Genomic DNA, 230,686 nt, shown 5'->3' on the forward strand with positions numbered 1-230,686 from the left:
GGTCTCCGATGAGCGTGCCAAACTGCCCGAACTCGAGAAGGCGCCGATGGTGCTGCGCCCCACTGCCGTCGATGACAGCGGCTTCACGGTCAAGCACGTGCGTGATGGCGCAGAAGACTACTTCCAGGTGCGCGGCGAGCGCGTGGAACGCTGGGTTAGGCAGACCGACTTCAGTAATGACGAGGCCGTGGGTTACCTCGCGGACCGCCTCGCTCGTGCCGGCGTGGAGACCGCGCTGTTTAAGGCTGGCGCGATTCCGGGTGTCGAGGTCGTGATTGGCGCTCGTGAGGGTGGCATCATGTTCGACTGGGAGCCCACCATGTACACGGGCGCCGAGCTACTTGGTCAGCGTGGAACCGACATCCGCGTTGAGGAGCACGACAGCGGCGGACGTGCCACGCGTGCCGAGAAACGTGCCGAGCACAAGGACCGTATGGACGCTAAGACCGCAGCTCGCAAGGAGCTGTGGACCGAGCGCGATGCGGGACACTGGACGGACCCGGACAAAGACGACTAGCCTCGCACCCACTGCTAGGTAAGAGAATCACAGGAGGACCAGTGCCCTCAGCCGCTCACAGCGCCGCGCGCGCGGAGATTGCCGCCGCGCGCCGGGTGGTCGTTAAGATTGGCTCGTCGTCGCTGACGGGGCCTGACGGTCATTTGGACGAACTAGCTCTTGGAGAGTTGGCCGACGTCCTCGCGGAGGTGCGAGCGTCGGGGCGCGAGGTCATCCTTGTCACCTCGGGTTCGATCGCGGCCGGCATCGGGCCACTGGGCCTTGCAAACCGCCCACGCGACCTCGAGATGCAACAGGCGACGGCCTCGGTGGGTCAGGGAATCTTGATCGCCGCGTACTCGGCCGCTTTTGCGCGTCACGGGTTGAGAGTCGGACAGGTCTTGCTGACCGCCGATGACATGGTGCGTCGCGCGCACTATGGCAATGCCCAACGAGCACTCCACCGACTGCTGGAACTCGGGGTGGTCCCCATCGTGAACGAGAACGATACCGTGGCGACGGATGAGATCCGCTTTGGTGATAACGACAGGCTCGCCGCTCTCGTTGCGACGGTCGTCCATGCGGACGCGCTCGTGCTGCTCACTGATGTTGACGGCCTCTACACAGCCGCGCCCGACACGCCGGGAGCGCGCAGGGTCTCCGTGGTGTCCTCGCCTACGGAACTTGAAGGCATCGACATTTCCCGGCGCGGCTCGGCCATTGGCACCGGAGGCATGGTGACCAAGCTTGAGGCGGCGGCTATCGCGACCTCGTCGGGCATGCCAGTGGTGCTCACCTCGGCCGGATTGGCACGCCCGGCAATCGCTGGTGAGGACGTGGGCACCGCCTTCGTTGCGACAGGCAAGCGCAGCGTGTCGCGACTGGCCTGGTTGGCCCACGCCGCGCGGCCCTCAGGTCAGCTCGTGTTGGACGCAGGCGCCGTGCGCGCACTACGCGGGGGGAAGGCCTCACTTCTCGCGGCAGGAGTGAGCGCGGTTCGCGGCGAGTTTGAGCCCGGCGATCCCATTGAGCTGGTGGCGCCTGACGGCACGGTGGTGGCGCGTGGCCTCGCGAGCTTCGCTGCTCACGAGGTGCCGGCGATGCTCGGATTGAGCACCGGTCAACTCCGTGATCAGCTGGGCCCCCACTTCGCCCACGAACTGGTGCACATCGACGACCTCGTGGTGGTTTAGCCCCCGAAAGTTTCGCAGCCCGCTGGCGATCGTTATCTTTCCGTGACTTCAATAGGTGAAGACAAGACCCCTCTTTGTCGCTATGGTGAGTCGTGCCGCTCAAAGTTGAGCGGCTGACGGGGGAAGTTCCTCGCTTACACAGAGAGGTGTGATGTGAAGAAGAATTCAGTTATTGCAATGGGAGCATTTGCCTTCCTAGCAACGGCAACCATTGCCGGATGTTCAAGTGACGGAGACGGCGGCACTGACGCAACGCCAGCCGCAAGTTCCACGGCTGCTGCCACTGGCGGCGACGCGATGGCAGCGGGCGACGCGCGGGCATGTGTGATCCTTCCCGATGCGGCTTCTTCGCCGCGCTGGGAGAACGGTGACCGTCCCGCACTGGAGAAGGCAATCACGGATGCTGGCTTCCAGGTCGACATTCAGAATGCTCAGGGCGACACCGGTCAGTACGCGACGATCGCAGAACAGCAGATGACAGGTGGATGCGACGTCATGTTGCTCGTCGACCTGCAGGGTGCAGCCCAGTCGGTCACCGAGAATGCCCAGGCCGAAGGAATTCCGGTCATCGCCTACGACCGTCCCATTCCGGGAGCTGACTACTACGTATCCTTCGACAACTTCCACGTGGGAGAGCTCGAAGGCCAGACCGTCGTAGACGGACTCGAGGCTAACGGAATCGCGGCAGCAGATGCAGTCGTGGTGTACATCGGCGGAGACCCCGCAGATGGAAACGCCGCGATGTTCCATGATGGAGCTGACTCGATCATGAAGGCCGCTGGTATCACGCCCGCTGCTGAGCCGCCGGGACTCTGGGACGGCGAGCACTCCGCGACCGTCTTCGAGCAGGCACTCACGGACCTCGACGGCAAGGTCGACGCCGTGTGGGCCGCGAACGACACGAACGCCGCCGGCGTCATCACGATCCTCGACAAGAATGGCCTGACCGTTCCTGTTTCGGGTCAGGATGCTTCGGTTGCAGGCCTGCAGAACGTGCTTCTTGGAAAGCAGGGTGGCACCGTCTACAAGCCCTTCCAGGTTGAGGCACAGGACGCATCGAATCTCGCGATCCAGCTCCTGAACGGTGAGACGCCCACGATCGAGAAGTCGCTTGACGACGGTACGCCGTTCATCGCAGCGACCCCGATCCTGGTCACCAAGGACAACGTCCAGGTAGTTATCGACGACGGCAACGCGTCGTACGACGAGATCTGCGCTGGCGACGTCAAGGCCGCTTGCGACGAGGCTGGTCTGACGGCCGGCGCGTAACGATCCACGCACACACGGAGGGGTTCCACACCGTCAGGTGTGGGCCCCTCTGTGTGAGGTCGGTGCCTTGAGGCGCCGTTGATCCAATCACGCCACGCTGATCCGAGAAGTACCACGAATTAATCTGGTGACGCAGTGCCGCTCATTCATGTCAAAGGAGACAACACAGTGGACCGCCCTATCATTGAACTTCAGCACACGACGAAGAGCTTCGGCCCCGTCAAAGTGCTCAAGGGCATCAACCTTACGGCCTACGCCGGTCATGTCACAGCCTTAGTCGGCGACAACGGCGCTGGTAAATCGACCCTTATTAAGGGCCTCTCGGGCGTGCAGCCGTACGACGGCGGGACCGTGCTGTTCGACGGGAAGCCTGTCAACATTCACCACCCTCGTGAGGCATCGCGCCTCGGCATTGAGGTGGTGTACCAAGACCTCGCCCTGTGCGACAACCTCGACATCGTCCAGAACATGTTCCTGGGTCGCGAGGAGACCAAAGGTGCGACCTTCGAAGAAGGCGACATGGAGGTCCAGGCCGCAGCTGCGCTTCAGTCGCTCAACGTTCGCACCGTGGAGTCCCTCCACCAGAAGGTGGCCTCGCTCTCCGGAGGACAGCGTCAGACTGTCGCCATCGCCCGTTCCGTGGTCAAGCAGGCAAAGGTCGTCATTCTCGATGAGCCCACTGCGGCTCTCGGCGTGGCCCAGACGGAGCAAGTGTTGAACCTGGTGCGCAGGCTTGCGGATAGTGGCGTCGCGGTCATCATCGTGTCGCACAACCTCCAAGACGTGTTCAAGGTTGCTGACGAGATCAACGTGCTGTACCTGGGTACCCTCACCGCACGACTCAAGACGGCGGACACCAATCCCAATGACGTGGTGGGTTACATCACCGGAACGAAGACCATGGAAGAGGTTGCCTCGTGACCACGGAATCAGAATCACCCGCGGCGTCGGAAGCTCCTCGCGCCTCCGACGCCCCCAGCTTGCTAGGCAAGGGCATTGAGCATGGCGTCGGAGATCATTTTCGCGCCTACATCAGCCGGCTACGCGGCGGCGAGATGGGCGCACTGCCCGCCGTCGGCGGACTCATCGTCCTCTTTATTATCTTCGCTTTCGCTAATGACAAGTTCCTGACTGAGCGCAACATTGCGAACCTCATGACGCAGGCTGCTCCGCTTGTAGTACTGGGAATGGCGCTCGTATTTGTGCTGCTACTGGGGGAAATTGACCTCTCGGCGGGCGTGACGTTTGGCGTCGCGATGGCGGTGTTCGTCAAGTACACGCAGCCAGGCGGTCTGTCCTGGCCGGTCGCGCTGGTGCTCGCCCTCGCCATTGGTCTCGCCATCGGAGCGTTCATCGGGTTCTTCGTCGCAAAAATCGGCGTCCCATCATTCGTGGTTTCCCTAGGACTCTTCCTCGGGCTGCAGGGCGTCATTCTGATGATCATCGGGCAGGGCGGTACGTACCGCGTCATCCCCGAACCCATCAAGGCGATCCAGAACAGCAACATGCCCCTGTGGGCTGGCTGGGCAATGCTCGCCATAGCCCTGCTGCTACTGCTAGGTGTGGCTCTCTGGGACCGCGCGCGTCGCGCCGCCTCGGGTGCCCCCAATGGGCCCATCACGATCATGGTCGCCAAGCTGATCGGTATCGCAGTTCTTGGCGCGGTGGTCGTGTTTGTCCTCAACCAGGATCGGGGCACGGAGGCTCGCGCGCTCTCGGGCGTTCCTATCGTCGTGCCTGTTGTCTTGGTCCTCGTCATGATCGGTACTTTCCTGCTGGATCGGACCAAATACGGCCGTTACATCTACGCGATTGGCGGCAACAAGGAAGCAGCTCGCCGAGCCGGCATCAACGTCACCATGATCAAGTGGACGGCGTTCATGATCTGTTCCTCGCTTGCAGTCGTCGCAGGTGTGCTGTACGTATCCCGGGTCGGCTCGGCTGACGCCTCGACGGGACGCGACATCGTTCTGTCGGGTGTGGCCGCCGCAGTCGTCGGTGGCGTCAGCCTCTTCGGAGGACGCGGGCGCTTGCTTCACGCCCTCGTCGGCGCCCTGGTGATCGCCGTGATTGAGAACGGGCTCGGTCTGCTCGGCTTCTCCGCAGGTGCGACGCTCGCCGTGAGCGGTGGCGTGCTCGTTCTTGCCGCGACAGTCGATGCTCTCGCACGTCGGCGCAACGGCGAAGTGACTTAACTCGCCTTCACATTAATAGAGTCGGGGACCCCACAGTGAGATACGGGTCCCCGACTTTTTTGCTGTGCAAGAGCGTTGCGCCAACCGTTACAAGCACCGGTATTCGCAAGCAAGCCACTCGCTGTTGGCCCGCGCCGGACTGTGCGTCCCTACACTGGAAGAGATCATGGCACTCGGGTGCCTTACTCCAGATGTCATGCGAGGTATTCCATGTCTTCCACCGCCGAGGATCGTCCTGACCAAGCCGTGACAAACCACTGGTGGTCGATGGAGCCGTCGGCAGTTGCTGACGCCCTAGGCGTGGGAAGCGGAGGGCTGACCTCTGCGGAGGCCGCGGAGCTGAGGGCCCGCTATGGTCCGAACGAGCTAGCGGCGAAGGCCGCGCCAAGTTGGTGGCGCCTCGCCTTTGAACAGATGCGCGACCCCATGAATCTCATGCTGCTAGCTGTCGCAGTCATCTCTACCGCGATCACGCAATTCTCTACGGCCCTGGTGGTGGGCGCGCTCGTCATCTTCAACATTGTCTCCGGTGCGGCACAGCAGCGTAAGGCACGTCGCAGCGTTGACGCGCTAGCGACGATGCAGGTGCCCCATGTGAGGGTACGCAGAGACGGTTCGGTGGTCGAGCTGCCCGCAGTCGACATCGTCCCCGGGGACGTCATTGAGCTCGAGGCGGGAGACATCGTGCCTGCCGACGCGCGCATAGTTCGTGCCAGCACCCTCGAGGCTCAGGAAGCGGCGCTGACGGGGGAGTCGGCCCCGGTCGAGAAGTCTGCCACGTCCTTGCCAGATCATGACGTCATCCTCGCCGACCGTCGCTCCATGGTTTTTCAGAACACTGCGGTCACGCGTGGAACCGCGTCCGCCCTGGTAGTGGGCACCGGGATGGATACGGAGATGGGCAAGATTGCCACCATGTTGGCGACCGTAGAGCGCTCCGACTCCCCGCTTCAGCGGGAACTGTCGGGCCTCACGAGGACCATCGGAATTGTCGCTTGGGCGGCCGTGGTCCTCATCCTGATCCTCGGCATCGTCCGCGGGCAGTCAATCTCAGACCTTCTGTTCCTGGGTACGGCGGTGGCAATCTCCGCAATCCCCACGGGTATGCCCACCTTTGTGCAGCGGTTGCTCGCCTGGGGCGCAAACAAGCTCGCTGAGTCCAAGGCGATCGTCGCGTCCCTCAACGACGTTGAGACGCTTGGCGCCACCAGCGCGATCTGCTCGGACAAGACGGGCACGCTGACCATGAACCAAATGACGGCGCGCTCGGTGTGGTGCGCTGGAGAGACCTATGTAGTAGACGGCGAGGGCTATTCATTCGACGGCGCAGTCCGGCGCACCGCAGGGGCCGACGTCCGCACGGGGCTCCCGCTCGCTTACGCGCTCGCGCTACCGAACGACGCCACGGTTAGCGCCGATGGCGTGGTGATCGGAGACCCGACCGAGGCGGCCTTTGTGGTGCTCGCAGAGAAGCTCGGGGTGGATGTCGCCTCCACCAAGGCAAAGTTTCCCCGTCTCGCGGAGGTGCCATTCGACTCCGACTACAAGTTCATGGCCACCTTTCACCGCGTGCCGTGGCAAGGAAAGACTCAGATGGCCGTGCTCGTCAAGGGTGCGCCCGACGTCATCCTCAAGAGATCCACCGAGTCATTGGTCGGGCATGGTGAAGGCGGTCCCATCGAAGACCATGCCGCGGCCATCACCGCAGAAATAGAACGACTGTCGGCGGATGGCCTACGCACGCTGTCACTCGCGGTACGGCTGATCCCGCAGGAGCAGGAGGCTGCGGTGCTTGCCGACCCCATGGGCGCGGTCTCCGACCTCACGTTCGTGGGCGTGGTCGGAATCGTCGACCCGCTTCGCGCCGAGGCGAAGGTCGCAGTGACCGACGCGCAGTCAGCCGGTATCGAGATTCGCATGATCACCGGTGACCACGTGGTCACGGCCGCCGCAATAGGCAAGGAGTTGGGGCTCGAGGGCGAGGGGCTGAGCGGTGAACAGCTCGCGGCCTTGAGTGACGATGAGTTGGATGAGCGGCTTCCTCACCTCACGGTGTTCGGTCGCGTCACGCCGCAGGACAAGCTACGCCTGGTGCAGCGGCTTCAGCATCACGGGCACGTGGTCGCAATGACCGGTGACGCGGTGAATGATGCGGCTGCCATTAAGCAGGCGGACATTGGTGTGGCGATGGGGTCCGGGTCCGAGGTCACCAAACAGGCCGCGAAACTGGTCTTGACCGACGACAACTTTGCGACGCTCGTGCAGGCAGTGCGACTGGGCAGGGTGGTCTACGCCAAGGTGTCGTCGTACATTACCTTCCAAATGACGCAGTTGGTATCACTCATCGTGCTGTTCCTCACGGTGAGCATCTTCAACATCAATCAGGGAGTAGCGCTCACGCCGCTTCAAGTACTGGTGCTGAACTTTGCGATCACCATCTTCTCCGTCATGACAATCATGATGGACAAGCCGCCAACAGGGCTCATGTCGCGGCCGCCACGCGACACTTCTGACGGCATCGCCAGTACCAAGGCAATGCGCCGCTGGGGGCTCTACGGTGGCGTGCTCTTCATTATGTCCTTCCTGCCCATCTTGTTCGGCCAGCAGTACCTCGAACCCGCTGCCGCGAGCGTGCCAATGACCATGACCTTTGTGATTGTCGGATTCGGAACGTCCGCCACCGCGTTGGCACTGAGGCGTGATCCCGAGCCGGGCATTACCGCGCCGATCGCGGGAGCAGCAAAGATCCTCATGTGGCCGGTGTTGATCATCGTGCTGTCGACGGAACTGCCCTTTATGAGCGACTGGCTGCAACTCACCCCGCTGTCGCTCGTGCAGTGGCTCGCCTGCATTGGCGCCACGGCAGTGACAGTGGCCGCCATCGAGACAGATAAGTGGGCCATGCGGCGACGGCTCGCTGGCTCGCGTCCCGAGAAGGACTCACCTACCGTCGCCGATGCGGTCGCGCCCGCGAGGGCGCGGAATTAACGGGTGCCAGCCGCTCAGCGGTGGCCCTTGGAGGTCCTCAGCGCATCCGCGTAAACTACCGGCATGACCGATACCGTGCAGAACAGTAGTGGCACTGAAGTAGAGTCCGCCGTCCTCGAAGCCTGCCGTCGCGCCAAGCTCGCCTCGCGCGCGCTCGCGACGGCGACCCGAGCAACCAAGGACGCCGCGCTACGTGCGATGGCCGACGCACTGGTGGCACAAGCCCCGCGCATTGTGGCCGCCAACGCGAAGGACCTGGAGCGCGGCCGCGCCAACGACATGAAGCCAGGACTGTTGGATCGCCTCGCCCTCACTGAGGAGCGCATCGGCTCAATTGCGGAGGCATTGCGCTTCCTCGCGACGCTTCCCGACCCGGTGGGCGAAGTGAAGCGAGGCTCGACCCTGCCCAATGGGCTGCGCCTCATCCAGAAGGCCGTACCCATGGGCGTCGTTGGCATGATCTACGAGGCACGTCCCAACGTGACCGTCGATGCTGCGGGGCTGGCGTTGAAGTCGGGAAATGCCGCCGTTCTCCGCGGGGGCTCCGCCGCGGCATCGTCGAATGAGGTGATTGTCGAGGTCCTACAGGAGGCCGTCGAGGGTGCCGGGCTGCCACGCGATGCTGTGCAGTCCATTGATGCCTACGGTCGCGAAGGCGCCCGCGTACTGATGAACGCCCGTGGACTAGTGGACGTGCTCGTTCCTCGCGGTGGCCGCGAGTTGATTCAGGCAGTGGTCAGCGACTCCACGGTGCCGGCTATCGAGACGGGCGAGGGCAACTGCCACGTGTACCTCGACGCATCGGCACCCGTACAGCGCGCCGTCGACATCGTGGTCAACTCAAAGGCCCAGCGCGTCGGAGTGTGCAACGCCGCCGAGACTCTGGTGGTACATCGCGACGCGGCGGCCCGGGTCCTTCCCGCGGTAATGGCGGCGCTACACGCCGAGAACGTCGTGCTCCACGCCGATGCTGCTGCGGCCGGGTTTGCCCCAGAGGGGGTTCCGACGGTTGTCGCCACCGATGACGACTGGGGTACCGAGTACCTGTCGCTGGACATTGCAGTCAAGGTAGTGGACGACCTCGACGAGGCCATCGCACACATCAGCCGCTACTCGACGGGCCACACCGAGGCCATCGTGACCGACGACATCGGTTCCGCGGATAGGTTTGTGGCGAATCTCGATACGGCTGCCGTCATGGTGAATGCCTCCACCCGGTTCACCGACGGCGCGGAATTCGGTCTGGGCGCGGAGATCGGGATCTCGACGCAGAAACTTCACGCACGCGGGCCGATGGGCCTGGGCGAACTCACGACAACAACCTGGGTGGTCTACGGCGATGGACATGTCCGGCCATAGCATCGGCGCCCGTCGCGGCGGCCTTTAAACTGCGCCGTACGTGGAATAATCGGTCCAGACCGTGATTGGAGTCACCGTGATTAATGAAGTTGTTACCACCAGCGAACATGCTGTCAATGAGATGGCGATCTCGCCGGCTGCCATCGGCCTACTGGCCTTTGCCGGGCTGATGACCCTGCTGTTCATCACGTTTGCATTCCGGAGCGTTGGCACCCGTCACTGACGTGAGTGCATCACGCACCCGGATCGGGGTCCTGGGAGGGACTTTCGATCCTATTCACCATGGGCACCTGGCGGCAGCGTCGGAGGTCTGCGCCGCACTGCGGCTGGATAAAGTTCTGATTGTGCCTACCGCAGTGCAGCCGTTCAAACGTGACTCGGTCAGCGCATCGGAGGACCATCGTGTCGCCATGTGCGAAAAGGCGGTGCGCAATGACGCCCGGTTTGAAGTCTCGACCGTCGACATCGATCGCGGGGGAGTGACCTACACGGTTGACACGCTCGGCGATCTCACGTCGCAGTATCCCGACGCCGATCTGTTCTTCATCACTGGTGCGGACTCGCTTGCGAGGTTGTCCGAGTGGAAGGACTCGGCGCAATTGGGAAATCTCGCCCAATTCGTGGGAGTGACTCGCGCCGGTCATTCGTTTCCCCAGTTAGAAACCGCGCACCGAGTCGTGGAAGCGCCCTCGTTGGCGATATCCTCGACTGATATCCGTCGCCGCGTGCGGGCGGGTGTGCCGATCCGGTATTTGATGCCCGCATCGGTGGTCGATTACATCTCGAAGCATGAGCTTTACCTCGGAGGACTGGATGACTGAGCAGGGCAAGCCCCTCTCGCGACGGGACCGGCGCGCCATGGAAGCGCGCGCGGCTGCAACCAAATCCGACGCCACCGAGTCCATGGAGTCTGCTGGGGATGACCCCGCGCCTCCCACTGACGGCTTGTCGCGTCGCGACCGCCGCCGAATCGAACGCTCACAGCAGCCGATGGAGACGTGGACCGCCGAAGAGGAGATGATCGCCACCGGTCAGTTGCCCGCGATGACTCCCGAGGTCATCGCACAGCAGGAGCAGATCGCGAAGCGTAAGGCAGCTGACGCGGCGGCCGATGCCGCGGCGGCGGCCGCTGCACTTGGTCTCGCCGACGGGGACGACGCACCTCAGGCCCCAGTGGAGGTGGACGAATCGACTCCTCCGGTGCGTGAAAGCGCTTTTGGGCGCGTCGCGGAAGCCGACACCACTCGAGAAGACGATGTTCGAAACGACGATGTTCGAAACGACGATGTTCGAAACGATAGTGAGGTCCTTCAGGACGTAGGGCCGGACATTGATGAGTTGCCCGACGTGGAGTCTGACGATGCTGAATCAATGTCGACCGAACCTGAGACTGTTGCGGAGCCGGAGCCGGAGCCGGAGCCGGAGCCGGAGTCCGAAGCCGAAGCCGAAGCCGAACCTTTTGCTGGATCTGAACCCCAGCCCGCGGCCCACTCTGAGACCGACGCCGACGTTGTCGAAGAACCTGATGCTGCACCTGACGCCAAATTTGTCGCTGAGGCGGTCGCGGAAGACGGCGAGCCAGATCTTGCCCCCGACCAGCCATTGCCGGGTGACGATGACGGTATTCCTGCGGCGTTCCGAGGTATGTTCCCACCGGGATCGTTGCAGGCCCGCGCCATGGCTGCGCGGCGTGAGGAAGCAGCCCAGGCCGCTGCTGGCCCCTCCGCGAGCGAAGCGCATCAGCCGCAAGGCGACTCTCTGGAGGAGTTCCGGCGCTTGACAGCTGAAGCGATGGCCGGCATTGAGGGCTCAGGCGCGCGCGTCGTAGACCAGGCCGCCCCGACTGACTCCCAGCCTGAGTGGGGGGAGCCCACCGAGCAGGCAGGCGACGATTCGGGCGCGGACGCTGAAGTGGGTGACTCCGGTGATGGCGATGTCGCCACCGGCGACGGAGTCAACGTCCTTGCGGATGACGTGGCAACGGAGCAGAACCCTTGGCGCGCGGCTCCAGTGGTCGCGGCACTCGACACTGAGAACACGGCGGATCTTGCCGACGACCAGTCCGTCGACGAGCCTGAGACTGATGTGCCTGCTGCAGACGTAGACGAGTCCAGTGATTCTCAGTCACTCGACGCTGAGCCCAAGCAAATGCCACCTCAAGCATCGTTCGACGATCTCATCGCTGCGCCTGACGACGAGGTTCCGCTCGCCGAGATGACGGTTGATCCCGATGCACCGCTACCCAAATCCGATGAGGTCAACCCCGCCGTTGCGCCGTCGATTTGGGACTCGCACCCACTCAATGACACGAACGCCACTGCTCGAGAACTGGCCGACGCGCCGTCGCAGGCAATCCCGCAGCCAGACTTCTCCAAGTTGGCCCCCGCCACCAATCCCGAGCATCCCGCGCCGTTCTCTCCTACGGCCTACTCGAGTGGCGAGCCACCGCTGACGACCGGCAGCATCGAGGTCGCGCGTCGCAAGGTTCCAGAACTTCACCCCGCGGGTGGCGCACGCCACTTCCGCTGGGCGCATATAGCCGTCATCGGTGCCATAGCTTTTGTTCTCGGCGTGCTCGTATGGAATTTGGCAGGGCAAGGATAATGACCGCGACAGAAAGAGCTATTGAGCTCACACGAATGGCCGCAGTGGCTGCAGACGACAAGAAGGCGGAGAACATCGTCGCCCTCGACGTGAGTGCCAAGATGCCGCTTGCCGACATCTTCCTCATTGCATCGGGAACCAACGAGCGACACGTCGCCGCGATTGCGGAGGGAATCGAGGATGCTCTACGCGCCGAGGGAACTGACGCCAAGCGCCGTGAGGGCGTGCGCGAGGGCCGCTGGGCGCTGCTGGACTTCAACGACGTGATTGTGCACGTGATGCACGACGAGGATCGTGGGTACTACGAGCTCGAGCGACTCTGGAAAGACTGCCCTGTGGTCCCGCTCCCGATTGCCTCAGATTCATGACACAGATTTACATCGTTCGTCACGGCCAGACCGACTGGAATGTTGCGGGTCGCCTGCAAGGGTCCTCGAACACGTCGCTCAACGACACCGGACGTGAGCAGGCGAGGAATGCCGCGTCGACGCTCGGCGCGGCGGTGCGTGAGGGAGTCGTGGTGGTCAGTTCACCGCTCGACCGCACGCGCGAGACTGCGGACATTATTTCTGCGCAGTGGGGATGCGAAGTCCACACGGATCAGCGTCTCGTTGAGCGCGACTATGGCCCCTGGGAGGGACTGACCGCCGACGAACGCGAGAAGCTCGACCCACTTCAGCACAAGGAGTGGCGCGCGGGGCGCGAGCCCGAGTACGAGGGATACGAGAACCACGCCTCGGTGGGAGCGCGAATGGTCGAAGGAATCCTCGACTGGGTGAGTCGTGTGCCAGACGACCTGCTGATCGTGACGCATGGCAGCTCGGCACGCATGGCGATTTTGCATCTCTTGGAACTCGAGGTCGCAGGCCGGCGCGTGGGCAACCTTGAGAACGCTGCTTGGTCCCGTCTGGTGCAGCCAGAAGGTGGCGGCTGGTCCCTAGACCGCCACAACATCGGCGCCTAGTAGCACCCATCGTCGCCCCGCCCATGGCGGGGTCGCATCAGGAGTCTCGACGGTAAGCGTCGTCATCACTCCGTTGGCGCCATCCCTGCGTTCAGTTTTTGGTTGAATTTGGTGCGCCATCGCGTCTCACGTTCACTTGATGGTTGATCTTGGGCGCCCCCAATTGACCGACCGTCTAGACGGACTGTATGATGTTGCGATGCCTACAGACACCCGCGCCATTGATACCCGCACTGCCATCGTGCAGGCGACGTTCGACCTGACCCTGGCCAATGGGGCGGTGCCGTCGCTCGACGCGGTGGTACGAGCATCGGGCGTCTCCAAGGGCGGCTTACTGCACCACTTTCCCACTCGGGTGACACTGCTTCGCGGCCTCGCCCAGTGGCTGGGAGCTAAGTCCATCGCCTGGTTCGACGACCTGTGCGTACAGGGGTCCGCGATCGAGGCTTGGCTCGCCGCGTCGACCCCCAAGTCAGAAGAGATGAATGAGATATTCGTGCTCTTTACGACGATGCAAGCGCTGCGCGCGGCGGGCGAGACGGGGGATAGCGACTATGGGGAGTTCACCGCACACGTTGACCGAAAGATCGCGGAGGAACTCACCGGGCCCGACGCCGAGCAGCGCGCGCTCATGATCCGACTCGTAGGCGACGGGCTGTTCTTCGCTTCTCTTCTCGGCTCGAGCGTTCCAGAAGCGACTCGCGTCGCGCTCAGTGAGCGGCTCGCAGCACCCGCCTCTTAGTAACTTCCGCGGCACTTGCCGCAACCTGCTTTACGTCACCGATGCGCATCTATGTCCCACGGTGGCTCGCTTTTCTCCTAAAGGAATGACCACATGTCCCTCTTTACCAAGCCAAACTCGGCGGCCGAGATGTCCCACCGTCGGCAGTGGGCCGCACTCGTCGTGCTCATGCTGCCCGTCCTCCTGATCTCGGTGGACAACACTGTTCTGAGCTTTGCCCTGCCCATCATCACCGAGGACCTAGGCCCGAGCGCCACGATGCAGCTCTGGATCGCGGATATCTATGCGCTCGTCCTCGCAGCACTGCTGGTCACCATGGGTAGCCTGAGCGACCGCTTTGGTCGTCGGCGCATGCTGATCATCGGTGCGGTCGGCTTTGCGCTAGTGTCGGCCTTCGCGGCGTTCGCGACTACCCCGGAGCAGCTATTTGCCGCACGAGCGGCGCTGGGTCTGTTTGGCGCGATGCTCATGCCTGCCACTCTGTCGCTGTTGCGCAATATTTTCATTGACCCCATGCGCAGGCGCAAGGCAATCGCGATTTGGGCCACCGGCTTTGCAGCCGGCAACAGCCTGGGCCCCATCCTGGGCGGGGCTCTGCTCGAGCACTTCCACTGGGGCTCGGTGTTCTTTATTGCCGTACCGATTCTGTTGCCGCTACTGGTGATGTACCGCTTCTTGCTTCCCGAGTCCAAGGACCCGAACCCGGGTCCCATCGACCTCGCTAGTGCCGTACTTTCCTTTGTCGGAATGTTCCTGGTGGTCTGGTCTATTAAGACACTGGCACACGACGGCATCACCGTCTGGCCCATCGTCGCCGCTGCCACGGGTGCGGCGATCATCGCCTGGTTCATTGTCCGCCAGCTTCATAGCGCGACGCCGCTGCTAGACGTCCGCCTTTTCAAGCGACTGCCCTTCACGGCATCGGTGCTCGCGAATTTCCTGTCCGTCGTCAGCCTCATCGGATTCCTCTTCTTCATTGCTCAGCACCTGCAGTTGGTGCTTGGAATGAGCCCCATGAATGCTGGACTGGTGCTGCTGCCGGGAGCGGTGCTGTCTGCAATTGCTGGCATTGGTGTGGTGAGGCTGAGCAAGAAATTCGCGCCCAAGTACCTGATGGTGGCCGGGCTGCTGTTGATTGCCATCGGTTTTATCCTCGTCGTCGTGTTCAGGGTCGACTTCACTGTCCCGGCAATCCTGCTGGCGTTTGGCTTCATCGAAATTGGCGTTGGTATGTCACAGACGTTGTCCAACGACACCATCATCGGTTCCGTCCCCGCGGAGAAGGCGGGCGCGGCCTCGGCCATTTCCGAGACTGCTTATGAGCTGGGGGCCGTCGTGGGTACCGCGACACTGGGGACGATGATCACGGCGTTCTATCGTGCGAACATGACGGTACCCGCCGGATTGACTCCTGATCAGGCGACACTGGCGGGGGAGACCATTAGTGGTGCCGCGGTTGTCGCACAGGAGGTTCCGGCGAGCACGGCAAGTTCTCTCATGGCGTCCGCGGGGCAAGCCTTTGACTCCGGTCTGGGATGGCTGGGATTGGCAAGCGCCGCGCTCGTGTTGGGCGCGGCAGTAATCGTAATGGTGGGCTTCAAGGACCGCGCCCCGGTTCAGCGGGAGGAGCCTGCGTCTACTCTCGTGAGCTAATTCCTCCGCCGATTAGGAAAGTGCACCGCCGATTCGGTACTATGGCAGTCGCTCTTCGGGGCGCTCCGGTCGCAAGACCGCGGGGCTGTGGCGCAGCTGGTAGCGCACCTGCATGGCATGCAGGGGGTCAGGGGTTCGAGTCCCCTCAGCTCCACCAGACAGAAACGAAAGCCGTCCTTCGGGGCGGCTTTCGTCGTTCTCCACAGTTTGTTCACTTGCGACGATCGTGGCCGCCGCTTCTAGGCTAGTGTGACCGATATGGCAACGTCAGCGACCGCGTATCTCACGGGCTTTGGACGGTACCTCCCTGGAGATCCCGTGGACAACGAAGGAATCGTGGCACGCCTGGGGGGCGATGACGCGGTCACCGACCGCATCCGGCGTCGCGTCCTCGAGTCGAACGGCATCAAGCAGCGTCACTACGCATTGGACGAGCGCGGTGAGCCCACGGAGCTCAACGAGGAGCTCGCCGTGAAGGCATTGCAGGCGGCTCTCGACGACCGAGGTATCGCTGCCGCGGACCTCAGGATGCTGGCGTGCGCGACCACCATGGGGGACGTGCTCGTGCCAGGCTTTGGGTCGATGGTGCACGGCCGACTCGGTGGTGGGCCAATGCAGGTGCTCACCTCATCGGGGGTGTGCGCATCGAGCCTTGCCGCGTTAGACGCGGCGGTGAGCAAGATTCGACTCGGCGATCATCCGATAGCCGCGGTAGTCGGATCAGAGCTGCCGAGCCGAAGCCTCCGCCAGCGTCGCTTCGACGGTATTCGCGCCCGGATGGACTCGCATTTTCTGCGGTGGATGCTGTCCGATGGTGCGGGTGCCGCAATCGTCGAGTTCCAGCCACACCCGAGCAGGCCGTCACTCAGGGTTGATTGGGTACGCCACGTGTCCCTTGCTCATGAACACGACGTGTGCATGCGTGCCGGAATGGAGGGCATCGACCCGGTGGTCGGGGAGACTTGGCAGGACGTTGATCATGCTGATGCTGCTGGCATGTTGGTGTTGCGTCAGGACGTCAGCGTGCTGGACGAGCTCGCGGACGCGGGTATCCGGCAGTTCGAGGAACTTGTCGACACCGGGCTTATCGATGTAAAGAAGCTCGATCACGTCGTATGTCACTACAGCACCAATATGTTCCGCGACCTCGCCTTTGAAGGTATTCGCAAGCGAATTCCCTCGTTGAATACCGATCGCTGGTACTCGAACCTCGAGACCCGGGGAAACACGGGGTCGGCGAGCATTTTTATCGCGCTGGAAGAGGCCTGGCATTCGGGCCGGTTCCTACCCGGAGAGACTGTGCTGCTGGCAGTGCCTGAGTCCGCGCGGTTCTCCTTTGCCTTTGCCCACCTCACTGTGGTTGCCCCATCCGAGAAATTAGGAGAATAGACGTGATAACGCACGCAACGGAATCTCTCAGCGAAAGACTTGCCGAGGTGTGGAACGACTTTGAGCTTCGTCTGGATCAAGTGCCGGTTTTGAGTCGGCTCGCGGAGGGCACGGTGACCATTGGCGACTATCGGGAACTTCTCTTCAACCTTCGTCAGCAGGTTGTTGACGGGTCGCCGTGGATCTCCCGAGCGGCCTCCAACTTCGACATTGATCACTTTGAACTCCGTACGGCGGCCATTCGCCATGCCGAGGAAGAGCACCGTGACTACCTCATGCTTGAGCGCGACTATGTTGCGGTGGGTGGGTCACTCGACGTACTGCGCGGCGGCCGTAAGAACATTGGCTCGGAGGCGCTTTCCGGCTATATGTTTCACTATGCCGACCGGCCCAATCCCATCGGCTTGCTTGGTGCGATGTTCATCATTGAGGGCATGGGAGCAAGGCGTGCGGCTCAGTGGGCCAACAAGTTTCAAGAGGTGCTCGGGCTAGCCGACAACCAGGTGTACTTCATGCGGTACCACGATGAAGCGGATAGCGAGCACACGGGCAATCTCGAGGCGATTCTCGGATCGGGAATCATCGACGACTCCGCCGCTGACGAGATAGTGCGCTGTGCTCAGGTGGTGGGCAGGCTCTACGTCCTGCAGCTCGAGGAGATGGGTCGCTAACGTGGGGGAGCACCCTCTCTCAGATCCGAACATGTGGTCGGCGGTCAACGCAGATCCATCGGTGCCGCTAGATCGCGCACTAGTGAGGCAGATCACCGACGATCAGCAGCGGCTGTCGCGGCGCTGGTTGTACCCGATTGCACGCATCTTCTCGCGGGTTGCGGTCGCGTTAATCTCCGTGACCAAACGGGTGTTGCCGTTCCGGTGGATGCCGCTGAGCATGATGGACTGGCTGTGCGTGTGGTTTCTTAGGCGCTTTGTTTCACCGGATGCGGTGGAACTACTGGTCCGTCACTTCGTGGTTGAAACGAATTTGGTGAATTTCATCATCCGCAACTCGTCCGTCGTGATGGAACCGGTCACGCTACGGCCGACGACACTGGCCGGCCTCGGTGATCAGGCGGTGGTAGAGCACGATGTCAACATTTACGACGTACTCATCGCGCTCGACTCGGTTGAGCTGGTCCGACCTGCCACGATTGACTTTGCTGAACTCGACGTCCCGCCGCTGGACGCTGAACCACAGCGTCGACGCCTCATGCGCCTCGACATTCAGACAGCACTATGTCTCATGAATGTCCCGTTCTCTATGGCGCTCACACTCGAGGAGTACCGCCGCGCAGTACACTCGATGCGGTTTGACGACTCCCTGCTCGAGATTCTCGCGACCGTTTGCGACGATCAAACGTTCCGGCAATGGAAGACCGGCGGCTTCAGCCTCTGGATGGACTCGAACGTCGATGTGCCGCAACTGGTTTACCGCCATGCGCTCCTATGTGAGTACGCGCACGCGCACCTTGTGAAGCTGTCTCTTAGTGGTGCCGCCAATGACGCCAAGATAGAAGCGACCTAACTTCGTCATCCAGGTGCCGCTTGGCCGTAGTGTGGAAGCCATGCATAAGATCTTCTCGATGCCCGTCGCAAACGTGTACCCGCTCTACGTTGCCAAGTTAGAACGCAAGGGCCGCACGCGCGAGGAGCTGGACGAGGTCATCGAGTGGCTGACGGGTTACGACGGTGCGGCGCTTGCCCATCAACTCGAGACCGAGGCGACGTTCGAAGAGTTTTTTGCGGGCGCGAGTCTCAATGACAACAGCTCGCTCATCAAGGGTGTCGTTTGTGGGGTGAGGGTCGAAGAGATCGAGGACCCACTCATGCAGAAGATCCGCTATCTCGACAAGCTCGTGGACGAACTCGCCAAAGGCAAGGCGATGGTCAAGGTGCTACGCGCGTAACTTTACGGCGGCTCCACTCCAGTGACGGGCTGCGGCGATCCCTAGTGCTGACCAGACTGGTAGGAGTGACGGCCACGATGGCATCCGCGCGCTTGGGGCCTACGTATTCCACTGCATGGCCCCACAATCGTTGTCGATGAGGGCTAGGGGGTCGTCGCGCCCACCGTGGACGTGGAGCTGCGCAGAAGTGTTTCCCTCGTTTGGCCTGCGTAGAATGAAAAAGTTGGCTAGAAAGTAATAGCCCTGGCTGAGGGTCGGGGGAGCTGCCGGAACTGAGGAGATTGTCGTGACGTTGCCCCAAGGCGATGCGTTCGTCGTATTGTTGCTCGCACTCTTTTACTCGTACCCGATCGTCGGCGGCATGGCGTTCATCATCTCCTCGTTCTACTACAGGGTTTTCGCCGAGACAAAGGATCTGCCTAGGTACTTAGAGCACGGTGAGCCGTTTGTGACAATCCTGGTTCCGGCTCACAATGAGGAGAGCTCCATTGCACAGACGGTTCGCTATCTTGCGACCCGGCTCAACTACCCCAGCGATAAGTACGAGATCATCGTGATCGACGACGGCTCGACTGACAGCACTGCGGCCATACTGTCTCAGCTTCAGGCGGAACTCCCCCTCTTGCGGGTGATCACCATCGTAAATAATCGCGGCAAGGCTCATGGCTTCAACGTTGCGCTCGCTTACGCGAAGGGCGAGTTCATACTGTCGAATGACGCTGATACCAGGCCTAATCCGGATGCTCTATGGCAGTACATGAGCTACTTTGAGCGCGAGGGGTCGCAGAATGTGGGGGCAGTAACGGGGAACATGCTCTCTGCAAACCGCACCACACTTACTGCGCAGGCGCAACAAAACGAACTCAATTCGATCATCGGCATTATTAAACGATCTCAGATGTCCTACGGGGCACTCTTCGCGTTCTCCGGCGCGAACACGATGTACCGCAAGGCCGCGGTTCTTGATTCAGGTGGGTGGCAAACCGAGCAGCCGACTGAAGATATCGCGATCGCGTGGGATATGCAGACGGGCGGTTGGCGTGCCCTGTTTGCCCCGCACATTCGGTTCTTCCTGGATGTCCCGGAAACTATGCCGCAGCTGTTCAAGCAGCGCCGGCGGTGGTCGGCGGGAGGGTTGTACGTGCTCCTCACCAAGTCACCCAGACTCATGCGCCGCCCTATTCGTAATGCTCGAATGCTTCCAGTGATCTTCGACTACGGAGTCAGTACGCTGTGGAGCCTCTTCCATTGGGTGAGCCTCGTCCTCTTTGCGTGGGTCCAGGTATCCCTGGCGACGTCACAGCAGTGGGATCGGTTCTTTCACAACTGGTTCCTTGCCGGATTGTTTGTTGCCGCTCAGATGGTGGTGGGAATGGTTCAGCTGGTGGTCGCCTCATACGACAACGACCGTGGGAGGTCGCTCAAGTACTTGCTGTTCGCTCCGTGGTACCTGTTGGCCTACTGGATGTTTAACGCCTGGACCATCACGTATGAGCTGTTTCCCGCGCTCGTCGCGATCTTCCAGCCCCGCGACGGTGGGGTGTGGGCATCTCCGAGGCGCTCGGCGAGTTTGCGGGATTCCACGCAGCAACGGGAGGCGCAGAGATGAGTCCCAAGCCCAGTTACATCACTCACTCGGTGGAAGAAAGCGACGTGACAGTCGACTGGTTCTTCGGAAGCGCCTCGGTGGCGGTGAAGGCGCGCCAGGTTGCGCTGGTCTCTGTGAGTTGGTTCTTTGCACTTTTGCCTATCTGTCTCACCACATGGGCTCTAGTTCACCGCAACGATCCGGACAGCCCGTGGGCCAGGTACACGGATTGGTTCAATATCTGGCAGATCATGATGACCGTGATCGCCGCGCTCATCGCATTCTTCGCGATCGCGTTCCTGTTGATGTTTCTGCTCAATCGGTCAGACATGCGCAAGCGAAACGTGCGCGAGACCTACAACGTGGAGCGGCTGGACCGCCGGGTCGCGATCGCCGCTGATTGGTACTCGGAGCGGTACGGCGACAAGAGCGAGCGGATCGATGAGTCGCGAGTGATCGTGCTACCCGGTAGCAACATCGGGACATACGAGCTGCGCGAGTTGTATGCGAAGAACGAGGTCGGCTAAAAAGTTCGGGAGTTGCCGTGATGCTTACTCGTGATTCTCGCGTGGGCGCTCAACGTGTTGACAACCCGCCAAAGCCGATGCCGAGCCAGACCACGTAAGTGAAAACGTCGGTAGCCCAGCGCGCGACCGTGACGAAGTGCACGGTGGCGAGGTGATCATCCTATGGCTCGGCTCAAACTTAGCGGGTTAGCACCACGAGTTCCTGCGTCGCCCGAGTCATCGCCACGTAGCGATCCACGGCGCCCTCGATGCCCTCGCCGAACGCGGCGGGGTCGACGAGCACGACGAGGTCGAATTCCAGTCCCTTGGATAGGGCGGGGGAGAGCGACCGCACGCGCTTGGTCGACTGGAAGGACTCAGCGCCGATGACGACCGCGGTGCCGTCCGGGTGCTCCGCCAGCCACGAGTCGAGGATTGAGGAGAGCTCGCTAACCGACCCATGCCGCACGGGTACCCCACTGGAACGCACAGAGGTGGGTACGTTCGCATCGGGAATCGCGGAGCGAATCACTGGCGAGGCCTCTGCCATCACCTCCTCGGGGGTGCGGTAGTTGACGCTGAGCGAGGCGATGCGGGCGCGGTCCAGGCCTACGGCCGTGAGCCGCTCCTGCCACGAGTGGGTGAAGCCGTGCCTGGCCTGCGCGCGGTCGCCCACGATCGTGAAGCTCTTCGAGGGGCAGCGGCGCATCAGCATTTGCCATTGCGCATCGGTGAGTTCCTGGGCCTCGTCGACGATGATGTGCGAGAACGGCCCCGCGAGGCGATCCGCGTGGGCACCGGGCGCGTCGGTGTCGCGGGCAAGGGTGTTCTCCGCGTCGATACCCATCAGCATGCCCACCGCCGCCTCAAAGTCCTTGTCCGCGGTGACAGCCTCGTCCACGACCAGCGACATAAACTCGCGGTCCTTCGCATCGTCAGCGGCACGGCGGCGTCTGCGAGCCGAGGCCTTCGAGTCGCCCAGGCGATATCTGGCCGCGTCCAGCAGAGGAAGGTCGGACTGAGTCCAGGCCTGTGCATCGGCTCGCTGCAGCGACGCCACCTCGTCAGCAGCTAGCCATGGTGCGCACATGCGCAGGTAGGCCGGCACGGACCACAGATCCGAGACCACGTCCTCGGCCTCGAGCAGCGGCCACGCACTGTTGAAGGCGCCCGTGAGGTCGTGATTGCCCGCCAGGGTGCGCCGCAGCATGCCGATCTCGATGGTGAGGCCGTCATCCGTCATGTCAGGGTCGACGTCTTCGCGCTTGTCCCAAATCACGCCAGTCAGCGCCTCCCACACTTGATCCCGCGCCTCGTTGTGTGGAGTGCTGGGTTCGGGGGCATCGAACGCCTCGGCCCAGTCCTGGGCGCTGAGCCACACCTCGGACCAGGTGGTCTCCACGATCAGTCCGTCGGTGGGCGGCTGCTCGTACAGCGCTACGGCTGCGTCGATTGCGCGCTCCATGTTGGCAGCAGACTTGAGTTGAGCCACGGCTGGCCTGGCCTCCTCCGGTGCCGCCGCACCCTCGGGCACCAGGTGTCTCAAGGTGCAGGTCTGGACGCCATCCTCGCCAAGGCTGGGCAGCACATCAGCGACATACGCGAGGTACGGGTCGTGGGGGCCCACGAAGAGCACGCCACCGCGCCGGTCTCCCAGGTGGGGGTCCGAGTAGAGCAGGTACGCCGCGCGGTGCAGTGCGACCACGGTCTTTCCAGTTCCGGGCCCGCCGTCGACCACGAGGGCGCCGCGGGCTCCCGCGCGAATAATCTGGTCTTGGTCGGATTGAATGGTGGCGAGCACGTCTCGCATCCGTGAGGACCGGCTCTCGCCCAGACTTGCGATGAAGGACGACTCCTCGTCGAGGGAAACGCCGTCCGGAGCGGCGTCAAAGTCGAAGACTTCATCCCAGTAGTCAGTGACCTGGCTTTGTGTCCAGTGGTAGCGACGGCGGCTCACCAGGCCCATAGGGTTGGCGTAGGTAGCGCCAAAGAACGGCTCCGCCGCGGGAGCGCGCCAGTCGATCAGCAGGGGATTTCCGTCGCCGTCCGTCAATCCCACGCGTCCAACGTAAATGGGTTCGCCGCTTGCCTTGCCATCGGCGCCAAGGGGCACCATCCTCCCCAAGCAAAGGTCGACGCCATAGCGCCGCAGCACCTTGAGGCGACCCACCAGGCGATGCACCTCGAGATCCCGGTTGAGTGCAGCCTCACCGGCCGCACCCGGGGCTTTGCGTTCTGCGTCGAGCCGCTCGGATAGATCGGAGATCTGACTGTCGAGCCGCGCGGAAAGTCGCTGAAAGTGATCGTCATCGTGCTGGATGAGCAAGGCGTCGGCCTTACTGTCGAGCGACACGGGAAGGTTGAAATGGGACATCGTCAAGCGGTTCAACTCCAATTTCGCTGGCGAACGCGGGTGGCGTAAGCCCGCCAATTCTTCTTGCTGGATGGTGCTTTCGGCAGGCCTCGTTACGTGAGGTAGCCCGACGATTGGACGGTGAGAGAGGCGCAGCGTCACCGCGGGCTAACTGCCCCTTAGATCCTACGTATGACTTTCGAGAATATTCCCGATTCAGGCGCTTTCTGCCATTGACTGAATTTTCGTTTTTGACGAGCGAAGCGACGCCGATCCTGCTTAATATGAGTTTGCTGAGATCAACTGCTGAGATCAACGGAGGTAGCAATCATGGGACTTGGTGACAAGATCGGAAACGCTGCAGAGGACGCCAAGGGCAAGGGCAAGGAAGCCTTCGGTAAGGCCACTGACAACGAGCAGATGGAGGCCGAGGGCAAGCTCGACCAGGCTAAGGCAGATGCCAAGAACAAGGTCGAGGATGCCAAGGATTCCGCGGCCGAGAAGTTCAACGACTCCACGGAGTAGGCGCTAGCAACCTCGCATTTTTAGTGACGGGCCCCCGGGAACGAACCGAACGGTCGGTTCCCGGGGGCTTTGTTGTGCCTGTGCCCGCTTACGCTTGACTGCATGACCGACCTCTTCGCACTACGTTCCACTGACTCTGAGCCCACTGACCCTCACGAGTTCCTTGCCGTGTTCCTGCACGGATACGGATCCGATGAGCGCGACCTGGCTGGCCTATCTGGCTACCTCCCGCTAGGACTGCCGTGGGCATCGGTGCGCGCGCCCCTGCGTCACCCGGCATTCGGGTACTCCTGGTACCCGCTCGAGGGTGAATTCTCGCCCGCTGAGGCCATTGCCGAGGCGACGGAGGCGCTGTGGGCTTGGGTCGACACTCACGTCGCTCCAGGGGTGCAGATTGTTCCCATCGGTTTCTCGCAGGGCGCCATGATGGCGAGCCAACTGCTCCGCACGCGCCCGGAGCGCATCGGCGTGACGGTCGCCCTCAGCGGGTACGTCTCTGACACGCCACGGCCGGCCGATGCCGCGCTCGCCCAGTCTCGCCCGCGCGTGTTCTGGGGTAGGGGAGATCAGGACCCAGTCATCCCGGCACACGAGGTGGCCGCCGCCGGCGAGTGGTTCGAGGCTCATACCTCTCTCGAGCGGCACGTGTACCCCGGCATGGGGCACAGCGTCAGCGAGGAGGAGCTGGTTGATATCCGTCAGTTCCTCGCCCGCACGCTCGGCTAGGAACCCACCGGCTTCAACGCTTACCTTGGAGCCGATGTGGACGCCTATTTGGGTTCAGGTGTAAGCACAGGGGCGTCAAGGGTGGTTAGTGCGTGATGGCGCCTTCAGTGTGGCTACCCGCGGGAACCTCATCCACGGGATCTTCCGCTGGCGGGCGTACAAAGAACGCGAACACAATCGCGAGCGAGGCCATCACGGCGCCGATCATGAACGCCGCTTGGATGCCGTCCGACTGCGCCTGGGCGGCGCTGGCACCCTCATCGGCCGAGGCGATCGCGACTGCTGACATCGTCGAGATGAAGAGTGCCGTGCCTGCCGCTCCCGCGACTTGCTGAAGCGTCGACAGCGTCGCTGACCCGTGCGAGTAGAGGTGAGGCGGCAGTGAACCCAGGCTGGCGGTGAACAACGGCGTGAACATCAGTGCCAGACCAATGCTGAGGGTCATGTGAGCCGCGACGAGTTGCCATACGGGCGTTCCGGGGTCAAGGATGAATGTCAAGGTCCACAGCACGGCGGCGACGAGGATCGCACCGGGAACTAACAGCGGTCGTGGTCCGATGCGGTCGTAGAGTTTGCCAATGGTGGGGGCAAGTAGGCCCATGATGAGGCCACCGGGCAGAATAACGAGACCGCTCTCCAGCACACTGAGCCCCAGTACACCCTGGATGAATAGCGGCAGCAGAATTAACGAGCCGAACAGCGACACCATCAGGATCATGAACATCACCACCGAGATGGTGAACGTGGGAGTGCGGAACACGCGCAGATCCAGCAGCGCGGTGTTGGTCCGCTGCAGCACGATCTGGCGCCATACAAACAGTCCAAGGGTCACGATGCCCACGCTGATGGCGGCGATGGTGGACATAGCGAGGCTGCCCTCCGTCGACTCACCTAGGCGGCTGAGCCCAAACACGAAACCGCCGAAGCCGAACGCTGAGAGCACGACGGACAGCAAGTCGAGTGGCACATTGCGCGGCTCGGTGACGTTCTCCATGCGACGCCAGCCCATCCACAGCGCCACCAGCGCTACCGGAAGCACAAAGATAAACATGTAGCGCCAGCTGAACACAGACAGGATCAGGCCCGAGATGGTGGGTCCAATTGCGGGTGCGACGGAGATCACGATGGAGATACTGCCCATGCGCCGTCCGCGCGTAGCAGGGGGCTCGAGCTGCATGACGGTGGTGATGAGCAGGGGAAACATGATTGCGGTACCGCTGGCCTGAATGACACGCGCGATCAGCAGAACGTCGAATCCTGGCGCGACCGCCGCCAGGAGCGTGCCTGCGCTGAAGAGTGACATGGCCGCGATGAAGATGCCGCGGGTGGGGAAGCGCTGCAGCAGAAAGCCGGTGATGGGAATTACCACGGCCATGGTGAGCAGGAACGCGGTGGTCAGCCACTGCGCCGCATTGGCCGTGATTTCTAGATCCGTCATGAGGTGCGGGATCGCGACGCCCATCACGGTCTCGTTCAGGATGACCACAAAGGCGGAAACCACCAGCAGCATGATCACGCGTGAATTGCGCTTGCTGTGGTCCTGCGTCAACGTGGGGGTGGGGTTATCGGCGGGAATCTCTGTCACGAGGGCGTGCGCCTTCCTATATCAAAAACGTGGGGGAACACGGTGTTCGCGCGTATGCCTCAAGGCTATCTTGTGCACGCGCCTCGTCCAGCCGGTTATAGGCTCGTGTGATGCGCTATGTAGCTATTGGAGACAGCTTCACCGAGGGTGTAGGTGACGATGTAGGAAACGATGCTGTGCGAGGCTGGGCTGACCTGGTCGCCGCTGGTCTTGCGGCAGCAGGGCAGGACGTCTGGTACTCAAACCTCGCGATCCGCGGCCGCCTCATTCAGGCAATTGTCGACACCCAACTCGAGCCTGCGCTCGCGCTTGATCCCGCGCCGGATTTGATGACGTTCAACGGTGGCGGCAACGACATGTTGCGCACGGGATTCAGCGTGGAGCACGTGATGGGTCTTGCCGAGCGAGTGGTGGAGCGCTGCGCGCAGACGGGCACTCGCTTGGTCATTCTCAGCGGTGGTGACCCCACCGACGGCCTTCCACGTGGCCGGACTATTCGCACCCGCGGCAACGACTTCATGGACTTCACCCGCGACATGCTCGCCAAGCATCCGGAGGTCGCCTTTGTCGACAACTTCAGTGATGAGGAGCTGCGCGACGGGGCCTACTGGGCCGCGGACCGCCTACACCTCAACGCACTCGGGCACGCCCGCGTCGCCGCGCGCGTGTTGACGGCGTTGGGAGTCGAGACGCCGCTACCCACGGCGGACGATGCGACGGTCGCCAAGCGAAGCGTCCTCACCGAGGCGAAATACGTGGGCGCTTACGTGCTCCCATGGATCGCGAGGCGTGTCACGCGCACTAGTTCAGGCGATGGCCGCCAACCTAAGTACGCGGACTGGGTGCGCATCGACGGCGCTACGTCCGCGGCTGACGCTGCCAAGGCGACGGACTAGGTCGCTCAATAACCCGTCGGCTGGCGCGGCGTGTAGGGCGCCTCAAGTGCGGCGACCTCATCTTCGGTGAGGGAAATATCTAAGGCCGCCGCGGCATCGGCGAGGTGGTGTGGCTTGGTGGCGCCCACGAGCGGTGCGGAGACCACTGGATTGCGCAACACCCATGCGAGCGCAACCTGCGCCATCGGGATGCCTCGCGCGGTGGCGACCTTCTCGCAGGCGCCAGCGATGTACTCGTCGTCCGCATTAAATCGGTCGGCGATGAGTTCATCTGCGCCGCTGCGCTTGGTCTGTTGACCCCAGGGGCGAGTGAGTTGGCCCCGAGCGAGCGGGCTCCACGGCAGCGAACCGACGCCCTGATCCGCCAGCAGGCCAAACATCTCCCGTTCCTCCTCGCGCATCATCAGCGAGTACTGGTTCTGCATCGACACGAACCGCGTCCACCCCCCAAGGTCCGCGGCGTGCTGCATCAAAGCGAACTGCCACGCCCACATTGACGACGCGCCCAGGTAGCGCACCTTGCCGGCCTTGACCACGTCGTGCAGGACCTCCATGGTCTCCTCGATAGGAGTCTGCGGGTCAAAGCGGTGGATTTGGTAGAGGTCTACGTAGTCGGTTCCCAGCCGCGTGAGCGAGGCGTCTATTTGCTCGAGAATTGCCTTGCGCGACAGCCCCCCTCCGCCTGGTCCGCCGTGCATCGGGAAGAAGACCTTGGTCGCAAGGACTATGTCCTCGCGCCGCGAATACGTGTTGATCGCGCGTCCCACCACCTCTTCCGAGGTGCCGTCGCCATAGACGTTCGCGGTATCCCAGAAGTTGATACCGAGGTCGAGCGCTTGGCGGAAGATCGGCTCCGCGGCCTCGTCGCTAAGCGCCCAGTCATTGCCCTCGACCGCTGGGTCACCAAAGCTCATGCAGCCAAGCGCTAGGCGGCTGATGTTCAGCCCGGACGTGCCGAGTCGAGTGGTCTGCAAGGGAGTCTCCTCGGTCGATGTCTGCGCGGCAGGTGCGGCGCGCTGTCACTCCAATGTAACTGTGTTTCGCCTAGTGACGTAGGGTGCGAATGTGCCTCAAAGACTCCCGAACGACATCCCGCACGACACCGCTACGACTAGTCGTATAGGCATAATTGGAGCCGGGCGCGTGGGGGCCGCCATCGCAAGACTCGCGCTCGCCGCAGAGTACGAAGTGGTAATTGCGGGCTCCGGGTCACCGGACCGCATCGCGACGTTTGTGGGCTACGAGGCGCCTGGGGCGAGGCCCGTGACGGCGGCCGATGCCGCGGCCGCCAACCTGGTGGTGTTGGCTATCCCGCTGGGCAAGTTTCGCTCGCTGCCAGCGGAGGCACTCCAGGGCGCTCATGTGATCGACGCTATGAATTACTGGTGGGAGTACGACGGTGCAATAGCTGAACTCAATGATCCGCTCACGTCCACGAGCGAGACGCTGCAGGCGTTCCTGGGCGACGCGCGCGTGGTCAAGACGCTCAATCACATGAGCGTGTATGCGTTGGAGCATGAGGCACGGGAGGCAGGGGATCCCGAACGCAAGGCGCTCGCGATTGCTGGCGATCACGACACCGCAGTAGCGCAGGTCGCGGAATTCGTGGAACGGCTCGGGTTTGATGCCGTGATGGCGGGGTCCCTTGCTCAGGGTATGAAGCTCGAGCCGCATACGGCGCTGTTCGCCGCGGACGAGGATGCCGCCGAGGTTCGCGCGATTCTCGACAGGTTCTGGCAGTCCCAGCGCGGCCGTGTGGTCGCCCGCGCTCGCGGGCTGGTCTAACCCCGGTGGGGCCATTCCACTTGCGCGCCCGCGATCGGGTGCTTGCGTAGGTAACTCTCGATGAAGGGGCAGGAGGGCACAATCACGAGTCCGCGATCCACGGCATCAATGATCGCGCTGCCCGCGAGGGTCTCACCGATGCCACTGCCGCGGAAGTCGCCCGACACTTCGGTGTGAGTCATGTCGATGCGGCCGTCGTGCTCGTCGTACTCCACGACTCCGGCGAGATTGCCGTCGACTTGAACCTCGTAGCGGCTCGCCTCGCTATTGCGCTTGACCGGTTCGCTGACGTGATCGCTCATAATGTTCTCCCTCGTGGATGCGTGCTTCTCACTCAACGCTACGCCCACTAGGGAAGTGAGGCGACTAGGCCCATCTCCGCGAACGCCTCCGCCAGGCCGTTCTGCTGGGGTGGCTTAGCGGTTCTGTCCGCAAGGGCGAGCACGCGCGGGTCGGATCCCTCAATCGCAACCGCTGTGCCGGCGAACTCGAGCATCTCCAGGTCGTTGATCCCGTCGCCAAACGCGACCACGTCCTCGACCGCAATTCCGAGGTGGTCGATGGCGATGCGCATGCCCACCGCTTTGTTGATGTGTGCCTGGTAAATCTCGCCAGCGCCGGAGCCGATGTCCTGAATGGCGGTGGGGACTACCGCAATCTCTGGACCTACTTCGCGAGCGAGATCCGTGAGGTCGATGTTGCCGCCGAGGCTGACGATCTTGGCGAACGTGAGGCCGTGGGGGTCTTCCGCCGCGGTGATCGGAGGGTGCCGTGGAGCAGCGGGGTCTTCCGGGCCCCAGAACGCGATGCGAGCCCGCGCAATGAGGCCCACGGCGTGAGGGCGGGTATAGAGCCCCTCGGCGTTCTCGATGATGTAGAGCATGTCGTGCTCTTCCAACGCGTCCAGCGTGCGCCGCGCCAGATCTGCCGGGAAGCGCACGTCGGACAGGACCTGGCCTCCGATGGTGACGTAGGCGCCCGCGGCCCCCACCACGCCGTCAAATCCAGCTCCGGTCAGCGTCTCAGGAAGCGCCGACACCGGCCTTCCTGTGCAGAGAAACACGACGTTTCCTGCGGCTCGTGCAGTTCGGACCGCAGCCACGTGGGCTGGCGGGACGGCGCCGTGGGACGCGTAGGTGCCGTCGACATCGAGGAAGATTGCGCGGGGAGATGACATGGAGCCAACCTAATGCACCACAAGCCGGAGGCTGCCCCGCGATTTTTATGCGGAAGGTGCCGCCGAGGACTTTGCCGCATCCTCTGCCTCGTACGAGGCAAGCAGCGCTATCTCCGCATCCTGCTTAGGCAACATGAAGGTGGCGAGCGCCGCGCCACCGATGATCGCGATCGCGCCCACGATGTATGCCCAGGTAGCGCCGGAGACAAAGCTCTCGGAGGCTGCCTGCGTGATGGCCTCCGCGTACTGAGGGTTCTGGCTCGCAACGTTCATGGCGGACGCGTACGACGACTGCAGTGCGGTGGTGGTCGCGTCACTGATATGAGAAGCGTCGCTCGAATCCGCAATGAGCTTGGCGAAGGATCCAGCAAAGCCCGTGGCAAGAATTGCGCCGAGCAGGGCCTGCATGATCGAGCCTCCCAGGTCACGCTGCAGGTCGGCCGTGGCGGACGCCATGCCGACCCGGCGCACAGGCGTGCTCTGGGTAATCGAGCGGGAGGCGGGAGTCATGGCAAATCCGGCGCCGCACCCGATGAGCCCGTACCCGAGGCCCAGATACCAATACGGGGTTGACTCCCCCCAGAAGATCATGGTGAGAAACCCCAGGAAGACCAAGACATAGCCGGAGATCATGGTGGCTCGCGAGCCGTGCCTCGTGACCATGCGTGCGGAGAACTGCGCCACGATCAGCAATCCGACGGCAAGAGGGACTACGGCCAGCGCGGCGTCCACTGTGGAGTAGCCAAGGATGTTCTGCATGAACTGCTGGCCCACGAACATTGCCCCCATAAGAGATCCGAAGACAATCAGTCCACAGGTTGCGGGAACCCAGAACAGGCGACGTGTGGCGACCCTCAACGAGTACAACGGGAACTTGATGGAGCTCTGACGCTTCCCGAAGAGCGTGAGCAGAACCGCGGCGATCACGAGCAGCGCGACGCCGAGTGTGGTGGTCCCGGGGGCGAAGACCGTGCTCACTCCCAACACCAGGGCGCCAATAAGCAACGTGGCGAGCACGCCGCCTAGGTGGTCGACGGGATCCGCGGACTCCGACACGTGTGATGGGACAAAGAGCAGCACCATCACTACAGCAATGATGGCGAGCGGCACTGAGACCAGGAAAGCGGATCCCCACCAGAAGCTCTCGAGCAGCAGGCCGGCGACGATTGATCCCAGGACGGTGGCTGTGGCGCTCACGGAGGACCACAGCGCGATGGCGAGGGTGCGCTTGGGGCCGTTGCCCCACAGTGCCGTGATGAGAGACAGCGTGGTGGGGTAGGCCATGCCGGCCGCGACGCCGGTGAAAACGCGTGCGGCGATGAGCACCTCGATGGACGGAGCCCACGCTGACAGGCAGCTCGCAACTACCGTGAGGGCAAGGCCTAGCGTGAGCAATTGCTTGCGGCCGTAGCGGTCCGCGATGGCGCCCAGATAGAGCACCGACATTGCCAGGCCCAGCGCGCATCCCACCGCGACAAGATTGAGCTGCGTCTGGCTCGCGCCAAACGCCGTGCCCACGGACGGCAGCGTGATGTTGGCCGCGGCGAGGTTGATGTTGCACACCAGGGCACTCAGGATGAGCGCGGTAAGTACCAGGCCCGCTCGCTTGGGCACCACCGTCGTTGTGTCGGTCATGGAATCACCCTAGTGCGCGGGGTGGATCCGTTGCGCTGGTATTTCTCGCGTTAGCGTACTGCTGAGCGAGGCTAGGGGAGAGGGGTTCGCTTAGCGGATCCGCCGGTGGCGAGGCGCATGAGGTCACTCGACAGGTCGATGCCCAGCTCCGTCCCGCCAGCCGAGCCGTACTCGTGTTGGTAGTGGCCCCAGGATTCGTCCTTGACGGCACGCGCAAAGCCGCTCTCCATGAGCAGCATCAGTTCGAAGGCTGCGCGGTCAATGCGCTTGGTAAGAGCCTTGTCGCTCCAGTCCTCGGTGGCGGCGAACAGTGACGTGGGCACCACCAGCGTGCGCAGGTAGGCGAACAGCGAGCGCAGCTCCTCATCGACCACCAGCGCGTGACGAGCCGTGCCGGCGGTGGCGGCGAGGATGACGGGCTTGCCGAGGAGTAGGTCGTTGTCGAGCACCTGGAAGAACGATGTAAAGAGCCCCGAGGCGCCCGCCTTGTAGACGGGTGCCGCGGCGATCACGGCATCGGCCGACTGGAGGGCGTCGATGGCACGCTTGAAACCCGGACCGAAGTGTTGTGAGGAGATCGCGGGGGCGAGTTCCGGTAGCAATTCGCGCAGGTCGATGGTGGTGAGCTCGATCGTCGCGTCGCGTGACTCGGCGAGGCTGACCACGCGAGCCGTGGCGCGGTCCGCGAGCAGCTTGGTGGAGGAGGGGTCGGAGACGCCGGCGTTGACGACGACGAGTCGGTAGGTGGTCATGATGCTGCCTCCTGGAGTTTGCGAGTGAGTGCGATTAGCGTGCGGAGCTCGTCGGGGGAGAGCGCGGCAGTCATGGTCTGCGTGACCGATGCGCCGTGCGAGCGACCTGCCCGGCGCTGGGCCTCGCGGCCCATCGTGGTCAGGCCGATGCGCACGGAGCGGGCATCGTCGGGATCGGGCAACCGCTCGACGAGGCCGCGCACGGTAAGGCGATCTACCAGGCGGGACAGCGCCGGTTGGCTGAGTAGGACGTTTCTACCCAATTCGCCGATGCGCTGGGGGCTTGGCTCTCCGGCTTGCGCCGAGCACTTGGCGAGCGTGTAAAGCACGTCGTACTCGCGCATCGACACGTCTGCCCAACTGTCCTCGGCCGCAAACTGGCGCATCAGATAGGTGTGAGCGGTGAGCAAACCCTCCCAGGCATCATTCGCCAGCCGCGTGCGCGACTCGTTCCTGGCGGGGGGCGTGGCCCCCGCATCGGGCGGAAGGGTTTCGGGCGTTGTCGTGGTCATCATGCCGGATAGACCGCAGAGAACTCCGCGTCCGTGTCCTGGTAGGGGGAGGCGCCGGTGACGTTATCGCCACGGTTCGCATTGGGTCGGGGCTGACGGGGCTCGGCGTCGCCATACTTGGCTGCGACGAGGCGCTCGTGGGTGGGGACGACGGCCGATTCGGGGTCGCGGCGCGCGTCGAGTTCCTTGCGCAGGACAGGAACGACCTCGCCACCGAGCAACTCGAGTTGGTCGAGGACCATTCCCAGAGGCATTCCGGCGTGGTCCATGAGGAAAAGTTGGCGCTGGTAGTCGCCGAACGACTGCTGGAAGGTGAGGGTCTTGTCGATGACTTCCTGGACGCTGCCCACGCTGAGTGGGGTCTGGTCCGAGAAGTCCTCCATGGAGGGACCGTGGCCATACACCGGCGCGGCATCGAAGTACGGGCGGAACTGATCCTTGGCCGCCTGGGAGGTCTTGCCGATGAAGGCCTGGCCGCCCACGCCGATGATCGCGTCCTTCTTGGTGCCGTGGCCGTAGTGCTCAAAGCGCTGGCGGTAGAAGTCGATCAGGCGCTTGTAGTGTCCCTTGGGCCAGAAGATGTTGTTCGCGAAGTAGCCGTTGCCATAGAACGCGGCCTGCTCGGCTATCTCCGGCGTGCGAATAGAGCCGTGCCAAACAAACGGCGGCACGTCGTCGAGCGGGCGGGGGGTGGACGTGAAGCCCTGCAAGGGGGTGCGGTACTCGCCCTCCCAATCCACGACGTCCTCGCGCCAGAGGCGGTGCAGCAGGTTGTAGTTCTCGAGGGCGAGGGGCAGGCCCGCGCGGATGTCTTGGCCAAACCAGGGGTAGACGGGTGCCGTGTTGCCGCGACCGAGCATGAGATCCATGCGGCCACCGCTGAGGTGCTGGAGCATCGCGTACTCCTCGGCGATGCGGACCGGGTCGTTGGTGGTGATTAGCGTGGTCGACGTGGTGACCGTGAGCGTCTCGGTGAGAGCGGCAATGTGAGCCAGCAGCGTGGTGGGGGACGAGGAGAAGAACGGCGGATTGTGGTGCTCGCCGATGGCGAAGACGTCCAGGCCCACCTCCTCGGCCTTAGTGGCGATCTTGACGATGCCGGAGATGCGCTCAGCCTCAGACGGGGTGTTGCCGCTGATCGGGTCGCGGGTGATGTCGCTGACGGACATGATGCCGAACTGCATGGGGAATGACATGGTGTTGCTCCTTGGTTGCCTGATCGAAGTATATGCGTATGCATATATCAACGACGTGCGTTGCGATCTATTCCCCGGCTTGCAGGAGTCGTGGAACTTACCGGCGGGGCGACTACGCCGCGTGAGACGTCGTGGCGCTGTGCTGCCCATGTGGGGGTTCCTTGCGCGGGGACATTGCTCCGGCGAGCAGGATTACGAGGATGCCCATGACGGGAACAATCGCGAGTCCGACTCGCAGGCTGGACGCATCGGCAATGGCGCCCACGAGGGGCGGTGACAGCAGGAACGCGAGCCTGAGCAGCCACGACAGGATGGTGAGCCCGGTCCCCGTGCGTAGCCCGGGGAGTTCATCGGCGGCGTGCATCGCCCCGGGAATTAGCGTCGCGACACCAAAGCCGGCGAATCCGAATCCTGCGATGGTGCCCCACACGGACGGCACGGCGAGGGCGAGTCCCATACCTACGGCAACCAGCAACCCGCCCCAGCGGGCGACCGCGCGCTGGCCCCAATGGTCGACCATCCGGTCGCCAAGAATGCGGCCGATGAACTGGAAGCCTTGCATGGACACGAAGCCGAGTGCGGCGAGTGTGGCCCCCGCAGAGAGTTCGTCGCGAAGGTAGCTGGCTGACCACGTCGATGCTGCGTCCTCCGCCCAGGCGGCTGCGATGGCAATCATGCTGAGTGCGGCGAGTAGGCCCCAGGTTCGGCCGGGTACGTTACGCAGGGGAGAAGGTTGCGAGCCTTCGGAGGCAGTAACGGGGGCCGCGGCCTCGACGTCGTCGTGGGCGATGGCGTGAGGCATGCCAGCCTCGTCCGCGCCCTCGTCGCCAGCGTGTCGCGGCTCGGGGCCCTTCAGTAGCATCGGGTAGGCGAATGCGTTGACCGCCACCACCAGCACGGCGACGATGCCGAACTGCAGTGGGACGGAAATGCCCACGCCGGCCGCGATTCCACCGATCAGGCCACCCGACACGGCGCCAATACTCCACAGGGCGTGGAACGAGTTCAGGATGGACCGCTTGTAGCGTCGCTGGACTCGCAGCCCGTGCGAGTTCTGTGCGACGTCCACCCAGGCGTCAGTTGCGCCCACGATGAATAGCGCTACACCGAACCACAGTGGAGAGCCGGCAAGGCCCGCGGCGAGCATCGCGAGCGTGCTGAGGACCATGCCGACCGTCGCCACGCGGGAGGAGCGGAACCGGCGGATCAGCGCCGCGGCCCCCAATCCCAGGAGCAGCGATCCGACTGGCCATGCCGCCATCGCCACGCCGAGCCCGCCGTAAGACAACTCGAGTGAGTCGCGGATCTCCGGGATGCGGGGCGCAAATCCTCCCAACACGATTCCGTTGGTGAAGAAGATCAGCGCGACGCCAAGGCGTGCGCGCTTTAGTTCCGGCGCGACGGTGCGGGGGGTCGACATGTGACCAGTCTCCCGGATTTCTCAGGCTTTACTTGCCACGCGGTAAGTTTCAAGCCTCGCGCACCCTGAACCGCGCGCTTTGGAGTGAATCGAGGCGAGAGGACGGGCCCACAAGCAGCTCGAAGTCTCCGGCCTCTACTACCCGCTCAGCCCTCGCATTCACCATGGAGCAGTCCGCGACCGGTACGGAAATATCCACGGCTACCGACTCGCCGGGCTGGAGATCCACTTGCGAGTGAGACTTGAGCTCGCGGTCTGCCCACGTCGCGGACGTATTGACGTCGCGCACATAGATCTGGACCGTCTCACGGGTGGGGCGGTTGCCCGTGTTCGTGACGGTGACGCTGGCCCGGACAGTGTCGTCCATGCCGAGCTCCGGCTGGGCGATGCGTAGTCCCGAGTACTCGACGGTGGTGTAGGACAAGCCCTCACCGAACACCCACGCGGGCTGCTGCGTGAGGTCGGCGTAGCGGGTGCCGTGCTGAGCGTCGATCTGGTTGTAAAAGGTGGGCTGCTGGCCCACGTGGCGCGCGAAGGAGATGGGCAGGCGTCCACTTGGCTCGATGTGCCCGACGATCAACTCGGCAAGCGCCTGGCCTCCTAGCATTCCTGGGTTCGCGGCCCAGATGATGGCGGCGGCCTGGTGTGCAGAGGGGGGGAGGACCAGCGGCTTGGACGCGAGCACCACCACAATCACGGGAGTGTGGGTCTGCGCGAGGGCATCGAGAAGTGCGACCTGACCGCCAATGAGGTCCAGTGTCGCGGTGGACTTGCCCTCGCCATTGAGTTCGATGCGGTCGCCCACCACGGCGACAACGTAGTCCGCGTCGCGCGCTGCCGCCACGGCATCGGCGATCATTGCCGCGTTTGGCTCGCTCGGAATGACCACCTGTGGGCGCGGCTGGCCGTCGGCAAAGAAGGCACCGGCTGGGTCCTCGCCAAGTGTCAAGATGTCCGCGCCGCGGGTGTGCGTCACGACCCAGCCCTCAGGAGCAAGGTCGGTCAGGCCGTCGAGCACAGTGATGATCTGCTCGCGAGGGTGGCCGTGGGCAAGCCACGGAGCCTGCCCGGAAGAGCCGGCCCAATCACCCAACTGTGTCTGCGCATCGTCCGCGTTGGGGCCGACGACCGCGATGCGCTTAGGTGCGTCGATCGGGAGGGGCAGTGTGCCATCGTTCTGGAGTAAAACCAGCGAGCGGCGGGCAGACTCAAGATTGATGTTGGTGTGTTTGGGCGTGGCGATATTGGCGGCCTGGAGGGAGGCATCGGGCATACGGGGGTTCTCGAACAGGCCGAGCTCAAATTTCAGTGTGAGGATGCGTGCGACGGCCTGGTCGATACGCGACTCCTCCAGCAGGCCTTGGGCGACCGCATCCTGCGCGCCCTGGAAGAACGGCGGAGTAGTCATGATCATGTCATTGCCGGCGTTCACGGCGGCGGCCGAGGCCCGGGCGTAGTCCGGGAACAGGCGCTGCTCGCGCACCAGGTTTCCCACGTTGTCCCAGTCCGTGATGAGGGTGCCGGTGTAGCCCCACTCCTCACGCAGGATGTCCTTGAGGAGCCAATCATTGATGGTGATGGGCACGCCATCCGTGGCCTGATAGCCCAGCATGAACGTGGCACTTCCCTCGCGTGCGACGCGCTCGAACGGAGGGAGGTACCAGGCGCGCAACTTGCGGCGCGAGATGTCGGCCTCGGAGGCATCGCGCCCACCTTGGGTCTCGGAATAGCCAGCGAAATGCTTGGCGGTGGCCAGGATTGCGGTCGGGTCGCCCAGGCCGTCGCCCTGGTAGCCCTTCACCATTGCCGAGGCAAGCTCGCCGATCAGGTACGGGTCTTCACCGAATGTCTCGCTGACGCGGCCCCACCGTAGGTCGCGCGCGATGCAGAGGACAGGGGAGAAGGTCCAGTGGATTCCGGTGGCGGCGACCTCGACTGCGGTGGCGCGTGCCACGCGCTCGAGCAGGTCCGCATCCCACGTGGCGGCCATGCCGAGTTGCGTGGGGAAGATGGTCGCCCCCTCCCAGAACGAATGCCCGTGAATGCAGTCCTCGCCCACCAGCAGTGGAATCTGCAGTCGAGACTTCTCGGTCCAGGTGCGGGCCTCAAGCACGCGCTCGGGAGAGGTGTGAAGGATCGAGCCCACGTGGAAGTCCTCGATGATCGCCTGCACGCCGTCCGTCGCGGTGAGTTGCATCATCTGCCCGACCTTCTCGGCCAGAGTCATGCGTGCGATGAGGTCCTCGACTCGCTGTGCGGTGGGGAGTGAGGGGTCCAAGTACGGGGAGTCGTTCACAGGAAATCCTTGGTGTGTAGCGGGGCGCTGATGGCATCTAACGAATCGTTTCGAACCTATTGTATCGGATCTACTTACCGCTCGGTAGGAAATCTGGTGAATGCCGGATGCGGGGGCGTACGGAAAGCGGCTGGCTCCACGTGTTACCCATGTGTTGGTCCCCAGCCTCAGCGTCATCCGGGTCTTGATGGGCAACATATCCTACTGGATGTTGATCGATAAGACCTTCGTACTGGGCTTCGCGACGCAGACACCTCGGAGTGGGGCGAGACGCTCATGACTATCGCGATCATGACGCTTGAGGCCTTTTCTCGTTCCCTCGTGTTCTGGCGAACGGTCCTTGGTTGTCGCACAACCACTCGGGCGCGGGCAGCGCTACCGCTTGGTAGGTAATCTAAGGTTGCCGTATGACGAGTGAAACGACGCGGCTCGATGGCACCCCCGTAGCAAGCGCAACCCGCAAGGGTGACCAGACGCGCACGCTCATTTTGCAGACAGCGTTGACGCAGTTCGGGGAGCAGGGATACCGCGGTGCGTCTCTGCGGGACATCGCCTCGCGATGCGGAATCTCGCACCCGGGCCTGCTCTATCACTTCCCCACTAAGGAGGCGCTGCTGCTGGCGGTGTTGGATCATCGTGACCAGGTGGATCGAGCTGAGCAGGCACGCGCCGACGACTCCGGAATTGACGTTTTACGGCGGCTGGTGCGCTCGGCGGAGGTGAACCAAGGTCGTCCAGGCATCGTTGAGCTGTTTGTCGTGGTGTCGGCCGAATCAACATCGGTCGAGCACCCTGCCCACCAGTACTTCCAGGAGCGGTATGCGCGCCTGGTTGACGAGGTCGCGCGCGCCTACGCGGAAGTTGCAGCACAGGGCATGCTGAAGGAGGGGGTGGACTCGCGACGCGCCGCCCAACAGTTGATCGCGCTCATGGACGGGCTGCAAGTGCAGTGGTTGCTCGACAACTCCGGTGTTGACATGCCAGCGGCGCTGAAGGCCCACATCCAGCGCGATGTCACTCTGCCTGTCTAACCCGGTCACACCAGCGATTTCGCCTCGCGTCAGGTACCAGATTGGCGTACTTTCGTTGTAGTGGCCAAGGGTGGTCGCTCGGGCTGCTGCTCGACTTGCGAACGGGGACATCGTGATGACGAACGACACAATGAGGACGGACAATACGCCGGAGCCAACCGTCTCGGACCGAAAGGTAGCGGTCGCGGGTCGCGGTGGCTGGCCCTTTCTTAGTTTGTTGCGCATCGCAGTGGGCTTCATTTTTTTCTGGGCCTTCATCGACAAACTCTTCGGGCTGGGTTTCTCCACCTGTCGCGACGGCGATACGGGCACCATCACAGTGGGATGCGACTCCGCGTGGATTAACGGTGCACGAATCACCGAGGGCTACCTAGGTAGCTCATCCGGACCTTTCGCGGACTTCTTCGTGAACCTCGGCACTCAGGCGTGGACAGACTGGCCGTTCATGCTCGGCCTTGCCGGCATCGGACTCGCCCTCATGCTGGGCATTGGTACCAGGATCGCCATGTGGGCGGGAATCGCGATGCTGAGCATGATGTACATCTCACACAGTTGGCCGAACCAGGGCGGCAACACCACCAACCCGTTCGTCGATGAACACATCATCGAAATCCTCGCGATCGTTGCGTGCGTCCAACTGGAGCTCGCGCGTCAATCCATTGGCCTCGGCACGTGGTGGCGAGGAATGGGAGTCGTTCAGAAGAACCGCTGGCTCATCTAGCCGCGTTCTTCGGGCGGGGTCCTGCGCGCAACTTGTGCCGCGGGCCCCGCCTTTGCCGTGGCTGGAAAGGTGGAGGTGGCCACGCGTGTGAGATGGGAGAATGGGCCGCATGAGTCGTGCCTTCCTTACTCCTATGAAAATTGTCGCGCTTGCCGTCCTGTCGGGCCTCGCGCTAGCCATAGCCCCCGCTGCAAATGCTCACACGTCATTGATTAGCGAGACTCCTGCTGATGGTGATGTGCTGACGGAATTGACCGACGTTCAGTTGGAGTTTTCCGAGGAACTGTTGGACATCGGCAACTCTGTGACGCTGACCGACTCCGACGGGGTAACTGTTGACCTCGTCATTGATCTTTCGGTGCCTCGGATCCTCACCGCACCGCTACCAGCTGACCTGGCCGCGGGCGACTATGACGTGGACTGGCGCGTAGTGGCGAACGACGGCCACCCCCTCGAGGACACCATCTCTTTCACCTTTGCACCTGACTCCGTTCCGAGCGCGAGCCCTTCCCCATTGGCTCCCTTGCCCGAGTCGGCATCCCCTGAGCCGAGCGAGAGCTCGGTTGCAGCGCCGAGCCAGATCTCCGCACCCTCCCCGAGCCTAATCTCCGAGCCCTCGGCAAGCGCCGTTCCCATCAGCGCCACAGTTGACGAGGATTCTGGGACTTCGGTGTGGTGGTGGATCATCGGTATCGGCCTACTTGTCGGCATCGTGGTGGGTGTAGTTGTGTGGCGCACCGGGTCGCGCAAGCCGAGCGCGACGGATGTTGCCCAGCCCGACGGCGGGGACACCTCGCAGCCGTGACCGCGCAGTCGAGCATTGTGGGACGCTAGTGAACATGAAACTTCGCCTCGGTACGCGCGCCTCGACCCTCGCGACTACCCAGTCGGGAATGGTCGCGGACGACATCGTCTCGCGTGCCGCCGCACAAGGTATTGACGTCAGTGTCGAGTTAATCGAGATCTCGACCAAGGGCGACCGCACGCAGGGCTCGCTGGTAGGGCTCAGTGAGGTAGGGGTGTTCGTCAACGCGCTCCGCGATGCGTTGCTTAATGACGAATGCGACCTGATCGTGCACTCCCTCAAAGACATGCCCGTGGGAGCACACCCAGAGCTCAACATGGTGGCCGTGACGGAGCGTGAGGATGTGCGCGACGCGCTGTGCGCCGACGGTCGGACCCTCGCGGATTTGCCCGATGGTGCCCGAGTCGGCACCAGCTCGCCGCGTCGAGCGGCACAAGTCAGGGCGCTACGTCCCGATCTGCAGGTGGCAGACTTGCGCGGCAACGTTGACTCTCGGTTGGGCCGTGTGGGAAACGACTTTGACGCGGTGATCTTGGCCGCGGCCGGGCTTGCCAGGTTGGGCCGGTCCGATGAAGTCTCCGAGTTCTTCGACGTCACCCAGATGGTTCCGGCCCCTGGTCAAGGAGCGTTGGGCGTAGAAATTCGCAATGACGCCCCAGAAGAACTGGTGAACCTTGTAGGGGCAATCGATCACACTCAGACCCGCGCCGCGGTGACGGCCGAGCGCGCGACGCTCGGGATCCTCGATGCAGGATGTTCGGCACCCGTGGCCGCTCACGCCACCGTCGAGGGCTCGACACTGAAACTCAACGCTCGTGTCACGAACCTCGCGGGCACGTTGGTGCTCAACGAGATTGACACCGGTGAGTCTGCGCGTGCCGAATCCATCGGCAAGTCTGCTGGCTGGGCGCTGATGGGTAGAGGTGCCGCGCGGCTGATGGGTCGCTCGTGAGCATCTTGCGGGGTGCGCGCGTACTGGTGCCGGTCACCGCGCGGCGCAGAGCCCTCGCAGACAGGCTGAGTGATGCTGGGGTGCAGGTGGATGCGGTGGAGTTCATCGCCATCGCACCCTCGTCGACTCCCGCGGAACTCGCCATCGCTACGGCCAAATGGTGCTCGGGCCAATACGACTGGATGGCAGTCACGAGCCGCAACGCGGTGACAGCAATGGCTGAACTCGCCGCCACCGCGGGTACCTCGCTGGGGGAGCCGCAGCCCGGCGCGAAGGTTGCGACGGTGGGGGACTCCACCGTAGGGGTGTGCGTGGAGGTCGGACTTAACGTGGCGTTACTGCCCTCAGGCAAGGCGACCGCGGCAGGAATCGTCGCGGAAATGCCGGACGGCCCCGGACGTGTGCTCGCGCCGCTAGGAAATCTGGCGTCGTCAATATTGACCCGGGGCTTAGAAAGTAAGGGATGGACCGTCGACGCGGTTGAGGCCTACCGGACTGTTGACGGACCCGGGATGGGTCCCCAGACCGCCGCCGCGCTTCGAGACGGCAGCGTCGATGCGGTGTTGCTTACCTCGGGCTCTGTCGCGGAACGCTTCGCCGCGCAGTGTCCCGACGTCGCTCTCACGACCCGCCTCGTAGCCATTGGCGCCACCACAGCAGCCTCTGCCGCCGCTGCGGGCCTGAGCGTGACCACGGTGGCCGACACGCCGTCGTACGACGGCATCGTCGACGCACTCGTCGACGCGCTCGCTGACGAACACAGCGTGACGACTCAGGGTTTATCAATTTCCCACGACTCCGCGGAGGACTTATGACCGACATCGGACCCCAGCGCCGGCCTCGCAGGCTGCGAGTCTCCACCGCCATGCGCAAGCTGGTGCGGGAGACCAGGCCCAGCGCCGATGCGCTCGTGCTACCCATCTTTGTCCACGAATCCGTCACCGAGCCGCAGCCCATCACCTCGCTGCCTGGCGTGAGTCACCACACCCTAAATTCGCTGACCGCCCTCGTGGAGGAGGCGGCACAGGCGAGCATCGGCGGAGTTATGCTGTTCGCGATACCTGCCAAGCGGGACGCCACTGGATCTGCAGGAGCGGACCCAGACGGCATATTGAATCGAGCAATCGAACGTGCCGTAGCGGCGGCCAACGGGAGGCTCGTCGTGATGGCAGACCTATGCCTAGATGAATTCACGGACCACGGCCACTGCGGCCTCCTTGACCCACACGGGAACGTCGACAATGATGCGACGCTCGGCGCGTACGGAGACATGGCTCTCGCGCAGGCCCGTGCGGGCGCACACGTGCTGGGGCTCAGCGGCATGATGGACGGTCAGGTGGCCTACATTCGGGCGGTGCTCGACGATGCGGGCCTGACCGATACCTCGCTGCTCGCCTACGCGGCCAAGTACGCATCCGCGTTCTACGGACCCTTCCGCGAGGCCGTGCAGAGCGAGCTCGACGGAGACCGTAAGACCTATCAGATGGATCCCGGTAACGGGCGCGAGGGAATCCTCGAAGCGGAAATCGACGAGGCCGAAGGCGCAGACATCGTGATGGTGAAGCCTGCGCTGCCGTACCTCGACGTTCTCGCCGAGGTCGCCGCTGCCTCCCGGGTCCCGGTAGCCGCGTATCACGTGTCCGGAGAATACGCCCAGATCGAGGCCGCCGCCGAGCGCGGCTGGCTGGATCGCCGCGCTGCTCACCTCGAGGCGTTGACCTCTATGGTGCGCGCCGGATCCGACATCGTCGTCACCTACGCGGCGCTGGACCTTGCCGCGTGGCTCAAAGAAAGTTAAGGACCCCTTGATGACTCACGCTTCTGACGCTGCAACCTTTGACGCGGACGCCTTCGCGGCGCGCGCCGCGGACATCACTCCCGGAGGAGTGAACTCGCCGGTGCGCGCGTGGAACGGAGTGGGGGGCCACCCTGTGCCGATCGCCTCTGCCCTGGGTGCACACGTCACGGACGCGGACGGTCAGACCTATGTGGACATGGTGTGTTCGTGGGGCGCGGCGATCGTCGGTCACGCACATCCGCAGGTGGTCGAGGCAGTACAGCGGGCCGCGGCCAAGGGGCTGAGCTTTGGTGCGTCTACCGAGGCTGAGATTGAGCTCGCGGAGACCATCCGTGCGCGCTACGCCCCTGCCCAGCGGGTGCGATTGGTCAGCACCGGCACCGAGGCGACCATGACTGCGGTTCGCTTGGCGCGCGGCGCGACGGGCCGCGACTTGATCGTGAAATTCGCGGGCTGTTACCACGGCCACTCCGACGGTCTGCTCGTCGCCGCGGGATCCGGGCTCGCCACCTCCGGCGTGCCCGACAGCGGTGGGGTGACGGCGGCCATTGCCGCCCAGACCATCGTCCTGCCCTACGGAGACGATGCTGCGCTCACCGACGCGTTCGCCGAGCACGGGGCGCGCATCGCCGCGGTCATCACTGAGGCCGCGCCCTCCAATATGGGTGTCGTCACGCCCCCTCTCGGGTTCAATGAGCTGATCGCCTCGCTGTGCCGCAACGAGGGTGCGGTCTTCATCCTCGATGAGGTGCTCACCGGCTTCCGTGCTGGACCCGCCGGGTACTGGGGCGTGGAGCGCGACGCGGCCCTCGCGCGCGGCAACGAGCCGTGGGTTCCGGACTTAGTCACGTTCGGCAAAGTCATTGGCGGGGGACTGCCCGTGGCCGCGCTCGCGGGACGCACTGACCTGATGGAACAACTCGCGCCGCTTGGTAGCGTCTACCAAGCCGGAACCCTGTCCGGAAACCCGGTGGCCGTGGCATCGGGCATCGCGACCATGTCGCTCCTCGACGAGGGCTTCTATGGGCGGCTCGCGTCACATTCCGACGCCCTTGTCGCTAATGTTTCGGGCGCGCTTTCCGGTGCAAACATGCCTCACGCCGTTGGTCGGGCGGGCACCTTGGCTTCGTTCTTCTTGGGTCTGGACACCCCGCCTACCACCTTCGACCAGGCCGCGGTGCAGGACCAGGACGCCTACGCGGAACTGTTCCACTCGCTGCGCAATAGTGGGATTTACCTGCCACCTTCCTCATTCGAGGCATGGTTCCTGTCCGGCGCTCACACGCTCGCAGACATCGACCGTGTCGCTGACGCTGTCGCAACATGGGCGGTCACCCGGCCTTAGTCGCAGGCGCCGCCCTTCGCCTTCTTTCTCACAGTCGCCTCGCGCCAGGGGTGAGAGAAAAGTTTCCCTCGCTTTACATGCGGGGGTACCTCCCGTAACACCCCCTCCCTAGATTTTGTGGTGTCCGACACTGACGTTGACGTCGGTCAGACGTCTCCGCAGTCAACTCAGGGGGAGGGGACACATGGCAATCAACGACACCACCGACACCCGCCAGGTAGAGCCAGGAATCATCGGCAAGGGCCGCTGGATTGAGCGCTGGGAACCCGAGAACGACGTTTTTTGGGAGGCCAAGGGTAAGGCCATTGCCTTCCGCAACCTCTGGTATTCGATCCTCGCCGAGCACATCGGCTTTTCCGTCTGGCTGCTGTGGAGCATCGTCGTCGTCAAGATGTACGGCACGTTCGACTCCAATGGAGTCCTCCTCGAGGCCGGCACTGGCGGCTGGGCTCTCACCCCGGGTGAGGGGCTTACCCTGCTCGCCGTGGCATCGGGCGTGGGTGCCTTCCTGCGCGTCCCGTACACGTTCGCCGTACCGATCTTTGGCGGCCGCAACTGGACCGTCATCTCCGCGCTGCTGCTGCTCATTCCTACGCTCGGGATGGCTTGGGTGCTCGGCAAGCCCGACACCTCGTTCGGGGTGCTGCTCGCAATCGCCGCGACGGCAGGCCTCGGTGGCGGAAACTTCGCCTCCTCGATGGCAAACATCTCGTTCTTCTACCCAGACAAGGAGAAGGGCTGGGCGCTCGGCCTGAACGCGGCCGGCGGCAACATTGGTGTCGCGGTCGCCCAGAAGTTGGTTCCGCTCGCGATTGGTATTAGTGCTATCGGCCTACCTGCCGCCGGTCTGCTGTACGCGCCCCTCGCGGTCGCCGCAGCCATCCTGTCGTTTATCTTCATGGACAACCTGCGCGAGGCCAAGGCCGACCCCAAGCCCACTGCGCGGTCGCTCACCCACGGTCACACCTGGCTCATGGCGTTCCTGTACATCGGCACCTTCGGGTCTTTCATTGGTTACTCCGCCGCCTTCCCCACCTTGCTCAAGGTGGTCTTTGATCGCGGCGACATCGCGCTGTCATGGGGATTCCTTGGCGCCCTCATCGGCTCTCTATCCCGCCCCTACGGCGGCAAGCTCGCGGATAAGTTTGGCGGTTCCATCATCACCGTGGTGGCCTTTCTGGTCATGGCAGCGGGCGGCTACCTTGCGGTGCTTGGCGTGCAGCAGGAGAACCTGTTCCTGTTCTTCCTCAGTTTCATCCTGCTCTTTGCCTTCACCGGGATAGGCAACGGCTCCACCTACCGCATGATCCCGTCCATCTTCAACCGCCTACGCGACCAGGACGGGGATGGTTCAGAAGAGACGGTCCTCGAGTACAAGCGACAGTCTGCCGGAGCGGTGGGCATCATCTCCGCGATCGGCGCCTTTGGTGGGTTCGCGATTCCCTTTGTCTACAAGTGGTCGCAGGCGACATTCGATGGCTCGATCGTCCCGGCTCTGCAAATCTACATCGGGGTATTCATCTTCATGGCTGTCCTGACGTGGGTGTTCTTCCTCCGCGGCGGCGCACGGATGCAGAACGTGTGATGTATGACTGACTCTCAGGTAGCGACCGGATCGCCGGCGGCAATCGCCGGCGGTTCGGTCGCGAGCCACTGCCCGTACTGCGCGCTGCAATGCGCGCAGACGCTGACGCCCACTCCGGCCGGCTCAATGCCGCTCCAGGTGACGGGCCGTGACTTTCCCACCAACCGCGGCGGCATGTGCCAAAAGGGATGGACCTCCGCCGAGGTGCTTCGTGCGAGCGACCGCATCACCGAGCCGATGATTCGCACCGCGGACGGCGGGTTTCGCTCGGCCGGTTGGGACGAGGCTCTCGACCTGGTGAGCTCACGACTTTCTGAGATTCAGACGCAGCATGGCAAGGACAAGATCGCCATTTTTGGCGGCGGAGGCCTGACCAACGAGAAGGCCTACGCGCTAGGCAAGTTTGCCCGCGTCGTGCTGCAGACCCCGTTCATCGACTACAACGGCCGGTTCTGCATGTCATCGGCCGCAGCGGCGTCGAACCGGGCATTCGGTATGGACCGCGGGCTCGGCTTCCCCCTCGCGGACCTGGGTGGCGCCGATGCGGTCTTTGTCTTGGGCTCGAACATGGGCGTGACGATGCCGCCATTCGTGCAGCACTTGGCCGGCTGCCGCGAGCGCGGCGGCCTAGTCGTGGTGGATCCGCGGGAGACCGTGACCGCCAAACTGACGCGCGACGGGGCCGGGGTGCACCTCGCCCCCGTGCCCGGCAGCGACATGGTCGTGTTGCTCGCGCTGACCCACATCGTGTTTGCGGAGGGGCTGGCTGACCTGTTTTACCTGGAGTCCCGCGCGCAGGGCTGGGAGGCAATCCGCCGCTCGGTCGCCCAGTGGTGGCCCGAGCGCGCGGAGGCCGTGTGCGGGATCCCCGCCGATGAACTCCGCCGCGTGGCCCGATTGCTGGCCGCGGCAGCACCCGTGCACGGTGGAGGCGGCGCCTACGTACTGACCGGGCGTGGGGTCGAGCAGATGTCGCAGGGGACAGCCTGCGTGACGGCCGCGATCAACCTCGCGCTGACGCTAGGGTTGGTGGGCGTAGAGGGATCCGGCTTTGGTCCGGTTACGGGTCAGGGCAATGGTCAGGGCGGTCGCGAGCACGGCCAGAAGGCAGACCAGCTTCCCGGGTACCGCATGATCACCGATCCCGCCGCCCGCGAGTACGTCGCCGGCGTGTGGGGCGTCCCCGCCGACCACCTGCCCGGAGCGGGAATCCCGGCGGTGCCGATGCTCAAGGCCCTGGGCACCGAGGAGGGCGCCCGAGCGCTGCTGGTACACGGCTCCAACGTGGTGGTGTCGGCACCAAACTCCGGAGAGATCATCGACGCCCTAGGGCGGCTCGACTTCCTCGTGGTGAGCGACCTGGTGCCCTCCGAAACGGCGATGCTCGCCGACGTGATTCTGCCCGTCACGCAGTGGGCTGAAGAAGACGGCACCATGACCAACCTCGAAGGCCGTGTCATCAGGCGTCGCAAGGCAGTCGAAGCGCCCGGCGAGGCTCGCTCGGAGTTGTGGATCCTGCGCGAGCTCGCCGCACGCCTGGGCTACTCCACCGGGTTCGCCGATGATGCTGAGGAGGTGTTCGCGGAACTCGCACTTGCCTCCAAGGGCGGCACCGCCGACTACAGTGGCATCACGTATCCAATGCTGGACGGTGAGGGCGTGCAGTGGCCCTGCCCGGCGACGGGTGAGGGCACGGCGACATCAGGACCGGCGTCGCCTGGATCCTCGGCATGGGGAACGCCGCGCGTGTTCCTTGACCGCTTCAACACCCCCGATGGCCGCGCCCGCATGGTCGTGGTCGACCATCACGCACCCGCGGACGACGTGCGCGAGGACGCCCCGACATACCTGGTCACCGGGCGAGTCCTGCAGCACTATCAGTCCGGCGCCCAGACCCGCCGAGTCGAGGAGCTTGTGGCAGCGCAGCCCGAGCCCTTCGTCGAGGTGCATCCGTTGTTCGCGGAACGCATGGGCCTGGTGGCAGGGGAGTTCGCAACGCTGACCACCACGCGCGGCCAGGCCGTTGCCCGCGTCCGCGTGACCGCAGACATCCGTCCCGACACGGTCTTTATGCCTTTCCACTGGGCCGGAACGGGCAGCGCAAACCTGCTCACGAACGACGTCACCGACCCCATCTCCGGAATGCCGGAGTTCAAGGTCACCGCGGTCGCCGTCGCCCCAGCCGCCGCGATGGCACCAATCCCGGAAGGAGCATCCGCCTGATGAGAGTTCTGTTGATTGGTTACGGCATGGTGGGCTCCCGGTTCGCCGATGATCTGGTGGCCCGACGTCCCGACGCACGCGTCACCGTACTGGGCAAGGAGGACGCCGCACCCTACAACCGTGTGTTGCTGTCCAGCGTCGTGGCGGGCAAGTCTGACGCCTCCATGCTGACGTTGCCGACGGAGGCGCACCCGCGCATTGATGTGAGGCAGGGCGTCAGGGCCTTGTCGGTCAACAGAGGCGAGCGCACAGTCACCGACAGCACAGGAGAGGTTCACCTTTACGACCGACTGGTCTTCGCCACCGGCTCCGCGGCACGGATCCCCAACATTCACGGCATCGCCACGGACCTAGGGCTGGTGCCCGGGGTGTCGGTCCTCAAGGATCTGGCCGACGCCGAGCAGATCGTCGCCCAGATTCCGCGTGCCCGCCGAGCGATAGTGCTGGGTGCCGGTGTGCTCGGCCTTGAGGTCGCGACCGGTCTGGCCGGCCGCGGACTGTCTGTCACTCTCGTTCACCATCACGGCAGGTTGATGGAGCGCCAGCTAGGTGACGCGGCCTCGAACGTCGCGGAGGGCTCCCTCGGGCGCCTGGGGGTGAGCGTCATCACCGACGCGTCGGTCACGCGGATCACCGAGCGCCGAGGTGTCCTCACCGCGGTGGAGCTCAGCAACGGCACCGAGATCTTGGCTGACATGCTGATCATGTGTGCTGGCACCATTACCGAGTCGGCCCTCGCGCGCAACGCCGGCCTGCCGTGCGACCGCGGCATCCTGGTCGGCGACGACCTTGCCTCGCCGGTTGACCCCAAGGTCTTCGCCATCGGTGACTGCGCGCAGCCGCCCGCGGGTGGAACGGGCCTGGTCGCCCAGGGCTGGGACCAGGCCGCGCGCCTGGTCAATGCCTGGTCGGTGAACGCCGACTCGCAGCCGGTGGTCGCCCCTCAGCGCCGCGGTTCCAAGGGCGCCGACGAGATGGACACGGACTTGACCAATGTGGTTCGCGTCAAGGCGCCCGGCCTGGACGTCGTGACCATGGGGTTGTCGGGCAAGTTCGATCACGGCGCGCGCGAACTGCGAGCCGTGCGCATGAGCGACCCCAGCATCGGCCGCTTTGTGGAAGTGGTGGTTTCTCACGGGCTCCTCGTCGGTGCCACCGTCGTGGGAGACAAGGTGGCCGCCGCCGAGCTCAGTGCGATGTATACCCGCATGATCCCGGTTCCCAGCGACCCGGCACACCTGATCATCCGTCCACTCGCGGGCGCGGTCACCACCGCGGCGACCTCCGTCGAGGACATGGGTGACGACCACCCCGTCTGCCAGTGCAACTCCGTCAGCAAGGGCGCGATTGTCGCGGCTGTACACGACGGCTGTACTACGACCGACGACATAGCGCGTGCAACTCGGGCCTCGACGGGCTGCGGCGACTGCCGCTCGCTCGTGGGAGACATCATTCGCACCTGCGCCGTAGCGGACCTCGCCGAAGTATCGACAGAATCACGCCCCGCGGACCAGTTCGCGGCCACCAAAGTCCCCGCACTCGCGGGGCGGACGAAGGGATGACCCATGAGTGCAGCATCTAACCCCACCAGCCCCAAGCAGATTGTGGTCGTGGGCGGCGGCATGGTCGCTCACCGTTTCACCGAGGCGATGCGGGCTCGCGACACCGACGGCGAGTTCGCGGTGACCGTGCTCGCTGAGGAGCCGCGGCGTCCGTACGATCGGGTCGCGCTGACGAGTTACTTCACCGGCCGTCACCCCGAGGACCTGGAGTTGGGTGACCGCGACTTGTGGGACCACCCGCTCGTCACGCTGCACCGCGACGCGCGCGTCGTAGAGGTTGACCGCGAACTGCGCACCGTCACCGACAAGCACGGCAAGACGTACCCGTACGACCACCTGGTCATGGCCACGGGGTCCTACGCCTGGACGCCCCCCACTGAGGGTGCGGACCTGCCCGGCGTGTTTGTCTACCGGACCATTGACGACGTTGCCGCACTGCGCATCTATGTCGAGGAGCGTGCCAAGGAGGAGGGGCGCCCCGTCCGCGGCGCCGTCATCGGGGGAGGTCTGTTGGGTCTCGAGGCGGCCGGAGCGTTGCAGGAGCTCGGCGCGAGCAGCACGGTGATCCAGTTCAACGACCGCCTCATGAACCTGCAGGTGGACGTGGGCGGTGGCGCCGCCCTCGGCCGCCTGGTCGAGAACCTTGGCGTGACCGTCAAGGTCAACACTGCGACACAGTCCATCAAGCCCAACAAGACTGGCCGCGTGGGCCGCCTGGTCTTTGCCGATGGAGGGGAACAGTTGGCGGACGTCGTGGTCTTCGCGACAGGAGTGCGGCCGCGCGATGAGCTCGGGCGCGAGGCCGGCTTGCAGATTGGCGAGCGCGGGGGAATTGTGGTGGACGACGCCTGTCTTACCAGCGATGCTGCGATCAGCGCGATCGGCGAGGTCGCCTGCATCCAGGGCGCCTGCATCGGCCTGATCGCCCCTGGTAACACCATGGCGGAGATCGCCGTGGACCGTCTCTTGGGCGGCACCTCAGAGTTCCCCGGCGCGGACACCGCCGCAAAGCTCAAACTACTCGGCGTGGACGTCGCGTCTTTTGGGGACGCGCACGGAACCACGCCAGGAGCGCTCGAGCTGGTGTACGCAGACCCGGTCGCCGGCGTCTACAAGAAGCTCGTGCTCACCGATGACGCGCGCACCCTGCTGGGGGGCGTCCTGGTGGGGGATGCATCGTCCTACGCGTCACTGCGCCCCATGGTCGGCAGCGAACTGGGTGGCGACCCCGCCGGCTGGCTCCTGCCCGAGGGAGCGATCGAGCGCCCCAACGTCGAGCTGCCCGATGCCGCGAACGTCTGCTCGTGCAATAACGTCACCGCTGGCACTATCCGCGGCGCCGTCACCGAGCACGAGTGCACCGACATTGCGGCGGTCAAGGCCTGCACCAAAGCCGGCACCTCGTGTGGATCCTGCTTGCCGCTCGTCAAGAAGCTCGTTGGCTCCGAGCTCGAGAAGGCTGGCATCGAGATCTCCAACGCCCTGTGTGAACACTTCGAGTTCTCCCGTGCGCAACTGTTCGACGCCATTCAAGTCAGCGAATTGCGAACGTTCTCCGAGATTATTGAGCGCTTTGGCAAGGGTCGCGGCTGCGACGTCTGCAAGCCCACTATCGGCTCAGTTCTCGCCTCACTGCACAACGAACACGTGCTCGCGCAGGACCGTGCGGCATTGCAGGACACCAACGACCGCGTTATGGCGAACATGCAGAAGGACGGCACGTACTCCGTCGTGCCGCGCGTGCCAGGTGGCGAGATCCTGCCCGAGCACCTGATTCTCATTGGCCAGATCGCCAAGGACTACGGGCTGTACACCAAAATCACCGGCGGTCAGCGTCTCGATTTATTTGGCGCCCGCCTTGAGCAGTTGCCGGAGATCTGGACGCGACTGGTCGAGGCGGGTATGGAGTCCGGCCAGGCGTATGGCAAGTCGCTGCGCACCGTGAAGTCCTGCGTCGGTTCGACCTGGTGCCGCTACGGGGTTCAGGATTCGACCACGATGGCAATCGCGCTAGAGCTGCGGTACCGGGGCTTGCGTAGCCCGCACAAGCTCAAGATGGGGGTCTCCGGGTGCGCGCGCGAGTGTGCCGAGGCACGGGGCAAGGACGTGGGCATCATCGCGACGGACAACGGCTGGAACGTCTACGTCGGGGGCAACGGCGGGTTTACCCCGGTGCACGCGCAGTTACTGGTCGAGGATGTCGACGACGATATGGTGTTCAAGGTCATCGACCGGTACCTGATGTTCTATATCCGTACCGCGGACCGACTACAGCGCACGGCGCCTTGGCAGCAGGACTACGAGGGTGGCCTGGACGCCATTCGCGAGATCGTGGTGAACGACTCGCTGGGAATCTGCGCGGATTTGGACGCTCACATGGAGCGCCACGTCGACACCTACGAGGACGAGTGGGCTGCGGTGTTGCGCGACCCGGAGCGCCTGCGTCAGTTCAGCTCGTTCATTAACGCCCCCGAGACGCCGGATCCCACCCTCGCCTACATGCCGGAACGTGGCCAGCGCCGCCCGGCCACGGCTGAGGAACGCGAGAACTCGCCCGTGCTCATCGCTTCGCCCACCCTGGAGGTTCGCTCATGACCACTCTTCACGCTTCCGATCAAAGAATTGAGACTCGGGTGCGGGTGTGCCACATGGATCAGCTGACGCCCGAGCTTGGGGTTGCGGCCCTCGTGGGCGATACTCAGGTCGCACTGTTCCTGCTGAGCGACGGCCGACTGTTCGCCGTGCAGAATTTTGACCCCTTTTCCAACGCGTCGGTGATGTCGAGGGGCATCACCGGCTCCAAGGGTGATATCCCCACCATCGCGTCGCCCATCTACAAGCAAGTGTTTTCGCTTGCTACAGGGCAATGCCTGGCGACTATGGACAAAGATCCTCAGGAGGGCAACCCCGCCGACTTGGTGACATACCCCGTCACCCAGGACAATGGCCAGGTGTACATCGACCTGGCTGGTGGCGAGTGACCTCACTTTTTGGACTTGATCTGCGTGGCAAGCGCGTAGTGGTGGCGGGCGGCGGCGCCGTCGCTACCCGTCGCTTGCGTCGATTCCTTTCGGAGGGCGCCGACATCATCGTCATCGCTCCTGAGGTGACTGACGACATTGCGCGCCTGGCCAGCCACCACGATATCGAGTGGCACCGACGCGCTTGTGAAGTGGACGACCTCGAGGGTGCCTGGTTTGCGCTGCTGGCGACCAATGACGACGAGGTCAATGCGTTCTTAGCTGTGAAGGCAGCAGAGCGCCGGGTGTGGGCCATTAACGCGTCGGATGCCTCGCTCGGCACTGCGCGCGCCGCCGCCACCTCGATTCACGGCGACCTCGCCATCGGTGTCGTGTCCCTCGACGCGCCCGACCCCGTCCGAGTGCGCGCGGTACGCGACGCAATCGCCGCGGTCGTCGACGGCGGCGACGTGGACCTGCGGCGTCGACGCCCAGGTGCCGGGCGGGTCATCCTGGTTGGCTCTGGGCCGGGGGACGCCGGGCTGCTGACCATCCGCGGTCGCCAGGCACTCTCCGAAGCCGATGTGGTGGTCACCGACCGACTGGGATCCTCAGCGATCCTGTCCTCGCTTCCGTATGACGTTGAGGTGGTCAACGTTGGCAAGTCGCCGGACAATCACCCCGTGCCGCAGGCCGAGATCAACCGCATCTTGGTTGAGCGGGCGCTCGCCGGCAAGACCGTCGTCAGGCTCAAGGGTGGCGACCCGTTCGTGTTCGGTCGCGGTGGCGAGGAGGTCAACGCATGCCTGAGTGCCGGCGTGGACTACGAGGTGGTGCCAGGGGTGACGTCCGCGTTGTCCGTGCCCGCCTCGGTGGGTATCCCCGTGACTCAACGCGGCGTGGCTACCTCCGTGTTGGTGACCACCGGTCACGCGGGAGCTGACCCCGCGGCCATCGCGTCCATGCTCGCTGGCGCCACCGTCGTCGTGCTGATGGGCGTCTCCGCGCTACCCGCCATCGCCGAATCCGCCATTGCCGCAGGAGTCGACGAGGACACCCCGGTCGCCGTCGTCGAGAGTGGGACCACCGCCCACGAGCGTGTGACGAGAGGTCCGCTGGTGGACATTGCCCGAATCGCCTCCGAAACAGGCGTGAAACCTCCGGCAGTTATCGTCATCGGAGAGGTGGCACGACCCGGCCTATTGGCGTCGTTCGTGGCCGCCACCCCAAAGTAGAGGAGCGAGGCGTGACTATGGTTGGCGAACCGCTCGCGGGATGCGTCATGGTCATCACGGCCGACCGTCGCAAACGGGAACTCGCGTCCGCGCTCGAGCGCCGGGGCGCCACCGTCCAACACGCCGCCGCGCTGAGCACCATCCCGCACCTGGATGACGAGCGACTCATCGCGGACACGCGTGCGGTCATTGCTCACCCGCCCCACGTGGTGGTGGCGACTACCGGCATCGGCTTCCGGGGCTGGATTGAGGCGGCCGATGCAGCAGGCCTCGCAGACGACCTGCTGGCTTGCCTTCGCGGCGCGCGGCTGGTGGCCCGCGGCCCCAAGGCGCGCGGTGCGATACAGGCTGCCGGGCTGGAGTCCGACTGGGTTGCGGAGAGCGAGACTGCGGCCGAGCTGCGCGACTACCTGCTGGCGGAGGGCGTGAACGGACTGCGCATCGCCGTGCAGCATCACGGCAACGGCTCCGATGGCCTCGATGAGGCGTTTACCAGCGCCGGTGCCGAGGTGCAGAGTCTGCTGATCTACGGCTGGGGACCACCGGTAGAGCCCGCCGTGCACCGAAAATGGGTTCAGCGGGCCGCGGCTGGAGGCGCCGATGCGGTGTTGTTCACCTCCGCGCCGGGAGCGCACGAGTGGCTCGCCACCGCGCGCGAGCTTGGCGTTGTCGAGGAGGTCAAGCGTCGCAGTGCGGAGGGCTCACTCGTGATGGCGGCCGTGGGCCCCGTGACGGCACGTCCGCTCGAGGACGCCGGCATCAAGACCTGTTATCCGGAACGGTGGCGACTTGGCGCGCTGATCCGCGAGCTCGTGCGCCACTATGCCGAAGACTCCGTGGGGCAACACACCGCCGGCGGCATGCTCGTGATGCGCGCCACCACGGCGGTGCTTGACGGGCGTGTGCTGCCCCTGACTCCCACCGGTCTGGAGATTCTGCGCGCGCTCGCCGCCGCCAAGGGAAACGTGCTGACCCGAGACGAGCTCGCCGAACTCCTTCCTGGCGCTCAGGCGGGCCCCCACGCCGTCGAGGCGGCTATCAACCGTCTGCGCGAGAACGCCGGCGCCAAGGGCCTCGTCCGTACGGTGGTGAAGCGCGGTTACGCGTTGGGAGTGACCTCGTGAACGCCGATGCTGCAGCCGAGTCGGCCGGGACGTCGCGTCCCGTCCTGATTGGCTGTGCGCACGGCACCCGCCAGCCCGCCGGTCAGCAGGTAATCCTGGACCTGCTCGACGCAGTCCGTGACCACTTAAGCGTGGACGTCCGCGAAGCCTACGTCGACGTACAGGATCCCAAGGTCGACCAGGTGGTCGACGGCATCCCGGTAGTGGACGAGGGCTCCGGCCCCGTCGCTGTGGTGGTTCCGCTGCTTCTTGCCGGTGGGTATCACGTGTACGTAGACGTCGCCAAGGCGACGGAGGGCCGTGACGACGTGGTTGCCGCGCCCGCGCTCGGCCCCGACGAGCGGCTGATCGACATTGTGCTCGAGCGTGTCGCGGAGGCTGGGATCCCCGACACGGCAACGCTAATCTTGGCCGCTGCGGGATCTTCGGATCCGCGCTCGCAGGCGGATACCGAGGTGGCTGCGGACATGCTGCGGACACACTGGGGTGGACCCGTGCGCATCGGCTACGCCGCGGGTATCAAGCCCAGCGTCGCGGATGCCGTCGAGGCGGCCCGCGCGAACGGCGAGGAAATGGAGGTGGCCGTCGCATCGTTCCTGTTGTCGCCGGGTTTCTTCCAGGGGCGCATCGAGGCTGCGGGTGCGGATCACTTCACCGCACCTCTCGCGCCCCACCCCCTCCTGCTCGACATCGTCGCCGACCGGTATCGTGATGCGAGTGGAGCTTGATGGAGACACCCCAACCGGCCCGGAGATAGATCCGTACGTGCGTCAGCGCACGCTCGCTGGCTTTGGTGACGAGGGCCAACGTGCGCTTGCAGGTGCGGCGGTGGCGATTGTTGGCGTGGGCGGACTCGGATGCCCCGCGGCGCTGTACTTAGCCGCGGCCGGCGTGGGTCGCATTACCCTGATCGACTCGGACACAGTCTCGGTGACGAATCTTCACCGCCAGGTTCTGTTTGGCCCCGACGACGTGGGGGAGCGCAAAGTGGACGCCGCCGCACGCAGGCTTTCCGCCATCGCCCCGGGCTGCGACGTCACCGTCATGCCACTACGCCTGACCGCTGCCAATGCTGAGGACACGCTCGCGGGCCACGACGTCGTGGTCGACGCCACGGATACCTTCAACGCTCGCCTGCTAATAGACGATGCGGCGGCGAGCCTGGGAGTTCCCGTCGCCTGGGGCGCGGTGCAGGGCTGGCACGGACAGGTGACCGCGTTTGGTGCGAGCGTGCGGTTACGGGATGCGTTCCCCGTGGAGCCCGAGCTCGACCTCGACGTGTGCGACAGTGGGCCAGTGATGGGCACGGTGTGCGGCCAGGTGGCGACGGCGATGGCCACCGAGGCGATCAAGATTGCCAGTGGCGCCGGCACCACGTTGGAGGGTCGCATCGAGGTACTCGACGGCCGGACGGGGCGGTGGCGCTCCCTTGCGGTGCGTAGTTCCGGCGCGTCTGCCAGCGAGTCCGCCGGGGCGACGCCGAGCAGCGGAGGCGCGCGTGCGTAGCGTCGCCGATCACGTCGCCGTCGCAACTGCGCTGGTCTCCGCCTTGCCCGCCGAGGACGTCTCGCTCAGTGACGCCCTGGGGCGCGTGCTCGCCTCCCCAGCGACCTCTCGGACCGACAATCCGCCCTTCGACAACTCCGCCATGGATGGCTACGCGGTGCGTCGGGACGAAGTGGCGTCGGCGTCCGAGTCAGCCCCTGTCGCCATGACCATTTCCGCGGATATCCCCGCGGGGTCGGGTATGCCCGAGCCTTTGGCTCCCGGCACCGTCGCGCGCATCATGACGGGGGCGCCGGTGCCCGAGGGTGCCGATTCGATTGTGCCCGTAGAGCACACGGACTCGTTCGCCGGCGTAGGCGGGCTCAGCGCTCACACCGGAGTCAACGTCGCTGGAACCTCCGTTTCCATCACCGTCGCGCCCCCACTGGACGCTCACATGCGTCGCCGCGGCGAGGACGTGAGCGCGGGCGACGAGGTGCTCGCCGTTGGCACGCGGCTCGGCCCGTGGCAGATGGCCGCCGCGGCCAGTGCGGGCGTGGCGAGGATGAGCGTCGCGCGGCGCCCGCGCGTCGCGGTGCTCGCCACCGGCGACGAACTCACGGACCCCGGCCAGCCGCTGTCCCACGGAAGTATCTACGACTCCAACGGCACGCTCATGGCGACCCTTGCATCGGCCGCGGGGGCAGTGGTGACCGTCTTGCCGCGAGCGGGAGACGACCCCGCCGCGCTGGTAGGAGTGCTGGCCACAGCATCGGCGGATCTCATTGTGACGTCCGGCGGAGTGAGCGTGGGCGCGTACGACGTGGTGAAGGCGGCGCTGGCGGGCCGCGGGGTCGACTTTGCGCCGGTCGCGATGCAGCCGGGCAAGCCGCAGGGGCTGGGAGTTCTGGACGGTACGCCGATCGTGTGCCTGCCAGGCAACCCAGTCTCGGTCGCGGTGTCCTTCGCGGTCATCGTCGCGCCGATGCTGCGCGCCATGGTGGGCGAGCCTGAGCCGGAGGCCGCGTACGCCGTCGCCGCGACGGGGTGGCGTTCGCCCCCGGGCCGGCAGCAGTATGTGCCGGTGCGGATTCACTCCAATGGCACCGTGGAGCCCGCGACCACTGGCGGATCGCGCTCGCACCTGGCCGCGTCGTTGGCGCTTGGTCAGGCGTTTGCCGTGGTGCCGGCAAAAACTGACGAGGTGTTTGCGGGCGATACCGTGGGACTTATGAGGAGCACATGGTGATGGGGGAGAACACGGTGACCGAATTCACACATCTGGACAGCGAGGGCCATGCGCGCATGGTCGACGTGACCGCCAAGCAGCCCACCATACGCAGCGCCACCGCGCGCGGCTTCGTGGAGTGCGCCCCACACGTGGTGGCCGCGCTGCGGGACGGATCGGTGCCCAAGGGCGACGTGCTCGCGGTGGCGCGCATCGCTGGCATTGCTGGGGCCAAGAAGACTCCTGACCTGTTGCCGCTGGCTCACGTGATCGGCGTGCACGGCGTCGTGGTGGACCTGTCGGTGACCGATGAGGGCGTCGCGATCGTGGCGACCGCGCGCACGGCGGACCGCACCGGTGTGGAGATGGAGGCGCTCACGGCTGTTTCCGTCGCCGCGCTCAACGTGGTGGACATGGTCAAGGGCCTGGACAAGGGCACGGCCATCAGCCGCGTCGAGCTCGTGGCGAAGACCGGAGGCAAGTCCGGCGACTGGAGGCGTGGCGCGTGAGTGTCGCGGCGATAGTGCTGGCGGGCGGAGACGCGCGACGGCTTGGCGGCGCGTCCAAGCCGGATCTGATTGTGGGCGACGACACCCTGTTGGATCTCGCGCTAGCCGCCTGTGAGGTGGGCGAGGCACAGCCCGTGGTGGTGGTGGGGCCGGCCGCGTTGTCGCGCGACGGGGTGATCGTGATGCGCGAGGATCCACCGGGTGGCGGACCGGCGGCGGGACTGGCTGCGGGATTGGCGGCGATTGCCGAGCAAAATGCTGACGACTTTGGCGCCGAGGACCTGATCCTCGCACTCGCGTGCGACATGCCCAACGCCGCCGATGCCGTGCCCGAGTTACTCCAGGCGGCGGCCGCGCGCGAGAGCGACGGCGCCTGGCTGGTGGACGACATGGGTTACTCGCAGCCGCTGCTGGCGGTGTATCGCGCGCGTGCGTTCGCCGCGGCCGTGCAGTCGGTGGCCGAGCTCACCGGATCGTCGATGAAGCACCTGACCGCGGAGCTGGACATGACGCCCGTCCTTGGATTTCACCACGCCAGTGATGACGTCGATACTTGGCAGGACGCGGACCGTTGGGGCGCGCGGCCGTGGCCCGGTCCTATCGGGGAGGAATCATGACAACACCGGCACAACTCGAATCCTGGGTGGCGGCGCTGTGCGTCGAGCTCCAGATAGACCTCGACGAGGTAGACATTCAGGGCTTGCTCGATGTTGCCCGCGACGCCGCCCACTCGGTCACGCGTCCTGCGGCACCGCTGGCCACCTTCCTGATCGGCTACGCCGCGGCACAACACGGCGGGGGAGCCGATGCCGTGGCTGAGGCGTCTCGCAAGGCCAGCGACCTCGCGCAGACCTGGACCGAGGAGATGCCCGGCTGATGGTGACGGTTCGATTATTTGCGGCCGCCGCCGAGGCGGCCGGCACCGAGGAGGTTCGTGTACCCGCAGGGACCGTCGAGGACATCGGTGCGGGGCTCATCGCCGCGAGCGGGGATGACCTCGCGCGGGTGTGGCGTCAGTGTGCGCTGATGGTTGATGGACGCCGGGTTGCAGCAGGCGAACTGGTCGCCGCCGGGTCGACGTTGGACGTGCTGCCGCCCTTCGCCGGCGGGTAGAGGGGTACCGGACCTACGGTCAGAGCTTGACGACGCAGTCGTTCAGCACCAGTACGCCTGCGCCCACCGAAGGGTCTGTGACAGTCCCGGCCAGCGAAAACCCTGCCTTGCGGCACACCGCATTCGACGCCGCGTTGTCCACCCGGGGATACGCGTGCAGCACTCCGCCCTCGCCGCGCTCCCGCAACGAATGGATCAGCGCCAGGGTGGCAGCGGGTGCGATCCCGCGCCCGCGAGACTCGGGCTCAATCGACCAGCCGCATTCCAGCGTGCGAATCGCACGATCTGACTGGACCCACCAGCCCACCATCCCCACGCCCTCGGGGTGTCCCGGAATGGTCACGCGGAACTGCTGGCCGCTGCCATCGACCGGAAGCCGCAGGTAGCGCTCGTGGCGTTTGACGACCGCAGCATCGTCCTCCACGCCCCCCATTTGGTCCATGAGTTCTGGCCTGTTGGCGCGGCGCAGAAGGTCGAGGTCGGATTCCGAATAGGGGTGCAGTTCGACGACGGTTGGGTCGATGGTTGCCATGTGTTGAGTCAATCACTTGTGGGTGACATGGCGTTGGAGTAAATAGTCGCCCCAACGGGATCAACTCGCAACGTGACGAGGTCGCCGCGTGCGAGCGCGGTGTCCCGAGCGGCATCCAGGTCGATATCCGCGATAAGTCCGCCCGCCCAGACCCGCAGTACCTCGGCGTGTGTCTCAACGTTCGTGACAGGCGCGGTGATCGTGTTCGAGTCGCCTCCAGGAGCACCGGCGTGCCTGCTGAGCAACTCCACCGCGGCGGGACGTGCGGTGAGAAGTGCATCTGTGCCCACCGCCGCATCGTCCGCGAGCATTCCGCGCACGACAGCGCCATCGGGCAGTTCAAGGCCGGCGTCGGTCCGCACGCCGCGGATCAGTCCGCGCCCCGCCATGCGTGCGGTGAAGGGGTGCTGCGGTCGCGTGAGCACGTCCCGCGTGGGACCACTCTCGACGATTCGCCCATCGTGCATCACCGCAATGTCGTCCGCGAGCATCGAGGCGTCCACCACGTCGTGAGTCGCGAAGATCGCAGTACGGTCGCGCAGCACGTCTGCGAGCACGGCACGAATCTTGACTGCGGCGTCTACGTCCAGTGCCGCCAGCGGCTCGTCAAGGAGCAGCAATTCGGGTTGAGCTGCGAGCGCTCTCGCTATCGCAACCCGCTGCGCCTGCCCGCCGGATAACGCGCCCGGTCGTGACTGCGCCACGCTCTCGGCGTCAACGGCGGCCAACCACTCCAACGCCTCGCGCCGGGCCTCGGTCCTGGACACACCTCGTGCACGCGCGGGGAACGCGACGTTGTCGAGCGCGCTCAGGTGAGGAAACAGCATCGGCTCCTGGCCGAGGAGGCCCACCAGCCGCTCGTCTGGACGTGGCCAGTGTGAGTTGCCGGGGGAGACATCGAAGAGTTCCTCGTCTCCCAACGTTGTGCGCCCGGAGTCGGGCCGCAGGACGCCGGCAATGGCACCCAGCAGTGACGACTTGCCCGAGCCATTCGGGCCGAGTAGCGCGAGCGTGCGGCCGGATTTAACGCTCACGGCGGCGTCGAGCCCGCGCTCCTCGAGGGTCACTGATGCCTGGAGTCTCATTTCACGCGCCTGCTTCCAGGGTGGCGGTAAGCGAACCCCACGATGACGAGCGCGACGACAATGAGCAGCAGCGACAGCGCCACCGCAGCATCGGGGTCCACCTCGCGCTGGAGATAGATCTCCAACGGCACGGTTCGCGTCACGCCTTCGAGGCTGCCCGCGAAGGTGATGGTCGCACCGAACTCGCCGAGTGCTCGCGCGAAACACAAAACCGTGCCGGCGACGAGCGCGGGCCACATCAGCGGCAGCGTCACGTGCCTAAAGGTGTAGCCGCGTCGCGCGCCCAGCGTGGAGGCGACGGCTTCGTAGGTCGAACCCTGTGCGCGCAGCGCGGATTCGAGCGTCAGCACCATGAAGGGCAACGCAACGAAGGTCTGCGCGAGCACCACCGCTGTAGTTGAGAAGGCGATGTCCAGCCCCAGGAGGTTTAGCGTCCCGCCCAGCAGGCCGCGCCTGCCGAATGCGTAGAGCAGTGCGAGGCCACCCACGACCGGGGGCAGCACTAGCGGCACCAGCACCAGCGTGCGTGCCAGTGCTTTGAGCGGGAACTCGACCCGGGCGAGCACTACTGCCATGGGCACGCCCAGGAGAACACAAAGCGCTGTGGCGGCGACCGACGTGCGCAACGACAACGCCAGCGCCGCGACCGCGCTGGGCGAGGTGACCAGGGAGCCAACGTTTGCCCAGTCCACCCGCGTGGCCATCGCGATGAGAGGCATTAGCACCAGCAGCGCGCCCACGACTGCGATGGGCGGTAGCCATGTGGGAACGTAGCCCGAGGTCCGGCCGCGCACACTTGGCTGTGGCGTTCTCCGAGCACCGCGCGGTGACCGTGCCTGAACCTCTGGAGTCAGCGTCACGGCGTGCCGAACCCTGCATCTGCGAGCACGGCCTGCCCCTTGGTTCCCGTCACATATGACACGAACGCGGTGGCCGCGGTCGGGTTGTGTGCATCCGTCAGCGGTGCGATCGGGCAAGCGTTGATCGCCGCGTCAGCGCCCACAATGGGAACCGCCGCAAGGTCGCCACCCGCACGGGCGATGTCGGTGACGTAGACGACCCCGGCATCGGCCTGGCCACTCCTTACCTTGCCCAGCACGTCGGTCACGTTGTTCTCCTCGCTCACGGCGGGGATGTCGACACCCAGGTCATTCTCGAGCTTGCGTGTCGCCGCCCCGCATGGCACCTGCGGGGCGCACACGACGGTGGTCACTGCGACATTTCCAAGGTCGGCAAAGGATGTCACCAATGCGGGGTTGTCGGCTGGCACCGCTACGGTCAGAACGTTGGTGGCGAACGTGACCGGCGCGCCAGCGAGCTCCGCATCGGTGACGACCTCCATTTGTGCCTCGTTCGCGGAGGCGAAGACATCCGCCGGTGCTCCCTCGACGATCTGAGTCGCCAGGTCTGACGAGCCGCCAAAGGAAAGTGCGACGGTGACGCCCGGGTGTTCGGCCTCAAAGGCGTCTGCGATCTGAGTGAACGTGTCCGTGAGTGAGGCCGCGGCAAAGACGGTGACCGTTCCGTTCAGGTCCGTACCGGCGGCCGATGCCGTGGCGGGGGAGCGTGCCGCGTCGCCGTTGGCGGTGCAGCCGGCCAGGAGCAGGGCGATCGCGAGCATGGAGAGCACGGCGGCACGTCCACGCGCTCGGCGCATATGGGTCATGCCTTGTCCGGTCGGTTGGGCGTCTCGACGATCACGGTAGTGGCCTTCACAACGGCGGTGGCGACGCTCCCAATCTCTAGGCTGAGATCGCGCACGGCTTCAGAGCTCATCAGCGACACCACACGGTGCGGTCCGCACTGGAGCTCCACCTGCGCCATCACCGTGTCCATGGTGATGGCGGTGACAATCCCGACGAACTGGTTGCGTGCGGAACGTGAGACCCCGGAGGTGTCGGCCGGCGCGACAGCATGGTCGAGCGCGAGGCGCGCCACATGCGCGCCATCGATCAGCGCGCGACCGACCTCATCCTTAGCGGTGGGCAGGGACTCAGCGTCGATCCAGCGGCGCATAGTGTCGTCGCTCACGCCCACGAGCCTGGCGGCCTCAGATATCCGTAGATGCGGCATAAAGGCAACGTTAGTGCCGCATGTGCGGAATGAACAAGCGGATGATGAGTGTCGATCGTGACACCGTACATGCCTCCGCAACGGAGCCGTTCACAGTTGCGGCTGCACTGCGACGCACGTCCTAAAAGCACTCTAGGGCGGTTTAGGACGGCATCCGTGTTAGGTGCTGAAGCGTGGCGAGACCTTCAGGGGTGCCGGGCCAGTGTCGAGTGACGGCGGCGGCTCCCGCCCGGCGGACGGTCGACCGGAGCACCAGCGCCACGACAATCGCGTCGTCGGCGTACCCGATAACGGGAATGAAGTCCGGAACCAGGTCTATAGGTGACACGAGGTATGCCAGCAGCAGCCAGAGCCGCACGCGCACACCCCGTGGGAGCGTGTCGTCAGCGGCGAGCCGACGCAGGAGCCGGATCAAATCTGGCAGCAGCCGCATCGTGTCCCGAACTCGCAATTGGTCGGGACGCGCGACCCACATGATGACAACGAGGATGAGCCAGAGTATTACTAGGCCACAAATGGCGCCGACCAGCGCCAATACCCAGTTGTCCACGTGTACTCGATTCATTGATGGCCTGCCGACAGGTTTAACCCAAGGCAAATTATCCCCTAGCGGGGCGGGCTCAACCCGCTTCTTCAACGGGGTCCTGCTGTGCACCGCCCCACATGGGGGTGCCGCGAACTTGACCTAGCCGCCGATCGCGCTCATCGGACGGTCGGGCTGCAGGAAGGTCGGGTCGTCGATGTCGTGGCCAGGCTGCTTGAGCTGTAGGCAGGCGGTGATGGCGGCAGCGACGGCCTCGTCGTCCGAGCCGTCGCGCAGCAGCGCCCGGATGTCAGATTCCTTGCGGGCGAAGAGGCATGCACGCAACTGGCCGTCTGCAGTCAGGCGCACGCGATCGCACGTGCCACAGAAAGGGCTCGTGACGGACGCGATGACGCCCACCGAGGCCGGCCCCCCGTCGATGTCCCACACCTGGGCAGGGGCGGCGCCGCGATCGCCGCGCTCTGTCAGCGTGTAATGCGCCGTGAGCTGGGAAAGGATCTCCTCACCCGTCACCATCTCGTTGCGATCCCAGGTATGCCCGGCATCCAGCGGCATCTGCTCGATGAAGCGCATCTGGTAGCCGTGGTCAACGCAGAATTGCGTGAGGTCCACAATCTCGTCGTCGTTGACCCCGCGCATCGCGACCGCATTGACCTTGATGGGGGACATGCCCGCAGCATCGGCCGCCGCCAAGCCCGCGAGCGTGTCGGTGAGCCGGTCGCGGCGCGTGAGTTCCGTGAAGCGTTCGCGGCGAAGAGTGTCGAGCGAGACGTTGACGCGCGTCAGCCCCGCGTCCCGCAGCTGTGCCGCGAGGCCGGGCAGGCGCAGCCCGTTGGTCGTGAGTGACACCTCGGGGTGTCCATGGGGGCCTTCAAGTCCCGCCATACGCGCGACCACGTCGACCACGTCGGGACGCAATAGCGGCTCGCCGCCGGTCAGTCGAATTTCGCTGATGCCCATCTCGACGCCCACGCGCGCGACGCGCACCAACTCCTCGGTGGTCAGCATCGTGCTGGCTTTGAGCCAGGGCACCCCGTCCGCGGGCATGCAGTACGTGCAACGCAGCGAGCAGCGGTCGGTGAGGCTGATGCGCAGGTCCCGGTGTACGCGGCCAAAGCGGTCCAGAAGTCCGTCGCTCATGCGATACCTACCCAGGTGTGCGATCCGTCGGCCAGCACCTCGCGCTTCCAGACGGGCAACTCGGCCTTAATGCGCTCAACGAGCAGTCGGCAGGTGTCGAAGGCCTCGGCACGGTGCGCACTCGATACTGCGGCGACTATCGCGGCGTCGCCCACTTCCAGCAAGCCGATGCGGTGGGTCACGGCGGCGGTCAGTCCAACGGCGTCATCACCACAAACCTCGGCCGCGATGCGTTCGAGAGTGCCCTGCGCATCGGGGTGGGCCGAATAGTCAAGGTGCGTCACGCGCCCATCCACGGACGGGTCGTGGTCGCGCACCGTCCCCACGAATGATGCGATGGCGCCCTGAGCCGGCCCCGCGACTGCGCTGACATGATCGTCAAGCGAAAGCGGCGCGTTGGTGATTCGGGCAACCGCGATCAATGATCGCCACCATCCAGCTGGCTAAGCATGTGAGGCAGCAGCGGCAGGATGGTCTCGATACCGGCCGTCGCGGAGTCGAGTGAGCCCGGCAAATTGATAATGATGGCCGTGATGGGGCCCCCCGTGACACCCGCGATGCCGCGGGATAGGGCGGCCGTGGGCACGGACTCCCCGCTTACGCGTCGCAGCATCTCGGGAATGCCGGGGATGGGACGCGCAATGATGCTGGCAGTGGCCTCAGGAGTGAAGTCGCGCGGTGCTATGCCGGTGCCGCCCGTAGTGATGACCACGCGTGCGCCGGTGGACGTTGAGGCACGTAGTGCGCCCAACACTGAGTCAACGCCGTCGCTGACCACAGTGTGCTCGACGTCGGCACCCGCGGCCTTCAAAGCATCGGCGATAGCCTTGCCGCTGGTGTCCTCGCGTTCGCCGCGCGAGGCGCGGTCGGACACGGTGATGACTGAACATAGGACGTCGTGTAGTTCGTCGGTCATATTGCCAGTGTAGGAGACTCGCGTTTCATACGCGTTGCGTTCGTTCGCGCCCTGATCTCTGCGGTGCGTGAGAATCTCTCGGAACGCTCACCTGAGGCCCTATTGAAACTGCCTGGTCACGCCTGCGTAACAGGGCGTTGTTAGTGTGGGGTGATGACGTCAGACTCACTGCACACGCCCTGGACTGGGTATTCGCCCCAGGCCGCCTGGGATGAAGCCGTCGATGTACACGGCAAGGTACGCGAGCCGTATGCACGGGTTTACGCGGAAATCGACCGGATGTCCGGGGACGACCTCTATGCACGAGCCGAGGCCCTAGCGAGCACGTATCTCGCGCAAGGGGTCACGTTCGACCATGCGGGTGAGGAGCGGCCGTTCCCGCTCGACATCGTGCCGCGCGTCATCGGTGCCGACGAATGGGACATTATTTCTCCCGGAGTCGCTCAGCGTGTCAGAACCCTCGAGGCATTCCTGGCCGACGTGTACGGCTCTCAGCGCTGTGTTACCGACGGCATCGTGCCGCGCAAGCTCATCGCATCGTCGCAATACTTTTACCGCTCCGTCGCTGGCGTTGATCCTGCAAACGGCGTGCGCGTACACGTGTCGGGCATCGACTTGGTGCGCGACCAGCACGGCATCTGGCGCGTGCTCGAGGACAACGTGCGCGTGCCGTCGGGAGTCAGTTACGTGCTGTCCAACCGGCGCGCCATGTCCCAGATGTTCCCCGACATGTTTGGTGCGATGGGCGTGCGTCCCGTCCTCGAGTACTCGCAACGGCTGCGCTCGGCACTTGCGAAGGCGGCGCCCGAGGACGTCGATGATCCCACCATCGTGGTGCTTACCCCGGGTGTCTTTAACTCGGCCTACTACGAGCACTCGCTGCTGGCACGCACCATGGGTGTCGAACTCGTCGAGGGGCGCGACCTCGAGACTCACAACGGCCGGGTCTACATGCGCACCACCGCAGGCCGGCGCCGCGTCGACGTCATCTACCGCCGCATCGACGACGACTACCTGGACCCCATCGCGTTCCGTCCGGACTCAACGCTAGGCGCACCAGGCCTGATTAACGCCGCCCGCATGGGCAACGTCACCATCGCCAACGCAGTAGGAAATGGCGTCGCCGATGACAAACTCATCTACACGTACATGCCGGACCTCACCAGGTATTACCTGGGAGAAGAGCCAATCCTGCCGAACGTTGACACCTGGCGCCTCGAGGAGCCTGAGGCCCGCGAGGAGGTCATGGATCGCCTGCACGAGCTGGTGGTCAAGCCTGTGGATGGTGCCGGAGGTAAGGGCGTCACGATTGGCCCCAAGGTCTCCAAGACTGAGCTCGAAGCGGTGCGCAAGCAAATTCTCGCGGACCCGCGCGGCTGGGTGGCGCAGCCTGTCGTCCAGCTCTCCACGGTGCCGACGCTCACCGAGGAAGGCCTCGACCCCCGCCACGTCGACCTGCGCCCGTTCGCGATCAACGACGGCGACGACGTGTGGGTGCTCCCTGGTGGCCTGACTCGCGTGGCGCTCGCGAAGGGGCAACTCATTGTGAACTCGTCGCAGGGTGGCGGATCAAAGGACACCTGGGTGCTTGGTGGCGTGCGTCACCGTGGCACCGCGCAGCCGCCTCCCGAGGCGCGCGTGGAGTTCTCCGGCATCGGCTCCGTGCCGCAGGCCTCCCACCCGGAGGACTATGCCGCCGGGCAGGAACAGCAGCAACAGCAGCAACAGCAGGGGGAGCCAAAGGCAACCGCCCAGGCGGACGATGCTGCCGATCACTTGGGTGCGAACGGCCACGACGGAGGTGAGGGCTGATGCTTAGTCGTATCGCAGAATCACTGTTCTGGATCGGTCGCTACGTGGAGCGTGCGGACAACACCGCCCGTCTGTTGGATGTGCACCTGAATGTGCTGCTCGAGGACCCCTGGGTGGACGAGCCCAGCGCGAACGCGTCAATCCTGGCGGTCATGAATTGCGAGTTCGAAGGGCCGGTTTCCCGGTCGGACGTGCTGGCGACTCTTGCCTTTGACCGTGATCGCTCATCGTCGATTGCCGGCACGATGGCGGCCGCCCGCGAGAACGCGCGCCGAGCCCGCGAGGTGATTTCCACCGAGGTGTGGGAGAGCCTGAACATGACCCGCAACCAGCTCCCGCGCTGGTCGCAGGCGTCGCGGCCTCACGAGTACTTTGTCTGGGTGCGCGAGCGCGCGGCCGTGGTGTGGGGGCTGTCGAGCGCCACCACGTCACGTGATGACGCCTGGCACTTCATGGAGTTGGGCCGCTCGCTCGAGCGGGCCGACATGATCGCGCGGTTGCTCATGACTCGCAGTCTTGAGGGAACCACCGGACCCAACTGGACCACACTGCTACGCACCTGCTCGGCGCACGAGGCGTACCTGCGCACCGTGCGCGCGCTGGTGACCGAGGAGCGTGCAGCAGAGTTCCTGTTGATAGACCGACTGTTCCCGCGGTCCATCGCCTACAACCTGGACCGAGCGGAGACCATCCTGAGCGAGATCGACGGCGCCGGCGCGAGCCGCGCGCTCGCCGACCGTGCCCGCCTTGCCTTGGGCCGCGCCAGGACTAACCTCGAATACCGTGACGTCGGAGAAATCCTCGCCGACTTGCCCGCCCAGATGCGCGAGGTGCAGAAGGCCTGCGCCACGGCATCGGACCTTATCCGTGATCGCTACTTCCTGCCCGCGTCGACGGTCATGTGGAGCCAGGAGGCCCTGTGAGTACCTTGCGCATTGAACACCGCACCGCGTTTCAGTACGCCGAGCCGGTGGTGTCCTCCTATAACGAGGCGCGCCTGACTCCAGCGTGGCTTCCTCGACAACGCGTCCTCGAATCCAACATCGAGATTTCGCCGCTGTCCTGGCGTACCGCGTATCGCGACTATTGGGAGAGCGACGTCACGGTCTTCGAGATTACTCAGCCGCACACGTCGCTGACGGTGACGAACCGATCGCTCGTGGAGATTTTGCCGCAGAGTTACCGTGAGGAACGTGCCGACTGGGATGCGCTCAATGGTCCGCGTTTTCAGGACCTGTTGTGTGAGTACCTGTCGCTGACGCCCGTGACCCGTCCCACTGACGAGCTTCTGGAATTCGCCAAGCAAGCAGCGGGCACACACGAGCCCGATGCCGCGGCACGGCAGATCTGCGATTTCCTCCACGACCAGGTGAACTACGTGCCCGGCGTGACCAATGTCCACACCCCGGCAGCCGATGCTTGGGCGGCCAGGTCTGGCGTCTGCCAGGACTTCGCCCACCTCGCGATTGGCGCGCTCCGCGCCGTGGGGATCCCGGCGCGCTATGTGTCGGGCTACCTGCACCCCAAGAAGGATGCTGAGATCGGAGAGACCGTCAGCGGCGAGTCTCACGCGTGGGTGGAGTGGTGGAGTGGCGACTGGTTTGGTTACGACCCCACCAACGCGTCAGAGGTCGGAGACCATCACGTGATTGTGGCGCGCGCCCGCGAATACCGCGACGTACCGCCGTTGTCGGGCGTGGTCGCCGGAACCACCACGGACCTGAATGTCACGGTGAAGGTCACCACGGTCTCCTAGCCACAGCATCGGCCGTAGGAAACCAGCCCTCGGACCACCAGGTGGCGAGCTCACGTGCCGTGAGTCAGCCTGTGTACTCGAAGTGCCACGGCTCGGGGTTGTACCCGGACGGCCTTGCCCAGTCGGGCGACTTCCAGTTGTATCCGGTGAGTTGTCCGCGAAGCCATAGGTACGCGGAACCGCTGTATCCCCCAGGCAACGATGAGCCAGAGATGTCGATCGCTGCCCCCCAGCCATGGTTCGAGGTACCCGGAACGGCGGCGATGTTGCCAAGGACCGCTCGGGCCGTGACCTGCTCCTGATAGGTACGATAGGCGTCGTTGATAGGAATATTGATTCCGTAGCGCCCGCGAAAGGCGCGATTGAGTCGTTCCAGATCGTCTGCGGCCTGGCAAAGCAGCAACTCGGCCCGGTCCCACGACAACGAGCACAGATCAGTCACGGGGATGTAGCCGTTGGAGTACGCGGACTTGGCCCGTGTGATTGCGGCTCCTCCCGAGCCCGTCAGGTAATAGCCCGATCCCCACGCCCGAGCGGTGCCCACCTGGACCTCGATCCAACCGCTGGAGGAGACGGCCCCGGTCGCGGTCAGCGCGTTGCCACGCGATCGCTGCGTGACAACTGGATATGAGGTGGACGGACCTGAGCGCAGATTGAGGGTTGAGGCGCCGTACACGTACACGACGGAGTGCCGCAAGAGTGGGCCCGATGCGGCCGAAGGCGCGTAACTGACGCCGGCGCGGTCGAGGCGATAAAGGAACGCGGCCATGGCATCACGCGTGATCGAGGCGTCCGGCCTGAACTCTGGGCCGCTAGACGTTCGCCAACCAGTGGTGGCGCCCGTCGAGGCGAGCCACACGACGGGCTTGTAGAACTGCGAGGACGTCGACACGTCCTTGAACGGTGACTTTGCAGGTACGGACACTTGTGGTGACCCGGCAAAGCGATACAGGAATGCTGCCATCGCCTCGCGTGTGATGGCTTCGAATGGCCTAAATTCATAGCCGCTCGTCACCTTCCAACCCTCCGAGATCCCGGACTCAGCAGCCCAGGAGATCTCGGGGTAATAGGCGGTGGAGGAACTCACGTCAACGAATGACGAGCGCGACGCAGCAACGTAAGCGGGCTTGCCAGCGAATCGGTAGAGGAACGCCGCCATCGCATCTCTCGAGACAGAGGAGTACGGACGGTACTCTCGCGCGCCCCCAGGCATCCGCCATCCGGTACTCACGCCACTGTTGGCAAGCCAGGCGATCTCGGTAGCGAACTTAGAGAACTGAGGTGAGTCCGCGCTGGCGGAGATGTCGGTGAAGATGAGCGAGGACGCAGACAGCGCGGCATCAGGACTTGCTGCACGCAGTGTCGTTGACGACGGCGGCAGGGCGTCGATAGATGGCTCCGGGAGCAAGACATCGTCGTCTGAGTCTTGAGGAGGTGCCACCTTTTCTGTCGGGGGCTGGGGCTCGCCGTCGGGCTGTGCCGAAGAAGAAGGCGTTGGCCGTGGATTCGGCGATGGAGTGGGAAGGGGAGCCAATGAGGCATCAGAGCTGGGCACGGGAGCCGCTGACGGAATCGGGGCGGCGGTAATTGAGGGGTCGGGGCTCGGTGTGACATTGGGGCGCGGTGATGCCAACTCCGATGCCGCTGAAGTCGCTTCGACCACGAGTGGTTGCGCATGCGCGGTAGTGGCGCTCAGCGCGAGCAAGGCGCCCATCGTGACAGCGCACAAGGCTCGCACTGTAATCAGCCGAGCATAGTTGCGAGATGCGTGGATGAGCCCTTCTCCTCTGGCATTGATGAGGCCGTGAGCCTCGGAAGTACACGGATGGATATAGGGATAATCGGCGCATTTGTGGCTGAAGTAAACCCCGTGTGGCACATCCCACTAGACGTGCGCATCCCAACCTAAGGATGCATTGGCTGCGGGGGGCCGTCCAATTGAGCGCGTGTTCGTGACCCGTGCATCCCGGCTAAAATCGGTGGGTGACTTCCGCGAACCCAGAATCTGACGAGAACCGCTACGACTTCCACGCGCTCGAGGAGCGTTGGCAGCCGGTGTGGGCCGAGACCCAGCCATTCAAGGCCGGAGGCGTGGACGACGAACGCCCCACCAAGTACGTGCTCGACATGTTCCCGTACCCCTCAGGCGACCTCCACATGGGACACGCAGAGGCGTACGCATTGGGTGACGTGATCTCCCGGTATTGGATCCAGCGCGGTTTCAACGTACTTCACCCCATCGGCTGGGATTCGTTCGGCTTGCCGGCAGAGAACGCCGCGATCAAGAACAACACGGATCCGCGAGTCTGGACCGAGGCGAACATTGCCCAGCAACGGGCCTCGATGGAGCGTTACGCCTGCTCGTTCGACTGGGACCGTGTGCTCGCGACGCATCGCCCCGAGTATTACCACTGGAATCAGTGGATCTTCACTCGCATGTACGAGCGCGGATTGGCCTACCGCAAGCCGTCACTGGTGAACTGGTGCCCCAAGGACCAGACCGTTCTCGCGAACGAGCAGGTCGTCCAGGGACTGTGCGAGCGTTGCGACACCGCAGTGACCAAGAAGAAGCTCACGCAGTGGTACTTCAAGGTCACCGACTACGCCGATCGCCTGTTGGACGACCTCGATGGCCTTGAGGGCACCTGGCCATCCAAGGTGATCGCGATGCAGCGCAACTGGATCAACCGCTCGCACGGTGCCGACGTGACGTTCTCAATCGAGGGCCGCGACGAACCGATCAACATCTACACCACCCGACCGGACACGCTCTTTGGCGCGACCTTCATGGTGGTCGCGGCGGACTCTGACCTGGCGTCAGAACTTGCGGCCGATGCTGATGACGCAACGCGTCAGGCTTTCGATACGTACGTGGCGGCCGTCAAGGGTGCGACGGACATCGACCGTATGAGCACCGACCGGCCCAAGACTGGCGTGTTCCTCGGCCGTTATGCGACCAACCCGATCAACGGTGAGAGGCTCCCGATCTGGGCCTCGGATTACGTTCTCGCTGACTACGGACACGGCGCAGTGATGGCGGTCCCCGCCCACGACCAGCGCGACCTCGACTTTGCGCGCGCGATGGACCTGCCCGTAAGAGTCGTCGTGGATGCTCGTGACGAGGACGGCAACGTACTGCCCGACCCGACCGAGTCTTGGACCGCGACCGCAGGCGAGGGCGTGCTGGTGAATTCTGGTGAGTTCAACGGCCTTGCTAAGACCGATGCGATCGCCGCAATTGTGGCCAAGCTCGGCGAGGACAGCGTGGGTAGCGAGACCACTAACTACCGACTGCGAGACTGGCTGATCTCGCGTCAGCGCTACTGGGGCACTCCCATTCCGATCGTGCATTGCGAGGAGTGTGGCGAGGTCCCGGTGCCCGACGATCAGCTTCCCGTGGAACTGCCTCCCACCGAGGGCCTCGACCTGAAGCCCAAGGGCAAGTCGCCACTCGCGGCAGCCACCGACTGGGTCAACACCACGTGCCCCAAGTGCGACGCTCCAGCGCTGCGCGACACGGACACCATGGACACGTTTGTGGATAGTTCCTGGTACTTCCTGCGCTTCCTGTCGCCCAACAAGGCCGACGGCCCATTCGACCCGGCGGAGGCCGCTCGTTGGGCTCCGGTCGACCAGTACGTCGGCGGAGTCACTCACGCGATCCTCCACCTGCTCTACGCGCGCTTCTTCACCAAGGCATTGAATGACATGGGCTACGTGGACTTCGAGGAGCCCTTTCTTGCGCTACTCAACCAGGGCATGGTGCAAATGGAAGGCTCCGCGATGTCAAAGTCGCGCGGCAACATCGTGCGCTTGAGCGAGCAGCTCGATGAGTTTGGCGTGGACGCGATTCGCCTGACGATGGCGTTTGCGGGCCCGCCTGAGGACGACATCGACTGGGCCGACGTGTCGCCGGCAGGAAGCGCCAAGTTCCTTGCCCGCGCGTGGCGACTAGCGCGCGACGTGACGAGTGAACCAGGGGTAGACCCGGCATCGGGCGACGTAGCGCTGCGTGCCCACACCCACAAGACGCTCGCCGAATGCTCCGAGTTGGTCGAGAGTTTCCGTTTCAATGTGGTGGTGGCGCGCACCATGGAACTCGTCAACGTGACGCGCAAAGCAATCGATTCGGGCGTCGGTCCGGCGGATCCTGCTGTGCGTGAGGCAGCCGAGGTGGTCGCGATCCTGCTGAGCCTGTTCGCGCCTTACTGCTCCGAGGACATGTGGTCGATGCTCGGTCACGACAACGTTGCCCACGCCGGCTACCCCGAGGTGGACCCAGCGCTTCTCGTGGAGGAGACGGTCACCTGTGTCGTGCAGGTCAAGGGCAAGGTACGCGACCGGCTTGAGGTCGACCCGAACATCGGCGAGGACGCCCTGCGCGAACTAGCCCTCGCATCGGACGCCATCAAGCGCACCCTCGACGGCGCCGAACTTCGCACGGTCATCGTGCGCGCCCCCAAGCTCGTCAATATCGTCCCCATGTAGAAACACGCCGCTCCTTAGGGGCGCGTCAAGAAAGGAACACTCGTGGCTGAACGCACAGTTGCCGTCATCACCGACTCGGTTTGCGGCCTGGCAGGAAACGTCGCGGCGGAGTTTGGCGTGTACCTGATTCCGGTGCGCGTCACTACGCCGGACGGCACCTTTTCCGACGGTGCGGGCTTTGGGCCAGACGATGCGATTGCCGCAATTCTCGCGGGCCAGAAGGTCGAGACGGCCGAGCCGCAGGTTGTCGCCATGGCTAACGCCTTTGCGGAGTGCGCGAACGCGGGCGCACAATCAATCGTGTGTGTGCACGTCAGCAGCCAGTTGTCTGGCACCGTCAGTGCGGCGCGCGCAGCAGCGGCGACCTCGCCAATTCCCGTCACGGTGGTCGACACCGGAACTACGGGTATGGCTCAGGGTTACGCCGCATTGGCCGCGGGCGCGGTATCTCTTGCTGGTGGCACTTCCGCAGAGGTGGAACAGGCCGCCAAGATGGCCGCGGAGAGTTCACAGGTCTACTTCACGGTAGACACGCTCGACTTCTTGCGCCGTTCCGGCCGCATCTCCGGCGCGATCGCGACGCTCGGCTCCATGTTTAAGCTGCGCCCCATCATGGGGATTCGCGACGGCAAGGTGGAGTCGGTAGACCGAAAGCGCGGCACCGATGCCGCCCGGAGCACGGTGCGCGAATTGGCCGAACGCCGCGCGGGTGAGATGGTTCGGCCCGCGGGTGCCGTCGGCTTGGTGGGATCCGAGGCGGTCCCCGCCGAGTTCAAGTTGACCATCTCGGGGCCCACGCTTGAATCCGATCCACCCACGTCGCTGGCGATTCACGCGGGACCGGGGATGTATTACGCGGCGGTAGCGCAGATGCCACAGGCCTACTTCGACGTGTTGCGCGGGTCCTCCCTCGCCTCGTCCTAGATTTCTCCGGGCAACGTAGGGCACTCCACCGCTACTGTGGTGCTCATGAGTAACGTAGCGGTGATCACTGACTCCGCCGCCTCACTTCCTCCGGCGCTCGCCAAGAAGTGGGGCATCATCGTGGTGCCGCTGCAGGTCATTGTCGACGACGACGTCTTTCCCGAAGGGGACGCGATCTCTCCTCCCGAAGTGCTTTCTCACCTTCTCGCGGGTCGCTTAGTGTCCACCTCGCAACCGAGCGTTGCTGCCTTCACCGCCGCCTTTGAGCGGGCCGCGCAGACTGGGGCAAAAGCCGCCGTAGCGGTGCTGATCTCGGGGGAGATGTCGGGCACCGTGAATGCAGCACGAACGGCGGCTCAAGACTCCGTGATCCCAGTGCACGTCGTGGATACTCACACCCTTGCCATGGCGGCCGGATTTGCTGCGGTGGCCGCTGCAGCCCGCGCGGCGAAGGGCGCGGACGTGGACCAGGTTGCTCAACGAGCGCGGGACGTCGCAGCCTCATCCCTGTGTGTCTTCACGGTAGATAGTCTCGAGTTCCTCAAGCGCGGTGGCCGCGTAGGCGCAGCTTCCGCAGCCATCGGCAACGCGCTTAGCTTGCGGCCGGTGATGGCCATACGCGAGGGCAAGGTCGAGGTGTTGGAACGAGTACGGACCACCGCGCGCGCTCGCAACGCCATGCTGGACATGGTTGACGCTCACGTGGGGACGCTCGCTCACCCCGCCGCCGCAATCATGGCGCTCGGAGACGAGCAATTCGGTAGCGATGCCGCATTGCTCGTGGAGAGCCGTCACCCTGAACTTGCGATGTTGGTGCGGACGCCGGTGAGTGCGGTGCTGGCAGTCCACACCGGTCCGGGCACGCTCGCCGCGGTCGTGGTCAATCTTCCTGATGACGTGCGCTAGTACTACGCGCTCGCCGGGCTCGCGCCGTCACCTATGCCCCTGTCTGCATACTGATGTCCACAGGTCTTGAGGCGGACGCGGTCACCAAGGAGTAGCGAACGCGAAGCCGGTGCCGGGCACGCCGCCGTTTAGCGTCGGTCTATGAGCGATGACGAGCAGCGAAGCGACCCTGACGAAACGGGGGCTAATATTGCGTCACCAGGCATGGTGGGGGCACGTTGGCGTGACGGCGTCGCACGTCAGGCCCGCGCTATCTATGAGTCGGCACATGGCAACCCCATCGCGGACGACGCACGGGGGATGCGCTGGGCCCTCTCCCCGCGAAGTGCCATCATCGCTGGTGTGGTGGTCCTGCTGTGTGGAGTGGTGCTCCTCGTAGCACTGAAACCCCCGGCCGGCTCGGTAGTGGGCATGGACCCCGACAGCTTTGGCGCCGCCGAGCGCAGTGGGGCGGTTGAAGATCCCGCCATCGGGGTTGACGCGGATGCGAGCGCGTCGCCAGCATCGGGATTAGAGGGGGCTGGTTTCGACAGTGGATGGCAAGGAGACTCTGGAGCCGCCGTCGTGGTCGTCGATGTCGCGGGTCACGTCGCGGTGCCGGGACTGCGCGAGTTGCCCGCAGGTTCGCGGGTGGCCGATGCCATCGCCGCCGCCGGGGGAGCACTCGCGGATGCGGCGGCGGATGGACCCAACCTGGCCCGGATACTGGTCGATGGCGAACAGGTCTACGTGCCGGGTGTGGACGACGACGCAACCGACGTCGCGGGGCCAGGCGTCACTCCGGCGCACGGAAAAATCAACGTGAACAGGAGCGATGCGGCTGGACTGGAGGCGTTGCCGGGCGTGGGGCCAGTCCTCGCGCAGCGTATCGAAGAGTATCGCGAGGAACATGGCCCATTCGCCTCAATTGATGACCTCGATGCCGTCTCGGGAATAGGGCCTGCTTTGCTAGCGCAACTCGCAAAGGAGGCGACTGTGTGAAACCCCGGCACGACGCAAGGTTGGTACCGGCCGCCATCGTTGCGTACTTGTGTGCGGGGCTGATTGCCGGGGAATTAGTGAAGTCGGCGATGGTCGTGTGGACACTTCTCGTGGCGGTAAGCTGCGCTGTTTTGATTGGCGCGCTCGCTTCCTGCCGCAGTTCCTGGGCTGACGCAAACACAACTGTGCATGGTCGAGGAGCCGCGCACTTCACTAGCCGCCTTGCCAAGCGCGCTTGGACGTTGTCACTGTACGCGCACGCCGCGCTCGTGGTGATGGTGGCGGCGGTCGTGGTGCTCAGTACGTGCGCCCATATGTCCGCGCGGTGGGAAGGAGGCTTCGCCACGGCCGTGGGGGGTGGCGCCCCTGAGGTTGAGTTGATGGGTGTAGTTGCCCGTGAACCGGTGCCACTGGCCAGCTCTGGATTCGATGGTCAGCCGCGCCACGCCGTCAGCCTCTCCGTCGCCCAGTGGCGTGAGGCGAACCAAGACGCGTGGTGGCGGCCGTCTGCGGCGACTGTCGACGTGATCGGAACTCAGGATATTGGGGCCCTCGCTTACGGCGACAACGTGACGGTGACGACCAAGCTGGACTATCGTCACGGCGATCGTGCCATCGCGGTGGGGTGGGACGCGACAGTGAGCGCAGTGTGTGGCGCTGGGGGAGTGGCTGGTGCTGTCGCGACCGTTCGGGAGGACTTGAGGCGATCGACTCAGGGGTTGGCCACCACGGTCAAGGGGCTCAGCCGGGGCATGATCATCGGAGATACCCGCGCGATGCCGGGTGAACAACGCGAGGAGATGCGAGTCGCGGGACTCACCCACCTCACCGCAGTCTCAGGCGCACACTTTGCTGTGGTCGCTGTCATGGTTCATGGCGTGCTGCGCAGACTGCGGCTATGGAGGGGCGCGCGTGCCCTACTCGCCGCAACGGGGATGGCGGGCTTTGCCTGCCTTGTGTTTCCCGACGCGTCCGTGGTGCGCGCCCTGGTGATGGCGCTCGTGGGTGCGCTCGCCGTCTGGTTCGGGCGCCCGGCGCACGCGCTGCCCGCTCTCGCGACCGCGGTGATCGTGCTCGTGACCGTCGATCCGTTCGTGGCCCTTGAGCCGGGCTTTGCGCTCTCCGTCAGCGCGGTGGCCGCCATCATCCTGTGGTCACCCCGGCTGCGAGTGCTGCTGGCGAAGGTGATGGCGCCTACGCCGGCGATGCTCATCGCGGTGCCACTCGCGGCGCAGGCTGCGTGCGGGCCAATTCTGATCTTGCTGGAGCCCCGCGTCAGTCTCTACTCGGTGTTCGCGAACCTGTTAGCCGCGCCCTTTGCTGCGCCGGTGACCCTCATTGGGTTAGGGGCAGTGATTCTGGGCCCAGCGTCGCTAAGTGCCGCATCGGCGGTCGCATGGCTTGCCTCAATACCTGTATGGCCGGTCGCGCTCATCGCGCACGGTGCGGCATCTGTACCCGGTGCAACCCTCCAGTGGCCGCCAGGGCTGCCAGGCGCCCTGACCTTGGCTGCACTCACGTGTGTATCCATGTGGTGGACGGTGCGCAAGGGTAAGAGATCATTCAAGGTCTTGGTGACGGCGGCGACACTCGCGTTGGTCGTCCTAGTGGCGAGCTCGGACCGCACCTGGGACTGGGTCAGCCCGGTGCCAGAACAATGGTCAGTCGTTGCGTGTGACGTGGGCCAGGGCGACATGATGATGCTCCGCGTGGGGACGCATGCCGCGGTGGTCATCGACACAGGCCCGGGCGGTGGGACAGCGGCCGCTTGTCTTAGTCGATACGGGGTGAGTGAGGTGCCGCTGCTCATTCTGACGCACCCCCACGCGGATCACGACGGGGGAGTGCCCGAGGTGCTGTCCATCGCCAGTGTCGAGGCCGCGTGGGTGACCCAGCTAGCCACCGCGCAGGGCTTCAACCAAGCAGTAGAACAATTGGCCGACGCAGATGTGATGGCGATGGCCCCTAGTGCAGGGGCGACGTGGAAGCAAGGCTCGGTTTCCCTCACTCTGCGCGAGGCAAGAGCGGTGACGCCGACCCCAGTTCCAGATGCCGAACTCGCGGGGAGCGTGGTGAACGACGCGTCGTTGGTGGTGTCTGGGGTCGTGGACGGGGTCACGCTCTTGGCACTGGGGGACGCGGAGACTGCTGCGCAACAAGACCTGGAGAACTCGATGCAAGCCTTGGTCACGGTGGACGTAATAAAGGTTGCACACCACGGTTCGCGGGTCCAAGACCCGAGCCTCATGAAGAAGATCCGCGCGGGACTAGCGATCGTGAGCGTAGGCGCAGGCAACACTTATGGGCATCCATCCGAGGAGGCGCTCGAGCTCTACGCAGGTACAGGTGCGAGGACCGTACGAACTGACGAATGTGCGGACATTGTGGTGTGGCGTGACCCCGAGTTGCGCATGGCATCCCTATGTCGGTCGCGCATGGCAGGCTAAGCACATGGCCGCACGCAACTCTGCCCCGGAAGCAACCTGGTTCAAGGCCGCCCCTGCGCCGCTGGTGCTCGTCTCGGGTCCAGAGTCGGTGCTAGGCGAGCGTGCCATTGAGCGCATCGTACTTGCGGTCAAGAAGCGCGAGGACTCGGTCACGGTGACGCGACTCGATGCCGGTGCGTACAGCCGTGGTGCTCTCATGTCAGCGACCAGCCCGTCACTCTTTGCGGAACCCGGCATCGTGGTGATCGACGGCGCGGAGGCAATGAACGACGAGTTTCTCGCCGATGGTTTGGCCTATGTCGCCTCCCCCGACCCCACGGTAGTGGTGGTGATCCGCCACGGTGGCGGAGTGCGTGGCAAGAAACTACTCGATGCCCTCAAGGCCGCCGGCGCAGCTCAGTACACGTGCCCCGCAATTAAGAAGGATGCCGAGCTGGTGGACTTCGCGATGGGGGAATTCGAGCGCGGCAAACGACCCGCGCCCGCCCGCGCAGTGCGCGCGCTTGTGGACGCGATCGGTGGAGACGTTGCCGAGCTCGCAGCCGCATGCTCGCAGCTCATGAGCGACGTCGATGGCACCATCGACGAGGCTGCCGTGACGCGTTACTACGGCTCTCGCGTCAACGCGACGGGCTTCGCAGTAGCCGATGCCGCAGTAGCGGGCAAGACTGGCGAGGCGCTCGCGCTCGTTCGACACGCGGTCTCAACGGGTACGGATCCCGTGCCGCTAGTCGCTGCGCTGGCACTGAAGTTGCGCACGCTCGCCAAGGTGGGTGCGGCCCGCGGGCGCGGGATGGACCCCGTACGCGACATGAAACTAGCCCCGTGGCAGGTGGATCGTGCGCGGCGTGAACTGCAGCGTTGGAACGCGCGGACACTGGCCGAGGCAATCGAAGAGGTGGCGCAGGCCGATGCCGACATCAAGGGGGGTGGACGCGCACCGGACTTCGCTCTGGAGCGGGCGGTGCGCCGCGTGGCGGGGCTGGCCTCCCACTAACTGAGGGGACCATGTGGCCCGCCAAGAGTTACCGACGGAAGGCGCGGCCGTCACGAGACGGGATGCTGAGTACCTCGGCGCGTTCAAACAGATGCCCCTGGATTTGGTCGAATCCGAGCGCGGTAAGTGCGCGCAACTCCGAGGGGGTTTCGACGCATTCCGCTACCAACCTTCGCCCATTGCCACGCGCCCGTTCAACAATCTCCGGACCGTGCCTCGCAATGTCGCGCTGATCAATTTTGACAAAATCCGCGTGGGGAAGAAGTTCGCACTGTGACTCGGTGGCGGTGAAATCGTCCAGCGCAATGCGGAACCCCTGATCTCGCAACTCAAGAACCCGGTCTACAAGCAACGCATGCACGGTGGTGGACTCCACGATCTCAATGATCACAGTCGCGGGGTCGCAGTGCAGATCCTGGTGGGTGAGTAGATAGTTCCCGGTGAAATTCACGGAGGCATCTCGACCATGGGTGATGTCGGCACCCTGATGAAAGGCGGCGGCAATGACATGCTCGGTTGCGAGATCCTGACCCTCTGCTTCCCAGAGATCAGCGCATGCGCCCTTGAGACCCGCAGCGCGAAAGAGGAGTTCGTAGCCGCATAGTTCGCCGCCGGGCGTGTAGATTCCTTGGCGCCCCACGAGGGTGGGCACTGTCGAGTACTGAGCGACGGCCTCGGGGTGGGTCCAGTGCCAAAGACGCGGGGTATCCGATGCGGTCATTGAGTCCCTCGCATAAAGGCGCTGGGTAGCACAAAAGCCCCGGTCACGCAGAGCATGCCGGGGCGAAGTGTGCGGGGCTAGAGAGCCGCGACCTGCTTGGCAAGAGCCGACTTGCGGTTCGCTGCCTGGTTCTCGTGGATGACGCCCTTGGACGCAGCCTTGTCGAGCTTGGTGGTTGCGGTCTGCAGAGCAGTCTGCGCAGCGGCCTTGTCGCCGGCAGCAATGGCCGTGCGGACCTTGCGGACGTGCGTCTTGAGCTCAGACTTGACGGCGACGTTGCGCACGCGAGCCTTCTCGTTGGTGCCGATACGCTTGATCTTCGACTTAATGTTTGCCACGTGGGTCCTCTAACGGTGTTGGAAATAAACTTGGGGTGTTGCGCCCGACGGGCGCACACACGACCGCCAATACTACCAGTGATGGCACTCAATTAGCGAACGTGAGACATGTTCGTACGTCGCGTACGGGAGAATGGCGCCTTCGCGCCGAACCTTACGCGGGTCGATACGCAACACTCTATCAAGCCGCACCTCACTCGGGCGGCCTTGACGGTCCCACGCGCCGGACCCAATGTCTAGCCAGTAGCGGCCCCAATGGGCTTCGCTCGCCGCGTTGCGGTCGTGATCTTTGCTCGTGAGCATGAGGCCGAGCAGCCAGTCGCCATCGTGGCCGATGAGGAGCACCGGCCGGTCCTTTCCATGAGTGAAGTCCTCTTCGAACGGCACCCACGTCCACACGACCTCACCTGGATCCGGCTTGCCGTCCAGTTTGGGGGAGTATTCGATGTCGAATCGGCCCTCGAAGTCTCCTGGATAAGCCGGCGGTCCCTTGCGCGCGGGACGCGGCGTGAGAGCGGACTTGAGCTTCGCGAACACTCGCGATAGACGGGAGGGATGTGCGTTGGCCATATTGCGTTACGTTAGCGCGCTGGAGCCAGGCAGTGTCAATGCGGAGTCGGCGAGTTCATGGTCCGGCTTTGCGTCGGCCAGCAGCTCTTCGATGGGAAGCGAGTGCCCAAACAGGAACCCCTGACCGTAGCTCCATCCATGCTTACGAGCGATCGAATACTGGGCCTCGGTTTCGATGCCTTCGATGATTCCGTACATGTCGAGCGAAGTTGTCAGGCTTGCCATGGCTGTCGAGATCCGGTCACCAGTTGACCTGTCACCAAGTCGCAACGTGAACTCTCGCGCAAGCTTGAGCCCGGCGACAGGATTCTGGAGGACAGAGGACAACGACGAATAGCCGGTGCCGAAGTCGTCGATCAAGAGGTCGATCCCCATGGCCGTGAGCCTGGCCAGATCGGAGTGTTCGGCAGGGGTTGCCGCGAGCATGCCAGTCTCAGTGATCTCGAGTCCGAGGCGGTCGGGACTTACTCCGGTCGCGTCCAGCGCAGACGCCACCACTCGGGTGAGGTTCGCGCTACCAATTTGCCGTGTCGAGACGTTGACGAAAACCTTGCCCTTGAACTCGGGGTACGAGGCGATGAGGCCGCATGCGTCCAGCAGGACGAGTCGACCGAGTTCAATGACCAGGTTCGCGGCTTCGCACACATCGATGAAGTCTTGCGGCATCAATAGGCCGCGCGTGGGGTGCTGCCAGCGGACCAGAGCCTCGTACGCCACCACCTCGCGGGTACCAAGGTCCACTACGGGCTGATAGTGGACCCGCAGTTGGCCCTCGGCGATCGCGAGGCGGAGCTCCGCCTCGACTGACAGTCGCGATAGGGCCTTGGCGTGCAGGTCCTCCCGGAAGACTTCCGATCCGGCGCGTCCTGCTTGCTTCGCGGCGAACATGGCGAGGTCGGCCCGGCGCACTAGCCCTTCAGCGCCTAGGCCAACATCGGCCAGCGCTATGCCGGTGCTGATGGTGACCCGCACTTCATGGCCGCCCACGACCAGAGGTTCTTGCACCGCATCGGTGATCACGGCGAGGAGTCCCTGCGCGGCGTTCTCAGTGAGGATGGCGTCGAGTACCACTACAAACTCGTCACCGCCGAGGCGGGCCACGACGTCGGTGGGACGCACGGAATCCCGTATCCGCCGTGCCACTTCAATGATCGCATCGTCGCCTGCCTCATGTCCGAAGGAATCGTTGATGAGCTTGAAGTGGTCGATGTCGATGAACAGCACTGCTACCGGCGCGGTATTCCCGGTGCGGGAGAGGGCTGCGGTGAGCAACTCGACCAATCGGGACCGGTTGGGTAGACCCGTCAAGTGGTCGTATTGGGCTCGGTGTTCGAGGAGCTCCTTGGTGCGCCGCACTTCGGTGACGTCTTCGATCTGAATGATGCATGTATGGCGACCTGACGCGGCATCATGAGCGACGTCAGAGACGGTGACGCGGGTCCACACGGTGTCGCCATTGTGGTGTAACAGTCGCTTTTGTGCCTGGTAATAGGGCATAGAGCCTGAGGCGACCGCGGTCATCATCTCGCGGTCGCGCTGTAGATCGTCGGGGTGCGTGTATGTGGAGTAGTGCGCTCCGACCACATCCGCGCTCTCACGGCCCAGGATGCGTGCAAATGCGTCATTAAGCGCGATAAAGGTGCCCGCGTCGTCAACAAGCGCCATGCCAATGGGCGAGTCTCTAAAGATTGAGCGGAAAAGGTCATCGTCGTGCGTCATCTGTCCCCCGGTTTCAGAAAGTGCGGCGCCATTGCGTTTGCGGCCGTAGTCAAACGTCGTTATTGACCTATGCGGCCCTCGCACTATGTATCGGCACGCGCGAGCCGCGCATGAGTGTGCTGATTCGTGGGACGATAGGGGCTTGCCTCCGCCCCCATTCAAGGAATAGCCACCACAGTGTCACTTGACCCTCGCATTCAGCCTGCCTCGACTGACCCGAGTCTGATCCGCAATTTCTGCATTATTGCGCACATCGACCACGGCAAGTCCACTCTGGCTGACCGCATGCTCGGTATTACCGGCGTGGTCAGCGAGCGCGCCTCCCGCGCGCAGTACCTGGACCGCATGGATATCGAGCGCGAGCGCGGCATCACCATTAAGTCTCAGGCCGTTCGCATGCCGTGGGAAGTAGAGGGCGGCGCTCACGCTCTCAACATGATTGACACCCCCGGACACGTGGACTTCAGTTACGAGGTATCCCGCTCACTCGCCGCTTGCGAGGGTGCCGTGCTGCTGGTGGACGCCGCGCAAGGCATCGAGGCGCAGACCCTTGCGAACCTCTACCTGGCCATGGAAAACGACCTGGTCATCATCCCTGTGCTCAACAAGATTGACCTTCCGTCCGCCGACCCCGACCGCTATGCCGCGGAACTTGCTCAGCTCATTGGCTGCGACGAGGAGGACGTGCTTCGCGTCAGCGGTAAGACCGGCGAGGGTGTGCCCGAGTTGCTCGACCGCGTGGTGCGCGACATTCCGCCGCCCGTGGGCGATGCATCGGCTCCTACCCGCGCCATGATCTTCGACTCGGTGTACGACACCTACCGCGGCGTGGTGACGTATATCCGCGTGATCGACGGGGCCCTCAAGCCCAAGGAAAAGATCGCAATGATGTCGACCCTCGCGACTCACGAGTTGCTCGAGATCGGCGTCATCAGCCCCGAGCCCGTGCCCACTAAGGGTCTGGGAGTCGGTGAGGTCGGCTACCTGATTACCGGAGTGAAGGACGTGCGCTTGTCCAAGGTGGGCGACACCGTCACCTTGGCGAACAACCGCGCCGCAGAGTCGCTTGGCGGCTACCGAGACCCGCGGCCGATGGTCTACTCGGGTCTTTTCCCGCTGGACGGCTCGGATTTCCCTATCCTGCGCGACGCCCTGGACAAGCTCCAGCTCAACGACGCCTCGCTGGTCTATGAGCCCGAGAGTTCGGTAGCGCTCGGGTTCGGCTTCCGTTGCGGCTACCTTGGGCTGCTTCACTTGGAGATCGTGCGTGACCGCCTCGAGCGCGAGTTCAACATCGACCTCATTTCCACCGCCCCCAACGTGGTCTATCAGGTCACCATGGACGACGGAAAAATTCATGAGGTTACGAACCCGTCTGAGTTCCCCGGCGGCAAGATTGCCGAGGTGCGCGAGCCGGTTGTTAAGGCATCCATCCTGGTACCCAGCGAGTTCATCGGCACAGTCATGGAACTATGCCAGGAGCGTCGCGGCACCATGGGCACCATGAACTACCTCAGCGAGACGCGCGTGGAGATGCACTACACGCTGCCGCTCGCCGAGGTGGTCTTCGACTTCTTCGACCAGCTCAAGTCACGCACCAAGGGCTACGGCTCGCTCGACTACGAGCCCGACGGTGACCAGGCCGCGGATCTTGTCAAGGTAGACATCCTGCTGCAGGGCGAGACCGTGGACGCCTTCAGCGCCGTGGTCCATAAGGATGCCGCGTATGCCTATGGACTGTCGATGGTGGGCAAACTCCGCAAGCTGATCGACCGTCAACAGTTCGAGATTCCCATCCAGGCCGCGGTCGGCGCGCGCGTGATTGCTCGCGAGACCATCAAGGCCATCCGCAAGGACGTGCTCGCCAAGTGCTATGGCGGTGACATCTCGCGCAAGCGCAAGCTGCTGGAAAAGCAGAAGGCCGGTAAGAAGCGCATGAAGAATATCGGCTCCGTTGAGGTCCCCCCGGAGGCGTTCATCGCCGCGCTGTCTACGTCCGACGACGGCTCCGACAAGGGCAAGAAGAAATAGCGAAGCCGATGCGCGACTTCGGGGTCTACATTCACGTCCCGTTCTGCTCGGTCCGGTGTGGGTACTGCGACTTCAACACCTACGCCCCAGGGGAGGTCGAGGGCGCGACGCGAGAGGGTTACGTCGAAGCGGCACTGGGGGAGATGGCTCAGGCCCACGTGGCGATGGCAGGCGACAGCCGTCCCGCGTCCACGGTGTTCTTTGGCGGCGGTACACCCACCATGCTCGACCCGACCGCGCTCATCGCATTGCTCGATGGCGTCCGCGGTACCTGGGGAATCGCCCCAGGTGCCGAGATCTCCACTGAGGCAAATCCGGACTCGGTGAGTGCTGCCTCCCTGTCAGCCCTCGCATCGGCCGGCTTTACTCGGGTGAGCTTTGGAATGCAGTCTGCCGTCCCTCATGTGCTTAAGACGTTGGAGCGCACCCACAACCCAGACAACGTCGCGAAGGCCGTCGGGTGGGCCAAGCAGGCGGGGCTCGCGGTCAGCCTGGACCTCATTTACGGCACGCCGGGGGAGTCGCTCGAGGATTGGCAGTCGAGCCTCGACGCCGCGGTGATTCTCGAGCCTGACCATGTCAGCGCGTACGCCCTAGTCATCGAACCGGGCACCAAGATGGGTGCTCAACTGCGGCGCGGCGAGGTCGAGCCGGTCGATCTGGACACACAGGCGGACATGTACGAGGCCGCCGAGTCGCGCCTAGCGGCGGCGGGATACCGTTGGTACGAGGTGAGCAACTGGGCGCGCGTTCCAGAGCAGGCCTGCCGGCACAACCTCGCCTATTGGCGTAGCCAGGACTGGTGGGGGATTGGCCCCGGCGCGCACAGCTATTTGGGTCCCCGTGTAGGCGCTACTGCTGAACGGTGGTGGAATGTGAAGCACCCGCGCGCGTACGCGGCGCGCATTGGCGCCGGTCAGAGCCCCGAACAGGAGCGCGAGCCACTGAGCGCCAACGACCTCGCGCTGGAGTCGGTCATGCTTCAGATCCGACTGGCAGAGGGAATCCCGCGTGAGGCGGTCGCCGCAGACAAGACCGGGCAGATTGCGGCGCTCATCGGCGACGGTTTACTCGACGGCCGAGCCGCGCTCGCGGGCCGACTAGTACTGACGATGCGCGGGCGGCTGCTCGCCGACGCCGCTGTTCGCGCGCTGACCTAAGATCCTCGGTCAGCGCGCCGCATCGCTCCCGGTCGTCACCTTCTACTTCACGAAGGGTATCGCGAGGGGGATCTTGTAGTACTCGCCGCGTTGCGCCGCGGTGCCTGCCATGAACGAGATCACGACCGAGAAGATCCAGTACGCAATGAAAAGCGGAATAGTGACGAAGAGCCCGATGAATAGCGTCACGATGCCGAGGACCACCGCTGCGATACCCGCCACGATCGTGGTCAGCTGAAGGTTGAGATTCTGCTTGCCGTGCCAGTCAACGAGCGCGCTGCGTTCCCGGTACATGAGCCACATGATGAGAGGAACCACAAAGCTGAGCGTTCCGGCAGACAGGATTGCGGCGATCGCGGCGGCAAAGTGAATCCACATCGAGACGGTGCGGGCCTCCGACTCGTACATGGGGATCGGTGGTGCGGGGTGAGGCGGCGTCGGGTTCTGAGAATCATGTGGTGTGTCGGTCATGCCACGAGCGTGCCACGAAACACCAAAGCCCCGCATCCTTCCGAGGAGGGATACGGGGCCCTGGTTGGCCTCAGGGTGGTGAGTAAGGGTGTTACTTCACCAGGTTGAGGTTGAACGGGTACTTGTAGGCCTGGCCCTTGTTCGCGGCCATTGCGCCCTGGATGCCGAAGATCAGCGCAACAACGACGGTACCGAGCCACAGGAGGGGGGAAAGAATCCACCCAATGATCGGAATCACGCTCAGGATGACTGAGGCGAAGTAGCCGATCGAGACCAGGATTCCGAAGTTCAGGGCCTTCTTGCCCTCGGTGTCGGTGAACTGGCTCTGGTCCTTGCCTACCAGCCAAATGATGAGCGGAATGAGGAACCCGGTAACAACCACAGCGTGAGCAATCGTGGCCATCGTGTTGGGGTTCGTGCTCGAGGAGCCTGCGGGCTGACCGGCGGGCTGCTGAGGCTGCTCGGGAGGGGGAGGGGTGCTGTCAGTCATGGTTTTTCTCCAGTGCGTAGTCGAGATGGACGTAAAGCTGGTCCGCCTCGCCGGCAGCCGCGATTTGTCTGGACACATTGAGAACGCGACGGCGAGGACTTCCAACCCCTCCAATGTAGCGATAAAGGCCCAGCAAAGTACAGAAGTAGGCGTGGGGCGGGTCGTCTCCAGGTGTCGATGGGGTCCGTTTTGCGCGGCAATCCCTCTCGTGTGGGGCCGCAGCGTGCCGCCGATGACACGGTAGAATTGGCACTCGGGCGCGTCGAGTGCCAGCGGGCCATTGCCCGCATGCGCACATGTGACGCCCTACTACCTAGCCGATGACTATGCGCCGACGGGAGGCAAGCCATGACCGATGACCGCCGCCGTGCCGTCCTGCACGCGATCGTCGAGGGGTACGTCTCGACCTCCGAACCCGTTGGGTCTAAGGCGTTGTCGACCCGCCAGGAACTTGGTGTTTCACCTGCGACGATTCGCAACGACATGGCGGCCCTCGAGGAAGAGGGGCTGATCGCTCAGCCGCACACGTCTGCTGGGCGCATCCCCACTGACAAGGGGTACCGCTCTTTTGTCGATCACGTCGCGGCATCGGCGCTGCAAGACTCGCAGAAGCGAGCCATCACGACGTTCCTCTCAGACGCGGTTGACGTCAACGATGTGGTCGAGCGTTCGGTGCGCCTGCTGAGTCAGCTGACCCGTCAGGTTGCTGTGGTGCAGTACCCGTCGGTTCGTGAGAGTGCAGTGCGTCGCGTGGAATTGGTGCGCATGGGTGCCGAGCGTGCGCTCGCGGTGGTGGTTTCCGCCGATGCTCGGGTAGAGCAGGCGACCATCGCATTGGGCGAGGACCCGAGCGAGCAAGAGTTCGAACGTCTGGCGCGTGAGGTGAACCAAGTCTCCGTGACGGCCACGCCTTCCTCACTTCAAGGTGACCTGGACGCGTGGGCAGCCCATGACGGTCAACCTGACTGGGCCGCCTCACTTGCGGCGGCGGTAGCAAAGTCCGCCCGTGGCGGTACGGTGGAGCGCGTAGTTTTTGCCGGTACCGCAAACCTTGCGAGAGCAGGCACGGACTTCGAGGCGGACGCCATGGGGTCAGTGCTTGATGCCCTTGAGGAACAAGTTGTGCTGTTGCGGTTGTTACACGAGATGACCGGGCAGAGCCAGGACGTGGCGGTGCGCATCGGTTCGGAGACTCAACACGAGTCTCTCGCGCGCACGTCGATTGTTGCCGCAGGGTATGGAGCCGACAATGGCGGCCTGTCCCTGTTGGGCGCGTTAGGACCAACTCGAATGGATTACCCAGGGACGATGGCCGCGGTACGCGCCGTCGCCCGCTATTTGTCGAAGGTTGTGGAAGCTTAAGTGAACGACTACTACTCCGTCTTGGGCGTCCCCCGCGACGCGACCGAGGCTGACATCAAGAAGGCCTACCGCAAGCTTGCGCGGGAGTTTCACCCCGACGTGGCCGGACCCGGCGGCGAGGCACGCTTTAAGGAAGTGGGCGCGGCGTACGAGGTGCTCGGTAACTCTGACAAGCGCGCGCAATACGACCGCGGTGTCGACCCCCGTGGTGGACACAGCGGCCAAAATGCAGGCCCACAGGGATTTGGCTTTGAGGATATCTTCGAGTCATTCTTTGGCGGCGGTCAGCAGCAGCGTCGTGGCCCCGCTAGCCGCATGCAGCGCGGTGGAGACACCCTCGTGTCCGCGGAAATCACGCTGGACGAGGCAGTCTTTGGCGTCAAACGCGAAGTTCAAGTGGATCTTGCCGACACGTGTGGCACCTGCAAGGGCACGTGCTGCGCACCCGGAACCTCGCCTCAGCAGTGCCGCCAGTGCAACGGCCAGGGCCAGGTGCAGCGCATGGCGCGGTCCTTGCTCGGAAACGTCATGACCACGTCGCCGTGCCCCGTGTGCGGCGGCTACGGCTCGACCATTCCGCAGCCTTGTGGCGAGTGCTCCGGCCAGGGGCGCACGCACTCGCGTCACACCATCTCCGTCGACATCCCCGCGGGTGTCGAGACGGGTACGCGCATCCGCATGTCTAACTCGGGCGACGCGGGCGTTGCCGGCGGCCCCAAGGGCGACCTGTACATCGAGATCCGCGAGAAGGCCCACCCTACGTTCGAGCGCCAGGGATTCGACATTCACTGCACGTTGCATGTGCCGATGACAGCGGCGGCGCTCGGCACCGTCATGGGCATCGATACGTTCGACGGCGCTCAGGATGTCGAGGTGCGTGCCGGTACGCATTCCGGCTCGACAGTGAAGCTCAAGGGCCTAGGCGTCGGACGCCTTCAGCGATCCGGGCGCGGAGACCTGCTCGTTCACCTCGACGTGCAGACCCCCACCGACATGACCGATGAGCAGACTGAGCTGCTCCGCCAGCTCGCGGCACTGCGTGGCGAGGAGATGCCGGAGGCCCACATGGCGCCCATCGGTGGGGGAGTTTTCTCTCGGCTTCGCGACGCCTTCATGGGTCGCGCGTAGCGTCCTGAGTTGTTCATGAGCGCACCGGTTTTCATCTGCCCCGCAGCGGCCGATGCTGTGGTGGGCTCCGTCATTGAGGTCTCCGGCGAAGAGGCTCGCCACGCGGTCACAGTGCAGCGGCGACTAGTAGGTGAGGCTGTGGACCTCGTTGATGGCACCGGTGCTCGCGCAAGTGGACGCATCGTTGAAATCGGGGACTCTCGCATGACGGTAGAGGTCGCTGAGGTGTCTCGCGACGCTGATCCGGAGATCGTGCTCGTGCAGGCGCTCGCCAAGGGCGGGCGTGACGAGCAGGCCATTGAAGCGGCGACAGAGCTAGGTGTGACCCGAGTGGTGCCGTGGGCGGCCGAGCGATCGATAGTGCAATGGCGCGGCACGAAGGTGAGCAAGGCTCGCGCACGGTGGCTATCTCTCGTCACCGCCGCGACCAAGCAGTCCCGTCGTGCGTTGATCCCCACGGTGGAGACCCTCGCCTCGACCAAGCAGTTGGCTCAGCTCGTCTCGACAGCGACCGGTGAAGGTGCACGGGTGCTCGTCTTGCACGAGGTGGCGGCGACGCCCATCGTCGATCTCGATTGGGAGGGCGGCACCGACGTGCCGGTCTGGATGATCGTTGGGCCTGAGGGCGGAGTGTCTGATCACGAGCTCGACGTGCTCGGCCAAGCGGGCGCAGAGGCCGTCTTGCTCGGTCCCCACGTCCTGCGCGCATCGTCCGCCGGACCCGCCGCGATTGCCGCGCTTGCCGCAATACGCGGCACGTGGTCGACCCGTGTTGACGGGCGGGGCTTTACGCTAGAGGGATGACCGACACTGACTGCTTGTTCTGCCGCATCGTCGCGGGAGAGATTCCTAGTGACAAGGTTGCGGAGACCGACACTGTGCTGGCGTTCCGCGACATCAATCCTGCCGCCCCCGTGCACGTCTTGGTGATACCTAAGACCCATTCACCGAACATCACCGCACTCGCGGCTACGCACCCGGACCTGATCGCCGACATGGCGGCTGTTGCCCAGATGGTGGCGGACGACGAATGCGGCGGACAATACCGCTGGATCTTCAATACGGGACCCACTGCCGGGCAGTCTGTTTTTCACGTCCACGGCCACGTCATCGGCGGCAAGGACCTTGGATGGAGCCCCGCGTGAGCACCAACCGCGTCGTCACGGTCGACAACTCCCACGTCGCAGAACTGCTCGGCTACAACGACACCGTTATCCGGGTGGTCGAGAAGTCCTACCCAGCGGTCTCCATTTTGGTGCGCGGTAACGAGATTTCGCTCGAGGGCGCCGCGGCGGATGTCGACGAGGCGGCCACAGCAATCGAGGAGCTGCGCGGCATCCTGTCCGCCGGGGCCCCGCTGAATGCCGACGTGGCACGCGAGACTATCCGCATGTTGCGCGGTGCGCGCGACTTTGGTGCCACCACCAAGCCCGAGGCTCCCGCCCATGAGTCGGCGATCCAACCGGGCCTGAGCGTAGGTGTTCCGGAAACGACTCACGACGGCGTACAGGGTGACGACCAGGGTATGGAACTCGTGCCTGAACTTGTTCCCGACCTCGAGCCCGTCAAGGACACAGAGCCAGAGCCAAATCCTGAGCCCGAGCCAAATCCTGAGCCCGAGTTGGTTCTAGGGCTCGATGTCGCGCAGCAACCCGAATCCGGGATGGGGTTCGAGGTGGCTACGGATCCGGTGGCGGATCTTGTGGCTAAGCCTGACATCGCCGCCGCTCCCAAGAGCGCCCCCAACGGCGACCTCTCTCCTGAACTGAAGGAGGCGCTGACGCGAAACGAGCCTGCCGCGACGGAGCCTCATGTTGAGGAAGCTCCGGCTCAGGACGTCCCACTAGAGGCCCCCGAGCGCAAGAACATCGTCACCCCAGATCGTGCCGTGGCCCCGGACCGCCCGGCCCAAGTGCTGTCTCGCTCCATCCTGAACTCTCGTGGCCGCACTATCCGTCCTAAGACGGAGGGACAGGCCAAGTACGTTGACGCGATCGAGCAGCACACCATTACGTTCGGCATCGGCCCTGCGGGTACTGGCAAAACGTACCTCGCCATGGCCCAGGCAGTGGCGGCGCTCCAAGCCAAGCGTGTTAACCGCATCGTCCTCACCCGCCCGGCCGTCGAGGCAGGGGAACGGCTCGGCTTTCTACCTGGCTCGCTGAGCGAGAAGATCGACCCGTACTTGCGCCCGCTCTACGACGCGCTTCACGACATGCTCGACCCTGAGTCGATTCCGCGTTTGATGGAAGCCGGCACCATCGAGGTCGCTCCGCTGGCGTACATGCGCGGCCGTACGCTCAATGATGCGTTTGTGATTCTCGACGAGGCACAAAACACCACCCGCGAACAGATGAAGATGTTCCTCACTCGGCTCGGATTCGGCGCGACGATGGTCGTCACCGGAGACGTCACCCAGGTAGACCTACCAGGAGGCACACAGTCGGGCTTGCGCGCGGCGAGCGAGATTCTGACGGGCGTTGAGGACATCTCATTCTGCTTCCTTGGAGCGGAGGACGTGGTGCGCCACCGGCTGGTGAGCGACATCATCACGGCCTACGCGACTGCGGACGAATCTGGCATTCCGACCGCGTCGCGCCGCACGGTGCGCGACGGACAACAGCGCCGCTTCAACAACAACGGAGACCACCGATGATCGACGTCAACAACGAGACCGATGCAGTGGTCGAGGAGATTGAGTTTGCCGAACTGGCAACATTCGTGCTGAAGGAGATGCATGTTGCCGACGGTGCCGAGTTAGCCATTCTCTTTGTCGATGAGCCCACGATGGAGCAGTTGCACATTCAGTGGATGGACGAGCCAGGTCCCACTGATGTATTGAGTTTTCCTATGGACGAGTTGCGTCCGGGCACGCCGGACGAGCCAACGCCCGCCGGCCTGCTGGGGGACATCGTGGTGTGCCCGACCGTTGCCGCCCGCCAGGCAACAGCCGCCGGTCACACTGCCGATGAGGAGATGTTGCTCCTCACTACCCATGGCATTCTTCACCTCCTTGGGTACGACCACGCGGAACCTGAGGAGGAGAAGGAGATGTTTGCCCTGCAGCGCAGGCTGCTCCTCACCTTCCTCGCAAGTCGCGCATGAGGCGATTGCAGCGCGCCAATTCTGAAATTCCTGTGAGGAACAATGTCTAGCGGCAATGTGACGCTACTTGTGGTGGCGGGCATTGTGAGCCTGCTCGGAGCGGCGATCCTGCATGCGGTGGTCGCGGCATTCGAGCAACTTCCTTACGCTGACGAGCGCAGAATCGCAGCTAAGCAACGCCCCGACGGAAGGCCAACCGCGGCTGCCAAGCTGGCTGCGCTGCCAGAACACACCGATAACGCTGCGTCGGTCGCTTACGCGACTCTCGAGGCGATCGTGATTGTCTGTTGGAGTGTGCTTGCGTGGAGCCTCGGCGACGTGCTCTCCTGGCCCACCTGGGTGACGTTCGTTATCGCGATTGTGATCGCGGCCTTCATTGCGCTGATGCTGATACGTGCTGTTCCGCGTCAGATTGCGCGAGCAAACCCGTTGACCACGGTCGCGGCGTTGTCGCCCGCAGCATCGGCCTTGATCACGCTCACCACTCCGGTACGTGCCGTGGTGCCGGCCTTACGCATGCCCGCTCTGGCAGAGCCCGAGGACCTCGTAGAACAGGCCCAGGACGCGCTCGAGGACGAGGATGCGGAACTGCTGCGATCCGTCGTGAGCCTGGGAGACACACTGACGCGCGAGGTGATGGTCCCGCGCACTGACATGGTGACCATCGCCTCGGGCACCTCCGCACGCAAGGCGATGGTGCTGTTCATGCGCTCGGGCTTCTCGCGTGTACCTGTCATCGGGGAGAGTGTCGATGACACCCTTGGGGTGATCTACCTCAAGGACGTCGTCAAGGCCACGTGGGATGACAGTGAGAAACTGGGCAAGCCCGTGGACGACTACATGCGAGATCCTGTGTTTGTTCCCGAATCTGTGCCGGTTGACGACCTCTTGCGCCGCATGCAGGGATCCGTGTTCCACCAGGCGATTGTGGTGGACGAGTACGGTGGAGTCGCGGGCTTGGTGACTATTGAGGATGCGCTCGAGGAGATTGTGGGCGAGGTGGTCGACGAACACGACCGTTTCTCGCCCGATGCCGTCGAACTCGCCACGGGTGGCTATCGGGTGCCCGCGCGCTTTCCACTCGACGAATTGGGTGAGCTGTTCGACATAGAGATTGAAGACGATGACGTGGAGACGGCCGCCGGCCTGCTCGCCAAGGCACTTGGAAAGGTGCCGATTCCCGGATCACGTGTCGCGACCCATGGACTGGTGTTGCTTGCGGAACGAGCCGAAGGGCGCAGGCGCCGCCTGACGTCGATTGTTGTGGTCAAGGAGGCCGAAGATGAGTGATGTACCTTTCCGGAGCGGATTCGCGTGCTTTGTGGGACGCCCCAATGCAGGTAAATCGACGCTGATGAACGCACTTGTGGGTCAGAAGGTCGCGATTATGTCCTCGCGCCCCCAGACCACGCGCCGCGCCATCCGCGGGATCGTTCACCGCGAGGACGCGCAGATCATTGTGGTCGACACCCCCGGCCTTCACCGCCCGCGCACGCTGCTGGGCGAGCGGCTGAATGACCTGGTGCGCGAGACCTTCAACGAAGTCGACGTGATCGGCATGTGCCTGCCGGCGGACGAGAAGATCGGCCCGGGAGACAAGTGGATCGCGCGCGAGCTCGCTGGTGCACGGGCGCCCAAGGTCGCGATCGTGACCAAGGTGGACAAGGTTCCCCGCCCCCAGGTGGGTGACCACCTACTCGCGGTGTCGGAGCTCGCCGACTGGTCCGACATTGTGCCCGTGAGCTCCGTTAAGGACATTCAGATCGACGTGCTGACGGACGTGCTGACCAAGTATCTGCCTGAAGGTCCGGCGCTGTACCCGGACGGCGAACTCACTGACGAGCCCGAGCAAATCATGATTGCCGAGCTCGTGCGTGAGGCCGCACTCGAAGGCGTTCACGACGAGCTCCCGCACTCCATCGCGGTGCAGGTCGAGGAGATTGTGGAGCGACCGCAGGCCGAGGACGACCCACGTCCGCCTTTGCTCGAGGTACGCGTGCAACTGTATGTGGAGCGCGACAGCCAGAAGGGCATCATCCTGGGGCACAAGGGCGAGCGCCTGCGCGACGTGGGTACTAAGGCGCGTCAGGAGATTGAGGGCCTGTTGGGCCGCAAGATCTACTTGGATCTGCATGTCAAGGTCGCCAAGGAATGGCAGCGCGATCCCAAGCAACTGGGGCGACTGGGCTTCTGATCGACCAAATCTGGGCGGGAGCGGCCGGTATTGGCGAGTCCACCCGAGCATCGGCTATGGTGAACGCATGCGTGCACCGCAGTTCACACTGCTCCTTCGTTGCCGCGACGAGGCCTAGTCAGCCGGAAACTCGTCGCGGTGGTTGGTGTGCCGGCTTACACAGCCCCAACAAACTTTGAAGGATTGACATGAGTTCACAGCCGCAGACCACTCCCGACTACTACACCGGCGGCGAGCAGACCCGCTCGCCGATGCCGCTGCACAAGTACGTCCCGTTCCACGAGCAGATCACGGTGGACCTGCCGGACCGCACCTGGCCCGCCAAGCGCATCGATAAGGCGCCGCGGTGGTGCGCTGTAGACCTGCGCGACGGCAACCAGGCGCTGATCGAGCCCATGAACGCCGAGCGCAAGATGCGCATGTTCGACCTCCTGGTCGGCATGGGCTACAAGGAAATCGAGGTTGGCTTCCCGAGCGCCAGCCAGACCGACTTCGACTTTGTGCGCGCGCTGATCGAGCAGGACAAGATTCCAGACGACGTCATCATTCAGGTGCTGACTCAGGCGCGCGAGCACCTGATCGAACGCACCTACGAGTCCATCAAGGGTGCCAAGAACGCGATCGTCCACCTCTACAACTCGACCTCGGTGCTGCAGCGCGAGGTGGTGTTCCGCAAGGACATGGACGAGATCATGGACATCGCCACCCACGGCGCGATGCTGTGCCAGAAGTTCGAGGAGACTGTCCCGGGCACCAACGTCTTCTACGAGTACAGCCCGGAGAGCTACACCGGAACCGAACTTGAGTATGCGGTGAAGGTCTGCAACGCCGTCCTGGACGTGTGGAAGCCCACGCCGGACCGCAAGGTGATCATTAACCTGCCCGCGACCGTCGAGATGGCCACTCCGAACATCTACGCGGACTCGATCGAGTGGATGAGCCGTAACCTGGACTACCGCGAATCGGTAGTTCTCAGCCTGCACCCCCACAACGACCGCGGCACTGCAGTCGCCGCCGCTGAGTTGGGCTACATGGCCGGCGCCGACCGCATTGAGGGCTGCCTTTTTGGCAATGGCGAGCGCACCGGCAACGTGGATCTCGTCACGCTGGGCATGAACCTGTTCAGCCAGGGCATTGACCCGCAGATCGACTTTGGCGACATGGACAACATCCGCCGCACCGTCGAGTACTGCAACCAAATCGACGTCCATCCGCGTCACCCGTGGGGCGGAGACCTGGTGTTCACGGCGTTCTCCGGCTCGCACCAGGATGCGATCAAAAAGGGCCTCGAGTCCATGGACGCCAAGGCCGCGAAGCAGGGCGTCGAGGTGGATGACCTGGTATGGGCCGTGCCGTACCTGCCGATCGACCCGCGCGACGTGGGCCGCTCCTACGAGGCCGTCATCCGCGTCAACTCGCAGTCGGGCAAGGGCGGCGTCGCCTACCTGCTCAAGACGGAGCACCAGATCGATCTGCCGCGCAGGCTCCAGATTGAGTTCTCACAGGTGGTGCAGCGCGAGGCGGACTCGTCCGGTCACGAGATGACCGCCGAGGCCATCTGGCAGATCTTCCAGGACGAATACCTGCCCGCCGCAGAGGGTGAGAAGGCGTGGGGTCGATTTGCCCTACACGGCACGCGAGCCACGTCCACCGATGCTGGTCCCGACACTCTCGCGGCCGACATCGGCGACGCCGGTGAGGCAGTGACCGTCGAGGGCTCCGGTAATGGACCGCTTGCGGCATTCGTCGCGGCTCTTGGCACCAGGGGAGTCAAGGTTGAGGTGCTCGACTATCACGAGCACGCGCTCGGTGGCGGTGGAGACGCAGCGGCGGCGTCCTACGTCGAATGCCAGATTGGCGACCAGATTCTCTGGGGAGTCGGCGTGGACCCGTCGATCACGACGGCATCGCTCAAGGCGATCATCTCCGCGGTTAACCGCGCGGCGCGCGCTTAGCGGTTCGCGAGCTGCCTGGGCTGCTCGCGTGTTACTTTTTCTGAACGTGCGTTTCTTATTAGTGACCTAGGAGTGCAGATGACTGACAACACTTTTCCACCTGACAATTCGGTGCCTCCGTCGACGCCGGGTTCCCCGATCCCACCGCCGCCAGCAACGTACGATGCGGTGGCCACGCCTGGCGCTTACAGCCCAGCGCCGCTGGGTGACACTCGACAGCACTCTTTCTTAGTGACGTGGTTGTTTGCATGGATCCTCGGCTACTTGGGTGTGGACCGCTTCTATCTGGGCAAGATCGGCACCGGGATTCTGAAGCTCATCACCGTTGGTGGATTTGGAATCTGGTACTTGATCGACGTCATCATGGTGTTGGTCGGAGCCACGCGAGACAAGCAAGGTCAGAAACTTGCCGGATATGAAAGCAAGAAGTCGATCGCCTGGATCGTGACAATCGCGGTGTGGTTGCTTGGAGGATTTGCCGGTGGAGTAACACTTACCACCATGTGATCGAGTGAGTGCCGCGGCCATTGCAGGGCGTGGTGCCTCCCGGGCGCAGGGGCGCGAGAGACAATAGGCACGTGCCTCTCTACCGTGACCACGCGATTGTGCTGCGCGCCCACAAGTTGGGTGAGGCAGACCGCATCGTGACGTTCCTCAGCAGGCATCACGGCAAGATCCGCGCTGTTGCCAAGGGCGTTCGCCGCACTACCAGTCGTATTGGCGCCAGGACCGAACCCTTCATGCTGGTAGATGTGCAGTTCTACGAGGGACGCAACCTGGACATCGTGAGTCAGATTGAGACTCGCGAACCGTATGCGCGCCGCATCAGCGAGGACTACGGTCTCTACACAGCCGCAACAGCGATGGTCGAGACGGCGGACAAGCTGGTGGACCTCGAGAAGGAACCCGCGAACGAGCAATACCGCCTCCTGCACGGCGGGCTAGGCGCGCTCAGCCGTCACGATCACGACCCGGGACTGGTGCTCGACAGCTTCCTGCTGCGGTCGCTCTCCATTGCAGGTTACGAGCCGAGCTTTGACGAGTGTGCGAGCTGCGGAAAGCCGGGACCGCATCGGGCCTTCGTGGTCGCCGGCGGTGGCGCAGTGTGCGAGGCGTGCCGGCCCTCGGGTGCGGCGGCGCCGGCGGTCGAGACCTTCGAACTCCTTCAGGGGCTGCTCAGCGGAGACTGGGCGACGGCCGATGCCTCGGACCAGCGCAACCGCCGCGAGGCCGCTGGTCTCATCGCCGCCTACACGCAGTTCCATCTGGAGCGCAAAGTGCGCAGCCTGACGCACGTGGACCGCACCGAGCGCACCCCCAGGTAGTTCGCCAGCGTCAGGAGCGGTGCCGACGAAGTGGTCGGGGTGGCGGATTCCCGGTACCTGGGTCACCGGTGCGGTATCGCGACGCGTTGTGCCATGGCCGGAATCGCCCCGCGCCCCCCCCCGCAAAAAGTATGCCTGTGCAGAAAAGTTCGTCTGTTCGTAACCCTCCCGTGGCCATTCTGTCCATATTGGATGGCTAGGTTGGACGCATTGTCCACCCGGGCAACGACCAGGACGGTCTTGCTCGCGATGCGAGCGGGACCACGGAACGCAAAGGATGGCAGTGACGCACACCATCGTCTTCGACTTCGACGGCACACTCGCACTCGGCTTGGGCCCGCTCAAAGCGTACGCCCGCTGTGTCGCAGAGTTGGTCGAGACGTCGCGACGCGAGTCAGTAGAAGCAGAATTGGACGCAGCCATTCTCGAATTCGAGCGCAGCACGGACCGCTACCGGGACGCATACGACGCTGTTCGTCAGGCTTCACTCGCCCTTGGTATCGAAGACGAGACGCTGTCGCGAGGTTACATGGCCAGCCGCGAGGTGCTTGCTACTGAAGCGGCCCCGGTGAAAGCGCCCGCGGGCCTTCGTGAATTCCTCGAGTCCCTGCCCTGTTATGTGACGGTCACGATGGTGACGAACGCGCCTGACATTCGCATCACGGAGGCGCTGATCGCGCTAGGTGTCGAGGACCTCATTGGCGCCAGGGTGTGTTCCGCGCGCAAGCCCGCGGGCATTGAGGCCGTGGTGCGCGACGCGCTTCAGCACGGTCCAGTGCTGTCCGTGGGCGACATCTACGAGTTCGACCTCGCCCCTGCCCTCGAACTTGGTGCCGACGCCGCCCTCGTGGGTGACACGTCCGGGCGCTACTCGGATCGCGTCACGATGGCCGGCGCGACTCTAACGGACCTCTATCCAGCCATCTCAGCGTGGGCGACCAGTTCAACCGCCCTCACACATGTGCCACCCGGCACCCGTACCAACCACGAAAGGCACAACTAGTATGCGCACAAAGCTCATTGCCTCCGGTGTCGCCGCGACGGCTCTCATCACGTTGGTGGGATGTTCAAGCAGCGACGACGACGCGACCACCACTCCCGACGCCACCTCGACGGCCGCCGCGGAGGAGTCAACTCCCGCCCCGGCTGCCGCTGAATGGCCCACGGAGATCACGCTCGCCTTGATTCCTAACGAGAACGTCACGGACCTCGTGACCTCAGTCACCCCGCTCACGGACTACCTCTCGGAGGAGCTCGGAATTAAGGTCGAGGGTGTCGTGACCAAGGACTACCAGGCAACGGTCGAGGCCCTCGGCTCCGGTCAGGCTCAGATCGCCATTACTGATGCAGGGTCGATGGCGGCAGCCGAGGACATGTACGGCGCTCACGCGGTTCTTCAGGATGTGAGATTCGGCGCCTCGCAGTACGCGTCGGAATTCTTCACCAACAACCCCGACAAGTACTGTGACGACGAGCCTGTGCTCGCAACGTATGGTGCCACGGGCCAGGAGATGCTGTATTGCAATGGTGTGGCATCCGGCGAGGACAACACTGGCGTAGGACCGGTTGGCGTTGACGCCCTCAGCAAGATCGAGCCCGGTACCAAGGTGGCGTTCGGCAACACCACCTCACCTGCGGGCTACCAGCTCCCGGTGCTCGCGCTCGAGGACCTCGGCATCAACGTGGACGACCTTTCGCAGGTACCTGTGACGGGCAATGACACCCTCATCATGGCCGTCTACAACGACGATGCTGAGGTGGGCTTCGCCTATTGGGATGCCCGCAGCGCGATCGACGCCGCGGAGGTTCCCGACCTGGGAGACAAGGTCGTCGTCTTCGGTCTGTCGGAGATGTATCCCAATGGAGGAGTAGTGCTGTCCGACGAACTGCCGCAGGACCTGCGTGATGAGATCACGACCCTGATGGACAACTATTCGGAGGTCGACCCGGACACGCTGATGAACATCTTCAGCCAGACGGACTGGACCCCCGCGGACCCCGCCGCCATCGACCTCGCTCGCAAGGTCAATGCCCGCTTCAGCGGTCAGTAAGAACGCGACGTATGCCGGAGCGCACACCGCACACGGAGGTCGAGGGCGCAGAGTCCTCGGCCTTCGTGGCGTGGCCAATTGAACTCGACGGCGTCACCGTTAGGTACCCCAACGGCGTGGTCGCACTCAACAATGTCTCGCTGTCGATTGCGGCGGGGGAGATGGTCTCCGTCGTAGGGCTCTCGGGATCAGGCAAGTCGACCATGATCCGCACCATCAACGGCCTTGTCCCCGCGACAAACGGAACGGTCACCGTCGGCCCCCACACGGTGACCACGTTGCGAGGCAAGGCGCTGCGAGAGTTGCGTGGCAGTGTCGGAATGATCTTCCAGGGGTTCAACCTCGCTGATCGTGCCAGCGTCTACCAGAACGTGCTCGTGGGGCGCTTCGCTCACACGGCAACCTGGAAGACGATGCTGGGGATGGCGAGTAGCGAGGACCGTGAGATCGTTTTGCGGGCGCTTGATTCGGTAGGGATGCTCGAGAAGGTCTGGGGGCGAGCGGGAGCGCTATCTGGCGGACAGAAGCAGCGCATCGCGATCGCGCGCGCGCTCAGTCAGGAACCCGAAGTCATGCTGGCAGATGAGCCGGTGGCGAGCCTGGATCCACCCACTGCGCACGCGGTGATGACGGACCTTGAGCGCATCAATACCGAGCGTGGACTCACCGTGCTCGTCAACCTTCATCTGATGGACCTGGCGCGCCAGTACACGACGCGCATGATCGGTCTACGAGCGGGAGAAGTAGTCTACGACGGCCCGGCCACAACCGCCACGGACGCGGATTTCGAGGCGATCTACGGGCGCCCCATTCAGTCACGCGACAGGCTCGGTAAGTAGCCGATGACCAACACGCTCGTCCTGCCACCTAAGCCACGCACGTGGCCGCGCAACGTTGGAGTCGTTCTGGCGCTAGCGGCTATGACGCTCCTGACTACCCTCCCGCGGCTAGGTGGCGTCGAGATCGACTTAGGGTCCATCGCCAGGAACTGGAGCAACGCGGCCGAGCGCATCGGAATGCTACTGCAGCCCGACCTATCGATCTTGCCCCGCACTATTGAGCCGATGTTCCAGACCCTGTCGATGGCGATCGTAGGTACCGTCCTCGCCGCGGCGTTGGCGATCCCGCTTTCTCTGTGGGCGGCGCGCCCCACTAACCCCAACGGGCTGACCCGACGCGCAGTGCGCTTTGTGCTGAACGTGGTGCGCGCTGTTCCGGACCTGGTTTACGCGACAATCTTGGTGGCGATGGTCGGAGTCGGCACCCTGCCAGGGGTCATCACCCTGATCCTTTTTGACGTGGGCATCGTAGTCAAGTTGGTGTCCGAGTCGATCGACTCCGCCGACTCCGCCTACATGGAGGGCGGCCGCGCCGCCGGCGGCACCCAGACGCAGATTAATAAGGTGACGGCGCTCCCGCAGTCGTGGCCCGTCATCGCGAGTCAGGTCCTGTATTCGCTGGAACTCAACGTTCGCATTTCGGCCATCTTGGGGATCGTGGGCGCTGGCGGCATCGGCCGACTCATCGACGAGGTCCGTGGCTTCTACCGCTATGACGCGCTGTCCACCATCATCATTGAGATTCTCGTGGTCGTGCTCATCATCGAGGTAGTTTCAAATTACCTGCGAAAGAGGCTCCGATGACGCCCGTCGCTCAGCAGGAGCCGCGGGCAATGCGGGTACCCACCAAGCCACGCCGACTCATGGTCCGTTTGGTGTGGCTCGTCGTCGGACTCCTCTTCGTCGGTTCATTTTGGGGACTAGACCTCGAGTGGGCAAAAATCGGCGAACTTCCCTCGGACGTCGTGCACTACTTCGGGCTCATGTTCTCCGACCCGGATTGGTCCAAGCTACCCGAGGCGCTCTTTCAGACGTGGCGCTCGGTATCGATGGCGTGGGTGGGCGCCCTCCTTGGAGTCGCGTTGTCCACCTTGCTGGGAATCCCCGCGGCGGAGGGGGTCGGGCCTATATGGATTCGGCTGCCGTTGCGCTGGCTGTTCGCCGTGATTCGCGCGGTCCCCGAAGTGATTATCGCGATTATCCTGCTGACGGTGACTGGGCTCACGCCGTTTACTGGTGCCCTCGCGCTCGCCATCGGCGGGATCGGCACCCACGCGAAGTGGACCTACGAGACCATCGAGGCGACCCCCACTGGTGCCGGTGAGGCGGTCAAGGCAGCAGGCGGAAACCTGCTGCAGATGGTTCGCTGGGGTCTCTGGCCCTCTGCATCGCCGGAGCTGATGTCGCTGGGACTCTACCGCTTTGAGATCAACGTCAGGACATCTGCGGTGCTAGGACTCATCGGCGTAGGCGGTATCGGTGACATGCTCACCGGGTACGTACAATTCCGGGACTGGAGCGTGGTCGGTATGCTCATCATCGTCGTGATTGTGGTGACGATGACGATCGACGCGGTGTCGGGAAGGATTCGCCGACGAATCATGGAAGGAGCGAAGTCAATTGAGCTGGACCGGATCGTCTGACGCGCCACCTACTGCTCGGATCGCCGCGCTGATCTCCTCCTTGCAGCCCAGCGAGCGGCGCGTGGCGGAAGCGATTGTGGCCGACGTGAGCAAGGCCGTGGACATGACGGCACAAGAACTCGCAGATGCCGTCGGCGTGGGGCGTGCGTCCGTAGTTCGCACGTCGCAGACTCTGGGCTACCACGGCTACCCCCAGTTGCGAGTCGCGCTCGCTCGTGAGAAAGCATTCGAGCAGCCCATCGCCGACACAGGCGAGGGGTCGCTGGGAATCATGCGCGCCGCCATGGACCGTTTTGTGCGTGCGCTGCCACATACATCCGCCGCGTTAACTGAGGACGTGGTGGACACGTTCATCGCAACTCTCGATGACGCGCCCCGAGTCATCGTTGCGGCAAGTGGTTTGTCGGCGCCGCTCGGATACGATGCTGCGCTACGCCTTACGTCCGCTGGCAGGCCCGCTGAGTACATACCCGACTCGCTCGCGCAGCAAATCGCGGCGCGCCAGTTGGAACCCCATGGCGTGCTCCTGGTGATCTCCGGTTCGGGAGCAAACCGCGCGACACTCGACGTCGTTGGTGCGGCGCGCGCGGCGGGAGCCACGGTACTCGCCGTGACAGGATTCTCGCGTTCGGCGCTAGTGTCCGCGGCCACCACGACACTCGTGGTGCCGCCGGCGACTGAGTCCTTCCAGGATGAGTTGGTTCAGACATCGCGCGCCGCGTTGGCTCTTGTGATCGAGGCGCTTGTGGAAGCGCTCGTGGCTCGCCGTGGTGAGCGCGGACGTACGGCGAGGGCGGCGGTGCTGTCAGTATTGTCGGACACTCTCGACAGTTGATTCGGTACGCCCCCAGATAGGGTGAGCACCGTGACCTATTCGCGACCCGCCCCCCACCCGTCCGGAGCGACGGCCCCTGACCTGCCAGCGTCGGCAATCCCTCAGCATATTGCGGTGGTGATGGACGGCAACGGCAGGTGGGCCAAGGAGCGCGGGCTCCCCCGTACGGAGGGGCATAAGCGCGGCGAGGTGTCTTTGCTCGATGTGGTGGCAGGCGGTATCGAGGCGGGTGTGAGCCATATCAGTGCCTACGCGTTCAGCACCGAAAACTGGAAGCGTAGCCCCGAGGAGGTGCGCTTTCTGATGGGCTTCAACCGTGACGTCATTCGCCGCCGGCGCGACGAGATGAATGACTGGGGAGTGCGCATCCGCTGGGCTGGGCGCCGGCCCAAGTTGTGGAAGTCAGTCATCGACGAGCTCGAAGAGGCCGAGCGGATGACGGCAAACAACACCGGGCTGACCCTCACCATGTGCGTCAACTACGGCGGTCGCGCGGAGATCGCCGATGCTGCCCGTGAGATTGCGCGGAAGGTGGCGGCGGGTCAGATCAACCCGGAGAAGATCACCGAGAAGACGCTCGCGGCGCACCTCGACGAGCCGGACATGCCGGACGTGGACCTGTTCTGGCGCTCGAGCGGCGAGCAGCGCTCCAGCAATTTCCTGCCGTGGCAGGCGGCCTACGCGGAGTACGTGTTCAGCGACGTGCTGTGGCCCGAGGTGGACCGCACGCACCTGTGGGCCGCTATTGAGGAGTACGCCCGCCGGAATCGGCGCTTCGGCGCAGCCTGACCGCCAGCCAGGACACCACCACCACCGCGACGGTCGCGCCGATGAGCAGCCAGGGCGAGGCGTGCCACGCGCGCACTACCGAGGCTCCCACGAGGAAGTACGCGCCCACCCAGAGGACGCAGCCGGGCAGCATCGCCAGCGTGTAGAGATCCCAGCGCATGCGACCGTAGCCCGCGGCCGCGTTGACGAGGGTTTGCAGCCCGAGGGTCAGGAAAGACAAGGGGATCGCGACGAATCCCCACCTCTGGGTGAACTCGTCCGCGCGCTGCATGCGGGGACCGGAGAACTTATTGCTCCAGCGAGCGAGCCGGGGGTGCTTATCCGGCTCCTCCGCGAGGGTGGCGGCGCCTGCCCGGACCCAGCGTCCGACGAAGTACGTCGCCTGGGTGCGCACGAACACCACCAGAAAGAGGAAGATCGCCACCGCCCACCAGCCAAGGTCGTCGATGAAGCCAGGGATTCCAGCCATCTAGTCGCTCGACCTAGCGCATACGGTGCACAATCCAGTGATTTCCACGGTGTGGTCGAGGCTCGAATAGCCGTGCTTGCGGGCGAGCTTGGCTGCCCAGTCCTCGAAGTCAGGGACGTCGATCTCCTCCGCCGCGCCGCATCGGCGGCACCTCAAATGGTGGTGGTGCTCCTCGCCGGCCTCGCAGCGACGGTAGAGCGTCTCGCCGGAGTCGGTGACGACCGCGTCGACCTCGCCGGACTCGGCAAGCGACTGTAGCGCGCGATACACCGTGGCGAGGCCCACCGTCGAGGACTCATGGCGCAGCACGTCGTGCCATTGCTGCGCGGAACGGAAATCGCCTGCCGCCGCAAGGGCGGACAAGATCTCAGTGCGCTGTCGGGTTTGGCGTGGCTTGGGGGCGGCAGTCATGAGGCCACCGCCGTGCGCCCGCTCGCTTTGCGCGAGTGGCGCCGTGCCATCGCTGTGCCGATGCTGACCAGTAGGAACAGCGCCACACCAAGGACGACGATGAGCGCACCGGGCTGCAGGTTATGTTCGAGCGTGATGCCCACGCCGGTGACACACAGTATGGCGCCGATGCCCATGGCGAGCCACATGGTGTGGGCAAACGAGCGCGTGAGCAGTTGGGCAATTGCCACCGGCAGGATCATGAGGGCGGAGACCAGCAGGACACCAACCACGCGCATGGCCACGGTGATGGTGACGGCGGCCAGCACCGCGACCACCATGTTGAGTGCGCGCACGGGCAGGCCGATGGAGAACGCAAATTCCTGGTCGTGGGTCACGGCGAAGAGCGCCTGGCGCAGTCCAAGGCCAACCACCAGGATGACGATGGCGAGACCGACCGTCACCCACACGTCGGTCCAGGTCACAGTGGAGATTGAGCCGAAAAGGTAGCCCAGCAAGTTAGCGTTGGTGCCGCCAGCGGCGCCGATGAGCAGCACACCAGCCGCAATGCCACCGTAGAACAGGATCGCCATCACCACGTCCGCGCCGGTGGTGCCGTGCGAGCGCATCCGCTCGATCATGGCCGCCGCGGCGATCGCAAAGACAATGGCGCCGGGGATAGCCAGAGCGTCACGCTCGGCGAAGCCGGCCCACGAACCCGCGAGCCAGCCGGCCGCAACACCCGCGAGCGCCACGTGACCGATGCCGTCGCCGAGCAGGGCCATGCGCCGCTGCACCAGGTAGGTGCCGACGATCGGGGCCGCGAGTCCGACCAGAAGTGCCACTAACAGCATGCGCTGCACCAAGGGATCAGTCAGCAAGCTCATGAGGTGACCTCCCAGTTCAGGCCCGGTTCGCCCTCGTGGGGGTCGTCGTGCGGGTGCACGTGGTCGTGCCCGGGTAGGGCGTGGACGCCAAGGTCGTGAGGCGGCTCGCCTACGTGGGTGACGCAGCCGTGCTCGAGCACCACCGCGGTATCGATGAGTGGCGCAAGGGCGCCGAGCTCGTGCAGGACAATCACGATCGCTGTGCCTGCATTCTTGCGGTCCTCGAGGGCGTGGGCGAGGGCCTCCTGGCTGGGGACGTCGACGCCCGCCATGGGCTCGTCCAGGATGAGGAGGTCTGGATCGCGCACGAGCGCGCGGGAGATCAGCACCCGTTGCTGCTGACCGCCGGAAAGGCGTGCGACATCCTTGCTGGCCAAGTTGCCGATCCCCATGTCCGTCAGCGTTTTCTCCGCGCGGCTGCGTGCGTCGTGTGGCGCGCGCAGGTGGCCGCCGCCAAGCAAGCCGGAGGTGACGACCTCGCGTGCTGTCGCGGAAACTCCTGAGGCGGCACTGATGCGCTGAGGGACGTAGCCGACGCGGCCCATGGTTTTGCGTGATGGCTTGTCGCCAAAGATACGGATCTCGCCAGTCGAGTGAGCGATGGCGCCTACCACTGCGCGTACCAGCGTTGACTTGCCGGACCCATTGCCACCCATGATCGCCACGACCTCCCCAGGAGCGCAGGTGAAGTCGACACCGTGCAGGATTTGGGTGCCCCCGAGCGCGACCGTGACGCCAGCCACGTCAACGGCGGCTGCGGTCAGTGGCGGTAGCGGGTTAGGCACAGTTAAGGGCGCCTTGGAGGCTGGACAGGTTGCGGTTCATCACGCTCATGTAGTCATCATTGCCTGTCACGCCCTCAATGGGGTCAAGAACCGCGGTAGTGACCCCAGCATCGGACGCAAGAGCCTCCGCGACGTTGGCGCTCACGAGCGACTCGGTGAAGACGGTGGTCGCGCCATCGGCCGCCATGAGGTCACGGATCTCACGGACGCGTGCCGGCGAGGGCTCGGCGTCTGGGTCGATGCCGCTGAGACCCTCCTGATGCAAGCCGTAACGACTGGTGAGGTACCCGAACGCCTCGTGAGTGACGAAGATATCGCTGCGCTCGCACTGAGCAAGGCCATCGCTGAACACCGAGTCGAGTCCGGTGAGGTCACTCACCAGCGCGGAGGCGTTGGCCGTGTAGTCCGCGGCGTTCGCGGGGTCGAGCTTTGCGAATTCTTCGCCCACGGCCGATGCGTAGGTGGCCAGTAGCGTGGGGTCGAGCCAGAAGTGTGGGTCGATATTGCCGTGGTCATGGCCGGCGTGGTCATCCTCCGCGTGGTCGTCCTCCGCGTGGTCATGGTCGGCGTGGCCATCCTCGGCGTCGACCTCGCTCTCATGATCCGCGGCGTCCGCAAGGGGGACGACAGTTGCGGCGTCGAATGACTCCACATCCGTTGCGGCCACGGCGTCATCGACGGCGGGCTGGAAGTCGGTGAGGTACAGCACCACATCCGCCTGCTGCATCTCACGCACGGCAACGGGGGAGAGCTCCAGGTCGTGAGGCTCCACGCCGGGAGCGGTGAGTTCCTGGATGTTGCCATGATCGCCGGCTACGTGCTCCGCGACATACGCGAGCGGGTAGAACGCAGCGGCGATATTGAGCGTGGGCGTGGCGACCTCGGACTCCTGGCCGGGGGCGCCCGCACTCGTAGCGGGGTCGTCTGTGGACGGGGAGCATGCCGAGAGCGAGAGGGCGCCTACAACGGCAGCGGTGAGGACAGGGCGCGGAATAGTGTACATACCTCGAAGTGTATTGGTATTGATAATCATTGTCAATAAGCAAGGTTGCAACGAACCGCGAAGGCAACCACAGCATCGGCCGCGCGTGGATAGACTGTGCCGAGCAACTTTTCCCGTGTATTGAAGGAGTCCCCAGTGGCACAGCCGTCCCGTCTTGACAGTGCGATCTCGCTCGCGAAGCGTCGTGGCTTCGTGTTCCCTGCAGGCGAGATCTACGGCGGTACTCGCTCGGCCTGGGACTACGGACCCCTGGGAGTGGAGCTCAAGGAGAACATCAAGCGTCAGTGGTGGCGCGCGATGGTCAACACGCGCGACGACATCGTGGGCCTCGACTCCTCGGTGATCCTGCCCACCAAGGTCTGGGAAGCGTCGGGCCATCTGAAGGCGTTCACCGACCCGCTGGTCGAGTGCACGAGCTGCCACAAGCGTTACCGCGAGGATCACCTGCTCGAGGAGTTCGAGGAGAAGAAGGGCCGCGTCCCCGAGAACGGCCTGGCAGACATCGCGTGTGCGAATTGTGGAACCCGTGATGCCTGGACCGAGCCGCGCAACTTCAACGGGCTGCTCAAGACGTACCTGGGCGCCGTCGAGGACGAGTCTGGCCTGCACTACCTGCGCCCCGAGACCGCGCAGGGCATCTTTGTGAACTTCGCGAACGTCATGCAGGCCACCCGTCAGAAGCCGCCGTTCGGCATCGCGCAGATCGGCAAGAGCTTCCGCAACGAGATCACGCCCGGTAACTTCATCTTCCGCACCCGCGAGTTCGAGCAGATGGAAATGGAGTTCTTTGTGGTGCCCGGCACCGACGAGGAGTGGCACCAGAAGTGGATCGACGAGCGCACCGACTGGTACGTGGGCCTCGGCATCGACCGCGACAATCTGCGCCAGTACGAGCACGCCCAGGAGAAGCTGTCGCACTACTCCAAGCGCACCGTGGACATCGAGTACCGCTTTGGATTCCAGGGCAGCGAGTGGGGCGAGCTCGAGGGCATCGCCAACCGCACCGACTTTGACCTTAAGACGCACCACGAGCACTCGGGCAAGGACCTCCAGTTCCGTGACCCAGTCACCAACGAGAAGTTCTTCCCGTACGTGATTGAGCCCGCGGCGGGCCTTACTCGCTCGCTGATGGCGTTCCTGGTCGAGGCATACGTCGAGGACGAGGCGCCCAACACCAAGGGCGGTGTCGACAAGCGCACCGTCTTGCGTCTCGACCACCGCCTCGCGCCCGTCAAGGCCGCGGTGCTGCCGCTGTCCAAGTCCGAGGACCTGAGTCCGACCGCGCGCAACCTTGCCAAGGAGCTGCGCGGCTCGTGGAACGTGGACTACGACGAGACGCAGGCCATCGGCAAGCGCTACCGTCGCCAGGACGAGATTGGCACGCCGTACTGCGTGACGGTCGACTTCGAGACGCTCGACGACCAGGCGGTGACCATCCGCGACCGCGACACCATGCAGCAGGAGCGCGTGGGCCTCAGCCAGGTGCAGGGCTACCTCGCGCAGCGTCTCATCGGCGCGTAGTAGTTGTAGCTGTCAGGGCGTTGGTTGATCACTGTGCATTCGCATTCTGACGCACCCCCACGCGCGAGCCGTCGCACGTCGCTGATCCTCGGCGTGCTTGTTGGCATTATCGGGGTTGCCGTCGCGGTGGGAGCGGCGCTGACGTGGCCGACCAACTTGTCGACGCTTGGTTCGGAGCAGTTGATCGACGATGATGCGGCCTGGGTGATCGCCGATGTCGTCTCCGTCCACGAGTTGACGGGCGAGATCACGGTTGACATCGCGACCGACGGTGAGTCTGTGCGTGACACCGTGCAGCCGTCGGGGGTGCCCGGCATGCTCTTTGACGCAGGAGACAAGATTCGAGTGCTGCAGTTGCCGGATGGGTCGATGGTGTTCTCTGACTTCGACCGCACGCAGCCGATGCTCCTGCTCCTCGCGGTCTACGTTCTCGCCGTCTTACTGGTGGCACGCTGGCGCGGGGCGGGCGCACTTCTTGGTCTAGGGATCGCCTTTGGGATCGTGGTGTTCTATGCAGTGCCGTCGCTCTTGGATGGCAACAATCCGGTAGTCGTTGGCCTCGTGACCGGTGCCGGCTCCCTCTTTGCACTGTTGTACATCGCGCACGGGATCAACGCCCGGACAACCACCGCGTACCTGGGCACTATCGCGGGACTCGCCGTGACGGCGCTCATCGGCGTGTGGGCAGTGGCCGCCGCCAATATTCCAGGCGTCCCGTCCGACGCCGAACTGAGCTTGGTCTATGTGAATGGCAACGTCGAGCTCCGTGGTCTCGCCTTGTGCGGACTCATGTTGGCGGGCCTTGGCATTCTGAACGATGTCACCGTGACCCAAGCCTCGGCGGCCTGGGAACTGCGTGCCGCACGGCCCGACCTGTCTCGCTACGAGCTGTTCAAGCGGACGATGCGTATAGGTCGCGACCACATCGCATCGACGGTGTACACCTTTGCCTTCGCGTACGTGGGGGCGTCGCTGCCCCTCATCATGATTGTTTTGCTTTACGACGAGGGTGCTGAAACGGCGGTCACTTCATCCGAGGTTGCCGGCGAAATTGTGCGGACGCTCGTTGGTTCGATTGGCCTCGTGCTTGCAGTGCCGTTGACCACGGCGATCGCGGCGCTTGTCGTTGGCAGCAGGGCGGTGCAGCCGCAGCATGACGAGGTGCTGATCGATGAGCCGTTTGACCACGACGCGCCAGTGGCACCGGGTGAGCGCCGGTAGTTTGTTTTCCGCGCGTCGAAGCATGCGAAAATGGCGACATGAGCGCCACCACTGATTCCACAGCATCGGCCGCCGCGACGCGCGTGTTGCCGCCGCTCAGCATCGGTCCCATCACGGTGGATACGCCCGTGATTCTTGCGCCAATGGCAGGTATCACCAATGCCGCCTTCCGGCGTCTGTGCCGCGAGCACGGCGGCGGACTGTACGTCGCGGAGATGGTGACCTCGCGCGCGCTGGTTGAGCGTACCCGGGAGTCCATGCGCATCATTCACCACGACCCGGACGAGAAGCCGCGGTCGGTGCAGGTCTACGGCGTCGACCCGTCGACCATTGGCGCGGCCGTGAAGATGCTGGTGCAGGAGGATCGCGCCGACCACATCGACATGAACTTTGGCTGCCCGGTGCCCAAGGTCACCAAGAAGGGCGGGGGAGCGGTGCTGCCCTGGAAGCGTGACCTGTTCCGTGACATCGTTCGCGCGGCGGTGCGCGAGGCGGACCCCTACGGGATTCCGGTCACCGTCAAGATGCGCAAGGGCATTGATGACGAGCACCTGACGTACCTCGACGCAGGCCGCATGGCTGAGGCGGAGGGAGTCGCCGCCGTCGCCCTACACGCCCGCACCGCCGCCGACTACTACTCCGGTGAGGCCGACTGGGAGGCGATTGCGCGCCTCAAGGAGGCCGTGACGTCCATTCCCGTGCTCGGCAACGGAGACATTTGGGCGGCGGAGGACGCGCTACGCATGGTCGAGCGCACCGGCTGCGACGGGGTCGTGGTGGGGCGCGGTTGCCAGGGCCGGCCGTGGCTGTTCGCTGACCTGCAGGCTGCCTTCGAGGGACGGCCGGAGCGGGTGCAGCCCGGGCTGCGCGTGGTGGCGGACACCATCTACCGCCACGGCGAGCTGATGGTCACGTTCTTCGACGACGACGAGCAGAAGGCGATGCGCGAAATTCGCAAGCATGTCGCCTGGTACTTCAAGGGCTATCCCGTGGGTGGCGACGTGCGGCGTTCGCTCGGGCTGGTCGAGACCCTGCCTCAACTACGTGGGCTTCTCGATGGGCTCGACCTCGACCTGCCGTATCCCGGGGTAGGTGCCGAGGGAGCGCGCGGGCGTCAGGGGACACCCAAGCGCCCATCGTGCCCCGACGGTTGGCTCGACACCCAGGACATCACGCCGGACCTCGAGCTCAAGTTGCGTGAGGCCGAATTGAGCGTCTCTGGCGGCTAGCCAGCCGCAGCATCGTCCGTGGGGGCGTTGTTACTTGGCGACGTCGTGCACCGGCATCAGATGCAGTTGCACCATGCCGTCCTCGAACTTGAGCACGTCCGTCACGGTCAGTTCGCGTGGGTTGTCCGCGCCGGCGAAGAGTGAGTGGCCGCGTCCTAGCACCGTGGGCATCTGGGTCACGATGATCTGATCGATCTGGTCGGCGTCGAGAGCCTGGCGAATGAGGTTCCCGCCGTCTAGATAGACGTCCTTCTCGCCGGCTACCTCGTGAGCCTCCGCGATGAGGTTCTTGATGGGCGCGGATGCCGTGGTCACCGTAGCCGGCGCATCGTCGAGTGTCCGGGAGGTCGCCACGATGACGGGGATGTCGCCGTACGGCCACCCCTCAAACTTCGACACGGCATCGTAGGTGCGTCGCCCCATCAGCAGGCAGCCCACGTCGCCGATGAAGTCGTCGTACTGCAGCGCATCGGCGCGGCGTTCAGCCCAGTTCCCGCTGGCAAGCGGCCCATGTTCTGCTCGCGGCTGGGTGAGCCAATCGATTCCATCGTGAACATCGGCGATGAAACCGTCGAGGGAGCTGGCAATGTAGACGCGCACGCGTCCGAGGGGTGTGTCCATGTTTCTCACGCTACGCCGTAGTGGCACGCTCGGCGAACGGAACTAGGCGGGGAGGATCGGCCGGTTCTCGTAGAACGTCTGCAGCACCACCGTGGTGTGGGTATTGACGGAAGCCGCGGACCGGATGGCACGGATGAGCGTCTCGAGATGCCTCGGGGAAGCCACGCGGACCAGCAGCATATAAGCCGAGTCGCCAGCGATTGAGTGGCAGGCCTCGATCTCGGCGAGGTGCTCGAGGAGCTCCGGGGCGTTGTCGGGCTGGCCTGGGTCAAGTGGAGTGATCTCGACGAAGGCTGCCAGCGGCTTGCCTACTGACTCGGCGTCGACTAGCGCGCGGTAGCCCGTGATGACGCCTCGCGTCTCAAGTTTTCGCAAGCGGGCTTGCACCGCTGAGACGGACAGTCCGACCGCGGCGGACAGTTCGGCGAGCGTCGCCCGGGCATCGTGAGACACCGCCCGCACTATTCCTGCATCAATGTCGTCGTCAAGGCGATCGGGGGTGTCGGGGACCATGTCCCGAGACTACCAGGGAGGGGAGTCGCGTGCAGGAATCTTTCCCGCAAAGAGGATGACAGGCAGGAATTTCTCCCGTAGGCTCGCAGTACGAGACAGACCCAATGCAGGGACCGGAGGTTCACATGTCAATCCACGCGCACTCAACAAAGCACATCGTTGGCGAACCCGAGGTTGTCGAAGACGCGTCCCTAGTAGAGGCCAGCGACGCCTGGTTACGGCTCAAGACTGCGGCCACTGCGATTCAGCGCCTTCAGGCGCAGGATGGGTCGATCGCCGATTCGACTGACGCGTCCCGCGAGGCCCGCGCCCTGGTGACCGAGATCGTTGCCTCAATCCGCGCACTGACGCCTGCGTTCCCGCATGACGCCGAGTATCTCGCCGCCTCCGTGCGTGACTTTGAGCGGTGGGCGGATCAGGATTTTGGCATTCCAGACTTCCTCGACTCGCTCACCGCTTTCCAGCCGCAGCAGCACCGGATAGACGGCACTCGTCACTTGGTGGTGTTCCCGATGTACACCCAGAATGGCTCGCGCGACCGACACGTCGAGGCGGTGCTCGTGGAAGCGATCTGGCCTGAGTTCATTGCGCAACTCGAGGCGGGGGACTACGGCAACAAGTTGTTCGTGTCGCTTCGCTTCCTGGACTACACGCCCGGATACGACACCAACTCGGCTGTGCTGTTCCCTGAGACCATCGCAATGCGCGAGATCCCGACGTTCACGTGGGGTGCGATCTTCGAGGACCGCGAGGCCGCGAGGTACCGACGGGTGGTGCGCGCCGCCGCCGAGATCACGAAGCTCGACCTTCCCGCGGACGCAGCGCGCATGCTTGACGACCAGCAGTTGACAGAGAAGACCTTTGTGATGTGGGACATGATTCACGACCGCACCCACATGCGCGGCGACCTGCCGTTTGACCCCTTCATGATTAAGCAGCGGATGCCGTACTTCCTGTACTCGCTCGAGGAACTGCGCTGTGACCTCACGGCTTTCCGCGAGAGCGTGGCTATCGAGAAGCGCCTCAGTTCCAGGATCGATGATGGCGAGGCGCTTGATGCCGTGGAGGCCGAGACGCATGAGCACGCGCAACTGGTGCAATACGCGATCATCTTCGACCGCATCTTCCGATTCCCGATCACGGGCTCGCGAGTGCGCAATTACGACGGTCTCGGTGGCCAGTTGCTTTTCGCCTGGCTGCACCAGCGCGGCGTGCTGCACTGGACCGACACCGCGCTGTCGCTCGATTGGGAGGACGTTCCCGAGGCTGTTATTGCCTTGAGTGACGAGATCAACGAGTTGTACTGGCGCTCGATTGACCGTCCCAAGACCGCACATTGGCTCGCGGCCTACGACCTCGTGCGCTCGACGCTCACGCCAAACCCCGCCTCGGTATGGGCACGGGCACTGCCGGATGAGATCCTCGCAGGATTGCCCAAGGGGTACACGGACGCAGTGCTGGATGACGAGTTCCCCCTGTCGATGTTCTTCGAAGCGCTCAACAAGAAGATGAAGGACGTCATCGAGTCGACCGCCGGAATCACCGGCCGAGATTCCTGACCATCGCGTGCGCACAACGTGGGAGGCTGGACGGATGAGCGTCGCCGGTAGGACCGTGATGATCGGTGGTGCTACCAGCACGTCTGGGTTTGCGGCGGTGCGCGAACTCACGCGTGCCGGCGCTCAGGTGATCGCGGTGGGCCGCGACGCCCAGAAACTCGCTAGTTTGCTGAGTTCCCACACCCAGTCTCACGACGGCGAGACTTCCGGGAGCGTGCGCACCGAGGTGTGCGACCTCACAGATGAGGCCTCAGTCGCCCGGCTCGCCCAGCGCGTCCACGATGCCGACGGTGCCGTAGATGGTGTGTTGCACCTGGTAGGCGGGTGGCGTGGCGGGAAAGGCCTTGCCGGGCAGAGCGAAGCCGATTTTCGGTTCTTAGAGGGGTCTTTCACGGCGCTGCGTCACGTAAGCCGTGCCTTTGACTCTGACCTCCGGGCCTCGGATGCTGGCCGCCTGGCGGTGGTCTCCTCCACGGCGGTCACGCGCCCTCTTGCCGGTGGCGCAAACTATGCGGCCGTTAAGGCTGCGACCGAGGCGTGGACGCGAGCCGTGGCACAGGGATACGCAAAGGACGCCCGCGATGCTGAGCGGCCGCTGACGGCGGCCGCCGTGATCTTTCGCGTGCAAAGCCTCGCGGGTCTCGAGGAGGAACTCGCGCGGTGCTACGGAGACCTCTGGAACTCGCCAGCTACTCAGATTAATGACACGACCCTTGACCTCAGTGCCCCCGTCAGCTCCACGATTGGACACAAATGACCACCATTCACGACCCCGCCTCACGCGGCTTCGCCTCCGACAACTACTCCGGCATCCACCCGGAGGTCCTCGAGGCGATCGGTGCGGCCAACGGCGGCCATCAAGGCGCGTACGGCGGTGACCTCTATACGGCACGCCTTCAGGAGGTCATGGCCCACCACTTTGGCGAGGGGGTCGAGGCGTATCCAATGTTCAATGGCACTGGCGCGAACGTCGTGGGCCTGCAGTCGATGCTGCCCCGCTGGGGTGCCGTCGTCACCGCCGCTACCGCCCACATCCACGTCGACGAGGGCGGCGCCCCGGAGCGCGTAGCCGGGATCAAGTTGCTCACGGTCCCCACCGGCGATGGCAAGCTCACTCCCGAACTTATCGACCGCGAGGCCTGGGGCTGGGGTGACGAGCATCGCGCGCAGCCGTTGGTCGTGTCGATCACGCAATCCACCGAACTCGGCACCCTTTACACCGTTGACGAGATCGCCGCGATTGCCGATCACGCTCACGGGCTGGGGATGCGGGTCCACCTGGACGGTGCGCGCATCTCCAACGCCGCAGCCTCGCTCGGCGTACCCCTGCGTGCCTTCACGCGCGATGCCGGGGTCGACGTGCTGAGCTTTGGTGGCACCAAGAACGGCGCGATGCTCGGCGAGGCAATCGTAGTGCTGAACCCGGAGGCATCGGAGGGTCTCACGTACCTCCGCAAGTTCGACATGCAGCTGGCGTCAAAGATGCGCTTTGTTTCTGCCCAGTTGATCGCCCTGCTCGACGGCGACCTGTGGTTGCGTAACGCCTCGCACTCCAACGCGATGGCCCAGCGCCTGCGGGCCGGCATTGAGGATGGGCTCGACAGTGGGTCCATCCAGGGCGTGGCCTTCACACAGCCGACTCAGGCGAACGGAATCTTCGCGACGCTGCCCGACGGGGTGGCGGACCGGCTGCGCACGGAGTTCGCGTTTTACGACTGGGATGCCGCCCAGAATGAGGTGAGGTGGATGTGTAGCTTCGATACCTCCGAGAACGACATCGACGCCCTTGTGGCTGCGGTGGCTCGCGAGACCTCCGCCGCCTGACCTAAGCGCAGTGGGCGGGTTGGTAGGCACATCGCCGTAGGGCCACCTCGAGGTCCATGACAGGATGAGTAGAACGGTTCAACGTCGATTCGTGAGGAGCACTTGTGTCACCAAAAATTCTGGTTACCACCGATCGAGGCATCGCACACATCGTGCTAAACAACCCGACGAGGTTGAATGCCATCGACTTCGACGCGGGAAGGCAGTACCGCGACGCGTGCGTCGCTTCAGTCTCCGCGGAGGATGTCTCCGCGATCGTCATCTCAGCGTCAGGTCCCGCGTGGTGCGTGGGAGGTGACCTGCTTGCGATGGCCAACGCCGAGGTGGCTGGCTCGCAGGTGACGGACGCCGCTCACGTCATCCACGAGGGAATCGCCGCGCTCGTCGAATCCTCCGTCCCAGTGGTCGCTGCGGTGCGTGGCGCCGTGGCTGGCGGTGGCATCGGCCTCATGCTTGCCGCGGACTATGTCGTTGCCGGGCCGGACCTCAGGGTGACCGGCAGTTACTCCGATGTGGGCCTGACGCCGGACCTGGGTGTCAGCACACTGCTCACCCGCGCCGTGGGTGAGCGCCGCGCCCTCGAGGTGCTGCTCACGAAGCGTGAGCTCGACGCCGCGGCGGCGCTCGAGTGGGGCATGGTGGCGGAAGTCGCGGATGATCCCGAGTCCCGAGCCATGGCGATCGCTGGGCAGTGGGCGGGGGGTGCGAGCCGCGCCTTCGGTGACGCCAAACGCCTGGTGCACGCCTCGTCTCAGCGAGATTTTGCTGACAGCCTCGCCGACGAGGCCCGCAGCATCGGCGAGGCTTTCGAAAGCGACGATGCCCGTCAACGTATCGCGGCCTTCGTCGCGGCTAGCGCAGCTCGAGGTGGAAAACGATGAACGCTCACTCCCTTTCCGGCAAAACAGTGCTCATCTCTGGGGGCAGCCGAGGCATTGGGCTTGCGATCGCCCTCAGGGCCGCTCAGGACGGAGCGAACGTTGCTTTGCTCGCCAAGACCGACAAGCCTCACCCGCGCCTCGAGGGCACGGTCCACACTGCGGCCGATGCGGTCAATGCCCGCGGAGGCAACGCGCTGGCGGTCGTGGGTGACGTGCGCAACGACGACGACATCGCCCGCGCAGTCGACCAAACCGTCGCGACCTTCGGTGGCATCGACATCGTGGTCAACAACGCCAGCGCGATTGACCTGTCGCCATCAGCAACTGTCGAGGCGAAGAAGTATGACCTCATGCAGGACGTCAATGTACGCGGAACGTTCATGCTGTCGCGCGCCGCCGCGCCGTACCTGGAGGAGGCGGAGAATCCGCACATCCTGTCGTTGTCACCTCCCCTCAACCCGTCGGCTAAGTGGTTGGGTGCACACACGGCCTACACACTCGCAAAGTTTGGAATGACGATGGTGACGTTGGGGATGGCGTCAGAATTCGAGCGTCAAGGCATCGCAGCCAATACGCTGTGGCCCCGCACCACCATCGCAACCGCCGCGGTACAGAACCTGCTCGGCGGCGACAAGATCATGCGGGCCAGCCGCACTCCTGAGATCTACGCGGATGCCGCGTTCTTGGTAGTGACCGCTGCATCGCGTGAATTGACTGGACAGAGCCTGATCGTGGAGGACGTACTTGAGGCCTCGGGAGTCAGGAACTTCTCTCACTATGCGGCGCAGCCTGGCACTCCCGACGAGGCGCTGTTTCCCGACATCTTCCTCGACTAAGGCACTTGGGGGCCCCGAGGCGAGTTACTGAGTGCTCGTCGCTCGGCGCGCGCGCCGGCGCTCGCCCTTGTGCCCACTAGCATCGGAATGTGAGCACTCTTCCCGCGGGCTACCGCGAATCCGACATCGAGCGCTACGTCACCGAGCCTCCCAAGAGTGCCGCCCGTTCGCCCTTTGAGCGCGACCGCGCGCGCATCGTTCACTCGTCGGCCCTGCGCCGGCTTGGCGCGAAGACGCAGGTCCTAGGCGCCGGCTCCGGCGACTTTGTCCGCACCCGGCTCACCCACACGCTCGAGGTCGCCCAAGTGGGCCGTGAGCTCGGCAAGTCGCTGGGCTGCGACCCCGACGTGGTTGACACCGCGTGCCTGGCCCACGACCTCGGCCACCCGCCTTTTGGCCACAACGGGGAGCGCGCGCTCGACGAGGTCGCCAAGGACATCGGCGGTTTTGAAGGCAACGCCCAGACGCTGCGACTGCTGACGCGGCTGGAGCCCAAGTCCGTGCACCCGGTGACGGGGGAGAGCGTGGGGCTCAACCTCACCCGCGCGACGCTCGACGCGTCCGTCAAGTACCCGTGGCGCGAGAACGCCACCCCCACGCGGCCGGACGGTAGTCCCACCCGCAAGTTCGGGGTCTACGAGGATGATCGTCCCGTCTTCGACTGGCTTCGCGGCGACGCCCCGGAGCGTCGCACCAGTTTTGAGGCGCAGGTCATGGACCTCGCCGACGACATCTCCTACTCGGTTCACGACGTCGAGGACTCGGTGGTTCACAACGCGGTGTCGCTCAGTGTGTTGCGGGACCCGGGCCAGGCGCGCGAAGTCGCCGCGCACGTACGCGTTTGGTACGGCAGGGGAGACGAGGCCGAGTTGGCCGCGGCGCTGGACCGTATGCGCGCCCAGGACTGGTGGATGGACGAGTACAACGGCTCGCATCGCGCCCTCGCGGCGCTGAAGGACATGACCAGCCAGCTCATCGGCCGCCTGGCCGGTACCGTCACCGAGGCCACGCGCGCCGAGTACGGAGACGGACCCCTGACGCGCCACAACGCTCAGCTCGTGATTCCGGCAGACGTCGCCAACGAGATCCTGATCCTCAAAGGCATCGCCGTGCACTTCCTCATGGCCCCGCGGGAGAAGAAGCCCGCGTACAAGCAGCAACGTCAGCGACTTGCGGCATTGGTGATGGAACTTGCCAAGCGCGGGGCCGATGCACTCGAGCCCCACTTCGCGGCGTCGTACCAAGACGCGGCGGACGATGCGGCGCGACTACGCGTCGCCGTCGACCAGGTCGCGTCCCTCACCGACAAGTCGGCGTACGACTGGCACCACCGCTACTGCCGCTAGTTTTCCCTTGCGGCCGATGCTGGGGCCGGGTCAGATGGCCCGGTAGCGGCCTTGCGACGGCCCATCACGAGCAGGACGAGTGCTGCGATGGGCAGCACGAGCGGAACCCAGCCGTAGGCGGAGCCGAAGCCCGTCCAGACTGTCTCGTCCGGCCACCAGCTCGACTCTACGTAGCCAAGCGTGCCGACGACAATCACGCCGGTGAGCTCTACGGCAGTGCCCCACAGTGCCAGCTTGTCACGTCCGCGCCAGATCGCGACCGCGATGACCGCATACAGCACGGCAGACAGGAGTGAGATTGAGTAAGCAAGGGGAGCCTCGGAGAACTTGGTCGTGATCTGCACCACTGACCTACCAGCGGCCGCAAGCCCAAGGATGGCGTAAAGCGCGACCAGGGTAATGCGCACAATGGCGTTCATTATTGGACGCCCTGGAAGATCTCGAACACCCGCCATGCCACTACTGACATTGCAATGGCGACGATGATGGCCACCGCACCGTCCACGCGCGCGATCTGATCTGGTGCGAGCACGGGCCGATTGGGGTCGGGGTCCTCCGCCGCGGCATCGGGCTCACCGAGGCGGCCGATGCCGAGCAATGGCATCAGCGCGATGGCGGCCAGCAGGTAACCGATGGTGATCACTAAGGGAATGCCGCCGCCCAGCAGGGCATTGATGATCGCCAAGACCTCGATGAGGGTCACCACATACGCCGCAGTCACGACCCACGTGAGCACACGGTGCGCACGAATCCACAACAGCGTCACGATGCCGGTCAGCGCCAGGAGCGCGCTGAAACCCAACACAAGGGGATAGATGTACCCCTCGAAGAACTCCATGTGGGGTTAGCTGGAAGCTTGCTGCACGCGCATCGGCAGGCGAGTGGCCTCTTCGCCATCGACCGAGACGACCCACGTGAACATGCCAGGGGCCTGGAAGCGCATGCCATCGACGGTGAACGCGAAGCACGCAACCTGCTCGTCGCCGTCTACCAGGTGCGGCGGACGACCCAGGGTGAATTCGCCACCCATGGCGCGCACGGGCTCGGGCTGACCCTCGGCGTTCTGACGGATGCCGATCGGGTACTCCTTGCCATCCTCGGTGAGCAACTTAAGCTCAAAGTTGTGGCTTGCGTTGGTCGCGGTGAACGGCACGTGCACGGTCGATGCGACCGACAGGCGACGGTGGGCGGCAGGGAACTGGCGCACGTAGATGGTGTTCCATCCGGCACCCATGGCGTAGATCTTGCCCTGAACGACCTCGGCGGTGTCCGCCAAGAATGCATCGACTCTCACGGTGATGTCCTTTCGGTGTAATACCCCTAGCCTACCCAGCACCAATCACTCTGCGGACGTGCGAAATTTCGCTGAGCGAGTAGTGACCCCCGCGAGGGGCACCAGACGGCCGATGCTGACCTAGGAATCCGTGCGTGAGGCGACCCGGTCCCAACTAGAGTAGGCACGTGGCTGGGACTATCAATCGGGACGACATCGCGACCGTTCGCGAGCGCGCACCCATTGAGGACATCATCGGCCAGCACGTCACGCTGAAGTCCGCGGGCGTGGGATCGCTTAAGGGCCTGTGCCCCTTCCACGACGAGCGCAGCCCGTCCTTCCACGTGCGACCCGCGGCAGGACGCTGGCACTGCTTTGGCTGCGGCGAGGGCGGAGACGTCATCGAATTCGTGATGCGCATGGACGGATTGCCTTTCGCGGAGGCCGTGGAATACCTGGCCGAACGCTCCAATGTGACGCTTCGCTACGAGGCCGGTGGCGGACCGCGCAAGGAGGGCACGGCGGGACTGCGCAAGCGGCTGCTAGACGCGCACCGCGTCTCCGCCGAATTCTTCGTTTCCCAGCTCGGCACCCCGGAGGCCAAGACCGCCAGGGACTTCCTGCTGGGTCGTGGATTCGGCCAGGAGGCCGCCGCGACGTTCGGAGTGGGCTACGCGCCCCAAGGCTGGTCGTCCTTATTGGACCACCTGCGCAATAACGGCTTCACCGAGCCGGAGTTACGCGCATCGGGACTGGTCTCCGAAGGCCAGCGCGGCATCTACGACCGCTTCCGCGGCCGCCTGGTGTGGCCCATCCGCGACGTCACCGGTGAGCCCATCGGCTTTGGCGCGCGCAAGCTTTACGAGGATGACCAGGGCCCCAAGTACCTGAACACCCCGGAGACCGCGCTCTACAAGAAGAGCAACGTGCTCTACGGGTTGGACCTCGCCAAGGGCGCCATCCGGTCCGAACGTACCGTCGTGGTGGTCGAGGGCTACACCGACGTGATGGCGTGCCACCTCGCCGGCATCATGAACGCCGTCGCCACCTGCGGCACCGCCTTTGGCGAGGACCACGTCAAGGTGGTGCGCCGCCTCATGGGAGACACCGGCGGAGCGCAACTCAAGGTCGGCTCCACCGGTGCCAAGGTCATCTTCACGTTTGACGGCGACGAGGCGGGGCAGAATGCCGCGCTCAAGTCCTTTGCGCTCGACCAGCAGTTCCTCGCACAGACATTCGTCGCCGTGGACCCGGACGGGATGGACCCCTGTGACATTCGTCAGCAGCGCGGGGACGAGGCCGTGCGTGCGCTGATGGAGGCGCGCGTGCCGCTGTTTGAGTTTGTGATCAAGACCGCGCTGGGAGCCAACAACCTCGAGACCCCCGAGGGCCGCGTGGCTGCACTGCGTGCGGCCGCCCCCGTGGTCGCGGGCATCCGCGATCGTGCCATTCAGCCCGAGTACGCGCGCCGCCTGGCGGGCTGGCTCGGTATGGACGAGGTCGTGGTGCGCAAGGCGGTGACCGATGCGGGCAAGGCGAGGCAGGCCGCGGCTAGGTCACAGCCGCCCCAGGGACGTCCCGCGCAGGGCGGGCAGCAAGGCGGCCAACACCGTGACCAGGCGACTCGTCCTGGGCAGCCAGCCGCAGCATCGGCCGGACGGGGTGAACCTCCTCCCTACGACGCGCCTCCGCTGGACGACGGCGATCCGTACACGGACCACGCGTCCGCGCAGGGCGCCTTTGGAGCGAACGAGGGCTACGAGCGGCCCAACCCCCGCGACCCGGTGGTGCGCTCCGAAGCCGTCGCGCTGGGCGTTATCCTGCAGTTGCCCGATGCGATCACGGCCCACGCGGACGTCCGTCAGGTCTTTGATGGGCTGGCTTCCGACGCGTTCACCGTGCCGCAGTACCGTGCGGTGTTTGACGGCGTTCTGGCCGCCGGCGGCCCCCAGGCCACCAGTGAGTGGGTAGCGATGGTTGCCGAGCAGGTGGGACCGATGCTGGCGCCCACCGTCTCCGAGATCGCCGTGACTCCGCTGCCGCACGACAAGCCCGAAGAGGCGCACCGATACGTGCGCTCCGTTCTCGCGCGCGTCGCAGACCTGAGCGTGACCCGCCAGATCGCCGAACTGCGCGGGCGCATGCAGCGCGCAGGCCAGGGGACTGAGGCCGCAAGCGAGGCCTTTGCCGAAGTGATTCGGCTGGAGCAACTGAGGCGCACCCTCCGGGAGGAGTAGCCGTTACTCCTGGCAGAGTGGCGCTCTCGGCCTAGAACTTCCGCCTTGGAAACACAAAAGCCGGCCCGCGATGCGGACCGGCTCAGTGCTTGCAGTGGCTCCCTCTATTGGACTCGAACCAATAACCTGCCGATTAACAGTCGGCTGCTCTGCCAATTGAGCTAAGAGGGATTGTGCAGTCACAAACTTTACATGACTTCGCGGCGTTCTACGAACACGCGAAACTGGTAGTGCCGCTCGCCGATAGACTACCTACCGCTCGTCCTTGTGGCGTGCACGGGCCAGTAGCTCAGCCGGTTAGAGCAGCGGACTCATAATCCGTCGGTCGTGGGTTCAAGCCCCACCTGGCCCACTGAAAAGAGCAATTTATCAGGAGTTTTTGGCCGCCCCATCGTTCGCAACGATTGTGGAAACCCACAATCGTGACCGGGCCCGCTGTGATTAGATGGTGCTCAACGTTCACCGCAGACGCCAAATCCTGGAGCTTCTATACGGATTCAGACAGCACCGCCTGTGGTGCCACCTGTACTTTACGTGCCAGTACGCACCCATCCTGGAAGCGAAACAGTTCCTGAGGTTCGACCTTTGGTGGATGGCCGAAAGGCACTGCTGGCATACACCGCGCTAGACAGGCTCGCGAACGCATGCGGAGACAACCAAGCGTGGGTACTTTTGCATCTTGCCGATCTCGAGCCCATTAAGGCCGATTTCCCCTTCGACGTGGTGGCCTTCGATCCGCAACTCCCGGCCGATCTGTTCACGAATGGCAGGTTGACGTGAGAGAGATCGCTGTCGATGCTTTCAACATGGGGAGGCTTTTCAAGCGAGTCATTGTCGAAGTTGACAAGGTTGATAGTGCGCTCGGCGAGTTCCCTGATGCCCCCGATGGTGGCATCGCATCTGAGTTGATCGGCTTTACGGTGGCAGCAGCAGTTGAGGCTTCAGGTATGACCTCAGACTCTTATCGCGCAGTCATCGCAGTAGCCCGCGACGTGCTTGATGACTTCACACACAATGAGGCGTTGGCGTCGTCCGAAATGCGGTCGCTCAAGGCTGAAATCGGCGGTAAATGATGGCACTGTCTTTAACCATCAAGGGCGATCCGAATGAGATAAGAGCATGCGCTGATTGGTTGGACCCCAAGCTGCACGGGGCACTCGAAAACGTCGAGGTGGATTTGACGTATATGTTGACCGATGCACAGTATTTATGGACGGGCGAGTCTGGCTCGGCATTCTCATCTGCCACACAGAAGCTTCGTCGCGCGAATCTGGAAGTCCCCACATACGTGAAGGATCTCGCATCGGTCCTTCGCGCCTACGCCGGACGTCTCGAACGCGGAGCCGCAGATTTTGACGATTACGCCGCTTACGCCGAGGCCCACGGACTTGAAGTCTGGGGCAAGAAGATCCCCATTCCAAGGAGTTGGGTTGCCGGCGAACCACACGGGGCACTTGTCGGGTCCCCTGAGGCTGTCGAATGGGAGGCTTACCTGACGCGGGTCGAGGTCTATAACGACCTATCCACCAAGGTAGGCACGTTCTGGAGAGAACTCGAAATGTGGGTGGCTGAGCATTTTGGTACTCTCGTCGCTCGCATCGACGACTTTCAAGATGCGTCCAAGGCTTACGCGGGTCTTGTAGACGGAAACAATGTGACTGTCAACGCTGCGCTGACATCTACCGAAGCAATCATGGCTCAGAACGTGGAGCGATGGCGAGCTATCGCGTCAGAGAAATACTCCAAAGCACATACCTTTACCCGTCAATTGCGCTCAGGCAACCCTGCGTTGAGAGCCGCAGCAGAAGCTGCGGATCCTCGTGGATTGCGACAGAGTGCTAGTGCGCTGGCAGAAGTAATACAGGGCGTGTCCAGAACTAGCAAGATCATTCCTATTGCGGGTGGGGTGATCGACGTAGTCGTCACAGGCCAGGAGATCGCGGACGGAGGCTCCGAGTCGTCGGCGATAGCGAATCTTGCGGGAGTGGCCGCCGGCGGCGTCATAGGGGGCGCATTGGTTCCAACAATTGTTGCCGCGGTGGCAGCAGCGCCTGTTGCTGCAGTCGCTATCCCCGTCGTGGTCATCGGTTCATTTGCAGTGGCCGGTGGATATGCCGCAAAATACGCTTGGGAAGCAGCAGTGTCGTTAGACGTCAGAGAAGCGATAGACGCCGGAATCTCTGATTTCTTTGACCTATCAAGTCCTACTTCGTGGAGAGTCAACCTGTGAAGCGACCCGTGAAGCGACATGTCTACTTGAAGTCCCAGCGGCCAGACCATGCGCCGCTTCCCGGTATGCCGAGTTCCAGTTGGTGGAAGTTCGTCATTGTGTTGGTCAGCGCAATTCTAGTATTTGTTGGTTTCCAGATGGATGGTGCGCTGTATTCGGCCTCTTTTGCCTCCCTCGGCTTCGTGTTGCTCATGACAATTCCGTATGTGAACGTAGCCAATGGCGCCAGGGAATCCAGGATCGTGCGAGTGGCCAGGCAAGAACCGTTGAGGTTTCTTCCCCGTCGATCGGCGATGGTGTGGTGGCCGGCATTCTATTTGTTGCTGATGGTGATCCCAGGGGCACTCCGTGTGGCGGCGATCTTGACCTCGGACGATGGGTTCGTCACGGGTCCCGCAACAATACTGTTCGCAGTGATATCCGGAACCGGACTCGCTTTCTTGGTCAAACTACTCTGGGACCTGCGAGCGCCTGAGGGGTTGACAGTCACGCCTGCGGGACTGGGAGGTGTTCGAGGCGCCAGAACGCTTCGCCTCGCATGGGAGAACCTAGATGCGGTGCACGTGAGTTCTAGTAAGTCCAGAATCTCGTTGGATCTCGTGTCAACTGACGGGACAGTGTCCACCATTGCCCCCGGCTACATCGGATCCGACCCCAACGTCGTAGCTTCGATAATCGAGTACTTCCGCACGCACCCCAAAGACCGTCACCATCTTGCCGATGGCGAAGAAGCGATCCAACTCGTTGAGGCCGCGAACGCCTGACCTCCAGTCCTGCTTTGAAACTTCGGGGGCTCCAACGCCTGCGTCCACAGGGCTCTAAGCGGTGTCAGCCCACCTGGATGTCATGAACCGATGTTCTGTCTCTCGTGCGGCTCAGCGCTGGATCACCTCAACTGTCGCGCGCACTTCGGGGCGTTCGATGATCAGGTGAACCGGCCGAACAAGGCCGAGGTTACTTCCGACGAGAACCCTGGCCAAGAGTGAGCATCACCATGGCCTCGGGCTCGCTGATCGCGACGCTCTGCGGCAACCAATGGACAGTCAGAGGCGACGCCAGCAACACGGTTGAGTGGATCTCGCCGGCGAGCCGAGACTTGTGGATGGTCTCCGCCTGGGGACCGTTCAGCCGCGGCACGTATGGCTTCGCCCGTGCCCGCGAAGCCTTTGAGGCTGTGTGCGAAGAAGTGGGAGCGCTCAGCGGTTCGAGGCCTCCACGGGCCTAGATCTGATCAACAAGATCAACTTGTCGGCTTCCCACTATTGCCACTTGGCGCATGGGCTTAAAGGTGTTTGCAGTGTCCCGTGGCACGCGAGGTCTGACGCTCTACGACTTCGGGCTTGCAGCTTTCGCCGAGTTGTCCCGCCCGAGACAGGGGTCTGCTACCGGCGGAGGGCCTGGATTTCCTTCTTGACCATGTCGGTTGTAAGAGCATTCTTGGGACTGCCGCATGGATAGGTGACTTCTTGACCTGCCCCCAGGTTTGGTTACCTCGTGAGGTGTGTCGTTCTGGCGTGGGTGGTGTTCATTTCGGACTGTATTTCAAAGTCGACTGGGGTGAGGTAGTTGATGCTGGAGTGGCGTCGTGCTCGGTTGTGCCAGATCTCGATGTACTCGAAGATTGCGTTGGTGAGCTCGAGTCGTGTATTCCACCGTTGACGGTTCAGCAGCTCGATCTGCATTGACGACCAGAACGATTCCATCATTGCATTGTCGAGTCCGTCGCCCACGGTGCCGAATGAGGGCATGAGGCCGGCGGTGCGGATTCGATTGCCAAAGGCCCAGGAGGTGAACTGGGCTCCGTGGTCGGCGTGAACTACTCCGCCAGGGGCAGGTTTGCGGGTCTTGATGGCCATGTCCAGGGCGTTGAGAACAAGCCGGGTGTCTTGGCTGGAGTCGATGGCCCAGCCGACTATTTTGCGGCTGAAGGCGTCGAGCACGCAGCAGCAGTAAAGCCAACCTTCACGCGTGCGATGTTGCGTGATGTCGGTGACCCATAGCTCGTTTGGTCGTGACCGGAAAAATTTGCGGTTGACGAGGTCGTCGGCGGTGACGACGCCACGCAACCTTTTGATACGAGTGGGTCCTGGCAGACCACGCACCCCTTCAAGGTTCATGAGAGTGCCCACGAGGTGGTCACTCACGCTCACACCCATGCCGAGGGTGAGTTCGGCATGGACCCGCCGGTATCCGTAGGTGCCCTTCGAGGCGACATGAACCTCACGGATCAGTCCGGTCAGCCACTCTCGTCGCATCTGAGTGGGTGAGGTTGGTCGATTGCGGTAGCGGTAGTAGCCAGGTTTCGACACGCCCAGGATGCGACAGCATGTTAAGGCTGGATGTCCGGCGGAGACAAGGACGTCGTGTCCCCTAAGTGAATCCTTTTGGGTGGGGCTTGTCCTCCCCAAGAAGACTCGCCGCGACCTGCAAAATCTCGACCTCACGCTCGAGTTCTCGAATCCGTTTTCGTGCTGCCTTAAGTTCTGCGTTTTCTCCGGTGGTGATGCCCGAGATCTCGCCATGGTCGACGCGGTCTTGGCGGACCCAATTGCGCAGGCAACCCTCGCTAACGCCCAGGTTCGGCGCGACCGCGGTGATGGGTTTGCCCGCACGCACCAACGCGACAGCTCGGTAACGAAACTGGGCAGGATAGGCCTTTGGCATGTTCAGACTCCTTGTGCTCGAGCCAAAACAACACTCTGCCACTGGTAACCAAACTATGGGGCAGGTCAGCGAGTCAACGAAACCCGGGGCAGTCCCCATGAACGATGGATATGAATGCCATTTGGACAAGCCGCACACTTAACTCATCAGTAAGCGTGAAGCCAGCGTGCACCGAGCTTCAGTGCGCCAACTCGTGACGCGTGCCACTCCAACGTGGGGCGTGCGTCGCTCCGAGCCTCATTCACCAGGCAAACTCACCGACTTGCCAGGGCCATTAGCTCAACTAGCAGAGCAGCGGACTTCAACAATAGGAGCGCCTAGCCGGAAACGTCGGGGCTGTTAGCTCCGTGGACCTTGCGTCGCCGGTCCCAGTGACCCCTCTGTCCGTAGATGCGGATCGCGGCGACGTAGAACGTGATCCCACCAGCCCACCTATTTTGGACCTAAGCCGGAAGCTTGTTCCACGCAGTGGTCAGCATCCGGCGAGACAAGCCGTCCATTGGGCAGTACGTCCCCGCGTCAGAGCCACGCTGGTGACGTCCGGTTTTCGCTGTGCAAGTCCTTGGCATGGTGGAAAGTAGCCAGACGAGCGGATTCGCTCAGTTGCGGTCCATGGTTAACGCGATCACGAGCGCCGCTGAGTCGAACGTGCACTTTCTCTCATCGCATGCGAGCACTGAGACGGAGCTCTCGTTGAGTCGTCAATGGTTGATGGATCGCGCGGGCAGTTCTGAGCGGGTCCGCACTTCACCATTGAGATTTGCACCTGGTTGGCCAAGAACGACTTCTCTTTACTGAGCACTCCGAGGTCACGGAATCTGACGCAGGTTTCTTCATAGCGCTCGCGGTTGCGGGACCGTTGGTTGACTGTTATGTTCCGAAGTGTTGTCACGCAAGTTTTTGTGCGCACCCCCCAAACGACTCTGGTCAGGAGCACTAGATGAAAAACGTAGTGGCATATACACGTTGGGAAGATGGCCCGTTCTTTCAGCTTCCGTGGTCAAGCAACTGGTCGACGGCCGGGTTGTCGCTGATTGGCTTCGTGCTCGTGGCGCTGAACCTTCTGAGACCAAGCGATGGTCTGTCCTGGGCGACTTTCGCGATTGTCTTGCTCGGACACTCACTCGTATTGGCAACACTGAATCATCCAACGCGCGCCGAGACTACTCTCCGTTCACTAGCGCTCTTGGTTCTATTCGCCTGCGCCATCTTGCCGGGTATGTTCACTACATCTGCTCTTACGCCTCTTGCAGTTTTCGCGCTCGCAGCCATTGGTGCCATGCCGACTGCTGCAATCGCTATGCACGAATTGCGCAAAAGCGATAGTCGCTGAACCTCTTACCACCAGTGCGTGCGGCAAGCATCGCAGACGGATGCAGGTGTGGGCGCTGTTCCAACGACGCGAAACGCTCAATTGCTTTCTCCGAGATAACGCGCCACGACTCCGAGCAGTCCACCTCAATGTTGACGGTCAGTTCGCGTGCACCAATTTTCGGAACAACCCCATCTATGCAAAGGAGCAAGATATGCACACTAGATTCAAGAAGGTCTCGCTAGTAACAGGCTTGGTCCTAGCAGTGACCGCAGTATCCCCCACCTCCGCGTTCGCTAGCGATGCAGACGAAACTGACACGATCTCTCAGCTTGTGAACGAAGTAAGACCAGACGCGGTAACTAACGAGCCGTTGCAGGTTGGAACGGATCGCACGCTCACCTCTGCTGCGAGTGATACTGAGATCCCCGCCACGTCTGATGGCATCCTGACCCTCGTTGGAGATGCAGGCATTCCCATCGCAGTCAAACTACCGGGCGAAGGGGCGGTTGCTCGTGTGAGCGACGACAACACGGTTGTCTACGCGGGTGACGCCGGTCCTGATATTGCCGTACAGAGCGGATTGGACGAAACCAGGGTTCACACGATCGCGGAATCAGAAGACCAACTGTCCGATCTCACCTACGAGTTCGGTAACTTGACGCCTGAATTGAATGACGACGGCTCCGTTACTCTTTGGGCAGGAGCGGACGACGGAAGTTTTCAGATGACAGCAGGTGCTATCGCGGCTCCGTGGGCTAGCGACGCGGACGGCGTTGCTCTCGAGACCCAATACCGAGTTGAGGGCAACACGGTAGTACAAGATGTCACCGTAGACGAGCGGACCGTATTCCCCGTGGTCGCCGACCCATCGTTCCAAGGCGACTGCGGAATCGTGACGTGTACGATGCGTTTTAATCGAGCCTATACACTCAAGATTTCCAAGTTCGGCAGCGACGCGGGGAAGATGATTGCTCTTGTGATCGCCCTCGGCGCATCTGTCGGTGGAGTCCCGGGCGCGGCGGCCGGCGCGTTTGCTGGCGGCATCGTTGCAGCGCGTACCTCGATCTTCTCTACCCAAGCCAAAGACTTCTACAGCAACGGTAACTGCTTCGGGATAAAGTTCTACCCCGGTACGACGACTTCATGGGGCACTCAAGTGAAGCGTTACACATATAACTGCAGGTAGTTTGATGAGGCATCGCTGGTTCTTTGCATTCCAGGTCTTGCAGTTAGTGAGATGTATTACCCAAAGAGTCGACAGCAAGCCACCTCGTCACAAGTATCACACGGAGCCGGTTATCGTTCGGGCGATATCCGGCTCCGTGTCGCAGACACGCTCGTGACCGCCAACCTTCGCGGTGTCGAGACCTGGCTGCGGTCAAAAGGGCATCGCGCGTTGACCCCTGCGCGGAGCGAACGCATGGCCATGCTGTTTGTCGCCCCGTAGCAACAGCCCCGCTCCAACAACGCACCGTGTGTGAACCTCTGCCGACGACGCAGACGCTCTCATTTAGCTGCGACTTCGCTTGTTTCATGGACTGGCGTCAGCGATTCCATGGACTAGGGTCATCCTAGAACTAATATCCACCGAGGTAGATGCGTTGCGCGCGCTTCCCACCAACCTTCTCCTCTCCGGAACTGCCGTCGGGCAGACTGTGACCATGAATATTATTTTCGTTCCGGGCTCAGGACTCGACGGCACGGAGGCATGGCCGCAGCAGTCGAATGCCATGCTGGCACCCGGAACATCGGGGACGTTCCTGACACACGAGGACCTCGGCTCCACACGCGAGCAACACCTCGCGGCCATTCACCGCGCTCTCGGTCCGAACGGCGGCCACTTGGTTGCGCACTCTTCCGGCGCAGTCGCGGCTACGCTCGCGGCGTCGCGAGAGCCCTGGCTGGTTCGCTCGTTGACGCTCTTCGAGCCCGCGTGTTTTGGTGCGGTGCGTGGTGGTCCCGAGGTCGAGCGCCACGTGCTTGAAATGAGTCCCGTGTTCGATTTGGCTGACGACCGGGCAGTATCAGATGCCGATTTTTGGGTGCGGTTCCTAGAGGCTTTGGGTGCTCCCGTCCCAGCGCCCAATGCGGTGGGCATTGCCTTGCTGGGGCGTCGTCTGCGGGCGTCGCCTCCCCCTTGGGAGCCATCGATCAGCCTCGATTTTCTCGCGCCCTCGCCAACGCTAGTTATTACTGGTCGTTGGAACGACCTGTACGAGGAGGTGGCCGAAGCGCTTGCAGGCGCAGGCGCGTGCCACGAGATACTTGAGGGGAAGTTCCACCGACCCCAGGACCACGTGAGAGCGAATCAGCTGATCGCTGCTCACTGGAAGGCGGTCGGGTAATGAGCGCCACTTACGAGTTCAATGCCGATCTCTGGCGCTGGGACGTTCAGCAGGGCGTCTGGCTGTTCGTTACTCTGCCGAACGAGATCACTGACGAGATCGACGAGGAGTACTCGGGCCTGCGCGCGGGGTTCGGGTCCGTGAAGGTGCGCGTCAGCATCGGCAAGACGACCTGGGAGACGTCGGTCTTCCCGTCCAAGGACCAGGGCGGGTTCATCCTGCCGATTAAGAAGTCAGTCCGTAAATCCGAAGGTCTAGATGAGGGCTCGACTGCGAGCGTTCGCCTTACCCCCATCGCCTAGTGCGGGGACTCGTCGCCGTACTGGTCGACAATCGCCGCAATGACGGTCGGCACCATGTCAGCCACGTCGAGTGCGCTGATGGGTCCACCGTCGGAAGCCAACACCCCTGCTTGGGCGTGAATCCACGCGGCGCTCGCCCCGGCATCGGCCGCACTGAGGCCCCCCGCGAGGAGGGTGCCCGCAATACCTGCCAGGGTGTCGCCGGAGCCCGCGGTGGCCAGCCAGGGCGTGGCCTCAGGGAGCGTCACGATGGCGCCGCCAGGGGAGACGACGATGGTCCGGGACCCCTTGAGCAGGACGGTCGCCCTGGCCGTCTCGGCGAGTAGGCGCGCGTGCCCGGCGCGATCCCGGTCGACGTCAGCGCGAGATACGTCGTGCCGTAACGCCTTCAGCGTGCGGACGAGTTCGTTGGCGTGCGGCGTGAGGAGCACGCTGTCGCTCGCGGCGGCGCGGTCTCCGGACGCGCGGGCACGAGCGATCGCCTCCAGCGCGCCGGCGTCCACCACCATGGGCAGTCCGGCCGCGGTCACGGCACTGATCACCGCGTCCTGTTCGGGATGGTCCGCGATTCCGGGGCCGACTACCCACGCCTGGCAGCGAGGTAGTGCGTCCGATGCGTCGGAGGGGGCGTGCACGACCACTTCGGGGTGACGGGCGAGTACTAGGTCTTGGGCGCGGCGTGGGCCGATGTAGCGCACGAACGCCGCTCCGGCTCGCACCGCCGCGTTGACCACAAGTACCGCCGCACCTGGGTAGGCGTCGGAGCCCGCGACAACGCCTAGGACGCCTCGCGAGTACTTGTCGTCACCGGCGCTGGGCACCGGCCAGACGCGCTCGACATCGGCCGCTGACCACTCATGTGCGTCGCTCATGGCTCCAGCGTGGCATACGCGAACCCGGAGCGGTCGGAGGGCATGAAAGAATGTCGCCATGGCATTCCGCGACATCCGAGTAACTGGCGACCCCGTCCTGCGCACCCTGTGCGACCCCATCACGGATATTGACGCCCGCGTCAAGACCCTGATCGAGGACCTGCTTGAGACTGTCGACTACGACGGTCGCGCGGGGCTGGCGGCGAATCAGATCGGCGTCAACCTGCGCGCGTTCTCCTGGAACATCGACGACGACATGGGCTACATCATCAACCCCGTCATCGTGGAGCGGTCGGATGAGCTGCAGGAGCTGGGTGACGAGGGTTGCCTCTCCGTCCCCGGCCTCTGGTACCCGTGTGAACGCCCCGCGTACACCCGCGCCGAGGGAATCGACCTGGATGGCAAGCCCGTGGTGATCGAAGGCGAGGAGATCTGGGCGCGACTGATCAACCACGAGGTCGACCACCTCGATGGACACCTCTACCTGGACCGGCTCAAAAAGGATGTCCGCAAGCGCGCCATGCGCGAACTACGCGAATCGCTCGACGAGGCCAAGTAGACCAGGCTTCGTCGCAGCGTGCTAGTCCAGCGCGACGCCCACGTCGGCGAGCACCACAAGACCGGCCGATGCTTTTGCCGGCCTGGCCGACAGGCACCCTTTGAGCGCGGTGAAGGTCACAGTCACCTTCGCGTGAACGTGAGGTAAGTCCGCATCACCGGAGTCGGCCTCGAGACCGCTTGGAATGTCGACGGCGATGACGGCCGTGTGCAGTGGGATGGCGGCCACGAGCGCATCCGCCGGGGCGCGTAGTCCCGCGCGGGCGCCGAGCCCTACGATGCCGTCAATGACACAGTTGGCCTCGCCCACCAAGGCGAGCGCCTCATCCATTGAATCCGCTGCATGAACGACTCGTCCGCCTGCCGCGGTGAACCGCTCAAGTCCACGCTTGTGCGCGGTGTCGCCTGTCAGTACCGCAACGGCATCCGCGCCCTCCGCACTGAGTAGCGCGCCCGCCAGTAGCGCGTCGCCACCATTGTTTCCGGTGCCGGTGAGGATCACCACCTTTGCCCTGTCCATGAGGCGAGTACGTGCCTCGGTGGTGCCTCTTGCTTCGGCCGCCACGGCATCGGCCGCATGGTCCATCAAGACAGCCTCGTCGACCGTCTCCATAGTGGCGCGCTCGGCCTGCTGAAGTTGGGCGGCGGTCATTACGACGGAAGAAGTAGCCATGGCTTGACTCTGACACGGTCAGAGAGTTCGCGCACATTGCGCCGCGCCGCGCGGGCACACTGGCGCATCTGCGCGAGATAGGGCAACATAGTGACATAGCAGTAGCGAACTACCCCGGTTAGCCGGACATTTCTTCAGAGGTCGTAGGGGAAGACGTACCTCAACAGGAAGGAAGGGTCATGGCTGCAATTACCCGTGGTGTTCTATTCGTGCACTCTGCAACGCGCGCAATGTGCCCTCACATCGAGTGGGCCGCACAGAGCGTGCTAGGTTCGCGCGCCACCTTTGACTGGATCGACCAGCCTGCTGGCACCAATCTTTTCCGCGCCGAAGTGGCGTGGCAGGGACAGCAGGGCACCGGCGCGAACCTCGCCTCCGCACTGCGCGGGTGGGAGCACGTCCGCTACGAGGTCACTGAGGATCCCTCCTTTGGTTGCGACGGCGGACGCTGGTCGCACACCCCCTCGCTGGGAATCTTCCACGCCGTCACCGACGTCCACGGCAACATCGTGGTGCCCGAGGACCGCATCCGCGCCGCGATCGAGGCCGGCGGCACGGCAGCTGACTTCAAGCGCTCTATGGACCTGGCGCTCGGCGCCGCGTGGGACCACGAGCTCGAGCCGTTCCGCTACGCGGGCCACGGCGCCCCCGTGCGCTGGTTGCACCGCGTCGGCTAATCCGCACGTTCTCAACGCAAAGAAGGGCCCCGCTACTTGGAATCCAAGCGGCGGGGCCCTTCCTCTTGCACGCTACGAGTTACGCGGTACCGAAGATGAGGGCGACGTTGTGGCCGCCAAAGCCGAATGAGTTGTTGATGGCCGCAAGCTGACCGTCTGCAGGAAGGTCACGAGGTACGTCGCGCACCAAGTCGAGCTCGAGCTCGGGATCGGGCTCCGTGACGTTGATGGTGGGGGGAGCCTTGCGGTCCTGCAGGGCCTTGACGGTGAAGACCGACTCGAGAGCGCCTGCGCCGCCGAGGAGGTGGCCAGTCATGGACTTAGTAGCGCTCAGGAGCACGCTGTCGGCGTGCGAGCCGAGCACGCTGCGGATACCGCGGGCCTCGATCATGTCGCCCACCGGGGTCGACGTCGCGTGGCCGTTGACGTGCACGATGTCACTCGCGGTGAGTTCCGCGCAGTCGAGCGCGAACTGCATCGCACGCGTCTGGCCGGCGCCCTGGGGGTCTGGCGCGGCAATGTGGTGCGCGTCCGCGGTCATGCCCATGCCGAGCAGTCGGCCATAGATACGTGCGCCACGCGCCTTGGCGTGCTCCTCGGACTCGATGACCATGACGCCAGCGCCTTCGCCCAGGACAAAGCCGTCCCGCGTGACGTCGTATGGACGCGAGGCGCCTGCCGGGTCGTCATTGCGCTTGGACAGCGCCTGCATGGCGGCGAATGAGGAAATCGGAAGCGGGTGGATGGCCGCCTCGGTGCCGCCGGCGACCACCACATCGGCGCGCCCGGACTGGATCATCTCGTAGGCCATGCCGATCGCCTCGGCGCCCGATGCGCAGGCGGAGACGGGCGCGTGCGCCCCAGCTCGTGCGGTGATCTCGAGTGAGACGTACGCGGTGGGGGAGTTCGGCATCAGCATGGGCACGGTGAGGGGAAGCACGCGCGCGGCGCCCTTCTCCTTCATCGTGTCCCATGCCGATAGCAGCGTCCACACTCCACCGATGCCCGAGGAGACCACGGCGCCGAGGCGCTCCGGGTCCACCTCGGGGGTACCGGCATCGGCCCATGCCTCGCGCGTTGCCACGATCGCCATCTGGGCGGACGGATCCATGCGCTTGGTCTCGGGCCGGGAGAGAACCTCGTCGGGACGCACCATGAGCTGACCAGCGAAGTTCACGGCCATGCCGTAGGTCTCCGCCCAGTCGTTGTCGAGGGTACGCACTCCGGACTTGCCGGCGAGCGCGTTCTCCCAGGTCGTGGGCACGTCTCCGCCAAGCGGCGTGGTTGCTCCGAGTCCGGTGATTACGACATTCGTCATGGTGTGATTCTCCCTATACGAGGTCAAGAGGGGCAGGGTTGCCGAAAGGCTGCGGTTACGCCTGCGCCTTGGTGATGTACTGGACGGCGTCGCCCACGGTGACGAGGTTCTTGACGTCCTCGTCGGGGATGCGCACGTCGAACTTCTCTTCTGCGAGCGTGACGATGGTCATCATCGAGAGCGAGTCGATGTCGAGGTCATCGGTGAACGACTTGTCGTTCTGGACGTCTGCTGCGTCGAGGCCGGTCTCTTCGGCGACGATCTCTGCCAGGCCCTCAAGGACCTCGTTTTCGTTCAGTGCCATGTGTATCTCCTTAGGTGGTGGTGATGCGGACGCATCGTGTTCTTGTGTAGAACGATTGTGAAATTAAGAGGTGTCCCGAACTACGGGATCACGATCACTTGGGCGGCGTACACCAGCCCAGCGCCAAATCCAATCTGCAGCGCGAGGTCGCCCGACTTCGCATCGCCGTCGCGAATAAGTCGTTCAGTCGCGAGCGGGATGGAGGCGGCGGAGGTGTTTCCAGAATCGACGATGTCCTTGCCAACTGCCACGTGGTCGGGTAGCCCGATCTGCTTAACCAACTGGTCAATGATGCGCACGTTGGCCTGGTGCGGGATGAACACCGAAATATCATCCGGAGTCAGTCCTGCGGCTGCGATGGCCTCGCGAGCGATGGGAGCCATCTTGAAGGACGCCCACTTGAAGACAGACGGTCCCTCCTGGAAGAGCGTGGGGAACGGGACGTCGGGATTGTCACGAACCTCGAGCCACGACGCAGTCTGGCGAATCAGCTGGGCTCCGGAGCCATCCGAACCCCACACTGTGGGGCCGATGCCGGGAGTATCCGATGCACCAACGACCACCGCTCCTGCGGCGTCGCCGAGCAAATAGGAGATGGTGCGGTCCGCGGGGTCGATGAAGTCGCTCATCTTCTCCGCACCAACCACCAACACGTTGCGAGCGGTGCCGGCGCGCACCAAGGCGTCCGCTTGGCCGATGCCGTAGCAGTAGCCTGCGCAGGCCGCCGAAATGTCGAAGGCCGCGGCCTGAATGCCGAGGCGGTCCGCGAGCACGGGCGCGCCTCCGGGGGTCATGTGCGGGTAGGTGATGGTGGACAGGATGACGGTGTCGATCTCGTCCGCCGAGATGCCGGCATTCGCGATGGCCTCGCGCGCGGCGCGCTCGGACAGGTCGATGACCGACGTGTCCGAGTTGGCCCTCACTCGGGTGGCGATGCCGGTCATCTTGCGAATCCACTCGTCGGACGAGTCGATGGGCTCGATGATGTCCTCGTTGGGGACAGCGGTCTCGCCACGGGCAACGCCCAGGCCAAGAATGCGCGAGAACTCGGGTCCTCGCTTGATGGACATAGTGGTCACGCGTGTGCCTCCAGGAGTTCGCGGGCTGCGTCCAAATCGTCCGGTGACTTCAGGGCTACTGCAGGGATGCCCTTCATCGATCGCCGGGCAAGGCCCGTGAGGACGCCGCCTGGCGCAACCTCGATGATTGCCGTGACGCCAAGGTCCAGCATGGTTTGCTGGCAGAGATCCCAGCGTACTGGGTTTGCGACCTGCGACACGAGCCGCGCGAGCACTTCGTTGCCATCAATGACTCGCTTGCCGTCCGCGTTGGATATCAGGACCTCAGCCACGTCGCCGGGGGTGACCGCCGATGCCGCCTCGGCGAGTGTTGCCACGGCTGGCTTCATGGTGTCGGTATGGAAGGCTCCCGCGACCTGGAGCTCAATGACTCGTGCGCGAGCCGGGGGAGAGGCGACCAAGGCTTCGATCGACGCCTTGGACCCGGCGGCCACTACTTGACCCCCTCCGTTCATGTTCGCGGGAGTCAGACCCAACGAGACAAGCGCGGCCAGGACCTCATCAGCGTCGCCGCCCAGAACGGCGGCCATGGAGGTGGGTTCTGCGGCTGCCGCGGCTGCTGCCATGGCGTTCGCTCGAACCGAGACAAGACTCATGGCCTCCTGGTCGGTGATGGCGCCCGACAGTGCGGCGGCTCCGAACTCACCGACGCTGTGCCCGGCGGTGACGGCGGGGAGTGCGTCCCCCAGCACTTCGCGCGCAGTCGCGAGTGCAGTGGCCACGAGTAAGGGTTGAGCAACCGCAGTATCGCGAATCGCATCAGCGTCGGACTTGGTGCCGTGTTCCACCACATCAATATCTGTGGCTTCCGACAACAACCGAAGATTCTTGGCGACTCCCGGAATCTCGAGCCAAGGGGCGAGCATTCCGGGAGTCTGGGCACCCTGACCGGGGCAGAGAACGGCAATCATGTCTCTAGAGTGCCTTATGAATCAAGAAAACATGCGCTCCGTGCTCACCGTTTCGCGGGAATCGGATTGTATGGGTCCTACAGTTTCAGCCTAGAGCGACGTGTGGCTGGAGTCGCGCAGGCGACCCAACGCGAACGCGGTCTCCAACACGTGGGCGTCACGGGTGGACAGCACGTTCCATCCGGTGAGTTCCGACACCTTCTTGAGGCGGTACCGGACCGTGTTTGCGTGAACGAACATGAGGCGTGAGGCAAGCTCGAGCGAGCGACCGCAGTCCAAGTAGGTTGAGACGGTGTCGACGAGTGCGCCGCTGGCCTTGACGATTGGGTCATATGCCACAGCAACCAACTTTTCACGCGCAGCGGTGTCGCCCACCAGGACGCGCTCCGGGAGGAGGTCATCAGCCTTTACCGGACGCGGTGACAGGGCCCATGCCGGCGCGGCGAGCACGCCGGTGAAGGCTGCTCGTGTCGCCCGGGCGACTTCGACGAGCGTCACGGCCGGGGGACCAACAACAACGGGACCGGGGCCAAAGTTCGGAAGTAGCTGCTGGGTCAACTCGTCCATGTCGGTATCGGATCGCGCGATGATGACCAGGTCGTCGCCGTGAATTCCGACGAGGGCCCCATTGGCAGTGCGGCGGATTGAGCGTCGGAGCTCAGCGGACTGCACTTCTCCGAGCGTGCCATGGGTGAGGCCCACCATCACCAGCGTGGGGCCGGGCTTCCACCCAAGAGCTGCGGCTCGGCTGGGTAGATCGTCATCCACCTCACCGCGGACCAGGGCATCGACGACTAGCGCCTCGATGCGGGCATCCCAGGCCCCGCGTGACTCAGCGGCTCGCGCATAGACCTCGGCAGCGCTGAACGCGATCTCGCGTGAGTATCGGAGAATCGCCTCGCGAAGCTCCTGCTCGCCACCCGGGGCGGCGAACTCATCACAGTGGTCCTCCACGACCTGAACGACCGTGCGCACAATTCCCAGGGTGTGCTGAAGGGAAATGGACCGCGTCAGCTCGGGAGGCGCTGCGGAGAACACCTCGGCCGCGCCGCGGTAGCTACGAGTGGGGTCCGCGTACCACTGTACGAACGAGTCGATGCCGGCTTGTGCGACAGTTCCTACCCACGAGCGCTCCTGAGCAGGGAGGTCGCGGAACCATGCGTACTCGGTATCGAGGCTCGTGATAGCGGCGGTGGATAGCTTGCCGGTGCCGCCGCGAAGACGTTTGAGGGTGTCCTGTCGGGTGTCAGTTGTTGCCATGGTTGTCATCATAGAGCAAACTTGTGTGCTTTCGACAAGGGCGCGCCCCCCACATGGGGGGCAGCGCGTGCGGGAAAGCGCGACATAACGGGCAAATGGGGTTGTCGAAATGCGGAAATCCTGTTGGTAACGTCAGTTTCGGGTTTCCTGATCGAATCGTTCGGAATTGGGTCCGCAACCCCCCCGGGGAGTCGTGAGGTAAACACGTTGGTCGCCAAAAATCGCTATCCATGGGTAGGTTTGGTTAGCAAAACTAGGAGGTAGGCAATGAAGCCGCAGCCCAAGCCAGTGACGGGTGCAATTTTCGGATTCCTATTTGGGTTGGTGATTGTCCTGTTGCTGTGGCAACTCGGCATCCTGCCCCCGGATCGCCTGGTGGTCTTCGGAATTGTCGCGATCGTGATGATGGTGAGTACCTTCGCGTTGACTCAAAGAGTCTCGTTGGTGCGTAAGCGATTCGTCGTCGTTGTCGTCTTCGCTTCCCTCCTCGGCGGAGTGGCACTGACCGGCATCCCCGAGTTTGTGGGCGGTGGTTCGATCAGCGACGGTTGCACCATCGAGGCGAGCTCTTCGCTCAGCGACACGACCGGCCCCGCCGGCACCTCCGCGACCTCGCCCTTCAAGGCCGCGCTGAGCGACGATGTGCCGTGGACGATGACGACCGCCGCGGTGGTGACCACGGGCACGAACGCTGCTGGTTTGAAGGTAGCCGGTTTTGAGATACCGACGTACACCGGCACGGTTGACAACACCGCCGGGGTTGAGCAAATCTCCGGTACGGCAAACGTGCAGGCGGTCCAAGATCAGCTCAAGGATGACAGCGGTATTAGTCTCACGGGTGTCTACCACGTGTACGGCTACGTGCACGCGGCGGAAGGCGACTGTGACGTCAACGGCTATGTGCTCGTGGCACCCGCAAGCGCGTTCGGAAACCCGATTCTGATTGGACTGTGGGTCCTCGCGGTGATCCTGTTCATCGTGATCCTGGTGCTTGCCATTGGCGTGCGCCGGTCTATCCACACGTCGGAACGCTTGGCTGCTACCACGCCGCCTGCTGGCGTTGCCGGGGGTGAAGCGACATCCACGTCTGCACCGGCCGTCGGGGAGACGACGACGAGTGCCGATGCGCCAGCAGAAACGCCGCCTACGAACGGTACTCCGCAGCCTGACGAAGCGCCGTTGGCTCGACCGGCCCCAGAACAAGAGGCCACGGCTGCTGCCCCTATTGAGTCGACCCAGCCTGAAGCGCCCATGGAGGCCTCAGGAACGCCGGATGACCCCGAAGCTGGTCAGCCCAAGCGGGACGGTGAGGACACGGGTCACCAGATCTAAGTCGTCCAACACAAGAATGCCCCGACTCCAGAGGGAGTCGGGGCATTCTTCGTTTGGTACGAACGTGCGCCTTAAGCGTCGCCGCCGGCGTTGCCCGACGTGCCCTTGGAGGGGTCGTGGAGCTCGTAGCGGTCGATCGCGGCCGCAGTGGTGCCGGCTTCAATCTGGCCCTTGCGCTCAAGCAACTGCAGCGCCTTGACGGCCATCGACGGACCGTCGATGTGGAAGTAACGACGCGCAGCGGCGCGGGTGTCGGAGAAGCCGAACCCATCGGCGCCGAGCGTGGCGTACTCGCCGGGAACCCAAGCGCGGATCTGGTCGGGGATCAAGTGGTCGTAGTCAGAGGTGGCAATGAACGGCCCCTCGGCACCCTGGAGTTTCTGGGTGACGTAGGGAACCTGCTGGCCGTCCTCGGGGTGCAGGAAGGAGGCCTCCTCAGCGGCGAGAGCGTCGCGTCGGAGCTCGTTCCACGAAGTCACAGACCATACGTCCGCGCGCACACCGTAGTGCGCTAGCAGAAGCTCCTGTGCCTCGAGTGCCCACGGGACACCAACGCCGGACGCGAGCAACTGGACGCGGGGTCCGTCACCCTCGGCCGCATCGGCAACTTTGTAGATGCCCTTGAGGATGCCCTCGACGTCTACGTTCTCAGGCTCGACGGGCTGGTGAATCGGCTCGTTGTACACGGTCAGGTAGTACATGACGTTGGGGTCGCGGCCGTCGTCGCCGTACATCCGCTGGATGCCGTCCTTGACGATGTGGCGAATCTCGTAGCCGAACGCGGGGTCGTACTGCACCACCGCGGTGTTTGTCGCAGCGAGGATAGGGGAGTGCCCATCACCGTGCTGCAGGCCCTCGCCGGCAAGCGTGGTGCGGCCGGCGGTAGCGCCGATGATGAATCCGCGCGTGAGCTGGTCGCCTGCAGCCCAGAACTGGTCGCCCGTGCGCTGGAATCCGAACATCGAGTAGAAGATGTAGAACGGAATCATCGGCTCGCCGTGGGTGGCGTAGGACGTGCCGACGGCCTGGAACGCAGCTGCCGAGCCCGCCTCGTTGATTCCGGTGTGCATGATCTGCCCGGCCTCGGACTCCTTGTAACTCAGCATGAGTTCGCGGTCCACGGGGAGGTAGTTCTGACCCTGCGTGTTGAAGATCTTGGCACTCGGGAAAATCGCGTCGAGGCCGAACGTGCGCGCCTCGTCGGGAATGATCGGCACGATGCGCTTTCCGAATTCCTTGTCGCGGACCAGGTCCTTGAACAGGCGCACGAATGCCATCGTCGTGGCGACCTGCTGCTTGCCTGATCCCTTGGCGAGCAACTCGTAGTTTTTGTCGTCCGGAAGCGTGATCGGGGCGTAGTCCTCGCGGCGCTCGGGAACGAAACCTCCGAGCTCCTTGCGACGATCCAGCATGTACTGAATTGCGGGATCGGACGGGTCGGGACGGTAGTAGGGCGGGTTGTACGGATCCGCCTCGAGCTCCTCGTCCGTGAAGGGAATCTCGAACGTGTCGCGCAGGACCTTAAGGTCTGCCGCGGCGAGCTTCTTCATCTGGTGAGTCGAGTTGCGTGCCGCGAAGTTGGCTCCCAATCCGTAGCCCTTGATGGTCTTCGCGAGGATGACCGTGGGCTTGCCGTTCTTCTCCATCGACTTCGCGTACGCGGCGTACAGCTTGCTGTAGTCGTGACCACCGCGCTTGAGAGCCCAGATCTCGTCGTCCGTCATGTCCTTGACGAGTTCCTTGGCGCGAGGGTCGCCGCCAAAGAACTGATCGCGAATGAACGCACCGGACTCCGCGCGGAACGTCTGGAAGTCGCCGTCGGGGACCGTGTTCATGAGGTTGACGAGCGCACCATCCTTGTCGCGGGCAAGTAGCGGGTCCCAGTTGCGGCCCCACACCACCTTGAGGACGTTCCAGCCAGCACCACGGAAGTACGCTTCGAGTTCCTGGATGATCTTGCCGTTACCGCGGACGGGGCCGTCCAGGCGCTGCAAGTTGCAGTTCACGACGAACGTGAGGTTGTCGAGGCCTTGGTTGGCTGCAAGTTGGAGCATGCCGCGGCTCTCGGGCTCGTCCATCTCGCCGTCGCCGAGGTAGGCCCAGACCTGCTGCTCCGACGTGTCCTTGATGTCTCGTGCCTGGAGGTAGCGGTTAGTCCACGCCTGGTAGATGGCCGATGCCGGCCCGAGTCCCATGGAGACAGTGGGGAACTCCCACAACTCAGGCATGAGGCGCGGGTGTGGGTACGAGGACAGTCCGCGCCCGGACGCCGACTTTTCCTGACGGAACGAGTCCAGGTCCTCTTCGGACATGCGACCCTCGACAAACGCGCGGGCGTACACGCCGGGTGCGGCGTGGCCCTGGAAGTAAATCTGGTCTCCGCCACCCGGGTGGTCCTTGCCGCGGAAGAAGTGGTTCAGGCCCACTTCGTAGAGCGTCGCGACGGACGCGTACGACGAGATGTGCCCCCCAACGCCCTTGCCATCAGCCTGTGCGCGGGTCACCATGACGGCCGCGTTCCAGCGGATCCAGCCGCGGTACTTGCGCTCGATCGCTTCATCGCCAGGGAACTCGGGCTCGTCCTCGTAGTGAATGGTGTTCAAGTACGGAGTGTTGAGGCTCAGCGGAACACTGAGGCGGCGCTGCGCTGCGCGTTCCAGCATCTGGTCAAGAATGAATTCTGCCCGGCCCTCGCCGTTTGTTTCGATCAGACCGTCGAGCGAATCTAGCCACTCATTTGTCTCGTTCGGATCCTGGTCAACGTCGCCGTGTGATGCCACCGGTGGCCTTCCTGCCGGGCGCGGGGTAATGCGCCAATGTGTCTATGGGGGCGTAGCGGGTGTGCCGCCTCTTTGAACATTCTTGCCATTTTGCGGCCGATTGTCACGCTGGCGCATGGGCGCCGCACGCTCGGCCCTACAACACTAGTGGTCTGGTCGCCGTTGCATAGGGGGCATCGGTGCCTCTACTGTGGTCGCAGGCGCACGTGGAGGCGCCATTCCCCAATGACAAGGAGCGACGCCGCCGTGGCGACACAGGAGGACCCGACATCAGTCGACGAGACGATGATCGCGAGGTTTGGTCTAGAAAAGGGCCACATCATCCAGGAATTTGGATACGACGAGGACGTCGAGAAGGAACTCCGGGTGGGAATCGAGGACGCCACCGGCGAGGCGATCGTGTTCGAGGACTTTGGCGATGTCACCGATGGCGCGTTGGTGTGGTTCCGCGAAGGCGACGAGGATCTTGCCGACTTGCTGATGGATGCACAGGCGCTACTCGATGACGGCGCATCCATGTGGGTCCTGACGCCCAAGAAGGGCGTCGCTGGTCACGTTGAGCCGCGCATCGTCGGCGAGTCCGCCTCACTGGCCGGGCTTCACGCGACCTCCACCTTTGTGGTGGGCGAATCGTGGTCATGTACCCAACTCGTTGAAAAGGGCCGCTCTAAGTGACCCCGGTCCAGGGCCTGACGGCCGCTGACCTTGCGGAAGCTCGGGAACTACAGGTGAAGGCGCAGCCACTCGTGGGACAGCCTGCTCCAGCCTTTAGCCTGCTCGACCAGCACGGCCGTACCGTCACGCTAGACGGCTTCCGGGGCACTGGTGTTTTGCTCGTTTTCATCCCCTTCGCTTTTACCGACACGTGCACCAACGAGCTCGTGGATTTGCAGGGAGCGGAAGACCTGCTGACGAGCGACGAGGTCAAGGTCATGGTCATCTCCTGCGATTCGATCTATACGCTCAAGGCTTGGGCGGATGCACACGCGTACGACGGTGGCATCCTTTCCGACTTCTGGCCTCACGGGGAGGCTGCGCGCGCTTACGGTGTATTCAACGAGGACAAGGGCCTGGCAAATAGGGGATCCTTCCTGATCGACGGTGACGGCATCGTGCGTTGGGCAATTGTGAGTCCGATGGGCCAGGCCCGTGACCTGGATGAGTACCGCGCGGCACTTCCGCTGGCGATTTCCTGCCCGTCAAAGGCGTAATCGGCGCGGGAATTACGCCAATTGCGGCCGATGCGCCACAATAGGTACGCCTGAAAAGGTGAAGGGCCCTTAGCTCAGTTGGTTAGAGCACTGCGTTTACACCGCAGGTGTCATCGGTTCGAGTCCGGTAGGGCCCACGTAGTCAGAGGGGAGCGGCGCATTGGCAGACAAGGGCGCTAGGCCGACCAAGTTCGATCAATACGCGCATCGCTTCGACAAGTTGATGCTGGTACTCGCGTTCGTGTTCTTGGTGGTGTGGTCTACTCGCATCATCTTCCACGAGCAGCTACCAGGAAGCGTGTCCGCAATTCTGCTGACCGTCCAGTTCTGGATTTGGCTCGCCTTCCTCGCCGACCTAGTCATCCGCACCGTGCTGTCGGAGAAGTCCTGGAAGTTTCTGTGGACGCACCCGCTGGACGTAGTCGCGGTGCTCCTCCCCGCGGCGCGGCCCCTGAAGATTCTTACGGTCTTCACGCAGGGCACGATGCTCGCCAGCGCGAGTGGACGCTTCAAGACCATGCAGGCCGTGGTGGGATCTACCGTGCTACTGCTCTGGTTGGGCGCGGTGTGGGTGTTGTCCGCGGAGCGCGGCGCCCCCGGCGCCAACATCACCAACTTTGGTGACGCGTTGTGGTGGTCCATCGTGACCGTTACTACGGTGGGCTACGGCGACCTGACGCCTGTGACGCTGACCGGCCGCATCGTCGCGACGGTCATGATGCTCGTCGGTATTGCCCTCATTGGTGTGGTGACAGCCTCTGTCGCAGCGTGGTTTGTGAGCATGACATCCTCGCAGGACGACTCGGACAATGACGAGCGCGACGAGGAACGTGACACCCGTGACGATGCGATGGCCACGAGAGTCGTCGAACTCGAGTCCAAGATTGACCGGCTGCTTGAACTTCAAGGTGAGCCTCCCGCTGAGCCGGCGTCGAAGACGCGCAGGCTCGGCACTGCCACTGAGCCGGAGTAGCGTATTCACATGGCAACAGTGAATGACGTGATCGAGGTGCTAGAGCGGGTGTTTCCGCCCGCCACGGCCGAGGACTGGGACGTCAACGGTCTCGCTGTGGGCGACCGTTCCGCGTCGGTAAGCCGCGTCCACTTCGCGGTGGATCCCACCCTTGCCGTGATCAATGAGGCGATCGCCGCCGGTGCGCAGATGCTGGTGACACACCACCCGTTGATGCTGCGCGGTGTGACGTCGGTCGCGGCTGACACCTCCAAGGGCTCGATAGTTCACCGGCTCGTTCTGGGAGGGTGTGCGCTCTACAACGCCCACACCAACGCGGACATCGCGCACGGCGGTGTCGCCGACGCGCTGGCCGCCGCTCTTGGCGTAGTCGATGCCACGCCTCTCGTGCCCTCGGCTGCCGACGCCTCGGTAGGCCCGGGGCGCATCGGCCGCCTTGAGTCGCCGATGCCGTTGGGAGCTTTTGCCGATCGCGTCGCCACAGCGTTGCCCCCCACCGCACACGGCGTGCGTATTGCGGGTGACTTGGAAGCGAACGTCGTGAAGGTCGCGGTGATGGGCGGCTCAGGAGACTCATACCTTGACGTGGCGCGCGCCAGTGGCGTAGATGTTTACGTCACCGCGGACCTCCGTCATCACCCCGCGTCCGATGCCCGCGAACTCGCTGAGCTCTCCGGCGGCAAGCCATTCCTCGTGGACGTGGCACACTTCGCATCAGAGTGGTCGTGGCTTGCCGCGACCGCCGGGCGCGTCGCCGACGCGACCGGGACCGACACCTTCGTTAGCAAACTGAACACCGACCCATGGACCGCGCGCGCAGGCGCCTGAGTTCACAAGGAGAACCCGTGCCCACTGCACCCGCAGCCGACCAGAAGCGACTATTGGTTGTTCAAGACGCGGACATCCGCGCTCAGCAGGCGCGTCACCGTCGCGACCATCACCCGCTGATTTCTCAAATCGACGAACTGATGGGTCGCGCACTCGACCTCGACGACGAGCGCATCACTCGCGGCACTGAGGTGAGCGATATTCAGCGCGAGGTGACCAAGGCCGAAGACGATGTGCAGGCGGTGCGCACTCGTGCCGATCGCGACAACAAGCGACTTGAGTCCGGGCAGGGAAGCTCCAAGGACCTGCAGGCGCTTCAGAGTGAGCTCGAGGTGCTTACTCGCCGTCAGGATGCGCTCGAAGAGGTCGAGATGGAGATCATGCAGCGTCTGGAGGACGCGCAGAAGGCGCAAGCCGACGCGACTTCGCAGTACGACGCGATCATGAAGCAGGTCGAGGAACTCAGGGCACTGCAGCGTGCCGCGTTCAGCGAGATCGAGGCGGAGTTGGTCACCATCGCCGCAGAGCGTGACAAGGCCGCGGAGGGGCTAGACACGACCATGATGGCGTTGTACGAGAAGATCAGCGCGCAGTACGGCGGGATTGGCGCGGCCGCGTTTATTCGCGGTACCTGCCAGGGCTGCAACATGAACCTCAACGCTGGCGACGTCGCCCGCATCAACGCAGCGGAGTCCAACGACATCGTGCGTTGCGAGGAGTGCGGTCGGATCCTGGTGCGTGGGACTGACGCGTGAGTGGATCCGGCGACAGTCAGATCCGAGACGGCGGTCCTTCCGCAGCTGCCGGTGACGGTGCCATTCCGCGCATCGCCGCAGATAGCGTGGATTTCGTGAGCCCGCTGGTGGTAGTGCTGGTCCGCCACGGTGTGACCGAGGCAACCGTTGCGAGGCGATTTGCCGGCTCCGGAGTTCCCGGACCCCACCTGAGTGCGGCCGGACGGGTGCAGGCCGCGAGAGCGGCGGATGCCGTCCACCGCATCGGCCGCAAATCCTGGGGGGACCTCCCCAAGGTGACGCGAGTTATCGCCTCGCCCATGAACCGTGCGCAGGACACCGGAGAAGCTATAGGGCGTCGGTCGGGCATTCGCATGGAGACCGACCGGCGGCTCAAGGAGATCGACTTCGGCTCCTGGGAGGGGCTCACGGGGGAAGAGATTCGCTCCACCGACCTAGAGCGGCTGAGTGAATGGCGTGTGGGGGCGCAGCCCGCTCCTGGAGGCGAGTCGTTCACGGACGTGGGCGAGCGCATGGATGACCTACTCGTGGAACTTGCTAAGGAGCACGCGGCCAAGTCCGCCGAGGGGGACGATGTGGGGCGCTCCTATGCACTCGCAACGCACGCCATCGCCATCAAGTCTGCCGTGGGAGTCTCGATGGGAATCGACGTGAGCTCGTGGGGAAGCATGTGGCCCTCGCCGGCCTCGCTGACCATCCTGCAACTGCGCGTCACGACCAGCGGTGCGATCCCCGAGCGTCACCTCATGTGCCTGGGCGCACCCGTCGAATAGGTGCGCTAACCGGCGATGACGAGCGTGAGTTCGTCGGGGCCCTTCGCCTTGGGGGTGAGCCCCACGTCGACAAGGGCGTCGCCGACCATCCCGGCCGCGGCATCGGCGAGGTCCTGGGCGTTGGCGGGCACGGCATCGGCCGCTACCAAATGAGCGGCCAACAGGCCGCGAGTGTGTTTGGCCATATGACTGACCACGGCGCGCTTGCCGTCGAGTTCGCGCAATACCTTCACCGTCACCCAGGGGTTGTCGGTGGGACGCCAGGCGGCGACGTACGAGCTGCTGCGGCAGTCGACCACGAGGCCGCCGTCGGCGAGATCGCTCAGCGGCGTGGCGAGGTGCTTGCGCCAGAAGGTCGCCAGTCCGCCGATGCGGCCCAGGTTGGTCGCCATCGACAGGCGGTAAGCAGGTATGAAGTCCGAGGGGGAAACCGCTCCCCACAAGGCGGAGACGATGCGCACGCGCTGCGTGGCTCGCGCCATCGTCGCAGCGTCCCAGGTGGCCATGCCTGCGGCGTCGTAAAGCACACCGGTGTAGACCTGGGAGGCCGGTGCGGTCGGGTTGGCCCATAGAGTCGTGTTGTATGCGACATCGCCCGCGAGGCTCGCGCCCACGTCAAGGACGCTCATGGCATTGCGCTGGCCGCTGACCTTGGCAAGAGTGTCGCCGACGCGCGAACGTGCGGCCGTCAGTTCCGGGTGGCTCAGCGCCTCGAGGTTGACGGTATCGCCGCCGGGCGGGGGAGTCTTGCCCTCGGAGGGCGGCAACAGTAGGAGCACGGGTACCAGGGTACGGAAAATTGGGTTGGCTCCAGACCGGGCTGGCGATCGCGGTAGAGTTAGCGCGCGGATGAGTTGGCCAGGCGGTCGCGTGGTGGGGCAACCCACACCGAGGAACGTCCGGGCTCCGTAGAGCAAGGTGGTGGCTAACGGCCACCCGGGGTGACCCGCGGGACAGTGCCACAGAAAATAACCGCCTCGCAAGAGGTAAGGGTGAAAAGGTGAGGTAAGAGCTCACCGCGATGCTGGTGACAGCATCGGTCAAGGTAAACCCCACCTGGAGCAAGACCAGACAGGATGCGTATGAGGGCTGCTCGCCCGAGTATCTGGGTAGGTTGCTAGAGGCGTGCGGCAACGTACGTCGTAGATGGATGGCCGCCCCCGTGGCTTAGGTCACGGCGACAAAACCCGGCGTATCGGCCAACTCATCCGCCTTACACGGGGTAACCCCTAGACGAGCGACTCCGCCGTGAGCGCGTCCGTCAGCAGACCAACCAGCGCCTCGAGCTGCACATTCGACGACGTGTCGAGGTCCTCGTCTGGCGCACCGTCGAGAGCCCTCGCCGCCAAGCCGGACTTGCTGTCGATCAGCTCGGCGATCTTGGAATCAATGGTGTGCGCGGCAATGATGCGCCACGCGGTGACCGGCTGGTCCTGGCCGATGCGGTGGATCCGGTCGATCGCCTGGGTCTGCTCGGCGTCCGTCCAAGATAGTTCCGCCAGCACCAGGTTTGATGCGACCTGCAGGTTGAGGCCGACACCTGCAGCAGTCAGCGAGCACACCACGATCGACACCTCGGGATCGTCCACGAAGGCGGCAATGTTCTTGGCGCGCACCTTGGGGGTCTGGTCGCCTCGGATTGAGGCATAGCGAATGCCTCGATCCGCGAACATCTGCTCGGCCTGATCCATGACGTCGATGTGCTTGGCGAAGAACACCACCTTGCCGACGTTGCGAGAGAGCTGGGCGGCAAAGTCGGCAGCCAGCGAGGCCTTGGCCTGGCCGATGCGGCGCACCATCGTGAAGACGTTCTCGGCACCGCTGTCCGCACTTGCGGCCTTCAGCTCCGAGGCCGCCACGCGCCGGACAACCTCGTGATCGATGCCGTCCACGACGTTGTCGGCGGAGCGCGCCTGAACCGCGGCGCGGTACCGCTCGACCAGACGCGCGGCGAGGGCAGCCTCCGCCGCGCGAATCGAGCGTCCCGCGGCGCCGTCGAGCTCCACTGGCATGTCCGCGACTCGCCTCGCGGGGATGTCGGCGACCACGTCGACCTTCTGGCGACGCACGATGCCCATGTCGATGACGCTGGAGCGTGCTGCGGCGAAGAAGCCGCGGTCGACCGGGGTCAGTCCGGTCTCCTCCAGGGAGGCCATCAGTGGGCCTAGCGGCATCGTGTCGTCAATCCAGCCCAGGAACTGCCAGATCGCGCGGAAGTCTTCGATGTCGTTGATGAGAGGAGTTCCGGTGAGTGCCATCAGCAACGGCCGCGCGGCGCGAGCCTGGATTCGGTCCGACAACGCGAGGATGTGCTGCGAGCGCTGCGACGTCTTGTTCTTAATGAAGTGAGCCTCGTCGACGACCATGCCGCGAAACCCGAGGTCGCCCAACCAGCCGACGTGGCGGTCCAGGATCTCGTAGTTCACGATCACGATGTCGGCGAAACCGTCAACCTGATCGCCGTCCCCATGAACCACGGTGGCGCGCTTTTGGGGGGTCCACAGGCGAACCTCGTTCTCCCAGTTGGTCTTCACTACGTTGGGCGAGACGACGAGCAGGGGATAGGCGTTGGCGGCCTGTGCCGCCAAGAGCGCCTGCGCGGTCTTTCCGAGCCCCGGCTCATCGGCGAGCAGGAAGGTGCGGTGACCGCTCGCTGCCGCAGCGACAACCTGAGACTGGTGGGGCATTAGTTCCCGGCCCGCGGGGGTGGGGACTGGTCGGGGATCCGGCAACGTCATGCAAGAGGCGGCGCCGTTGGCTCCCTGTTCAAAGGACCTGAAGAGTGGCTCCAGGAGTTCCCAGCCGGCGAGGCGGCGGGCCTGCGGCGCGTTGCGCGCAGCGGCTGCCTCGAAGTCGGGGGCCAGGAAAGGATTGGCGAGCTGGCGTGCGGTCACCGACTGGGGCTGAACCTGATTCTTGGCTCCCAAAGGGGGCTCAACTGCAGGGGCGGGCTCGGGTTCTGGCTCCTCAGGTGGCTCTAGGCCCGCTGAGCGCAACACCGTTGCCTTGACCGCCCGTGCCGAGTCGGAAACGCGGGCATCCTCCGCGAGGAGCTGCAAAAGTGATGTGTCGCGGACTGCGGTGCGCGCGATGAGGGTTGCCACTCCGTCAAGTTGTTCGAGCTTCCTGGCACGCTTCGATTCGTTGAGGTCTGCGTCTGCCAGTACCCGGGCACGTTCCTCGCGCACCAGAAGAGCTACTACCTGGAACTTGGTACGTACGGCTGGGCGAGTTGGCGGCCCGCTCACGGAGCGATCGACTTCGCGGGCGAGGCCGGTAAGAACCGAGATGAGGCTTCGTTCGGAGGGGCGATGGTTGCGTCGCTGACCGGCGCCGCGCCCATTGCGCGCGCCGCCCGAACTGCGTTGGCCTGCTCGTGCCACTTCTCCTCCTTCTCATGCAACTATGCCGCGATTGCGGCATAGCCGGCCGTACAACGTCCGTGCCGGGCTGCTCCGGCGCCGGGGCCTTGGTATCGGAACTCCAGGTCCTGCATCAGCCTGGTCAGAGCGAGGAGCCCTGGCGACACGCCATCGAGCGTCGTCCTCGCCTGCGTCTGCGGCTGGAACGTACGTCAGTCGATGTGGGCAGAGCCGCCACACATCTCGACCACGGGTGGTCTTGTGCAGAGTTTACGTGGTGTTTGGCGGAGATTCGCGTCAGGCGCGGCGGCGGTGGGCTCGTTGGGGAAGTTCGCGCTGTTGAATCTGTGTTCGTGGCATTCGAATCCTTGGCGATCTCCCAGGATTCTCAAGGGTCTCGCCACGCTTGTACCAGTGGGCCGTGATCACGACGAAGGCCAGGCAGAAGTCTTGGCGTGACGAGTGCGGATGCCTGGCGAACCAGCGGCTAGAGGGGTGCCGCACCAGTCCGCCGCGGGCGCCGGGTGTTCTGGCATACTTTCGCTCACCAGCGGGTCAACGGCACTGACATTGACGCAATGCGTGAAGCCGGAACCATCCAGGTCTATTACCACCCCATCTCGATACTGGACCGGTACTCGCAGGGGACGGACTACTCCACTCGAGCCGCGGCTGCCGCGACTGTGGTGGCGGAACTGGCCCCAGAGATCTTCCTGGACTTTAGCGCTGAGCTCTACGCGAATCAGCCGCTGGAGAACTCAGGGGGTCTGAGCGATGACAAACTGGTGAGCCTCGCCATGCGAGCGGGTGTCCCCGGACGATGTGGCCGCGCAAATTGTCGACCGCCGCTACACGTAATGGGTTGCCGCAGCGACCGAACAGGCCCGCATCGACGGGATGAACGGCACACCAACCGTCATCCTCGAAGGCCTGATCGTCGATCAGCGAGACGTGCAGTACTTCCAGCCAGGTGAACTGAGGGCCGCGCTCGAGAGAATCGGCGCACGTACGGGACTTGCGTAAACCCCGCCAGGAGATACGGGCGCGGCCCTAGTCACTGATGGACTCAGGTTGCTTCCCGCGCTGCTTGCGAAGGTAGCGCCGGTCATCGTTCGCGTAGGCGTAGTAGAACCCGATGAGCAGCCCACCGCCCACAAAGTTCCCGGCAAGCACTATCCCCAAGTTCGCGAAAGCGAGTCCCACGTCGATGCCGCCGTTGAGTGCCTGAATCGTAAACAGCACGGTGTTCGCGACCGAGTGCTCAAAGCCAACGAAGACGAAGATGAAGACGCTGATGATCATCGCGAGTGACTTCGTGAAGGCGTCCTTGATCATGCCGTTGTAGACCAGGACCATTGCCAAATTGATCATGAAGTTGCACAGGACGGCGCGCATAAAGAGATCCGACCAGCCCGCAGGTCCGGCGGTAACGAATGCGAGTTTGACGTCGACCGAGGCAGACATCTGATCTCCCACGCCGCCATCGACCAAGGTGGACCCCATGACGATCAAGGCAATCGCGAGGCCACCTAGAAAGTTGCCGATGAAGCACATGGTCAGGACGCGAAACGAGCGCAGACAGTTGATGCGTCGGAAGTACCCGCCTACTGCCACGAACATCATGTTCGAGGTGAGCAGCTCGGATTTGCTGAAGTAGATGAACACGAGCGCAAAGCCAAAGAAGAGAGCTCCCACCAGGCGGCCAATGCCATAGAGTTCGCCGGAGCCTATTGAGGCAAAGACGTCGACCACGGAGAACGCGGTCAAATACATGACGCCGATGATGGCGCCCGCCATCGCTGCTCGCATCAGATACACGCGGGCCAATCCACCGCTCATCCTGGTCTTGGTGTCCAACGCGTCGAGCACGGTGGAGATGAACTCCTTGCCTGGAAACAGGTGCCCCTGATCGGTCATGGGTCTAAGGCTCTCACGGTTGGGCGGGTCGTATAGTCCTCAACAGTGACGCGGAAGGTATTCTCGCAACGTGACACCAACAGGCGAGGACAACCCCAGCGGGCAACGCGACGCGCGCCGACCTATGCCCCCGTCGATCGCGCCCGGCAGTACGCCCCAGCGTCGTTCGGTGATTCCGCCGGCACAGGACCAGCGTCAGAACCACCCGCCGGTGCAGGCCACGCACACCACCGCGTCGCGCGAGGCGCGGTCGCAGCCGGCACCACAGCCACGCCAACCGCAACAGCCTGGCCAGGGCTATACACCCCGCCAACCCAAGCGACGCCGCAAGCATCATCGATGCTGCGTGATTGCTTGGGTACTCATTGGCGCATTGGTCCTCTATTGGGTGGCCTTCCTCATCTGGGCGCAGTCGAACATCAACTCCGTAGACGCCCTGAGCGGTGCGGCGAATACTCCGGGTGAGACCTACTTGATCGTGGGATCGGACTCTCGCGAAGGTTGGGATCACCCGGACTCGACCGAGGGCGAGCGCACGGACACGATCATGGTGCTCCACAAGCCGGAAAGTGGCCCGGTCGCGCTCATCAGCATTCCGCGCGACTCGTACGTCGACATTCCCGGGCATGACAAGAACAAGATCAATGCCTCCTTCGCGTGGGGTGGTCCGCCACTACTCGTCGAAACCGTCGAGGAGCTGACTGGGCTCACCATTGACGACTATTTTGAGATTGGCTTCACGGGAGTGGGCGAGATCGTCGACGCACTCGGGGGCGTCTCACTCTGTTACGACCAGGACGTGAGTGACAAGAACAGCAAGATGGAGTGGGAGGCCGGCTGCCACGTGGTGGACGGAGATGAGGCGCTAGCGTTCTCACGCATGCGCTACGCCGACCCGCTGGGAGACATAGGCCGCACCCAACGTCAGCAGCAGTTGGTGGGGGCCGTGGCGCAGGACATCCTCAGCCCCGCGACCATCCTCAACCCCACCAAGCTAATTCCCGTCACCGCTGCGGGGCTCGACGCCTTCCGGGTGAGCGAAGGTACAGGGGTGTTTGACCTGGGCAAGTTCGCGCTCACGTTGCGCTCGGGCATGGGCGGCAACGCTGTGACGGGCACACCGCCCATCAAGGACCTGGGCTACAACGTTGCAGGTGCTGGTTCAACGGTGTTGCTCGACCCTGACCAGATTGACGAGTTCTGGGACAAGATCGCCAACGGCGAGTACGAGCCAGGCACCGAGGTCGGCGGAATCGGCTAGCTGGCGCGCTCAACCCTTGCCACGAGCGCGTTGCGCACGGCTAGCCACTCGCTAGCGGTGATCGAGAACACTACGGTGTCGCGCAATGATCCATCTCGCAAGATCTGGTGGTTGCGCAACACGCCGTCCTGCTTGGCGCCCAGCCGGGCTATCGCGGTGCGGGACTGATGGTTATGCCAGTGGGTGCGAAACTCGACCGCAATGCAGCCCAAATCCTCGAATGCCCGGGTGAGCAAAAGCAGCTTCGCTGAGGCGTTAATCCCAGTACCGTGTGACTCCCTACCCAACCAGGTATGGCCAATCTCGAGGCGCCGATTGGACTCGTCGATGTTCATGTAGGTCGTCATGCCGACGGCGCGTCCGGTCCGCGAATTGATGATCGTCCACGGGGCCATGACGCCCTCGCGCTGCAGACCAAGCCGGCGCTCAATCTCCCCGGCCATGGCATCGGGCGCGGGAATCGAGGTGTACCAAGTGCGCCACAACTCACCAAAGGACGCCGCTGCAATCAAGTCTGCGGCATGCTCCGCGACAAGAGGTTCGAGGCGCACGTGCGCATTCTCGAGCAGGGGAGTCTCAGAAAAAGTCACGGCACGACCCTACCGCCCGCTGTTATTGGAGCGGAAGTGGTCGTGCCCATCGCAGAGGCGCCGAGGCTAAGTCAGTACTTTGGTCGAGCGTGCGTGTGCTCCGCGGTCCCCAGTCCCCATCGCACCGCCTTTGTCGCGATCGCTGCTTGCATGCGGCCGATGCGCGGGCCCCCTAAGCGTCCAACCTTCAGGTCGTGACGCGCCCACTCGGGCAAGAGCGCTACAGAGCCGGCGGCGAGCATCTGGTATCCGGGGCGGACGGCCCAGGGAAGGGGTGGCTCCTTGAGGAGGAAGTGGACGGTATCGAGTGCCTCATCGGTGGCCGCGAGTTCCGGGCGATAGCCGTCGATGCACTCGGCCAGTTCCGCGGTGGTTTGAGGAATGTCCGTCGCACCGAGCGCTGCGGCAACGCGACCCGACTGAGCGACGTAGAGATCGGCATCCGCCTCCGTCATAGGGCGGGCACCAAAATTCTGGTAAGAACGCAAGAACGAGTCTGCTTCAGCCACGTGAACCCACCGCAGCAGGTGCGGGTCGGACGCTCGGTAAGGACGCCCATCGGCCGCCTTGCCGCGTACCCGATCATGAACGGCACGGACCCTATCCACCATCTCCTGAGCATCGTCCGCGTTGCCGAAGGTGGTGAAGGCCAGGAAGGTGGACGTGCGCGCGAGTCGACCCCACGGATCGCCCCGGTAACCGGAGTGGCCGGCGACCCCGGCCATGGCGAGCGGGTGAAGCGACTGCAGCAGTAGGGCTCGCAGCCCACCGACGAACGTCGAGGCGTCCCCGTGGACTCGACGCATAGGGCTACCGGGCGGGAACCAGCGCGGGCCGGCAGTGTTGTGAATTCTGTCGCGAGCCTCGTAGCCTCCGGGGCCCGCGATCTTAGTGAACAGTGCGTTGCCCACGCGCGTGCGCACGCGCTCGATGGGGTTGGCGGCGACAGTCACCCTTCCAGTATCACCCCGGCGCGTTGGCTTACCACGCGGCTGGGATGAACTGAGAACGTGCGACTAGAGGTTCTGATCCATGGGCTTGGCGCCCCAGATGCGATCGAGGTAGTCCTGCATTGAGCGGTCCGAGGAGAAGAAGCCGGAGCGCGCGACGTTCAGGACCGCCGAACGGCTCCAGCCCTCGTGATCCGCGTAGGCGGCCTCGACACGCGCCTGCGCATCCATGTACGCCCGGAAGTCTGCGAGCGCCATGAACGGGTCGGAGTGAACCAAGTTGGAGACGAGCGGCGCGGTGGCGGCGGCGTCGCCATTGGTAAAGATGCCCGACGAAATCAGATCGAGCGCCGCGCGAAGGTCGACATCTGACTCGTAGTAGGCGTGAGACTGGTAGCCCTTAGCGGCAAGAGCGGCCGCGGCGGGCTCGTCCATTCCGAACAAGAAGAAGTTGTCGTCGCCCACGAGCTCGCGGATCTCGACATTCGCGCCGTCATCCGTGCCGATGGTGAGGGCACCGTTGAGGGCAAATTTCATGTTGCCGGTCCCGGACGCCTCCTTGCCGGCAAGCGAAATCTGCTCGGACAGATCCGCTGCAGGAATGAGCTTCTCGGCAAGCGTGACGTTGTAATTGGCGGGGAAGGCAACTTTGAGGCGACCCTTGACGCTGGCATCCGCGTTGATGGTGCGGCCCACCGCGTTGATCATCGCAATGGTCTCTTTGGCCATGTAGTAGCCCGGCGCGGCCTTCGCACCAAATACGAATGTGCGCGGAGTCACCCGGTCAAGGGGGAGGCGTCCTGAGCGGATGCCTTCGTAAAGGGACACGATGTGGAGCAACTTGAGGCTCTGACGCTTATATTCGTGCAGACGCTTGACCATCGCGTCCACCATCGCGTCGCCGGCAATCTCAATCCCGTCGCGGGCGGCGAGAACGTCGGCGAAGTGACGCTTGTTCGCGGCCTTCACTTCGCGGAACCTGCGGCGGAACTCTGCGTCCTCAGCGTGTGGCTCGAGCTCACGCAGGCGCTCTAGGTCAGTGATCCAGCCGTCCCCGATTGCTTCGGTGATCAGGCCGGACAGGCCAGGATTGGCGAGACGCATGAAGCGCCGTGGGGTGACACCGTTTGTCACGTTCGTAAACTTCTCGGGCCACATCTCGGCAAAGTCCTTCAAGACCTTGGACGCCAAGAGTTCTGAGTGCAGCGCCGCGACGCCGTTCACCCGATGTCCTGCAACCGTCGCGAGGTGCGCCATGCGGACGGCACGCACGGGGCCCTCAGCGATGATTGACATGCGCTCGATTCGCGCCTGATCGCCAGGGTACTGAGCGTCGACCTCGGCGAGGAAGTTTGCGTTGATGCGGTCGATGATCTCGAGATGACGCGGCAGCAGGCGCCCGAGCAATTCCACGGGCCAAACCTCGAGTGCCTCAGGAAGGAGTGTGTGGCACGTGTAGTTGAACACGCGCTGTGCGACTGCCCAGGCGGCGTCCCATTCCCAGTCGCGCTCGTCGACGAGCAGTCGCATGAGTTCCGGCACGGCGATGACGGGGTGGGTGTCATTCAGCTGGAACGTGATGCGCTCAGGGAGTGCCGTGAGGTCAAAGTCGTGGGGCAGGACGTTCTCAATGAAGTCGCGCAGCGAACAGGCGACAAAGAAGTACTGCTGCTGCAGGCGCAGCTCCTTGCCCTGTGGTGTGGAGTCCTCGGGGTACAACACCTTGGAGATGTTCTCTGCGAAAGTTTGAGCGCGGACCGCCTCGGCATAGTCGCCGGAGTTGAAAATTTGCAGGTCAAAGGCTTGCGTGGCGCGCGCGCTCCACAGTCGCAGGGTGTTCACTCTGCCGTTGTGGTAGCCGGGAACCATGTAGTTGTATGGAACTCCGTTGACGTTCCACCCCGGGACCCACTTCCGTGCACCGTTCTGCGCGCCGGCGACTGATTCGGTGTGTCCGCCAAACCACACTTCGACGGCATTCTCAGGGTGGGGAAGTTCCCAGGGCGACCCTAGGCCAAGCCAGTTGTCGGGCTTCTCCACCTGACGGCCGTCGACGAAGGTCTGCTTGAAAATGCCGTACTCGTAGCGAATGCCGTAGCCAATGGACGGGACATTTAGCGTCGCCAACGAGTCGATGAAACAGGCGGCGAGTCGCCCGAGGCCGCCATTGCCAAGTCCGGGCTCGATCTCGACACCCCGCAGGGCCTCGATGTTGATGCCCAGTTCCGCGAGTGATTGTGCTGCGATGTCTTCCAAGTCCGCAGCCAGCAAGTTGTTCTCGAGCTGCGGGCCCAGCAGAAATTCCGCGGACAAGTAGGCGACGGCCTTTGCCTGATCTCGGTTCTGATTGCGGAGAGTCTCGAGCCACCGCGTCATGAGGTAATGGCGAACGGTGCGCGCGAGCGCTAGGTATTGATCGTTCGCCGATGCTCGGTCGAGGTCGACGCCCTGACCAAAATTGAGTTCACGAAGAAACTCGCGGGTAAAGCTCTCGACGGTGTGCTCGCGTGCAGCGACGGGGGGTGTATTTGGGTCCACGCCACGAATGTATCCGGGATTTACGGCTTGCGCCTCCGGCGACGGTACTGGAATCCCTCAGTAAGCCAGGCGCGGTAGGGGCAATCAGCAACGATACGGTCACAACAGTGCGAGAAGTGGGCGATATGTCGCATTTTGATGTATGAATAGACCAAAGGTGAACAATTGGTTCACGCAAAAAACCCGGTCTGGCACCGGTTCGCGGTATGGTGAACCTTGGTCCCGCTGAAAATCTTCAGTAAATGAGCAGTCGACGACGCCTCGCCACGACCATTAGACGTATCCCTTGGTGAGGAGTGTGAATGACGAGTTTGAGTCTCGGCCGCGTCCGCGTCATGCGCGCCCTCGACACGTCGGCTGGACGCGACGTGGTCACCGTATGGGCCGTTGTGCTCATGTTTTCCGGGCAGGGTTTCCGCTACATGCTCGGGCTTCCTCTTTACGCCGCGCTTTGCGTAGTGACGCTGGTGGCCGTGGTTGTCGCATTCCGGGACACAGTGTCGCGCATTAAGGTCCCCCTGCTGATCACCGGGCTAATAGTGCTCGCGGGGGTCAGCACCGTCTGGTCCGCGACCCCGGCGGTGTCAATCCTGGCGGTGATCGTGCTCATCGCCACCACCTTCCTCGCCGCCGTCACCGTTCAGTCCGCCGGCACTTTTAGGTTCATGCGGTTGCTCTACCGCGGCCTGCAGATCAGCCTCATCGGCGGTCTGGCCTTCGAACTCGTAGTCTCCGTGGTGGTCCGCCACCCGCTCAACCCGCTCGTGAGCGACCTCGACTCACTAGCTGGAATCGACCCCAAGGCGTCGCCTTTTACCTGGTCAAACAATCTTCTCTTTGAGGGCGGCCCCATCCAGGGCTTCGTGGGAAACCGCAACCCGTTTGCGGCTATTGCGCTGGTCGCAGGCATTGTCGCCGTGGTCATGTTGCTGGACGGGCGCGTGCGTCGCATGGACGCGATCGCCACGATCGCCGCATCGGTGCTGGTTCATGCACTAACGCGTTCAGCGACTGCCTTCGCCATCATGGCGTGCCTCGTGGTCCTCGTAGCTGCGGCCTTCGTGATCCGTCGGCTTGACCGCCAAATGAGTCGCCTCGTAACAGTCTGTGTGGGCATGTTCGGGCTCTTCTCGCTCGCGGTGGCCGCCAAGTTCTATCCCTTGGTGCTAGGCCTCTTCGATCGCGACACCGACCTCACCAACCGCACCGGAATCTGGGAGCATGTTTCGGCTCTTGCATTGGAGAGGCCTCAAGGTTGGGGCTACGTGGCCTACTGGCCCGTGTGGGAGGAGCCATACGCCTCCGTCGTGCGGAACACGACGCTACGCGCAACGCACGCGCATAACGCCTTTATCGACGCTTGGTTCCAACTCGGCGTTGCAGGCATGGTTTGCCTCATCGCGATCGTGGTGGCGTTGTCGATCCGGTCGTGGCGCATTGTGCAACATAGCAACCGAGGTGACTCCTACATACCGCTGGGGTGGGCACTGCTCACGGCAGCGCTCGCGTTGCAAGCCTTCACTGAATCCAGGCTGCTGGTCGAGGGCGGATGGTTCCTCCTGGTCGCGCTCGTGCTCATGGTTCCGCGGGGGATCGCGTTCCAGTTGACCGCACCATACTTGGTCCGCACGGGGTCACGCAGCGAGCCGGATATGGCGCTATGGAAGAAGACCCCACCTCGCGCCCACTCGGATCGTATCCCGCTCATGATTGACGACCCACGCATTGCAGACGGCACCCTGGCTCGCGAGTACGCGACACCGCCCGAGGACGAGCAACCGCGTCGTGGCTCGTCAGATAGGCCCGACGCCTCTTAATAGCACCCTGTTCAGTGCTACTTGCTCTTCTTCTTCTTGGCCTTCTTCTCCGCAGCCTTCGCGGCGTCGGCCTGACGCTTGTGGACGTTATAGGCGTGTGCAGCGGCACCGACAATGCCAGCCTGATTGAAGAGCTCGGCAGGCACGATGGGTGCGCGTAGTGCCAGCTTGGGGAGGAACTCCTCCCAGTGCTTGGAGATTCCGCCACCCACGATGATCAGGTCAGGCCAGAGCAGCTTCTCCATCTCGGAGTAATACCGCTGCAGGTGCACGGTCCACTCTTCCATCGATAGGCCGTGGCGATCCCGTGCGGACTCCGCGGCGAACTCCTCGGCAATCGCACCGTCAATCTCGACGTGACCAAACTCGGTGTTGCGCACCAGCGTGCCATCCACGATGAGCGCTGAGCCCACCCCGGTTCCAAGTGTGGTGAGCAACACCACACCGTCCTGCTCGTGAGCTGCACCGTATTTGTACTCACCGTAGCCAGCGGCATCGGCGTCGTTCAGGACCACGACGTCGTGGCCCGCATAGTCGCGGATGATCTGGCGCAGGTCAGTGCCGATCCACTTGTCGTCGACGTTGGCGGCAGTCTTCACAATGCCGTCCTGGACGACGCCAGGAAAGGTGACACCGACGGGAACCTTCTGCGACGGCTCGAAGCGGGCGATGACCTGTGCGACCGTCCTTGCCACTGCATCGGGCGTCGAAGGGTCTGGGGTGGGGATGCGATAGCGATCCTCGGTGAGTTCACCGGTCTTGAGGTTGACGGGAGCGCCCTTAATGCCACTTCCGCCAATGTCTATTCCAAGTGCGATGTGCTTACTCATGGCAGTGTCAGAACCTCCGGGCCTGAATCAGTGATCACTATGGTGTGTTCAAACTGTGCGACCCACGCCCCGGACTTGGTCACGACGGTCCAGCCGTCGTTCCATTCCTCGTTGGCCTGGGAGCCGTCGACGAGCATCGGCTCCACGGTGAACACCATGCCCGGCTCGATGACGTCGGCATGCTCGGGGGCCGCGTCGTAGTGGGGGATGACAAGCCCGGTGTGGAACGCGGGTCCCACACCGTGGCCCGTGTAGCTCTGTACCGACTCCATCCCAAAGCGGGAGGCGTACTTCTCGATGACGCGGCCAATCACATTGACCTCGCGGCCCGGGTGAGCGGCCTTGATGCCACGCATCATCGCCTCGTGAGTGACCTCCACGAGCTGACGGCTGCGTTCGGTGCCCTCACCCGCGATGAAGGAACCGCAGTTGTCGCCGTGCATGTGGTTTTTGTAGGCGGTGATGTCTACCTTCACGATGTCGCCTTCCTCGACGACGGTGGAGTCGGGGATGCCGTGGCAGATCACCTCGTTGACTGAGGTGCACATGGCCTTGGGGAACGGGGGTCGGCCAGCAGCGCCCGGGTAGCCGAGCGTCGACGGATAGGCACCGTGGTCAAGGATGAATTCGTGGCCGATGCGGTCCAGTTCGTCGGTCGTGACTCCGGGAACCACATGCTTGCCTACTTCGGCAAGTGCCTGCGCCGCAATCTTGGCGCTGATACGAATGCGCTCGATTGCCTCGGCAGAATGGACATCGCCGCCAGTCCAACGCGCCGCCCGCTTCTTGCCGACGTAATCTGGGCGGGTGATGCCCTTCGGTACGGCGCGCAGTGGAGACACCACGCCCTTGCTGATGGTCTCGCGTACTGGTGCCATACCTGGCAGTCTATTAGTGGAGGCGATGCTCATGTCCACCGATTCGGAACAGAAGCCGGAGTACTTTTTTAATACCCGAACCAAGATGGTCGAGAAGGGGCAGTTGAGCTCCTGGGATGACCTCATGGGTCCGTACGCCACTCACGAGGAAGCGGAGAAGGCGCTGGAGACAGCTAAGAAGCGCACCGAGTCCTGGGATGACGCCGACGACAAGTGGGGCAAGGGCTAACGCCGGCCGATGCTGGGGCGGGCTACTCGTCGAACGTGTGCTCGGCGGCGGGGAAGGTCCCGCCCTTGACCTCGGCGACGTAGGAACTGGCGGCGTGCGTCATGAGCGCGCCGACCTCGCCGAACGTCTTGGAGAACGAGGGGTGCCAGTCGCCCACGCCGGCCATGTCGAGCCACACCAGTACCTGGCCGTCCGTATTTGGCCCGGCGCCGATGCCAATGGTGGGGATGTCCAGCGCGGCGGAAATCTCCTGGGCGACTGGTGCGACCACCATCTCGAGCACGACCGCGAACGCGCCGGCTTCTTGGAGTGCCACGGCGTCGGCGAGCATGTCGTCATAGGCGCCGTCGCCGCGTCCTTGGATGCGGCGACCGCCCAGGGCGTTCTCTGACTGCGGCGTGAAGCCCAAGTGGCCCATGAACGGGATGCCTGCATCGGTGACGGCCTTGACCTGGCGCGCGATGCGGCGCCCACCCTCGAACTTGACGGCGTTTGGACTTCCCAGTTTCATCATGCGGATCGAGGACTCGACCGCCTGCTCGGGCGAGACTTCGTACGAGCCGAACGGCAGGTCGGCCACCACGAACGCGTGTTCGCTGCCGCGCGAGACCGCGCGCACGAACGGAATCATCTCGTCGACCGTGAGGGGCACGGTGGACTCGTAGCCCAGGATGTTGTCGCCTAGCGAGTCGCCCACGAGCAGGATGTCCGCGCCCCCCGCGTCGAAAAGCCTCGCGGTGGGGGTGTCATAGGCCGTCAGCATCGCGATCTTTTCGCCGCGTGCCTTCATCTCGCCAAAGTGGTGAATTCGAACCTTCTTGCGATCGCTCATGATTCAACCTTCTCACGCCAGCGGCTGGTGATTGGCAGTCTGCGGTCGCGGCCAAAGGCCAGCGCGGTGACCTTTGGGCCCGGCGGGTACTGGCGGCGCTTCCACTCCGCGAGGTCGACGAGCGACAGCACCTTGTCCACCACGTACTCGTCGTAGCCGCGAGCGAGGAGCTCGGCGCGCCCTTCGGCGTGCTCGACGTAAGCGTCGAGCACCTCGTCGAGCAGCTCGTATGGCGGCAAAGAATCCTGGTCGACCTGCCCGGGACGCAACTCGGCGCTAGGTGGTTTAGTGATGGAGTTTTCGGGAATCGGGGGAGTCTCCCCGCGAGAGATGGCATCGGCGTTACGCCAGCGGGACAGGTCCCATACGCGAGTCTTATCGAGGTCCTTGATGGGAGCGAACGCCCCGACCGCATCGCCGTAGACGGTCGAGTAGCCAACCGCGAGCTCGCTCTTGTTACCAGTGGCGAGCGCAAACACGCCCTCGGAGTTGGAAATGCCCATCAGGATCATGCCGCGCACGCGCGCCTGAACGTTCTCCGCAGCCACCCCTGTCAGCCCGAGCTCGGATTCGAACACCGCGACCATCGGCTCGATGGGCTGCACGCGGTAGTCGGCGCCGAGGTTCTCGGCGAGCACCTGGGCATCAGACTTGGAGTGGTCGGAAGAGAACTTGGACGGCATGGAGACGCCGATGACGTTCTCGCCGCCCAGGGCATCGGCGGCAATTGCCGCGACCAGTGCAGAGTCAATGCCACCGGAAAGCCCGAGCACCACCCTGGACATGCCGTTCTTGAGTACGTAGTCGCGCAGGCCAGTCACGCACGCCCAGTAGGTCTTGGCGTCGTCACTGAGAGGAGCGGTGACCTCGGAGGCCGGGGGAGTCTCGTCGTCCCGCGGCACGTCCCAGACGATGAGCGCGTCGGTGAAAGCCGGTGCGGCCGCGAGCAGGCGGCCGTCGGCGCCGACGATGAAGCTCTGGCCGTCGAACACCAGGTCATCTTGGCCGCCCCACATGTTGACGTATGCCACCGGTGCGGCAACTTCCGCGGCCCGGCGTTGCGCAAGCTCGGTGCGAATGTGTCCCTTGCCCTCCTCAAATGGTGAGCCGTTGAGTACCACGAGGAGCTGAACGTCGGCATCGTCCATCTGAGACACCGGTCCGCCGTCCTGCCAGATGTCCTCGCAAATCACGAGCCCCACGCGCATGCCGTTGACCTCGACCACGCACCGGTCCTCGCCAGAGGCGAAGATGCGGCGCTCGTCGAACACGCCGTAGTTGGGCAGGTGGTGCTTGTTGTAGCGCGCGGAGACCGAGCCGTGTTGGATGACGACCGCCTGGTTGAAGGGGAGCCCCTTGGCGCTCACTCCAAGCGTGCCGAGCAGCACCGTGAGGCTGCCCAGGCCCTCGGCCTTCAGCGTCTGGGCGATCTCGGTCACGGAGCGTTCGGCCGCACGCTGGAAGCTTTCACGCAGAGCGAGGTCCTCGATGGGGTAACCGGTGGTGGTCATCTCAGGGAATGCCACCATGTGGGCGCCGAGTGCGTGTGCTGCGCGGCATCGGTCGAGGATAAGTGCGCGGTTACCAGCGATGTCGCCAACACAAGTGTTGATCTGCGCCATGGCAATTCTCAAGTCAGACATGTCGTCAGCCTATCCGTCGGCGCGTCCCTGGTCACGTTACACAAACGACACGTGAGTACGGCAAGATGGGGGCATGGATAAGCAGCAGGAGTACGTGCTTCGCAGCGTCGAAGAACGGGACATTCGATTCATCCGCTTGTGGTTCACCGATGTGCTGGGGATTCTCAAGTCCGTGGCGATCGCCCCGGCGGAGCTCGAGAACGCGTTCGACGAGGGCATTGGCTTTGACGGCAGCGCCGTCGAGGGACTGACCCGCGTCTACGAGGCGGACATGCTCGCCAAGCCGGACCCCTCGACTTTTCAGATTTTGCCGTGGCGTGGCGAGCGTCAGGGTGCCGCCCGCATGTTCTGCGACATCTACACGCCCGATGGCGAGCCCGCGCTGTCCGACCCGCGCCAGGTGCTCAAGCGTACTCTCGACAAGGCGTCCAAGCTGGGCTTCAGCTTCTACACGCACCCAGAGATTGAGTTCTACCTCTTCAAGCCGCTGGAGGAGGGCAAGCTGCCCAAGCCCATCGACCAGGCCGGCTACTTCGACAACGTGCCGCGCGGCACCGCTCACGAGTTCCGCCGCACCGCGATCACGATGCTCGAGAACATGGGCATCTCCGTCGAGTTCAGCCACCATGAGGCGGGTCCCGGCCAGAACGAGATCGACCTGCGCTACGCGGACGCGCTACAGATGGCGGACAACATCATGACGTTCCGCATGGTCATCAAGGAGGTGGCCCTTGAGCAGGGCCTGTTCGCCTCGTTCATGCCCAAGCCCTTGGCCACCGGCCCCGGTTCTGGCATGCACACCCACATGAGCCTGTTCGAGGGTGACAGGAACGCCTTCTTCGAGGCTGGCGCGCCCCACCAGTTGTCGCCAGTGGCACGCCAGTTCATGGCGGGAATCCTTAAGCACGCGCCGGAGATCACCGCGATCACCAACCAGTACGTGAACTCCTACAAGCGCCTTTGGGGTGGTGCCGAGGCGCCGTCCTACGTGTGCTGGGGCTCGAACAACCGCAGCGCGCTGGTCCGCATTCCCACTCACAAGCCGGGCAAGGGCCAGTCCACCCGCGTCGAGTACCGCGCGATGGACTCCGCGGCCAACCCATACCTGAGCTTCGCTGTCATGCTTGCTGCCGGGCTGAAGGGCATCGAAGACGGCCTCGTACTGCCGGACGGTGCCGAGGACGACGTCTGGGAGCTATCCAATTCTGAGCGTCGCGCCATGGGCTACGAGCCATTGCCAGCGTCGCTGTCGGACGCCGTCGACATCATGGAGCGTTCCGAACTGGTCGCCGAGACCCTGGGCGAGCGCGTGTTCGACTTTGTGCTGCGCAACAAGCGAGCCGAGTGGGACGCCTACCGCGCGCAGGTGACGCCGTACGAACTCGAGCAGTACCTTCCCGTTCTCTAATCCTGGGCTCGCCATCCACCATAGGGTGAAGTAATGAGTTCCAGAGAAGTTTCGCTTGCCACTCAGTTGCGGCGCGCCGGTGTGCTCGATGCTGCTCGAGTGGAGTCTCAGATTGAGCAGATCAACGCGATCACGGGAACTTATCTCGAGGATCCAGCACACGCACTGTCTTACCTCGCGGATCCCGATGCTGGCGTGCTGCAGTTACTGCGACTCGCCGAGTCCGCTCGCGACAGCGGCAACCTCGATGCCCTCGTGGCATTGCGAGGGACCGAGGGCGGCGCGAAGATGTCGGTGCTGCTAGGCGGCTCGCTTGCGCTCGGTGACTTCCTGGTTCGTCACCCTGACTTCGTGGCCGACTTCGGCAACCTTCCAGTGGGGGAGAAGTTCGCGGACATTGACGTGCGTGGCCTCGTGCTGCGCGGCGTGGGTGCCGACCCGAACGCCGAGGTTCCCGTCGCGACCGTCACCGGCGCCGCGGGCCAAGCCGCGATGCGCGTCGCGTATCGCCGAGTATTGATGCGGGTGGCCGCCGAGGACCTCTTTGCGAAGGTGCCGACCGCGATCATGCACGAGGTCGGGAGCGTCCTCGCGGACCTCGCGGGCGCGGCGTTGGACGCGGGACTGGCGCTCGCGCGCGCCGAGTATCCAACTCACGATGCGACCCGACTGTGCATCATCGGGATGGGCAAGTGCGGGGCGCGCGAGTTGAACTATGTGTCCGACGTGGATGTCATTTACGTCGCGGAGCCCGCCGAGGGTCACTCGGACGAGGAGTCGCTCAAGGTGGCGGGGAAGTTAGCCAACTACGCAGCGCGGGCTTGCGACAGCCCTGGTATCGAGCCGGCGCTGTGGGAAGTCGACGCGAATCTACGCCCCGAAGGCGGCGACGGTGCGCTGGTACGCAACGTCGCGTCGCATCGGGCGTACTACGAGCGTTGGGCGGAAACCTGGGAGTTCCAGGCACTTCTCAAGGCCCGACCCATCGCCGGCGACATCGACGTCGGAGAGCGGTACGTCGACGAATTGGCTCCGTTGATCTGGAGCGCGGTCGAACGAGAGGGTTTTGTCGAGAACGCGCAGGCGATGCGCCGGCGCGTCGAGGAGCACGTGGCCCGCGGGGAGGCCGACCGTCAGATCAAACTCGGACCAGGTGGTCTGCGGGATGTTGAGTTCACCGTTCAACTCCTGCAGCTCGTGCACGGCCGATCCGACGAGTCGCTGCGTTCGCGAAACACACTCGGCGCCCTGCACGCGTTGCGCTCAAGAGGCTATGTCGGGCGGGTGCAAGCCGCGACGATGGAGCGCTCATACCGCCAACTGCGGGTGTGGGAGCACCGTCTGCAGATGCGCAAGTTGAGCCGCACGCACTTGATGCCAGCCACCGATGCTGGCAAGCGTGTGCTCGCCCGAGCATCGGGTTTCGCGACCGTCGAGTACATGGAGGAGGTGTGGCATGACGTCCGGCGCGAGGTGCGAGCCATGCACCTCGAGATGTTCTATCGTCCCATTCTTCCCGTGGTCGCTCGCCTCAGCGCCGATGAAGCGGCACTCGACGACGATGCTGCTCGCGCGCGCCTGACGGCGGTGGGCTTTGGGGATGCCACCGGCGCACAGCGGCACATCGCCGCCTTGACCGACGGTGTGAGCCGCCGGGCGTCGATCCAGCGTCAACTGCTGCCGGCGATGATCGGGTGGTTCGCCCAAGGCGCGGATCCAGACGCCGGACTGCTCGCGTTCCGCCAGCTCTCCGAGCAGCTGGAGAACGCTCAGTGGTACTTGAAGTTGTTGAGGGACTCCCGCACCGCGGCTGAGCGTCTCGCGCGCCTGCTGTCTACCTCAGGCTATGTCACCAAGGCACTGCTGATCTCAGCGCAGGACATCACCTGGCTCGACAATGACGACGACCTTGCACCTCGGGACCCTGCGCGACTGTGGGGCGAGGCCGACGCGATCCTGAAGCGCTCCGCGGACGCCGAACAGTGCATCACCGCGTTGCGCGGCATGCGTCGACGGGAACTGGCCCGCACCGCAGCCGCGGACGTTCTGGGATTGCTGGATTCGGTCGAGGCCGCAAAGACCGTCACGATGGTTGCGGACGTACTCATCGACGGTGCGCTGCGCATCGCGATGGACACCGTCACCAAGACCAAGGGACTAGAGGCCCCACCCATCACGATGGCGGTGATCGCGATGGGGCGCTACGGCGGACAGGAGATGGGCTACAACTCCGACGCCGACGTGCAATTCGTATTCGACGGCGAGGGGCAGGACGCCCAGTCTTTCGCTCAGCAGGTCGCTACCGAGCTACGTCGATTACTGCAGACGGTGGGGTCACAGCCTGGACTCGAGATTGACGCCGACCTGCGACCCGAGGGGAAGAACGGCCCTCTGGCTCGATCACTGGAGAGCTGCCGAGAGTACTACGGCCGCTGGTCCGATCCTTGGGAGGCGCAGGCGCTGTTGCGTGCGCGACCATGCGCGGGCGACAAGGAACTGTGCGATCGCTTTGTCAAGGCCATCGATCCCGTTCGCTACCCACCCGAGCTTCCCGCATCGGCCCTCAAGCAAATGCGCTCGCTCAAGGCTCGAATGGAGAGTGAGCGACTCCCTCGAGGGGTCGACCCACGCAGGCACGTGAAGCTTGGTCCCGGTGGCCTCTCGGACGTCGAGTGGAGCGTGCAGCTTCTACAACTCCAGCACGCACACGAGCATCCCGCCCTGCGCACCACGGTGACCCTCGAGGCATTGAACGCGGCGGTCGCGGAGGGGCTTGTCGAGGTCAACGATGCCGAGGTGCTTGGCGAGGCGTGGAAGTTCGCGACAGACATACGCGGTGCACTCGCGTTGAGGGGCGTCGGTAAGCGGACCGATGTACTCCCCAACGATGTGCGTCAGATGAAGGTGCTGGCAGATATCATGAACGTGAGAATGACCGGCTCGGAACTCGACGAGCAATACACCCGTGCGTCGCGCAGGGCTCGGCTCGTTACCGAACGTGTGTTCTTTGGGTGGACCGAGGACGACCGATGATCGTCCGGACGCTCCTCTCCGCCCTCAGTATCGTCCTCGGAGCGTTGCTGGTGGCAACGTGGGCAGTGAGCCAGGTCGCCGTGAAGGCGGTCGAGGATGGCAGCGCTGCTGTCAGTATTACGGCAGCAATCTTTGACTCACCGGCGGCGTTGGGGGACATCGGCGATGAGCTTGGCGACGCGGCCGTCAAGGCCATTGGTGAGAACAGCATCAACGTCGAGGCGCTCGGTCTTGACGGTCTAGTTCACGACCAGGTGACCGCGCTTGTGCAATCCGACGAGTTCGCGAACGAAGTTGAGCGGCAGGTTGCGGACTCTCATGAGCAGTTCACGGATGCGCTCACCGACGATGCTCGAACTCCGGGTCCCATGATTCTCATGTTGGACTTGACCGGAGTGGTCAACGATCGCTTAGATGGTGTTCCCGTGGTCGGTTCATTGATTCCAGAACTCGCCCTCAATCCCATCCCGGTCGAGGTCGCCAGCGAGGAAGTGACTGAGGATGCTCGCTCGGCGTACGGGTTCATGGAATTCGCCGCCACGTGGTTCCTATGGTCGGGCATTGCGTTCATGGTGCTCGGCATGCTGATCTCCGCTCGCAAGCGATGGTTCATCCCTAAGACGCTACTGGCGGTAGGGATCATGTCGCTCGGAGTGTGGGCTCTGCTCACGTTCACGTCCCCGCAGACCATCGCAGGCTGGTTCCCCGGCGGCGAGGAAAGCAGTGTGGGGAGCATCGTCGTGCAGACGTTTACCGCCGAGTCCGCGCCTTCAATCGCTACCCGCATGCTGTGGTGGGCCGTCATTTCCCTGGGCGGATCTGCAATTTTCGCGCTCGTTGCCGCTGGTATGCGACGCAAACAGGCGTAACCTAGCGTCCATAGAGCACCCTCAAACATCGCATGGAGTCCGATCGTGAAACTTTTCCGCACCATAGTGTCCGCGTTCCTCGTGCTCCTCGGAGTGATGCTGATTGTGACTTGGGCATTCGCTTCCAAGTCTGCGGAGGCGGTGGAGAACGGTGAGGCCGCAGCGAATCTGACTGACAAGGTGTTGTCCTCGCCAGCGGTAGCAGACCTGGTGGCGACCAAGGCCCAGGAGGAGATCGTGAGCTCCGTCGAGGAGCAGTTCGACAATCAACTGGTGAACCTAGCGTTGGGACTTGCCTCTGGCGCGATTCACGATGCGATCGAGAGTGCAATCACGTCCGACTTCGTCACCAACGCCGCCCGTGCTGGTGCGGATCAGGTGCAGACGCGGCTGGTCGCGGCACTGACTGATCCCGACCGTGCGTATGGTCCGCTCGAACTCAATATCGATGTTTCGCCCCGAATCAACGACCGCCTGGACCAGGTGCCACTGGTGGGCTCTTTCATCCCGGACGTGACGGTGCCCCCAGTCAGCGTCGAGGTTGTCGACGCGGCCACCTTTGAAGATGTGCGCTCCTCGTATGGCGTGCTCAAGTGGGCCGCCACCTGGTTCATCTGGATTGGGCTCCTCCTGATTGCCGTAGGGGTGTTCGCCTCGCCGCGCCGTCGGTGGTTCTTGTCCCGCGCGATGCTAGTCGCCGGGGTCCTGGTCCTGGCAATCGGCTACACGGTCAGTGCCATCGGCGCGAGCTCCATCGCGAACCTTATGCCTGGTGGCTCCGAAGGAGGCCTGGGTGTGGTGGTCAACGACCTACTGTCAGACACCGCGATCCCGCCCATCGCGGATGTGTTGATCACACTAGGTTTCGCGGCACTCGTTTTGGCTCTCATCGCGGCACTCGCCGTGAACTACGTGCCAGGCTTGCGCACCAAGTACCACGAGAGTCGTGCCAAGAACGCGGAGCCGCTCGTCAATGGCCAAACCGGCGCTACCTCGCCATCCAATGCGGAAGTGGTGGCAGTTCCCGTGTCAGTAGGAGCGCCCGCTGGCGCGCCACAGGGGGAGAAGTCCGTTCCCTCAAGTATCTCCACGTCGATTCCTACTGCGGTCCCCGCTCCAGACGAGACGGCCGCGCACCCTCGCGAAGATGACGACTTTGAGTTCGAGGAGTATGACGCTCCCGCCACGTCTGTGGGCGAGCCCACGGACGATCCCGAATTCGATAGTGTCTCGCCTGGCGCGGACGATGCGACGGTCAGTTCGGCGGCCAAGCCAGCTAGAAAGCCGGCGGCAAAGCGCAAGCCCGCCACGGCATCGTCCGCACGGAAGGCGCCAGCGAGGAAGCCAGCAGCCAAGAAGGCGCCCGCTGCGAAGTCCGCGCCGACGCCTGTGAGAAAGGCATCCGCCAGCACCTCGGCGACTCAGGGGTCCACTGCTAAGAAGCCCTCGCCTAAGAAGCCGGCGGTCCGCAAGCCTGCAACGAAGAAGGCGGCCCCCAAGAATGGTGAGCCGCCTACCTCCGAGTAACTGCTGAATGCTACTTGACGGCTCCAGCCGTCAGGCCCGACACGATGTATCGCTGCAGGAATAGGAACAGGATCACCACGGGTATTGCTGCCATCACGGCGCCTGCGGCAAATTGACTCCAGTCTGCGTAGTTGGGGTTAGAGACCATGCGGAAGAGACCCACGGCGAGGGTCTGCTGGTCGGTGTCCACCAGGATGACTGACGCGATCACGTAATCGTTCATGGACGCAATAAATGACAGCAGTCCCACCACAGCGAGGATAGGCGCGACGAGGCGCAGGATGATCGAGAAGAAGACGCGAGCGTGGCCCGCGCCGTCAATCTTTGCGGCCTCGTCAATCTCCTTAGGCACCGTGTTGAAGAACCCATACATGAGGTAGGTGTTGACCCCTAACGCGCCACCCAGGTAGACCATGATCAGCCCGGCATGAGTGTTGAGCCCAATGGCGGGGAAGATGTCGCCAATCTTGGTCAGTAGCAGGAAGATCGCGACTACGGCCAGCAGCTGGGGAAACATCTGCACCAAAACGATGGTCAGCAGTCCGGTGCGGCGTCCCTTGAAGCGCATGCGAGAGAAGGCGTAGGCCGCGAGTGCTCCGAGGAACACGGCAAGCACCGCGGTGGTAAGACCCACCACGAGCGAGTTGATGAACCAGCCCTTGAAGGGGTACTGGGAGGAACTCAGCAGGCGGGTGTAGCTCGCAAAACTGGCCTCTTGGAAGAGTTGGTTGGACCCAGTTAGCGTTCCGAACGGCTTGAGCGACGTAGAGACGATGTACGCGAGAGGAAACAAAGCAAAAAGTGACAGGACCACAGCGACGATGTGGCGCCAGCCGGTGTCCCTGAACCAGCGCCCGAGGTGGAAGGGGCGACGACTCTTGGTGGCGGTCTTGGAGACCTGGGTCGTGGTGCTCATTAGTGGATGTCCTCCAGCGTCTTGGTCCTGCGGAAGCTAATGATGGACACGGTCGCGACCACCACAAAGATGATGATTGAGAACGCGCTGGCGAGCCCGTAATCTCGTTGCTGGCCGGTGAATGCGACCTTGTACACGAGCGAGATCAGGATGTCCGTGTGACCTACGGGTATGTCAGCATCGGCTATTCGAGGTCCTCCGCCGGTGACCAGGTAGATCACATTGAAGTTGTTGAAGTTGAAGGCAAACGTCGCGATCAACACCGGGGCCACGCTGACGAGTAGGAGTGGGAGCTTGATCTGCCTGAACACCTGCCAAGGACTGGCGCCATCGGTTCTGGCCGCCTCTTGGATCTCCTCGGGAATTGACTGGAGTGCGCCCAGTGTCACCAGGAACATGTAGGGGAAACCCAACCAGAGGTTGACGATCAGCACCGCAACCTTGGCCAGCGTCGGATCGGTGAGCCAGGGGATGTCCGCTCCACCCAGCAGCACATTGTTGATAAAGCCAAAGCTGGTGGAGTACATCCCGGACCACACCATCGCGCCCAAGAAGGCGGGGAAGGCGTAGGGGAGCACCATGATGATGCGGTAAATCTTCAGGCCCCTCATGCGCGGGTGGTTGAACATGAGCGCCATGAATAGGCCAAGAGCGAAGGTAAAGAGCATAGACAGGGAGGCGAATACAAACGTCCAGATCATCACACTGACAAGCGGGCCACGAATGGACGAGTCGGTGAAGGCTCGCTCAAAGTTGTCGAAGCCAATGTTGATAGTCCAGCCGGGCAGGAGCTGAGCGCCGTCCGGGGATTCGAACGCGCCATTACCCTCGTCGGTGTAGACCTCGCCGGTAGTGCCGTTGGTGAGAGTGTCCGTTGACTCGTCATAGACCAAGTTCGACACGTATTGGTAGCCGCTCGAGCCATCGAGAGTTCGGATGGAGCCGTCGGCAGCGTCATCGGAGACCGGCACGACGAGGTTGAAGACCTGGTCCTGGACTTGCAGGACGTCGGCAAACTTGAGTGTCGTGTAGCCGTCGGTTGCCACTGCCTTGTCGTCCTCGAAGGTGGCCTCGACCGGTGCGAGGGGAGTCTCCGCGTCTCCCACAAGGGCGTCCCCAGCCGGGTCAGTCACCAGGAAGCCAAGCCCGTTGGGACCGTCAACCACGGTCAGGGGGTAGGAGGCCGAGTCGGGGACCCGCTCCTGGTTCTGGCTCAGGAGCGACTGGATGGCGTCGTCCTTGTCCAGGATGTGTCCTGTGGAGAAGTTCGTGAAGGCAATGTAGAAGGTGTAAATAATGATGAACACCTGGAAGATCAGTAAGAAAACGAGGCCCGGGGTGATGTACTTCGCGGGCAGCATGCGCTTGTTGAGGTAGATCACGTCGACCGCGATCGTCAGGGCAGCCGCTCCGACGACGAGGCCCCAACTGCCCTGGCTCGCGAGCGTGAACATGAGGAATGCCATGATCGCGTTGAAGGTCGAGAGCAGGACGATCTTGATGACCAAAGGGCCAATCCGGAACGACTGGAACTTGAGTCGTTTCTCAGGAGCGCTGTGCGGCGTAGGGGTCTCGACGCTGGTGTTCGTCATTGAACTGATTGTCCGTTCTGCTCAGGTTAGTCGTGCTGTGGAGCATCGAGCCGGGACGAATCCCGTGCGGGTTCGCCCCGGCTCAATTTGATGCTGGACCTAGCCCGCGATGGCTGCTTCGACGTCGCTCGTCAACTTGGTCCAGGTGGAGTCCGGGTCAGCGCCATCGAGGATTGCGGCCTCGGCGATGCCCCAGTACTGCCAGACCTGACCCATGGCGGGGATTGCAGGCATCGGGACGGCGTCGGTTCCGGCTGCTAGGAATCCACGCACCAGCGGGTCAGCGGCAGCGGTGTCAGCGGCAGCCTTGAGTGCCGGCAGAATCTTGCCGGACTCGTAGAGAGCGAGCTGTACATCCTCGGTGCCGATGTAGTTGACCAGGAAGTCGTTAGCAGCGACCTTGTTCTCGGAATACTCGTTTACGAAGAAGCCCTTGACTCCAGCGAACGGTGCTGCGGCCGACGGTCCGGGCGCGGGAATCGCGTCCACAGCCACGTTGATGCCGGCCTCGGTTGCCGCAGTGAGGTTCCACGGACCCGTGAGCCAGAAAGCGGCGTCCCCGGACGTGAACTTCTCCTTGGCAATGTCACCGGTGATCTCGGTGCTCATGTTGCCTTCCTGGCCCTGCTCGCCCAACCACTCGGCGAACTTGTCGCCGTCACCGAGCTTTAGCTGGGTGGAGTCGTAGCTGCCTGCGTCGTCGCGCCCAAACACTGGAGCGTCGAACGAGGTCTGGAACGGGTACAAGTGGTACGGGTTGCCCTCCGCGCCCTGCTCAACAACGAACGGGTACTCGGCACCGGCTGCCTCACCCTTGGCGATCATGTCGTCGTAGTCGCCAGCGGCCTCGGGAACTAGGTCGGCGTTGCGAAGCACGGCCAAGTTCTCCACCGCGTAGGGGAGTTCGTATACGGTGCCCTCGTAGGTCGATGCGTCGAGCGCGACGGGAAGGTAGTCGCCAGCCTTGTCGCCCAGTTCGAGCGGTGCGACCACACCGTTGGCGGTGAGCTCACCTAGCCAGTCGTGTGCACCCATGGTGATGTCCGGGCCGGAACCCGAGTTCGCCTGCTGGATGAAATCGTCCTTGAGGGTGCCATTGTCGCGACCCACGATCTCAACGTGGACTCCCGTCTTGGCTTCGTAGTCTGCTGCAGGCTGTGCAAGCGCGTCAGCGCGCTCGGAGTCAACCCACACGACCAGGTCGGCGCCGCCTGCGGCCGGGGAGTTACTCTCCATGGCCGACGACGAGGGCTCGGGGCTGGTGCTGGTGACGGTTTCATCGGTGCTGCTCGAGCATGCGGTGATGAGCAGACCCGCGGTGACGAGTACTGCACCCAGGCCTAAGGACTTCTTTGTCTTCAACATCGGTGTCTTCCTTTTGCTGTAGTTGACGGAGGGCCACCTCGCTGAAGGAATTCAACGGCGAGAGACCCTTCTCTCGACTCACACCGTAATGCAAGCGCTTACAGATTAGCCCGACGTTCGCGAAACTTGCAACCCGGGAAGGTCACGGTTCGGTATACGTGCGACGGATGCCGTCATCCGTGCGTAAAGTGCCCGCTATTTGCCCTGATGGGCGTGGCGCTGAGGGACACAGTGCTGTGACCGCTCCCAGTCGAGTCCAGTGAGTTGCAGAGGAGATTTATCGTACGCTTACATGTCGATTGAGGCGCACAGGTGGCGGCTCGACAGGGCACGAACCGCCTGACGAGAGCCTGCCTCTAGGACGGCGAGAAGAGGGTCACCTAGGAGTCTCGCGGCGAGCGCGCCAGCGACGAACGCGTCGCCGGCACCGTTGGTGTCCACGACCTTGACCGGCCGCGCCGCGCATCGCACTATGTCGCCGTTCTCATCCATGCCAATTGCACCAGCCGCACCGCGAGTCACGATCGCGAGTTTGGCGCCATTATCGATGCATCGCCATAGAAAATCTTCGATGCTGCCCAGCCGTTCGTGACTCGCGACCACCACGTCGGCGGCGTGGAGAAACGGAACCTGAAAATCGCTGACACCGTCCCAGTCGTGAAGGTCCACCCATACTTCGGCGTCAATCCCTTCTGGGGCGGCAGCGAGAACGGCGGCACTGCTGGCGAGGTCCAGCACCACGGCCGCTGCGCCCTGTATGGCGTGGCGTGCGATGTCGAGGCCAGCCTCATGCGCGGCGGGTGGGGCGTCGACGTAAAGTGACACACGTTCGCCACTTGCGTTCATAAGATTGACATGGCTCTCGGTGACGTCTGCCGAAGGCATTTCGACAAGGTGGACGCCGCCACGGGCGAGGGCATCGCGTACATGATCGCCTCCTTGGTCATTTCCCAACGCTGCGACGAGGGTTTGAGCCACTCCAAGATCTGCGAGGTGGAGCGCCTTGCCGGCCGAGGTGCCACCAACCGTCCACCAGTGATTAGCGGCGAATTGCATGTGTGGCGAGGGGTACGGCAGGTGGTCAAGGAGGATGATGTGATTCCAGGTCGCGGGACCCACCACGACCACGCGCGGGCGTGCCGCGCGCTGTGGCCGCGGTGTCATCTCAGTCGCTCACTACCGGCGCGGGGGCGGACGTCGATTTGCGCACTACGAGGTCGTGGGGGAGATACGTGTTGTCTGGCTCTGGGGTGGGGGAACCGGACTCGATTTCGGCCAGTAGGACTTCCACCGCGCGACGGCCCTGGGCCTCAGGATGCTGGTCGATGGTGGTCAAGCCAAAGAAGCCTCCCAGCTCGTGGCCATCGATGCCGATGACCGAGAGGTCGCCGGGAACCGACTTGCCAAGGTCCCTCGCCGCGAGGATGGCGCCGATCGCCATCTCGTCTGATGCCGCGAAGACTGCTGTGGGATGCACGCGTGGGTCGCCCAGCAACTGAAGGGTCGCGTCATACCCTCCCGCGATGGTGAAGTCCGCGGACCTCACCATCAGTGGCTCCGTCGGGATGCCGGCCGCCACTAGGGCGTCCTCGTAGCCGTCGCGTCGGTTGGATGGCAGGTGGAAGTCCAGTTCAAAGTCGGGGTTACCTCCGATGTGCGCAATCTGCGTATGTCCGAGCGCGATCAAGTGATCGGTCGCGAGGCGCGCAATCGCGCGGTCGTCCACACTCAAGGTGGGCACGCCAGGAAGAGGGCCGCCGAGGCCCACCACCGGCTTGTCCAGTCGGCGCACGTGGTCGAGTTCCTCTTGCTCAAGTTCGAGGCTAATAGCCAGGAGCGCGTCGACACGCTTGCGCTGAAGGAAGTCCTCGAAGAGTTGGCGCCGTCGGGGATTCGAAGCGTGGGGGAGGTCGCTCCCGGGGTTGGTGTCCAGCAAGTACAGCGTGAGGTCGTATCCCGAGTCTGCGAGAGCCCGCTGAGCACCCTTCAACACGGTGGTGTAAAACCAACTCGTGAGGATGGGGGTCACAACACCCACATTGCGGGTGCGGCCCGAGGCCAGGCTGGATGCCGCTGCGGAGACGACATATCCAAGTTGCTTAGCTGCGGCCTCTACCCGAACCCGAGTAGCGGGGGAAACCGATGTCTTGCCGGCAAGCGCCCGCGACACAGTTGCCGTCGAGACTCCCGCGAGTTCCGCGACCTTCTGGATCTTGGTCATAACCGCCCCTTAGCTGTGTCGAGCGAGTGCGAAAGTTACGTGCGCACCCACGCAGTAGTGTCTGCCGGAAGCGTATCGGTGATGGGGGAGGAAGCGGCGAGCACCTCGCCTGTGGGTAGCGACACCGGCTTCCCGTTGATGTTCGCGAGCACGCTCACATCGCCGACGCGGAAGCCTATACAGCCGTCCGGGGCGTCCTCTAGCCACTCCAGTGTCGCTGTCGCCGTGGCAAACTCTCGCCGCAACGACAGGGCCTTTGTGTACATCTCGAGCGTGGAGTCAGGAACTCCTGCCTGGGCATCACGAGCAAGGGCACGCCAGTCCGCGGGTTGCGGAAGCCATGCCTCACCGGTTGTCGAGAACCCGTACGCCGGAGCATCGGCTTTCCAGGGCAAGGGAACCCGACAACCGTCGCGGCCGTAACGTTCGCCATTGGTGCGGAAGAAGGTGGGGTCTTCGCGGGCCTCATCGGGGACGTCAATTGCCTCCGGTAGACCAAGTTCTTCACCTTGGTAGATGTACGAACTTCCGGGTAGTGCCAGCATGAGAAGCGTTGCCGCGCGGGCGCGGCGCAGCCCCTGCGCTGGGTCCGGAAGGCCGATGCTGCGAGGGCCTAAGCCATGACCCTGCGGGTTCTCTGCTCCGAGAGACAGCCGGGTCGCGTGACGGACCACGTCGTGGTTCGACAGTACCCAGGTGCTTGGCGCGCCCACGGCCGCGAACTCCTTGATTGAGAGGTCGATGATCTCGCGCATCGCCGTGGCTTCCCAAGGCGTCTCGAGGTAAGCAAAGTTGAAGGCCTGGTGCATCTCGTCTGAACGCACCCACTGGGCCATCTTGGAAAGCGGGTAGACCCAGGCCTCTGCCGCCAGGATGCGCTCACCCTCGTAAGAGTCGAGTACTCGGCGCCAGCGCCGCCACACGTCGTGCACGCCCTCTTGGGCCCAGAACGGTGGAGTTTGTGCCTCACTCCCCATGGAGCCGGCAGTCTCATCGACCACGAAGTCGGGCAGGCCCTCCGCTTTGATCAGTCCGTGGGCCACGTCTACCCGGAAGCCATCGACCCCTCGGTCGAGCCAGAAGCGCAGTACGTCGTCGAAGCCCTCGAGGACGGCATCGTTAGCCCAGTTGAGGTCAGGCTGTGACGTGTCGAAGAGGTGGAGGTACCACTCACCGGGACTTCCGTCGGCCTCCACGAGACGCGTCCATGCTGGGCCACCAAAGACCGAAACCCAGTTATTGGGCGGCTCCTCGCCAGACGGGCCGCGGCCGGGGCGGAAGATGTAGCTGTCTCGCTCGGGCGAGCCCGGGGCGGCGGTGATCGCGCGCTGGAACCATTCATGCTGGTCCGAGGTGTGGTTAGGAACGATGTCGACGATGACTCGCAGTCCCCGCGTGTGTGCTTCGGCCACCATCGCATCGAAGTCCGCGAGGTTGCCGAAGAGCGGGTCCACGTCGGTGAAGTCCGCGACGTCATAGCCCGCGTCGCGCTGGGGCGATGTGTAGAAAGGGGAGAGCCAGATGGCGTCCACGCCCAGGGCTTCTAGGTGGCCGAGCCGCTCGGTGATTCCTCGCAGGTCGCCCACGCCGTCGCCTGACGCGTCCGCAAAAGAGCGAGGGTAGATCTGGTAGATGACGGCCGTGCGCCACCATTCGTTGCCGGTGCTGGGGGTCTCAGCGTGCGAGTTCACGTGGATTCTTCTCCAATAGGTGCATGAGACAAAAGGTTGCTCTTCACGCTACCGCGCTCGGGCCACCCTGCCTGATGAGTTACACGCGCCACAACGGAAATGTTGCGTGGCACCGCTCAAATGTAAACGCTTGCGCGGCCTCAGCGCAAACCGAGAGCTTCCGCGGTGCACCCGCAGCTTGGGTTCAGGGCGGGCACAGGGCGCGTGATTACCGCGCGTCCTCGTGTGCAGATGCAGGGGCGAGCACGGTTGAGAATTGCAATCGATTGCGGATGCATCATTCGTTGGCATTTCGGTTGTATTGAACAGTCCAAGCGCGCCCACCGAGCCCATGAGAGCGCTCGGATCGACCGAGCAGGACGTCAGGTGGCGAATTCCGCTTTGTTGGCCTCGCTAAAGGACCGCCGCTGCGGCTTATGCCGGCGGTACCTAAGACAAGCTGCTAGCTCGCATCCTGGCGAGGGAGCTACTCGGTCTCGAGGCGCCGGAGAAATGCGCGCAGGTCGAAGAGAATCTCTTCTTCCGTGTAGTCCGTCGCCTCGGAAAGCTGGCCGATCAGCCACTGCGTGATGACGGTAGTGCCGATCAGTAGCGGGGTGATCTCAAGGGCGACCTCGTCGTCCTCGTCTTCCTCGACGGTGAACGCGCCGGCATCCTCGAGGCCAATGAACGCATCGTCGAAGGCCTTGTCCTCGTCGTCCGGGCCCTCGGCACGTGCGGCGTTAGCGTAGAAGTCGAGGAGCACCTGGGCGGTCTGCTTTGCTGATTCATCCATGCGCTAAGCATACGAGCATCGGTCGGCTGGGAACGCAAAAGCGGGGCCACCCCGTCAAGGGTGACCCCGCTTTCATGAGCAGTTACGACTTAGCAGTCGTAGTAGAGCTCAAACTCGTGCGGGTGCGGACGGAAGCGCAGCGGGTCGATCTCTGCGGTGCGCTTGTAGTCGATCCATTCGGCGATGAGGTCGTCCGTGAAGACGCCGCCTTCGAGCAGGTAGTCGTGGTTCTTCTCGAGCTCGTCGAGCACCTCGGGAAGCGAGGCGGGAACCTGCTGAATCTGTGCGTGCTCCTCGGGGGGCAGCTCGTACAGGTCCTTGTCCACCGGTGCGGGCGGCTCGATGCGGTTCTTGATGCCATCGATACCAGCCATGAGGAGCGCCGAGAAAGCGAGGTACGGGTTGCTCGATGCGTCGGGTGCGCGGAACTCGATGCGCTTGGCCTTGGCGTTCGAACCCGTGATCGGGATTCGAACTGCGGCGGAGCGGTTACGTGCCGAGTACACCAGGTTGACGGGAGCCTCGTAGCCAGGCACCAGGCGGTGGTACGAGTTGACCGTGGGGTTGGTGAAGGCAAGCAGCGAAGGCGCGTGCTTGAGGATTCCACCGACGTACCAGCGGGCAATGTCGGACAGTCCGCCGTAGCCGGACTCGTCATAGAACAGCGGCTCGCCGTCGTTCCAGATGGACTGGTGAACGTGCATGCCGGAGCCGTTGTCACCGAAGATGGGCTTGGGCATGAAGGTCACTGTCTTGCCCGCAGCCCAAGCGACGTTCTTGACGACGTACTTGAACTTCATCAGGTCGTCAGCAGCGTGCAGCAGCGTATTGAAGCGGTAGTTGATCTCCTGCTGGCCGCCGGAGCCAACCTCGTGGTGCGCGCGCTCCATGTCGAGGCCCACCTCGGTGAGGACGGTGCACATCTCGTCACGCAGGTCAGCGAACTGGTCGCCGGGGCTGACGGGGAAGTAGCCACCCTTGATGCGGGTCTTGTAGCCGCGGTTGGGCAGGCCATCAGCATCGGTCTCTGCACCGGTGTTCCACCAGCCGGAGGATGCACCGATGTGGTAGTAGCTCTCGTGCTGGTTGGTGTCGAATCGCACGGAGTCGAAGATGAAGAACTCGGCCTCGGGTGCGAAGAAGGCGGTGTCACCGATTCCGGTGGACTTCAGGTACTCCTGGGCCTTCATGGCGACGTTGCGGGGGTCACGCGAGTAACGCTCGTTCGTGAACGGGTCCACGATCGAGAAGTTAATGACCAGCGTCTTGGCCTTGCGGAATGGGTCAATGAACGCGGTCGCGACGTCCGGCAGCAACTTCATGTCGGACTCGTTGATGGCCTGGAACCCGCGGATCGACGATCCGTCGAACATCGCGCCGTCTTCGAAGATGTCTTCGGTGAACTGGTGCGCGGGAATGTTGAAGTGGTGCATCGAACCCGGAAGGTCGCAGAAGCGAATGTCGACGTACTCAACTCCTTCGTCCTTAACGTAGGCGAGGGCCTCTTCGGCGGTGTTAAACATCCGTTTGCTCCTTGAAAGTAATCTCTAGCCTGGAGTGGCAAGTACCACCTTAACGGGCGGCAGTTTCACCCGCGTTCGTGGAATGTTTCGAGCATGTTAACTGGCAACCCCATCGCAGCGTGTTCTAAGCCCGCAGGCGACGAAGGAGACGGGCTGGTCTCCCGGCTACGATGGGCGCGTGACTACCGACGAGACGCCTTTGCCCGATGCCTCTGCGCGCCCTGGAATCGGCCGCCGCTTGGCGGGGATCTGTATTGATTGGACCTTGTCCCTCGTGATCTCCTCCGCATTTTTCGCTAGCGCAAATGCGGTCGCTTCGGCAGGTCCATTTGAGCGGGTTCTGCTGGTCGGCAACTCGTTCGCGACCTTGGGGATATGGGCGCTCCAGCACTTCCTGCTCGTGTCAACCCTTGGCACCACCATTGGTCACCGCATCGTGGGGATCAAGGTGGTGCGCGAGGACGGTAGGTCACCCCTCGGGCTTGTGGGCGGCGCTATTCGCACCGTGCTGCTTGCGCTCATCGTGCCTGCCCTGTTCACCGACCCTGAGGGGCGCGGCTATCACGATCGCGCCGCCCACACGCGGCTTGTGCGCACGAGGTAGGCACCTTGTCCTCGCCGCTCGGCGTGGCAACCGATCAATTTGCGTGAGGCACTCAAGTGTTGGCTCTACCGCGGTAGGGGAGTAGTTGCACAGCGCGCTAACCGCTGCCGGCTCCATCACGAGATCACGTTACAGATTGCATATGACCACTGTGCGTGCAGAGCCGGCCACTGAACGACTGAGCCGCGATCGAAGTCTTTAGCGAGTGCCCTTGCGGTTGGGGCGAGCGCGCATCGGGTCGACGCCCTTTGGCACGGCGAGCTTCTGGCCGCCAATGGCGCGCAGGCGTGCCGTCACGGCGTCGCGTTCGCCCTTGGACAGAACCTTCTTGGTCCTGCGAATCTTCTTTGAGAGATCCTTCAGGGGGACCTGGTCCTCTCCGGTTCCCACATAGATGGCGTTGATCGGCACGCCCGGAATGAGTTTGCTGACGCGGCGACGCGTGGCGTCGACCTGCTTCTTAGCGGCATTGCCACCCTCTGCGAGCAAAAGCACGCCACCGCGGCCGATTCCCTGGAAGACCACGGACTTGCCGCGGGGATCAATCGACACCGGGTCGTCGGCAAAGCTCCAGCCGGAGCGGATGGACTGTGCGACCGACAGCGAGCCGCCGATCTGACCCTCCATGCGGGCAAAGGCATTCTTTTCAAAACGCTTAGTAAGCGTGAAGAGCATCACCAGCACTGCGGTGAGGAAGCCAAAGATGGAGGTGTAAACGATCGCCGCGGTGGATCCCATCAGGATTCCCACAACCACCGCAATACCGATGATTCCGACGAACTCCCCGATCATGATGGGGAGCAGGAACTTGTCGTGCGGTGCGGTGACCTTGTAGGCCTGCCAGATCAGTTTGTACCAGCGGGGCTTCTTCTCGGGTTCAGTCTTAGCCATAATGCCCCACAGTCTAGTCGCTTAAGCGAGGGTGCTAAGCGCGCGCCTTGAGCAGTGCTGACGCCTCCTGGCGTGCCTCGACCGGCTCGCCTAGGTGAGCGAGGGCATCGGGAATCGGTCGGCCCTTGCTTGTCATCGCCTGACCCCAAAGTCGGCCGGCACGGTACGACGAGCGGACGAGCGGTCCGGACATGACGCCTAGGAAGCCAATCTCTTCAGCGGCGTCGGACAGATCCACGAACTCCTCGGGCCGGACCCACCGGTCTACGGGGTGGTGACGGGGGCTGGGTCGTAGGTACTGCGTGATGGTGATGAGGTCGCAGCCGGCGTCGTGCAAGTCCTGCAGCGCCTGGAGCACCTCGTCCATGGTCTCGCCCATGCCCAGAATCAGGTTGGACTTGGTGACGAACCCGTCTTCTTGCGCGGATGTGAGGACCGACAGCGAGCGCTCGTAGCGGAACGCGGGGCGAATCCTCTTGAAAATGCGCGGCACGGTCTCCACGTTGTGAGCGAGCACCTCTGGGCGAGAGGAGAAGACCTCGGCGAGCTGCTCGGGGACCGCGTTGAAGTCGGGGATCAAGAGCTCGACGCCTGTGCCGGGGTTCAGTTCGTGGATCTTGCGGACGGTCTCCGCATAGAGCCACGCGCCGCCGTCGTCGAGGTCGTCACGCGCGACGCCGGTCACGGTGGAGTATTTGAGGCCCATCTGCTGGACGGACTGAGCGACCTTGAGCGGCTCGCCGCGGTCGAGCGCGGAGGGCTTACCGGTGTCGATCTGACAGAAGTCACAGCGACGGGTGCACTGGGCACCGCCGATGAGGAACGTCGCCTCCCTGTCTTCCCAGCACTCAAAGATGTTGGGGCAACCGGCCTCCTCGCACACCGTGTGCAGGCCGCCGGACTTGACGAGCGACTTGAGCTCGTTGTACTCCGGGCCCATGGTGGCCTTAGTGCGGATCCATTCGGGCTTGCGCTCAATGGGCGTCTCGGCGTTACGGGCCTCGACGCGCAACATCTTGCGTCCCTCGGGTGCGATAGTCACACGGTCTCCTTTGTGGGGGTCGCGTTGGCGGCGGCGCCGGTGTGCGCCTGGTTAGAAACACTAGTGGTCAAGCGTACGTCGGCGAGTGCGGTTTCCAGGCATCGAGTCGCAGCGCCGGTTATTTCCCCGATGCTGACGTTCCGGCCGAGTTCGGCGGACAGCGAGGTGACCCCCGCGTCGCCAATGCCGCAGGGGACGATGCTTCCGAACTCGCCCAAGTCTGGGTTGCAGTTGAGCGCGAAGCCGTGCATCGTGACGCCTTTGGCCACACGCACGCCGATAGCGCACACCTTGCGCTCACGCTCGGCGTCTGTGGCGGGAAGCCACACGCCCGAGCGGTCCTCGACACGAAGGGTCTCGAGACCGTAGGAGCTGCACAGGTCGATGGTTGCCTGTTCAAGCGCCCGGACGTATTTCACTACGTCCACTGGTTCGCTGAGTTTGATGATGGGGTAGCCGACCAGTTGACCCGGGCCGTGCCAGGTGATCTTGCCCCCGCGGTCCACGTCCACCACAGGGATGTCGTCAGTAGGGCGATCCCACGAGGCGGTGCGCCTACCTGCCGTATAAACGCTCTGATGCTCGACCAGGATGAGGGTGTCCGGCCGCGTGCCGGCGACCACCTCGGCGTGGATTTCTCGTTGTAGATCCCACGCCTCGTGATACTCGACTAGGCGCTCGCCTAGCCCGAGTTCCAGGATTTCCATAGGTTCAGGCTAACGCGTCGGAATGAGTTGGATTTTCATGCGTTACTTATGCCATGACCTCGACAAAGAAGACCTGGTGGCGCCCAGTAGCGATTGTGCTGATGATCGTGGCCTGGCTCGCAATTAGCGGCGTGGGTGGCTCCACGTTCGGCAAGCTCGGCTCCGTACAGGAGAACGATGCTGCCGCGTTCCTTCCTGCCAGCGCCGAGTCCACCGAGGCGGCGGCTTTGCATCAGGAGTTCGTGCCCGCGGACACGATCCCGGGGCTTTTCGTGGTCGACGGGATCACCAGCGACTCAGATTTCACTGACGTTGAGGCGTTCGCCAAGGAGGCGGGGGAGGTGCCCATCGAGGGTGACCCCGAGGGACGAACGGTGAACGACATCCTCGTGGCGCCGCCCACGGCGATTCCGTCGGAAGACGGTGAGGCCGTGCTGGTTGCCTTCAACCTTGATGCCCAAAAGTTCTCGGAAAACATCGGGGAGGAGACTCTGGGCGAGGCGTTCGCGTCCACGGTGCGCGACGTGTGGGCCGAACAGGATCTCGACCTCAATGGATACCTCACCGGACCAGTGGGGCTCACTGCCGACCTCGTGGCGGCCTTCGCGGGCATCGACGGAATCCTGCTACTGGTCGCACTCGCCGTGGTCCTCATCATTCTGCTGATTGTGTATCGCAGCCCTGTGTTGCCTTTCGCTGTGTTGATCACGGCCATGATCGCCCTCACCGCGGCCATCATCGCTGTCTATGCGATGGCGAACGCCGATGTCATCACCCTCAACGGTCAGAGTCAAGGCATCATGTTCATCCTGGTCGTAGGGGCCACCACGGACTACGCGTTGTTGCTCGTGGCGCGCTACCGCGAGGAACTGCAGCGTCATGAGTCGCCGTACGAGGCGATGAGTGTGGCGTGGCGGCGCTCGCTCGCGCCCATCGCCGCATCGGCCGGAACTGTTGTGTTGGGTCTGTTGGTGTTGCTGTTGTCAGACCTCAAGTCGAACGCCTCGTTGGGTCCGGCGGGCGCCATCGGCATCGTCGCGGCGTTTGTGGCCGCTTTGACGTTGCTGCCCGCCTTGCTGCTTATTGGCGGAAAGCACGCACGAGGCGTCTTCTGGCCCAAGCGTCCCGTCTACACCGGTGATAGTTCCGCGGACGAGGACTCCATCGAGGCGGTCGAGAAGCGCGCTGGAGTGTGGGGTCGGGTCTCTCACGCCGTGGACGCCCGTCCCCGACGCACGTGGATTGGCGCCGGCGCCGTGCTCCTGATCATGTCCGCGGGTCTGTTTGGGCTCAAGGCCGACGGCCTTGGAACGAGCGACGTCTTCACGGGTGAGGTCGAGTCCACGACGGGATTCGACGTGCTCGAGGCTCACTTTGACGCAGGTCAGAGTTCCCCCATCCGCGTGTTTGTCCCAGAGACCGACGCCGCTGCGGCACTTCAGGCCGTTCAGGAAGTTGATGGCGTCACCGCCGCGTACCCGCTGACAGAATCCGTGGCCCAGGGTGCTCCGCCCATGGGTGGTGATGAGCCCCCCATCGTGGTTGACGGCATGGTGGAGATTGACGCCGTCACTGAGGTGGCTTCCGCATCGGCCGAGGCGACCGACACGGTTCAGGCAGTACGCGATGCCGTGCACCCCATCTCCGACGAGGCCCTCGTGGGCGGCGAGGCGGCAGAGAATCTCGACACCAAGCTCACGACCGACCGCGACATCACGGTCATCATCCCGGTGATTCTGCTAGTCATCTTTGTTGTTCTCGTGATCCTGTTGCGTGCAATCCTGACGCCGCTGCTCATTGTGCTCGCGAACATTCTGTCGTTCGCAGCCGCACTCGGACTGTCGTCAGTACTTTTCAATACCGTCTTTGGCTTCCCGGGGATGGACCCGGCGACGCCGCTGCTCGGATTCGTGTTCCTCGTTGCGTTGGGTGTGGACTACTCAATCTTCCTCATGTCCCGCGCCCGGGAGGAGAGCCTCAAGCACGGCACTCGAGAGGGAGTCCGGCGGGCGCTGGCCGTCACTGGTGGCGTCATCACCTCAGCGGGCGTGGTGCTTGCCTCGACATTCGCGGCCCTTGGCGTTATCCCATTGATCTTCCTCGCACAGATCGCCGTGATCGTGGGTCTGGGTGTGTTGATCGACACGCTGATCGTGCGTTCGCTGTTGGTACCGGGTCTGGTTTCCGATATCGGACGCGCGTCGTGGTGGCCGTGGCAGCGTTCGATTAAGGACTAATCCTCGACACGGGGCAGTTCTTCCTGTGGATAACTGCCCCCACTCCACAGGAGTTGTCACAGTGGAGGAGTGAAATGGTTCCGCGCGGGTAGCGCCTCCGATGCCGATGCCGGTGATAGCTGGCGCGCCCGCACCACCGTTCACTCCTCGAGTGGCTCCGCAGCGCGAACGGTCGACCGGGTCGTGGGGGAGGGAGCCGACACCTTCGCGGCGGCTCGGGACCGGGCTGCCACGCTGCGACTGATCGCGGATTCTCGCGTATGTGCACCAGAGAGAGTGACGACGCGCAAGGACGGCATGGTGGTCGCGACCATGCCGAGCGTCGAGGGCGTCAATCTTGAGGCGCTGCTGGCGAGACGCGGCTACTTGTCGCTAGGGGAGTGCGTGTACCTGGGTGTGCAGCTCTGTGGCGCGTTGACCGCACTACACCAAGGAGGAATCGCCCATGGTGATATTTCGCCCGCGAACGTGATGGTGACGCGTCTCGGCATTGTGGTGGTCGATACGGTCGGTGGTGCCCTGCCTACCGAGCGGGGCACGGATGGATTCCGCTCCCCTGAGCGACACGCGGGGGCCTCGAGTCAGGGAGATGTCTACTCGGTAGGAGCAGTGCTCTCCGCGTGCGTTGATCCCGCCATGCGACAGAGCTTCATGGGCTGGTTGGATCCACTGTTGGATGCGAATCCGACTGCACGTCCCACAGCGCGCGGCGTTGAGGCCGGACTGGGGCGCTGTGCGACGGCCGTGCCGATTCAGCTGGGTGAATGGGGAGTGGCGGGCGATCTCCGTGCGTACGCGCATGAGCCTCGTGAGCGAACAACGGTGCTGCGAAGCTCTCGCCCGTGGCGAATGAGGCGACTAGGGCTGCGAGTCGTGATCACTGGAGTCGCGGCGCTTGCCATGGTTGCTACCGCCGCCTACGTGATCCCTCGAACTGATAGTGCCGTTGCGAGCAGTGACACTAGCCAGGTGCACGATTCCCGAGGAAGTGACGGCACCGCCTCGCCCCCGCCCGAATCGACGGCAAACGCGGTGCCGGGCGACGCTGTGTCCGCAGCGGATGCGGCACGAAGTCTCACTAACGCGCGCTTCAATGCGTTGGCGAACGGTGATGGCGCCGGCCTCGTCGCGACGGGCGTTCCCGACACGGAAGTTTCGGCTCAACTACAGGCGCAGGCGAATGCGCTCGCCGCGGGCGATCTGCGGTTCGATGGGGTGAGCGCGTCGGTGGTGGAGGTCGAGCCGCTGGCTGAGGGTGCGGACGGTTCAACGTGGGTCACGGTCACCTATGTGGTGTCGGCGCATTCGGTGTGGCGGCGCGACCCTACTACGGGAGCGGAGGAGATCACCAGGGTCGAGGCCCACAAGGAAGTAGCTCACTTGGAACTTCGACACGACGGCCCTACATGGATGGTGGCGCGAGCCCTGCCTCAGTCATGACCCAGGTCGCGGCCTCCTCGATGGTGGCGTGATCCCATGTGAAGCCAAGCCGCGTAAGTACGCCTGGGGTGGCATTCTGAGAGCTGAGCAGATCATCGATGGCAGGACCGATGGCGATCTCGAGCATCCACGCCGGCACCACGAGGCCAGCCTTCTTGCCGACAGCGGCACTGAGCGCGTCCATCAGGTCCTGATCGCGTACTGGCGAGGGCGCGATGATGTTTGCCGGCCCGGCGTGGTCGGACTCGATCAGGTAGCGCAGTGCTCGTACCTCGTCGTGGAGGGTGATCCACGCGTGCCACGGGTTTGCACCACCAAGACCTCCCAAAATTCCTCGCTTGACTAGCGGAAGGAGACGGGCGGCAAAGCCGCCGTGGGGGGCGAGTACCAGGCCACTGCGGGTGAACACGGTGCGAACCCCGGCCTCCACAGCCGGCGCCGCGGCAGCTTCCCAGGCGAGCACAATGTCCGACAGGAATGTGTCTCCGGGGGCGGACCGCTCGCTGAGCTCCTCGTTGCCCCGTGCGCCGTAGAAACCCATGGCCGAGCCGGACAGCAGCACGCCGTCGGTGCGCGGCGCGTAGGCCCGGGCAATGAGATCTGTGGAATCCACACGGGACTGCTTGACGAGGCGCTTGTGGCTACTCGTCAGTCGTTTGGCTCCGATGGAGGCGCCCGCGAAGTTGACCACGGCATCAGCGGACTGCACGACGTCTTGGTTGATCACGCCGCCCGCAGGGTCCCACTCTGATTCGAATGGGCCCTGCGGCGAGCGGCGCACGAGCGCAATCACCTCGTGGTCGTCGGCGCGCAGTGACTTCGTCAAAGCGGTACCGATCAGGCCAGAGGCCCCCGAGATGACGACTCGCATGGTGTGTTGGTTACAGCCCGACTTCGGACTCGAAGGCGCCTTCCTCAAGACGCTTCTTGACGCTCTGCAGGAACTTCGCTGCGTCCGCGCCGTCCACAATGCGGTGGTCGTAGCTGAGCGGGAGGTAGCACATGGGGCGGATCGAGATGACGTCCTCGCCGTTGGGTCCACGGACTACCACTGGCTTCTTGACAATCGCGCAGGTCGCAAGGATTCCCACCTGAGGAGCGGGGACGATCGGGGTGTCGAACATCGTGCCACCTGAACCGGTGTTGGTCACCGCGAACGTGCCACCCGAGATCTCGTCCGAACTGAGCCCGCCAGTGCGGGCCTTCTCTGCGAGGTCAGCAATGGCCTTCGCGTGCTCGCCCACAGTGAGGTGCTCGGCGCCGCGCATTGTCGGCAGCATGAGTCCCTTCTCTGTGTCCACGGCCAGCGAGAGGTTCACGCTGTCGTGGTAGACGATGTTGGTGCCATCGACGGAGGCGTTCAGGAACGCGTGCTCCGCAAGCGCCTCGGCGACGGCCTTGGTGAAGAATGGCAGGAATGTCAGCTTGACGCCCTCGCGCTCCTGGAATCCGTCCTTAGCCTTGGCGCGGAGAGCCCAGATCTTGGAGCAGTCCACCTCGACCACGGAGGTGAGCTGCGCCATGCCGTGCAGCGACTCCATCATCTTTTCCGAGGTGATCTTGCGGATTCGTGACATCTTCACCGTGGTGCCGCGCAGGTCCGACTCGACGAGCTCGCCGGAACCGACGGACTCGCTAGATGCTGCCGGGGCAGCCGTGGCCGCGGAGGAGTCAGTTGATGCGGGCGCAACAGCAGGGGCCGCAGGCTTGGATGCTGCCTCGAGGACGTCCTCCTTGCGGATGCGTCCGCCCACGCCGGTGCCGGTGAGCCCCGCAAGATCGACGCCGCGTTCTGCGGCGAGCTTGCGCACGATCGGCGTGACGTAGCCACTGCCGTTCGACGAGACTGCGTCGGTCGCCGCGGGAGCGGGTGCTGGTGCGGCCTGTGCGGGTGCTGCCTCAGGTTCCGGTGCAGACTGCGGCTCGGGGGCTGCCTTCTGCTCTGCAGGGGCCGAGGCGGTGCCAGCGGCGGGCGCCTCGGGCTCAGTCTCCTCAGCCTTGGGCTCTGCAGGTGCGGGCTCCTCGGCGGCTGGTGCTGCGGGGGCAGCACTGCCGTCGCCGATGCGTGCCAGAACCGCGCCAACCTCTGCGTCCTCGTCCTCCTGGACAAGGATCTCGGTCAGCGTGCCGGCGAAAGGCGAGGGGATCTCGGTGTCGACCTTGTCGGTCGAGACCTCGAGAAGAGGCTCGTCCACCTCGACGGAGTCTCCAACGCTCTTCAGCCAGCGCGTGACGGTGCCTTCGGTGACGGATTCACCCAGGGCGGGGAGCGTCACGTCCTGGCCGCCCGCTGCGGGAGCAGCGGTTTCGGCCGGAGCGGACTTCTCTTCAGGCTCGGGCTCGGGCTCGGCAGGAGTTTCCTCCGCTGGTGCAGGCTCGGCCGCAGAGGCGCCGGCATCAGCCGCGGGAGCGGACTCGGCAGGAGCAGACTCGGCGGGAGCGGACTCGGCGGGAGCGGACTCGGCGGAGGCCGACTCCTCAGCTGGAGCATCGTCGCCGCCAGCGGATTCGCCTGCCTCGCCGATGCGCGCCAACACAGCGCCGACCTCGGCATCCTCGTCCTCCTGGATGAGGATCTCGGTCAGGGTGCCCGCGAAGGGCGAGGGGATCTCGGTGTCGACCTTGTCGGTCGAGACCTCGAGAAGAGGCTCATCGACCTCGACGGTGTCGCCGACATTCTTCAGCCAGCGGGTAACGGTTCCCTCGGTTACGGATTCGCCGAGGGCAGGAAGCGTGACGTCGTTGCTCATATTGCTCATTGTCTCCGAAATCAGTCGTGTTGGTGCAGTGGCTTACCGGCGAGCGCCAAGTGCGCCTCCCCGAGCGACTCGTTCTGGGTGGGGTGGGCGTGTAGCAGGGGTGCCACGTCTTCGGGGTGCGCGTCCCAACTCACGATGAGCTGAGCCTCGCCGATCTGCTCGCCCATTCGTGCGCCGATCATGTGAATACCGACCACGGGGCCGTCCTTCACGCGAACCAACTTAACGAAGCCCTGGGTGGCGAGGATCTGGCTCTTGCCGTTGCCGCCCAGGTTGGTCTCGAGTGCCTCAATGTTGTCTGCGCCGTGGATCTCCGCGGCCTTGGCCTCGGTGAGTCCCACGGAGGCAACCTCGGGGTCGCAGTAGGTGACACGGGGGATGTTCGCCTCGATGATCGGCTGAGGGTTGAGACCCGCGATTTGCTCGGCGACAAAGATGCCCTGCGCAAAGCCACGGTGCGCGAGCTGAAGGCCGGGAACGATGTCACCGACTGCGTAGATGTTCGCGACACCGGTGTGCAAGCGCTCGTCGGTAAGGACAAAGCCGCGGTCGAGGCGCAGGCCCTGATCCTCGTATCCGAGGTTGGCAGTGCGGGGTCCGCGGCCAACGGCGACCAACAGGATCTCGGCCTCGAGAACGGTGCCGTCCTCGAGAGTGACCTTCACCCCGTCGTCGTTCTGCTCGACGCCCTGGAACTTGACGCCAACCTTGAAGTTGATCTTGCGCTTGCGGAACTGACGCTCAAGCGCCTTGGACAGGGATTCGTCCTCGTTCGGCACCAGGTGCGGCAGACCCTCAACGATGCTGACGTCAGCCCCGAAGGACTTCCACACGGAGGCGAACTCGACGCCGATGACGCCGCCACCCAGCACAATGGCTGACTGCGGCACCACGTCAAGTTCGAGTGCCTGGTCGGAGGTCATGACGCGACCGCCAATCTCAAGGCCAGGTAGCGAGCGAGCGTACGAGCCTGACGCGAGGACGATGTTCTTGCCGGTGTAGCGCTCGCCGCGCACCTCGACGGTGTCGGGGCCCACCAGCGTGCCGTGTCCCTCAATGACGTGAACGTCGCGACTCTTCACGAGCCCAGTGAGGCCTTTGTAGAGGCGGTCGATGACGCCCTGCTTGTACGCGTTGACTGCCGTCATGTCGATGCTGTCGAGCGTGGTGTTGACGCCAAACTTGGAGCCCTCGCGGGCGTTGTCCGCCAGCTCCGCGGCATGCAACAGCGCCTTAGTGGGGATGCAGCCGTTGTGCAGACATGTGCCCCCCACCTTGGACTCTTCAACGAGGCCGACGGTCAGGCCGAGCTGGGCAGCGCGCAGAGCAGCGGCATAGCCGCCGCTTCCGGCGCCGAGGATAAGGACATCAAACGAGCGTGGGGTTGACTCGGTCACAGTGAAAATCTCCTTGTAAGGAAGTCGGTCCTACCCATCTTGCCACTCCTCGCGGCACACGTGAACCGCAAAGCGTGACTAACCTGGGCACATGGGCATCTTCTCGCGTAAGTCAAGGTCGAAGTCGTCGTCGCAGGCGACCGGAACCGGTTCCAAAGAGGCACAGGCGGCCACCGTCACGCACCTCAAGACGTTTATTGCCGGTCACCCCGGGTGTGAGGCGTTTATTGAGCCGCCTACTCGCGTCACGCAAACCACCATGGTGGTCGTGGCGGATACGGGCGAGTGGACGCGGCGCAAAGTTCCGGATCCCGTCGCGGCCCGCAAGCTCGCCACGCAGCTCGGCGTTCCCGCGTTCGACGTCAACTTGTCGGGTTATCCCTCGCGCATGCGTGAGTGGAACGAGACGCACCGCAAGGGTCTGTAGCCCAACTGGCCTGCCGGCGCAGGCCGCACGGACGCACAAACGCCCGCCCCAGCATCGGCCGGGGCGGGCGTTGTTGTCTGAAAAATTAGGCGTTCGCGCGGTTCTCCAGGAACTGCAGCAATGTGCGCACTCCCGCTCCTGTACCACCTGATGGCGTAAAGCCGTGCGGGGAGGACTCGTTGTACGCGGGTCGCGCAATGTCCAGGTGTGCCCACTTGGCGTCGCCCACAAACTGCTGAAGGAACACGCCTGCGGACAGCATGCCTCCTGCGGGGCCCGCGATGTTCTGCAGGTCCGCGACCTTGGATTCCAGCTGCTTGAGAAGGTGCTGCGGAAGAGGCATGGGCCACATAGGCTCGGACACGGCATCGGCGGCAGCGACCACCTCGGCACGGATCTCGTCCACGCCCATGACGCCGGACGTCTGCGTTCCGAGCGCAACACCCTGCGCACCCGTCAGCGTCGCGATGTCGAGCACCACGTCGGGGCTTTCCTCAATGGCTCGCACCAGACCGTCGGCCAGCACCAGGCGACCCTCTGCGTCGGTGTTAAGTACCTCCACAGTCTTGCCGCCGTACATGCGGATGACGTCGGACGGGCGCTGAGCGGTGGCGGACGGCATGTTCTCTGCGAGGCACAGCCAACCGACGACCCCAATCTGCAGGTTCGCCTGCGCGGCGCCGAGCACCGTATGCATGACAGCGGCAGCGCCGGCCATGTCAGACTTCATGGTCTCCATCGACTTCGGTGGCTTGAGTGAGATTCCGCCAGAATCGAACGTGATGCCCTTGCCCACGAGAGCGACGGTCTGCTTCGCGCCCTCTGGCTTCCACTCGAGGCGCACCAGGCGCGGTAGGCGGGCGGAGCCCATGCCCACGGCGAGGATGCCGTTGAAACCCTGCTCGGCGAGCTGCTGCACGTCGAACACGGTGGCTTCGACGCCCATCGCGCCGGCATAGCCCTCCGCGATCTCCGCGAAGGAGCCGGGGAAGAGGTCAAGCGGGGGAGTGTTGACGAGGTCGCGTGTGCCAGCGACTGCGCCCGCAATGATGCTTGCGCGCTTGAGGGTGTCCGAGTCCGCGCCAGCCACCAGCCAGGCCGTGCCGGAGGTCTCATCCGTGGCGTCGTCGTCGATCACCGCATCGGACTTGTAATCCGTGAAGCGGTAAGCGCCGAGCAACGCGCCCACGGCAAAGGCTGCGATGCCGTCGTCGTCGGCCTCGACCGCAATGACAACGGTCGAAGGTTCCTTGCCGCATTCGCGTGCGGCGCTTCCGGCGGCGAGGCGCAGGTCGGTGGGCGTGCCATCCCCCAGGCCCACGAGCACCACGCGCTTGGCCGCGAGACCCAGGCCGGGAAGCACTGTGGTCGATCCCACTTTGCCTGAGGCGCCTAGCTTGCCCGCGAGCTCGGAGAGGGTTGCGAGGGCGTCATCATCAAGTTGGCCGTGAGGGGAGATTGCTCCGTCCGCGGTGACACCCAGGATGAGGGCGTCCGCGGTGAGCGTCGATAGATTGTCGCTTGTTGCGTGTATTGAGGTCATGAAACGAGCCTAACCCCCGCTAGGTTGGAGGCGTGTACTCGTCTCTATATCGCAACGTCGTTTCCAAGTTCGACGCCGAGAGCGCTCACCGCCTCGGGGTCAACGCGTTCCACTACGGATACGTGGGGTTTCGCGCCGCACGTGCCATGGGGGTGCTAGACCAGCCGGACCCTAAGGGTGCCGTCACCGTGATGGGAATCACGTTCCCAGCGCCGCTGGGTCTGGCCGCGGGAATGGATAAGAACGGCGAATCGGTCCGCGGTCTTGCGGCTGCCGGGTTCGGCTTTGTCGAGATAGGCACCGTGACCGCCCGTGCACAGCCGGGAAACCCCAAGCCGCGCTCGTGGCGTGAGCTTGACGTGCGGGGCCTGCGCAATCAGATGGGCTTCAACAACGATGGCGCCGATGCCGTGGCAGAGCGGCTGTCCGTCATGCGGGCCTCGCCCGAGGGCGCCAAGGTCATCATGGGTGTCAACATTGGCAAGACCAAAGCCACTCCAGCGGCCGATGCCGCGGCCGACTACGCGTACTCGGCTCGGGTTCTCTCGCCGTACGCCGACTACATGGTGGTGAACGTGAGTTCGCCGAACACCCCGGGCCTGCGCGATCTGCAGTCCACTGAGGCGTTGCACCCCATCCTGGTTGCAGTGCAGGCCGCGATGGACGATGGGGGAAAGCGAGTACCGCTGCTGGTGAAGATCGCTCCGGACCTGGCCGACGAGGACGTAGATGCAGTCGCGGACCTTGCTGGGGAATTGGGGTTAGACGGCATCGTCGCTACCAACACGACAATTGCGCATGATCGCGGCCCCGGCGGGCTGTCGGGCCCCCCGGTACATGCGCGAGCGCTTGAAGTTGTGTCACGCCTTCGGGCTCGTGTAGGCGCACACATGACCATCATCGGAGTTGGCGGAATCGATTCCATCGAGGACGCTCGCGCGCTGCGCGCGGCAGGTGCAAACCTGCTGCAGACTTACACGGGCTTTGTCTACAACGGTCCCGGGTGGGTTGCGCGGATGAACGCCGAACTCACGCGCTAGCCCACGCATTGGCGACGTGGCCCTTTGCCCTGGAGAAGGTGCGGCGAGCGGTCCCGGCCCAGCCGGTGACCAGCAGGGCAAACAGTGCGACGGCAAGCCCTGCCAGTGCAGTTGAGCCGGTGTGAGCGGCCAACCCTGAGGCGCCGGTGACGCAAGTGCCCACGGGGAAAGTGAAGGACCACCACGACATGGTGAACGGCATCCCGCGGCGTAGTGCGTGGCGCGTGAGGAGGACCACGATGACCAACCACATCATCGCGAACCCCATGACGGGCACGCCGTAGGCCACGGCGAGCTTGGGCGCGATCGCGGCCGCGGCCGGCCCCACCACCGTTCCCGTGTGGTCGGCCAGCAGGTTTGTCGCGGTCGTGGACTGGCCGAGGAAGCCCAGCACTATCCACGCGGTGGGAACGCTCGCCGCGGCCGGCACCGACCTGTGCATCATTCGACTCCACACTTGCGTCGTGAGGATGATCGAAGCGATCAGACTGGCCCCAAACATCGCGAAGAGCGCCAGGGTGAAGTTGAGTCTTGCTTGGCCCTCGCCGATGTGGTCGATGAGCAATGCCCCTGTGGACGCCGACACCATGGGGGCAACTACAGGCATGAGCCAGCCGCCAAAGGCGCCATCGGATTCGAAGGTGTGACGGGTGAACATGACGTAGGGGATGACAGTGGCGGAAAGGAGGCCTATGACGGTACCCACCACCCATAGCGTGCCAAAGATGCCGAGCGCGACGTGCTCGGGAAGGAACTGCCCGCCCGCGAGATAGGCTCCGGCTCCCACCGACATGATTCCCATGGCGGGTGCACCGTACGAGTGCGCACGCACAGGGTCTAAGTGGTGGCTCGCCGCAATGTGCGGGTGGCGTACTGCCTGGAGGACCCAGGCCGTGGTCGCGGCAACCATGACGGCCGCTCCCAGCACCCACACAAGGGCCGCGATCGCCCGAGTCACCGTGTTGCCGAGCGGTAGTGTCATAAGCGCTACCGCGATGATCGACGTACCCATCACCGGGGTGAACCACGACGGGGAGAAGCGCGCGCTCACCAAATCCGCGGTGCCGCGCAAGCGCGAGACAGCGCCGGTGGCGATTTCTGTGGTGGTCAAGGTTGCTGTAGTCACGATTCGATTGTGAGTCCCGTCGCAATTTCTCGGTAGGGGCTCCCATCTGTCGGGATACAAGTTAATGTTGTGTCCATGACCTGGTGCCACCCATGACCCGTCAGCCAACCGAGCTCGCGCCGCTGCGCATGCTGGTGGCCGTGCATGAACATGGCTCCCTCAGTGCTGCGGCAGATGTGCTGGGGGTCTCCCAGCAGGGTGTGTCCGCGCGCATGCGGGCGCTGGAGGCTCAGTGGGGCCTGCACCTGTTCGAACGTTCGACGCGCGGCACGTCGCTGACCCCTGAGGGCGTGGTCATCGCGGAGTGGGCGCACGATCTGTTGACTAGGTCTGCCTCGTTCGAGTCCGCGGTGGATGCGCTCAAGAAGGATGCGCAATCCCACGTGCGCGTGGCCGCCAGCCTCACCGTCGCCGAACACCTCATGCCGCTGTGGCTGACCAAATTCGCGGCGACGGGAGACCAGGCCAGACTGGAACTGTCCGCCGCCAACAGCGCGGGAGTGATTGCCGGGGTCAGGGACGGGAGGTACTCGATCGGTTTTATCGAGACTCCAGACGTCCCGGAGGATCTTGACTCGATGATCGTGGCCAGCGATGAACTCGTCGTCGTCGTGGGCAACACTCACCCGTGGGCGTCGCGCGAGGCCGTGACGGTGGAGGAACTCGCCGCCACTCCACTGATCAGCCGCGAACGCGGCTCCGGCACTCGGACCACGCTCGAGCGCCGAGTGCGCCTCGCCGTTGAGGGGCTGACCATCGTGGAGCCCGCGGCGGAACTTCCCACCGCGCTTGCGATCCGGTCGACTGTGATGGCTGGTGGGGGAGTAGCAGTGCTCAGCGGCCTCGCGGTGGCAGACGACCTGGCCGCCGGCCGCCTCACGCGCGTCGAGACCGAGAACCTCACCTTTCCCCGACCCATCGTGGCGGTGTGGGATCCGCGCGCACCGCGTCACGACGCGGTCAAACGGCTGCTTGATATCGCCCGCGACGGCGCCGAACCGACGCCGTAAAGCCAGCCGCGGCATCGGCGGAAAGGTCACGGAAAAATACTTTGAATATCGGGAACTAGTGCCGAATCCCGCCCGTTATCCAAGTGTGCGTACCTGCCAGGCGCACGATCATTGTTTTCTCCTTTGAAGCAATAAGAAGGGCCCCGCGATCCTGGACGGTCGCGGGGCCCTTCTGTGTTTGCTGGTGCCGTGGGCGGCTACACCGGCCGGGTCTGCGGGCTGGTCTTGGCGGTCATGCCGGGGTCGCGCACCACGGCGTCGCCGAGGGCGTCGTCGATGCGGATCATGAGTTCCTCCGGAATGGTCACGCCTGAAGCCTTGGCATTCTCGTAGACCTGCTCCGGTCGCGATGCGCCAATGATGGCCGCGGCGACGTTCGAGTTTTGCAACACCCAGGCCACGGCAAGCTGAGCCATCGACAGGTTCAGTTCATCGGCGACGGGCTGCAGCCTCTGCACTCGCGTCAGCAGCTCGTCGTTTCCGAGGAAACGGCTGATCATGTCCTTGCCTCCCTTGTCGTCGGTACCGCGCGAGCCTTCGGGCGCGGGCTGGCCGGGCTTGTACTTGCCGGTGAGCACGCCCTGGGCTACGGGGGACCAGACAATCTGAGACAGGCCGGACTCCTCGGAGGCAGGCACGACCTCGTCCTCGATCACTCGCCACAGCATCGAGTACTGGGGCTGGCTGGAGATCAACTGGATGTTGAGGTCCTTGGCCAACGCGGCGCCTGCACGGATCTGCTCGCCGGTCCACTCACTGACGCCGATGTACAGCGCCTTGCCCTGGCGGACCACATCCGCGAACGCGGTCATGGTCTCCTCAAGTGGGGTCTCGGTGTCGTAGCGGTGTGCTTGGTACAGGTCGACATAGTCGGTCTGCAGGCGCGTCAGCGAGCCGTTGATGGACTCCATGATGTGCTTACGAGACAGCCCGGTGTCATTGGGGCCCTTGGGTCCAGTGGGCCAATAGACCTTGGTGAAGATCTCGAGTCCCTCGCGGCGTTCGCCCTTGAGGATGTCGCCCAGCACCGTCTCGGCGCCGGTGTTGGCGTAGACATCGGCGGTGTCAAACGACGTGATGCCGACGTCTAGCGCGGCCTTCACGCAGGCCTCGGCCTGCTCGTTGGCGACCTGTGACGCGTGCGTCAGCCAGTTGCCGTAGGTGAGTTCCGTAATTTTGAGGCCGGAGTTGCCCAGGTAGCGATATTCAGTCATACCTTCACACTAACCAGCACGGCGGCACGGAGGGCCAAAAACTTCTACGCGCTGGGTGAAACCACTGTTCCGCGCGCCGGTATCTGGCGCGCGGAAGAGGTGCTAAACGGGGAACTCGCCACGCTTGACCTTGGGGCGCGGAACGCGGAAGCGGCGCAGGTTGAAGTGACGCGAGATTACGTAGAACACCCACCCGCGCGGCAACTTGCCTGCACCAAACTTGGTGATGAAGTGCTTCTTGAGGCGGCGCGTCATCAGCCAGGTGTCGACGGCCGCGGCCAGCACGATGACGTAGAACACCAGAATCAGCGAGCCGCCCAGGGCAGCGTTGTTGAGGAACAAGGAGCCGATGACAAAGATGATCGACATCGGGAGCAGGAACTCACCAATCGAGGTGCGCGCGTCTACAAAGTCGCGCAGGAAGCGGCGCTCTGGACCACGGTGTTCAAGTGGCATGTTGCGCTCGTCGCCGCTGCGCATTGCCTGATACTGCGACTCTCGCTCGGCGCGAACCTTGGCCTTGCGCTCCTTGGCGCCAGCCTTGGGGTCGATGATGAGCCCGCGCTGGTTCTTGGCCTCTTGTTCCTTGCGCGTAGGCGTGGGGCGGCCTTTCTTGGCGGCTACTGTTGCCTCTGTCCCTGCCTCGACAGTGGATTCAGCCGGCGCGATGGTCGGCTCGGCGGGCGCGGGCACGGACTTGTCGTTGTTCTTGCTCATCATTTCCTTAAATCACATCACGCGCCGCTGGGCGCTTGGGCTGAAGTATTAGTCCTTGGCCGCGTCTTTGGCGGGCAGGGCGAGCATGCGGTCTAGCGCGACCTTAGCCTGCGCCTGGGTCTGAGCGTCCACCGTGACCTGGTTCGGCACGTCGCCGGCGACCAGAGATTCGAGCGCCCACACCAGGTGCGGAAGATCAATGCGGTTCATGGTGGAGCAGAAGCACACGGTGTCCTCGAGGAACATGATCTGCTTGTCCGGGTGAGCATTCGCAAGGCGCCGCACCAGGTTCAACTCGGTGCCGATCACCCAGGCGGAGCCGGGCTCTGCCGCATCGAGCGTCTTGATAATGAACTCAGTGGAACCCACGTAGTCCGCGCTCGTCACGACCTCGTGGGTGCACTCGGGGTGGACCAGCACGTTGATGCCGGACACCTGCTCTCGGGCGGCGTCGACGTTGGTCTTGCGGAACCGGCCGTGCACTGAGCAGTGCCCCTTCCACAGAATGACGCGAGCTGCAGCAAGTTCCTCGGCAGTGTTGCCACCGAGGGGCTTGCGAGGGTCATAGACCACGCAGTCGGCGAGGCTGAGGCCAAGCTGCAGTACTGCAGTGTTGCGGCCCAAGTGCTGGTCGGGCATGAACAGCACCTTGCCGGTGCCGTCGACCCCACCGACCTGTTCGTAGGCCCAGCGCATCGCGACCTCAGCATTCGAGGACGTGCACACGACGCCGCCGTGACGACCACAGAAGGCCTTGATGGCCGCAGTGGAGTTCATATAGGTCACGGGGACGGTCTGTTCGGCGACACCGGCCTCAGCTAGCTGTTCCCACGCGTCCTCGACCTGGTTGATGTTCGCCATGTCCGCCATCGAGCAACCGGCAGCCATATCGGGCAGAATCACGGCCTGTGACGAGTCAGTGAGCACGTCCGCACTCTCGGCCATGAAGTGCACTCCACAGAACACAATGAACTCGGCGGCGGGGCGAGCCGCTGCGTCACGTGCGAGTTTGAAGGAGTCGCCGGTGACGTCGGCAAACTGGATAACCTCGTCACGCTGATAGTGGTGGCCTAGGACGAACACACGGTCACCGAGCGCCTCTTTAGCAGCGGTCGCACGCGCTACTAAGTTGGGGTCGGACGGCTCCGGCAAGTCGCCAGGGCAGTCCACGCCGCGCTCGGACATCGGATCGCGGCGTCCTCCAAGGAGCAGCAGAGCCGGCGAATCGGACGGTTCGGTGAACGTCGAAGTCATTCGTCCATTGTGTCACGATCCGCAAGGCACACTAGTGACCATGCGCGTAGTGATGGTGTGCCAGGAGTGGGACGCAAACGGACCCTTTTCGGTGTCCGCGGAATCGGCACAGGAGATTTCGATGCTGGCCTGGGGCACGGCCGCTCCACACGTCGATGTCCAGTCCTTCGCCATCGGGGACGGTGGACCCCGTTCGGCCGATGCCGTGGCTGGGTCCCGTACCCGCGTGGGCGGAGTCGAATTGGTCGCCTTGGACACGTTCCTCACTGGTGGCGCCGCCATTGCAGCGCCCAAGGGCACGGCGACCCGTTGGAACCCGCTCGATCTCGCATCGGGACTATTAGGTCTAGCTGCGGCCGCCCGTAGCGGGGGACGGCGCCAGACGGTGGTGGTGCCCGTCGGCAATGGGAACTGTGCAGGTGACGCGACGGGGTTGTGGGGAGTTGGCGGGTCCTGGGTAAAGAACATGGCCGCGATGCGTGCGACCCTCGACGTGCTGGACATCGTGGTGCTGACCACCACTGATCGACCGCTGTTGGGTTTTCACGGCATGAGTTCGGCGCTGCGTGACGGACGCGAGGCCGATGCGGCCGTGTCTTTAGCGGCACAAACACAAGAGGACCGCTGGACGGCCATCGCGCGCGAAGTCGACGCGGAGGCTTCTAGGCCTATGTTGGTGGGAGCGAGCAGGATGTCCGACCAGCCGGGCACCGGCGCAGCGACGGGCCTTGCGTACTGTCTGGCGGCCGTCGGCGGGCGCTTGGTGACCGATGCCGCCGGCTACCTGATGGATACTGCAGGAGTGCGGGCCGCAATAGGCGACGACGCGACGGTGGCGGTGGCGTTGGCCCCCACCCTTACCCCGACCACACTCGATCATGGCGTGGCGAGCTCGCTGGCCCGGGCAGCATCGGCGGCAGCTGTTCCCGTGGTCGCCGTCGCCCCGGAGGTTCACGTCGGTAAGCGAGATCTGATGGCAGCAGGGGTAGCCGCCGCCTACGAGGCGGGGCACGGCGAGGACGCACTTGGCGATCAGATTCGCCGTGTCGCGCAGACCTGGACGCGACTCAACTAGTGGCGGTTTCGCGAGTTGCGCTGACTTTCACTGGAATGCTTGGAATATCCGCAACACGGCGTACGCTATTACCTACAGACCTATGAGAGAGGAGCGGCATATGACTGATACCGCGACCGAGAACGCCACGCATGGAGTGGTCATTACCGACGGCGCCACCAGCAAGGTAAAGAGCCTGTTGGAGCAAGAAGGCCGCGACGACCTCAATCTGCGCCTTGCGGTGCAGCCTGGCGGTTGCTCTGGCCTCATCTATCAGCTCTACTTTGACGAGCGCACGCTCGATGGCGACGTCCGCATGGACTTTGACGGCGTAGGAGTTGTTGTCGACAAGATGTCGGTCCCGTACCTCGACGGTGCGACTATCGACTTTGCCGACACGATCGAGAAGCAGGGCTTCACGATTGACAACCCGAACGCGTCGAGTTCCTGCGCGTGCGGAGACTCCTTCAGCTAAGCGCGACGCTTCTTACGCAGGATGGGCGGTGCGGGCCAGAGATGGCCTCGCCGCCCGTTTGCATGTCTGGACCGCCAACCGGTTATGAGCCAAAAACGCCCATGTCCGATTTCACATCCGCAATGACGCGCGGCAGGATTCCGATGAATCGACGCACGTCTTCCTGAGTCACACCAGGATGCAAACCGATGCGCAAGTTTCCGTGGGTGAGCGCTCCCATCACTTCTAGTACGCGGCTGGGTTCGAACGTCGCCTTCCCGCACGCGGAGCCTGAGCCCACGGCTATGCCCGCACGATCAAGTCGTGACACGAGCGGTTCGCCATCTAGATACAGGAAAGCCGCGGTCAGCACGTGGGGGAGACGCTCCGTGTTGTCACCGATGACGGCCACGTCCTCGAGGCCGTCGATCGCCGCGCGAATCTCGTCGACGTACGAGCTCAGCCTTGTCGCAATGCGCTCGCGGTCCTCGACACGCTCCTGGAGTGCCACGGCAGCGGCGAGCGCGAGAGGAACCGAGATTCCTCCGGGCGCCCAGGGGTCACCGTCAGGCCAGGCCTGCAGCCATCGCGTTTGGGGTCGTAGCGCCACGACCCCTAGGCCGGCTGGCCCGCCCCAGTCCGCGGGGTTTGCGACCAAGCCGTCCCAGTGTTGCGGAGACTCAAGGTGACCGATGCTGGCTGTGGCGTCCACGATCAGCGGCACCGAGTGCTGTGATGTCACCGCTGCGACGTCTGCCAGGCGTTGCACCGTCGCGACCTCGTGATTCGCGTGCTGGACCGCAGCCATCGCAGTCGCGGGGTGGCTGGTGAACGTAGAAAGCGTCTCGAGGTCGAGGTGGCCGAGCCGGTCTACCGGGACGAGGTCAACGGCACCTTTGGTCACGAAGTTGGCGGCATCAAGCACGGCGTCGCGCTCAATCGCGGAGGCGACGATGCGATCACGGCCACGCCGAGCGGCACCGACACCAGTGATCACTCGTTCGAACGCGAGGCTGACGGAGGCTGTGAAATGCAGGTATTCACTCTGAGTGCCGATCACATCGGCGATCGCGCCCCGGGCGCCGTCGACGAGCGCGCGCGCACGCCGGGATTCAGCGTGAAGGCGATTGGGGTCCGCCCAACCTTCAGCAAACCCTGCTCGTAGGGCATCGGTGACGCGTGGTGTGAGAGGCGCGGAGCCGCTTGCATCGAGAAACATGCGGGTGTCTGACATGCCCTCACGTTATCGCGCGCTAGACTGACCGCGTGTCCAAAGTAACTCGTCCCAGAACACTTCGTTATGCCCTTGGCGCAACTGGTGCAGTAGCCGTGATGCTCCTGCTCTCAGGCTGTGTGGAGGGTATTGAGAACGGCGCGCTGCCAAGCACGCCGGACGTCACAAACCAGACCGGTCGCATCATCACACTGTGGAACGGGTCGTGGATTGCGGCCCTCGCCGTCGGCGTGCTGACGTGGGGTCTCATCCTTTGGTGTGTTGCGGTGTACCGCAAGCGCAAGGGTGACTCCAAGCTTCCGCTACAGACTCGCGCCAATGTGCCGCTTGAGCTCATGTACACGGTGGTGCCGCTGATGCTGATCGGTGTGCTGTTCAAGTTCACTGCACAGGACATCAGCGCGATCCGCGATACCTCGGAAACGCCCGATGTCACCATTCAGGTGATCGGCAAGCAGTGGAGCTGGGACTTTAACTACGTTGATGACAACGTCTACACGGCCGGCGTGCAGGCAACGCTGACCGGCGAGACCGGCGTCGAGGAGACTCTTCCCACGCTGTATCTGCCGGTTAACGAGCGAGTCGAGTTCATCCTGAATTCCCGCGACGTCATCCACTCCTTCTGGATTCCGGCGTTCCTCTACAAGGAGGACACGATTCCGGGTCGCACTAACAGTTTCCAGGTAATTCCCACCCAGACGGGCACGTACAAGGGCAAGTGCGCTGAGCTTTGCGGCGAATACCACGCTTCCATGCTCTTCAACGTCGAGGTGGTAGAGCGCGACGAGTACGACGCATACATGCAGAAATTGCGCGACGAAGGCTACGAAGGCCAGATTGGTCTGGAATACAGCCGTGACCAGGTCGTCAAGATGACCCAGGACCACGAGGAGACCAACGAATAATGGCGACCGACATCATTGAAGCTGCGGACGCGGCGTCGACACCCGAGCCCACACCCAAGGCGCCCATGAGCAAGGGCCGTATCTTCATCAAGTGGATCACGTCCACTGATCACAAGACCATCGGGTACATGTACCTGATCACGTCCTTTATCTTCTTCTGCATCGGCGGCGTGATGGCGCTGATTATCCGCGCCGAGTTGTTTGAGCCGGGCATCCAGATCGTGCAGTCGGCTGAGCAGTACAACCAGCTGTTCACCATGCATGGCACCATCATGCTGCTGTTGTTCGCGACGCCGCTGTTCGCCGGCTTCGCCAACGTGATCATGCCGCTCCAGATCGGTGCTCCTGACGTCGCGTTCCCGCGTGTCAACATGTTCGCGTACTGGCTGTATCTGTTCGGTGGACTCATCGCGTCGGCCGGCTTCTTCACCCCTCAGGGTGCGGCTTCTTTTGGCTGGTTCGCGTACGCGCCACTGAGCAATGCCGTGTACTCACCAGGTGTGGGTGGAGACCTGTGGGTCTTCGGCCTAGCGCTATCTGGTTTCGGAACCATTCTTGGTGCGGTGAACTTCATCACTACCATCGTGACGATGCGCGCGCCGGGTATGACCATGTTCCGCATGCCGATCTTCACCTGGAACACCCTGGTGACGTCGATGCTCGTGCTGATCGCGTTCCCCCCACTGGCTTCCGCATTGCTTGCGCTGGGGTCGGACCGTAGGCTCGGGTCACAGGTCTTTAATCCGGACAACGGCGGAGCCATATTGTGGCAACACTTGTTCTGGTTCTTCGGGCATCCGGAGGTCTACATCATCGCTCTGCCGTTCTTCGGCATCATTACCGAGATCATCCCAGTGTTCTCTCGGAAGCCACTCTTCGGATATCACGGCCTCGTTTACGCGACCATCGCGATTGCTGCGTTGTCCGTGACCGTGTGGGCTCACCACATGTACGTCACCGGAGCCGTTTTGTTGCCCTTCTTCGCCTTCATGACGATGTTGATCGCGGTGCCGACAGGCGTGAAGTTCTTCAACTGGATAGGAACAATGTGGAGAGGAAAGTTGACGTTTGAGACGCCGATGCTCTGGACTATCGGCTTCCTCATCACCTTCCTCTTTGGTGGCCTGACCGGCGTCATCCTGTCCGCGCCGCCGCTCGACTTCCCAGTGTCCGACTCGTACTTTGTAGTGGCGCACTTCCACTACGTGGTGTTCGGCACCGTGGTGTTTGCGATGTTCGCCGGATTCTATTTCTGGTGGCCAAAGTTCACCGGCAAGATGCTGGATGAGCGACTAGGCAAGATTCACTTCTGGTTGCTGTTCATCGGCTTCCACACCACGTTCCTCATTCAGCACTGGGCTGGTGTCCAGGGGATGGCTCGACGCTACGTCGACTACCTACCGGAGGATGGCTTCACCGGTATGAACCAGGTGTCTACCGTCGGTGCCTTCATCTTGGCGATCTCCACGTTGCCGTTCCTATGGAACGTGTACCGGACTCACAAGAAGGCTCCTAAGGTCACAGTTGACGACCCATGGGGCTTCGGAAACTCGCTCGAATGGGCAACGTCCTGCCCGCCGCCCCGACACAATTTCACCTCCATCCCGCGTATTCGCTCAGAGCGTCCCGCATTTGACCTTCACCACCCGGAGGCAGCGGCGATCGATCACTACCAGGCAGAACGCGACGACGCCGATCACGCAGTGGTGAGTTAGGGGTATAGACCGTGAATATTGAAGCGAAACTCTTTAACCTGCCAGCGATCTTCTTCTTTCTGGTGGCAATCCTGTACGGCATCTTCACCAGCTTTGACGAGTGGGTGGGGTTTGTCGGCATCCTGCTGACCGGTGGATTGTTCCTGATGGTGGGTATCTATTTCCGCATGCTGGACAAGCGCCACGGCGCACGCCCCGAGGACCGCAATGACGGCGAGATCGCGGAGCTCGCTGGTGAGCAGGGGATCTTTGCCCCCTGGAGCTGGTGGCCACTGGTCCTCGCAGCATCGGCGGCGCTTGGATTCCTTGCCCTCGCAGTGGGCTGGTGGATTATGGCCCCAGCCGTAGCGATCTTTGTGATCGGCATCGTGGGATGGGTGTTTGAGTACTCGCGCGGACAGCACGCGCACTAGTTTCTTGAAAACGCGAAAGGGCCGGCGCCTTGTGGAGCCGGCCCTTTCGCGTTTCTCAACCCCGGGTCCGTGCCGCAATGGTCCGCAGAGGGACCGAATGGCCCGTGGCGGACCGACTATGGGCCACTCGGGGACCACTAGATTATTGGTCAGGAGGTGAGCATGACTCAACGCGGAACGCTTTGGCTACTCTTTGGCTGCCTGGTGCTTCTCCAGTTCGGCTACCCGGTCACGAACTACGGTCCTTGGTGGACCGTGGGCTACCTGTTGCTCTACGGAGGTGTCATCTTTTATGGTGCCCGCGAGATAGCGATTCACCCGCGCGCCGGCTGGCCGATAGTTCCGGGCGTGATCCTACTGGTAGCCGCAGCTGTGTGGTTCTCGCTCAACCAGGGGGAGAAGCAGGCGACAGCCATTCTGCTGGCGGCCGTGGGGATTTTCCAGTTGATGCTACTGGTGATCTTGGTACGGCGTCTGCTGCAGCCGTCTCACCACGCCAGCACTATCGACATGCTCCTGATCGCGGTATCGGCCTATTTGCTCCTCGGCGGGGTGTTTGGCGTCATTTCCAGCGAACTCGAGTTCGCCGTGGCTGGCAGTTACATCGACGCGACGTCCGCCGACCCCGTGACCTGGCAGAGCCTGTTTTACGGCAGTTACGTCACCATCTCAACCCTCGGCTACGGAGACATTGTCCCTAAGTCCGATTGGGCGCGCTCCTTAGCGTCACTTGAGGCCGTCCTGGGCACCCTGTTCGTCGCGGTGGTGATCGCGCGCCTGGTGGGCCTGGGAGGCTCTCGGTGGCGCAAGGACACAGCTACTCACGAGGCTGACGCAGCCTAGACATCCTGAGGTGTCCCTGGACGCAACGAGGGGGCCGGCTCCATGTGGAACCGGCACCCTCGTCTTGCGCTTAAGTGTCGCGAGTCTAACTACGCGATCAGGCCAGCACCCTGGGTGCGGGCGGTGGCGAAGCGTGCCTGAACGTTGGCCCAGTCGATGACGTTCCACCAGGCCTTGACGTAGTCGGCCTTGACGTTGCGGTACTGCAGGTAGAAGGCGTGCTCCCACATGTCGAGCATCAGCAGCGGGATGAGGCCGATAGGCAGGTTGCCCTGCTGGTCGTAGAGCTGCACGATGATGAGCTTCTCACCAAGCGTGTCCCAGGCCAGAATCGACCAGCCGGAACCCTGAATCGTCATCGCGGTGTTCGTGAAGTGTCCACGGAAGCCGTCGAACGAGCCAAAGTGCTCATCGATTGCGGAGGCGAGGTCGCCTACGGGCTTGTCGCCGCCCTCCGGCGACATGTTGGTCCAGAACACAGAGTGGTTGACGTGACCGCCGAGGTTGAACGCGAGGTTCTTCTCCAGCATGGGGATGGTAGCGAAGTTCTCGGAGTCCCGGGCCTCTGCCATCTTTTCGAGAGCGGTGTTCGCGCCCGCGACGTATGCCGCGTGGTGCTTGCTGTGGTGCAACTCCATGATCTCGCCCGCAATGTGAGGGTCGAGTGCGCCATAGTCGTAGGAAAGATCTGGAAGGCTGTAATCGCCCATTGAGTCTCCTTAGGTCGTGTCCAGTCGGGTCCGACTGGAGCTTTTCTGGGAACCCTTCGAGCCTAGTCCCGCGCGGCCAAAAACGCTTGGCGCATCGCGGATGCTAGTCGACTCATCAGGGTCCTACCTGGTCAAACACGAATGGCCCGCCCAAGATTCCCGGGCGGGCCATTCATGTGAGAAACAGAAGTGACTAGTGGTGGTGTTGGGCTTCTTCCAGTTCGGACGGCGTGACAGGTGACACCCGGTCCTCGAAGTAGAAGCGCGACAGGCGGTGCTTGAACCGGTCGAACTTGTGGCCCTTGCGTGCGACTCCGCGGTCGTTGTGAGACGGCGCGACCACACTGGGTGCGATGTCGTCGTAGTTGACGGCGATCCAGCGAGCTTGCTCGTCGAGCGGCTCGTGAACCTCGATGTACTCGCCGTTCTCGTGACGCACGATGCGGCCGGTCTCGTTGCCGTGAAGCACAAGTTCGCGGTCCTTGCGCTGCAGACCCATGCAGAACCGCTTTGTCACCATGAACGCCACGACAGGCAGGATGAAGATCGCGTAGCGGAAGAAGATGGTGAGGTCGTTGAGCGACAGGTGGAACAAGTTCGCCACGATGTCGTTGGAGCCCTCGAGCACCAGGATCACGTAGAACGTGATGACCGCCACGCCAATTCCAGTGCGAACAGGTGCGTTGCGGGGCCTGTCCAGCACGTGCTTCTCGCCCCGGTCTCCGGTAGCCCAGGCCTCGAACCACGGGTAGAAGGCCATGAAACCAAAGAGCAGTGCCGGCATGATGAGGCCCGGAATCAGCAGGTTCATGGAGAGCGTGTAGCCGCCAATAACCCACTCGAACGGGAAGCCCCACAACTCGCCGGGCATCATACGCAGGGCGCCGTCGACGAAGAGGATGTACCAGTCGGGCTGGGTACCAGCGGACACAGGGGAGGGGTCGTAGGGACCGTAGTTCCACACCGGGTTGATGGTGAAGAACGCACCCATGAAAGCGATCACGCCAAACACGACGAAGAAGAATCCACCGGCCTTGGCGGTGTACACGGGGAACAGCGGGAGACCCACCACGTTCTTGTGCGTGCGGCCACCGCCCGGATACTGAGTGTGCTTGTGCAAGAACACCAGGAAGAGGTGCAGCGCAATCAGGCCCAGAATGAGCGCGGGCACAAGCAACACGTGCGCCGTGAACAGCCTCGGAATCAGCACCTCGCCGGGGAATTCACCGCCGAACAGCCAGTACGAGATGTAGGTACCGATGATCGGAATGGCCTTGACGATTCCGTCGATGATCCGAAGTCCGTTTCCGGAGAGCACATCGTCGGGAAGCGAGTAACCGGTGAAGCCCGCAGCAAGCGACATGATCATCAGTGTGAAACCGATGAGCCAGTTGATCTCGCGCGGCTTTCGGAAGGCTCCCGTGAAGAACACACGCGCCATGTGGAACAGGATCGACGCGGTGAAGAGCAGCGCCGCCCAGTGGTGGATCTGACGCATGAGGAGCCCGCCAGGCACCTCAAATGAGGTGTCGAGCGTCGAGGCAAAGGCGCGCGACATCTCCACACCCTGCATGGTGGGGAAAGTGCCGTCGTAGTGAATGATGTCCATCGAGGGCACAAAGAATGCCGTGAGGAATACGCCGGAAATCAGCAGCACGATGAACGAGTACAGTGCCACCTCGCCCAGCATGAACGACCAGTGGTCGGGGAAGATCTTCCGCGCGAAGAACTTGACGAAGCCACCGATTGAGGTGCGCTCGTCGACGTAATTGGCGGTGCCCGCAGCGGCGTTATTGAGCTTGGTACCCATTAGTGGCTGCCCTCCTCAGGGGTCAAGGTGCCGTCAGGCGTCTTGAGGCGGTCCCAGTAGCTAGGGCCAACGGGCTCGTCGAAGTCGCTCGTCGCGATGATGTAGCCCTCATCGTCAACTGCAATGGGTAGCTGTGGCAACGGGCGCTTAGCGGGACCGAAGACGACCTTGGCTCCATCGGAGACGTCAAAGGTGGACTGGTGGCACGGGCACAGGAGGTGGTGCGTCTGCTGCTCGTAAAGAGCAACGGGGCAACCGACGTGCGTGCAGACCTTGGAATAGGCGACGATGCCATCAAACGACCAGTCCTCGCGTCCTGGCTGAATGGTTAGGTCCCGGGGGTCAAGGCGAACCATGAGAACGATGGCCTTGGCCTTTGCCTCGAGCTTGCCATGGCCCATCTCGTTGAGACCTTCAGGGATCACATGGAAAGCTGAGCCAATGGTGACATCAGAGGCCTTGATAGGGGTGCCATCGGGGTCGCGCGCCAGGCGCGTTCCCTTCTTCCACATGGTGTGGCGCAGCAGACCCACGTTCCAGTCGCCGCCCATATTACCGATCTGAGGAACGAGTAGGGCAAGGGGAGCCACCAGCATCGCGGTGATGAGTGAGCCCTTCAGCAGGCCACGACGTGGCACGCCCTCTTTTGAGGCGCCGATGCCAGAGTCCTCTACGCCGTCCTTGAGGTTCTGAATCGCTCCCTCGCGGCTCTCGTCCGACGAACGCAATTCGTGGCGCTCTTCCACCATTTCGTGGTCGCGCATAAGGGTCTTGGCCCAGTGGATAGCGCCCCAGCCAATGCCGAACATCGCGAGCATGACACCGATACCGATGACCGTATTGGTCTGCTGGATCGACTTAACATCTTCGCCCATGTCGTTCAGACCAAAGTAGGCCCAGATGGCGATGACGGTGCCGAGGATCGAGATGCCGAACATCGCGGCGACCTGACGCTCAGCTCGCTTGGCGGCCTTGGGGTCCTTGTCGGCTAGACGAGGGCGGTGATAGGGAACACCCGGATCCTGAAAGGAATCAGATTCCGTTGTCTCTTGACTCTGATCTGACTGGCTCATGAAGAACGCGCTCCTACCCACACGGTGCTGGCGATGATGAGGCCGATTCCAACCAGCCATGCCCAGAAGCCTTCGGCAACGGGGCCGATGGCGCCAAGCTTGAGTCCGCCTGGAGACGGCTGACGCTGCTCCTCCAGATACGCGATGACGTCGCGCTTGCCCTCGGCGGAGATGTTGGCGTTGTTGAACACGGGCATCGACTGAGGTCCGGTCAACATCGCCTCGTAGATGTGGGTGGGAGTGGTGGCCCACAATGAAGGTGCGTACTTACCCTGCGTAAGAGCCCCACCACCGCCGACTGAGCCATGGCACATTGCGCAGTTAGTACGGAAGAGCTCCATGCCATTCGCGGGATCGCCGAGCGAACCGTCGACCTCCTCTGCGGTGGGGACGGTGGGTCCCGCGCCGAGGGAGGCGACATAGCCCGCGAGCTGATCGATCTGGTCCTGGTCGAATTGGGGCGCTTTGGCGCGAGCCTGAGGACCTGACATCTGCATCGGCATGCGGCCAGTGCCTACCTGGAAGTCGACAGCGGCTGCGCCAACGCCGACGAGCGAGGGCGCAATGTCCTCTTGGCCCTGGGCGTCCATGCCGTGGCACGTGGCGCAGTTTGCTGCAAAGAGCTTCTCACCCTGCGCGACGTCGTCTTCGGACACCTGGGTCGCTGCGGTGGCGGGGGAGCTGGTGGTCACTGCGGCTACGCCCGTAATGGCGGCCAACAGTAGTAGTACCAGCATGAGCGGAGCGGCCTTGTGGTACCGCTTTTTGGCTAAGGTTTTCATGGTCAATCCCTACTGAACCAGGTAGATCACGGCGAACAAAGCAATCCAGACCACGTCGACGAAGTGCCAGTAATACGACACGACGATGGTGGTGGTCGCCTCGTGGTTACCGAACTTACGAGCGGCGAAGGAGCGCCCGAGCACAAACAACATGGCGATCAAACCGCCGAGCACGTGTAGTCCGTGGAAGCCGGTGGTGAGGTAGAACACCGATCCATAGGGGCTCGAGGAGATGGTGAGGCCGTGCGAGACGAGCTCCGAATACTCGAATACCTGGCCGCCAATGAAGATGGAGCCCATGATGAAGGTGAGCACGAACCACTCGTGCATTCCCCACTTCTTGAACTGCCAAATTGAGCCCTCACGCCGGCGCTGGTAGCGCTCAGCTGCAAACACGCCCGCCTGGGCGGTGAATGAGGACAACACCAGGATCGTGGTGTTGGCAATGGCAAACGGAACGTTCAGGAGTTGCGTTTCCTCGGCCCACACTTCGGGCACCTGAGCCCGAAGTGTGAAATACATCGCGAAGAGGCCAGCAAAGAACATCAGTTCGGAGCTGAGCCAGACGATGGTGCCTACGGCAACCTGATTGGGGCGCGTCGCGTGAATAGGCGACGGCTTGGTCGTGGCTTGGGACATGTCGTTCATTATTGCGTAAATAAGAGGACTTGTGTGCCAGCGACAGGCCCCAATGCGAGCCATCCATGTGCGCCCGCAGTGCATTGTGCGTAAGTCGTGCCAAAATGGGCAACATGAGCGATGTGGCAAAGAACAATGACGGAGCGGTGGACACCGCCAAGGCAGCAATCCTGATCTACTCGGATGACAAGAATGTGCGTGAAAAGGTGCGTTTCGCGGTGGGGTCGCGCACGCACGGCCGCACCATCGAGTGGACCGAGGCGGCCACGCACGATGCGACCATCGGGCTGCTTGACGCTGGCAAGTTTGACCTCGTGATTCTGGATGGCGAAGCGGCTAAGTCTGGTGGTATGGGAATTTGCCGGCAGATGAAGCACGAGTACTTTGACTGCCCTCCGGTGTTGCTTCTCGTGGGACGCCCTGGCGACGCATGGCTTGCCACTTGGTCGGAGGCCGATGCTGCGGTAGCGCACCCCCTCGACCCATTCGTCGTGCGTGACACGGTCGACGAGTTCTTCGCTCCCGCCGCGGTCTAGCCGACTGGACTTCTCTTGAGCGACCGCGACAGCGGTCGCGCACACCCGACTCGACGCAACGAAGGGAACCGTCATGGCATCGTGGCGCGATATTTTGAACCGACTCGTGAGCGGCGAGGATCTCGAGACTGCTGACACTCGGTGGATTATGGATCAGATTCTGACCGGCGAGGCGACCGCGGTCCCCATGGCAGCGTTCCTTGCGGGGCTGCGCGTTAAGGGGGAAACTCCCGCGGAGGTCGAGGGGCTTGTGGACGCCATGCTCGAGCATGCCGTCAGGATCTCTATCCCAGTGCGCTCGGTGGACCTGGTGGGTACTGGTGGTGACGGTGCAAACACTGTCAACATCACCACTATGGCATCGCTCGTGACCGCCGGTGCCGGTCTGACGGTGGTGAAGCACGGCAATCGTGCCGCGTCCTCTACTACCGGAAGTTCGGATGTGCTCTCTGAACTCGGTATCAATCTCAACGCCACGCCCGAGCGTGTCGCTGAGCTCGCGACTGAGGTGGGCATTACCTTCTGCCCGGCGCCCGTCTTTCACTCGTCGATGAAGTACGTGGGTCCGATTCGCTCCGAGCTTGGTATCGCCACGACGTTCAACATCTTGGGGCCGCTCACGAATCCCGCCCAACCTGAAGCATCGGCGATCGGTGCCTCCAGCCGTGACCTTGCGCCTGTCATTGCTGGCGTGCTCGCGCGCAAGGGACGCAACGGACTGGTGTTCCGTGGCGGGGACGGGCTGGACGAGCTCGCCGCAACTGCGCCGTCGAGCGTATGGGAAGTGCGTGACGGTGAGATTGTCGAAATTACTCTCAACGCCGTGACCGAGCTCGGCTTGCCCGCGATTAAGACCGCTGACCTTAAAGGCGGGGACCCCCAGTACAACGCTTCAGTGGTGCATCGTGTGCTCGACGGGGACACGGGCCCCGTTCGTGACACTGTCCTGCTCAATGCGGCAGCCGGAATTGTGGCGGATGCGACCCTGCCTGGCACAGCCGAGGGCTCCTTCGTGGACCGGATGCGCGCGGGACTCGACGCCGCGCGCGAGTCGGTGGACTCGGGTTCGGCCGCTGACGTACTTGCCCGGTGGGCGGCTGCCAGTAGCGCGTAGCGCGTTGCGGTGTTACTCCTGGTAGCGCGGCATTGGACTGCCTTATTTTGGTGCTGGTCTTTCGATAGTTTCGAGGCCATTTGAGTGAATCGTGGACAACGACGTCGCTTCCCATTTACCTTTGCGTCTCAACACACCGGTGTGCTGAGCTTGCGTCCTGCGCTGCTAGATGAGGGCCACACACCTTAGGACCGCAAAGGGAGCGCTCATGCGTCGCAGTCATCGTCTACTCAAGCCCATCGCGTGTGCGGGGGCACTCACCTTCGCGGCAGTCGCCGTTGTGTCTGGCGCTGCATCGCCAGCGCACGCTGCTACTGCTGGGGTGGAGAGCATTGACTTTGAGGACGGGACGACTGGGTCTTGGATCGCCAATGACGCCGCGACGCTGACTGTGGTTGATCGCCAGGGGAGTGAGGCCGCTAAAGCGCTGCAGGTGAGCGATCGGGATGCCACCCACTTTGGCCTGCAAAGTCAGACCGGCGTGTTCGACGCAGGTGTTGAGTACACGTTCAGCGCGGAAGTGTTGGTGTCCGTGCCGGTAGATGTGCGCTTTATCGCGTTCGACGAGGGGGCCGACAACACCTACAACTGGGTTGGCAACACGAGTGTCCCGGCGGAAACATGGACGACAGTTTCCGGCACCTTCACCTTCGCGGAGGATTCCATCGCGACCGCGAAGGCTTACATTGAGGTCGCGAACACCAGTGACTACCAACTGGACAACGTCGTCGTGACTGCTGCCGACTCAGGTGATGGTGACGAGGGTGGTGGCGGCTCTACGGGTGAGTGCGTGCCAGGAACAGTCACGGTTGTGTCGTATGACTTCGACACCGACGTAGACCCCTGGAGCGCACGCGGAGCGCAGGCCGTGGCGGTGTCGGACGATTCCCATGCGGGTGCTGGCGCTCTGGAGGTCACCGGACGATCGGACAGTTGGAACGGAGCCGCGGTCGACGTCTCGAGCCTCCTGACGGCGGGCACCTACCAAATCACTGCCTACGCAAAGATTCCAGCCCCGGTTTCGGGACCCGTCAAAGTGAACCTCGGGATGGAGGTTCCCGCCGCGAGCAATCAGTATCAGTGGGTCGGCGAGCGGGTGGAAGTGGGAGCCGACGACTGGGTACAGATCGGCGGCACGTACACGGTTGTGCCGAGTGAGCAGCCTGCCTCGCTCTACCTCGAGTCGGATAGCGCGACCGCGGATCTGCTACTCGACGACGTGCTGATCACCCATGAGGTCTCGTGTGACGGGGCCCCGGCGCCCGGCGCGGTCGCTTTCTCGACGGGCTTTGAGGAAGGCCTCGACGGCTGGGAGCTTCGTGACCCGGGTGTCGCGTCTGACGCTCAGGTCGCTGTGACGACTGATCAAGCGCGCTCTGGCGCGCAGTCCGCAGAGGTGAGCGGGAGGACCTCGCAAGGGCATGGTCTGCGCTATAACGTCACCGATGACCTCGTGCAAGGGGCGACCTACGACATCTCCGCGTGGGTGCGATTCGCCGATGGTCAGGAACCCGACGACATATGGCTTTCGTTGGAGAACGCAAAGGATGGATCGACGAGCTTCCAAACCCTCGGACAGTTCTCCGGCATGTCGAACACAGATTGGGTTCGTGTCAGCGCCAGGCTGACCATGCCCGCAACAAGCACGTCCTACGTCTACTTTGAGACCGCGTGGCAAGGGGAGGGGGTTGCCGGCAACACCTCCACGTTCTACGTCGATGACATCGCTGCCACGGTGCCCGAGGCGGCGGTTGTTCAGGACATCACTCCAATCAAGGACACGATGAGCGTCCCTATTGGCGTTGCGATCGATAGCCGCGAGACTGTTGGGTCGGGCGCGGAACTGCTCAGCAAGCACTTTGATCAGGTCACGCCGGAGAACTACATGAAGCCCGAGGCTTGGTACAACGAGGCGCAGGATTTCTCGCCTAGCCCGGAAATCGCAGCCCTCATGGACTTCGCGATGGCAAACGACATTGACGTTTACGGGCACGTGCTGGTCTGGTACAGCCAGACGCCCGACTGGTTCTTTATGGACGGGGATCGGTTCCTGACCGATTCACCGGCTGACAAAGAGATCCTTCAGGGCCGTATGCGTGACCACATCTTCAACGTTGCCAAGTACCTTAGTGACCATTGGGGCGAATTCGGTGGGGGCAACCCGGTCTACGCGTTCGACGTTGCCAACGAGACCATCGCGGATACCGCAGTCTATGCGGACGGGATGCGCCGCTCGCACTGGTACGAGATCCTGGGAGAGCAGTATCTCGACCTCGCTTTCCAGTACGCGAACGAGGCTTTCAACGACACCTATGCCGCAACTGATGTCGAACACCCGGTGACGCTCTTTATTAATGACTACAACACCGAGCAGCAGGGAAAGCGTGGTCGCTATCTTGCCCTCATCGAACGATTGTTGAACCGCGGCGTGCCGGTCGATGGACTGGGCCACCAATTTCACCTCGACCTGTCGTTGCCGGTCGAGAGCCTCGAGCAAGCAATCATGGACTCTGAGGCGATGGGCCTCCAGCAAGCAGTCACGGAACTCGACGTGACCACAGGCGTGCCTGAAACTCAAGCAAAGTTCATCGACCAGGGGTATTACTACCGCGACGCGTTCGACATTTTCCGTCGCCACCAAGACGACCTCTTTAGTGTGACGCTGTGGGGCCTCAATGATGCCCGTAGTTGGCGCGACGCCAATGGTGGTCCACTGGCGTTTGATGACGACTACAGCGCAAAGCCGGCGTATTACGGGATCGTTGCTGGGCAGTCGGATGAAGCGCCATTGCCCGCACGGCTGCGTACGGCCAACATCTTTGCGGCGTCCGTCGATATCGACGCGGGGGCCATCACGAATCCCATCTGGAAGCGGCTCCCGTCCATCGGACTCTCGGACCGTGCACAGTTTCAGCTTCGGTGGGCACCGGGCTACCTCACGGCGTATGTTCGCGTCGCGGACACATCGCCGCAGCCCTCGGACGCTGTTGAGTTCCAGGTAGGCGATTCCAGTGTCACCGTGGCGCGGGACGGCACTTCAGATGCGGACGCCATAGTGCACCTGGACGATGCCGGATACACGGTAGTGGCGCGGCTGCCGCTACCCTCCCCTGTGGCGCAAGGTGACTCAGTTCAGTTCGACGTACGAGTCACCGACGGCGGGGACGTCCAGGGTTGGAACACGAGTGGCGTTACCGGCACCTTGACGCTGGTAGAGCCAGCATCGTTTGTGGAGGTTCCGGAGGCCGCTGCCGTTCCGGTCATCGACGGTGACGCCGATGCCTTATGGGCCGACGCAGCAGTGGTATCAGCGGACAAGTCCACGGCTGGAGAGCCCGCGGCAACCGCTTCCTTCGCGACGATATGGAGCTCAGACACGCTCTACGTACTGGCGCATGTTATGGATAGCGACATTGACCTCACGGGTTCGGACCCCTGGGTTCAAGATTCCGTCGAGATTTATGTGGACCCGGCGAACGCCAAGAACGGCTCATACCGCCCCGACGACACGCAGATCCGTGTCAACGCGGACAACGTGGTGTCGTACGGAAGTGGCGATGAGGTCGCCCAAGCCGCGCGTGTCGAATCCGCAACCTCTCGAGTGGCGGACGGATACATCGTCGAGGTAGCGATCTCACTGCTCGAGGCGGGAGGTGCCGACACATTCCACGGCGTGGATTTTCAGGTGAATGACGCGTCGGGAGGCGCGCGCGACGGGATCCGCAACTGGGCTGATCCCACCGGAGCGGGCTACCAGTCAACGGCTCACTGGGGCGTTGCGCAGCTCGTTGCCGCGACAACCGACGAAGGCGACGGCAACGGTGGCGGCGACGGCAACGGTGGCGGCGACGGCAACGGTGGCGGAACAGGAACCGGAACTGGAACTGAAACGGGGACAGGGAATGGTCAGGGTACTGGGAATGGTGGAGCGCCCGGCGACGGGGGCGATCCCGACACCGCCACCGATACTGCAGGCGGAGGTGAGACTGACGCCGAGCGCGAAGCGCCCAGCGAGTCGGATCTCAATGACGCTAACCGGGGACCCATTTCTGTGCCCGAATCTGCCGTGCCGGGCCAAAGGATTACGGTGGGGCTCGGTCCCCAGCACGACGGCGAACACATAGGGATCTGGCTGTTCTCAACCCCCAGGCAAATCGCGAATGTCACAGTGGTGGCAGGCCAGGCGCAAGCCATCATCCCCCACGACACCGAACTAGGTTCGCACCGGATCGCGGTGTACGACGAGGACGGTCAGCTTGTGGGATGGGATGACCTCACGGTCGTCGCGGCCGATAGCCAGGCGGAGCTGTCGGGAACTGGTACTGACGCGATGGTGACAGCGGCAGTTGCGCTGGTGCTGGTGGGATTGGGTGGTGGGCTCATGCTGATCCGCAGGCGGCGCGTCCAAAGCAGTGAACGGCCCGCTTGACAACATGCTCGTTGCGTCGGGGAGTTGCTCCCCCGATTGGGGCGTCAGTACATGTTGAGGTCACCGCGCGCCACGTCCAGGATCAGTTCGTGATCCGACCGGCGTGCTGTGACCCAAGCATGGTGTGGGCCCGCGCTGGCGAGGGGCTGTGCCCAGTCACCCTCGATGTGCAGGAGTCTGGTTCCTGATTGTTCGAGCCAGCGGGCAATCATCTCCTGCTCCTCGATGAGGGGAGTCACGTCAGTATCAAAGTCCCATGTGGACTGCAATGCATCCGCGGCGTCCCACACTCCGGTTGTGACCCTCGCGCTGCCCGTGAGCCTCCCGTGCGCCACCGAGACGAGTTCCCACGAGTCGCCTGCGCGGCGCGTAGCTACCAGGCGAACCCTCCTCAACGAGGCAAGCCGCTCAGTACGCATCCCCGCCTCAACGATTGAACTTGCGGCATCTCTGAGTTCCGCGGCGCGCTCATACTCAAGAGCCTCCGCGTGGTGCGCGACGTTCGCCGCGAGGGCGGCGATCACGGGGGAGGGGTCATGTGAGATGGCATGTCGAGCCGCGGCGACCACCTCGTCGTAGCCGGACTCGGCGCCGTCCACGCATGGTGCGTCGCATGCCCCGAGGTCTTTCAGCAAGCACGCGCGTGCACCTTTGCGAGGCGCCACGGTCAGTCGAGGCGTGCACGTCCGTAACCGCAGTGCATGCTGGAGCGCCTCCATCGCGCGCTTCGCATCGCCACCTCCGCGCATCGGACCAAGGACCGTTCCCTTGCCGTGGGCCGATCGAGTGATGCTGAGTCTTGGATAGCGCTCATCGGTCAGCGTCAGCCAAACCGTTCGCTCCGGACGCGCTGAGCGGCGGTTGTAGCGCGGTCGGTACTGGTCAATCATGCGTACCTCAAGAACGGCCGCCTCGAGTGGTGTCGCACAGACGTGTGGCTCGACGCTGATGGCGAGCTCAAGCATCTCTCGCATTCGACGTCGCTGCTCCCCGCGAGTGAAGTAGGTCTTGACCCGCGAGCGCAGGTTCTTGGACGTGCCTACATACAGGTGCTCGCCGCGAGGTCCGCGAAAAACGTACACACCTGGTTTGGCGGGAACAGCGTCTGCCATGGTCGCTTTGCGGCGCAAGTGTTCTGGCACAGGATTGCGGAGTGCGTCGAGGTCCTCGCGGTGGGTAATTCCCCATGCGGCGAGCCTTTCAAAAAGACCGTGGAGAACCTGAGCCGTGGCACGCGCATCGTCGAGTGCCCGGTGATTGGGCTCAACTGTGGACCCGAAGAGGCGCGCAAGCGTAGCCAGTTTCTTGTTAGGTGCCTCATCCTTGGTCGTCACGCGCCGGGCCAGCGTCAGCGTGTCGACGACCTCATTGCCAGGCCACGCATAGCCGTGGTCTCGACAAGCTGCCTTGAGGAAGCCCACGTCGAAGCGGGCGTTGTGAGCAACAAGAACTGAGTCACCGAGGAACTCGAGGAACGCGGGCAGTACCCCTTCGATACGTGGGGCAGCCATCACCATGGCGTCCGTAATGCCGGTGAGGGCGATGATGAAGGGAGGAATGGGGCCGCCGGGGTCGACGAACGTCTGAAACTCGCCCACAATTTCTCCACCGCGAGTCTTGACGGCGCCGATCTCGGTGATGGCTGAGGTGGCGGGGGATCCACCCGTGGTCTCGAGGTCGACCACCACAAAGGTGGTTGCCGACAGTGGCTCCCCAATGTCCTCGAAGCCAGGCTGGATAGTGTCACCCAATTGGTCCCGCACCGGCTCGGCCAGTCTGTTCCTCCTGTCGCGCGCTAGAGTCTGCGCGAAATACGGAGTTGTGGGAGTCGTGCTCATAGGACGAACATACGTCAGGCGACTGACACTGCCATGAGTCACTTGTCAGAGGGTGCGTCTAGGTTCGGGTACATGATTATTGATTGCGACACCTGCGAGGTGCGAGACAAGGCGTGCGGCGACTGTGTCGTGTCCTTCCTCACCATTCCGGTGCGTGCAGGGGCGAGCGCCTCACACGACACGCACGGAGTGCGGATGGATGCAGACCAGGAGGCTGCCGTCGAGGCGTTGGTAGCTGGCGGGCTCGTGCCACCCCTCAGGCTTGTGCATAGTGCGGAGCCACGGACGGGGGCGCCGTTGGTGACTCACACGGGTCGACACGCGAGCTAGTCCTCGAGAGGCTCCTTGCGGGCGTAAACGCGCTCGACGGCGTCGGCGTAGTCGGCGAGCACTTGTTCGCGTTTTACCTTGAGCGACGGGGTGAGTGTTCCGGCCTCGACGGTGAAGTCGTCCTCGAGGATCTCGAAGTTGCGCACCGACTCGGCACGCGAGACAACGGAGTTCGCGCGCTTAATGGCTTTCTCTACGCGGGCACGTACACGAGGATCGCGAGCCGCCTCGGCCACACTCATCTCTTCCATACCCTTGCTTTTTAGCCAGCCGGGCAACGCCTGCTCATCCAGGGTGACGAGAGCCCCAATGAAGGGGCGGCCATCTCCCACGACGATGCACTGGCTCACCAGGGGATAAGCGCGCAGTCGGTCCTCGATGACGGCGGGCGCCACATTCTTTCCACCAGCAGTGACAATGATCTCCTTCTTACGGCCGGTGATCCGTACATAGCCGTCGGCATCCTCCTCGCCCAAATCACCGGTCATGAACCACCCGTCTTTCATGGTCGCGGCCGTCGCTTCGGGGTTGCGGTGGTATCCGTCGAACAGCGTTTCACCGCGCATCAAGACTTCGCCATCGTTGGCGATTTTTGACTCGAGTCCGGGAAGAGGAGGACCTACGGTGCCCATCTTGACCAACTCAGGTCGATTCACATGCGAGGCCGCGTTGGTCTCGGTGAGACCGTAACCCTCGAGCACGGTGAGGCCAAGGCCGCGGTAGAAGTGGCCGAGTCGCTCGCCGAGCGGTGCCGAGCCTGACACGGCCCACGTGGCGCGGCCGCCCAACACGTCGCGGATCTTGCCGAGGACCAGCTTGTCCGCGAGGCCGTGACGTGCTTTGAGGGCGATGGATGGGCCGCGGGGGTTATCGAGTGCCGTTGAGTAATCGATGGCTTGCTTGGCCGCCCACCGGAAGATTTTGACCTTGCCACCGAGCTCGGCCTTTTGTTCCGCACCCGCGTAGACCTTTTCGAAGACGCGAGGAACGGCGAGCACCAGCGTGGGCTTGAGCGACCCCATCATGGGCACAAGCTGCGTGGCATCGGGACAGTAGCCGATTCGCATGCCCGATGCGAGCAAAACCACCTGAATCATGCGCGCGAGCGAGTGTGCAAGGGTGAGGAACAGCACGGTGCTGCCGTCCTTCTGGAAGACCACACCGGGCGCGATGTCTTGGATGCCCCGGATCTGTCGCAGGTATGCAAAGTGAGACAGGCGCACGCCTTTGGGCCGGCCGGTGGTACCGGAGGTGTAGACGATGGTGGCGAGGTCCTGTTGTCCGGGGGCGGCCTTGCGTTCGGCCAATGTGGCGTCGCTTACTTTTGCCCCATCCTCGACCAATTCGTCGATGATGCCGTGGTCAATGACGTAGACGTCATTGAGGGGTGACTCTGTGTCAGCAGCGACTTTGTGGGCCAGCGCTGCGTGCGCATCGGTCTCCACGAACAGCACCGACATGTCGGAATCCGAGGTGATCCAGTCAACCTGGGAACGAGCGGAGGTGTCATAGATGGGTACCGGGATGGCACCTGCGGACCAGATGGCAAAGTCCAACACCGACCATTCGTAACGAGTGCGCGCCATGATGCCCACGCTCTGGTGGGGCTCGATTCCGCGCGCGATGAGCCCCTTAGCGACGTCATCGACGAGCTGCCTGAGTTCTCGGCCGGTGAGGTCTACCCATTGGTCGTCAACCATGTGGCTGACAAGGACGCGGTCGCTGTAGCGTTCCCAGGCGGCATTCACCTCGTCGACGATGTTGTGTGCGTAATCGGGTTGGGTATCGGCTGGCATCCTTGACTCCATTGTCATTGAACGGGTAGGGAAACGATACTCTTTCTGGTGTTGATCAAGTGACCGGGGGAGAGTATGACCAAGCACGCTATTGGTGTGGATATTGGCGGGACCAAGATCGCTGTAGGTGTCGTGAACGAGCAGGGCGAGATTGTGGCGAAGACGCGCCGCAAGACGCAGCCACAGGAGCCTGCCAGCATCGACTCGGCAATCGCCGATGCCGTGGCCGAACTTTCTCAGCAGTATGAGTTCCATGCGGTGGGCTTGGCAGCGGCGGGCTTTGTGTCCTCCGACCGTGCGCACGTGACGTTTGCCCCGAACATCGCCTGGCGTGAGTACGCGCTTGCTGACAAGGTTTCTGCGTTGATCAACCGGCCCGACATTACCGTCGTCGTCGAGAATGACGCCAATGCGGCTGGATGGGCAGAGTTTAAGTACGGCGCGGGACGCGACGCCACCAACATGGTGATGTTGACGATCGGCACCGGGCTGGGTGCGGCGCTCGTAGTCGACGGCCGCCTGGTCCGCGGCCAATACGGTTTTGGCGCGGAATTGGGCCACTTTCGCGTCGTTCCAGGTGGGCACGCATGTGGGTGCGGACATCGTGGTTGCTGGGAGCAGTACGCCTCGGGATCCGCACTAGTGCGTGAGGCTCATCGTGCCGGGGTGGAGCGACCGGTGCGCTCTGCTGCTCTTCTGGAGCTCGCCGGCGGAAGCGCTACAGATATATCCGGACCGCACGTCACCAAGGCTGCCGTGGCGGGGGACGAGCTCGGCATCGAGTTGCTCGCTGAGCTTGGGTCGTGGATCGGACAGGGGTGTGCGTCGCTCGCCGCAATCCTTGACCCCGAACTGTTCGTGGTGGGTGGTGGTGTTATTGCCGCCGGGGACCTCATGATTGAGCCAGCCCGCGCATCGTACTCCGAGTATTTGCCCGCCCGCGGGCACCGCCCCATTGCTCCGATCGTTGCCGCTGACATGGCAAACGATGCTGGAATTGTCGGCGCGGCCGCCCTGGCGCGCGAGGCAACCGGGGAGTAACCGGCTAGCCTGAGGAGTCAGGAAAGGACGCGGATGTACTACGGGTTGTTCAAGCACGTACTTTTGGGGCCAGGCCTCAAGACGTATTACCGACCCTGGGCGGAAGGTGTGGAGAACGTGCCCGAGTCGGGAGGCGCGATCCTTGCCTCGAACCATCTGTCGTTTTCAGATTCCGTGTTTCTGCCACTGGTTCTCAAGCGCAAAGTTGTCTTTCTTGGCAAGGCCGAGTACTTCACGGGCAAGGGAATTAAGGGCTACGGCACCAAGGCCTTCATGCAGGGAGTGGGAGTCATTCCTGTGCACCGTGGTGGAGGAAAAGCGTCGGAGGCGGCGCTACGGACCGGGCTCGAGGCGCTTCAAGGCGGAGACTTGCTAGGCATTTATCCCGAGGGAACTCGCAGCGCCGACGGACGTCTCTTCCGGGGTAAGACTGGCATGGCCCGTATGGCGATTGAAGCACAGGTTCCCATTGTCCCCGTGGCGATGATCGACACCGACATCGCTCAACCCATAGGGCAGCGGGTGCCGTCGCGGCACCCCATCGGTGTGCGAATCGGGGCACCAATCTCTCATCACCCCTACGTGGGGATGCAAGACGATCGCGTGGCACTACGCACCTTTACGGACAGTGTGATGGAAGCGATTCGCGAGTTGTCCGGCCAAGAGTATGTGGACCGAGACTCAGCGCAATATAAGCGCGAACTTGAGCGCGAGAACCGCGCACAAGGCGACTCCGCCTAGCGGGCGGCATCGGCCAATATTCTTCGCCCCTAGAATGGGCGTGAAATCACCTAAGCATTGAACTGAAAGGTATGTCATGACGGTACGTCGCGTTGCACTGCTCACCGCCGGAGGGTTCGCCCCCTGCCTGTCCTCCGCAGTAGGTGGACTGATCGAGCGTTACACCGAGATCGCGCCGGAGGTCGAGATCATCGCCTATGAGCACGGATACTGGGGCCTGCTGCTCGGCAAGAAGACCGTCATCGACGACGAGGTGCGCGCCAAGGCTGGCATCCTGCACGAGTTTGGCGGCTCGCCCATTGGTAACTCGCGCGTCAAGCTCACCAACCGCGAGGACTGCGTCAAGCGCGGTCTGGTCCAGGAGGGCCAGGACCCGCTCGCGGTGGCGGCGGAACGTCTCAAGGAGGACGGGGTGGACGTGCTCCACACCATCGGTGGAGACGACACCAACACGACGGCCGCAGACCTCGCCGCGTACCTGGCCGACAATAACTACGACTTGACCGTCGTGGGCCTGCCCAAGACCATCGACAACGACGTGGTGCCGATTCGCCAGTCGCTGGGAGCCTGGACCGCTGCCGAGGAGGCCGCAGGATTTGCGCGCAACATCATCGGTGAGCACCGTTCCGGGCCCCGCATGCTGATCATCCACGAAGTCATGGGCCGCGCGTGTGGCTGGCTCACTGCCGCGGCTGCTGCGTCCTACCGGAAGGACCTTGATACCCGCGAGTTCCTGCCCGGAATCGGTTTGACTAAGGAGCGTTGGGACATTCACGCCATCTACGTCCCCGAGTCCAAGCTGGATCTCGATGCGGAGGCGACGCGTCTGCGTACCGTGATGGACGAGGTCGGTAACGTCAACATTTTCCTGTCCGAGGGTGCTGGAGTGCCCGAAATCATTGCGGAAATCGAGGCCTCCGGTGGAACCGTTGACCGTGACCCGTTCGGTCACGTCAAGCTCGACACCATCAACCCCGGCGCGTGGTTCGCGAAGCAGTTCGCGGAGCGCCTCGGAGCAGAGAAGGTCATGGTTCAGAAGTCTGGTTACTTCTCGCGCGCCGCGGCCGCGAACGCCGAGGACCTTCGCCTGATCAAGTCGATGACCGACCTTGCGGTCGAGTGTTCGCTGCGTGGCGAGTCCGGCGTGATCGGTCATGACGAGGAGGACGGCGACCGTCTCAAGGCCATCGCGTTCCCGCGCATCGCCGGCCACAAGGCCTTCGACACCGCCACGCCCTGGTACACCGACATGTTGTCCCAGATTGGCCAGGCATAGCTCTATGACTCAGACCGATCTTCAGGCCGCAGGAGTGGACTCGTTCCTCTCCTGTGAGGCCAAACAACAGCCCGTGTGGCCGGATGCGGAGGCACTCAAGCGCGCCACCGACCGGCTCCGTGAGGTGCCCCCACTGGTCTTTGCCGGCGAAGCTGACGTGCTGCGGGAGCAGCTCGCGGCCGCTGGGCGTGGCGAGGCTTTCGTCCTTCAGGGTGGTGACTGCGCTGAGGTCTTCTCCGAGGCAACTGCGGACCGCATCCGCAACAAGATCAAGACCATCTTGCAGATGGCAGTAGTTCTTACATACGGAGCCTCGACACCGATCATCAAGATCGGACGCATGGCGGGACAGTACGCGAAGCCGCGTTCGTCGAACGATGAGACGCGCGACGGTGTCACCCTTCCCGCATACCGCGGGGACATTGTGAACTCGTCCGCGTGGTCGCCGGAGTCGCGCATTCCCAATCCGGAACGTCTGCTCGACGCATACCACGTCTCCGCGTCCACGCTGAATCTTATTCGCGCCTTCACCACCGGTGGATTTGCGGATCTTCGCCGTGTACACGCCTGGAACAAGGGCTTCGCTGCCAACCCGGCATACGCGAAGTACGAGCAAACTGCCGCCGAGATTGACCGCGCGGTGCGCTTCATGGCAGCCGCAGGCGGCGACTTCGACGCGCTCAAGACCGTCGAACTGTTCTCCAGCCATGAGGCGCTGCTGCTGGACTACGAGCACGCACTCACGCGTATAGATTCCCGCACGGGACTGGCGTACGACTGCTCAGCGCACTTCCTCTGGATCGGAGAGCGCACGCGTGAACTGGACGGCGCCCACGTGGAGTTCATGTCCAAGATTCACAACCCGATTGGCGTGAAGCTCGGACCCACCACCAAGCCCGAGGACGCCCTCGCGCTCGCGCAGCGCCTCAACCCGGACAACATCCCTGGGCGGCTTACTTTTGTGGCGCGCATGGGCGCCGACAAGGTGCGGGAGGTGCTTCCGGGCCTCGTTGAGGCGGTGCGTGACGCAGGAGTAGTCGTGACGTGGATGACGGACCCGATGCACGGCAACACGTTCACGTCCGACTCTGGGTACAAGACTCGCAAGTTCGACACGATTTTGGACGAAGTCACCGGCTTCTTCGAGGTGCACCGCGACGCAGGTACAGTGCCCGGCGGCATTCACGTCGAGCTCACCGGCGACGACGTTACCGAGGTCATGGGCGGAACTGAGGAGATCGATGACGAGGGTCTTGCTCGTCGTTACGAGACCAAAGTTGACCCGCGCCTGAACCACCAGCAGTCGCTGGAGATGGCTTTCAAGGTGTCGGAGTTGCTCTCGCACCAGCAGTAGAACAGCCCTCGACACAAAAAAGCGGCGTCCGCACCCTTTAGGGGTGCGGACGCCGTCTGCGTTAATCCCTGTCGCGTTCGCTCGTCAGTTGTAGATCAGCACAATCGTGGTGCCGCGCTCCACGTCAGTGCCGGGGGCGATTGACTGGTCGGCGATCTGATTGCGGGTGCTAAACGGCCAGCGCGCGCGTAATTCGGGCACGAGACCGACGTCCTTGGCGGCCTGTACCGCCTCGTCGACGGGGTCGAAGACAAAGTTGGGTACGTCAACTAGGGGAGGCCCATCAGAGACCCATATCGTGATGGCGTCGGTTCGCGTGCCATTGTCGCCTGCCGCGGGGTCCTGCTTGAAGACCTTGCCCTTGTCTTGCTCTGCACTACGTTCGCGCTTAACCGTCACCTCTAGTGCATCGTCCGCTAGCGTCGCCTGAGCATCGGCCTCAGTGCTGCCGATGACATTGGGGTATTCAATGGGCTCGGGTCCGTCCGATACGACGAGGTTGATCGCGGTGTCGTGACGTACTGACTCTCCCGCCTTAGGGTCCTGCTCGAGGACCTCGCCCTTCTTGACAGTGTCGGAGTACATCTTTTTCGTTTCGCCCACCTTGAACTCGGCGTCACGTATGTCGTTGATCGAGTCACCCTCGGTAGCCCCCACTAGGGAGGGCACGGTGGTCATCTTGGGGCCTTGGGAGACGATGATCGTGATCTTGGCGCCGTTCGGGACCTGCTTTTGGCTGGCGGGATCGGTGCCGATAACGATTCCTTCGAGTACCACGTCGTCATATTCAAACTGAGTCTCGGTGACCAACCCTGCTGCCTGAAGAGCCTTCTCCACTTCTTGCTGAGTGCCTGTGACGGTGGGAACCGTGGTGTACGCACCGGGTCCTATCGAGTTGTACCACCAAAATCCAACGCCGCCCAAAACAAGAATTGCGGCAAGGATCGCACCTGACCACCACAATCCGCGACGCTGAGGGGCAACTGGTTCGCGTGCCTCAGGGTCGTCCTCGACGAGAGCCGCGGCTGTCGTGACGGGGGCGAACGCGGACTCTCCGAGACCGATGGGGAGAGCCACGGTGGCGCCGGCGGGCGCGGGGTCGAACACCGTGGTGGCGTCGTCATCCCGGTCCATGAGCGCGATGGATCCCGATGGGAGGTCGGCGCGACGGTCGAGGGTGGGGTCGTCGATGAGCGAGCGTGCCTGGCGCACCATAGTGAGCGCTGCGGAGGCGTCACGGGGACGATCGTCTGGGTCGCGAGCCACGAGGTTCGCCACCAGCTCGTCGAACTCGGGAGGCAGCCAGGCAACTGATTGGGAAGGGGCAGGAACGTCCTCGTGCACGTGGCGCGTCGCCACATCAATAGCTGAGTCGCCGGTAAAGGGCTGGTGCCCGGTGACCATCTCGTAGAGAAGAATGCCGGCCGCGTAGACGTCGGTGCGCGCGTCCTGTGTGCCTCGAGACACCAGTTCTGGACCCAAATAGGCAACCGTGCCCATGATGGTTCCGGTCGAAGTGGAGGTCACCTCGGTGACGGCGCGTGCAAGCCCAAAGTCGGCAACCTTAGTGCGGCCGTCCTCGTCTAGCAGGACGTTCTCTGGCTTGATGTCTCGGTGCACCAGGTGCTGACGGTGGGCTGCGGCAAGCGCGTCCAGCACGCCCTCAGTCACGGTGAGGGCCTCACCCAGCGTGAGGCATCCTTCGTGGTTCATGCGCTGACGTAGGTTCTCGCCCTCGACGTACTCCATGGTGAGGTACGAGATCTCGCCGTCGACGCCTTGGTCATAGACCCGCACCATTCCGGGGTGGGTCAGGCGGGCAGCGGCCTTGGCTTCGCGCCGGAAGCGGGCAGTGAATTCAGATGAATCGAGGTCCGAACCGAGTCCGGCGCGCATGACCTTGAGTGCAACCAGACGTTCGAGGCGCTTGTCGAAGGCCAAATACACGGTTGCCATGCCGCCTGCGCCAACGCATTCGCGCACAACATAGCGGCCGTCGATCAGACGGCCGAGCAGCGGGTCAGTGATGGTGTCGGACACAGGGTCATTCTAAGCCGGTCGCGCCGCACGTCAGGTAAAGCCACGAGCGGTAGTGACACATCTGTTACTGGAAGCGGGTCATCAGCGACTTAACGCTGGCCACATAGCGCACGGTGTCGGTATAGAGGCCGTACTTACGCACGGCAGTCTCACCCTGGTAGTAGCCCCCAATCGCGTCGGACAACGAGGTGCCATTGCGCTGGAGTTTCTTCAAGATGGCGATGCCGGCGGTGACGTTGTCCTGGGGGATGAGCAAGTTGAGGTCTCGTCCCACAATCTGCGATGCCCATTCGCCCGAAGACGGGATGACCTGCATGACGCCAATGGCATTCGCGGGTGACACTGCTCGCATATCGAAGCCTGACTCCTGATACGCAACTGCCTGTGCCAGGGCTGGATCGACGCCCATCTGCTTGGCCGTGGCGACGATCATCGCCTGCATCTGAGACTTGGACGGCACGTCCATCGCCTTCAACGTTGCCTTGTTTTGGTTCGCGGCGCCCACGACAGGAGCGGAGTACGTGCGACCCAGGAACGTATCGCCTACGAGCCCGCTGGCCTTGTCAGAGAATTCGTCGACGTTGTTCTTGGTCGCCAGTTTGGGAGCGCCCGAGGAGGTCGTGGTGACCTTCGTGACGTTGGAGACGGTGGCTGCCGTAGAGCCCGGGATGGTGAGGCTCTGGCCTACGTGGATGATGGCCGACTTGCTTAGGCCGTTCGCGTCGATGATCGCGGTAATGGTCGAACCGTACTTGCGTGCGATTCCCCAGACGGTGTCGCCCGACGTGACCTTGTAGGTGCCGATCGCTGCAGCAGACTTTGTGGTACTGGTGGACTCGGACGTGGACTTCGAGGTGGCCGCGGTGGTCGTGGTCTGTGAGGTAGAGGAAGCCTTGCCCGGAATGGTGAGTTTCTG

General features: G+C 63.6%; 215 protein-coding genes, 4 tRNA genes and 1 other RNA gene (2 of these 220 only partly in view). 134 read left to right on the forward strand and 86 right to left on the reverse strand.

Translation table 11 applies throughout. The features are described 5' to 3' along the window. The 21 genes from obgE to AOP77_RS07620 all read left to right on the forward strand — a co-directional run. Positions 1-517 carry the 3' portion of a GTPase ObgE gene (gene obgE / locus AOP77_RS07525; RefSeq protein WP_062211813.1) on the forward strand. 1,007 nt of this gene lie to the left of the window's left edge, so only the last 517 of its 1,524 coding nucleotides appear in the window; its start codon lies off the left edge, out of view; the stop codon is at positions 515-517. 41 nt (positions 518-558) lie between these two features. Next, complete coding sequence (gene proB, locus AOP77_RS07530) at positions 559-1,689, forward strand: glutamate 5-kinase (RefSeq protein ID WP_062211816.1); 1,131 nt, start codon at positions 559-561, stop codon at positions 1,687-1,689. A 153-nt stretch (positions 1,690-1,842) separates the two neighbouring features. Then, a complete protein-coding gene (locus AOP77_RS07535) occupies positions 1,843-2,958 on the forward strand; it encodes a sugar ABC transporter substrate-binding protein (RefSeq protein ID WP_062211819.1) in 1,116 nt (371 codons plus the stop codon). 168 nt (positions 2,959-3,126) lie between these two features. Then, entirely contained in the window at positions 3,127-3,879 is a 753-nt protein-coding gene (locus tag AOP77_RS07540; protein ID WP_062211822.1) for an ATP-binding cassette domain-containing protein, read from the forward strand. Next, complete coding sequence (locus AOP77_RS07545) at positions 3,876-5,153, forward strand: sugar ABC transporter permease (protein ID WP_062211825.1); 1,278 nt, start codon at positions 3,876-3,878, stop codon at positions 5,151-5,153. The genes AOP77_RS07540 and AOP77_RS07545 overlap by 4 nt, the downstream gene beginning before the upstream one ends. 210 nt (positions 5,154-5,363) lie before the next feature. Further along, positions 5,364-8,141, forward strand: coding sequence for a cation-translocating P-type ATPase (locus AOP77_RS07550; RefSeq protein WP_062211828.1), 2,778 nt, complete (start codon positions 5,364-5,366; stop codon positions 8,139-8,141). A gap of 63 nt (positions 8,142-8,204) precedes the next feature. Beyond that, positions 8,205-9,500, forward strand: a complete 1,296-nt coding sequence (locus AOP77_RS07555) for a glutamate-5-semialdehyde dehydrogenase (RefSeq protein WP_062211831.1) — start codon at positions 8,205-8,207, stop codon at positions 9,498-9,500. A 76-nt stretch (positions 9,501-9,576) separates the two neighbouring features. Continuing rightward, positions 9,577-9,723: a hypothetical protein gene (locus AOP77_RS12380; protein WP_160300065.1), complete on the forward strand. Its 147-nt coding sequence runs from the start codon at positions 9,577-9,579 to the stop codon at positions 9,721-9,723. Further along, positions 9,707-10,321 carry a nicotinate-nucleotide adenylyltransferase gene (gene nadD / locus AOP77_RS07560; RefSeq protein WP_152649823.1) on the forward strand — a complete coding sequence of 205 codons (615 nt, stop codon included), beginning with the start codon at positions 9,707-9,709 and terminating at the stop codon, positions 10,319-10,321. The genes AOP77_RS12380 and nadD overlap by 17 nt, the downstream gene beginning before the upstream one ends. Continuing rightward, a complete protein-coding gene (locus AOP77_RS07565) occupies positions 10,290-12,104 on the forward strand; it encodes a hypothetical protein (RefSeq protein ID WP_152649824.1) in 1,815 nt (604 codons plus the stop codon). The genes nadD and AOP77_RS07565 overlap by 32 nt, the downstream gene beginning before the upstream one ends. Further along, a complete protein-coding gene (gene rsfS, locus AOP77_RS07570) occupies positions 12,104-12,472 on the forward strand; it encodes a ribosome silencing factor (RefSeq protein WP_062211841.1) in 369 nt (122 codons plus the stop codon). Before AOP77_RS07565 ends, rsfS begins: the two co-directional genes overlap by 1 nt. After that, on the forward strand, positions 12,469-13,068 hold the full coding sequence (locus AOP77_RS07575) for a histidine phosphatase family protein (RefSeq protein WP_062211844.1): 600 nt from the start codon (positions 12,469-12,471) through the stop codon (positions 13,066-13,068). The genes rsfS and AOP77_RS07575 overlap by 4 nt, the downstream gene beginning before the upstream one ends. A gap of 199 nt (positions 13,069-13,267) precedes the next feature. Further along, entirely contained in the window at positions 13,268-13,810 is a 543-nt protein-coding gene (locus tag AOP77_RS07580) for a TetR/AcrR family transcriptional regulator (protein ID WP_160300066.1), read from the forward strand. A gap of 93 nt (positions 13,811-13,903) precedes the next feature. Beyond that, on the forward strand, positions 13,904-15,463 hold the full coding sequence (locus tag AOP77_RS07585; RefSeq protein ID WP_062211848.1) for an MFS transporter: 1,560 nt from the start codon (positions 13,904-13,906) through the stop codon (positions 15,461-15,463). An 81-nt stretch (positions 15,464-15,544) separates the two neighbouring features. Further along, positions 15,545-15,620, forward strand: a tRNA-Ala gene (locus AOP77_RS07590). A gap of 101 nt (positions 15,621-15,721) precedes the next feature. Next, a complete protein-coding gene (locus tag AOP77_RS07595) occupies positions 15,722-16,852 on the forward strand; it encodes a 3-oxoacyl-[acyl-carrier-protein] synthase III C-terminal domain-containing protein (protein ID WP_062211850.1) in 1,131 nt (376 codons plus the stop codon). A 2-nt stretch (positions 16,853-16,854) separates the two neighbouring features. Beyond that, a complete protein-coding gene (locus AOP77_RS07600; protein WP_201774108.1) occupies positions 16,855-17,523 on the forward strand; it encodes an iron-containing redox enzyme family protein in 669 nt (222 codons plus the stop codon). 31 nt (positions 17,524-17,554) lie between these two features. Beyond that, positions 17,555-18,376 (forward strand): DUF6999 family protein, encoded by an 822-nt coding sequence (locus tag AOP77_RS07605; protein ID WP_062212599.1) that lies wholly within the window; start codon positions 17,555-17,557, stop codon positions 18,374-18,376. A gap of 40 nt (positions 18,377-18,416) precedes the next feature. Beyond that, positions 18,417-18,758: a DUF2200 domain-containing protein gene (locus tag AOP77_RS07610; protein WP_062211853.1), complete on the forward strand. Its 342-nt coding sequence runs from the start codon at positions 18,417-18,419 to the stop codon at positions 18,756-18,758. A gap of 286 nt (positions 18,759-19,044) precedes the next feature. Next, positions 19,045-20,367: a glycosyltransferase family 2 protein gene (locus AOP77_RS07615; RefSeq protein ID WP_201774109.1), complete on the forward strand. Its 1,323-nt coding sequence runs from the start codon at positions 19,045-19,047 to the stop codon at positions 20,365-20,367. Then, the gene (locus AOP77_RS07620) at positions 20,364-20,873 is read left to right on the forward strand and encodes a hypothetical protein (RefSeq protein ID WP_062211856.1); all 510 of its coding nucleotides are present in this window, start codon (positions 20,364-20,366) and stop codon (positions 20,871-20,873) included. Before AOP77_RS07615 ends, AOP77_RS07620 begins: the two co-directional genes overlap by 4 nt. Positions 20,874-21,051: 178 nt before the next feature. Here AOP77_RS07620 and helR read toward each other — a convergent pair whose 3' ends face one another. Next, a complete protein-coding gene (helR, locus tag AOP77_RS07625) occupies positions 21,052-23,226 on the reverse strand; it encodes an RNA polymerase recycling motor ATPase HelR (protein ID WP_201774114.1) in 2,175 nt (724 codons plus the stop codon). Between the two features lie 309 nt (positions 23,227-23,535). Between helR and AOP77_RS07630 the strand changes: the two genes are divergently transcribed. Both AOP77_RS07630 and AOP77_RS07635 read left to right on the forward strand, forming a co-directional pair. After that, positions 23,536-23,730, forward strand: coding sequence for a CsbD family protein (locus AOP77_RS07630; protein WP_062211863.1), 195 nt, complete (start codon positions 23,536-23,538; stop codon positions 23,728-23,730). Between the two features lie 102 nt (positions 23,731-23,832). Beyond that, complete coding sequence (locus tag AOP77_RS07635) at positions 23,833-24,456, forward strand: alpha/beta hydrolase (protein ID WP_062211866.1); 624 nt, start codon at positions 23,833-23,835, stop codon at positions 24,454-24,456. Between the two features lie 85 nt (positions 24,457-24,541). Here AOP77_RS07635 and AOP77_RS07640 read toward each other — a convergent pair whose 3' ends face one another. After that, on the reverse strand, positions 24,542-26,041 hold the full coding sequence (locus AOP77_RS07640) for an MDR family MFS transporter (RefSeq protein ID WP_062211869.1): 1,500 nt from the start codon (positions 26,039-26,041) through the stop codon (positions 24,542-24,544). Between the two features lie 110 nt (positions 26,042-26,151). On the opposite strand from AOP77_RS07640, the gene AOP77_RS07645 reads away from it, so the two are divergent. Further along, positions 26,152-26,937 carry an SGNH/GDSL hydrolase family protein gene (locus tag AOP77_RS07645; protein WP_062211871.1) on the forward strand — a complete coding sequence of 262 codons (786 nt, stop codon included), beginning with the start codon at positions 26,152-26,154 and terminating at the stop codon, positions 26,935-26,937. A gap of 5 nt (positions 26,938-26,942) precedes the next feature. On the opposite strand, the gene AOP77_RS07650 is transcribed toward AOP77_RS07645, so the two are convergent. Further along, entirely contained in the window at positions 26,943-27,911 is a 969-nt protein-coding gene (locus AOP77_RS07650; RefSeq protein ID WP_062211873.1) for an aldo/keto reductase, read from the reverse strand. Between the two features lie 91 nt (positions 27,912-28,002). Here AOP77_RS07650 and AOP77_RS07655 point away from each other — a divergent pair, with 91 nt between their 5' ends. Then, positions 28,003-28,722: an NADPH-dependent F420 reductase gene (locus AOP77_RS07655; RefSeq protein ID WP_236685783.1), complete on the forward strand. Its 720-nt coding sequence runs from the start codon at positions 28,003-28,005 to the stop codon at positions 28,720-28,722. Here AOP77_RS07655 and AOP77_RS07660 read toward each other — a convergent pair. The 8 genes from AOP77_RS07660 to AOP77_RS07695 form a co-directional block, all read right to left on the reverse strand. Then, entirely contained in the window at positions 28,719-29,024 is a 306-nt protein-coding gene (locus AOP77_RS07660) for a GNAT family N-acetyltransferase (RefSeq protein WP_062211876.1), read from the reverse strand. The two genes, AOP77_RS07655 and AOP77_RS07660, sit on opposite strands and share 4 nt — an antisense overlap. Before the next feature lie 47 nt (positions 29,025-29,071). Then, on the reverse strand, positions 29,072-29,899 hold the full coding sequence (locus tag AOP77_RS07665; protein ID WP_084622454.1) for an HAD-IIB family hydrolase: 828 nt from the start codon (positions 29,897-29,899) through the stop codon (positions 29,072-29,074). 45 nt (positions 29,900-29,944) lie between these two features. After that, positions 29,945-31,534 (reverse strand): MFS transporter, encoded by a 1,590-nt coding sequence (locus AOP77_RS07670; protein ID WP_062211881.1) that lies wholly within the window; start codon positions 31,532-31,534, stop codon positions 29,945-29,947. A gap of 71 nt (positions 31,535-31,605) precedes the next feature. Then, entirely contained in the window at positions 31,606-32,286 is a 681-nt protein-coding gene (locus AOP77_RS07675) for a CE1759 family FMN reductase (RefSeq protein WP_062211884.1), read from the reverse strand. Beyond that, complete coding sequence (locus AOP77_RS07680) at positions 32,283-32,801, reverse strand: MarR family winged helix-turn-helix transcriptional regulator (protein ID WP_236685784.1); 519 nt, start codon at positions 32,799-32,801, stop codon at positions 32,283-32,285. The genes AOP77_RS07675 and AOP77_RS07680 overlap by 4 nt, the downstream gene beginning before the upstream one ends. After that, entirely contained in the window at positions 32,798-33,982 is a 1,185-nt protein-coding gene (locus tag AOP77_RS07685; protein WP_062212614.1) for a CE1758 family FMN-dependent luciferase-like monooxygenase, read from the reverse strand. The genes AOP77_RS07680 and AOP77_RS07685 overlap by 4 nt, the downstream gene beginning before the upstream one ends. A gap of 124 nt (positions 33,983-34,106) precedes the next feature. Then, positions 34,107-35,414, reverse strand: a complete 1,308-nt coding sequence (locus tag AOP77_RS07690; protein ID WP_062211887.1) for an MFS transporter — start codon at positions 35,412-35,414, stop codon at positions 34,107-34,109. A 49-nt stretch (positions 35,415-35,463) separates the two neighbouring features. After that, entirely contained in the window at positions 35,464-37,710 is a 2,247-nt protein-coding gene (locus AOP77_RS07695; protein WP_062211890.1) for an exo-beta-d-1,3/1,6-glucosidase, read from the reverse strand. Positions 37,711-38,117: 407 nt separating this feature from the next. Between AOP77_RS07695 and AOP77_RS07705 the strand changes: the two genes are divergently transcribed. The 21 genes from AOP77_RS07705 (at position 38,118) to AOP77_RS07805 (ending at position 59,386) form a co-directional block, all read left to right on the forward strand. Next, a complete protein-coding gene (locus tag AOP77_RS07705; RefSeq protein WP_084622455.1) occupies positions 38,118-38,741 on the forward strand; it encodes a TetR/AcrR family transcriptional regulator in 624 nt (207 codons plus the stop codon). 115 nt (positions 38,742-38,856) lie between these two features. Beyond that, on the forward strand, positions 38,857-39,462 hold the full coding sequence (locus tag AOP77_RS07710) for a DoxX family protein (protein ID WP_062211895.1): 606 nt from the start codon (positions 38,857-38,859) through the stop codon (positions 39,460-39,462). A 109-nt stretch (positions 39,463-39,571) separates the two neighbouring features. Then, positions 39,572-40,267 (forward strand): copper resistance CopC family protein, encoded by a 696-nt coding sequence (locus tag AOP77_RS07715; protein ID WP_160300067.1) that lies wholly within the window; start codon positions 39,572-39,574, stop codon positions 40,265-40,267. Positions 40,268-40,301: 34 nt separating this feature from the next. Then, entirely contained in the window at positions 40,302-41,219 is a 918-nt protein-coding gene (hemC, locus tag AOP77_RS07720) for a hydroxymethylbilane synthase (RefSeq protein WP_062211901.1), read from the forward strand. Next, a complete protein-coding gene (locus AOP77_RS07725; protein ID WP_084622457.1) occupies positions 41,216-42,034 on the forward strand; it encodes a uroporphyrinogen-III synthase in 819 nt (272 codons plus the stop codon). The genes hemC and AOP77_RS07725 overlap by 4 nt, the downstream gene beginning before the upstream one ends. Further along, entirely contained in the window at positions 42,031-43,017 is a 987-nt protein-coding gene (gene hemB / locus AOP77_RS07730) for a porphobilinogen synthase (RefSeq protein WP_062211907.1), read from the forward strand. The genes AOP77_RS07725 and hemB overlap by 4 nt, the downstream gene beginning before the upstream one ends. A gap of 10 nt (positions 43,018-43,027) precedes the next feature. After that, positions 43,028-44,362: a glutamate-1-semialdehyde 2,1-aminomutase gene (locus AOP77_RS07735; RefSeq protein ID WP_062211910.1), complete on the forward strand. Its 1,335-nt coding sequence runs from the start codon at positions 43,028-43,030 to the stop codon at positions 44,360-44,362. A gap of 184 nt (positions 44,363-44,546) precedes the next feature. Further along, a complete protein-coding gene (locus AOP77_RS07740) occupies positions 44,547-45,947 on the forward strand; it encodes an MFS transporter (protein ID WP_062211912.1) in 1,401 nt (466 codons plus the stop codon). 3 nt (positions 45,948-45,950) lie between these two features. Beyond that, complete coding sequence (locus tag AOP77_RS07745) at positions 45,951-48,170, forward strand: molybdopterin oxidoreductase family protein (RefSeq protein ID WP_062211915.1); 2,220 nt, start codon at positions 45,951-45,953, stop codon at positions 48,168-48,170. Beyond that, positions 48,170-49,732 carry an FAD-dependent oxidoreductase gene (locus AOP77_RS07750; protein WP_062211918.1) on the forward strand — a complete coding sequence of 521 codons (1,563 nt, stop codon included), beginning with the start codon at positions 48,170-48,172 and terminating at the stop codon, positions 49,730-49,732. The genes AOP77_RS07745 and AOP77_RS07750 overlap by 1 nt, the downstream gene beginning before the upstream one ends. A gap of 3 nt (positions 49,733-49,735) precedes the next feature. Then, positions 49,736-52,327 (forward strand): nitrite reductase large subunit NirB, encoded by a 2,592-nt coding sequence (nirB, locus tag AOP77_RS07755; RefSeq protein ID WP_062211922.1) that lies wholly within the window; start codon positions 49,736-49,738, stop codon positions 52,325-52,327. Beyond that, positions 52,324-52,713: a nitrite reductase small subunit NirD gene (gene nirD, locus AOP77_RS07760; RefSeq protein ID WP_062211925.1), complete on the forward strand. Its 390-nt coding sequence runs from the start codon at positions 52,324-52,326 to the stop codon at positions 52,711-52,713. The genes nirB and nirD overlap by 4 nt, the downstream gene beginning before the upstream one ends. After that, positions 52,710-53,927, forward strand: coding sequence for a uroporphyrinogen-III C-methyltransferase (gene cobA, locus AOP77_RS07765; protein WP_062211928.1), 1,218 nt, complete (start codon positions 52,710-52,712; stop codon positions 53,925-53,927). Before nirD ends, cobA begins: the two co-directional genes overlap by 4 nt. 17 nt (positions 53,928-53,944) lie before the next feature. Continuing rightward, entirely contained in the window at positions 53,945-55,051 is a 1,107-nt protein-coding gene (locus tag AOP77_RS07770; RefSeq protein ID WP_062211930.1) for a uroporphyrinogen-III synthase, read from the forward strand. Further along, the gene (locus tag AOP77_RS07775; RefSeq protein ID WP_062211933.1) at positions 55,048-55,779 is read left to right on the forward strand and encodes a sirohydrochlorin chelatase; all 732 of its coding nucleotides are present in this window, start codon (positions 55,048-55,050) and stop codon (positions 55,777-55,779) included. Before AOP77_RS07770 ends, AOP77_RS07775 begins: the two co-directional genes overlap by 4 nt. Beyond that, the gene (locus AOP77_RS07780) at positions 55,769-56,557 is read left to right on the forward strand and encodes a HesA/MoeB/ThiF family protein (RefSeq protein WP_062211935.1); all 789 of its coding nucleotides are present in this window, start codon (positions 55,769-55,771) and stop codon (positions 56,555-56,557) included. Before AOP77_RS07775 ends, AOP77_RS07780 begins: the two co-directional genes overlap by 11 nt. Beyond that, the gene (locus tag AOP77_RS07785; RefSeq protein ID WP_062211938.1) at positions 56,550-57,785 is read left to right on the forward strand and encodes a molybdopterin molybdotransferase MoeA; all 1,236 of its coding nucleotides are present in this window, start codon (positions 56,550-56,552) and stop codon (positions 57,783-57,785) included. Before AOP77_RS07780 ends, AOP77_RS07785 begins: the two co-directional genes overlap by 8 nt. A gap of 14 nt (positions 57,786-57,799) precedes the next feature. Continuing rightward, positions 57,800-58,273, forward strand: coding sequence for a cyclic pyranopterin monophosphate synthase MoaC (gene moaC / locus AOP77_RS07790; RefSeq protein WP_269078423.1), 474 nt, complete (start codon positions 57,800-57,802; stop codon positions 58,271-58,273). Further along, positions 58,270-58,890, forward strand: coding sequence for a molybdenum cofactor guanylyltransferase (gene mobA, locus AOP77_RS07795; protein ID WP_062211944.1), 621 nt, complete (start codon positions 58,270-58,272; stop codon positions 58,888-58,890). Before moaC ends, mobA begins: the two co-directional genes overlap by 4 nt. Continuing rightward, on the forward strand, positions 58,887-59,150 hold the full coding sequence (locus tag AOP77_RS12450) for a DUF6457 domain-containing protein (protein ID WP_062211947.1): 264 nt from the start codon (positions 58,887-58,889) through the stop codon (positions 59,148-59,150). Before mobA ends, AOP77_RS12450 begins: the two co-directional genes overlap by 4 nt. Next, positions 59,150-59,386, forward strand: a complete 237-nt coding sequence (locus AOP77_RS07805; RefSeq protein ID WP_062211951.1) for a MoaD/ThiS family protein — start codon at positions 59,150-59,152, stop codon at positions 59,384-59,386. The genes AOP77_RS12450 and AOP77_RS07805 overlap by 1 nt, the downstream gene beginning before the upstream one ends. A gap of 19 nt (positions 59,387-59,405) precedes the next feature. Here AOP77_RS07805 and AOP77_RS07810 read toward each other — a convergent pair whose 3' ends face one another. From AOP77_RS07810 to AOP77_RS07850, 9 genes are all read right to left on the reverse strand, one after another. Further along, positions 59,406-59,918: a GNAT family N-acetyltransferase gene (locus AOP77_RS07810; protein WP_062211954.1), complete on the reverse strand. Its 513-nt coding sequence runs from the start codon at positions 59,916-59,918 to the stop codon at positions 59,406-59,408. Positions 59,919-59,926: 8 nt separating this feature from the next. Continuing rightward, positions 59,927-61,003 carry a sulfate/molybdate ABC transporter ATP-binding protein gene (locus tag AOP77_RS07815; RefSeq protein WP_084622460.1) on the reverse strand — a complete coding sequence of 359 codons (1,077 nt, stop codon included), beginning with the start codon at positions 61,001-61,003 and terminating at the stop codon, positions 59,927-59,929. Next, a complete protein-coding gene (locus tag AOP77_RS07820) occupies positions 61,000-61,797 on the reverse strand; it encodes an ABC transporter permease (protein ID WP_062211960.1) in 798 nt (265 codons plus the stop codon). The genes AOP77_RS07815 and AOP77_RS07820 overlap by 4 nt, the downstream gene beginning before the upstream one ends. Positions 61,798-61,859: 62 nt before the next feature. Continuing rightward, entirely contained in the window at positions 61,860-62,669 is an 810-nt protein-coding gene (gene modA, locus AOP77_RS07825; RefSeq protein ID WP_369345404.1) for a molybdate ABC transporter substrate-binding protein, read from the reverse strand. Further along, the gene (locus AOP77_RS07830) at positions 62,666-63,076 is read right to left on the reverse strand and encodes a TOBE domain-containing protein (protein WP_062211966.1); all 411 of its coding nucleotides are present in this window, start codon (positions 63,074-63,076) and stop codon (positions 62,666-62,668) included. Before AOP77_RS07830 ends, modA begins: the two co-directional genes overlap by 4 nt. Before the next feature lie 142 nt (positions 63,077-63,218). Beyond that, positions 63,219-63,641: a YkvA family protein gene (locus tag AOP77_RS07835; protein ID WP_062211968.1), complete on the reverse strand. Its 423-nt coding sequence runs from the start codon at positions 63,639-63,641 to the stop codon at positions 63,219-63,221. A gap of 120 nt (positions 63,642-63,761) precedes the next feature. Then, complete coding sequence (gene moaA, locus AOP77_RS07840; protein WP_062211971.1) at positions 63,762-64,760, reverse strand: GTP 3',8-cyclase MoaA; 999 nt, start codon at positions 64,758-64,760, stop codon at positions 63,762-63,764. Continuing rightward, positions 64,757-65,182 (reverse strand): molybdenum cofactor biosynthesis protein MoaE, encoded by a 426-nt coding sequence (locus AOP77_RS07845; protein WP_062211974.1) that lies wholly within the window; start codon positions 65,180-65,182, stop codon positions 64,757-64,759. Before AOP77_RS07845 ends, moaA begins: the two co-directional genes overlap by 4 nt. Next, positions 65,179-65,676 (reverse strand): MogA/MoaB family molybdenum cofactor biosynthesis protein, encoded by a 498-nt coding sequence (locus tag AOP77_RS07850; protein ID WP_062211977.1) that lies wholly within the window; start codon positions 65,674-65,676, stop codon positions 65,179-65,181. Before AOP77_RS07850 ends, AOP77_RS07845 begins: the two co-directional genes overlap by 4 nt. Positions 65,677-65,829: 153 nt before the next feature. Between AOP77_RS07850 and AOP77_RS07855 the strand changes: the two genes are divergently transcribed. From AOP77_RS07855 to AOP77_RS07865, 3 genes are read left to right on the forward strand one after another with little or no spacing between them, the layout of a single operon-like run. Beyond that, the gene (locus tag AOP77_RS07855) at positions 65,830-67,488 is read left to right on the forward strand and encodes a circularly permuted type 2 ATP-grasp protein (protein ID WP_084622461.1); all 1,659 of its coding nucleotides are present in this window, start codon (positions 65,830-65,832) and stop codon (positions 67,486-67,488) included. Next, positions 67,488-68,411 (forward strand): alpha-E domain-containing protein, encoded by a 924-nt coding sequence (locus AOP77_RS07860; protein WP_062211980.1) that lies wholly within the window; start codon positions 67,488-67,490, stop codon positions 68,409-68,411. The genes AOP77_RS07855 and AOP77_RS07860 overlap by 1 nt, the downstream gene beginning before the upstream one ends. Beyond that, positions 68,408-69,244, forward strand: a complete 837-nt coding sequence (locus AOP77_RS07865; RefSeq protein ID WP_062211983.1) for a transglutaminase family protein — start codon at positions 68,408-68,410, stop codon at positions 69,242-69,244. The genes AOP77_RS07860 and AOP77_RS07865 overlap by 4 nt, the downstream gene beginning before the upstream one ends. Before the next feature lie 64 nt (positions 69,245-69,308). Here the strand turns inward: AOP77_RS07865 and AOP77_RS07870 are convergent, their stop codons facing one another. Next, the gene (locus AOP77_RS07870; RefSeq protein WP_062211987.1) at positions 69,309-70,685 is read right to left on the reverse strand and encodes an S-layer homology domain-containing protein; all 1,377 of its coding nucleotides are present in this window, start codon (positions 70,683-70,685) and stop codon (positions 69,309-69,311) included. A 542-nt stretch (positions 70,686-71,227) separates the two neighbouring features. Here AOP77_RS07870 and leuS point away from each other — a divergent pair. The 6 genes from leuS to holA all read left to right on the forward strand — a co-directional run bounded on the left by leuS (position 71,228) and on the right by holA (position 79,987). Then, complete coding sequence (gene leuS, locus AOP77_RS07875; protein WP_062211989.1) at positions 71,228-73,732, forward strand: leucine--tRNA ligase; 2,505 nt, start codon at positions 71,228-71,230, stop codon at positions 73,730-73,732. Between the two features lie 42 nt (positions 73,733-73,774). Next, complete coding sequence (locus AOP77_RS07880) at positions 73,775-74,656, forward strand: DegV family protein (RefSeq protein ID WP_062211992.1); 882 nt, start codon at positions 73,775-73,777, stop codon at positions 74,654-74,656. Positions 74,657-74,701: 45 nt separating this feature from the next. Continuing rightward, positions 74,702-75,562, forward strand: coding sequence for a DegV family protein (locus AOP77_RS07885; RefSeq protein WP_152649826.1), 861 nt, complete (start codon positions 74,702-74,704; stop codon positions 75,560-75,562). Positions 75,563-75,703: 141 nt separating this feature from the next. Continuing rightward, positions 75,704-76,543 (forward strand): ComEA family DNA-binding protein, encoded by an 840-nt coding sequence (locus AOP77_RS07890; protein WP_084622464.1) that lies wholly within the window; start codon positions 75,704-75,706, stop codon positions 76,541-76,543. Positions 76,544-76,785: 242 nt separating this feature from the next. Further along, the gene (locus tag AOP77_RS07895) at positions 76,786-78,990 is read left to right on the forward strand and encodes a ComEC/Rec2 family competence protein (protein WP_160300068.1); all 2,205 of its coding nucleotides are present in this window, start codon (positions 76,786-76,788) and stop codon (positions 78,988-78,990) included. A 4-nt stretch (positions 78,991-78,994) separates the two neighbouring features. After that, positions 78,995-79,987: a DNA polymerase III subunit delta gene (holA, locus tag AOP77_RS07900; protein ID WP_062212002.1), complete on the forward strand. Its 993-nt coding sequence runs from the start codon at positions 78,995-78,997 to the stop codon at positions 79,985-79,987. 28 nt (positions 79,988-80,015) lie between these two features. On the opposite strand, the gene AOP77_RS07905 is transcribed toward holA, so the two are convergent. From AOP77_RS07905 to AOP77_RS07920, 4 genes are all read right to left on the reverse strand, one after another. Next, positions 80,016-80,708 carry an EAL domain-containing protein gene (locus tag AOP77_RS07905; RefSeq protein ID WP_062212005.1) on the reverse strand — a complete coding sequence of 231 codons (693 nt, stop codon included), beginning with the start codon at positions 80,706-80,708 and terminating at the stop codon, positions 80,016-80,018. Positions 80,709-80,785: 77 nt separating this feature from the next. Next, positions 80,786-81,046: a 30S ribosomal protein S20 gene (rpsT, locus tag AOP77_RS07910; RefSeq protein WP_061965285.1), complete on the reverse strand. Its 261-nt coding sequence runs from the start codon at positions 81,044-81,046 to the stop codon at positions 80,786-80,788. 72 nt (positions 81,047-81,118) lie between these two features. After that, the gene (locus AOP77_RS07915; RefSeq protein ID WP_152649828.1) at positions 81,119-81,616 is read right to left on the reverse strand and encodes a type II toxin-antitoxin system PemK/MazF family toxin; all 498 of its coding nucleotides are present in this window, start codon (positions 81,614-81,616) and stop codon (positions 81,119-81,121) included. Positions 81,617-81,622: 6 nt separating this feature from the next. Further along, positions 81,623-83,335: a putative bifunctional diguanylate cyclase/phosphodiesterase gene (locus tag AOP77_RS07920; protein ID WP_062212007.1), complete on the reverse strand. Its 1,713-nt coding sequence runs from the start codon at positions 83,333-83,335 to the stop codon at positions 81,623-81,625. A gap of 177 nt (positions 83,336-83,512) precedes the next feature. Between AOP77_RS07920 and lepA the strand changes: the two genes are divergently transcribed. Both lepA and hemW read left to right on the forward strand, forming a co-directional pair. Further along, the gene (lepA, locus tag AOP77_RS07925; RefSeq protein WP_062212009.1) at positions 83,513-85,366 is read left to right on the forward strand and encodes a translation elongation factor 4; all 1,854 of its coding nucleotides are present in this window, start codon (positions 83,513-83,515) and stop codon (positions 85,364-85,366) included. Between the two features lie 8 nt (positions 85,367-85,374). Beyond that, positions 85,375-86,526 carry a radical SAM family heme chaperone HemW gene (gene hemW / locus AOP77_RS07930; protein ID WP_084622465.1) on the forward strand — a complete coding sequence of 384 codons (1,152 nt, stop codon included), beginning with the start codon at positions 85,375-85,377 and terminating at the stop codon, positions 86,524-86,526. A gap of 42 nt (positions 86,527-86,568) precedes the next feature. On the opposite strand, the gene AOP77_RS07935 is transcribed toward hemW, so the two are convergent. Both AOP77_RS07935 and AOP77_RS07940 read right to left on the reverse strand, forming a co-directional pair. After that, positions 86,569-86,997, reverse strand: coding sequence for a DUF4870 domain-containing protein (locus AOP77_RS07935; RefSeq protein ID WP_062212016.1), 429 nt, complete (start codon positions 86,995-86,997; stop codon positions 86,569-86,571). Between the two features lie 91 nt (positions 86,998-87,088). Continuing rightward, positions 87,089-87,487, reverse strand: a complete 399-nt coding sequence (locus AOP77_RS07940) for a DUF4870 domain-containing protein (protein ID WP_062212019.1) — start codon at positions 87,485-87,487, stop codon at positions 87,089-87,091. 348 nt (positions 87,488-87,835) lie between these two features. On the opposite strand from AOP77_RS07940, the gene hrcA reads away from it, so the two are divergent. The 18 genes from hrcA to AOP77_RS08030 all read left to right on the forward strand — a co-directional run bounded on the left by hrcA (position 87,836) and on the right by AOP77_RS08030 (position 104,713). Further along, a complete protein-coding gene (gene hrcA / locus AOP77_RS07945; protein WP_062212021.1) occupies positions 87,836-88,849 on the forward strand; it encodes a heat-inducible transcriptional repressor HrcA in 1,014 nt (337 codons plus the stop codon). Further along, positions 88,850-89,977, forward strand: a complete 1,128-nt coding sequence (gene dnaJ, locus AOP77_RS07950; RefSeq protein ID WP_062212023.1) for a molecular chaperone DnaJ — start codon at positions 88,850-88,852, stop codon at positions 89,975-89,977. Positions 89,978-89,992: 15 nt separating this feature from the next. After that, on the forward strand, positions 89,993-90,781 hold the full coding sequence (locus tag AOP77_RS07955; protein ID WP_062212026.1) for a 16S rRNA (uracil(1498)-N(3))-methyltransferase: 789 nt from the start codon (positions 89,993-89,995) through the stop codon (positions 90,779-90,781). Continuing rightward, complete coding sequence (locus AOP77_RS07960) at positions 90,778-91,122, forward strand: histidine triad nucleotide-binding protein (protein WP_062212027.1); 345 nt, start codon at positions 90,778-90,780, stop codon at positions 91,120-91,122. Before AOP77_RS07955 ends, AOP77_RS07960 begins: the two co-directional genes overlap by 4 nt. Before the next feature lie 518 nt (positions 91,123-91,640). Continuing rightward, positions 91,641-92,633, forward strand: a complete 993-nt coding sequence (locus AOP77_RS07965; protein WP_439644704.1) for a PhoH family protein — start codon at positions 91,641-91,643, stop codon at positions 92,631-92,633. Continuing rightward, on the forward strand, positions 92,630-93,082 hold the full coding sequence (ybeY, locus tag AOP77_RS07970; RefSeq protein ID WP_062212030.1) for an rRNA maturation RNase YbeY: 453 nt from the start codon (positions 92,630-92,632) through the stop codon (positions 93,080-93,082). The genes AOP77_RS07965 and ybeY overlap by 4 nt, the downstream gene beginning before the upstream one ends. Positions 93,083-93,124: 42 nt before the next feature. Continuing rightward, positions 93,125-94,372, forward strand: coding sequence for a hemolysin family protein (locus tag AOP77_RS07975; RefSeq protein ID WP_062212033.1), 1,248 nt, complete (start codon positions 93,125-93,127; stop codon positions 94,370-94,372). Beyond that, positions 94,365-95,276 (forward strand): GTPase Era, encoded by a 912-nt coding sequence (era, locus tag AOP77_RS07980; RefSeq protein WP_062212036.1) that lies wholly within the window; start codon positions 94,365-94,367, stop codon positions 95,274-95,276. Before AOP77_RS07975 ends, era begins: the two co-directional genes overlap by 8 nt. Before the next feature lie 188 nt (positions 95,277-95,464). Further along, entirely contained in the window at positions 95,465-97,231 is a 1,767-nt protein-coding gene (gene leuA, locus AOP77_RS07985) for a 2-isopropylmalate synthase (protein ID WP_062212039.1), read from the forward strand. Between the two features lie 168 nt (positions 97,232-97,399). Next, entirely contained in the window at positions 97,400-97,738 is a 339-nt protein-coding gene (locus AOP77_RS12525) for a TM2 domain-containing protein (RefSeq protein ID WP_269078425.1), read from the forward strand. Positions 97,739-97,809: 71 nt separating this feature from the next. After that, complete coding sequence (gene recO, locus AOP77_RS07995; protein WP_062212042.1) at positions 97,810-98,556, forward strand: DNA repair protein RecO; 747 nt, start codon at positions 97,810-97,812, stop codon at positions 98,554-98,556. Positions 98,557-98,839: 283 nt separating this feature from the next. Beyond that, positions 98,840-99,559, forward strand: coding sequence for an HAD family hydrolase (locus AOP77_RS08000; protein WP_152649829.1), 720 nt, complete (start codon positions 98,840-98,842; stop codon positions 99,557-99,559). Between the two features lies 1 nt (position 99,560). Next, positions 99,561-100,607: a phosphate/phosphite/phosphonate ABC transporter substrate-binding protein gene (locus AOP77_RS08005; RefSeq protein ID WP_062212049.1), complete on the forward strand. Its 1,047-nt coding sequence runs from the start codon at positions 99,561-99,563 to the stop codon at positions 100,605-100,607. Between the two features lie 11 nt (positions 100,608-100,618). After that, entirely contained in the window at positions 100,619-101,446 is an 828-nt protein-coding gene (gene phnC / locus AOP77_RS08010) for a phosphonate ABC transporter ATP-binding protein (RefSeq protein WP_062212052.1), read from the forward strand. Positions 101,447-101,449: 3 nt separating this feature from the next. Further along, the gene (gene phnE, locus AOP77_RS08015) at positions 101,450-102,250 is read left to right on the forward strand and encodes a phosphonate ABC transporter, permease protein PhnE (RefSeq protein WP_062212056.1); all 801 of its coding nucleotides are present in this window, start codon (positions 101,450-101,452) and stop codon (positions 102,248-102,250) included. Next, positions 102,247-103,089: a phosphonate ABC transporter, permease protein PhnE gene (phnE, locus tag AOP77_RS08020; protein WP_062212059.1), complete on the forward strand. Its 843-nt coding sequence runs from the start codon at positions 102,247-102,249 to the stop codon at positions 103,087-103,089. The genes phnE (AOP77_RS08015) and phnE (AOP77_RS08020) overlap by 4 nt, the downstream gene beginning before the upstream one ends. Continuing rightward, positions 103,067-103,924, forward strand: a complete 858-nt coding sequence (locus AOP77_RS08025; RefSeq protein ID WP_062212062.1) for a MurR/RpiR family transcriptional regulator — start codon at positions 103,067-103,069, stop codon at positions 103,922-103,924. The genes phnE (AOP77_RS08020) and AOP77_RS08025 overlap by 23 nt, the downstream gene beginning before the upstream one ends. Positions 103,925-103,954: 30 nt before the next feature. Beyond that, a complete protein-coding gene (locus AOP77_RS08030; protein ID WP_439644701.1) occupies positions 103,955-104,713 on the forward strand; it encodes an isoprenyl transferase in 759 nt (252 codons plus the stop codon). Here the strand turns inward: AOP77_RS08030 and AOP77_RS08035 are convergent. Genes AOP77_RS08035 through AOP77_RS08055 form a run of 5 tightly spaced genes read right to left on the reverse strand, consistent with a single transcriptional unit; the run spans position 104,667 to position 108,247 of the window. Beyond that, positions 104,667-105,182, reverse strand: coding sequence for a DedA family protein (locus AOP77_RS08035; protein ID WP_062212074.1), 516 nt, complete (start codon positions 105,180-105,182; stop codon positions 104,667-104,669). The two genes, AOP77_RS08030 and AOP77_RS08035, sit on opposite strands and share 47 nt — an antisense overlap. Next, positions 105,183-105,593 carry a Fur family transcriptional regulator gene (locus tag AOP77_RS08040; RefSeq protein WP_062212080.1) on the reverse strand — a complete coding sequence of 137 codons (411 nt, stop codon included), beginning with the start codon at positions 105,591-105,593 and terminating at the stop codon, positions 105,183-105,185. After that, complete coding sequence (locus tag AOP77_RS08045) at positions 105,590-106,459, reverse strand: metal ABC transporter permease (RefSeq protein ID WP_062212083.1); 870 nt, start codon at positions 106,457-106,459, stop codon at positions 105,590-105,592. Before AOP77_RS08045 ends, AOP77_RS08040 begins: the two co-directional genes overlap by 4 nt. Continuing rightward, positions 106,456-107,244, reverse strand: coding sequence for a metal ABC transporter ATP-binding protein (locus tag AOP77_RS08050; RefSeq protein ID WP_062212086.1), 789 nt, complete (start codon positions 107,242-107,244; stop codon positions 106,456-106,458). Before AOP77_RS08050 ends, AOP77_RS08045 begins: the two co-directional genes overlap by 4 nt. Further along, positions 107,237-108,247 carry a metal ABC transporter substrate-binding protein gene (locus AOP77_RS08055; protein WP_062212089.1) on the reverse strand — a complete coding sequence of 337 codons (1,011 nt, stop codon included), beginning with the start codon at positions 108,245-108,247 and terminating at the stop codon, positions 107,237-107,239. Before AOP77_RS08055 ends, AOP77_RS08050 begins: the two co-directional genes overlap by 8 nt. A gap of 135 nt (positions 108,248-108,382) precedes the next feature. Here AOP77_RS08055 and AOP77_RS08060 point away from each other — a divergent pair, with 135 nt between their 5' ends. Genes AOP77_RS08060 through dusB form a run of 3 tightly spaced genes read left to right on the forward strand, consistent with a single transcriptional unit; the run spans position 108,383 to position 112,218 of the window. Continuing rightward, positions 108,383-109,768: a glycine--tRNA ligase gene (locus AOP77_RS08060; protein ID WP_062212092.1), complete on the forward strand. Its 1,386-nt coding sequence runs from the start codon at positions 108,383-108,385 to the stop codon at positions 109,766-109,768. Between the two features lie 33 nt (positions 109,769-109,801). Further along, on the forward strand, positions 109,802-110,989 hold the full coding sequence (locus AOP77_RS08065; RefSeq protein ID WP_152649830.1) for a YibE/F family protein: 1,188 nt from the start codon (positions 109,802-109,804) through the stop codon (positions 110,987-110,989). Positions 110,990-111,027: 38 nt separating this feature from the next. After that, positions 111,028-112,218 (forward strand): tRNA dihydrouridine synthase DusB, encoded by a 1,191-nt coding sequence (gene dusB, locus AOP77_RS08070; protein ID WP_062212099.1) that lies wholly within the window; start codon positions 111,028-111,030, stop codon positions 112,216-112,218. 30 nt (positions 112,219-112,248) lie between these two features. On the opposite strand, the gene AOP77_RS08075 is transcribed toward dusB, so the two are convergent. After that, a complete protein-coding gene (locus AOP77_RS08075; protein WP_062212102.1) occupies positions 112,249-112,839 on the reverse strand; it encodes a dihydrofolate reductase family protein in 591 nt (196 codons plus the stop codon). 42 nt (positions 112,840-112,881) lie between these two features. Further along, the gene (locus AOP77_RS08080) at positions 112,882-113,352 is read right to left on the reverse strand and encodes an Lrp/AsnC family transcriptional regulator (protein ID WP_062212105.1); all 471 of its coding nucleotides are present in this window, start codon (positions 113,350-113,352) and stop codon (positions 112,882-112,884) included. 125 nt (positions 113,353-113,477) lie between these two features. Here AOP77_RS08080 and AOP77_RS08085 point away from each other — a divergent pair, with 125 nt between their 5' ends. The 6 genes from AOP77_RS08085 to AOP77_RS08110 all read left to right on the forward strand — a co-directional run bounded on the left by AOP77_RS08085 (position 113,478) and on the right by AOP77_RS08110 (position 119,798). Next, the gene (locus AOP77_RS08085) at positions 113,478-114,911 is read left to right on the forward strand and encodes a DUF6421 family protein (RefSeq protein ID WP_062212623.1); all 1,434 of its coding nucleotides are present in this window, start codon (positions 113,478-113,480) and stop codon (positions 114,909-114,911) included. A 34-nt stretch (positions 114,912-114,945) separates the two neighbouring features. Then, entirely contained in the window at positions 114,946-115,668 is a 723-nt protein-coding gene (locus AOP77_RS08090; RefSeq protein ID WP_062212108.1) for an SDR family NAD(P)-dependent oxidoreductase, read from the forward strand. Further along, positions 115,665-116,735, forward strand: a complete 1,071-nt coding sequence (locus AOP77_RS08095; RefSeq protein WP_062212111.1) for a threonine aldolase family protein — start codon at positions 115,665-115,667, stop codon at positions 116,733-116,735. Before AOP77_RS08090 ends, AOP77_RS08095 begins: the two co-directional genes overlap by 4 nt. A 104-nt stretch (positions 116,736-116,839) precedes the next feature. Next, positions 116,840-117,616, forward strand: coding sequence for an enoyl-CoA hydratase/isomerase family protein (locus tag AOP77_RS08100; protein WP_062212115.1), 777 nt, complete (start codon positions 116,840-116,842; stop codon positions 117,614-117,616). Next, positions 117,613-118,452: an SDR family oxidoreductase gene (locus tag AOP77_RS08105; RefSeq protein ID WP_062212118.1), complete on the forward strand. Its 840-nt coding sequence runs from the start codon at positions 117,613-117,615 to the stop codon at positions 118,450-118,452. The genes AOP77_RS08100 and AOP77_RS08105 overlap by 4 nt, the downstream gene beginning before the upstream one ends. An 89-nt stretch (positions 118,453-118,541) precedes the next feature. Beyond that, positions 118,542-119,798, forward strand: coding sequence for a deoxyguanosinetriphosphate triphosphohydrolase (locus AOP77_RS08110; protein WP_062212120.1), 1,257 nt, complete (start codon positions 118,542-118,544; stop codon positions 119,796-119,798). Here AOP77_RS08110 and AOP77_RS08115 read toward each other — a convergent pair. The 3 genes from AOP77_RS08115 to AOP77_RS08125 are packed head-to-tail and all read right to left on the reverse strand — an operon-like array spanning position 119,795 to position 121,092. Next, positions 119,795-120,217, reverse strand: coding sequence for a hypothetical protein (locus tag AOP77_RS08115; RefSeq protein ID WP_062212123.1), 423 nt, complete (start codon positions 120,215-120,217; stop codon positions 119,795-119,797). The two genes, AOP77_RS08110 and AOP77_RS08115, sit on opposite strands and share 4 nt — an antisense overlap. Continuing rightward, complete coding sequence (locus tag AOP77_RS08120) at positions 120,217-120,636, reverse strand: hypothetical protein (protein WP_062212127.1); 420 nt, start codon at positions 120,634-120,636, stop codon at positions 120,217-120,219. The genes AOP77_RS08115 and AOP77_RS08120 overlap by 1 nt, the downstream gene beginning before the upstream one ends. A gap of 6 nt (positions 120,637-120,642) precedes the next feature. Continuing rightward, complete coding sequence (locus AOP77_RS08125; protein WP_062212130.1) at positions 120,643-121,092, reverse strand: DUF6941 family protein; 450 nt, start codon at positions 121,090-121,092, stop codon at positions 120,643-120,645. A gap of 167 nt (positions 121,093-121,259) precedes the next feature. Between AOP77_RS08125 and dnaG the strand changes: the two genes are divergently transcribed. Further along, a complete protein-coding gene (gene dnaG, locus AOP77_RS08130; RefSeq protein ID WP_062212131.1) occupies positions 121,260-123,308 on the forward strand; it encodes a DNA primase in 2,049 nt (682 codons plus the stop codon). 95 nt (positions 123,309-123,403) lie between these two features. Here dnaG and AOP77_RS08135 read toward each other — a convergent pair. Continuing rightward, positions 123,404-123,479: transfer RNA gene (locus AOP77_RS08135), tRNA-Asn, on the reverse strand. Between the two features lie 107 nt (positions 123,480-123,586). Here AOP77_RS08135 and AOP77_RS08140 point away from each other — a divergent pair. From AOP77_RS08140 to AOP77_RS12270, 6 genes are all read left to right on the forward strand, one after another. Further along, a tRNA-Ile gene (locus tag AOP77_RS08140) sits at positions 123,587-123,660 on the forward strand. Between the two features lie 182 nt (positions 123,661-123,842). After that, positions 123,843-124,088, forward strand: coding sequence for an SAV_915 family protein (locus AOP77_RS08145; RefSeq protein WP_369345405.1), 246 nt, complete (start codon positions 123,843-123,845; stop codon positions 124,086-124,088). Beyond that, a complete protein-coding gene (locus AOP77_RS08150) occupies positions 124,085-124,381 on the forward strand; it encodes a hypothetical protein (RefSeq protein WP_062212139.1) in 297 nt (98 codons plus the stop codon). Before AOP77_RS08145 ends, AOP77_RS08150 begins: the two co-directional genes overlap by 4 nt. Further along, positions 124,378-125,538 (forward strand): hypothetical protein, encoded by a 1,161-nt coding sequence (locus AOP77_RS08155; protein ID WP_152649831.1) that lies wholly within the window; start codon positions 124,378-124,380, stop codon positions 125,536-125,538. The genes AOP77_RS08150 and AOP77_RS08155 overlap by 4 nt, the downstream gene beginning before the upstream one ends. Continuing rightward, positions 125,535-126,302: a hypothetical protein gene (locus AOP77_RS08160; protein WP_152649832.1), complete on the forward strand. Its 768-nt coding sequence runs from the start codon at positions 125,535-125,537 to the stop codon at positions 126,300-126,302. Before AOP77_RS08155 ends, AOP77_RS08160 begins: the two co-directional genes overlap by 4 nt. A 218-nt stretch (positions 126,303-126,520) precedes the next feature. Next, positions 126,521-126,763, forward strand: a complete 243-nt coding sequence (locus tag AOP77_RS12270) for a hypothetical protein (protein WP_152649833.1) — start codon at positions 126,521-126,523, stop codon at positions 126,761-126,763. 262 nt (positions 126,764-127,025) lie between these two features. Here AOP77_RS12270 and AOP77_RS08170 read toward each other — a convergent pair. Beyond that, positions 127,026-128,202 (reverse strand): IS3 family transposase gene (locus tag AOP77_RS08170; protein WP_439644702.1). Its coding sequence is split into 2 segments (ribosomal slippage): positions 127,026-127,935 and positions 127,934-128,202, totalling 1,179 coding nucleotides; the frame shifts between segments, so codons are not numbered across the junction. Positions 128,203-129,142: 940 nt separating this feature from the next. Between AOP77_RS08170 and AOP77_RS08180 the strand changes: the two genes are divergently transcribed. The 4 genes from AOP77_RS08180 to AOP77_RS08195 all read left to right on the forward strand — a co-directional run bounded on the left by AOP77_RS08180 (position 129,143) and on the right by AOP77_RS08195 (position 132,164). After that, positions 129,143-129,535, forward strand: coding sequence for a hypothetical protein (locus tag AOP77_RS08180; protein ID WP_062212150.1), 393 nt, complete (start codon positions 129,143-129,145; stop codon positions 129,533-129,535). Between the two features lie 193 nt (positions 129,536-129,728). After that, the gene (locus AOP77_RS08185) at positions 129,729-130,703 is read left to right on the forward strand and encodes a hypothetical protein (protein WP_062212152.1); all 975 of its coding nucleotides are present in this window, start codon (positions 129,729-129,731) and stop codon (positions 130,701-130,703) included. A 475-nt stretch (positions 130,704-131,178) separates the two neighbouring features. Then, positions 131,179-131,862, forward strand: a complete 684-nt coding sequence (locus tag AOP77_RS08190) for an alpha/beta hydrolase (RefSeq protein ID WP_152649834.1) — start codon at positions 131,179-131,181, stop codon at positions 131,860-131,862. Beyond that, on the forward strand, positions 131,862-132,164 hold the full coding sequence (locus AOP77_RS08195) for a DUF1905 domain-containing protein (protein WP_062212157.1): 303 nt from the start codon (positions 131,862-131,864) through the stop codon (positions 132,162-132,164). Before AOP77_RS08190 ends, AOP77_RS08195 begins: the two co-directional genes overlap by 1 nt. Here AOP77_RS08195 and AOP77_RS08200 read toward each other — a convergent pair. Continuing rightward, the gene (locus AOP77_RS08200; protein WP_062212160.1) at positions 132,161-133,036 is read right to left on the reverse strand and encodes an NAD(P)H-hydrate dehydratase; all 876 of its coding nucleotides are present in this window, start codon (positions 133,034-133,036) and stop codon (positions 132,161-132,163) included. The genes AOP77_RS08195 and AOP77_RS08200 overlap by 4 nt on opposite strands. A 58-nt stretch (positions 133,037-133,094) precedes the next feature. On the opposite strand from AOP77_RS08200, the gene def reads away from it, so the two are divergent. Next, positions 133,095-133,595: a peptide deformylase gene (gene def, locus AOP77_RS08205; RefSeq protein ID WP_062212163.1), complete on the forward strand. Its 501-nt coding sequence runs from the start codon at positions 133,095-133,097 to the stop codon at positions 133,593-133,595. Between the two features lie 21 nt (positions 133,596-133,616). On the opposite strand, the gene AOP77_RS08210 is transcribed toward def, so the two are convergent. Then, positions 133,617-134,267, reverse strand: a complete 651-nt coding sequence (locus AOP77_RS08210) for an NAD(P)H-hydrate epimerase (RefSeq protein WP_062212166.1) — start codon at positions 134,265-134,267, stop codon at positions 133,617-133,619. 179 nt (positions 134,268-134,446) lie between these two features. On the opposite strand from AOP77_RS08210, the gene AOP77_RS08215 reads away from it, so the two are divergent. Beyond that, positions 134,447-134,944, forward strand: a complete 498-nt coding sequence (locus tag AOP77_RS08215) for a DUF3145 domain-containing protein (RefSeq protein ID WP_061965377.1) — start codon at positions 134,447-134,449, stop codon at positions 134,942-134,944. Positions 134,945-135,023: 79 nt separating this feature from the next. Here the strand turns inward: AOP77_RS08215 and fabF are convergent, their stop codons facing one another. The 5 genes from fabF to AOP77_RS08240 all read right to left on the reverse strand — a co-directional run bounded on the left by fabF (position 135,024) and on the right by AOP77_RS08240 (position 139,816). Next, the gene (gene fabF, locus AOP77_RS08220; protein WP_062212169.1) at positions 135,024-136,262 is read right to left on the reverse strand and encodes a beta-ketoacyl-ACP synthase II; all 1,239 of its coding nucleotides are present in this window, start codon (positions 136,260-136,262) and stop codon (positions 135,024-135,026) included. Between the two features lie 55 nt (positions 136,263-136,317). After that, positions 136,318-136,566, reverse strand: coding sequence for an acyl carrier protein (locus tag AOP77_RS08225; protein WP_061965381.1), 249 nt, complete (start codon positions 136,564-136,566; stop codon positions 136,318-136,320). Between the two features lie 80 nt (positions 136,567-136,646). After that, positions 136,647-137,636: a beta-ketoacyl-ACP synthase III gene (locus AOP77_RS08230; RefSeq protein ID WP_062212628.1), complete on the reverse strand. Its 990-nt coding sequence runs from the start codon at positions 137,634-137,636 to the stop codon at positions 136,647-136,649. Positions 137,637-137,641: 5 nt separating this feature from the next. Next, entirely contained in the window at positions 137,642-138,556 is a 915-nt protein-coding gene (locus AOP77_RS08235) for an ACP S-malonyltransferase (RefSeq protein ID WP_062212170.1), read from the reverse strand. Between the two features lie 90 nt (positions 138,557-138,646). Beyond that, complete coding sequence (locus tag AOP77_RS08240; protein WP_236685787.1) at positions 138,647-139,816, reverse strand: PucR family transcriptional regulator; 1,170 nt, start codon at positions 139,814-139,816, stop codon at positions 138,647-138,649. Positions 139,817-140,083: 267 nt separating this feature from the next. Between AOP77_RS08240 and AOP77_RS08245 the strand changes: the two genes are divergently transcribed. After that, positions 140,084-141,148 (forward strand): hypothetical protein, encoded by a 1,065-nt coding sequence (locus AOP77_RS08245; RefSeq protein WP_062212176.1) that lies wholly within the window; start codon positions 140,084-140,086, stop codon positions 141,146-141,148. A 71-nt stretch (positions 141,149-141,219) separates the two neighbouring features. Here the strand turns inward: AOP77_RS08245 and aceE are convergent, their stop codons facing one another. Beyond that, entirely contained in the window at positions 141,220-143,928 is a 2,709-nt protein-coding gene (gene aceE, locus AOP77_RS08250) for a pyruvate dehydrogenase (acetyl-transferring), homodimeric type (RefSeq protein ID WP_236685788.1), read from the reverse strand. 225 nt (positions 143,929-144,153) lie between these two features. Here aceE and AOP77_RS08255 point away from each other — a divergent pair, with 225 nt between their 5' ends. The 7 genes from AOP77_RS08255 to AOP77_RS08285 all read left to right on the forward strand — a co-directional run bounded on the left by AOP77_RS08255 (position 144,154) and on the right by AOP77_RS08285 (position 148,468). After that, on the forward strand, positions 144,154-144,603 hold the full coding sequence (locus tag AOP77_RS08255) for a DUF3052 domain-containing protein (RefSeq protein WP_236685789.1): 450 nt from the start codon (positions 144,154-144,156) through the stop codon (positions 144,601-144,603). Beyond that, positions 144,600-145,139 (forward strand): peroxiredoxin, encoded by a 540-nt coding sequence (locus AOP77_RS08260; RefSeq protein ID WP_236685790.1) that lies wholly within the window; start codon positions 144,600-144,602, stop codon positions 145,137-145,139. The genes AOP77_RS08255 and AOP77_RS08260 overlap by 4 nt, the downstream gene beginning before the upstream one ends. 63 nt (positions 145,140-145,202) lie before the next feature. After that, positions 145,203-145,276, forward strand: a tRNA-Val gene (locus AOP77_RS08265). 23 nt (positions 145,277-145,299) lie between these two features. Then, positions 145,300-146,112, forward strand: a complete 813-nt coding sequence (locus tag AOP77_RS08270) for a potassium channel family protein (RefSeq protein WP_062212182.1) — start codon at positions 145,300-145,302, stop codon at positions 146,110-146,112. A gap of 9 nt (positions 146,113-146,121) precedes the next feature. Next, entirely contained in the window at positions 146,122-146,940 is an 819-nt protein-coding gene (locus AOP77_RS08275; RefSeq protein ID WP_062212185.1) for a Nif3-like dinuclear metal center hexameric protein, read from the forward strand. A 17-nt stretch (positions 146,941-146,957) separates the two neighbouring features. Next, on the forward strand, positions 146,958-147,695 hold the full coding sequence (locus AOP77_RS08280; protein ID WP_062212188.1) for a zinc ribbon domain-containing protein: 738 nt from the start codon (positions 146,958-146,960) through the stop codon (positions 147,693-147,695). Further along, entirely contained in the window at positions 147,692-148,468 is a 777-nt protein-coding gene (locus AOP77_RS08285; RefSeq protein WP_062212191.1) for a histidine phosphatase family protein, read from the forward strand. The genes AOP77_RS08280 and AOP77_RS08285 overlap by 4 nt, the downstream gene beginning before the upstream one ends. Before the next feature lie 5 nt (positions 148,469-148,473). Here AOP77_RS08285 and AOP77_RS08290 read toward each other — a convergent pair whose 3' ends face one another. Continuing rightward, entirely contained in the window at positions 148,474-149,247 is a 774-nt protein-coding gene (locus AOP77_RS08290; RefSeq protein WP_062212194.1) for a YaaA family protein, read from the reverse strand. 71 nt (positions 149,248-149,318) lie between these two features. Between AOP77_RS08290 and rnpB the strand changes: the two genes are divergently transcribed. Continuing rightward, an RNA gene (gene rnpB, locus AOP77_RS08295) (RNase P RNA component class A) lies at positions 149,319-149,679 on the forward strand. An 18-nt stretch (positions 149,680-149,697) separates the two neighbouring features. On the opposite strand, the gene AOP77_RS08300 is transcribed toward rnpB, so the two are convergent. After that, entirely contained in the window at positions 149,698-151,851 is a 2,154-nt protein-coding gene (locus AOP77_RS08300) for a DEAD/DEAH box helicase (protein WP_062212197.1), read from the reverse strand. 876 nt (positions 151,852-152,727) lie between these two features. On the opposite strand from AOP77_RS08300, the gene AOP77_RS12575 reads away from it, so the two are divergent. Further along, positions 152,728-152,853: a hypothetical protein gene (locus AOP77_RS12575; protein ID WP_269078424.1), complete on the forward strand. Its 126-nt coding sequence runs from the start codon at positions 152,728-152,730 to the stop codon at positions 152,851-152,853. Positions 152,854-152,880: 27 nt separating this feature from the next. Here AOP77_RS12575 and AOP77_RS08305 read toward each other — a convergent pair whose 3' ends face one another. Beyond that, positions 152,881-153,747 (reverse strand): formate/nitrite transporter family protein, encoded by an 867-nt coding sequence (locus AOP77_RS08305; protein WP_062212200.1) that lies wholly within the window; start codon positions 153,745-153,747, stop codon positions 152,881-152,883. A 70-nt stretch (positions 153,748-153,817) separates the two neighbouring features. On the opposite strand from AOP77_RS08305, the gene AOP77_RS08310 reads away from it, so the two are divergent. Beyond that, positions 153,818-155,008, forward strand: coding sequence for an LCP family protein (locus tag AOP77_RS08310; RefSeq protein ID WP_236685793.1), 1,191 nt, complete (start codon positions 153,818-153,820; stop codon positions 155,006-155,008). Here AOP77_RS08310 and AOP77_RS08315 read toward each other — a convergent pair. The 3 genes from AOP77_RS08315 to AOP77_RS08325 form a co-directional block, all read right to left on the reverse strand. After that, positions 155,005-155,598 (reverse strand): GNAT family N-acetyltransferase, encoded by a 594-nt coding sequence (locus AOP77_RS08315; protein WP_062212206.1) that lies wholly within the window; start codon positions 155,596-155,598, stop codon positions 155,005-155,007. The genes AOP77_RS08310 and AOP77_RS08315 overlap by 4 nt on opposite strands. A 71-nt stretch (positions 155,599-155,669) precedes the next feature. Beyond that, positions 155,670-156,551: an oxygenase MpaB family protein gene (locus tag AOP77_RS08320; protein WP_236685794.1), complete on the reverse strand. Its 882-nt coding sequence runs from the start codon at positions 156,549-156,551 to the stop codon at positions 155,670-155,672. Between the two features lie 63 nt (positions 156,552-156,614). Then, on the reverse strand, positions 156,615-159,086 hold the full coding sequence (locus AOP77_RS08325) for a glycogen/starch/alpha-glucan phosphorylase (RefSeq protein ID WP_062212209.1): 2,472 nt from the start codon (positions 159,084-159,086) through the stop codon (positions 156,615-156,617). Positions 159,087-159,388: 302 nt separating this feature from the next. Here AOP77_RS08325 and AOP77_RS08330 point away from each other — a divergent pair, with 302 nt between their 5' ends. Next, positions 159,389-160,903 carry an O-antigen ligase family protein gene (locus tag AOP77_RS08330; protein ID WP_062212212.1) on the forward strand — a complete coding sequence of 505 codons (1,515 nt, stop codon included), beginning with the start codon at positions 159,389-159,391 and terminating at the stop codon, positions 160,901-160,903. Between the two features lie 17 nt (positions 160,904-160,920). Here AOP77_RS08330 and ppgK read toward each other — a convergent pair whose 3' ends face one another. Further along, positions 160,921-161,733 carry a polyphosphate--glucose phosphotransferase gene (ppgK, locus tag AOP77_RS08335; protein WP_062212216.1) on the reverse strand — a complete coding sequence of 271 codons (813 nt, stop codon included), beginning with the start codon at positions 161,731-161,733 and terminating at the stop codon, positions 160,921-160,923. Next, positions 161,730-162,611, reverse strand: coding sequence for a type I methionyl aminopeptidase (gene map / locus AOP77_RS08340; protein ID WP_062212219.1), 882 nt, complete (start codon positions 162,609-162,611; stop codon positions 161,730-161,732). Before map ends, ppgK begins: the two co-directional genes overlap by 4 nt. A gap of 31 nt (positions 162,612-162,642) precedes the next feature. Between map and AOP77_RS08345 the strand changes: the two genes are divergently transcribed. Continuing rightward, the gene (locus AOP77_RS08345) at positions 162,643-162,840 is read left to right on the forward strand and encodes a hypothetical protein (protein WP_062212640.1); all 198 of its coding nucleotides are present in this window, start codon (positions 162,643-162,645) and stop codon (positions 162,838-162,840) included. Between the two features lie 22 nt (positions 162,841-162,862). Here the strand turns inward: AOP77_RS08345 and panB are convergent, their stop codons facing one another. Together panB and AOP77_RS08355 are read right to left on the reverse strand one after the other, a co-directional pair. Next, positions 162,863-163,672 (reverse strand): 3-methyl-2-oxobutanoate hydroxymethyltransferase, encoded by an 810-nt coding sequence (gene panB, locus AOP77_RS08350; RefSeq protein ID WP_062212222.1) that lies wholly within the window; start codon positions 163,670-163,672, stop codon positions 162,863-162,865. Then, positions 163,669-165,315 (reverse strand): NAD+ synthase, encoded by a 1,647-nt coding sequence (locus tag AOP77_RS08355; protein ID WP_062212225.1) that lies wholly within the window; start codon positions 165,313-165,315, stop codon positions 163,669-163,671. Before AOP77_RS08355 ends, panB begins: the two co-directional genes overlap by 4 nt. A 73-nt stretch (positions 165,316-165,388) precedes the next feature. Between AOP77_RS08355 and AOP77_RS08360 the strand changes: the two genes are divergently transcribed. From AOP77_RS08360 to AOP77_RS08375, 4 genes are read left to right on the forward strand one after another with little or no spacing between them, the layout of a single operon-like run. Continuing rightward, the gene (locus AOP77_RS08360; protein ID WP_062212229.1) at positions 165,389-166,723 is read left to right on the forward strand and encodes a glutamine synthetase family protein; all 1,335 of its coding nucleotides are present in this window, start codon (positions 165,389-165,391) and stop codon (positions 166,721-166,723) included. Between the two features lie 33 nt (positions 166,724-166,756). Beyond that, positions 166,757-169,756, forward strand: a complete 3,000-nt coding sequence (locus AOP77_RS08365) for a bifunctional [glutamine synthetase] adenylyltransferase/[glutamine synthetase]-adenylyl-L-tyrosine phosphorylase (protein WP_062212233.1) — start codon at positions 166,757-166,759, stop codon at positions 169,754-169,756. After that, on the forward strand, positions 169,753-170,625 hold the full coding sequence (locus AOP77_RS08370; RefSeq protein WP_062212236.1) for a hypothetical protein: 873 nt from the start codon (positions 169,753-169,755) through the stop codon (positions 170,623-170,625). Before AOP77_RS08365 ends, AOP77_RS08370 begins: the two co-directional genes overlap by 4 nt. A 45-nt stretch (positions 170,626-170,670) precedes the next feature. Then, a complete protein-coding gene (locus tag AOP77_RS08375) occupies positions 170,671-172,152 on the forward strand; it encodes a hypothetical protein (RefSeq protein ID WP_062212239.1) in 1,482 nt (493 codons plus the stop codon). Positions 172,153-172,162: 10 nt separating this feature from the next. On the opposite strand, the gene AOP77_RS08380 is transcribed toward AOP77_RS08375, so the two are convergent. The 8 genes from AOP77_RS08380 to glnA all read right to left on the reverse strand — a co-directional run bounded on the left by AOP77_RS08380 (position 172,163) and on the right by glnA (position 182,235). Further along, positions 172,163-173,068, reverse strand: coding sequence for a sugar ABC transporter permease (locus tag AOP77_RS08380; protein ID WP_062212242.1), 906 nt, complete (start codon positions 173,066-173,068; stop codon positions 172,163-172,165). Continuing rightward, positions 173,068-174,660 carry an ABC transporter permease subunit gene (locus tag AOP77_RS08385; protein ID WP_062212247.1) on the reverse strand — a complete coding sequence of 531 codons (1,593 nt, stop codon included), beginning with the start codon at positions 174,658-174,660 and terminating at the stop codon, positions 173,068-173,070. The genes AOP77_RS08380 and AOP77_RS08385 overlap by 1 nt, the downstream gene beginning before the upstream one ends. Positions 174,661-174,759: 99 nt before the next feature. Further along, a complete protein-coding gene (locus tag AOP77_RS08390) occupies positions 174,760-176,025 on the reverse strand; it encodes a sugar ABC transporter substrate-binding protein (protein WP_062212250.1) in 1,266 nt (421 codons plus the stop codon). Between the two features lie 288 nt (positions 176,026-176,313). Beyond that, a complete protein-coding gene (locus AOP77_RS08395) occupies positions 176,314-177,189 on the reverse strand; it encodes a carbohydrate kinase family protein (RefSeq protein WP_062212253.1) in 876 nt (291 codons plus the stop codon). 1 nt (position 177,190) lies between these two features. Beyond that, positions 177,191-178,246: a LacI family DNA-binding transcriptional regulator gene (locus tag AOP77_RS08400; RefSeq protein WP_062212256.1), complete on the reverse strand. Its 1,056-nt coding sequence runs from the start codon at positions 178,244-178,246 to the stop codon at positions 177,191-177,193. Between the two features lie 35 nt (positions 178,247-178,281). Then, a complete protein-coding gene (locus AOP77_RS08405; protein WP_062212259.1) occupies positions 178,282-179,937 on the reverse strand; it encodes a glycoside hydrolase family 13 protein in 1,656 nt (551 codons plus the stop codon). Between the two features lie 466 nt (positions 179,938-180,403). Further along, a complete protein-coding gene (locus AOP77_RS08410) occupies positions 180,404-180,712 on the reverse strand; it encodes a hypothetical protein (RefSeq protein WP_062212270.1) in 309 nt (102 codons plus the stop codon). Between the two features lie 89 nt (positions 180,713-180,801). Next, positions 180,802-182,235, reverse strand: coding sequence for a type I glutamate--ammonia ligase (glnA, locus tag AOP77_RS08415; RefSeq protein WP_062212288.1), 1,434 nt, complete (start codon positions 182,233-182,235; stop codon positions 180,802-180,804). 178 nt (positions 182,236-182,413) lie between these two features. Here glnA and AOP77_RS08420 point away from each other — a divergent pair, with 178 nt between their 5' ends. Next, positions 182,414-182,839 carry an RDD family protein gene (locus tag AOP77_RS08420; protein WP_062212291.1) on the forward strand — a complete coding sequence of 142 codons (426 nt, stop codon included), beginning with the start codon at positions 182,414-182,416 and terminating at the stop codon, positions 182,837-182,839. 198 nt (positions 182,840-183,037) lie between these two features. Here the strand turns inward: AOP77_RS08420 and AOP77_RS08425 are convergent, their stop codons facing one another. Genes AOP77_RS08425 through lipB form a run of 3 tightly spaced genes read right to left on the reverse strand, consistent with a single transcriptional unit; the run spans position 183,038 to position 185,479 of the window. Then, a complete protein-coding gene (locus tag AOP77_RS08425) occupies positions 183,038-183,730 on the reverse strand; it encodes a DUF4191 domain-containing protein (RefSeq protein ID WP_062212311.1) in 693 nt (230 codons plus the stop codon). 34 nt (positions 183,731-183,764) lie between these two features. Continuing rightward, positions 183,765-184,772, reverse strand: coding sequence for a lipoyl synthase (lipA, locus tag AOP77_RS08430; protein ID WP_062212315.1), 1,008 nt, complete (start codon positions 184,770-184,772; stop codon positions 183,765-183,767). Beyond that, positions 184,769-185,479, reverse strand: coding sequence for a lipoyl(octanoyl) transferase LipB (gene lipB / locus AOP77_RS08435; protein WP_084622474.1), 711 nt, complete (start codon positions 185,477-185,479; stop codon positions 184,769-184,771). Before lipB ends, lipA begins: the two co-directional genes overlap by 4 nt. Positions 185,480-185,532: 53 nt before the next feature. On the opposite strand from lipB, the gene AOP77_RS08440 reads away from it, so the two are divergent. Together AOP77_RS08440 and AOP77_RS08445 are read left to right on the forward strand one after the other, a co-directional pair. After that, positions 185,533-187,716, forward strand: coding sequence for an MMPL family transporter (locus AOP77_RS08440; RefSeq protein WP_062212318.1), 2,184 nt, complete (start codon positions 185,533-185,535; stop codon positions 187,714-187,716). Between the two features lie 69 nt (positions 187,717-187,785). Then, positions 187,786-189,156 (forward strand): protein kinase domain-containing protein, encoded by a 1,371-nt coding sequence (locus tag AOP77_RS08445; protein WP_062212321.1) that lies wholly within the window; start codon positions 187,786-187,788, stop codon positions 189,154-189,156. Here AOP77_RS08445 and AOP77_RS08450 read toward each other — a convergent pair. From AOP77_RS08450 to lpdA, 3 genes are read right to left on the reverse strand one after another with little or no spacing between them, the layout of a single operon-like run. After that, positions 189,119-190,027, reverse strand: a complete 909-nt coding sequence (locus AOP77_RS08450; RefSeq protein ID WP_062212324.1) for a TIGR01777 family oxidoreductase — start codon at positions 190,025-190,027, stop codon at positions 189,119-189,121. The two genes, AOP77_RS08445 and AOP77_RS08450, sit on opposite strands and share 38 nt — an antisense overlap. A 10-nt stretch (positions 190,028-190,037) precedes the next feature. Continuing rightward, entirely contained in the window at positions 190,038-191,906 is a 1,869-nt protein-coding gene (gene sucB, locus AOP77_RS08455; protein WP_062212327.1) for a 2-oxoglutarate dehydrogenase, E2 component, dihydrolipoamide succinyltransferase, read from the reverse strand. Positions 191,907-191,926: 20 nt separating this feature from the next. Then, the gene (lpdA, locus tag AOP77_RS08460; protein WP_061965478.1) at positions 191,927-193,312 is read right to left on the reverse strand and encodes a dihydrolipoyl dehydrogenase; all 1,386 of its coding nucleotides are present in this window, start codon (positions 193,310-193,312) and stop codon (positions 191,927-191,929) included. 91 nt (positions 193,313-193,403) lie between these two features. On the opposite strand from lpdA, the gene AOP77_RS08465 reads away from it, so the two are divergent. After that, positions 193,404-193,739: a hypothetical protein gene (locus tag AOP77_RS08465; protein ID WP_062212330.1), complete on the forward strand. Its 336-nt coding sequence runs from the start codon at positions 193,404-193,406 to the stop codon at positions 193,737-193,739. An 85-nt stretch (positions 193,740-193,824) separates the two neighbouring features. Here AOP77_RS08465 and AOP77_RS08470 read toward each other — a convergent pair whose 3' ends face one another. Next, the gene (locus AOP77_RS08470) at positions 193,825-195,282 is read right to left on the reverse strand and encodes a leucyl aminopeptidase (protein ID WP_062212333.1); all 1,458 of its coding nucleotides are present in this window, start codon (positions 195,280-195,282) and stop codon (positions 193,825-193,827) included. Positions 195,283-195,314: 32 nt separating this feature from the next. On the opposite strand from AOP77_RS08470, the gene AOP77_RS08475 reads away from it, so the two are divergent. Further along, complete coding sequence (locus AOP77_RS08475) at positions 195,315-196,322, forward strand: quinone-dependent dihydroorotate dehydrogenase (protein ID WP_062212336.1); 1,008 nt, start codon at positions 195,315-195,317, stop codon at positions 196,320-196,322. Here AOP77_RS08475 and AOP77_RS08480 read toward each other — a convergent pair. Further along, on the reverse strand, positions 196,312-197,448 hold the full coding sequence (locus tag AOP77_RS08480; RefSeq protein ID WP_152649835.1) for a TDT family transporter: 1,137 nt from the start codon (positions 197,446-197,448) through the stop codon (positions 196,312-196,314). The genes AOP77_RS08475 and AOP77_RS08480 overlap by 11 nt on opposite strands. 92 nt (positions 197,449-197,540) lie before the next feature. Between AOP77_RS08480 and AOP77_RS08485 the strand changes: the two genes are divergently transcribed. Further along, complete coding sequence (locus AOP77_RS08485; protein ID WP_062212339.1) at positions 197,541-198,458, forward strand: LysR family transcriptional regulator; 918 nt, start codon at positions 197,541-197,543, stop codon at positions 198,456-198,458. A gap of 197 nt (positions 198,459-198,655) precedes the next feature. Here the strand turns inward: AOP77_RS08485 and AOP77_RS08490 are convergent, their stop codons facing one another. From AOP77_RS08490 to nadA, 3 genes are all read right to left on the reverse strand, one after another. Then, on the reverse strand, positions 198,656-199,672 hold the full coding sequence (locus tag AOP77_RS08490) for an aldo/keto reductase family protein (protein WP_062212342.1): 1,017 nt from the start codon (positions 199,670-199,672) through the stop codon (positions 198,656-198,658). 102 nt (positions 199,673-199,774) lie between these two features. Beyond that, positions 199,775-200,389: a DUF3043 domain-containing protein gene (locus AOP77_RS08495; RefSeq protein ID WP_062212345.1), complete on the reverse strand. Its 615-nt coding sequence runs from the start codon at positions 200,387-200,389 to the stop codon at positions 199,775-199,777. A 48-nt stretch (positions 200,390-200,437) separates the two neighbouring features. Then, on the reverse strand, positions 200,438-201,643 hold the full coding sequence (gene nadA, locus AOP77_RS08500) for a quinolinate synthase NadA (protein WP_062212348.1): 1,206 nt from the start codon (positions 201,641-201,643) through the stop codon (positions 200,438-200,440). 40 nt (positions 201,644-201,683) lie between these two features. Between nadA and AOP77_RS08505 the strand changes: the two genes are divergently transcribed. After that, a complete protein-coding gene (locus AOP77_RS08505; RefSeq protein ID WP_152649836.1) occupies positions 201,684-202,718 on the forward strand; it encodes a glycerate kinase in 1,035 nt (344 codons plus the stop codon). A gap of 100 nt (positions 202,719-202,818) precedes the next feature. Then, positions 202,819-203,172: an iron-sulfur cluster insertion protein ErpA gene (gene erpA / locus AOP77_RS08510; RefSeq protein WP_062212354.1), complete on the forward strand. Its 354-nt coding sequence runs from the start codon at positions 202,819-202,821 to the stop codon at positions 203,170-203,172. 82 nt (positions 203,173-203,254) lie between these two features. On the opposite strand, the gene AOP77_RS08515 is transcribed toward erpA, so the two are convergent. Next, entirely contained in the window at positions 203,255-204,385 is a 1,131-nt protein-coding gene (locus AOP77_RS08515; protein ID WP_062212357.1) for a cysteine desulfurase family protein, read from the reverse strand. A 32-nt stretch (positions 204,386-204,417) separates the two neighbouring features. Between AOP77_RS08515 and ctaC the strand changes: the two genes are divergently transcribed. The 4 genes from ctaC (at position 204,418) to AOP77_RS08535 (ending at position 208,261) form a co-directional block, all read left to right on the forward strand. After that, positions 204,418-205,290: an aa3-type cytochrome oxidase subunit II gene (gene ctaC / locus AOP77_RS08520; RefSeq protein WP_062212360.1), complete on the forward strand. Its 873-nt coding sequence runs from the start codon at positions 204,418-204,420 to the stop codon at positions 205,288-205,290. Further along, positions 205,290-207,005 (forward strand): aa3-type cytochrome oxidase subunit I, encoded by a 1,716-nt coding sequence (gene ctaD, locus AOP77_RS08525; protein WP_084622477.1) that lies wholly within the window; start codon positions 205,290-205,292, stop codon positions 207,003-207,005. Before ctaC ends, ctaD begins: the two co-directional genes overlap by 1 nt. Positions 207,006-207,016: 11 nt before the next feature. Continuing rightward, positions 207,017-207,418, forward strand: coding sequence for a cytochrome c oxidase subunit 4 (locus AOP77_RS08530; protein WP_062212370.1), 402 nt, complete (start codon positions 207,017-207,019; stop codon positions 207,416-207,418). Positions 207,419-207,580: 162 nt separating this feature from the next. After that, positions 207,581-208,261 (forward strand): potassium channel family protein, encoded by a 681-nt coding sequence (locus AOP77_RS08535; RefSeq protein ID WP_062212373.1) that lies wholly within the window; start codon positions 207,581-207,583, stop codon positions 208,259-208,261. Between the two features lie 89 nt (positions 208,262-208,350). Here the strand turns inward: AOP77_RS08535 and AOP77_RS08540 are convergent, their stop codons facing one another. The 5 genes from AOP77_RS08540 to ctaE all read right to left on the reverse strand — a co-directional run bounded on the left by AOP77_RS08540 (position 208,351) and on the right by ctaE (position 213,275). Next, positions 208,351-208,971: a superoxide dismutase gene (locus AOP77_RS08540; RefSeq protein ID WP_062212375.1), complete on the reverse strand. Its 621-nt coding sequence runs from the start codon at positions 208,969-208,971 to the stop codon at positions 208,351-208,353. 193 nt (positions 208,972-209,164) lie between these two features. Beyond that, positions 209,165-210,781, reverse strand: a complete 1,617-nt coding sequence (gene qcrB, locus AOP77_RS08545) for a cytochrome bc1 complex cytochrome b subunit (protein ID WP_062212379.1) — start codon at positions 210,779-210,781, stop codon at positions 209,165-209,167. After that, positions 210,781-211,854, reverse strand: coding sequence for a cytochrome bc1 complex Rieske iron-sulfur subunit (gene qcrA / locus AOP77_RS08550; RefSeq protein ID WP_062212382.1), 1,074 nt, complete (start codon positions 211,852-211,854; stop codon positions 210,781-210,783). The genes qcrB and qcrA overlap by 1 nt, the downstream gene beginning before the upstream one ends. After that, positions 211,851-212,636: a cytochrome bc1 complex diheme cytochrome c subunit gene (gene qcrC, locus AOP77_RS08555; protein WP_062212385.1), complete on the reverse strand. Its 786-nt coding sequence runs from the start codon at positions 212,634-212,636 to the stop codon at positions 211,851-211,853. Before qcrC ends, qcrA begins: the two co-directional genes overlap by 4 nt. A 9-nt stretch (positions 212,637-212,645) precedes the next feature. Further along, complete coding sequence (gene ctaE, locus AOP77_RS08560; RefSeq protein WP_061965519.1) at positions 212,646-213,275, reverse strand: aa3-type cytochrome oxidase subunit III; 630 nt, start codon at positions 213,273-213,275, stop codon at positions 212,646-212,648. A 113-nt stretch (positions 213,276-213,388) separates the two neighbouring features. Between ctaE and AOP77_RS08565 the strand changes: the two genes are divergently transcribed. The 3 genes from AOP77_RS08565 (at position 213,389) to AOP77_RS08575 (ending at position 219,354) form a co-directional block, all read left to right on the forward strand. Continuing rightward, entirely contained in the window at positions 213,389-213,811 is a 423-nt protein-coding gene (locus tag AOP77_RS08565; protein ID WP_062212649.1) for a response regulator, read from the forward strand. 73 nt (positions 213,812-213,884) lie between these two features. Then, positions 213,885-214,925, forward strand: a complete 1,041-nt coding sequence (gene trpD, locus AOP77_RS08570) for an anthranilate phosphoribosyltransferase (protein WP_062212388.1) — start codon at positions 213,885-213,887, stop codon at positions 214,923-214,925. Between the two features lie 208 nt (positions 214,926-215,133). Next, a complete protein-coding gene (locus AOP77_RS08575) occupies positions 215,134-219,354 on the forward strand; it encodes an endo-1,4-beta-xylanase (protein ID WP_062212392.1) in 4,221 nt (1,406 codons plus the stop codon). A gap of 44 nt (positions 219,355-219,398) precedes the next feature. Here the strand turns inward: AOP77_RS08575 and AOP77_RS08580 are convergent, their stop codons facing one another. After that, positions 219,399-221,192, reverse strand: a complete 1,794-nt coding sequence (locus AOP77_RS08580) for a DEDD exonuclease domain-containing protein (RefSeq protein ID WP_084622479.1) — start codon at positions 221,190-221,192, stop codon at positions 219,399-219,401. 72 nt (positions 221,193-221,264) lie between these two features. Between AOP77_RS08580 and AOP77_RS08585 the strand changes: the two genes are divergently transcribed. After that, positions 221,265-221,522, forward strand: a complete 258-nt coding sequence (locus AOP77_RS08585; protein WP_084622502.1) for a hypothetical protein — start codon at positions 221,265-221,267, stop codon at positions 221,520-221,522. Here the strand turns inward: AOP77_RS08585 and AOP77_RS08590 are convergent. Further along, positions 221,519-223,318 (reverse strand): AMP-dependent synthetase/ligase, encoded by a 1,800-nt coding sequence (locus AOP77_RS08590; protein ID WP_236685795.1) that lies wholly within the window; start codon positions 223,316-223,318, stop codon positions 221,519-221,521. The genes AOP77_RS08585 and AOP77_RS08590 overlap by 4 nt on opposite strands. 75 nt (positions 223,319-223,393) lie before the next feature. On the opposite strand from AOP77_RS08590, the gene AOP77_RS08595 reads away from it, so the two are divergent. From AOP77_RS08595 to AOP77_RS08610, 4 genes are all read left to right on the forward strand, one after another. Next, on the forward strand, positions 223,394-224,359 hold the full coding sequence (locus AOP77_RS08595) for an ROK family glucokinase (RefSeq protein ID WP_062212397.1): 966 nt from the start codon (positions 223,394-223,396) through the stop codon (positions 224,357-224,359). 33 nt (positions 224,360-224,392) lie between these two features. Then, the gene (locus AOP77_RS08600) at positions 224,393-225,100 is read left to right on the forward strand and encodes a lysophospholipid acyltransferase family protein (protein WP_062212400.1); all 708 of its coding nucleotides are present in this window, start codon (positions 224,393-224,395) and stop codon (positions 225,098-225,100) included. A gap of 76 nt (positions 225,101-225,176) precedes the next feature. Beyond that, positions 225,177-226,376: a pyrophosphate--fructose-6-phosphate 1-phosphotransferase gene (locus tag AOP77_RS08605; RefSeq protein WP_062212403.1), complete on the forward strand. Its 1,200-nt coding sequence runs from the start codon at positions 225,177-225,179 to the stop codon at positions 226,374-226,376. 4 nt (positions 226,377-226,380) lie between these two features. Next, complete coding sequence (locus AOP77_RS08610; protein WP_062212405.1) at positions 226,381-227,730, forward strand: class II 3-deoxy-7-phosphoheptulonate synthase; 1,350 nt, start codon at positions 226,381-226,383, stop codon at positions 227,728-227,730. An 84-nt stretch (positions 227,731-227,814) separates the two neighbouring features. Here the strand turns inward: AOP77_RS08610 and pknB are convergent, their stop codons facing one another. Both pknB and AOP77_RS08620 read right to left on the reverse strand, forming a co-directional pair. Further along, positions 227,815-229,770, reverse strand: a complete 1,956-nt coding sequence (gene pknB / locus AOP77_RS08615) for a Stk1 family PASTA domain-containing Ser/Thr kinase (RefSeq protein ID WP_062212408.1) — start codon at positions 229,768-229,770, stop codon at positions 227,815-227,817. 64 nt (positions 229,771-229,834) lie between these two features. Continuing rightward, a protein-coding gene (locus tag AOP77_RS08620; RefSeq protein WP_152649838.1) for a LysM peptidoglycan-binding domain-containing protein crosses the window boundary here: on the reverse strand, positions 229,835-230,686 show its 3' portion. 480 nt of this gene lie beyond the right edge of the window; the window shows 852 of its 1,332 coding nt (coding positions 481-1,332); the start codon falls outside the window, past its right edge; the stop codon is at positions 229,835-229,837.

It is taken from the genome of Demequina oxidasica (assembly GCF_000975115.1).
Lineage (GTDB): Bacteria > Actinomycetota > Actinomycetes > Actinomycetales > Demequinaceae > Demequina > Demequina oxidasica.

What these genes read in the sequence shown, in the direction of transcription:
- AOP77_RS07550 (WP_062211828.1), top strand. Translation starts at nt 5,364, where the DNA reads ATGTCTTCCACCGCCGAGGATCGTCCTGACCAAGCCGTGACAAACCAC.
- AOP77_RS07555 (WP_062211831.1), top strand. Translation starts at nt 8,205, where the DNA reads ATGACCGATACCGTGCAGAACAGTAGTGGCACTGAAGTAGAGTCCGCC.
- AOP77_RS07565 (WP_152649824.1), top strand. Translation starts at nt 10,290, where the DNA reads ATGAGCTTTACCTCGGAGGACTGGATGACTGAGCAGGGCAAGCCCCTC.
- rsfS (WP_062211841.1), top strand. Translation starts at nt 12,104, where the DNA reads ATGACCGCGACAGAAAGAGCTATTGAGCTCACACGAATGGCCGCAGTG.
- AOP77_RS07575 (WP_062211844.1), top strand. Translation starts at nt 12,469, where the DNA reads ATGACACAGATTTACATCGTTCGTCACGGCCAGACCGACTGGAATGTT.
- AOP77_RS07580 (WP_160300066.1), top strand. Translation starts at nt 13,268, where the DNA reads ATGCCTACAGACACCCGCGCCATTGATACCCGCACTGCCATCGTGCAG.
- AOP77_RS07585 (WP_062211848.1), top strand. Translation starts at nt 13,904, where the DNA reads ATGTCCCTCTTTACCAAGCCAAACTCGGCGGCCGAGATGTCCCACCGT.
- AOP77_RS07595 (WP_062211850.1), top strand. Translation starts at nt 15,722, where the DNA reads ATGGCAACGTCAGCGACCGCGTATCTCACGGGCTTTGGACGGTACCTC.
- AOP77_RS07605 (WP_062212599.1), top strand. Translation starts at nt 17,555, where the DNA reads ATGTGGTCGGCGGTCAACGCAGATCCATCGGTGCCGCTAGATCGCGCA.
- AOP77_RS07610 (WP_062211853.1), top strand. Translation starts at nt 18,417, where the DNA reads ATGCATAAGATCTTCTCGATGCCCGTCGCAAACGTGTACCCGCTCTAC.
- AOP77_RS07620 (WP_062211856.1), top strand. Translation starts at nt 20,364, where the DNA reads ATGAGTCCCAAGCCCAGTTACATCACTCACTCGGTGGAAGAAAGCGAC.
- helR (WP_201774114.1), bottom strand. Translation starts at nt 23,226, where the DNA reads ATGTCCCATTTCAACCTTCCCGTGTCGCTCGACAGTAAGGCCGACGCC.
- AOP77_RS07630 (WP_062211863.1), top strand. Translation starts at nt 23,536, where the DNA reads ATGGGACTTGGTGACAAGATCGGAAACGCTGCAGAGGACGCCAAGGGC.
- AOP77_RS07635 (WP_062211866.1), top strand. Translation starts at nt 23,833, where the DNA reads ATGACCGACCTCTTCGCACTACGTTCCACTGACTCTGAGCCCACTGAC.
- AOP77_RS07645 (WP_062211871.1), top strand. Translation starts at nt 26,152, where the DNA reads ATGCGCTATGTAGCTATTGGAGACAGCTTCACCGAGGGTGTAGGTGAC.
- AOP77_RS07660 (WP_062211876.1), bottom strand. Translation starts at nt 29,024, where the DNA reads ATGAGCGATCACGTCAGCGAACCGGTCAAGCGCAATAGCGAGGCGAGC.
- AOP77_RS07665 (WP_084622454.1), bottom strand. Translation starts at nt 29,899, where the DNA reads ATGTCATCTCCCCGCGCAATCTTCCTCGATGTCGACGGCACCTACGCG.
- AOP77_RS07670 (WP_062211881.1), bottom strand. Translation starts at nt 31,534, where the DNA reads ATGACCGACACAACGACGGTGGTGCCCAAGCGAGCGGGCCTGGTACTT.
- AOP77_RS07675 (WP_062211884.1), bottom strand. Translation starts at nt 32,286, where the DNA reads ATGACCACCTACCGACTCGTCGTCGTCAACGCCGGCGTCTCCGACCCC.
- AOP77_RS07680 (WP_236685784.1), bottom strand. Translation starts at nt 32,801, where the DNA reads ATGATGACCACGACAACGCCCGAAACCCTTCCGCCCGATGCGGGGGCC.
- AOP77_RS07685 (WP_062212614.1), bottom strand. Translation starts at nt 33,982, where the DNA reads ATGCAGTTCGGCATCATGTCCGTCAGCGACATCACCCGCGACCCGATC.
- AOP77_RS07690 (WP_062211887.1), bottom strand. Translation starts at nt 35,414, where the DNA reads ATGTCGACCCCCCGCACCGTCGCGCCGGAACTAAAGCGCGCACGCCTT.
- AOP77_RS07705 (WP_084622455.1), top strand. Translation starts at nt 38,118, where the DNA reads ATGACGAGTGAAACGACGCGGCTCGATGGCACCCCCGTAGCAAGCGCA.
- AOP77_RS07710 (WP_062211895.1), top strand. Translation starts at nt 38,857, where the DNA reads ATGACGAACGACACAATGAGGACGGACAATACGCCGGAGCCAACCGTC.
- AOP77_RS07715 (WP_160300067.1), top strand. Translation starts at nt 39,572, where the DNA reads ATGAGTCGTGCCTTCCTTACTCCTATGAAAATTGTCGCGCTTGCCGTC.
- hemC (WP_062211901.1), top strand. Translation starts at nt 40,302, where the DNA reads ATGAAACTTCGCCTCGGTACGCGCGCCTCGACCCTCGCGACTACCCAG.
- hemB (WP_062211907.1), top strand. Translation starts at nt 42,031, where the DNA reads ATGACCGACATCGGACCCCAGCGCCGGCCTCGCAGGCTGCGAGTCTCC.
- AOP77_RS07735 (WP_062211910.1), top strand. Translation starts at nt 43,028, where the DNA reads ATGACTCACGCTTCTGACGCTGCAACCTTTGACGCGGACGCCTTCGCG.
- AOP77_RS07740 (WP_062211912.1), top strand. Translation starts at nt 44,547, where the DNA reads ATGGCAATCAACGACACCACCGACACCCGCCAGGTAGAGCCAGGAATC.
- AOP77_RS07745 (WP_062211915.1), top strand. Translation starts at nt 45,951, where the DNA reads ATGACTGACTCTCAGGTAGCGACCGGATCGCCGGCGGCAATCGCCGGC.
- AOP77_RS07750 (WP_062211918.1), top strand. Translation starts at nt 48,170, where the DNA reads ATGAGAGTTCTGTTGATTGGTTACGGCATGGTGGGCTCCCGGTTCGCC.
- nirB (WP_062211922.1), top strand. Translation starts at nt 49,736, where the DNA reads ATGAGTGCAGCATCTAACCCCACCAGCCCCAAGCAGATTGTGGTCGTG.
- nirD (WP_062211925.1), top strand. Translation starts at nt 52,324, where the DNA reads ATGACCACTCTTCACGCTTCCGATCAAAGAATTGAGACTCGGGTGCGG.
- AOP77_RS07770 (WP_062211930.1), top strand. Translation starts at nt 53,945, where the DNA reads ATGGTTGGCGAACCGCTCGCGGGATGCGTCATGGTCATCACGGCCGAC.
- AOP77_RS12450 (WP_062211947.1), top strand. Translation starts at nt 58,887, where the DNA reads ATGACAACACCGGCACAACTCGAATCCTGGGTGGCGGCGCTGTGCGTC.
- AOP77_RS07805 (WP_062211951.1), top strand. Translation starts at nt 59,150, where the DNA reads ATGGTGACGGTTCGATTATTTGCGGCCGCCGCCGAGGCGGCCGGCACC.
- AOP77_RS07810 (WP_062211954.1), bottom strand. Translation starts at nt 59,918, where the DNA reads ATGGCAACCATCGACCCAACCGTCGTCGAACTGCACCCCTATTCGGAA.
- AOP77_RS07815 (WP_084622460.1), bottom strand. Translation starts at nt 61,003, where the DNA reads ATGAGACTCCAGGCATCAGTGACCCTCGAGGAGCGCGGGCTCGACGCC.
- modA (WP_369345404.1), bottom strand. Translation starts at nt 62,669, where the DNA reads ATGACCCATATGCGCCGAGCGCGTGGACGTGCCGCCGTGCTCTCCATG.
- AOP77_RS07830 (WP_062211966.1), bottom strand. Translation starts at nt 63,076, where the DNA reads ATGCCGCATCTACGGATATCTGAGGCCGCCAGGCTCGTGGGCGTGAGC.
- AOP77_RS07835 (WP_062211968.1), bottom strand. Translation starts at nt 63,641, where the DNA reads ATGAATCGAGTACACGTGGACAACTGGGTATTGGCGCTGGTCGGCGCC.
- moaA (WP_062211971.1), bottom strand. Translation starts at nt 64,760, where the DNA reads ATGAGCGACGGACTTCTGGACCGCTTTGGCCGCGTACACCGGGACCTG.
- AOP77_RS07850 (WP_062211977.1), bottom strand. Translation starts at nt 65,676, where the DNA reads ATGACCGACGAACTACACGACGTCCTATGTTCAGTCATCACCGTGTCC.
- AOP77_RS07855 (WP_084622461.1), top strand. Translation starts at nt 65,830, where the DNA reads ATGACGTCAGACTCACTGCACACGCCCTGGACTGGGTATTCGCCCCAG.
- AOP77_RS07860 (WP_062211980.1), top strand. Translation starts at nt 67,488, where the DNA reads ATGCTTAGTCGTATCGCAGAATCACTGTTCTGGATCGGTCGCTACGTG.
- AOP77_RS07885 (WP_152649826.1), top strand. Translation starts at nt 74,702, where the DNA reads ATGAGTAACGTAGCGGTGATCACTGACTCCGCCGCCTCACTTCCTCCG.
- AOP77_RS07890 (WP_084622464.1), top strand. Translation starts at nt 75,704, where the DNA reads ATGAGCGATGACGAGCAGCGAAGCGACCCTGACGAAACGGGGGCTAAT.
- holA (WP_062212002.1), top strand. Translation starts at nt 78,995, where the DNA reads ATGGCCGCACGCAACTCTGCCCCGGAAGCAACCTGGTTCAAGGCCGCC.
- AOP77_RS07905 (WP_062212005.1), bottom strand. Translation starts at nt 80,708, where the DNA reads ATGACCGCATCGGATACCCCGCGTCTTTGGCACTGGACCCACCCCGAG.
- AOP77_RS07915 (WP_152649828.1), bottom strand. Translation starts at nt 81,616, where the DNA reads ATGGCCAACGCACATCCCTCCCGTCTATCGCGAGTGTTCGCGAAGCTC.
- AOP77_RS07920 (WP_062212007.1), bottom strand. Translation starts at nt 83,335, where the DNA reads ATGACGCACGACGATGACCTTTTCCGCTCAATCTTTAGAGACTCGCCC.
- hemW (WP_084622465.1), top strand. Translation starts at nt 85,375, where the DNA reads ATGCGCGACTTCGGGGTCTACATTCACGTCCCGTTCTGCTCGGTCCGG.
- AOP77_RS07935 (WP_062212016.1), bottom strand. Translation starts at nt 86,997, where the DNA reads ATGACCGACACACCACATGATTCTCAGAACCCGACGCCGCCTCACCCC.
- AOP77_RS07940 (WP_062212019.1), bottom strand. Translation starts at nt 87,487, where the DNA reads ATGACTGACAGCACCCCTCCCCCTCCCGAGCAGCCTCAGCAGCCCGCC.
- hrcA (WP_062212021.1), top strand. Translation starts at nt 87,836, where the DNA reads ATGACCGATGACCGCCGCCGTGCCGTCCTGCACGCGATCGTCGAGGGG.
- AOP77_RS07955 (WP_062212026.1), top strand. Translation starts at nt 89,993, where the DNA reads ATGAGCGCACCGGTTTTCATCTGCCCCGCAGCGGCCGATGCTGTGGTG.
- AOP77_RS07960 (WP_062212027.1), top strand. Translation starts at nt 90,778, where the DNA reads ATGACCGACACTGACTGCTTGTTCTGCCGCATCGTCGCGGGAGAGATT.
- AOP77_RS07965 (WP_439644704.1), top strand. Translation starts at nt 91,641, where the DNA reads ATGGGGTTCGAGGTGGCTACGGATCCGGTGGCGGATCTTGTGGCTAAG.
- ybeY (WP_062212030.1), top strand. Translation starts at nt 92,630, where the DNA reads ATGATCGACGTCAACAACGAGACCGATGCAGTGGTCGAGGAGATTGAG.
- AOP77_RS07975 (WP_062212033.1), top strand. Translation starts at nt 93,125, where the DNA reads ATGTCTAGCGGCAATGTGACGCTACTTGTGGTGGCGGGCATTGTGAGC.
- era (WP_062212036.1), top strand. Translation starts at nt 94,365, where the DNA reads ATGAGTGATGTACCTTTCCGGAGCGGATTCGCGTGCTTTGTGGGACGC.
- leuA (WP_062212039.1), top strand. Translation starts at nt 95,465, where the DNA reads ATGAGTTCACAGCCGCAGACCACTCCCGACTACTACACCGGCGGCGAG.
- AOP77_RS08005 (WP_062212049.1), top strand. Translation starts at nt 99,561, where the DNA reads ATGCGCACAAAGCTCATTGCCTCCGGTGTCGCCGCGACGGCTCTCATC.
- phnC (WP_062212052.1), top strand. Translation starts at nt 100,619, where the DNA reads ATGCCGGAGCGCACACCGCACACGGAGGTCGAGGGCGCAGAGTCCTCG.
- phnE (WP_062212056.1), top strand. Translation starts at nt 101,450, where the DNA reads ATGACCAACACGCTCGTCCTGCCACCTAAGCCACGCACGTGGCCGCGC.
- phnE (WP_062212059.1), top strand. Translation starts at nt 102,247, where the DNA reads ATGACGCCCGTCGCTCAGCAGGAGCCGCGGGCAATGCGGGTACCCACC.
- AOP77_RS08035 (WP_062212074.1), bottom strand. Translation starts at nt 105,182, where the DNA reads ATGGCTGGAATCCCTGGCTTCATCGACGACCTTGGCTGGTGGGCGGTG.
- AOP77_RS08040 (WP_062212080.1), bottom strand. Translation starts at nt 105,593, where the DNA reads ATGACTGCCGCCCCCAAGCCACGCCAAACCCGACAGCGCACTGAGATC.
- AOP77_RS08045 (WP_062212083.1), bottom strand. Translation starts at nt 106,459, where the DNA reads ATGAGCTTGCTGACTGATCCCTTGGTGCAGCGCATGCTGTTAGTGGCA.
- AOP77_RS08055 (WP_062212089.1), bottom strand. Translation starts at nt 108,247, where the DNA reads ATGTACACTATTCCGCGCCCTGTCCTCACCGCTGCCGTTGTAGGCGCC.
- dusB (WP_062212099.1), top strand. Translation starts at nt 111,028, where the DNA reads ATGAGCGCCACCACTGATTCCACAGCATCGGCCGCCGCGACGCGCGTG.
- AOP77_RS08075 (WP_062212102.1), bottom strand. Translation starts at nt 112,839, where the DNA reads ATGGACACACCCCTCGGACGCGTGCGCGTCTACATTGCCAGCTCCCTC.
- AOP77_RS08080 (WP_062212105.1), bottom strand. Translation starts at nt 113,352, where the DNA reads ATGGTCCCCGACACCCCCGATCGCCTTGACGACGACATTGATGCAGGA.
- AOP77_RS08085 (WP_062212623.1), top strand. Translation starts at nt 113,478, where the DNA reads ATGTCAATCCACGCGCACTCAACAAAGCACATCGTTGGCGAACCCGAG.
- AOP77_RS08090 (WP_062212108.1), top strand. Translation starts at nt 114,946, where the DNA reads ATGAGCGTCGCCGGTAGGACCGTGATGATCGGTGGTGCTACCAGCACG.
- AOP77_RS08095 (WP_062212111.1), top strand. Translation starts at nt 115,665, where the DNA reads ATGACCACCATTCACGACCCCGCCTCACGCGGCTTCGCCTCCGACAAC.
- AOP77_RS08105 (WP_062212118.1), top strand. Translation starts at nt 117,613, where the DNA reads ATGAACGCTCACTCCCTTTCCGGCAAAACAGTGCTCATCTCTGGGGGC.
- AOP77_RS08115 (WP_062212123.1), bottom strand. Translation starts at nt 120,217, where the DNA reads ATGAACGCCATTGTGCGCATTACCCTGGTCGCGCTTTACGCCATCCTT.
- AOP77_RS08120 (WP_062212127.1), bottom strand. Translation starts at nt 120,636, where the DNA reads ATGGAGTTCTTCGAGGGGTACATCTATCCCCTTGTGTTGGGTTTCAGC.
- AOP77_RS08155 (WP_152649831.1), top strand. Translation starts at nt 124,378, where the DNA reads ATGATGGCACTGTCTTTAACCATCAAGGGCGATCCGAATGAGATAAGA.
- AOP77_RS08180 (WP_062212150.1), top strand. Translation starts at nt 129,143, where the DNA reads ATGAAAAACGTAGTGGCATATACACGTTGGGAAGATGGCCCGTTCTTT.
- AOP77_RS08185 (WP_062212152.1), top strand. Translation starts at nt 129,729, where the DNA reads ATGCACACTAGATTCAAGAAGGTCTCGCTAGTAACAGGCTTGGTCCTA.
- AOP77_RS08190 (WP_152649834.1), top strand. Translation starts at nt 131,179, where the DNA reads ATGAATATTATTTTCGTTCCGGGCTCAGGACTCGACGGCACGGAGGCA.
- AOP77_RS08195 (WP_062212157.1), top strand. Translation starts at nt 131,862, where the DNA reads ATGAGCGCCACTTACGAGTTCAATGCCGATCTCTGGCGCTGGGACGTT.
- AOP77_RS08200 (WP_062212160.1), bottom strand. Translation starts at nt 133,036, where the DNA reads ATGAGCGACGCACATGAGTGGTCAGCGGCCGATGTCGAGCGCGTCTGG.
- def (WP_062212163.1), top strand. Translation starts at nt 133,095, where the DNA reads ATGGCATTCCGCGACATCCGAGTAACTGGCGACCCCGTCCTGCGCACC.
- AOP77_RS08210 (WP_062212166.1), bottom strand. Translation starts at nt 134,267, where the DNA reads ATGGCTACTTCTTCCGTCGTAATGACCGCCGCCCAACTTCAGCAGGCC.
- AOP77_RS08215 (WP_061965377.1), top strand. Translation starts at nt 134,447, where the DNA reads ATGGCTGCAATTACCCGTGGTGTTCTATTCGTGCACTCTGCAACGCGC.
- fabF (WP_062212169.1), bottom strand. Translation starts at nt 136,262, where the DNA reads ATGACGAATGTCGTAATCACCGGACTCGGAGCAACCACGCCGCTTGGC.
- AOP77_RS08225 (WP_061965381.1), bottom strand. Translation starts at nt 136,566, where the DNA reads ATGGCACTGAACGAAAACGAGGTCCTTGAGGGCCTGGCAGAGATCGTC.
- AOP77_RS08230 (WP_062212628.1), bottom strand. Translation starts at nt 137,636, where the DNA reads ATGTCCATCAAGCGAGGACCCGAGTTCTCGCGCATTCTTGGCCTGGGC.
- AOP77_RS08235 (WP_062212170.1), bottom strand. Translation starts at nt 138,556, where the DNA reads ATGATTGCCGTTCTCTGCCCCGGTCAGGGTGCCCAGACTCCCGGAATG.
- AOP77_RS08240 (WP_236685787.1), bottom strand. Translation starts at nt 139,816, where the DNA reads ATGGCAACAACTGACACCCGACAGGACACCCTCAAACGTCTTCGCGGC.
- AOP77_RS08245 (WP_062212176.1), top strand. Translation starts at nt 140,084, where the DNA reads ATGAAGCCGCAGCCCAAGCCAGTGACGGGTGCAATTTTCGGATTCCTA.
- AOP77_RS08255 (WP_236685789.1), top strand. Translation starts at nt 144,154, where the DNA reads ATGACAAGGAGCGACGCCGCCGTGGCGACACAGGAGGACCCGACATCA.
- AOP77_RS08275 (WP_062212185.1), top strand. Translation starts at nt 146,122, where the DNA reads ATGGCAACAGTGAATGACGTGATCGAGGTGCTAGAGCGGGTGTTTCCG.
- AOP77_RS12575 (WP_269078424.1), top strand. Translation starts at nt 152,728, where the DNA reads ATGAACGGCACACCAACCGTCATCCTCGAAGGCCTGATCGTCGATCAG.
- AOP77_RS08305 (WP_062212200.1), bottom strand. Translation starts at nt 153,747, where the DNA reads ATGACCGATCAGGGGCACCTGTTTCCAGGCAAGGAGTTCATCTCCACC.
- AOP77_RS08330 (WP_062212212.1), top strand. Translation starts at nt 159,389, where the DNA reads ATGACGAGTTTGAGTCTCGGCCGCGTCCGCGTCATGCGCGCCCTCGAC.
- ppgK (WP_062212216.1), bottom strand. Translation starts at nt 161,733, where the DNA reads ATGAGTAAGCACATCGCACTTGGAATAGACATTGGCGGAAGTGGCATT.
- map (WP_062212219.1), bottom strand. Translation starts at nt 162,611, where the DNA reads ATGGCACCAGTACGCGAGACCATCAGCAAGGGCGTGGTGTCTCCACTG.
- AOP77_RS08345 (WP_062212640.1), top strand. Translation starts at nt 162,643, where the DNA reads ATGTCCACCGATTCGGAACAGAAGCCGGAGTACTTTTTTAATACCCGA.
- panB (WP_062212222.1), bottom strand. Translation starts at nt 163,672, where the DNA reads ATGAGCGATCGCAAGAAGGTTCGAATTCACCACTTTGGCGAGATGAAG.
- AOP77_RS08355 (WP_062212225.1), bottom strand. Translation starts at nt 165,315, where the DNA reads ATGTCTGACTTGAGAATTGCCATGGCGCAGATCAACACTTGTGTTGGC.
- AOP77_RS08360 (WP_062212229.1), top strand. Translation starts at nt 165,389, where the DNA reads ATGGATAAGCAGCAGGAGTACGTGCTTCGCAGCGTCGAAGAACGGGAC.
- AOP77_RS08365 (WP_062212233.1), top strand. Translation starts at nt 166,757, where the DNA reads ATGAGTTCCAGAGAAGTTTCGCTTGCCACTCAGTTGCGGCGCGCCGGT.
- AOP77_RS08370 (WP_062212236.1), top strand. Translation starts at nt 169,753, where the DNA reads ATGATCGTCCGGACGCTCCTCTCCGCCCTCAGTATCGTCCTCGGAGCG.
- AOP77_RS08380 (WP_062212242.1), bottom strand. Translation starts at nt 173,068, where the DNA reads ATGAGCACCACGACCCAGGTCTCCAAGACCGCCACCAAGAGTCGTCGC.
- AOP77_RS08385 (WP_062212247.1), bottom strand. Translation starts at nt 174,660, where the DNA reads ATGACGAACACCAGCGTCGAGACCCCTACGCCGCACAGCGCTCCTGAG.
- AOP77_RS08390 (WP_062212250.1), bottom strand. Translation starts at nt 176,025, where the DNA reads ATGTTGAAGACAAAGAAGTCCTTAGGCCTGGGTGCAGTACTCGTCACC.
- AOP77_RS08395 (WP_062212253.1), bottom strand. Translation starts at nt 177,189, where the DNA reads ATGACACCGCGGCCACAGCGCGCGGCACGCCCGCGCGTGGTCGTGGTG.
- AOP77_RS08400 (WP_062212256.1), bottom strand. Translation starts at nt 178,246, where the DNA reads ATGACCAAGATCCAGAAGGTCGCGGAACTCGCGGGAGTCTCGACGGCA.
- AOP77_RS08410 (WP_062212270.1), bottom strand. Translation starts at nt 180,712, where the DNA reads ATGGATGAATCAGCAAAGCAGACCGCCCAGGTGCTCCTCGACTTCTAC.
- glnA (WP_062212288.1), bottom strand. Translation starts at nt 182,235, where the DNA reads ATGTTTAACACCGCCGAAGAGGCCCTCGCCTACGTTAAGGACGAAGGA.
- AOP77_RS08425 (WP_062212311.1), bottom strand. Translation starts at nt 183,730, where the DNA reads ATGGCTAAGACTGAACCCGAGAAGAAGCCCCGCTGGTACAAACTGATC.
- lipB (WP_084622474.1), bottom strand. Translation starts at nt 185,479, where the DNA reads ATGGAAATCCTGGAACTCGGGCTAGGCGAGCGCCTAGTCGAGTATCAC.
- AOP77_RS08440 (WP_062212318.1), top strand. Translation starts at nt 185,533, where the DNA reads ATGACCTCGACAAAGAAGACCTGGTGGCGCCCAGTAGCGATTGTGCTG.
- AOP77_RS08450 (WP_062212324.1), bottom strand. Translation starts at nt 190,027, where the DNA reads ATGCGAGTCGTCATCTCGGGGGCCTCTGGCCTGATCGGTACCGCTTTG.
- sucB (WP_062212327.1), bottom strand. Translation starts at nt 191,906, where the DNA reads ATGAGCAACGACGTCACGCTTCCTGCCCTCGGCGAATCCGTAACCGAG.
- AOP77_RS08465 (WP_062212330.1), top strand. Translation starts at nt 193,404, where the DNA reads ATGGGCATCTTCTCGCGTAAGTCAAGGTCGAAGTCGTCGTCGCAGGCG.
- AOP77_RS08470 (WP_062212333.1), bottom strand. Translation starts at nt 195,282, where the DNA reads ATGACCTCAATACACGCAACAAGCGACAATCTATCGACGCTCACCGCG.
- AOP77_RS08485 (WP_062212339.1), top strand. Translation starts at nt 197,541, where the DNA reads ATGACCCGTCAGCCAACCGAGCTCGCGCCGCTGCGCATGCTGGTGGCC.
- AOP77_RS08490 (WP_062212342.1), bottom strand. Translation starts at nt 199,672, where the DNA reads ATGACTGAATATCGCTACCTGGGCAACTCCGGCCTCAAAATTACGGAA.
- AOP77_RS08495 (WP_062212345.1), bottom strand. Translation starts at nt 200,389, where the DNA reads ATGAGCAAGAACAACGACAAGTCCGTGCCCGCGCCCGCCGAGCCGACC.
- nadA (WP_062212348.1), bottom strand. Translation starts at nt 201,643, where the DNA reads ATGACTTCGACGTTCACCGAACCGTCCGATTCGCCGGCTCTGCTGCTC.
- AOP77_RS08505 (WP_152649836.1), top strand. Translation starts at nt 201,684, where the DNA reads ATGCGCGTAGTGATGGTGTGCCAGGAGTGGGACGCAAACGGACCCTTT.
- erpA (WP_062212354.1), top strand. Translation starts at nt 202,819, where the DNA reads ATGACTGATACCGCGACCGAGAACGCCACGCATGGAGTGGTCATTACC.
- AOP77_RS08515 (WP_062212357.1), bottom strand. Translation starts at nt 204,385, where the DNA reads ATGTCAGACACCCGCATGTTTCTCGATGCAAGCGGCTCCGCGCCTCTC.
- ctaD (WP_084622477.1), top strand. Translation starts at nt 205,290, where the DNA reads ATGGCGACCGACATCATTGAAGCTGCGGACGCGGCGTCGACACCCGAG.
- AOP77_RS08535 (WP_062212373.1), top strand. Translation starts at nt 207,581, where the DNA reads ATGACTCAACGCGGAACGCTTTGGCTACTCTTTGGCTGCCTGGTGCTT.
- AOP77_RS08540 (WP_062212375.1), bottom strand. Translation starts at nt 208,971, where the DNA reads ATGGGCGATTACAGCCTTCCAGATCTTTCCTACGACTATGGCGCACTC.
- qcrB (WP_062212379.1), bottom strand. Translation starts at nt 210,781, where the DNA reads ATGGGTACCAAGCTCAATAACGCCGCTGCGGGCACCGCCAATTACGTC.
- qcrA (WP_062212382.1), bottom strand. Translation starts at nt 211,854, where the DNA reads ATGAGCCAGTCAGATCAGAGTCAAGAGACAACGGAATCTGATTCCTTT.
- qcrC (WP_062212385.1), bottom strand. Translation starts at nt 212,636, where the DNA reads ATGAAAACCTTAGCCAAAAAGCGGTACCACAAGGCCGCTCCGCTCATG.
- ctaE (WP_061965519.1), bottom strand. Translation starts at nt 213,275, where the DNA reads ATGTCCCAAGCCACGACCAAGCCGTCGCCTATTCACGCGACGCGCCCC.
- AOP77_RS08565 (WP_062212649.1), top strand. Translation starts at nt 213,389, where the DNA reads ATGAGCGATGTGGCAAAGAACAATGACGGAGCGGTGGACACCGCCAAG.
- trpD (WP_062212388.1), top strand. Translation starts at nt 213,885, where the DNA reads ATGGCATCGTGGCGCGATATTTTGAACCGACTCGTGAGCGGCGAGGAT.
- AOP77_RS08575 (WP_062212392.1), top strand. Translation starts at nt 215,134, where the DNA reads ATGCGTCGCAGTCATCGTCTACTCAAGCCCATCGCGTGTGCGGGGGCA.
- AOP77_RS08580 (WP_084622479.1), bottom strand. Translation starts at nt 221,192, where the DNA reads ATGAGCACGACTCCCACAACTCCGTATTTCGCGCAGACTCTAGCGCGC.
- AOP77_RS08585 (WP_084622502.1), top strand. Translation starts at nt 221,265, where the DNA reads ATGATTATTGATTGCGACACCTGCGAGGTGCGAGACAAGGCGTGCGGC.
- AOP77_RS08590 (WP_236685795.1), bottom strand. Translation starts at nt 223,318, where the DNA reads ATGCCAGCCGATACCCAACCCGATTACGCACACAACATCGTCGACGAG.
- AOP77_RS08595 (WP_062212397.1), top strand. Translation starts at nt 223,394, where the DNA reads ATGACCAAGCACGCTATTGGTGTGGATATTGGCGGGACCAAGATCGCT.
- AOP77_RS08600 (WP_062212400.1), top strand. Translation starts at nt 224,393, where the DNA reads ATGTACTACGGGTTGTTCAAGCACGTACTTTTGGGGCCAGGCCTCAAG.
- AOP77_RS08605 (WP_062212403.1), top strand. Translation starts at nt 225,177, where the DNA reads ATGACGGTACGTCGCGTTGCACTGCTCACCGCCGGAGGGTTCGCCCCC.
- AOP77_RS08610 (WP_062212405.1), top strand. Translation starts at nt 226,381, where the DNA reads ATGACTCAGACCGATCTTCAGGCCGCAGGAGTGGACTCGTTCCTCTCC.